Source organism: Halorussus salinisoli, from assembly GCA_005239435.1.
In the GTDB taxonomy this organism is placed as follows: Archaea; Halobacteriota; Halobacteria; order Halobacteriales; family Haladaptataceae; genus Halorussus; species Halorussus salinisoli.
Map to the genome: position 1 here is coordinate 403699 of SZNP01000004.1, position 230686 is coordinate 634384.

The 230686-nt window shown below is 59.3% G+C and carries 196 protein-coding genes and 16 pseudogenes (1 of these 212 cut by a window edge); 98 read left to right on the top strand and 114 right to left on the bottom strand.

Annotated elements, in window-relative coordinates:
- Both E2484_RS13225 and E2484_RS13230 read left to right on the top strand, forming a co-directional pair.
- On the top strand, positions 1-772 hold the 3' portion of the coding sequence (locus E2484_RS13225) for a xanthine dehydrogenase family protein molybdopterin-binding subunit (protein WP_137285672.1). The gene continues 1682 nt to the left of window position 1, outside the view; only the last 772 of its 2454 coding nucleotides appear in the window; its start codon lies beyond the left edge, outside the window; the stop codon is at positions 770-772.
- Between the two features lie 230 nt (positions 773-1002).
- Positions 1003-2694: an adenine deaminase gene (locus E2484_RS13230; RefSeq protein WP_137285673.1), complete on the top strand. Its 1692-nt coding sequence runs from the start codon at positions 1003-1005 to the stop codon at positions 2692-2694.
- A 76-nt stretch (positions 2695-2770) separates the two neighbouring features.
- Here the strand turns inward: E2484_RS13230 and E2484_RS13235 are convergent, their stop codons facing one another.
- The 4 genes from E2484_RS13235 to E2484_RS25015 form a co-directional block, all read right to left on the bottom strand.
- Positions 2771-4138 (bottom strand): uracil-xanthine permease family protein, encoded by a 1368-nt coding sequence (locus E2484_RS13235; protein ID WP_137285674.1) that lies wholly within the window; start codon positions 4136-4138, stop codon positions 2771-2773.
- A 181-nt stretch (positions 4139-4319) separates the two neighbouring features.
- On the bottom strand, positions 4320-5783 hold the full coding sequence (locus tag E2484_RS13240) for an NCS2 family permease (RefSeq protein ID WP_137285675.1): 1464 nt from the start codon (positions 5781-5783) through the stop codon (positions 4320-4322).
- Between the two features lie 200 nt (positions 5784-5983).
- On the bottom strand, positions 5984-6631 hold the full coding sequence (gene cofC, locus E2484_RS13245) for a 2-phospho-L-lactate guanylyltransferase (RefSeq protein ID WP_137285676.1): 648 nt from the start codon (positions 6629-6631) through the stop codon (positions 5984-5986).
- Positions 6632-6825: 194 nt separating this feature from the next.
- Positions 6826-7002: a hypothetical protein gene (locus E2484_RS25015; protein WP_170977343.1), complete on the bottom strand. Its 177-nt coding sequence runs from the start codon at positions 7000-7002 to the stop codon at positions 6826-6828.
- Between the two features lie 335 nt (positions 7003-7337).
- Between E2484_RS25015 and E2484_RS13250 the strand changes: the two genes are divergently transcribed.
- The 6 genes from E2484_RS13250 (at position 7338) to yqeB (ending at position 13059) form a co-directional block, all read left to right on the top strand.
- Positions 7338-7898 (top strand): (2Fe-2S)-binding protein, encoded by a 561-nt coding sequence (locus tag E2484_RS13250; RefSeq protein ID WP_137285677.1) that lies wholly within the window; start codon positions 7338-7340, stop codon positions 7896-7898.
- Positions 7895-10348, top strand: a complete 2454-nt coding sequence (locus tag E2484_RS13255) for a xanthine dehydrogenase family protein molybdopterin-binding subunit (RefSeq protein ID WP_137285678.1) — start codon at positions 7895-7897, stop codon at positions 10346-10348. The genes E2484_RS13250 and E2484_RS13255 overlap by 4 nt, the downstream gene beginning before the upstream one ends.
- Positions 10349-10512: 164 nt before the next feature.
- Positions 10513-10884, top strand: a complete 372-nt coding sequence (locus E2484_RS13260) for a DsrE/DsrF/TusD sulfur relay family protein (RefSeq protein ID WP_137285679.1) — start codon at positions 10513-10515, stop codon at positions 10882-10884.
- On the top strand, positions 10881-11234 hold the full coding sequence (locus E2484_RS13265) for a DsrE family protein (protein WP_137285680.1): 354 nt from the start codon (positions 10881-10883) through the stop codon (positions 11232-11234). Before E2484_RS13260 ends, E2484_RS13265 begins: the two co-directional genes overlap by 4 nt.
- A gap of 2 nt (positions 11235-11236) precedes the next feature.
- Positions 11237-11482: a hypothetical protein gene (locus tag E2484_RS13270; protein WP_137285681.1), complete on the top strand. Its 246-nt coding sequence runs from the start codon at positions 11237-11239 to the stop codon at positions 11480-11482.
- Positions 11479-13059 carry a selenium-dependent molybdenum cofactor biosynthesis protein YqeB gene (yqeB, locus tag E2484_RS13275; protein ID WP_137285682.1) on the top strand — a complete coding sequence of 527 codons (1581 nt, stop codon included), beginning with the start codon at positions 11479-11481 and terminating at the stop codon, positions 13057-13059. The genes E2484_RS13270 and yqeB overlap by 4 nt, the downstream gene beginning before the upstream one ends.
- On the opposite strand, the gene selD is transcribed toward yqeB, so the two are convergent.
- Together selD and E2484_RS13285 are read right to left on the bottom strand one after the other, a co-directional pair.
- Positions 13056-14090 carry a selenide, water dikinase SelD gene (selD, locus tag E2484_RS13280; protein ID WP_137285683.1) on the bottom strand — a complete coding sequence of 345 codons (1035 nt, stop codon included), beginning with the start codon at positions 14088-14090 and terminating at the stop codon, positions 13056-13058. The genes yqeB and selD overlap by 4 nt on opposite strands.
- Positions 14087-14344 (bottom strand): sulfurtransferase TusA family protein, encoded by a 258-nt coding sequence (locus E2484_RS13285; protein ID WP_137285684.1) that lies wholly within the window; start codon positions 14342-14344, stop codon positions 14087-14089. The genes selD and E2484_RS13285 overlap by 4 nt, the downstream gene beginning before the upstream one ends.
- Positions 14345-14437: 93 nt before the next feature.
- On the opposite strand from E2484_RS13285, the gene yqeC reads away from it, so the two are divergent.
- Complete coding sequence (yqeC, locus tag E2484_RS13290) at positions 14438-15193, top strand: selenium cofactor biosynthesis protein YqeC (protein ID WP_137285685.1); 756 nt, start codon at positions 14438-14440, stop codon at positions 15191-15193.
- A 26-nt stretch (positions 15194-15219) separates the two neighbouring features.
- On the opposite strand, the gene E2484_RS13295 is transcribed toward yqeC, so the two are convergent.
- The 3 genes from E2484_RS13295 to E2484_RS13305 are packed head-to-tail and all read right to left on the bottom strand — an operon-like array spanning position 15220 to position 18993.
- Positions 15220-16212 carry an ABC transporter permease gene (locus E2484_RS13295; protein ID WP_137285686.1) on the bottom strand — a complete coding sequence of 331 codons (993 nt, stop codon included), beginning with the start codon at positions 16210-16212 and terminating at the stop codon, positions 15220-15222.
- A gap of 1 nt (position 16213) precedes the next feature.
- Positions 16214-17314, bottom strand: coding sequence for an ABC transporter permease (locus tag E2484_RS13300; protein WP_137285687.1), 1101 nt, complete (start codon positions 17312-17314; stop codon positions 16214-16216).
- Positions 17311-18993 (bottom strand): ABC transporter ATP-binding protein, encoded by a 1683-nt coding sequence (locus E2484_RS13305; protein WP_321112615.1) that lies wholly within the window; start codon positions 18991-18993, stop codon positions 17311-17313. The genes E2484_RS13300 and E2484_RS13305 overlap by 4 nt, the downstream gene beginning before the upstream one ends.
- 265 nt (positions 18994-19258) lie before the next feature.
- Between E2484_RS13305 and E2484_RS13310 the strand changes: the two genes are divergently transcribed.
- The 3 genes from E2484_RS13310 (at position 19259) to E2484_RS13320 (ending at position 22801) form a co-directional block, all read left to right on the top strand.
- The gene (locus tag E2484_RS13310; protein ID WP_137285688.1) at positions 19259-20332 is read left to right on the top strand and encodes a BMP family ABC transporter substrate-binding protein; all 1074 of its coding nucleotides are present in this window, start codon (positions 19259-19261) and stop codon (positions 20330-20332) included.
- A gap of 144 nt (positions 20333-20476) precedes the next feature.
- A complete protein-coding gene (locus tag E2484_RS13315; protein WP_137285689.1) occupies positions 20477-21523 on the top strand; it encodes a PLP-dependent cysteine synthase family protein in 1047 nt (348 codons plus the stop codon).
- Positions 21524-21562: 39 nt separating this feature from the next.
- Positions 21563-22801, top strand: coding sequence for a molybdopterin molybdotransferase MoeA (locus E2484_RS13320; RefSeq protein WP_137285690.1), 1239 nt, complete (start codon positions 21563-21565; stop codon positions 22799-22801).
- Positions 22802-23629: 828 nt separating this feature from the next.
- Here E2484_RS13320 and E2484_RS13325 read toward each other — a convergent pair.
- Both E2484_RS13325 and E2484_RS13330 read right to left on the bottom strand, forming a co-directional pair.
- Positions 23630-24175 carry a hypothetical protein gene (locus E2484_RS13325; RefSeq protein WP_137285691.1) on the bottom strand — a complete coding sequence of 182 codons (546 nt, stop codon included), beginning with the start codon at positions 24173-24175 and terminating at the stop codon, positions 23630-23632.
- A 60-nt stretch (positions 24176-24235) separates the two neighbouring features.
- Positions 24236-25402: an outer membrane protein assembly factor BamB family protein gene (locus E2484_RS13330; RefSeq protein ID WP_137285692.1), complete on the bottom strand. Its 1167-nt coding sequence runs from the start codon at positions 25400-25402 to the stop codon at positions 24236-24238.
- A gap of 478 nt (positions 25403-25880) precedes the next feature.
- Between E2484_RS13330 and E2484_RS13335 the strand changes: the two genes are divergently transcribed.
- On the top strand, positions 25881-26684 hold the full coding sequence (locus E2484_RS13335; RefSeq protein ID WP_137285693.1) for a cupredoxin domain-containing protein: 804 nt from the start codon (positions 25881-25883) through the stop codon (positions 26682-26684).
- A 104-nt stretch (positions 26685-26788) separates the two neighbouring features.
- Here E2484_RS13335 and E2484_RS13340 read toward each other — a convergent pair whose 3' ends face one another.
- Entirely contained in the window at positions 26789-28132 is a 1344-nt protein-coding gene (locus E2484_RS13340; protein ID WP_137285694.1) for an RNase J family beta-CASP ribonuclease, read from the bottom strand.
- 1041 nt (positions 28133-29173) lie between these two features.
- On the opposite strand from E2484_RS13340, the gene E2484_RS13345 reads away from it, so the two are divergent.
- Positions 29174-29662, top strand: coding sequence for a histidine kinase (locus E2484_RS13345; RefSeq protein ID WP_137285695.1), 489 nt, complete (start codon positions 29174-29176; stop codon positions 29660-29662).
- A 489-nt stretch (positions 29663-30151) separates the two neighbouring features.
- Positions 30152-30250 (top strand): C2H2-type zinc finger protein, encoded by a 99-nt coding sequence (locus tag E2484_RS25020; protein WP_170977344.1) that lies wholly within the window; start codon positions 30152-30154, stop codon positions 30248-30250.
- A gap of 85 nt (positions 30251-30335) precedes the next feature.
- Here E2484_RS25020 and E2484_RS26080 read toward each other — a convergent pair.
- A pseudogene (locus tag E2484_RS26080) lies at positions 30336-30431 on the bottom strand (winged helix-turn-helix transcriptional regulator); the annotation flags it as partial.
- Positions 30432-30736: 305 nt separating this feature from the next.
- Between E2484_RS26080 and E2484_RS13350 the strand changes: the two are divergent.
- From E2484_RS13350 to E2484_RS13370, 5 genes are all read left to right on the top strand, one after another.
- Complete coding sequence (locus tag E2484_RS13350; RefSeq protein ID WP_137285696.1) at positions 30737-31900, top strand: YeeE/YedE family protein; 1164 nt, start codon at positions 30737-30739, stop codon at positions 31898-31900.
- Positions 31901-31942: 42 nt separating this feature from the next.
- On the top strand, positions 31943-32242 hold the full coding sequence (locus E2484_RS13355; RefSeq protein ID WP_137285697.1) for a sulfurtransferase TusA family protein: 300 nt from the start codon (positions 31943-31945) through the stop codon (positions 32240-32242).
- Positions 32239-32571: a rhodanese-like domain-containing protein gene (locus tag E2484_RS13360; RefSeq protein WP_137285698.1), complete on the top strand. Its 333-nt coding sequence runs from the start codon at positions 32239-32241 to the stop codon at positions 32569-32571. Before E2484_RS13355 ends, E2484_RS13360 begins: the two co-directional genes overlap by 4 nt.
- Positions 32572-32764: 193 nt before the next feature.
- Positions 32765-33607: an alpha/beta fold hydrolase gene (locus E2484_RS13365; protein WP_137285945.1), complete on the top strand. Its 843-nt coding sequence runs from the start codon at positions 32765-32767 to the stop codon at positions 33605-33607.
- Positions 33608-33802: 195 nt separating this feature from the next.
- Entirely contained in the window at positions 33803-35236 is a 1434-nt protein-coding gene (locus tag E2484_RS13370; RefSeq protein ID WP_137285699.1) for a dihydrolipoyl dehydrogenase, read from the top strand.
- A gap of 197 nt (positions 35237-35433) precedes the next feature.
- On the opposite strand, the gene E2484_RS13375 is transcribed toward E2484_RS13370, so the two are convergent.
- Positions 35434-35826, bottom strand: coding sequence for a cupin domain-containing protein (locus E2484_RS13375; protein ID WP_137285700.1), 393 nt, complete (start codon positions 35824-35826; stop codon positions 35434-35436).
- Between the two features lie 206 nt (positions 35827-36032).
- On the opposite strand from E2484_RS13375, the gene E2484_RS13380 reads away from it, so the two are divergent.
- A complete protein-coding gene (locus E2484_RS13380; protein WP_137285701.1) occupies positions 36033-37808 on the top strand; it encodes a hydantoinase B/oxoprolinase family protein in 1776 nt (591 codons plus the stop codon).
- Entirely contained in the window at positions 37805-39829 is a 2025-nt protein-coding gene (locus tag E2484_RS13385) for a hydantoinase/oxoprolinase family protein (RefSeq protein ID WP_137285702.1), read from the top strand. The genes E2484_RS13380 and E2484_RS13385 overlap by 4 nt, the downstream gene beginning before the upstream one ends.
- A gap of 385 nt (positions 39830-40214) precedes the next feature.
- Here E2484_RS13385 and E2484_RS13390 read toward each other — a convergent pair whose 3' ends face one another.
- Positions 40215-41438 (bottom strand): MFS transporter, encoded by a 1224-nt coding sequence (locus tag E2484_RS13390; protein WP_137285703.1) that lies wholly within the window; start codon positions 41436-41438, stop codon positions 40215-40217.
- 315 nt (positions 41439-41753) lie between these two features.
- Between E2484_RS13390 and E2484_RS13395 the strand changes: the two genes are divergently transcribed.
- The 4 genes from E2484_RS13395 (at position 41754) to E2484_RS13410 (ending at position 46231) form a co-directional block, all read left to right on the top strand.
- The gene (locus E2484_RS13395) at positions 41754-43067 is read left to right on the top strand and encodes an extracellular solute-binding protein (protein ID WP_170977345.1); all 1314 of its coding nucleotides are present in this window, start codon (positions 41754-41756) and stop codon (positions 43065-43067) included.
- A 35-nt stretch (positions 43068-43102) separates the two neighbouring features.
- Entirely contained in the window at positions 43103-44068 is a 966-nt protein-coding gene (locus E2484_RS13400) for a carbohydrate ABC transporter permease (RefSeq protein ID WP_137285705.1), read from the top strand.
- The gene (locus E2484_RS13405; protein ID WP_137285706.1) at positions 44065-44964 is read left to right on the top strand and encodes a carbohydrate ABC transporter permease; all 900 of its coding nucleotides are present in this window, start codon (positions 44065-44067) and stop codon (positions 44962-44964) included. The genes E2484_RS13400 and E2484_RS13405 overlap by 4 nt, the downstream gene beginning before the upstream one ends.
- Before the next feature lie 70 nt (positions 44965-45034).
- Positions 45035-46231, top strand: a complete 1197-nt coding sequence (locus tag E2484_RS13410) for an ABC transporter ATP-binding protein (protein WP_170977346.1) — start codon at positions 45035-45037, stop codon at positions 46229-46231.
- 24 nt (positions 46232-46255) lie between these two features.
- Here E2484_RS13410 and E2484_RS13415 read toward each other — a convergent pair whose 3' ends face one another.
- The 10 genes from E2484_RS13415 to E2484_RS13460 all read right to left on the bottom strand — a co-directional run bounded on the left by E2484_RS13415 (position 46256) and on the right by E2484_RS13460 (position 55715).
- On the bottom strand, positions 46256-46513 hold the full coding sequence (locus tag E2484_RS13415) for an OB-fold domain-containing protein (protein WP_137285708.1): 258 nt from the start codon (positions 46511-46513) through the stop codon (positions 46256-46258).
- Between the two features lie 107 nt (positions 46514-46620).
- Positions 46621-47763, bottom strand: coding sequence for a thiolase C-terminal domain-containing protein (locus E2484_RS13420; protein ID WP_137285709.1), 1143 nt, complete (start codon positions 47761-47763; stop codon positions 46621-46623).
- A gap of 30 nt (positions 47764-47793) precedes the next feature.
- Positions 47794-48783, bottom strand: a complete 990-nt coding sequence (locus tag E2484_RS13425; RefSeq protein ID WP_137285710.1) for an NADPH:quinone reductase — start codon at positions 48781-48783, stop codon at positions 47794-47796.
- Entirely contained in the window at positions 48783-49226 is a 444-nt protein-coding gene (locus E2484_RS13430) for a cupin domain-containing protein (RefSeq protein WP_137285711.1), read from the bottom strand. The genes E2484_RS13425 and E2484_RS13430 overlap by 1 nt, the downstream gene beginning before the upstream one ends.
- A 427-nt stretch (positions 49227-49653) precedes the next feature.
- The gene (locus tag E2484_RS13435) at positions 49654-50814 is read right to left on the bottom strand and encodes an MFS transporter (RefSeq protein ID WP_137285712.1); all 1161 of its coding nucleotides are present in this window, start codon (positions 50812-50814) and stop codon (positions 49654-49656) included.
- A 9-nt stretch (positions 50815-50823) separates the two neighbouring features.
- Complete coding sequence (locus E2484_RS13440) at positions 50824-51543, bottom strand: ABC transporter ATP-binding protein (protein ID WP_137285713.1); 720 nt, start codon at positions 51541-51543, stop codon at positions 50824-50826.
- A gap of 6 nt (positions 51544-51549) precedes the next feature.
- Positions 51550-52320: an ABC transporter ATP-binding protein gene (locus tag E2484_RS13445; RefSeq protein WP_137285714.1), complete on the bottom strand. Its 771-nt coding sequence runs from the start codon at positions 52318-52320 to the stop codon at positions 51550-51552.
- Positions 52317-53324 (bottom strand): branched-chain amino acid ABC transporter permease, encoded by a 1008-nt coding sequence (locus tag E2484_RS13450; protein WP_137285715.1) that lies wholly within the window; start codon positions 53322-53324, stop codon positions 52317-52319. The genes E2484_RS13445 and E2484_RS13450 overlap by 4 nt, the downstream gene beginning before the upstream one ends.
- Positions 53321-54223, bottom strand: a complete 903-nt coding sequence (locus E2484_RS13455; RefSeq protein ID WP_137285716.1) for a branched-chain amino acid ABC transporter permease — start codon at positions 54221-54223, stop codon at positions 53321-53323. Before E2484_RS13455 ends, E2484_RS13450 begins: the two co-directional genes overlap by 4 nt.
- A 181-nt stretch (positions 54224-54404) precedes the next feature.
- Positions 54405-55715 (bottom strand): ABC transporter substrate-binding protein, encoded by a 1311-nt coding sequence (locus E2484_RS13460; protein WP_170977347.1) that lies wholly within the window; start codon positions 55713-55715, stop codon positions 54405-54407.
- A gap of 129 nt (positions 55716-55844) precedes the next feature.
- Between E2484_RS13460 and E2484_RS13465 the strand changes: the two genes are divergently transcribed.
- The gene (locus E2484_RS13465) at positions 55845-56357 is read left to right on the top strand and encodes a thiamine pyrophosphate-binding protein (protein ID WP_170977348.1); all 513 of its coding nucleotides are present in this window, start codon (positions 55845-55847) and stop codon (positions 56355-56357) included.
- 2 nt (positions 56358-56359) lie between these two features.
- The gene (locus E2484_RS13470) at positions 56360-56947 is read left to right on the top strand and encodes a thiamine pyrophosphate-dependent enzyme (protein WP_137285719.1); all 588 of its coding nucleotides are present in this window, start codon (positions 56360-56362) and stop codon (positions 56945-56947) included.
- Between the two features lie 95 nt (positions 56948-57042).
- On the opposite strand, the gene E2484_RS13475 is transcribed toward E2484_RS13470, so the two are convergent.
- Entirely contained in the window at positions 57043-57609 is a 567-nt protein-coding gene (locus tag E2484_RS13475) for a MaoC family dehydratase (protein ID WP_137285720.1), read from the bottom strand.
- 54 nt (positions 57610-57663) lie between these two features.
- Positions 57664-58869 carry an acyl-CoA dehydrogenase family protein gene (locus tag E2484_RS13480; protein WP_137285721.1) on the bottom strand — a complete coding sequence of 402 codons (1206 nt, stop codon included), beginning with the start codon at positions 58867-58869 and terminating at the stop codon, positions 57664-57666.
- 314 nt (positions 58870-59183) lie between these two features.
- On the opposite strand from E2484_RS13480, the pseudogene E2484_RS13485 reads away from it, so the two are divergent.
- A pseudogene (locus tag E2484_RS13485) lies at positions 59184-60267 on the top strand (RNA-guided endonuclease InsQ/TnpB family protein); the annotation flags it as partial.
- A 238-nt stretch (positions 60268-60505) separates the two neighbouring features.
- On the opposite strand, the gene E2484_RS13490 reads toward E2484_RS13485, so the two are convergent.
- The 5 genes and pseudogenes from E2484_RS13490 to E2484_RS13510 all read right to left on the bottom strand — a co-directional run bounded on the left by E2484_RS13490 (position 60506) and on the right by E2484_RS13510 (position 64825).
- Positions 60506-61273, bottom strand: a complete 768-nt coding sequence (locus tag E2484_RS13490) for an SIMPL domain-containing protein (RefSeq protein WP_170977349.1) — start codon at positions 61271-61273, stop codon at positions 60506-60508.
- Between the two features lie 108 nt (positions 61274-61381).
- Positions 61382-62221 carry an alpha/beta fold hydrolase gene (locus E2484_RS13495; protein WP_137285723.1) on the bottom strand — a complete coding sequence of 280 codons (840 nt, stop codon included), beginning with the start codon at positions 62219-62221 and terminating at the stop codon, positions 61382-61384.
- Between the two features lie 489 nt (positions 62222-62710).
- A pseudogene (locus E2484_RS26085) lies at positions 62711-62928 on the bottom strand (alpha/beta fold hydrolase); the annotation flags it as partial.
- Between the two features lie 47 nt (positions 62929-62975).
- On the bottom strand, positions 62976-63872 hold the full coding sequence (locus E2484_RS13505) for an ABC transporter permease (RefSeq protein ID WP_137285725.1): 897 nt from the start codon (positions 63870-63872) through the stop codon (positions 62976-62978).
- Positions 63869-64825 (bottom strand): ABC transporter ATP-binding protein, encoded by a 957-nt coding sequence (locus E2484_RS13510; protein WP_137285726.1) that lies wholly within the window; start codon positions 64823-64825, stop codon positions 63869-63871. Before E2484_RS13510 ends, E2484_RS13505 begins: the two co-directional genes overlap by 4 nt.
- A 157-nt stretch (positions 64826-64982) precedes the next feature.
- On the opposite strand from E2484_RS13510, the gene E2484_RS13515 reads away from it, so the two are divergent.
- Complete coding sequence (locus E2484_RS13515) at positions 64983-65615, top strand: helix-turn-helix domain-containing protein (RefSeq protein WP_137285727.1); 633 nt, start codon at positions 64983-64985, stop codon at positions 65613-65615.
- An 8-nt stretch (positions 65616-65623) separates the two neighbouring features.
- Here E2484_RS13515 and merB read toward each other — a convergent pair whose 3' ends face one another.
- The 4 genes and pseudogenes from merB to E2484_RS25030 all read right to left on the bottom strand — a co-directional run bounded on the left by merB (position 65624) and on the right by E2484_RS25030 (position 67620).
- Positions 65624-66262, bottom strand: coding sequence for an organomercurial lyase (gene merB / locus E2484_RS13520; RefSeq protein WP_137285728.1), 639 nt, complete (start codon positions 66260-66262; stop codon positions 65624-65626).
- Positions 66263-66333: 71 nt separating this feature from the next.
- Positions 66334-66664 (bottom strand): annotated as a pseudogene (locus tag E2484_RS25025) (ABC transporter permease); the annotation flags it as partial.
- Positions 66664-67233, bottom strand: a pseudogene (locus E2484_RS13525) (aldo/keto reductase); the annotation flags it as partial. The pseudogenes E2484_RS25025 and E2484_RS13525, both read right to left, overlap by 1 nt.
- Before the next feature lie 210 nt (positions 67234-67443).
- A complete protein-coding gene (locus tag E2484_RS25030; protein WP_170977350.1) occupies positions 67444-67620 on the bottom strand; it encodes a hypothetical protein in 177 nt (58 codons plus the stop codon).
- 215 nt (positions 67621-67835) lie between these two features.
- Between E2484_RS25030 and E2484_RS26090 the strand changes: the two are divergent.
- Positions 67836-67940, top strand: a pseudogene (locus E2484_RS26090) (ArsR family transcriptional regulator); the annotation flags it as partial.
- A gap of 37 nt (positions 67941-67977) precedes the next feature.
- Here the strand turns inward: E2484_RS26090 and E2484_RS13535 are convergent.
- The 5 genes from E2484_RS13535 to E2484_RS13555 all read right to left on the bottom strand — a co-directional run bounded on the left by E2484_RS13535 (position 67978) and on the right by E2484_RS13555 (position 74905).
- Positions 67978-69336, bottom strand: a complete 1359-nt coding sequence (locus E2484_RS13535) for an ABC transporter ATP-binding protein (RefSeq protein WP_137285729.1) — start codon at positions 69334-69336, stop codon at positions 67978-67980.
- The gene (locus tag E2484_RS13540) at positions 69333-70349 is read right to left on the bottom strand and encodes an ABC transporter ATP-binding protein (RefSeq protein ID WP_137285730.1); all 1017 of its coding nucleotides are present in this window, start codon (positions 70347-70349) and stop codon (positions 69333-69335) included. The genes E2484_RS13535 and E2484_RS13540 overlap by 4 nt, the downstream gene beginning before the upstream one ends.
- A complete protein-coding gene (locus E2484_RS13545; protein WP_137285946.1) occupies positions 70346-71791 on the bottom strand; it encodes an ABC transporter permease in 1446 nt (481 codons plus the stop codon). The genes E2484_RS13540 and E2484_RS13545 overlap by 4 nt, the downstream gene beginning before the upstream one ends.
- A 28-nt stretch (positions 71792-71819) precedes the next feature.
- Positions 71820-72863 carry an ABC transporter permease gene (locus tag E2484_RS13550; protein WP_137285731.1) on the bottom strand — a complete coding sequence of 348 codons (1044 nt, stop codon included), beginning with the start codon at positions 72861-72863 and terminating at the stop codon, positions 71820-71822.
- Positions 72864-72991: 128 nt separating this feature from the next.
- Complete coding sequence (locus tag E2484_RS13555; protein WP_137285732.1) at positions 72992-74905, bottom strand: ABC transporter substrate-binding protein; 1914 nt, start codon at positions 74903-74905, stop codon at positions 72992-72994.
- Positions 74906-75058: 153 nt separating this feature from the next.
- On the opposite strand from E2484_RS13555, the gene E2484_RS13560 reads away from it, so the two are divergent.
- From E2484_RS13560 to E2484_RS13570, 3 genes are all read left to right on the top strand, one after another.
- Positions 75059-76042, top strand: coding sequence for a metallophosphoesterase family protein (locus E2484_RS13560; RefSeq protein WP_137285733.1), 984 nt, complete (start codon positions 75059-75061; stop codon positions 76040-76042).
- Between the two features lie 523 nt (positions 76043-76565).
- Complete coding sequence (locus E2484_RS13565) at positions 76566-77744, top strand: hypothetical protein (protein ID WP_137285734.1); 1179 nt, start codon at positions 76566-76568, stop codon at positions 77742-77744.
- A gap of 296 nt (positions 77745-78040) precedes the next feature.
- On the top strand, positions 78041-78442 hold the full coding sequence (locus tag E2484_RS13570; protein ID WP_137285735.1) for a PAS domain-containing protein: 402 nt from the start codon (positions 78041-78043) through the stop codon (positions 78440-78442).
- Between the two features lie 62 nt (positions 78443-78504).
- On the opposite strand, the gene E2484_RS13575 is transcribed toward E2484_RS13570, so the two are convergent.
- The 3 genes from E2484_RS13575 to E2484_RS13585 are packed head-to-tail and all read right to left on the bottom strand — an operon-like array spanning position 78505 to position 80447.
- The gene (locus tag E2484_RS13575) at positions 78505-79191 is read right to left on the bottom strand and encodes a hypothetical protein (RefSeq protein WP_137285736.1); all 687 of its coding nucleotides are present in this window, start codon (positions 79189-79191) and stop codon (positions 78505-78507) included.
- Positions 79184-79468, bottom strand: coding sequence for a sulfurtransferase TusA family protein (locus tag E2484_RS13580; RefSeq protein WP_137285737.1), 285 nt, complete (start codon positions 79466-79468; stop codon positions 79184-79186). Before E2484_RS13580 ends, E2484_RS13575 begins: the two co-directional genes overlap by 8 nt.
- A complete protein-coding gene (locus tag E2484_RS13585; protein WP_137285738.1) occupies positions 79461-80447 on the bottom strand; it encodes a hypothetical protein in 987 nt (328 codons plus the stop codon). The genes E2484_RS13580 and E2484_RS13585 overlap by 8 nt, the downstream gene beginning before the upstream one ends.
- Positions 80448-80548: 101 nt before the next feature.
- On the opposite strand from E2484_RS13585, the gene E2484_RS13590 reads away from it, so the two are divergent.
- The 3 genes from E2484_RS13590 (at position 80549) to E2484_RS13600 (ending at position 82051) form a co-directional block, all read left to right on the top strand.
- On the top strand, positions 80549-81004 hold the full coding sequence (locus E2484_RS13590; protein ID WP_137285739.1) for an SRPBCC family protein: 456 nt from the start codon (positions 80549-80551) through the stop codon (positions 81002-81004).
- A 1-nt stretch (position 81005) separates the two neighbouring features.
- On the top strand, positions 81006-81311 hold the full coding sequence (locus tag E2484_RS13595) for a CGCGG family putative rSAM-modified RiPP protein (protein ID WP_137285740.1): 306 nt from the start codon (positions 81006-81008) through the stop codon (positions 81309-81311).
- 104 nt (positions 81312-81415) lie between these two features.
- A complete protein-coding gene (locus E2484_RS13600; RefSeq protein ID WP_137285947.1) occupies positions 81416-82051 on the top strand; it encodes a hypothetical protein in 636 nt (211 codons plus the stop codon).
- Here the strand turns inward: E2484_RS13600 and E2484_RS13605 are convergent.
- Entirely contained in the window at positions 82048-83421 is a 1374-nt protein-coding gene (locus E2484_RS13605) for a hypothetical protein (protein ID WP_137285741.1), read from the bottom strand. The genes E2484_RS13600 and E2484_RS13605 overlap by 4 nt on opposite strands.
- Before the next feature lie 297 nt (positions 83422-83718).
- On the opposite strand from E2484_RS13605, the gene E2484_RS13610 reads away from it, so the two are divergent.
- Complete coding sequence (locus tag E2484_RS13610) at positions 83719-84612, top strand: hypothetical protein (RefSeq protein WP_137285742.1); 894 nt, start codon at positions 83719-83721, stop codon at positions 84610-84612.
- A 55-nt stretch (positions 84613-84667) separates the two neighbouring features.
- Here E2484_RS13610 and E2484_RS13615 read toward each other — a convergent pair whose 3' ends face one another.
- Together E2484_RS13615 and E2484_RS13620 are read right to left on the bottom strand one after the other, a co-directional pair.
- On the bottom strand, positions 84668-85438 hold the full coding sequence (locus tag E2484_RS13615; protein WP_137285743.1) for an MOSC domain-containing protein: 771 nt from the start codon (positions 85436-85438) through the stop codon (positions 84668-84670).
- 242 nt (positions 85439-85680) lie between these two features.
- Positions 85681-89004: an MMPL family transporter gene (locus E2484_RS13620; RefSeq protein WP_321112619.1), complete on the bottom strand. Its 3324-nt coding sequence runs from the start codon at positions 89002-89004 to the stop codon at positions 85681-85683.
- Positions 89005-89278: 274 nt separating this feature from the next.
- Between E2484_RS13620 and E2484_RS13625 the strand changes: the two genes are divergently transcribed.
- The gene (locus E2484_RS13625) at positions 89279-89932 is read left to right on the top strand and encodes a helix-turn-helix domain-containing protein (protein ID WP_137285744.1); all 654 of its coding nucleotides are present in this window, start codon (positions 89279-89281) and stop codon (positions 89930-89932) included.
- Positions 89933-89981: 49 nt separating this feature from the next.
- Here the strand turns inward: E2484_RS13625 and E2484_RS26095 are convergent.
- Positions 89982-90450: pseudogene (locus E2484_RS26095) on the bottom strand (aconitate hydratase); the annotation flags it as partial.
- 99 nt (positions 90451-90549) lie between these two features.
- Here E2484_RS26095 and E2484_RS26100 point away from each other — a divergent pair.
- The 4 genes from E2484_RS26100 to E2484_RS13650 all read left to right on the top strand — a co-directional run bounded on the left by E2484_RS26100 (position 90550) and on the right by E2484_RS13650 (position 92607).
- A complete protein-coding gene (locus E2484_RS26100; RefSeq protein WP_137285745.1) occupies positions 90550-90855 on the top strand; it encodes a hypothetical protein in 306 nt (101 codons plus the stop codon).
- 69 nt (positions 90856-90924) lie between these two features.
- Complete coding sequence (locus E2484_RS13640; RefSeq protein WP_137285746.1) at positions 90925-91791, top strand: FAD:protein FMN transferase; 867 nt, start codon at positions 90925-90927, stop codon at positions 91789-91791.
- A complete protein-coding gene (locus E2484_RS13645; RefSeq protein WP_137285747.1) occupies positions 91775-92062 on the top strand; it encodes a thrombospondin type 3 repeat-containing protein in 288 nt (95 codons plus the stop codon). Before E2484_RS13640 ends, E2484_RS13645 begins: the two co-directional genes overlap by 17 nt.
- Positions 92062-92607 carry a hypothetical protein gene (locus tag E2484_RS13650; RefSeq protein WP_137285748.1) on the top strand — a complete coding sequence of 182 codons (546 nt, stop codon included), beginning with the start codon at positions 92062-92064 and terminating at the stop codon, positions 92605-92607. The genes E2484_RS13645 and E2484_RS13650 overlap by 1 nt, the downstream gene beginning before the upstream one ends.
- Before the next feature lie 150 nt (positions 92608-92757).
- Here the strand turns inward: E2484_RS13650 and E2484_RS13655 are convergent, their stop codons facing one another.
- From E2484_RS13655 to E2484_RS13665, 3 genes are all read right to left on the bottom strand, one after another.
- Positions 92758-93273: a winged helix-turn-helix transcriptional regulator gene (locus E2484_RS13655; protein WP_137285749.1), complete on the bottom strand. Its 516-nt coding sequence runs from the start codon at positions 93271-93273 to the stop codon at positions 92758-92760.
- Positions 93274-93277: 4 nt separating this feature from the next.
- Entirely contained in the window at positions 93278-93574 is a 297-nt protein-coding gene (locus E2484_RS13660; RefSeq protein WP_137285750.1) for a hypothetical protein, read from the bottom strand.
- A gap of 197 nt (positions 93575-93771) precedes the next feature.
- Positions 93772-94314, bottom strand: coding sequence for a winged helix-turn-helix domain-containing protein (locus E2484_RS13665; protein ID WP_137285751.1), 543 nt, complete (start codon positions 94312-94314; stop codon positions 93772-93774).
- Positions 94315-94504: 190 nt separating this feature from the next.
- Between E2484_RS13665 and E2484_RS13670 the strand changes: the two genes are divergently transcribed.
- The 8 genes and pseudogenes from E2484_RS13670 to E2484_RS13705 all read left to right on the top strand — a co-directional run bounded on the left by E2484_RS13670 (position 94505) and on the right by E2484_RS13705 (position 100413).
- On the top strand, positions 94505-94720 hold the full coding sequence (locus tag E2484_RS13670) for a heavy-metal-associated domain-containing protein (RefSeq protein ID WP_137285752.1): 216 nt from the start codon (positions 94505-94507) through the stop codon (positions 94718-94720).
- Positions 94721-94815: 95 nt separating this feature from the next.
- The gene (locus tag E2484_RS13675) at positions 94816-96771 is read left to right on the top strand and encodes a heavy metal translocating P-type ATPase (protein WP_137285753.1); all 1956 of its coding nucleotides are present in this window, start codon (positions 94816-94818) and stop codon (positions 96769-96771) included.
- A 54-nt stretch (positions 96772-96825) separates the two neighbouring features.
- On the top strand, positions 96826-97482 hold the full coding sequence (locus E2484_RS13680; RefSeq protein WP_137285754.1) for an FmdE family protein: 657 nt from the start codon (positions 96826-96828) through the stop codon (positions 97480-97482).
- 163 nt (positions 97483-97645) lie between these two features.
- Positions 97646-98305, top strand: coding sequence for a helix-turn-helix domain-containing protein (locus tag E2484_RS13685; protein WP_137285755.1), 660 nt, complete (start codon positions 97646-97648; stop codon positions 98303-98305).
- Between the two features lie 78 nt (positions 98306-98383).
- On the top strand, positions 98384-98857 hold the full coding sequence (locus E2484_RS13690) for a redoxin domain-containing protein (RefSeq protein WP_137285756.1): 474 nt from the start codon (positions 98384-98386) through the stop codon (positions 98855-98857).
- Positions 98858-98943: 86 nt separating this feature from the next.
- Positions 98944-99219 (top strand): annotated as a pseudogene (locus E2484_RS13695) (NifU family protein); the annotation flags it as partial.
- A 70-nt stretch (positions 99220-99289) separates the two neighbouring features.
- A complete protein-coding gene (locus E2484_RS13700; RefSeq protein WP_137285758.1) occupies positions 99290-99790 on the top strand; it encodes a molybdopterin-dependent oxidoreductase in 501 nt (166 codons plus the stop codon).
- Between the two features lie 8 nt (positions 99791-99798).
- A complete protein-coding gene (locus E2484_RS13705; protein WP_137285759.1) occupies positions 99799-100413 on the top strand; it encodes a class I SAM-dependent methyltransferase in 615 nt (204 codons plus the stop codon).
- 32 nt (positions 100414-100445) lie between these two features.
- On the opposite strand, the gene E2484_RS13710 is transcribed toward E2484_RS13705, so the two are convergent.
- On the bottom strand, positions 100446-100751 hold the full coding sequence (locus E2484_RS13710) for an antibiotic biosynthesis monooxygenase family protein (protein WP_137285760.1): 306 nt from the start codon (positions 100749-100751) through the stop codon (positions 100446-100448).
- Complete coding sequence (locus tag E2484_RS13715) at positions 100748-101035, bottom strand: hypothetical protein (RefSeq protein ID WP_137285761.1); 288 nt, start codon at positions 101033-101035, stop codon at positions 100748-100750. The genes E2484_RS13710 and E2484_RS13715 overlap by 4 nt, the downstream gene beginning before the upstream one ends.
- A gap of 146 nt (positions 101036-101181) precedes the next feature.
- Here E2484_RS13715 and E2484_RS13720 point away from each other — a divergent pair, with 146 nt between their 5' ends.
- Positions 101182-101418, top strand: coding sequence for a DUF2249 domain-containing protein (locus tag E2484_RS13720; protein ID WP_137285762.1), 237 nt, complete (start codon positions 101182-101184; stop codon positions 101416-101418).
- A gap of 361 nt (positions 101419-101779) precedes the next feature.
- On the opposite strand, the gene E2484_RS25645 is transcribed toward E2484_RS13720, so the two are convergent.
- Together E2484_RS25645 and E2484_RS25650 are read right to left on the bottom strand one after the other, a co-directional pair.
- On the bottom strand, positions 101780-102232 hold the full coding sequence (locus tag E2484_RS25645) for a DUF2249 domain-containing protein (RefSeq protein WP_321112622.1): 453 nt from the start codon (positions 102230-102232) through the stop codon (positions 101780-101782).
- Entirely contained in the window at positions 102168-102818 is a 651-nt protein-coding gene (locus E2484_RS25650; RefSeq protein ID WP_321112623.1) for a DUF2249 domain-containing protein, read from the bottom strand. The genes E2484_RS25645 and E2484_RS25650 overlap by 65 nt, the downstream gene beginning before the upstream one ends.
- 223 nt (positions 102819-103041) lie before the next feature.
- Between E2484_RS25650 and E2484_RS13730 the strand changes: the two are divergent.
- Positions 103042-103377 (top strand): annotated as a pseudogene (locus E2484_RS13730) (SDR family oxidoreductase); the annotation flags it as partial.
- A gap of 237 nt (positions 103378-103614) precedes the next feature.
- On the opposite strand, the gene E2484_RS13740 reads toward E2484_RS13730, so the two are convergent.
- Entirely contained in the window at positions 103615-104388 is a 774-nt protein-coding gene (locus tag E2484_RS13740; protein ID WP_137285949.1) for a fumarylacetoacetate hydrolase family protein, read from the bottom strand.
- Between the two features lie 160 nt (positions 104389-104548).
- On the opposite strand from E2484_RS13740, the gene E2484_RS13745 reads away from it, so the two are divergent.
- The 9 genes from E2484_RS13745 (at position 104549) to E2484_RS13785 (ending at position 114989) form a co-directional block, all read left to right on the top strand.
- On the top strand, positions 104549-105337 hold the full coding sequence (locus E2484_RS13745) for an HpcH/HpaI aldolase family protein (RefSeq protein WP_137285763.1): 789 nt from the start codon (positions 104549-104551) through the stop codon (positions 105335-105337).
- Positions 105338-105491: 154 nt separating this feature from the next.
- Complete coding sequence (locus E2484_RS13750; RefSeq protein WP_137285764.1) at positions 105492-106157, top strand: thioredoxin family protein; 666 nt, start codon at positions 105492-105494, stop codon at positions 106155-106157.
- A 196-nt stretch (positions 106158-106353) separates the two neighbouring features.
- A complete protein-coding gene (locus E2484_RS13755; protein WP_137285765.1) occupies positions 106354-107259 on the top strand; it encodes an ABC transporter permease in 906 nt (301 codons plus the stop codon).
- 3 nt (positions 107260-107262) lie between these two features.
- Complete coding sequence (locus E2484_RS13760; RefSeq protein WP_137285766.1) at positions 107263-108306, top strand: ABC transporter ATP-binding protein; 1044 nt, start codon at positions 107263-107265, stop codon at positions 108304-108306.
- Positions 108303-109364, top strand: a complete 1062-nt coding sequence (locus E2484_RS13765) for an ABC transporter ATP-binding protein (protein ID WP_137285767.1) — start codon at positions 108303-108305, stop codon at positions 109362-109364. The genes E2484_RS13760 and E2484_RS13765 overlap by 4 nt, the downstream gene beginning before the upstream one ends.
- 133 nt (positions 109365-109497) lie before the next feature.
- On the top strand, positions 109498-110496 hold the full coding sequence (locus E2484_RS13770) for an ABC transporter permease (protein WP_137285768.1): 999 nt from the start codon (positions 109498-109500) through the stop codon (positions 110494-110496).
- A 148-nt stretch (positions 110497-110644) separates the two neighbouring features.
- Positions 110645-112465, top strand: coding sequence for an ABC transporter substrate-binding protein (locus E2484_RS13775; RefSeq protein ID WP_137285769.1), 1821 nt, complete (start codon positions 110645-110647; stop codon positions 112463-112465).
- An 82-nt stretch (positions 112466-112547) separates the two neighbouring features.
- Positions 112548-113372 (top strand): aldo/keto reductase, encoded by an 825-nt coding sequence (locus E2484_RS13780; RefSeq protein ID WP_137285770.1) that lies wholly within the window; start codon positions 112548-112550, stop codon positions 113370-113372.
- Positions 113373-113744: 372 nt separating this feature from the next.
- A complete protein-coding gene (locus tag E2484_RS13785; RefSeq protein WP_137285771.1) occupies positions 113745-114989 on the top strand; it encodes a cation:proton antiporter in 1245 nt (414 codons plus the stop codon).
- Between the two features lie 35 nt (positions 114990-115024).
- Here E2484_RS13785 and E2484_RS13790 read toward each other — a convergent pair.
- The 15 genes and pseudogenes from E2484_RS13790 to E2484_RS13855 all read right to left on the bottom strand — a co-directional run.
- Positions 115025-115549 (bottom strand): annotated as a pseudogene (locus E2484_RS13790) (IS5/IS1182 family transposase); the annotation flags it as partial.
- 224 nt (positions 115550-115773) lie between these two features.
- Positions 115774-116094 (bottom strand): DUF3303 domain-containing protein, encoded by a 321-nt coding sequence (locus E2484_RS13795; RefSeq protein WP_137285772.1) that lies wholly within the window; start codon positions 116092-116094, stop codon positions 115774-115776.
- Between the two features lie 195 nt (positions 116095-116289).
- Positions 116290-116796, bottom strand: coding sequence for a hypothetical protein (locus tag E2484_RS13800; protein WP_137285773.1), 507 nt, complete (start codon positions 116794-116796; stop codon positions 116290-116292).
- A gap of 173 nt (positions 116797-116969) precedes the next feature.
- Positions 116970-118310: a S8 family peptidase gene (locus E2484_RS13805; protein WP_137285774.1), complete on the bottom strand. Its 1341-nt coding sequence runs from the start codon at positions 118308-118310 to the stop codon at positions 116970-116972.
- On the bottom strand, positions 118307-119626 hold the full coding sequence (locus tag E2484_RS13810; protein WP_137285775.1) for a M14 family zinc carboxypeptidase: 1320 nt from the start codon (positions 119624-119626) through the stop codon (positions 118307-118309). Before E2484_RS13810 ends, E2484_RS13805 begins: the two co-directional genes overlap by 4 nt.
- 325 nt (positions 119627-119951) lie before the next feature.
- The gene (locus E2484_RS13815; protein ID WP_137285776.1) at positions 119952-121142 is read right to left on the bottom strand and encodes an AGE family epimerase/isomerase; all 1191 of its coding nucleotides are present in this window, start codon (positions 121140-121142) and stop codon (positions 119952-119954) included.
- A 57-nt stretch (positions 121143-121199) separates the two neighbouring features.
- Positions 121200-122315 carry an ABC transporter ATP-binding protein gene (locus E2484_RS13820; RefSeq protein WP_137285777.1) on the bottom strand — a complete coding sequence of 372 codons (1116 nt, stop codon included), beginning with the start codon at positions 122313-122315 and terminating at the stop codon, positions 121200-121202.
- 9 nt (positions 122316-122324) lie between these two features.
- Positions 122325-123485, bottom strand: coding sequence for an ABC transporter ATP-binding protein (locus E2484_RS13825; RefSeq protein ID WP_137285778.1), 1161 nt, complete (start codon positions 123483-123485; stop codon positions 122325-122327).
- A gap of 1 nt (position 123486) precedes the next feature.
- Positions 123487-124380, bottom strand: a complete 894-nt coding sequence (locus E2484_RS13830) for a carbohydrate ABC transporter permease (protein WP_321112624.1) — start codon at positions 124378-124380, stop codon at positions 123487-123489.
- Complete coding sequence (locus E2484_RS13835; protein WP_137285779.1) at positions 124377-125294, bottom strand: carbohydrate ABC transporter permease; 918 nt, start codon at positions 125292-125294, stop codon at positions 124377-124379. Before E2484_RS13835 ends, E2484_RS13830 begins: the two co-directional genes overlap by 4 nt.
- Before the next feature lie 4 nt (positions 125295-125298).
- The gene (locus E2484_RS13840) at positions 125299-126603 is read right to left on the bottom strand and encodes an ABC transporter substrate-binding protein (RefSeq protein ID WP_170977351.1); all 1305 of its coding nucleotides are present in this window, start codon (positions 126601-126603) and stop codon (positions 125299-125301) included.
- 149 nt (positions 126604-126752) lie between these two features.
- On the bottom strand, positions 126753-128282 hold the full coding sequence (locus E2484_RS13845) for a sulfatase-like hydrolase/transferase (protein WP_137285781.1): 1530 nt from the start codon (positions 128280-128282) through the stop codon (positions 126753-126755).
- 3 nt (positions 128283-128285) lie between these two features.
- Entirely contained in the window at positions 128286-128522 is a 237-nt protein-coding gene (locus tag E2484_RS25035) for a DUF1450 domain-containing protein (RefSeq protein ID WP_170977352.1), read from the bottom strand.
- Positions 128519-129442, bottom strand: a complete 924-nt coding sequence (locus tag E2484_RS25040; RefSeq protein WP_170977353.1) for a glycoside hydrolase family protein — start codon at positions 129440-129442, stop codon at positions 128519-128521. Before E2484_RS25040 ends, E2484_RS25035 begins: the two co-directional genes overlap by 4 nt.
- A 132-nt stretch (positions 129443-129574) precedes the next feature.
- Positions 129575-130636 (bottom strand): TrmB family transcriptional regulator, encoded by a 1062-nt coding sequence (locus tag E2484_RS13855; RefSeq protein ID WP_170977354.1) that lies wholly within the window; start codon positions 130634-130636, stop codon positions 129575-129577.
- 331 nt (positions 130637-130967) lie between these two features.
- Here E2484_RS13855 and E2484_RS13860 point away from each other — a divergent pair, with 331 nt between their 5' ends.
- A complete protein-coding gene (locus E2484_RS13860; RefSeq protein WP_137285784.1) occupies positions 130968-132944 on the top strand; it encodes an amylo-alpha-1,6-glucosidase in 1977 nt (658 codons plus the stop codon).
- 301 nt (positions 132945-133245) lie between these two features.
- Here E2484_RS13860 and E2484_RS26305 read toward each other — a convergent pair.
- Positions 133246-133449 (bottom strand): annotated as a pseudogene (locus E2484_RS26305) (DUF7351 domain-containing protein); the annotation flags it as partial.
- Positions 133450-133809: 360 nt separating this feature from the next.
- Between E2484_RS26305 and E2484_RS13865 the strand changes: the two are divergent.
- Complete coding sequence (locus E2484_RS13865; protein WP_137285785.1) at positions 133810-135042, top strand: hypothetical protein; 1233 nt, start codon at positions 133810-133812, stop codon at positions 135040-135042.
- A gap of 82 nt (positions 135043-135124) precedes the next feature.
- Here the strand turns inward: E2484_RS13865 and E2484_RS13870 are convergent, their stop codons facing one another.
- Positions 135125-135952, bottom strand: coding sequence for a helix-turn-helix transcriptional regulator (locus tag E2484_RS13870; RefSeq protein WP_137285786.1), 828 nt, complete (start codon positions 135950-135952; stop codon positions 135125-135127).
- Positions 135953-136116: 164 nt separating this feature from the next.
- On the opposite strand from E2484_RS13870, the gene E2484_RS13875 reads away from it, so the two are divergent.
- Both E2484_RS13875 and E2484_RS13880 read left to right on the top strand, forming a co-directional pair.
- A complete protein-coding gene (locus E2484_RS13875; RefSeq protein WP_137285787.1) occupies positions 136117-137001 on the top strand; it encodes a hypothetical protein in 885 nt (294 codons plus the stop codon).
- Between the two features lie 347 nt (positions 137002-137348).
- Entirely contained in the window at positions 137349-137846 is a 498-nt protein-coding gene (locus tag E2484_RS13880; RefSeq protein WP_137285788.1) for a DUF1616 domain-containing protein, read from the top strand.
- A 165-nt stretch (positions 137847-138011) separates the two neighbouring features.
- Here the strand turns inward: E2484_RS13880 and E2484_RS13885 are convergent, their stop codons facing one another.
- Positions 138012-138293, bottom strand: coding sequence for a hypothetical protein (locus E2484_RS13885; protein WP_137285789.1), 282 nt, complete (start codon positions 138291-138293; stop codon positions 138012-138014).
- A 336-nt stretch (positions 138294-138629) separates the two neighbouring features.
- Complete coding sequence (locus tag E2484_RS13890) at positions 138630-139442, bottom strand: CPBP family intramembrane glutamic endopeptidase (protein ID WP_137285790.1); 813 nt, start codon at positions 139440-139442, stop codon at positions 138630-138632.
- A 545-nt stretch (positions 139443-139987) separates the two neighbouring features.
- Between E2484_RS13890 and E2484_RS13895 the strand changes: the two genes are divergently transcribed.
- The 6 genes from E2484_RS13895 to E2484_RS13920 all read left to right on the top strand — a co-directional run bounded on the left by E2484_RS13895 (position 139988) and on the right by E2484_RS13920 (position 146395).
- On the top strand, positions 139988-141223 hold the full coding sequence (locus E2484_RS13895; RefSeq protein WP_137285791.1) for a glycosyltransferase family 2 protein: 1236 nt from the start codon (positions 139988-139990) through the stop codon (positions 141221-141223).
- On the top strand, positions 141223-141456 hold the full coding sequence (locus E2484_RS13900) for a hypothetical protein (RefSeq protein WP_137285792.1): 234 nt from the start codon (positions 141223-141225) through the stop codon (positions 141454-141456). The genes E2484_RS13895 and E2484_RS13900 overlap by 1 nt, the downstream gene beginning before the upstream one ends.
- 296 nt (positions 141457-141752) lie before the next feature.
- Complete coding sequence (locus tag E2484_RS13905) at positions 141753-142928, top strand: glycosyltransferase family 4 protein (protein WP_170977355.1); 1176 nt, start codon at positions 141753-141755, stop codon at positions 142926-142928.
- Positions 142918-143853 carry an NAD-dependent epimerase/dehydratase family protein gene (locus E2484_RS13910; RefSeq protein ID WP_137285794.1) on the top strand — a complete coding sequence of 312 codons (936 nt, stop codon included), beginning with the start codon at positions 142918-142920 and terminating at the stop codon, positions 143851-143853. The genes E2484_RS13905 and E2484_RS13910 overlap by 11 nt, the downstream gene beginning before the upstream one ends.
- Positions 143850-145235, top strand: coding sequence for a sulfatase-like hydrolase/transferase (locus E2484_RS13915; protein WP_321112654.1), 1386 nt, complete (start codon positions 143850-143852; stop codon positions 145233-145235). Before E2484_RS13910 ends, E2484_RS13915 begins: the two co-directional genes overlap by 4 nt.
- A 92-nt stretch (positions 145236-145327) precedes the next feature.
- Entirely contained in the window at positions 145328-146395 is a 1068-nt protein-coding gene (locus E2484_RS13920) for a glycosyltransferase (RefSeq protein WP_137285796.1), read from the top strand.
- A gap of 251 nt (positions 146396-146646) precedes the next feature.
- On the opposite strand, the gene E2484_RS13925 is transcribed toward E2484_RS13920, so the two are convergent.
- Positions 146647-147609 carry a glycosyltransferase family 2 protein gene (locus E2484_RS13925; RefSeq protein ID WP_137285797.1) on the bottom strand — a complete coding sequence of 321 codons (963 nt, stop codon included), beginning with the start codon at positions 147607-147609 and terminating at the stop codon, positions 146647-146649.
- Between the two features lie 152 nt (positions 147610-147761).
- Entirely contained in the window at positions 147762-148907 is a 1146-nt protein-coding gene (locus E2484_RS13930; RefSeq protein WP_137285798.1) for a glycosyltransferase family 4 protein, read from the bottom strand.
- Positions 148908-149314: 407 nt separating this feature from the next.
- Between E2484_RS13930 and E2484_RS13935 the strand changes: the two genes are divergently transcribed.
- Genes E2484_RS13935 through E2484_RS13945 form a run of 3 tightly spaced genes read left to right on the top strand, consistent with a single transcriptional unit; the run spans position 149315 to position 154124 of the window.
- Positions 149315-150961 (top strand): alkaline phosphatase family protein, encoded by a 1647-nt coding sequence (locus E2484_RS13935; protein ID WP_137285799.1) that lies wholly within the window; start codon positions 149315-149317, stop codon positions 150959-150961.
- Positions 150962-151001: 40 nt separating this feature from the next.
- Positions 151002-152534, top strand: coding sequence for an alkaline phosphatase family protein (locus E2484_RS13940; RefSeq protein WP_137285800.1), 1533 nt, complete (start codon positions 151002-151004; stop codon positions 152532-152534).
- A gap of 21 nt (positions 152535-152555) precedes the next feature.
- On the top strand, positions 152556-154124 hold the full coding sequence (locus tag E2484_RS13945; protein ID WP_137285801.1) for an oligosaccharide flippase family protein: 1569 nt from the start codon (positions 152556-152558) through the stop codon (positions 154122-154124).
- A gap of 202 nt (positions 154125-154326) precedes the next feature.
- Here the strand turns inward: E2484_RS13945 and E2484_RS13950 are convergent, their stop codons facing one another.
- On the bottom strand, positions 154327-155589 hold the full coding sequence (locus E2484_RS13950) for a glycosyltransferase family 61 protein (protein ID WP_137285802.1): 1263 nt from the start codon (positions 155587-155589) through the stop codon (positions 154327-154329).
- A 348-nt stretch (positions 155590-155937) separates the two neighbouring features.
- Between E2484_RS13950 and E2484_RS13955 the strand changes: the two genes are divergently transcribed.
- Complete coding sequence (locus E2484_RS13955) at positions 155938-157059, top strand: glycosyltransferase family 4 protein (RefSeq protein ID WP_137285803.1); 1122 nt, start codon at positions 155938-155940, stop codon at positions 157057-157059.
- Here E2484_RS13955 and E2484_RS13960 read toward each other — a convergent pair.
- A complete protein-coding gene (locus tag E2484_RS13960; protein WP_170977356.1) occupies positions 157049-158029 on the bottom strand; it encodes a glycosyltransferase family 2 protein in 981 nt (326 codons plus the stop codon). The genes E2484_RS13955 and E2484_RS13960 overlap by 11 nt on opposite strands.
- Before the next feature lie 111 nt (positions 158030-158140).
- On the opposite strand from E2484_RS13960, the gene E2484_RS13965 reads away from it, so the two are divergent.
- Together E2484_RS13965 and E2484_RS13970 are read left to right on the top strand one after the other, a co-directional pair.
- On the top strand, positions 158141-159202 hold the full coding sequence (locus E2484_RS13965; RefSeq protein WP_137285805.1) for a glycosyltransferase: 1062 nt from the start codon (positions 158141-158143) through the stop codon (positions 159200-159202).
- A 203-nt stretch (positions 159203-159405) separates the two neighbouring features.
- The gene (locus tag E2484_RS13970; RefSeq protein ID WP_137285806.1) at positions 159406-161655 is read left to right on the top strand and encodes a DUF2206 domain-containing protein; all 2250 of its coding nucleotides are present in this window, start codon (positions 159406-159408) and stop codon (positions 161653-161655) included.
- Positions 161656-161691: 36 nt separating this feature from the next.
- Here E2484_RS13970 and E2484_RS13975 read toward each other — a convergent pair whose 3' ends face one another.
- From E2484_RS13975 to E2484_RS13985, 3 genes are all read right to left on the bottom strand, one after another.
- A complete protein-coding gene (locus tag E2484_RS13975; RefSeq protein ID WP_137285807.1) occupies positions 161692-162624 on the bottom strand; it encodes a UDP-glucuronic acid decarboxylase family protein in 933 nt (310 codons plus the stop codon).
- A 119-nt stretch (positions 162625-162743) separates the two neighbouring features.
- The gene (locus E2484_RS13980; RefSeq protein ID WP_137285808.1) at positions 162744-163757 is read right to left on the bottom strand and encodes a sugar phosphate nucleotidyltransferase; all 1014 of its coding nucleotides are present in this window, start codon (positions 163755-163757) and stop codon (positions 162744-162746) included.
- 369 nt (positions 163758-164126) lie between these two features.
- The gene (locus E2484_RS13985) at positions 164127-165080 is read right to left on the bottom strand and encodes a DUF4350 domain-containing protein (protein WP_321112625.1); all 954 of its coding nucleotides are present in this window, start codon (positions 165078-165080) and stop codon (positions 164127-164129) included.
- 713 nt (positions 165081-165793) lie between these two features.
- On the opposite strand from E2484_RS13985, the pseudogene E2484_RS13990 reads away from it, so the two are divergent.
- Positions 165794-166177 (top strand): annotated as a pseudogene (locus E2484_RS13990) (archaea-specific SMC-related protein); the annotation flags it as partial.
- 1161 nt (positions 166178-167338) lie between these two features.
- On the opposite strand, the pseudogene E2484_RS26105 reads toward E2484_RS13990, so the two are convergent.
- From E2484_RS26105 to E2484_RS14005, 4 genes and pseudogenes are all read right to left on the bottom strand, one after another.
- Positions 167339-167571, bottom strand: a pseudogene (locus E2484_RS26105) (heavy metal translocating P-type ATPase); the annotation flags it as partial.
- Between the two features lie 206 nt (positions 167572-167777).
- Entirely contained in the window at positions 167778-169082 is a 1305-nt protein-coding gene (locus tag E2484_RS13995) for a tyrosine-type recombinase/integrase (RefSeq protein ID WP_137285810.1), read from the bottom strand.
- Positions 169083-169487: 405 nt separating this feature from the next.
- Positions 169488-171809 carry a nitric-oxide reductase large subunit gene (locus tag E2484_RS14000; RefSeq protein ID WP_137285951.1) on the bottom strand — a complete coding sequence of 774 codons (2322 nt, stop codon included), beginning with the start codon at positions 171807-171809 and terminating at the stop codon, positions 169488-169490.
- A gap of 366 nt (positions 171810-172175) precedes the next feature.
- Positions 172176-173093: a glycosyltransferase family 2 protein gene (locus tag E2484_RS14005; protein ID WP_137285811.1), complete on the bottom strand. Its 918-nt coding sequence runs from the start codon at positions 173091-173093 to the stop codon at positions 172176-172178.
- A gap of 860 nt (positions 173094-173953) precedes the next feature.
- Between E2484_RS14005 and E2484_RS14010 the strand changes: the two genes are divergently transcribed.
- The 3 genes from E2484_RS14010 to E2484_RS14020 all read left to right on the top strand — a co-directional run bounded on the left by E2484_RS14010 (position 173954) and on the right by E2484_RS14020 (position 176697).
- Positions 173954-174928: a ParA family protein gene (locus E2484_RS14010; RefSeq protein ID WP_321112626.1), complete on the top strand. Its 975-nt coding sequence runs from the start codon at positions 173954-173956 to the stop codon at positions 174926-174928.
- A complete protein-coding gene (locus E2484_RS14015; RefSeq protein WP_137285812.1) occupies positions 174925-175311 on the top strand; it encodes a hypothetical protein in 387 nt (128 codons plus the stop codon). Before E2484_RS14010 ends, E2484_RS14015 begins: the two co-directional genes overlap by 4 nt.
- Positions 175312-175989: 678 nt before the next feature.
- Positions 175990-176697: a universal stress protein gene (locus E2484_RS14020; RefSeq protein WP_137285813.1), complete on the top strand. Its 708-nt coding sequence runs from the start codon at positions 175990-175992 to the stop codon at positions 176695-176697.
- 313 nt (positions 176698-177010) lie between these two features.
- Here E2484_RS14020 and E2484_RS14025 read toward each other — a convergent pair whose 3' ends face one another.
- From E2484_RS14025 to E2484_RS14035, 4 genes are all read right to left on the bottom strand, one after another.
- Positions 177011-177946, bottom strand: a complete 936-nt coding sequence (locus E2484_RS14025; protein WP_137285814.1) for a hypothetical protein — start codon at positions 177944-177946, stop codon at positions 177011-177013.
- Between the two features lie 172 nt (positions 177947-178118).
- A complete protein-coding gene (locus E2484_RS14030) occupies positions 178119-179540 on the bottom strand; it encodes an FAD-binding oxidoreductase (protein ID WP_137285815.1) in 1422 nt (473 codons plus the stop codon).
- Between the two features lie 406 nt (positions 179541-179946).
- On the bottom strand, positions 179947-180297 hold the full coding sequence (locus E2484_RS26110; RefSeq protein WP_170977357.1) for a HalOD1 output domain-containing protein: 351 nt from the start codon (positions 180295-180297) through the stop codon (positions 179947-179949).
- A gap of 355 nt (positions 180298-180652) precedes the next feature.
- Positions 180653-181819 (bottom strand): M24 family metallopeptidase, encoded by a 1167-nt coding sequence (locus E2484_RS14035; RefSeq protein WP_137285816.1) that lies wholly within the window; start codon positions 181817-181819, stop codon positions 180653-180655.
- A 102-nt stretch (positions 181820-181921) separates the two neighbouring features.
- On the opposite strand from E2484_RS14035, the gene E2484_RS14040 reads away from it, so the two are divergent.
- Positions 181922-183331, top strand: a complete 1410-nt coding sequence (locus E2484_RS14040) for a sodium:solute symporter family protein (RefSeq protein WP_137285817.1) — start codon at positions 181922-181924, stop codon at positions 183329-183331.
- A 119-nt stretch (positions 183332-183450) separates the two neighbouring features.
- Here the strand turns inward: E2484_RS14040 and E2484_RS14045 are convergent, their stop codons facing one another.
- Positions 183451-184167 (bottom strand): helix-turn-helix domain-containing protein, encoded by a 717-nt coding sequence (locus E2484_RS14045; RefSeq protein ID WP_137285818.1) that lies wholly within the window; start codon positions 184165-184167, stop codon positions 183451-183453.
- A gap of 497 nt (positions 184168-184664) precedes the next feature.
- On the opposite strand from E2484_RS14045, the gene E2484_RS26115 reads away from it, so the two are divergent.
- The gene (locus tag E2484_RS26115) at positions 184665-184802 is read left to right on the top strand and encodes a hydantoinase/oxoprolinase N-terminal domain-containing protein (RefSeq protein WP_394347918.1); all 138 of its coding nucleotides are present in this window, start codon (positions 184665-184667) and stop codon (positions 184800-184802) included.
- A 354-nt stretch (positions 184803-185156) separates the two neighbouring features.
- Here E2484_RS26115 and E2484_RS25660 read toward each other — a convergent pair whose 3' ends face one another.
- A complete protein-coding gene (locus E2484_RS25660; protein WP_137285819.1) occupies positions 185157-185357 on the bottom strand; it encodes a DUF7835 family putative zinc beta-ribbon protein in 201 nt (66 codons plus the stop codon).
- Positions 185358-186296: 939 nt separating this feature from the next.
- On the opposite strand from E2484_RS25660, the gene E2484_RS25665 reads away from it, so the two are divergent.
- Positions 186297-186428 carry a hypothetical protein gene (locus E2484_RS25665; protein WP_321112627.1) on the top strand — a complete coding sequence of 44 codons (132 nt, stop codon included), beginning with the start codon at positions 186297-186299 and terminating at the stop codon, positions 186426-186428.
- A 594-nt stretch (positions 186429-187022) separates the two neighbouring features.
- Here the strand turns inward: E2484_RS25665 and E2484_RS14060 are convergent.
- On the bottom strand, positions 187023-188798 hold the full coding sequence (locus tag E2484_RS14060; RefSeq protein ID WP_137285820.1) for a hydantoinase B/oxoprolinase family protein: 1776 nt from the start codon (positions 188796-188798) through the stop codon (positions 187023-187025).
- 220 nt (positions 188799-189018) lie between these two features.
- On the opposite strand from E2484_RS14060, the gene E2484_RS14065 reads away from it, so the two are divergent.
- Entirely contained in the window at positions 189019-189558 is a 540-nt protein-coding gene (locus E2484_RS14065) for an Lrp/AsnC family transcriptional regulator (RefSeq protein WP_137285821.1), read from the top strand.
- On the opposite strand, the gene E2484_RS14070 is transcribed toward E2484_RS14065, so the two are convergent.
- Complete coding sequence (locus E2484_RS14070; RefSeq protein WP_137285822.1) at positions 189559-189906, bottom strand: cupin domain-containing protein; 348 nt, start codon at positions 189904-189906, stop codon at positions 189559-189561.
- Between the two features lie 327 nt (positions 189907-190233).
- Here E2484_RS14070 and E2484_RS14075 point away from each other — a divergent pair, with 327 nt between their 5' ends.
- Both E2484_RS14075 and E2484_RS14080 read left to right on the top strand, forming a co-directional pair.
- Positions 190234-192006 (top strand): hydantoinase B/oxoprolinase family protein, encoded by a 1773-nt coding sequence (locus tag E2484_RS14075; protein WP_321112628.1) that lies wholly within the window; start codon positions 190234-190236, stop codon positions 192004-192006.
- 61 nt (positions 192007-192067) lie between these two features.
- Entirely contained in the window at positions 192068-193090 is a 1023-nt protein-coding gene (locus E2484_RS14080) for a dipeptidase (RefSeq protein WP_170977358.1), read from the top strand.
- A gap of 39 nt (positions 193091-193129) precedes the next feature.
- On the opposite strand, the gene E2484_RS14085 is transcribed toward E2484_RS14080, so the two are convergent.
- From E2484_RS14085 to E2484_RS14110, 6 genes are all read right to left on the bottom strand, one after another.
- Positions 193130-194278: an NAD(P)/FAD-dependent oxidoreductase gene (locus E2484_RS14085; RefSeq protein WP_137285825.1), complete on the bottom strand. Its 1149-nt coding sequence runs from the start codon at positions 194276-194278 to the stop codon at positions 193130-193132.
- Positions 194279-194287: 9 nt separating this feature from the next.
- Entirely contained in the window at positions 194288-195451 is a 1164-nt protein-coding gene (locus tag E2484_RS14090; protein WP_137285954.1) for an ABC transporter ATP-binding protein, read from the bottom strand.
- Positions 195435-196559 carry an ABC transporter ATP-binding protein gene (locus E2484_RS14095; protein WP_137285826.1) on the bottom strand — a complete coding sequence of 375 codons (1125 nt, stop codon included), beginning with the start codon at positions 196557-196559 and terminating at the stop codon, positions 195435-195437. The genes E2484_RS14090 and E2484_RS14095 overlap by 17 nt, the downstream gene beginning before the upstream one ends.
- 1 nt (position 196560) lies before the next feature.
- Complete coding sequence (locus E2484_RS14100; protein ID WP_394347919.1) at positions 196561-197400, bottom strand: ABC transporter permease; 840 nt, start codon at positions 197398-197400, stop codon at positions 196561-196563.
- A 77-nt stretch (positions 197401-197477) separates the two neighbouring features.
- Entirely contained in the window at positions 197478-198500 is a 1023-nt protein-coding gene (locus tag E2484_RS14105) for an ABC transporter permease (RefSeq protein ID WP_137285828.1), read from the bottom strand.
- A 25-nt stretch (positions 198501-198525) separates the two neighbouring features.
- Complete coding sequence (locus E2484_RS14110; RefSeq protein WP_321112630.1) at positions 198526-200097, bottom strand: ABC transporter substrate-binding protein; 1572 nt, start codon at positions 200095-200097, stop codon at positions 198526-198528.
- A gap of 276 nt (positions 200098-200373) precedes the next feature.
- Here E2484_RS14110 and E2484_RS14115 point away from each other — a divergent pair, with 276 nt between their 5' ends.
- From E2484_RS14115 to E2484_RS25670, 4 genes and pseudogenes are all read left to right on the top strand, one after another.
- Positions 200374-202416 carry a hydantoinase/oxoprolinase family protein gene (locus tag E2484_RS14115; protein ID WP_137285830.1) on the top strand — a complete coding sequence of 681 codons (2043 nt, stop codon included), beginning with the start codon at positions 200374-200376 and terminating at the stop codon, positions 202414-202416.
- Complete coding sequence (locus E2484_RS14120) at positions 202413-204146, top strand: hydantoinase B/oxoprolinase family protein (RefSeq protein ID WP_137285831.1); 1734 nt, start codon at positions 202413-202415, stop codon at positions 204144-204146. The genes E2484_RS14115 and E2484_RS14120 overlap by 4 nt, the downstream gene beginning before the upstream one ends.
- A 127-nt stretch (positions 204147-204273) precedes the next feature.
- Positions 204274-204615: pseudogene (locus E2484_RS14125) on the top strand (M24 family metallopeptidase); the annotation flags it as partial.
- Between the two features lie 128 nt (positions 204616-204743).
- Positions 204744-205455: pseudogene (locus E2484_RS25670) on the top strand (FAD-binding oxidoreductase).
- Positions 205456-205931: 476 nt separating this feature from the next.
- On the opposite strand, the gene E2484_RS14145 reads toward E2484_RS25670, so the two are convergent.
- The 8 genes and pseudogenes from E2484_RS14145 to xacF all read right to left on the bottom strand — a co-directional run bounded on the left by E2484_RS14145 (position 205932) and on the right by xacF (position 215422).
- Positions 205932-206339 (bottom strand): PPC domain-containing DNA-binding protein, encoded by a 408-nt coding sequence (locus E2484_RS14145; RefSeq protein WP_137285835.1) that lies wholly within the window; start codon positions 206337-206339, stop codon positions 205932-205934.
- Positions 206340-207006: 667 nt separating this feature from the next.
- Entirely contained in the window at positions 207007-208245 is a 1239-nt protein-coding gene (locus tag E2484_RS14150; RefSeq protein WP_137285836.1) for a mandelate racemase/muconate lactonizing enzyme family protein, read from the bottom strand.
- 544 nt (positions 208246-208789) lie between these two features.
- A complete protein-coding gene (locus tag E2484_RS14155; RefSeq protein ID WP_137285837.1) occupies positions 208790-209998 on the bottom strand; it encodes an ABC transporter ATP-binding protein in 1209 nt (402 codons plus the stop codon).
- Positions 209999-210057: 59 nt separating this feature from the next.
- Complete coding sequence (locus E2484_RS14160) at positions 210058-210897, bottom strand: carbohydrate ABC transporter permease (protein ID WP_170977361.1); 840 nt, start codon at positions 210895-210897, stop codon at positions 210058-210060.
- Positions 210898-210963: 66 nt separating this feature from the next.
- Positions 210964-211932 carry a carbohydrate ABC transporter permease gene (locus E2484_RS14165; protein ID WP_137285839.1) on the bottom strand — a complete coding sequence of 323 codons (969 nt, stop codon included), beginning with the start codon at positions 211930-211932 and terminating at the stop codon, positions 210964-210966.
- 314 nt (positions 211933-212246) lie between these two features.
- On the bottom strand, positions 212247-213464 hold the full coding sequence (locus tag E2484_RS14170; protein ID WP_321112631.1) for an extracellular solute-binding protein: 1218 nt from the start codon (positions 213462-213464) through the stop codon (positions 212247-212249).
- Between the two features lie 120 nt (positions 213465-213584).
- Positions 213585-213662, bottom strand: a pseudogene (locus E2484_RS26120) (twin-arginine translocation signal domain-containing protein); the annotation flags it as partial.
- 308 nt (positions 213663-213970) lie between these two features.
- Entirely contained in the window at positions 213971-215422 is a 1452-nt protein-coding gene (gene xacF / locus E2484_RS14175) for a 2,5-dioxovalerate dehydrogenase (protein WP_137285841.1), read from the bottom strand.
- Between the two features lie 249 nt (positions 215423-215671).
- On the opposite strand from xacF, the gene E2484_RS14180 reads away from it, so the two are divergent.
- Positions 215672-216631: a D-2-hydroxyacid dehydrogenase gene (locus tag E2484_RS14180; RefSeq protein WP_137285842.1), complete on the top strand. Its 960-nt coding sequence runs from the start codon at positions 215672-215674 to the stop codon at positions 216629-216631.
- Positions 216632-216643: 12 nt separating this feature from the next.
- Here the strand turns inward: E2484_RS14180 and E2484_RS14185 are convergent, their stop codons facing one another.
- On the bottom strand, positions 216644-217603 hold the full coding sequence (locus tag E2484_RS14185; RefSeq protein ID WP_170977363.1) for a C-terminal binding protein: 960 nt from the start codon (positions 217601-217603) through the stop codon (positions 216644-216646).
- Between the two features lie 150 nt (positions 217604-217753).
- Here E2484_RS14185 and E2484_RS14190 point away from each other — a divergent pair, with 150 nt between their 5' ends.
- Complete coding sequence (locus E2484_RS14190; RefSeq protein ID WP_137285844.1) at positions 217754-219451, top strand: thiamine pyrophosphate-binding protein; 1698 nt, start codon at positions 217754-217756, stop codon at positions 219449-219451.
- 27 nt (positions 219452-219478) lie between these two features.
- Here the strand turns inward: E2484_RS14190 and E2484_RS14195 are convergent, their stop codons facing one another.
- Both E2484_RS14195 and E2484_RS14200 read right to left on the bottom strand, forming a co-directional pair.
- Positions 219479-220537 (bottom strand): Ldh family oxidoreductase, encoded by a 1059-nt coding sequence (locus E2484_RS14195; RefSeq protein ID WP_137285845.1) that lies wholly within the window; start codon positions 220535-220537, stop codon positions 219479-219481.
- Positions 220538-220551: 14 nt separating this feature from the next.
- Positions 220552-221496: a dihydrodipicolinate synthase family protein gene (locus E2484_RS14200; RefSeq protein WP_137285846.1), complete on the bottom strand. Its 945-nt coding sequence runs from the start codon at positions 221494-221496 to the stop codon at positions 220552-220554.
- A gap of 179 nt (positions 221497-221675) precedes the next feature.
- Here E2484_RS14200 and E2484_RS14205 point away from each other — a divergent pair, with 179 nt between their 5' ends.
- On the top strand, positions 221676-222944 hold the full coding sequence (locus E2484_RS14205) for an enolase C-terminal domain-like protein (RefSeq protein ID WP_137285847.1): 1269 nt from the start codon (positions 221676-221678) through the stop codon (positions 222942-222944).
- Between the two features lie 70 nt (positions 222945-223014).
- Positions 223015-223785 (top strand): IclR family transcriptional regulator, encoded by a 771-nt coding sequence (locus tag E2484_RS14210; protein WP_137285848.1) that lies wholly within the window; start codon positions 223015-223017, stop codon positions 223783-223785.
- 333 nt (positions 223786-224118) lie between these two features.
- Here E2484_RS14210 and E2484_RS14215 read toward each other — a convergent pair whose 3' ends face one another.
- The 3 genes from E2484_RS14215 to lhgO all read right to left on the bottom strand — a co-directional run bounded on the left by E2484_RS14215 (position 224119) and on the right by lhgO (position 229057).
- Positions 224119-226080 (bottom strand): archaea-specific SMC-related protein, encoded by a 1962-nt coding sequence (locus E2484_RS14215; protein WP_137285849.1) that lies wholly within the window; start codon positions 226078-226080, stop codon positions 224119-224121.
- A 57-nt stretch (positions 226081-226137) separates the two neighbouring features.
- On the bottom strand, positions 226138-226740 hold the full coding sequence (gene rdfA, locus E2484_RS14220) for a rod-determining factor RdfA (protein ID WP_137285850.1): 603 nt from the start codon (positions 226738-226740) through the stop codon (positions 226138-226140).
- Between the two features lie 1099 nt (positions 226741-227839).
- Positions 227840-229057 carry an L-2-hydroxyglutarate oxidase gene (lhgO, locus tag E2484_RS14225; protein WP_137285851.1) on the bottom strand — a complete coding sequence of 406 codons (1218 nt, stop codon included), beginning with the start codon at positions 229055-229057 and terminating at the stop codon, positions 227840-227842.
- 106 nt (positions 229058-229163) lie between these two features.
- On the opposite strand from lhgO, the gene E2484_RS14230 reads away from it, so the two are divergent.
- Both E2484_RS14230 and E2484_RS14235 read left to right on the top strand, forming a co-directional pair.
- Complete coding sequence (locus tag E2484_RS14230) at positions 229164-229928, top strand: IS5 family transposase (RefSeq protein ID WP_137285852.1); 765 nt, start codon at positions 229164-229166, stop codon at positions 229926-229928.
- Between the two features lie 275 nt (positions 229929-230203).
- A complete protein-coding gene (locus E2484_RS14235) occupies positions 230204-230524 on the top strand; it encodes an antibiotic biosynthesis monooxygenase family protein (protein WP_137285853.1) in 321 nt (106 codons plus the stop codon).
- The last annotated feature ends 162 nt before the right edge of the window (positions 230525-230686 follow it).

Here is a 230686-nt window from a genome sequence, read left to right on the forward strand (position 1 = left end):
CGTCGACGAAGAAAACATCGTGGTCAGGTCTTCGGATACCGACACCACGCCGTTCGACTACGGCGCGTACGCGTCATCGACGACCTACATCAGCGGGATGGCGGTGAAGAAGGCCGCCGAAGACGCGAAAGAACGAATCCTCCACTGGGGGTCGAAGCTCCTCGACGAACCCGCGGAGAACCTCGAGACTCGCGGGGGCGAGGTCTACAGCGAGGAGACCGGCGAAAGCGTCTCACTCGAAGAGGTAGGGTTCGAGGCCGCCTACGGTGACGAAGAGCGCGAGCACATCCTCGGAAAAGGCACCCACTGTACCGAGGAAAGCCCGCCGCCGTTCGCCGCGCAGTTCGTCGACGTGACGGTCGATGCGGAGACCGGCGAGTTCGACGTCAATAACATGGCGGTGGCTGTCGACTGCGGCGTCGCTATCAATCCCGGTATGGCCGAGGGCCAGATCGAGGGGGCGAACCACATGAGTTACGAGATGGCGGTCAACGAAGGCATCACGTTCGACGACGAGGGGCGCGCCGAGGTCACGGACTTCGACGACTACGAGTTCCCGACTGCGGCCGAGTCGCCGCCGATAGAGTCCATCCTGGTCGAGACCCACGAGCCGACCGGGCCGTTCGGTGCGAAATCCGTCGCCGAAGTGCCGACGAACACCGTCCCGCCGGCGCTCAGTAACGCGATTCGCGAGGCCGTCGGCGTCCGCATCGACGAGATGCCGATCACGGCCGAGAAGATACGGCGGGCAATGGACGCGCGAGACGAGTAACGGCACGTAGTCGTTTCCCGTACTTCCGCTGGCGATCTTTCTCGAACGGCGACAGGATAGCGAACTCGCGTTTGCTGGACCCGAACTGCGCACGGCATGTGGAACGACAACACGAGGCAAGATATTTGTACACAGTGGTGTCATTATTGGGATATGCTCGCTGGGGGCACGGATACACGAATTAGAGGGACCGACAGGGCCCGTCGAAACCCGACTGGGAGGCCGTCACGATGAGTGACCGCGTCGACTTGCTGATACGGGGGACGTTGGTAAACGTCAACACCGGCAATCTACAGGACCGACCGGTGGCCGTCGATGATGGTGAGATAGTGGCTCTCGAAGAACGGCCGGCGGAGCGCGAACTCGAAACCGGGTACGTCACGCCGGGACTCATCGACGCACACATGCACGTCGAATCGTCGATGGTGACGCTCCCGCGATACGGTGCCGCCGTGGTTCCCCGGGGCGTGACCAGCGTCATTCACGACCCACACGAAATCGCGAACGTACTCGGCACGCGAGGCGTTCGTGACGTCATCGAGGACGCCATACACACACCATTGAAAGCCCGATTCACCGTCCCGTCGTCGGTGCCGGCGTCTCACCTTCAGGACGGTGGTGCGACCATGGACGCCGACGACGTGGCGGAACTACTCGACGCGGACAGGGTCGTCGCCCTCGGTGAAGTTATGAACATCCCGGGCCTGCTCGCTGGCGACGAGGAAGTGCACAGCAAGATTACGGCCGCCTGTGAACGCGGATTGACGGTCGACGGACACGCGCCTCGCGTTACCGGGGCTGACCTTCAGGAAGTCGCCCGTTATCTCGATAACGATCACGAGAGCATCGCTCTCGACGAGGCACACGAGAAGGTGGCAGCGGGCCTCCGCGTCTACCTCCGTGAAGGTTCGGCGAGCAAGAACCTCGAAGATCTCGTGGGTCTAGTCGACGATGTCGACACGCGCCGCCTGTCTCTGTGTACCGATGACCGGGACGTCGAGGACCTAGTCGAGTGCGGCGGTGTCGACTTCGCCGTCGAGAAGGCCATTCGGTTGGGCGTCGATCCAGTCGAGGCGGTCCAGATGGCCACCATCAACACTGCCGAGAGTTACGATCTGCCGTTCGGCCGAATCGAACCCGGAGCACCGGCCGATCTGGTGTTGCTCGAGAATCTCGAGTCGTGGGACGTAGAGCACGTCCTCGTCGACGGCTATCTCGACCCGACCGAAGGCGCGGGCGAACCACCGGCTTCGGAGGTTGCGACTGACACCGTCGAATTCGAACCGGTAACCGGTGCAGACCTGGCGATCGAACATCCCGGCCCTGGACCGGTCGAGGTCCGGGTTGTAGACGCCGAAGGCGGCCTCCAGACTGCCCGCATGACGGCCGAGGTGCCGGTCGACGTTACGGGTTCGCCCGCGGAGCTTGACGGCGCTCTCGTCGCGGATACGGACGCAGACGTTCTTCCGCTGGCGGTCATCGAGCGTCACGGTGGCGATGGCGGCATCGGCCGCGGTTTCGTCTATCGACTGGGTCTCGAACGCGGTGCCGTGGGTTCGACGGTGGCGCACGACGCGCACAACTGCATCGTGGCCGGAACGGACCACGCCGCGATGGCGCGTGTCGCCAATCATCTCCGCGAGATAGACGGCGGAGTTGCGGCGTACGACCCGACGTCGGACGAACTGACGTCGCTTTCACTCCCGGTCGCGGGATTGATGTCCGACGAACCGCTCGCCGACGTCAAAAGGAAGTTCGAAACGGTCGAGGAGGCCGCTCGCGATATCGGGCTTTCTCACGACGGGGGCATGATGGAACTGTCCTTCCTGGCGCTGGAGGTCATTCCGAAATACCGTCTCACTAATAACGGACTCGTCGACGTGGACGCTTTCGACTACGTTGACGTTCTGGCTAGCGATTGAGCCGTCGGGCTCTGCGGATTGTGACGATTCACTATCACGTCCGGTCCTCAGGGAGAAACGAAAACGAAGCGGTGACTTAATCGTCGTTGTCCACAGTCGCCTTCGGACCGAGCTCCGTGGTGGTGCTCTCGTCGACTTCGTCGGGAGACTTCGGAATCACGTTGTCGAGGATTAGCGACACGAGAGCGGTCACCACGACGGCCTCGCCGAAGAAGGTCTGTGCCTGTTCGGGTAGCTGCTGGAGTATCTCCGGTCGCGTGGCGACGCCGAGGCCGAGACCGATGGACGCCGCGATAATCACCATGTTGCGCTGGTTGAGGTTGACGTTGTCGTTGAGGATCTTGAACCCGTTGGAGAGGACCATGCCGAACATGACGAGGGTGGCACCTCCGAGGACCGGATTCGGCATCGTCGAGAACACCGCACTCACCTTCGGGACGAATCCGAGCAGGACCAGGATACCGCCTCCGACGGCGACGACGATTCGACTCATGATGCCGGTGAACGTAACGACGCCGACGTTCTGGGCGAACGAGGTGTTCGGGAACGCACCGAACAGACCGGCGACGCCGCTCATCACGCCATCGGCCAGCAGTCCGCCCTTGAGTTCGCTCTCCTCCGGTTTGCGGTCCTCGACGGCCGTGATGGCCGAGATGTGACCGATAGTTTCCATCGACGTCGTGACGTAGATGACGCCGAGTATCAGGATGGGAACGGGCTCGAACGCGATACCGAACTTCAGCGGCGTCGGATAGGCGAACCAAGCCGCTTCGGCGATCGGGGAGAAGTCGACGATCCCCAGGGCCGCAGCGGCGACGTATCCGGCGACGATACCGATGAGCAGACTGAGAACCCGAAGGTAGCCGTCGAACAACTGGTTCAAACCGATCGCGATGACGAACACGAGACCGCCGACGGCGAGGTTCACCGGTGCTCCGTAGTTCGACGCGTCGACACCACCGGCCAGATAATCCATTCCGACCGGAATGAGGTACAGGCCGATTATCACGACTATCAAGCCGTTTACGAGCGGTGTGAAATACTCCTCGAACCATTCGAACTTCCACCCGATGAAGATTTCGACGACGGCAGCGACGACACACGCACCGAATGCCGCGGATAGGCTGTACTGCGTCGCCACCCCGATTATCGCCCCGACGAACGCGAAACTCGTTCCCATGACGATCGGCAGTCGGGCACCAACCGGTCCGATCGGCATCGCCTGTACTATCGTCGCAATCCCGGCGAACAGCAGCGCCATCTGAACGAGGAACGTCGTCTGACCCGTCGCGAGCCCAACTGCACCCGCGATTATCAACGGCGGTGCGATGTTGGGGAGAATCATTGCCAGAATGTGCTGAAGGCCGAGCGGAATCGATTCGCGCATCGGTGGCTCGTCGTCGATACCGTAGACGATGTCTACGCTGGAGTCACTATCCGCCATGCCATGTCATTTCATGCCAACACACTATATACCTTTCCATTAATCGACATATAACAAGATTGCGTACGTTTCTATTCCATTTGATGGATTCGACTAACCAATGTTCAGCAGTGCCTGGCGTGGACCACCCGCGTCCAACGATCGCTGCCCGGACCAACGAGGGAAGCGGGAGAGCCCCGATTCAGACGACCGTCTGCATAACGCCACTCGTTCTGACGATAAAGTAAACGACGAACGCAGCGGCGAGCGCCCACTGGCCGACACGGACGTCACTCCACTCGCCCTGTGCAGTCTTCACGATCGGATAGCTGATGATTCCTGCAGCGATACCGTAGGCGATGGAGAACGTCAGCGGCATGATGAGGATGGTCATCCCCGCCGGGACGGCGTGCGAGAGGTCGTCCCATTGGATGTCAGTCACGTTTTGCAGCATCAACAGCGCAACGACGACGAGCGCGATGTGAGAGGCGTACAGCGGAATCGCGGCGGCGAGAGGCACGACTACCAGCGCTGCGAGGAACAACAGTCCTACGACGAGCGCGGTCATGCCCGTCCGACCGCCCTCCTCGACACCGGTCGCGGACTCGATGTACGTGGTGACCGTCGACGTGCCTATCATACCGCCGACGGTCGTCCCGATGGCGTCGGCCATCAGTGGTTTCTCGATGTCGGGGAGGTTACCGTCCTCGTCGAGGAAGCCAGCGACCTGCGAGACGCCGGTGAGCGTCCCGGCGGTGTCGAAGAAGTCCACGAAGAAGAACGTGAACACGACGAGTGCGAACGCGAAGGCGTCGAGGTTCTGGAAGCCCTGAACGAACGCGCCGACCAGCGGTGCGATGTTGTACTGTGCGTTCGGGATTTCCACCGTCAACGTTCCAGCCTGGACCAGGCCAGCGGCTTCGATAGCGTAGCCCGCGACCGTCGTCGCGATAATGCCGAGGACGATGGACCCCTTGATACCGCGCGCGTACAGCATCAGCGTCAGAAACAGGCCCAACACTGACACGATAGCGATGGGGTCGGACGCGACGCCGCCGAGCGTTACGAGTGTTGCCGGGTCGTCGACGACCACCTGCATCTCCTCCAAGCCGATGATGGCGAGGAACAGTCCGATTCCCGTGCCGACCGCGAACTTCACGGGCTCGGGGAACAGATGGATAACGTACTTCCGTGCGCCGGCGGCCGTGAGAGCGATGAACAGGACGCCTTCGGTCACGACCGCGGCGAGCGCCGTCTGCCACGGAATACCGAGTGCGCCGATCACCGTGAACGCGAAGAATGCGTTCAGACCGAGGCCGGGGGCCTGTGCGAACGGCCGGTTGGCGTAGAACGCCATCACGAAGATGGCAACTGCGGCCGCCAGAACGGTGACGACGGCCAACATCTGCCGGACTTCGCCCGGCGTGTATCCATCCATGATGATTCCCGGTTTCGACCCGGGTATACCTGCCATGATAGCAGGGTTCACTACGACGATGTACGACATCGTCAGGAACGTCGTTATTCCCGCAATTATCTCCGTTCGTGCGTCGGTACCGTGCTCTTCGAAGCCGAAGTACTCGGCGAACCACGACTCCTGCGCCACCTCTCCGGTTTCCGGCTCATCACTGGCTATTACGTCGTCCGGGCTTGTCTCCCCTGACATAGAGTGACGTGAGTAACGTTATCACCATACATTATATAGTTTGTTTTTTATAACCCAAAATACATGAAATAAAACCCGTTTGCAGACAAATAGCGGCATTTGGGTAGTTTGTGGGGCTTCCCATCGTCGGCCCAAAACAGAACGCACCCATCACTTCCGAAACAGTCGCGGGCCTCTCCCGACACGCTGTACCGAGAAAGTTACGTGCTGATCGTCTCGACGTCGTTGGACTCTCGTACACGTTCGACGGCCACGCGCCCGTCGCCGGTATCGAGTCGGAACCCCGCGTTCCGAAGCCAGTCGTACGTCTCTCCGTGTCCGTGGAGAAGAACCTCGGAGACGTCCCCGGGTTCGTCGATGTCTACGCTGAACCGGTAGGAGTCGAGTTCAGTCACCGACGCCCCGTAACGCTCGGCGACTTCGAGGTGGTCGAGATACGACGCACCGTGGTAATCGACCCGGAAATCGGAGTGGCGAGTTACGAGCGCGTTCGTCCCACCGCCCATTCCCCGCGCGAGGACCACCTCTCCCGCGGCCTCGAACAATCTGGAACACGACGACGGAGTAAGTAGCGGGACGTCTGCCATTACCACTGCAGTCGGTTCCGAAGTCACGTCCAGTACCGCATTGACCGCTTGGCTCAGCGGACGCTCGTCGACGAGTGTCGCCGCGCCAGGCACGTCGATGGGCGTCGTGGTTAGCACTTCCGGGGTAATGTCGGTACCGCCAATCGCCTCGACGACGTCGGTCAACATCGCTCGCGCGAACTCCCGTCGTTCGCCCTCGTCGAGAATCGCGTCGAGTCGCGTCTTCGGGTCGCGCGGATCGAACGGCACGACAACTCTCATGTCCGAGGATTACCGCGTCGTCCCTTAATTGTGCATGTCGGTGGCTGGATTGGCGTGGTTTTGTCGTGTGGCCGTCGTTCAGCGACACGTGCTACCCGGCGTCCGACGAGTTGTGGCAACCCCTCGTTCCCACAAACTGTGTGTGGCCGAATGTGTGACTTTGACAAACGAACTGGCTAATAATTTGCGTCGGTTCAGACCCCGCGCCTCGCCCCGACGATCACCGGGCTATCTTCCGCGTCGGCCATCCGCGTCGAACCGACGCCGCCGCGCTTGCGGATATCGACGGTGACGGCGCTCGAAGCTATCCACCCCGTTCGCGTCTGCGTCCTCGGCGACGCGGGCCTGCTCGCGTCCACCACGTCCATCATGACGCCGCTTTTCGCCTCCTGGCGAAGATGCGACCGACGAGTGAATCACCCAGTACGTCGCTCCGACATCTATCTCTTCCCCGTCGCGTCTCGTCGTACGTCGTTCAACGGAGCCGTCGCGGCGAATATCTGCGTACCGTTTCCGGTTGCCGTACCCGTCTAAGCCATTTCGTGGCCCATCGTTCTCCGAGTTAGTGTGAGTAGAGCGACAAAACTGCCGTAATACTCCGGGTTCCAGTTTTATTTCACACTAATCTGGGTAGAAACCTCAACAGTTTATTTATGCTCGACAGCCTGAGTGTCACAGTACAACATACCTCAGGACGGTGATTCACTTGCAGGTGGAACTACATATCAACGGGCAGGAGAAACGGTTAGAGGTATCGAAATCGGACAGCCTCCTCGACGTTCTACGGGAGAAGGGGTACACGGGCGCGAAGCGGGGATGCGATACCGGCGCGTGCGGATTCTGTACGGTCATAGTCGACGGGGAGCCCGAAAAATCGTGCGTAACGCCGATCGCCAAGGCCGACAGTACCGAGGTTCGCACTATCGAGAGCCTCGGCAGCCAGGACGACCTTCATCCGATTCAGGCGGCCTTCGTCGACAACTTCGCACTCCAGTGCGGATTCTGTATTCCCGGGATGATAATGCGCTCGAAGGCTCTCTTAGACGAAAACCCGGACCCGACGGAACGGCAAGTGCGCGAGGCGCTGTCGGACAACCTCTGTCGATGCACCGGCTACAAGAAGATCGTCGAGGCCGTCCTGGATGCGAGTGACCGTATGAGCGACGACGAGACAGTGGCCGCCGACGGTGGACTCCCTGCGGACGTCGCGTTCGAGAGTGGCTGTAGCTGCTCGTGTAGCGACTCGTCCGGGGGTGGTGACGAATGAGCGAGCACGAGGAGAGACGGCTCGAAGCCGACAAAACCGAACCGGACGGAGGAGCGGTCGAGGGACTGAACGAGTCCCCGACGGGGGCCGTAGAGTCCGAGGACGAGTCGTCGGAACAGGGTGACCGAGAGAACATCAGCGAAGACACCGAGAAGTACGACGCGCGGAAGATCGTCACCGGGGAAGCGCGGTACACCGCAGATTACCACGAACGGTTTCCTGAACTCGCGGAGGCGAAAGTGATCCGCAGCGACATCGCCCACGGCTACGTCGAAGATATCGACACGAGTGCGGCCGAAGCGATGGACGGCGTCTACGCTATCGTCACGCCGTGGGACGACGTCGTTCCGGAGAAAGCCTATTCCAGTTCCGGCCAATCGTATCCCGAACCGAGTCCCTGGGACCTGCGCGTGCTCCGGAAACACGTGCGGTACGTCGGCGACCCAATCGCCGCCGTCGCCGCGAAAGACAAAGAAACCGCCGACCGGGCCGCACGGAAAATCGACGTCGAGTACGAGGAACTCGACGCGGTGTTCGACCCAGAAGAGGCGATGTCCACGGACGCACCGCAACTGTTCGAACCGGACTACGTCGAGAACAAACAGACCGGTGCCGACTACGAGCGCAACCTCGAGTCGCATTTCGAGGGCGAGAACGGCGACGTCGAGACCGCGTTCGAGGAAGCCGACGACGAACGCGTGCTCGAAACCGAGTGGGAGACTCCCTATCAGTCACACTGCGTCCCCGAGCCTCATACCACGATAGCGTACACCGACGAGGACGACCGGTACACGTTCATCACGGCGACGCAGGTACCCTTCCACACGCGACGACAGCTGTCGCTCGTGTTCGATATCCCGATTCGGGACATCCGGGTCAAGAAGCCGCGAATCGGTGCCGGGTTCGGCTCGAAGCAGGAGATGGTCATCGAACCGATCGCCCTCGCCCTCCACTTGAAGGCGGAGATACCCGTCAAGGTGGAGATGACTCGCCGCGAGGAGTTCTACGCGCTCCGGTTTCGCCACCCGATGCGGATGCGGATGCGGACGGCCGTTTCGGACGACGGCGACCTCCAGGCGATGGATTTCTACACCCTGTCGAACTCCGGCGCGTACGGTACGCACGGAATGACGGTTGCGTTCAACGTCGGGACGAAACCGCTCCCGCTGTATCCGCGCGTTCCCAACGTTCGCTTCGAGGGTGACGTCGCCCACACGAACCTACCGATGGGTGCGGCCATGCGCGGCTACGGTGCGCCCCAGGGCCACTTCGCCGTCGAATCGCACATGGACGAGGTCGCCCGCCGACTCGACCTCGACCCCGTCGAGTTCCGGAAACGAAACGCGGTCCGCGAAGGGGATATCGACCGGAACGTGGCGATTCTCAAGGACGGCGACCGGTTCGTCCGCCGGATTCGGTCGTGCGGTATCCGCGAATGCATCGAGCGCGGCAAGGAGGCCATCGGGTACGACGACCTCGAGCAGCCGGATGCCGAGCACCTCCACCGGGGCGTCGGCATGGCGATCATCGCACAGGGGAGCGGCGTCGCCGGCAAGGAACTGGGCGCGGCACAGCTCAAGATGAACGAGGACGGCTCGTTCAATCTGCAGGTTGGCGGGGTCGACACCGGAACGGGGACGGACACGATGTTCAGCCAGATTACTGCGGAGGTCACGGGGTGTGACCCCGAGGACGTCGTCGTCACGTCCTCCGATACGGACCTGACCCCGTTCGATTACGGTGCGTACGCGTCGTCGACGACCTACATCAGCGGTCAGGCCGTGAAGAAGGCCGCCGAGGACGCGAAAGAGCGCCTCCTCAGGTGGGGAGCGAGGTTGCTGGACGAATCCGAAGGGAACCTCGAGACCGGCGCTGGCGAGGTTTACAGTCGGGTGACCGGTGACAGCGTCTCGCTCGAGGAGATCGGCTACGAGGCCACGTACGGAGACGACGAGCGCGAACAGATCATGGGGAAAGGCCACCACTCGACGGACGAGAGCCCGCCGCCGTACGGTGCGCAGTTCGTGGACGCGACCGTAAACGAGGACACGGGCGAATTCGAGATCAACAACATGGTCTTCGCTGCGGACTGTGGCGTCGCCATCAACCCGCCTCAGGTCGAGGGCCAGATCGAAGGCGGTGAGCACATGAGCCTCGAGTTCGCTACCAGCGGCGGCCTCGAATTCGACGACGACGGTCGACCCCAGACGCTCGGCTTCCGGCAGTACGGCATGCCCACGACCGCCGACCATCCGCCGATGGAGACGATTCTGGTAGAGACCCACGAGCCGACCGGGCCGTTCGGCGCGAAGTCGATCGCCGAACTGCCGACGAACGGCGTGCCGCCGGCGCTCAGTAATGCGATTCGCGACGCAGTCGGCGTCCGGATGAACACGCTCCCCATCACGGCCGAGAAGGTCGAGCAGGCGCTGGCGGAACGCGACGACTGACCGACCGCCACCGGTCACACCTTACTCGTCTCGGTACGATTCCACGGTTCCATTAGATTCGTCCCGGCGCGATTCTAGAGAACGGGGAAATTTCGCGAGAAGTGACGGTGGCGCCGTGGAATCGGGGCAAACCATAATAACGAGTACTACACTACGTTTTAGATATGGCTCATCTCGGATTTCTCGTCACTGGAGGGCCGTTCGACAGCGAGCGGTGGCGGACTGCCTACGAACTCGGGCGTGCGGCACTCGACGACGGCCACGAGGTGACCTACTTCCAGTACCTCGACGGCGCACTCGTCCCGGTCGCCGACCAAGAGTTCCCGGACTGCTCGGACGCGGGGCTGTACGACGAGATGCCTACGGAGAAGTTTCAGGAGCTCGTCGCGGACGGAGCCGAGGTCATCTGTTGTGGACTCTGCGTGAACGCACGCGGCATCGACGCCGAGACCGACTACCCGGACGGCGTCGAAATCGGTCTGTTACCCGATCTCGCGGACATGCTCGGCGAAGCCGACCGGGTGATATCGCTATGAAGCAGGACGTCGTCGTGTTGCTTGCGCGCGCGCCGTACGGCCGCGTCCACGTTCCCGAGGGGTTGCGGGCCGCCCGAGGGGTCGCGGCGGGGTTCGACCGCCACGACGTGACGGTCATCTTCACCGGTGACGGCGTCTACGCCGCTCGCGCCGCCGTCGACAGAGACGCGCTGAACATGCCCGGTCACATCGCGGATCTCCGTGCCGAAGACGGTCGGATGGTCGTGGACGCCGCCGCGATGGCCGAGCGAGGTATCGAGTCCGAAGAGATAGCCGACGACGTCGCGGTCCACACCGGCGAAGCCGTCGCCGAACTGATTCGCGACGCCGACCGCACGCTCGATTTCTAACCATGCTCTACCTCGTAGACAAACCCATGGCAGACGTCGCGTTCAGAACCGCCGCGGGAGACGACGATGCGCGCGTCGTCCTCGTCCAAGACGGCGTCCTCTTGGACCCCGACCTCGACGTTCCCACGTACGCCGTCGCGAAGGACGTCGAGGTCAGGGGCGTCGACCTCCCACCGAACGTCGAGCGAATCTCGTACGACACAGTGATACAGTTCGTGCTCGAACAGGAGGTGAAGAACTTCCTATGAGCCCCTTCGAGAAGCTCACCGAACTCGTCGAACGGGGAGAACCGGCGGCGATGCTGACGGTGGTCGGGAAGAACGGTAGCGCCCCGCGTAGCGTCGGAACTCGGATGCTCGTTACGGAGAACGACGAGTACGGGACTATCGGCGGCGGCTCGGTCGAAGGACTCGCTATCGAAGCCGCCCGGGAGGTGTTGCAGGGCGACGAGGAACCGGGCGTCCGGTCGTACGAACTCGAACGCGGCGGGAACACCGGGATGGTGTGCGGCGGTGAGATGGACGTCTTCATCGACCGCATCCGCGGCCGGCCCCGGCTCTACGTCGCCGGCGGCGGTCACATCGGCGTCGAGCTAGCGGCGCTCGCCGAGCGACTGGGCCACGACGTCACCGTCGTCGACGACCGCGAAGAGTACGCCGACCCGGAGCAGTTCTCCGAGAGTACGGACGTGATCCACGGCGGGTACGGCGACGTCCTCAGAGACAATCCGATGACGTCCGAGACGGCCGTCGCCGTCGCGACGCGCAGCGGGTCGTTCGACCAACAGGCGGTCGCGGCCGCGCTCGACGGGAACGCGGGGTACGTCGGACTCGTCGCTAGCGAAACCAAAGCCGAACACGTGTTCGAGTCGCTCGTCGAAGAAGGGTACAGTCGCCGCGACCTCGCGAGAGTACGCGCACCCGTCGGCCTTGACCTCGGCGGCGGCAGTCCGGAAGACATCGCGCTGTCCATTCTCGCGGAGATGAACGTGGACCGCTACGACGCGTCGGGACGGCGAGCGTCGCGATTGAACCTCGACGACCTCGTCGTCGTCCGAGGAGGTGGCGATCTCGGAAGCGGCGTCGTGTACAGGCTCCATCAGGCGGGCTACCCCGTCATCGTTACCGACGTGGCGAGGCCGACGGTCGTCAGACGTGCCGTCGCCTTCGCCACGGCGATGTACGAGGATGAGATCTCAGTCGAGGGCGTCGTCGGTCGGCGTGCTTCCGACGTCGACGAGGCGTTGGAAATCCTCGCAGACGACGAGGTGCCGGTGCTCGACGACCCGGACGCGGCGGTCGCCGCCGAACTCGACGCCGCCGTCCTCGTCGATGCGATCATGGCCAAAGGCCGTCGCGACACGGGGACGACTCGCGACGACGCCGACGTCGTCGTCGGTCTCGGCCCGGGATTCGAGGCTGGCGAGGACGTCGACGCCCTGGTCGAGACCGACCGCGGCCACAAACTCGGGCGCGTCTTCTACGAGGGGACGACCAGCCCATACGACGGCGAACCCGGCGAGCGTCAGGGGTACACCTACGAACGCGTGCTCCGCGCGCCGAGCGACGGACGCTGGGAGACGACGGCCGCTATCGGCGACCTCGTTTCCGCGGGCGATGTCGTCGGATACGTGGACGACGACCCCGTGGAAACAGCGATCGACGGACTCGTTCGGGGATTAGTTCACGATGGAATCGACGTCTCGGAAGAGGCGAAACTCGGTGATATCGATCCGCGCGGTGAGTCGGTCGACCACACCAACGTATCGGACAAGGCACTCTGTCTCGGTGGCGGGGTCCTCGAAGCGATTCTGCACTTCCGTTAGCGGGAAACCGCCTCGATTTCGGGGGTGGCGAGGCGGACGCCGGAACCGTTAGTCACGCGGCCGACTTGACGATAGAAAACCCCGGCGTCCGATAGCGCGGCCTCCAGGTCCTCACTCCGAGCGGCGGGCACCGACAGCAGGAGCCCGCCGCTCGTCTCGGCGCTCTCGCCGTCTTCGAGACCGTATCCGAACAGGCGCGACAGTTCGACGGTTCCCTCGATGACCGGCAGGGAGGTTATCTCGACGCCGACGTCCGCGTTCTTCGCCAGTACTCGCGCCTGCCCGTGGAGGCCGAAGCCGGTGATATCGGTCGCCGCCGTCGCGTGTTCGCGGGTCGCCGCGGCGGCCTCGCGGTTGGGTGTGGTCATCCACGAGAGCGCTTCTTCGCCGATTCGGTCCACCGACCGCGCGGCGGTGTCTTCGATCGTGTCGGCGAACTCGCCGTCCTTGACCCGCAGGGCACCCATCGCGGGTTGTGTTCCTAGCGGTTTCGTCAGGTAGAGTCGGTCGCCCGGCGCGGCGCTGCGCGTATCGAGTAGGTGGTCGGGGTCCACAGTCGCCGTGACCGCACCGCCCGCGAACGGCCAGGGGTTCAGGATGGTGTGGCCGCCGGCGACCGTCCCGTCCATCGTCGCCAGTGCGTCGACGATACCTGCGAGAATCGCGGACGTGCGGTCTCTCAGTTCTCGGGGAACGCCCAGGACCACGAGACAGCTCACGTTGTCGATAGCTCCGGTCGCGAACGCGTCGCTCGCAGCGTTGCAGGCCGCGACCCGACCGAAGTCGTACGGGTCGTCGATTATCGGCGTGAAGAAATCGACCGTCGAGACCAGTGCGAGGTCGTCGCGCAAGCGCTGGGCGGCGGCGTCTTCGCCGACGCCGAGAAGGAGGTCGTCTTGCGGGTCGGTGAGGCCGACTTCCGACAACAGCGAGTCGAGGTCGTCCTGTCCGACTTTGCAGGAACACCCGTGGAGTTCGACGTACTCGGTGAGCGCGGGCGAGTCGTCGACGGAGGCTTCGGCGTCGCTCATCTCCGTTCGGCCTCCGAATCCGATGCGGTCTCCGGAAGCGTGATGCGGAGTTCGAACGTCTCGCTCGCGTCTTCGTCGTCGACCGCGGTAACCTCGTATCCGTGCTTGGTACACGTCCGTTGCAGGTTTCGTTCGGCTGGCGGGTAGTCTCCCTGGACGAGTAACTCCTCGCCCGGTTCCATCCCCGAGAGTTCCCGTCGAACGATGAGTGCCGGTCGCGGGCAGATCTCGCCCGTGACGTCGACGCGTTTCATGTCCACCCATTCCCCATGAGAATTCATAACAGTGTCGTCTCTCCCGACGAGACGGAGGACAACGCTATTGTCCGTGGCCCCGGACCGTGAACTATGAACCTCGCGGAAGCGCTCCGGTTGGGTGACGAGGAACTCGTGTCGTTCGTCGGCGCTGGCGGTAAAAAGACCGCGATGCAGCGCCTCGTCGGCGAGGCCTCGCACCGAGACGTTACCGTAGGATACACGACGACGACGCACACACCGCCCCCGGACGGGTTCCCGCACGTGGTAGTCAGCCCGAACGAGTTACCCGGCGCTCTCGTCGACCGTGAAACCCCGATAGCGTTCGCCGCCAAGCAGGTCGAAAACCCGGAGCGTGCGGACGAGAAGATACGGGGATACGATCCGTCGGTTGCGGACTCGGTGTTCGAATCCGGCCTGTTCGACTGGCTTCTCGTCAAGGCAGACGGCGCACGGGGTCGCGAGTTCAAGGCCCCCGGTCAGAACGAACCGGTCGTCCCGAAAACCAGCACCGTCGTGAGCGTGGTCGCCTCGGTTCGGGCGGTCGGTTCTCCTCTCGATTCGCCGACCGTACACAGGCCGGACCGGGTGGCGGCCATCGCCGGACGCGATATCGGAACGACTCTCACTCCCGACGTGATGGGGACCGTTCTCGCGAGCCACGACGGCGGTCTCAAGAACGTGCCCGACGGGGCGACGGTCGTGCTGTTGGTCAACAAAGCCGACACGCCCACCCTGAGGGAAAGGGCGCGCGATATCGTTTCGGCGACCTTCGAACGGACCGACCGGTTCTCCCACGGACTCGTCACCTCCTTCGAGACGGAGACGCTCGAAACCGTCGAAAGCTGAGCAACGTACCTCGCCGACGACCACGGCTAGTCGCTCTCGCGGCTGTAGGGTTTCAGTAACGCCGACGGAACGCCGAGCTGTTTGTTCTCTAGTCGGACCACGGTGAACACCAGGACCAGGATCGTCGCGAGGTAGGGGTACGTCGCCATGATCGTCGGGTGCATGAGGAACTCCAGAACCGGGTTGACGAACGCGGCCAGCGGCGTTCCGGGGTCGAGCTGGAGCGAGATCGCCTGCGAGCGCAACTGTAACGCGTCCAGAAGCCCGAACAGGTACGCACCGACGAGCGCCCGCTCCGGCCGCCACTGTGCGAATATCACGAGCGCGACGGCGATCCATCCCCGACCTGCGACCATTCCGGGCACCCAGAGCTGGGAGTACGCGAGCGAGAGGTGCGCTCCGGCCGCGCCGGCGAAGGCTCCGCCGAGGAGGACGCAGAGATACCGCATCTTGAACACGTCGACGCCCATGGTGTCGGCCGTCTCCGGGTCTTCGCCGACGGAGATTATCTCCAGTCCGAGGTTCGTCCGGAAGAGGAAGAACCAGATGAAGGGGACCATCGCGAGCGCGATGAAGTCCGGTAACGTGCTACGGAACAGCGCCTCGCCGACGACGGGTATCTCCACGAGGTACTTCCCCACGACCGGGAGCGTCACCTGGGGGAAGCCGGATATCGATTCACTAACCCATTGTTGGCCGAAGAACGTCGTCAGTCCCGTTCCGAGCAGCGTCAGCATTATCCCGCTGATGACCTGGTTCGACTTGAGCGAGATGGTCAGGAACGCGTGTATCGATGCCATAGCGGCCCCTAGCAGGATGCCGGCGAGGAAACCCAGCCAGTAGCTGCCCGTGACGACCGTGACGACGAATCCGCCGAGCGCCCCGACGAGCATCATTCCCTCGACGCCGAGGTTGAGCACGCCGCCGCGCTCGCTGATGATTTCGCCGAGACTCGCGAAGATCAGCACGGTGGCTGCCCGCACGGTCGCATCGAGCAGGCCCGCGAGGAATCCCACCATTTCAGACCTCCTCCACGCGGCCGGTCGGCTGTTTCGACCGCTCGCGTTCCATCCGTACGTTGACCTTATACGACTTGATGAACTCGGCGGTGATGAGGAACAGGATGATGAGGGCCTGGATGACGTCGACCAACGCGGCCGGAACGCCGAAGTTCACCTCCATGCTCGACCCGCCGACGAACAGCAGCGCGAAGAACAATGCCGCAAGCAGGACGCGGAACGCGCCGTTCCGGCCGAGCAAGGCGATGGGGATGGCCGTGAATCCGTAGCCGGGCGAGAAGTCCGGCCTGAGCCGGGCCTGTACGCCTGCGATTTCGGAGATGCCGGCGAATCCGGCGAACGCTCCGGCGAGGAGGAACACGAAGAGATACACCTTGTAGATGCTCATTCCGGCCTGCTTGGCGGCTTCGGGGTTCGAGCCGACGAACGTCACTTCGAACCCGAACTGGGTCTTGTTGACGAGGACGTACGTCGCTATCACGACTAGGACGGCGAGTACCAGTCCTACGTGAACGCTGGTGCCGAGAAGCGTCGGTAACTGCGCTGCTGAGGGTAGCATCGCGCTAACGGGGAAGTTCCCCGCCCCGCCCTGCATCGGGCCGCGAACGGCGTAGTTCGTGAGTTGGATGGCGACGAACGTCAGCAGGAGGGTCGTGATGATTTCGTTGACGTCCCACTTCGCCTTGAGCCAGCCCGGGATGCCGGCCCAGATACCGCCCGCCACTGCGGCACCGAGGAATGCTAACGGCACCAGTGCGACCGCTGGCAGACCGACGTTTAGCCCGATCCACGTGCCGGCGATACCGCCGGCGTAGAGTTGGCCCTCTGCACCGATGTTCCAGAGTCCCGCCCGGAGCGGGACGTAGACCGCCAGTCCGGTGAGGATGAGCGGTACCGCTTTGACCAACGTCTCCGTGAGGCCGAACGTACTCGTTGCGGTTTCGAAGAACATCAGCGAGTAGGCCGCCACCGGATTTACGTTGAGAGCGACCAGGGCGACGGCGCTGACTGCGAGGGCAGCGACGATGGTGAACACGGGCGTCCCGTACGCCAACCAGAGCGGGATGTCCTCTCTGGCCGAGAGTTCTATATCGACGTTCATCGCTCCTCCCCCCCGTCGGTCATCGCGGAGTCGGTCGAGTCCGTACTGGACTCAACCGCCGCGTCCACGGAGGCGGTCCCCGTGCCGCCGGTCATTTCGAGACCGACGCGTTCGCGGTCGGCTTCCTCCGGAGAGGTTTCGTAGACGATCTCCCCCTCGTAAATGACGAGGATGCGGTCGCTGAGGTCGAAAATCTCGTCGAGGTCCTCGGAAACGAGAACGATGCCGGTTCCGCGTGCACGTTGGTCGAGGATCGCCGACCGCAGGAACTCGATAGCGCCGACGTCGACCCCGCGCGTGGGCTGGTTCGCTACGAGCAGGCGTGGGTCCCGATTGATTTCGCGTGCGAGGATGAGCTTCTGGAGATTACCGCCCGAGAGATCACCCGCGGGCATTTCGGCGACGTCGTGGACGCCGCGGATGTCGAACTCCTCGACGAGCGTTTCGGCGTACTCGCGCAACGCGTCGTAGTCGAGGAACCCGCCGTCGCTGAACCGGCCGTCGCGGAACTCTTTCATCGTCGCGTTGTACATGACCGACAGATCCTCCGCGCAACCGTACTTTAGCCGGTCCTCCGGGACGAACGAGACGCCGTTATCGATGAACTTGCGGGGGTTTTCGCCGGTGAGGTTCATCTCTCCGAGCGTTATCGTCCCTGCCGTGAGGTCACGGAGTCCGACGAGCGATTCGGCCAGTTCCTTCTGTCCGTTACCGCTCACGCCCGCGATGCCGACGATTTCACCCTCGTGAACGGTCAGGTCGATTCCGGACAGCGCCTCGATGCCGCGGTCGTCGTTGGCGTGGAGGCTTTCGGCGCGAAGCGCCATCTCACCGACCGTCACGTCTTCCTTGTCGAGTTGGAAGAGGACTTCGCGGCCGACCATCATCTCGGCGAGGTCCGCTCGACTCACCGACGACGTCTCGACGGTACCGACGTTCTCTCCTTCGCGGAGGACGGTCACGCGGTCCGTGATGGTCTTGACCTCTTTGAGCTTGTGCGTGATGAAGACGATAGAGAGTCCCTGTTCCGCTAACCGTTCGAGGGTATCGAAGAGTCGTTCGGCCTCGTTCGGTGTCAACACCGCGGTCGGTTCGTCGAGGATGAGTAGTTCGACGTCACGATAGAGCGCTTTCAGTATCTCGACGCGCTGTTGCTGGCCCACGTCTAGTTCCCAGATACGTGACGAGACGTCGATGTCGAAGCCGTACTCGTCGGCTAGGCCGGCGATTTCGCGTTCGGGAACATTTAGTCCGAGGGAAAATCGTCGGGCCAGTCCCCTCATCCAGGGGTTCGTTCGGAGGTTCGCCGGGAGCCACCCGTCGTACTCGCTGTCTTCTCTGAACGCTGACGCCGGTTCGCGTTCTCCGAGTACGATGTTTTCTGCCACGGTCAACCGGGGAATCAGCTTGAAGTGCTGGTGAACCATGCCGATGCCCGCGTCGATGGCGTCCTGCGGGGAATCGAAATCGAGGGATCGGCCGTCGAGCCAGACGCTGCCCTCGTCTGCGGAGTACAGACCGTACAGGATTTTCATCAGTGTACTCTTCCCGGCCCCGTTCTCGCCGAGTAACCCGTGAATCTCCCCACGCTCGACGGAGAAGTCCACGTGATCGTTGGCGATCACCCCGGGAAACTCCTTGACGATGCCTTCCATCGACAGGAATGGAGACTCATCCATGGTTGTCAGTCACATGCATGTCTGCACCTGCCAGAGGTATAATGTTTGTTCTTAGCGGGCTATCACGGAGTGTGAAAGTCGGAGACAAGCATTATCGTCAGTTCGGAAAATAATAATACAACGACGGTATTGAACATATCGCGTATATAATCATTAATAATGGATACTCTTATCATTTGAGTTGTGTTACGTTAACACGGATCGTGCATAGAGGCCAGTCGGTGAATCGTGACGAGTCGGAACCAAGCACGAAAGCCAAACAACCATGGACATGAACTCAACACGCCGAGACGCGATAAAGGCGATCGGTACGGTAGGCGCAGTTGGACTCGCCGGCTGTACAGGTGGAAACGACGCAACCCAAGACCAACGTGAATCGGTCAGGGCTGCGTGGATCTACATCTCCGAGGTCGGCGACCTCGGCTGGTCGTGGGCGCACGACCAAGGTCGGAAGAAAGTAACCGAGGAGTACGATTGGCTAGAGTCGTCGTACTCGGAGGCCGTCAACCCGGCAAACTCCCAGCGAGTCATCAAGCAGTACACCCAGGAGGGGTACGACATCATCTTCGGGACCACCTTCGAGTACATGGACCCGATGTTGCAGATCGCCCAACAGAACCCAGACACACTCTACGAACACTGCTCGGGGTATAAGACGAGCGAGAACATGGGCCGGTACTTCGGCCGCATGTATCAGGCGCGGTACCTCGCGGGAGTCGCCGCCGGCCTCGTGACCGAATCGAATCAACTCGGCTACGTCGCCGCGTTCCCCATCCCCGAGGTCGTACGCGGTATCAACGCGTTCACTCTCGGCGCCCGGTCGGTGAACGACCAAGTAACCACGAAAGTTCGCTGGACGAACACGTGGTTCGATCCGCCGAAGGAGAAAGAGGCCGCACAGACACTCATCGATGCGGGCGTAGACGTCATGGCCCAGCACCAGGACTCACCGGCAGCCGTGAAAGCAGCGAACAGTGCGGACATCTGGGCGACCGGCTACGACGCACCGATGGGCGAGTTCGGAGGCGACAACTACCTCACCTCGCCCATCTGGCACTGGGAGGTGTTTTACCAACCGACGCTCGAAGCTGTGCGCAATCGCTCCTGGGAGTCGGACTTCTACTGGGAGGGTCTCCAAAGCGGTATCGTCGACCTCTCCGAGTGGGGCCCATCCGTCCCGGAGGACGTGAAAAACACCGTCTCGGAGAAGCGCTCGGCAATCGAGGAGGGTAATCTCGACGTGTGGGCGGATAGCAAGTTCGCGGACAGAGACGGGACGTTTCTCTTCCAAGAGATGGGTAGCTACGTCGAAGGTGTCGAGGGCGAAGTGCCCAATTAACAATCTATACCTTCTCGAACAACCGTTCTACGAGGATTTCGATGACGTACCGGCAGGAGGAGGCAGTAACTTCAAAACGCCGTGAGACATTGATTCTCGCCGGGTCCGTCGGTTATTTCTTCTTGGATGCGTTCGTTATAACGTATGAGTTCGTCAGACCCTAGCACGGATGCTGCGACGACCGACATCCTCTCGAATATCGGCGAGACGCCACTGGTGGAACTCCCGACCGCGAGCAGCGACGCCGACGCAACGATATATGCCAAACTCGAGTTCGTCAACCCGTCGGGTAGCATCAAAGACCGCATCTACCACGAGATGATCACCGCCGCCGAGGACCGGGGCGACCTCGAGTCGGGCATGGAAATCGTCGAGTGCTCGACCGGTAACGCGGGTATCGCCTGTACGCTCGTCGGCTCCCAGCTCGGCTACGACGTAACCATAGTCATGCCGGAGGGCATGAGCGAAGAACGCAAGAAGGTCATCCGGGCCTATGGAGGGCGACTCGTCGAAACACCCGGCGGCGAGAGCGACGTCGACCTGTCCGTACAGCGCGTCGAAGAGATGCTCGAGGAGTCCCCCGACGAGTACTGGTTCCCGAACCAGTTCAGCAACCCCGACAACCCGACCGCTCACGAACTGACCACCGGTCCGGAGATAGTCGAGCAACTCGGCGGGACGCCGGACGCGTTCGTCGCAGGGCAGGGAACGGGCGGCACCGTCACCGGCGTGGGACGGCGACTGCGGGACTCTGACCCGGACGTCGACGTATACGCCCTCGAACCGAAGGAAGCGCCCCTGCTGTCCTGTCGCCAGTGGGGTACCCACGAGATCGAAGGCATCGGGGACGGGTTCGTTCCCGAGAATCTCGACCCGGAACTCCTAGACGGCGTGGTGGCCGTGAAGAGCGATGCCGCAATCGAGCGTGCACGCTCACTCGCCGAGGAAGAAGGCGTCTTCTGCGGCATTTCCAGCGGAGCGAACGTCGAAGGTGCGATAAAGATTGCCCGTGAGCGTCCCAACGTCGACGAAGTCGTGACCATCGTCACGGACACCGGCCATCGGTACTTCACGACGAAACTCTTCGAACCTGACCACGAAATCGACGTTCCGGACCGAGATCACCCCCTCGACGAACACTCGCGCGAGGTCCTCGAACGGTATCAGTCCGGCTGGGATATCATCGACTAACGACGTAACAAGTATAGTCCCGTCTCGATACATTTCGGTATGTCTCACGAGCACGGCGACCCGAGTCACGACCATCGGGACGCGATTGGGCGATTAGAGGCTGTCGAGACCGTGTTCTCGCTCCGTTCTCGCGCTCTCGCCGCGCAGTCCACCGAGCGCATCTCGATTTCCGGCGCGTTCGAGGGGCGCGTGCTCTCAGAGTCCCTGCTCGCCGAATCCGACATGCCGGCACACAGTCACTCTACGATGGACGGGTTCGCGTTCGACGCGAACGAGTCGTACCCGTTCGACGTCCGTGACGGCGAGGTGTTTCCCGAGGACGACCCGCAATCACTTGCTCCGAACGAGTCGGTCCGGGTCGCAACTGGTGCACCGATTCCCGAAGACGCCAACGCCGTCCTGAAGATCGAGGAGGCCACCGTCCGAGACGGTGAACTCCACGGCCCTCCCATCGACTCGGGTACGTACGTGTACGAACGCGGCAGTAACGTCACCGCCGGGGAAACGCTCTTCGAGTCCGGCGACCGCCTCTCCGCGAAGGACGCCATCGTACTCCGAGACCTCGGCTACGATTCCGTCCCCGTCGTCGAGCGACTCGACGTCGGTCTGCTGGCGACCGGTACCGAAATCCACGAGGGACGGAGTTCGGACTTAGACTCGGCGATGCTGGCGTCGCTGGTACGGACGTGGGGTCACGAAGCGGCGTACGAGGGGACGGTCCCCGACGAGTACGACCGCGTCGAAGACGCTATCGCGTCAATCGCGGCCGAGCGCGACGTCGTCGTCACCACCGGCGGGACGAGCGTCGGAAAGAAAGACCACGTCATTCGCGCACTCCGGTCGCTGGGCGACGTGCGGTTTCACCGGGTCCGAGTCCGGCCGGGGAAACCCATCGCCGCCGCCGTGCTGCCGGACCACGACGCCGTGGCGTTCGCCGTTCCCGGCAAACCGGTCGGCGCACATACCATCGCGACGCTCGTGATGCGCCCCTTCTTCACCGGCGAGTCTGCGCTCGCTGAAGTGTCCGCCACCGCCACCGTCGACGTCGACGTGCCCACCGAAGGGTTCGAGTACGCCATTCCGGTCACCATCAGTGACAGCAGTGCGGAACCGCTCGGACACGAAAGTTCGCCGCTCGCAGTCTACGGCGACACGTTCGACCCGAGCGTCCTTTCTTCGAGCACTCGTGCGACTCTCGCCGACGGGTTCGTCCTGACGGAGTCCGGATTCGAGGCAGAAGAAACAGTGTCCGTCGTTCCGTACGCTACGACCGAATGACGAACGACAGAACGTTGTCCGACCGAGATGCGACTTCTCACGCGCTCTTTCGGTTGTAGGTATCTTCCTACTTTGGCTCTCCGCCTCGTAGAATAGTTCATTCGTGCATTTTGTTAAGGGTGAACAAGCTCTCTCATTCCATAAATACTGGGCTTTCAACCGCGCTATTCCGTGTTCAGCGAACCAATAGCCACATAGCTTTTACAAGTATTTTCATTTGGGGGCAAGAATTAGATGTGCGAAATAATTGAAACTTTTCAAGAAATTCGTACGTCCCCGAGGCGTACTGATTCACGCCCTCTCTGTCTCGGAGAAACGACCTATCCGCCCTCGTGCTAAAGCAGGACACTTCACGTAGTAGCTATTTCTGGACTAATCGTCGCTACAACGTCTGTCAGTGGCGTTACCCCCGGACTCGGGGCCACCGTCGCGAAGAGCATCGATGCTCGTCGAATGATCAGCGAACCGGGCGTGTACGAACTCGGAACCGACCTTTCCGACCCGCAGTTTTAGTACGGAGAAGTGTGGTGGTGAGAGGACGGTATGAGGGAATCCGACGCTGACGACGGTGTCAGAGAAGCTGAACTCGTTAGAGACGAGGATTCAACAACGACGACGAGTATTGCTACGGCAAAACTGACTCCCGAGGAACTACTACCATCTAGTTGTCGGGACTTGATGCGTCATCTACTTAACTGGATATCGAGGCCTTATTGAAACCTTCCTCTGCTGATAGGATTGAAACGACAGCGATCATTGTAGAATGTGAATTGGTCACCTTTCTCATTACCATGCGGAAATCTGTTGGAAGAGCAGGGAAAATCTACGTTATAAACTTCGGCCATACAGATACAGAGGGAGTCCTGCAAGAGCGCCGAAGAGAAGCAACAGACCGTAGTAGAGGACACTAAATGTGTGACCGAAACCAAAGTCGACGAGGAGTCCTCTGTATGTTGCGACGAGAAACGGAGCGACGATAATAAATGCCGTGAGGAACTGCTCCCTTCGGTTCTTCGCAATTCCAAGTGGAGCCATAAACGCGATGACGAACGGAACGAGGACGTGAAGTTGCCACAGGATGAACGAGACTTCCGGGAGAGCTAATTCTGGGCGGGCGGCACGAACAGCCCATGCGCGCATGCTTACGGGGAAGAGCGTCGAGATTACTGCTACGAGACTCGCGTATCGGAATAGAGTATTGTCCGTCTCCTGCACGAACCGAGGGTATCCGAGGAGGATACCTGTGAGCAAATAGACTCCGGCAATTCCAAGCCACGTTTCTGAACCGTGTGGCAGGTTTGGGGAGAGAAGAGCGACGATGGCGATGACACTCCCGACAGCGAGTATAATCGCGGTCGATTGTCGATGACTCATACTAAATCCCATCTGTAGCGCTGTTGAATGCTTTCTGGTGAACGGTAATCGCGTCGCTAGTCACTCGATTACGAAGATATCCGAGACGTTCCACCCTCGGTAGAACACCTGGCCGTTGGCGACGACTGGCTGCGAACCTACATTCTCGGCGGCCCAGTAGCGAACACGGTCACCCGTCGCGGCGTCCAGCACGTGAATCCCGGTGTTCGCGCCCGTGGCGAGTACCCGGTCGCCGACGATGATCGGTGCACCCCTACTGACGCCGGTTTCGAACGACCAGAGACGGTCGCCGGTCTCCGCGTCGAAGGCTAACGTCCGGGTTCCATTACCTGCCTCGACGACGACGCGCCCGTCGGCTACCGCTGGCGGTTCGTGGATGCCGGATTCGACACTCGCCTGCCAGCGGACACTCCCGTCGGCAGCAGCGAGGGCGGTTAGTGTCCCTGTCTTTGAAACGGCATAGACGGTGTCGTCGGCGACTGCCGGAGCAGCATAAATCTGTCCGGGCTTAGTCGTGCGCCACCAATCGTCGCCGTCGTGCGTGAAAGCAGCAACCTCGCCGCTACCGTTGCTCCCTGCGCCGACGTAGATGCGGTCGGCGACGGCTATCCCGTGTTCGCTGTGTTCCGTCTGCGCGTGCCAGCGTTCCATGCCGGTCTCGGCATCGAGGGCAACGACTCCGCTCCCGGCAATGTAGAGCGTGTCGTCCACCGCGACCGGCGAGGTGGATGGACTAGCGTGTGACCCCATGTGTGTACGCCACAGCTCGGACCCGTCTTCCCGGTCAAGTGCGAGCGTGTCGTTGAGCGTACTTACGTAGACAGTTCCACAAGCGAGGACTGGACTCGTATTGACATCGTCATCGGGGTCGATCGCCCACAGACGCTCTCCCGTGTCGATATCGCGGGCCTCGACCCGCACGCCCCCGGCGACGTACACGACCCCACTATCGACGACTGGCGGGGCTTCGACGCTTCCGCCACCACCCGTCCGCGTCCCGGTTTGTGAGAACCGACTTATGGTGGCATCGGATGGTGGCAGGTTCCGGGCCGGGACGTGGCTCGTATGTGCAGGGTCGTATCCGTACATCGGCCACGCGTATTCCGACGTGGTACACTCGATAGGCGGTGGGGAGGAGGTAGTTGCTCGGATGTTCGAACATCCGGCGAACATGGCGGTCCCGCAGGCGGCGAGGACCGTCCGCCGAGGTGGAGTGGAGGGCGGCATACCAATCGCATCTGTACCATAGCTAATACGTTTTCTGGTTATACAGTATCGAAAACGAAACGATAACCCTCGACTTCCCGCTTCTCGCTGACCTCATCCCTGCCGGATTTGATAAAATCCCACTCTGCTAGTCGGATTGAAACAGCTATGCACATTACAGAGTACATACTATCAGAGACTCCGGGAGGCACCACCCTCGTATCGATTCACGAGTTCCCGATAGGCGTGTCGGGGACTTACTCCATTTGGTCGGTTTGGCCTCGATTAACGACATTTTCGATGGTCCGAGTACTCTCAACAGTTATAAACAACTTGTGAGTAACTCTCACTTCCTCCCTGCCTCGTTTCGCTCACGAAAACAAGAAGTCGCCCTGTCTGTGCCTTTTCCACGCTTGACACAGCAGTTAGATTAGAATTGAGGTGAAATCAACCGGTCAATAAACAATATGGTTATAGATAATGAGGGATTGGTGGGCCCATGCCACAAAACATGGATTCCACCACGGAAGAACCGACGACAGAATCGATACCTACGACGCCAGCGTTGGAGCGGCGACCGCTTCTGAAAGCACTCGGCATCGGAGCCGCCGTCTCGCTCGGTAGTGGGCTCGCTGCCGGGGAGCGAGACAACGACGAAATCCATCCGAACTACGGCTACCCAGTCCAGAACCCCAGTGACATCCCGGAGAGCCTCCAGCCGAACCACGAGGTTCAACTGGCAGGCGCCGAGTCCGCCCCGGAACCCGGGATGCCGGTGAGCCTCTTCTTCTTCGACCCGATCGGGCTCCACGTGAACAGCGGTGACATCGTGCAGTTCACGTTCAACACGCCCGACCACACGGTGACGGCCTACCACGAGGCCATCGGCTTCCAACAACGGGTGCCCGCCGAAGCGCCACCGTTTTCCTCGCCAATCGTCACACAGGGCGGGGCGTGGCTCTACCGGTTCGACCACGAAGGTGTGTACGACCTGTACTGCGGGCCCCACCACATCCTCGGGATGGTGATGCGGGTCGTGGTCGGCGACGTCGCCGAAGACGAGTACCCGGACTATCTGGAGACGCCCGAAGAGATTCCACCCTTCGGCGAGGAGTTCGAAAACCTCCTCGTCCAGTTCAGCGATGAGACCGAGAACGTCGAGTGGGTGTTTCCGACGCCGAGGGAGATATTCACCACGAGCGCGCTCGACCCCGCCCGAATTCAGGACGAGGGGCCGGTACCGTACAGTGCGGTTCGTGACGAACTTGCAGACCCCCGTGCCGAGACCACCACGACCCAATAGGGCGTCGCGTGCGCCGAGATACCCTCTTTTTCTATCCGTCGGCGACCGTTCCAATCGAAGCCGTCAAATTCCTTGCTGTCCTGTTCGTCGAGTTCGGCGACGGCTTACACCAACGGGATCGTATTTCCGTTCGAGGTCACGTGCAGATCACGGCCAAGCTTGTAGCCTTGACTCTCTGCGAGGTCGACGTAGCCGGAAAACCCACTCATATTCTGGTGTGCGGGAATCACGTGTTGGGGCTGGAGCGTGTCGAGCATCTCGTAATGACCTTCTTGCGAGATGTGACCGGAGACGTGGATGTCGTCGTAGATGCGGGCGCCCTGCATCTTCAGGAGACGTTCGGATTGGTACCGCTGGCCCTCGTTCGTCGGCTCGGGAATGATTCCTGCCGAGAAGATGACCTTGTCACCGTCGGCGAGATTGTACGGTGTCTCTCCGCGGCCCATTCGAGTGAGCATCGCCCGCGGTTCGCCCTGATGGCCCGTGACGACCGGCAGGAAGTTCTCCTTGCCCTCCTTCATGATTCGCTTGAACGCACGATCAACGGACTTGCGGTGGCCGTACATCCCGAGATCGTCGGGGAAGGTGGTGGCGCCGAGGCGTTCAGCGGTCCCGGAGTACTTCTCCATCGACCGGCCGAGCAGTATCGGTTCACGCCCGATATCTTTCGCGAACTCGACGAGACTCGTGACCCGAGCGATGTGACTGGAGAACGTCGTCGCGACGATGCCGCCGTCGAAGTCCTCGAGACTCATCAGTACGTCCCGCAGCTGACTTCTGGCAACGGCTTCGCTCGGAGTACGTCCTTTCTTGTTTGCGTTCGTACAGTCCTCGATGTAACACAGCACTCCGTTCCCCTCACGACCGAGTTCCCGAAACCGCTTCATGTCGATGGGGTCACCCAGCACTGGTGTATGATCCATACGCTTGTCCAAGCCGTAGACGATTGCACCCTCAGGCGTGTGGAGGACCGGATTGATGGCGTCGATGATGGAGTGGGTGACGTTGACGAACTCGAGTTCGCAGCGCTCACCGATACCCATCGTCTCGCCCGGTTCCATCACAATCAGGTCGTTTTCGACGTTGAACTTCCCCTCGTCCTGGATTTCCTCTTTGACGAGTTCGAGGGTGAACGGCGACGCCACGATCGGTGCATCGTAGCGATGGGCCAGTTTGCTAATTGCGCCGATGTGATCGAGGTGACCGTGGGTGGGGACGATAGCCTGTACGTCGCCTTCGAGGTCGCTCATGATGCGGTCGTCCGGAATCGCGTCCATGTCGATGAGGTCGAGCGAGTGGAGTTTCTCGGTCTGGACGTTGTCGTGAATCAGTACGTTCGAGAGGTTGAGCCCCATGTCGAAGACGACGATGTCGTCTCCAGCACGGACTGCCGTCATCTGGCGGCCGACTTCCTCGTAGCCACCGATAGTTGCGATTTCGATTTCCATAGTTACTGCCGATCATAGCAATCCACGAGCACAGTACCGGGTCCGAACGTCGTCAGGACGGTATTGTGTAGAGTACCGTCCGATGAAGCGGGAATCGAAGAATCGTAATTCTCCTCACTACCTCTCGAACGGCACTCCCCGTGACCGTGCACGGGACAGCGCGTCTTTCGGTTACGTGATTATATGTGAGCCACCCGTAAATACTCCCGGAAGTAGTTTTCTCTGGCCCTGATGAACCCTCGAGTCCAAGAGGTAGTCGAGAGTGAGACAACACTCAGAACTGCAGGAGTGAGAAAACGAAAGTGGGAAACTACTCGTTTTCGATCGCTTCGTCGATCGCTAGCGTCAGTTCGAACGTTTGGGGCGCATCACTGTATGGCGATCGAATCGTTGTCGAATCATCTGTCTCAACCGCGTCGATAAGTGCGTCGAGTTCTTTCCGATACATCTGTTCACGGCCCTCTTCACGAACGTCGTTGCCGTCGACGACACCCGTAAGGACGTGGTCGGGGAGGTCGAGTTCGAGACGGAGGTCTCGCCGACCAGTTCGATTCCGAATTCCGGTTCCGGTGAAACCGAACTGGCTGCTACCTGACTCACGACGCCGTTCTCGTGCAGCATCAGTCCGATTGAAGAGTCTACAAACGCTGGGCGCGCCGATAGAGTACGGCGAGCAAACCAAACTCACTAACTACCCCGGACGTGGCGAGTCTACGGACTACGAACTCGAGCGACGATCGGACTCCGATACGTCGAACGGTGATGTCGTCACGATATGCAGGGGCTTCGAAATCGAGACCGGTTACTCGACGGACGGTTCGATACCAAGCCACGTTCCAGGACGACCGGACCAACAGCGCCGACTGTCAACGTCACGGATAATCCGAGAGCAACGGGTGGCTTGCCGTATCGCGTTCTCTCCCTGGATACGCTGGCGAGAAAAGTAAGACGAACTCGCTCATGCACGTGCTATGCAGAGCAGCGACGGTGTTTTTCCGAACAGTGCCGATCGTAGAGGTGATAGAACGGAGTACAACAGTAATGTCGACCCGAGGCAACTACGAAGAGTCCAAGACTGTCTCGCCGTTCGAAACCAAATGGGCGTGGAAGGGCGGAGCCATCGCGGGATTCGTCGCAACGGTCGCGATGGGACTGGCAATCAGTGCCGTCCAACTCTCGACGCTTCGATTGGCGATTGCCGGACTGTACGGACTCGAAGGAAGCCTCGTTGTGGGATGGATAGCCCACCTCGCTCACGGTACGTTGTTCGGAATTATCTTCGCCGGGCTGATGGCAGACCCCGGACTCTTCCGGGTTAACGACTCGATACCGAAGACTATCATCGCGGCCGTCGGATACGGACTCGTCCTCGCTATCGCCGGGGCCGGAATCGTAATGCCGATTTGGCTCGGCGTTATCAGGTTTCCGACACCCCCGTCGATACCGAACGTCACGCCTCCGCTACTCGTTTGGCACGCAATCTACGGAGTCGTTCTCGGCAGTCTGTTCCCGTTCGTCGATGGCCTATGACGATGACGTTCTCCGTTTCCATCCTGCAAGGCCACTACCTATATGTTAGATAATATTTATGGGTAACTATGAGTGATTTAGTAATCGAACGTAATCAGTAGGATTACTACCGAATCAGACGATGCGTCCGAAGTCCACGTTCCGCACCTCGGCGTCGATACCGAACTCGCCGGAGCGCCGTATCTGTTCGACGTTGTCGGCTCGATGGAGTAGCGTCTTCGACGGACCGCAGCCGCGAGTCAGACATGCCCCACCAACGGGTCTTTCTCGACGAGGCTCACGTCCAGTCCGCGACGCGACGCGGCCGCGGCGAGGTTGTTCCCCGCCCCCCACCGATAACTACTAAGTCGTGGTCAGTCATAAACTCCCCAACGCGGTACAGGAGACTCCCATAAAAAACGTAACGCGGTCGTTCGAAACGTTTGCATTCACGCCGTATAGACCGTCTGCCACCACTTTTAATAAATAATGTGTGGTATGTGAACACGTATGGCAGACGAGTACGAGTGCGACATGTGCGGTGCAACGTTCGTCGATCAAGAGGAACTCGAAGAACACGCGCGCGAGGAACACGGCAAGGAGATGTGAGGCGGACAAATACTGCGATGGAGATTGCGTCCCGTGCATGGATAGAATCGAGAGACGACCAACGGTTCTTTCGGTAGAAAATAGTCCCGGAGTGCGCATCCTTGAGTTCGCTGAACCGACACGGACTGTTGAGTAGCAGTCGATGAATGATAACGGGATGCCATTTACGCCCGATCAGCATCGCCGTACGGCTTTAGCCGTGGGAGGATGTCAGCAACAGTCGGGTGCTAGGTATAATTCTGTTCGCCAACAGACGGAAGAAGACGAAAGAAGTGTTTTCGACAGAGCGTAGCACGACCGCCCCTCTATTGGCAAATATTGTTGTTACCTGTGTCGCTACTGGATGAATGCTTAACCTGTAGTGCCCGAAAATCCGGAATAACACGCTGTTGTCCGGAACCTCGATACCATACGAACGTCATAGCCGTCGGTAGAAACAGGATTTAGAGTGAGTGACTAAAGGACGAAGTGCTTCTATCGAAGCGAATGGTGTCCCAATTATTAATCGCAGCCGTCGTCGGCATCGGCCTCGGGATATTTCTCCAGAAAGGCCGGTTCTGCTTCGTTCACGCGTTCCGCGACCTGTTCGCGTTCAAGGATTCGCGCGTGACGAAAGGCGTCCTCGCCGCGACGACGCTCACGATGCTGTTCTGGAGCATCGCGTACGAACTAGGTTATTACCAGGGTTTCTGGACCCCCGGCTGGGGTCTGACCGGCCTCGTCGGCGGCTTCGTCTTCGGCATCGGGATGACGTACGCCGGCGGATGCGCCAGCGGTACGCTCTATCGGGCCGGACAGGGGTATCTACACTTCTGGCTCACTCTGTTCGCCATGGGCGTCGGATACGTCGTCTTCACGCTACTGTTCCCGACGCTTCAGACCGTGTACTTCGAGCCGCTGACGTTCGGTGAGGGTGTATCGCTGTTCACCGTCTCACCGGTTCCGGCGCCGGTGCTCGCGCTACTCGTCACCGTCGGCGTCGTCTTCGTGTATGCGACGGTCGTCGGCCGCGAGCGACAGCGCGGCGCGGCCGACCAAGCCGTCGCCGCCGACGGCGGGCAACGGGCGTCCGCGCCGGTCGCGGGCTTCCAGTCGCTCGTCAGCGGGACCAAGCAGTACCTCCGCGGCTTCACGGAGATCGACGATTGGGTCGCCGCGTCAAAGCGACCCTGGAACCCGATTACCGCCGCCCTCGGCATCACCGTCATCGCCGTCCTGTGGTTCACCCAGGTCTCCATCGTCGGTGTCACAGGCCCCGAAGCCCGGTGGACGGGGTACCTGCTCCAAAAGGCCGGCATGGACAGCGGTTCGTACACCTACTGGGGGTCGGTGCTGTTCAAGGGCGAGGGCGTACGGCTCACCGTCGACATGGTGATGATCACGGCAGTCATCGTCGGCGCGTTCGTCGCCGCCTTCTGGAGCGGCGACTTCTCGATTCGCGTCCCCAAGCGCAAGCGAATCCCCAACGCCGTCGGCGGTGGGTTCCTGATGGGTGCCGGTTCACGCCTCGCCCCGGGTTGTAACATCGGAAACATCTACTCGGGACTCGCCGAACTGTCGGTCCACTCGTTCATCGCGACCGTCGGCATCGTCGCCGGCGTGTACGTCATGACCCACTGGATCTACCGAGACGTCGGCTGTGCCGTGTAACGTATCGCAAGATAACTAACAAACCGAGAATTCACAACAATCATGAGCGGACCATCACTAGACGACGTGACTGACAGCCCGGACGAACTGGACGACGAAACGGCGACGCAACTGGTCGAAGACGCTGCAGAGGTACAGGACATGACCGGCGAGGTCTGTCCGTATCCCCAGGTCGAGGCGAAGAAGGCGGTTCAACAGTTGGACGAGGGCGAGTTGCTCGTGCAGGAGACCGACCACGTCCCGTCGACCGAGAACGTTCCGCGAGCGGTCGGCGACGCGGCCGAGGCGAAGGTGTGGCGCAGCGGAAACGGTCTCTATCGAATCTACCTCTGGAAGCAATGACCGTCGCAGAGACCGACCCCGACGACGTCGACCCCGAGACTGCCGACGTTATCGACATCAGGGACGCGGACGACTTCGAGGAAGGACACATACCCGGTGCGGAGAACATCCCGTTAGACGACCTCGAAGACGTCGTCGACGAGCGGGACTGGAGCGACGAGGTCGTCGTCGCCTGTTACGTCGGACAGACGTCCCAACAGGCGGCGCGTCTCATCGACGCCTACGCCGACGACGCGACGGTCACGAGTATGGAGGGCGGCTACGAAAGCTGGGACGGCCCGCTCTATCGGCCGGACGGTCGTTCGCAGTCGCTCGCGGACGACGATTGAGCCGTCGAGGAACCCTTAACTCCCGTTCTGTATCCGAGGCTCCACTTCTTCGGAATTCGAGACGGTACCAGGTTAGTCGCGAGAGGGTTCTTACCGGAGAAATATTCGATTAAAACGGAGTCAGTGAGAGGCGACGGCCGTAGCCAGTAGGTGTTTGCCGGTGCGACCACGAGACACAATGGGGGACACAAGAGTGAACTACGACGAGTGGTCCGCGGCACAAGAGGCTGAAACGGTATCGGTCGATGGACACGATCTTGACGTCGCCTACTACGACGAAGGATCGGGAGACCCCGTACTGTTTCTGCACGGCATTCCGACGAACTCGTTCTTGTGGCGAGACGTGAGTCAACCGATCACCGAAGAGCGTCGGGCGATCGTACCGGATATGATCGGCTACGGGAACTCGTCGATGTACGACGGCTTCGATCGGTCGATCCGCGCGCAGGAAGTAATGATCGACGAGCTGATTCACGCACTCGATTTAGACACGGTGTCGCTTGTCGGCCACGACCTCGGTGGCGGTGTCTTGCTTCGATACGCCGTACATAACCCGGATGCCGTCGATCGACTCGTGCTGTCGAACTCCGTCGCCTACGACTCGTGGCCCATTCCGCTTATCACGGACCTCGGTCTTCCGGATACGGTGGAAGAGACGAGCGTCGAGGAGTTGCAGCAGATGCTCGACGATACGTTCACGGAAACACTGTCTCGCGACGAGCCCCGAGAGGGGTTCTTGGAAGGGATGACGACGCCGTGGCGGTCCGAGGAGGGCCTCGTTTCGCTCGTCCGGAACGCTATCGCGACGAACACGAACCACACCACGGAAATCGAACCCGAGGCGGTAACCGCTGAGACGCTCCTGCTGTGGGGTGTCGACGACGAGTTCCAGTCGATCGAGTACGCCGAACGCCTCCGAGACGATATTGGGGACGCGGAACTAACCGGACTGGACGACGCCACACACTGGGTGATGGAGGACCGTCCGGAGGCGTACCGGGAAGAACTGAGTTCGTTCCTCCTCGATACCGAGTGAGACGCCACGGGATAGATTACTGTACTACCAAGATAGAACAACACCGGACGTTTGCTGTCTCGACGATTGCCTGTACTCGCGCGGCAGGGCATCTTTGGACCGGATGCATTCTTTTGGACGCTGTTTTTCAGTACGTACCGGCGAGGACGGGCGCGGCGATAGCTTTCATCACTCACGCGCGCCTGATTGGAGAACATGGAGGAGTTCGACTTTCTCGTCATCGGGTCGGGGTCCGGCCTGGACGTGGCGAACGTGGCGGCGAATCGGGGCCAGTCCGTGGCCGTCGTGGAAAAGGGACGACTCGGCGGGACGTGTCTGAACCGCGGTTGCATCCCGTCGAAGATGCTGTTATACCACGCAGACATCGTCGAAACGGTCGAGCGCGCCGAGGAGTTCGATATCTCGGCGGAAGTGACTGACGTCGCGTTCGCCGACATCGTCCGGAAGGTCAACGAGGACGTTCACGGTGACGCGGCGTCCATCCGCAACGGGTTGGAGTCGTCGCCCCAACACGAACTGTTCGACGGCGAGGCGCGCTTCGTGGACGAGCGGACGGTCGAGGTCGCGGGCGGTGAGGACGACGGTGCTCGCCTCCGAGCGGACACGGTTCTCATCGCCGCCGGGTCCCGGCCGTGGACCGCGCCCATCGAGGGTATCGAGGACGTCGACTACCTCACCAGCAAGCAGGCGCTCCAACTGGAGGAGCCGCCGGACCACCTGGTCATCGTCGGCGGGGGATACATCGCGGCGGAACTGGGCCACTTCTTCGGGACGTTCGGAAGTGACGTGACCATCATCGGCCGACGGCCCCACTTGCTCCCGTCCGCCGACGAGGAGGTCGCGGAGGCGTTCACCGAGCGCTACGCCGAGCGGTTCGACGTGTACACCGGCTACGAAGCGGTCACCGCGTCCGAGTCTGGCGGAGGATTCACCGTGGACGCGCGAACGTATCCGCCGGACGAACAGGGCGGGGACCCCGGCGACTCCGTGAGCGTCACCGGAGACGAACTGCTGGTCGCGACGGGACGGACGCCGAACTCAGACACGCTGAACTTGGAGGCCGCAGGGGTGGAAACCGACGCCGACGGGTTCGTCGAGACCGACGAGTTCCTTCGGACGACCGCCGACGGCGTGTGGGCGCTCGGGGACATCGTCGGCGAGTACCTCCTGAAACACAACGCCAACCACGAGGCCCAGACCGTCGCGCGGAACGTCTTCGGTGACGAAGTCCGACCGATAGACTACACCGCGATTCCGTTCGCGGTGTTCGGGTCGCCCGAGGTCGCGGGGGTCGGCGCGCACGAGGAAGCGTTGCGGACGGCCGACCGCGAGTACGCGACGAACACCTACCGCTACGAGGACACCGCCCGCGGCGACGCGATGCACGCCGAGGGGTTCGTGAAGGTGCTCATCGATTTGGAGGGCGAGATTCTGGGGTGTCACATCGTCGGTCCGGACGCCTCGACGCTGATTCAGGAGGTCGTAGTGGCGATGAAAGCCGGGTCGGGGACCGTGCAGGACATCCGGGAATCGGTCCACGTCCACCCCGCGCTCCCGGAAGTCGTCCAGCGGGCGTTCACCGGACAGTTCTCGCGCGGGGGAAGTAGTCAGCATCACCATCACCATTAGCGACCCGCCGGGATAGACCACCCGTCTCGACGATTCTACATCTAGGTCGGCGACTGCCGGTTCGGAGACACGGACGGTCAGAAGCAAGAACTAACGTCTCTGTCGAAACCCTTCGGTACTGACGGTAGTCGAGACGAGAATGCGTGGTGCGAATTACGAGGGTGTTCCCAAGCCGAAGGGAAAACTATCGGTTTCACCTACGCCATCTCATCCAGTTTAGTCCGAATGTGGTCGAGGACTTCTCCGTGTTCGTGTTGGGGGCTGAAGAGGACGAAATCCGAATCTTCGTCTGCCCGGACGGTGTGTCCCGGCGGCCAATAGAACACATCTCCAGTCTTGTCTGCTTCTGTCGTGCCGTCCGCAAACGTGACCGTCAGTGCCCCTTCCATCAGGTAGCCCCAATGGGGAGATTGACACAGGTCGTCCTCTAACCCTTCTAACAAGGCCGTGATGTCCGTGCCCGCTGTGAGCGTGAAGCGTTCTGCACCAAGTGTGCCGTAGTCGGTTGCGTCGCCGAAGTCCGTCTGCTGGCGAGCCACCGCGTCCGGAGTGTCGATTCTGACCGGCAGTTCGTCTGTTGATTGTCGCATTTGGGTCTCCTACCGCAATCTGTAACGTCGACTCCCAAGACGATAACTATTATTAATAATTAATGGGTTCTCTCGTGCCATACTGAAGAGTGCCCAAAAGAATCGAGTCGAATCGCTAAACCTACGCTCTGCATTGCACACGGTCGGTCGTTCACGTCTAAAAGAGCGGGCCGTATCTTTATGACGTCGGATATGCTGGAGTGTGTATGGTTTCACCCGGGGACCTGGAGATATTCCGCCACTCCCTGAAGAGCGTCGTCGAGGAGATGGGGGTCACGCTCCAGCGGACGGCCTACTCGACGAACATCAAGATCCGGCGGGACCACACCTGTGCCATCTTCGATACCGACCTTCGGCACGTCGCCCAACACGACGTCGCTCCCCAGCACGTCGGGTCGATGGTCTCGGTCGTCCCGCGAAACGTCCGCGAGCGTGCAGGCGACCTCGAACCGGGGGACGGCATCCTCGTCAACGACCCCTACCAGGGGGCCGTACACCTCCCCGACGTGATGCTCATTTCACCGCTGAGCCGCGACGGTGAAATCGTCGGCTACGCGGCGAACTCCGCCCACCACGTGGATATCGGCGGGTCGACGCCGGGCGGCATCCCCAACGACAGCACCGAACTGTTCGCTGAGGGACTCATCATGCCCGGCGTCAAGGCCGTCCGCGACTGGGAATACGACGAGGAAATGCTGAGTCTGGTGACGCGCAACGTCCGTGGAGCGGACATGCGCGTGGGCGACTACCGCGCCCAACTCGCCGCTAACCACATCGGCGAGCGCCGCTACGCCGACCTGTTCGGCGAGTACGGCCAAGACACCGTCGTGACCTACCTCGACGAACTGCTGGACTACACAGAACGGCGGGTGCGCTCGGCCATCGAGGACCTCCCGGACGGCACCTACGAAGCCGAGGACCACATGGACGGCGACGGCGTCGTCGACGAGCCAGTCCTACTCCACCTGACTCTAACGGTCGACGGCGACGAGATGACCATCGACTTCACCGGGACGGCATCCCAGAACCGCGGCCCCCTGAACTGTACCCCGGCGATGGCGTTCGCGGGCGCGATGGCGGTCATCATGGCCCTGCTCGGCGAGGACCTGCCCAAGAACGACGGGTTCTACCGCCCGTTCGAGACCATCACCCCCGAGGGGACGATGGTCAATCCGACCGACAATCGTCCGGTCGCGGCCGGGTGGGAGATCGCGATGCGGACGGGCGATCTCGTCACCAAGGCGATGGCCGACGCCCTGCCCGACGAGACCATCGCGGCCACGAAGGGAATCGTCTGCAATCTGGCGTACGGCGGCCACGACCCACGGGACGACGAGCGGTACGTCTACTACGAGACGGTCGCGGGCGGCTACGGCGCTCGAAAGGAGAAAGACGGCATGGAGGCCGTCCAGACGCACTTCCAGAACACGGCCAACAGTCCCATCGAGGAGCTGGAGACGGAGGTCCCGCTGTACGTCCGCCGGTACGAACTCATCCAGGATTCAGCGGGTGCCGGTCGGACTCGCGGCGGCCTCGGCGTGCGCCGTGACATGGAGTTCTACGGCGAAGACGCGACGTTCTCGGCGCTGACCGATCGGGCGAAATCTGCACCCTGGGGGCTGTTCGGCGGCCACAGCGCACGACCCGCAAACTACGTCATCAACCCGGAGAGCGACGACCCCGTGCCAGTTAGTTCCAAGTCCACGACGACCCTCGGGCCGGGCGACGTCGCCAGCGTGCAGACTCCCGGCGGTGGCGGATACGGCGACCCGACCGAGCGCGACCCCCAGAAGGTCCTCGAAGACGTCGTGAACGGGAAGGTGGCCGTCGAAGCTGCCCGCGAGGAATACGGTGTCGTCGTCGACTTGGAGGCTCGCGAAGTCGACGAAGAGGCCACCCGCGAACGACGAGCAGAACTGGCCGGGAGCGACGCGACGGAGATGACCGAAGGCGACGCGACCGACGGGGGTGAGCGGCGATGAGTGTGCGCCTCGGCGTCGACACCGGCGGTACGTTCACCGACGTCGTCCTCTACGATACCGACACTGGAGCGGTCACCATCACGAAGACGCCCTCGACGCCGCCGGAGTTCGACCGTGGCGTGCTGACGGGTATCGACAAGATACTCGACCGGACGGAGACCGAAGGCGGGGCCGTCGAGTTCCTGAGCCACGGCACCACCGTCGGCACCAACGCGGTGCTGGAAGGCGAAATCCCCGACATCGGTCTCGTGACCAACGAAGGACTGCGTGACGTGCTCGAGATCGGTGACCAGACCAGGCCGGAACTGTACAACCTTCAGACCGAGAAACCGCCTGCGCTCGTCCCGCGGTACCTTCGACGCGAGGTCCCCGGCCGCATCGACTCCTCGGGTGAGGTCGTCGACTCGCTCGACGAAGAACGCGCACGGGAGGTCGCCGCTGACCTGTCCGACGAGGGCGTCGAGTCAGTCGTCGTCTCGATGCTGTTCTCCTACCTCGACGGCGAACACGAGGAGCGCGTCGGCGACATCCTCGCGGAGGCGGGACTCGACTACGCGCTCTCTTCGGCGGTCCATCCCGAGATTCGCGAGTACGACCGGACTATCACGACGGTCCTCAACGAGGCTATCAAGACGACCGTCGAGGAATATTTCAGCAAATTGGACGAGGGCATCGCGGAGCGAGACATCGACGCACCGCTGAACGTGATGCACTCGGGCGGCGGCGTCTTCTCGACGGAGCAGGCGACCGAGAACGCCATTCGGACGGTGCTATCGGGCCCGGCGGCAGGCGCTGTCGCCGCACGCGAGGTCGGTGCTGACGAGGGCTTCGAGAACGCCGTGGGGATGGACATGGGCGGTACCAGCGCAGACGTCAGTATCGTCCGCGACGGCGAACTCGTGCGCTCGACCGAGGGCGAGATCGACGACCTGCCGGTGAAAACGCCGATGATCGACGTCAACACGGTCGGCGCCGGTGGGGGAAGCATCGCCTGGATCGACGAAGGCGGCGGCCTGCGGGTCGGCCCCCGGAGCGCGGGCGCCGACCCCGGACCCGTATGCTACGACCGCGGCGGAACCGACCCGACGCTGACCGACGCCAATCTCCTGCTCGGCCGCATCAATCCCGACTACTTCCTTGACGGCGAGATGGACCTCGCCGTCGAACGAACCCGCGACCGGTTCGCCGAGGCCGTCGCCGAGCCGTTGGACCTCTCGGTCGAGGAGGCCGCACTCAGCGTCGCCGAGGTCGCCAACGCCAGCCTCGCGCGGGAGATTCGCCGCGTGACCGTCGAGCGGGGCAACGACCCTGGCGAGTTCGCCCTCGTCGCGTTCGGCGGAGCTGGCCCGCTCCAGGCGCCACGCGTCGCAAGGGAGATGGACATGAACTCCGTCGTCGTCCCGCGGAACCCCGGCGTGCTGTCCGCGCGCGGTCTCCTCGTGGCCGACGTCCGCATCGACGAGGCCCAGGCGTATGCCCGAGAGGCCCCAGACGCCGATGTCCTCGCGGACCACCTCGCTGATCTGGAGGCGGCCCTGCTGGAACGCGTCCGGGGGCAGGGACACGACGCGGACGACGCCGACGTCGAGCGAGCTGTCGACGCCCGCTACGCGGGGCAATCCTACGAACTCACCGTCGCCGTCCCGGACGGCGAGATCGACGCGTCGGCGCTGGAATCGATCGTCGAGTCGTTTCACGAGACCCATGCCAGCCGCTACGGACACGCGATGCGCGACGAACCCGTCGAGTTCGTCACCTTGCGCGCCAACGCGACGGTCCCGACTCCGGACCTCCGAGACGAAATCGCCGCCGACGAGGGCGACGCTCATCGGGGCGACCGGGAGGTGTACTTCCCGGACGCGGGGTACGTCGAGACCGACATCTACGACCGGACCGCGCTGTCGACAGGCGACGTCGTCGAGGGGCCGGCCGTCCTCGAGGAGAGCGGGTCTACCGCCGTTGTCCCGCCGGAGACAAGGGCCACTGTTACCGAGGCTGGTAGCCTCATCGTCGAACTGTAACTGCTATTGCAACTATTCATACATCATCGTGCTTGCATGGGAAGGAAAGGCCGGCTTTGTCGGAATCCTTCGTGGCTGACCGTCGTTGGGTGTTCAGTTCGTGATGTGAATCGACGTGTGGTGCGAATGTATCATGCGGTTCCGAACAGAAACAGGGTAACTTGTCGGTCGTCACGCTGGATACAATTCATCAGGCGGTTCTGGAAACTGGCGCTTCCGAAGATTGCGAAATGGAGGCCGCCGTCCGCAGTCGGAATACGTTCTCGGAGTCACTGTCCGGCGGTCGTCAATCTGTATATGAATAAAATGTTGACTGGCCCCTTGATACCGGAATAGAAAGAATCCTCCTTTGAGTTATCTCGACGAGTTCGAGACATCTTTTGTCTCACGGTACGAACTCTTTCGTTCTGAGAAGTACACTTAGAAGCGCCGCTACCGCCGCGAGGGTCGCCAGTCCGAGGAACAGTGTGTCGGTGCTGGCGTAGGTGAGGATTGTGCCGGCGGCGGCGGCCCCCATTGCACCGATACCAAACATTCCGAGGTACGTGAAACCGTAGGAAAGACCGTGTGTGTCGGACGCTACAGACTCGGCAATCTTCGTCTGATAGACCGGTGCGGCCACGTAAACGAAGAAGCCGAGCAGGGCGCACACCGTCAAAAGCGGGAGCGCGCCAGCCTCCGACGCGGGGACGAAGACACCCGCGGCAACGAGTAGTGCTCCAAACGTGACGATGAGAGCGTGTTCGGTCTCGACGCGGTCACTGATTTTCCCGCCGGTGTACTGGCCAAACACGCCTACGACCAGCAGGCCAGAGTAGATGTATCGACTCGGCGTGACCGTCCTACCGAAGAGGGTGAACGATTCGAAAATCACGAGATCGCCGAGAATCTCCGGGAGAAAGGTAAGCACGCCACGATAGTACAATCCGTATAGCAAAACGATAGCGAAGACTATGGCGAAACTACGGGTAAACAGAGACCTCGAATCGGTGAGAAACTCGCCGAGAGAACTGATACCACTGTCGTCCTCCGGGGACTGATTCGCATCGCTCTCGGTGACCTCCTCGAAGTCGAGGCCGAAGGCTACGAGCGTCCCAACTACTGCCGGAGCGACGAAGAGAACTGCGACGACCCGCCACTCAAAGAAAGCGAGTAGGAGCGCCGCCGTGAGTGGTCCCAGAACGGTACCGACGTTACCCGCGGCTCCGTGATAGGCCAACGCCGTTCCGCGATTCTCGGCTCCCCTGCTGAGTAGCGAAAGCCCGGCGGGGTGATATAGGCTCGCTCCGGCACCCCAGACCATCAACGCGAGCGTGAGGACTACGACGTTCGGTGCCAGACTTACGAGTACGAATCCTCCGCCCATCCCTGCCATCGAGACGAGAACGAGACTCTTCGACCCGTACGTGTCCGCGAGGACTCCACTCGGTAGCGCTCCGACTCCGATGAGTGCGTATCCGATGCCGACGACAACGCCCAGCGTTGCCTCCGAGGTGGGAAAGACGTCCAACCAGACCGTAACGAAGACTGGTATCGATAGTTCGTATACGTGGAACATCGCGTGGGCGAGCATGGTGAATCCCACGATGGGTCGGTCATCAGCGTTCATATTTGAGACGTCCGACGTGGCTTCGGCTCAGAGTTAAACGATACTTCGTTGAACAAAAGTATTCGGTGCCGTCACTCTGTTAGGTCTTCGACATCGAACTTCGGGTACGGCTTCGTCTGGATTTCAATATTCACGTGCTCAACTCCAATTTTGTCTCGACGCTACGTAGTCAATGGTAAAAAATTATAATAGGGCCTCGCATTTCCCCTAGTGTGTGTTACCATGGGGCAAACAAGACGACGCTTTTTGCGGCACACGGGTGCCGCAACGATGGGGGCCGGACTAGTCGGTAACGCGGGAGCGAAACTGCGTCGAGTGACGCACCGAACCACGGAAACCGGAGAGATATACGACATCGAAGGGCAGCAAGAGCAGGTCCACTTCCTCTCCGCGGAGAACAGTACGCCGTTCAAGGACTACTACAACAAGTGGGCTCAACGGTTCACGGACGAAACGGGCCACGGAGTCCGGCTTGAGTTCGTCGGCGTTGGATCGAGTCAATCCTCGCGGATTTCTCAACTGCTACAGGCCGGTAATCCGCCGGAGCTCACGACGACGGCACCCGAGAAGGGCGGCGGTCTCGCGCTTCAGGGGGTGTTGGCGGACCTGAGTGCCGAAGCGGATTGGATGCAGAACGAGTACGGCTACGAGTTCAACAACGACTTCCTCTTCCAACTGCAGGGCAACCAGTACGTCGTCCCGATCTGGGTCAACATGACGATGGACTGGTATCGAGTCTCCACGTGGGACGAACACGCGGGGATGACGCCCAGTGAGATAACGTGGGACGACTTCATGACGGCGCTCGAGCAGACCGATCAGAAGGAAGACCGTCGGGCACACGTCATTCCGGCTGGCGAGTCGCTGATGAGTACCGAGTTTTACATCGACTACATGTTCCAAAACGCCGGGCAGATCTTCCGGCGGAACGACCAGGGGAACATCGAAGTCGCGTTGGATCAGGGGGAGAATAGGCAAAAGACTCAGGAGGTGCTAGAGTACCTCGAAGAGGCGAACCAGTACTCCGTCGACGGACGGGGGTACGCCTACGACGAACAGATCGAGTCCTACTGGAGCGAGCAGGTGAGCGAGACCAAGTACTTCGGCGCGCGCCCGCTCCAGCAGGCGGTCGCGAACAACGAGACCGTGGCGGAGGACACCGGGCTGATGCACCCGCCGCACAACGAGGAAAAGACCCATCAGGCGTTCTCGGAGGGCTGGGTCATGTTCGAACCGTCCCAGAACAAGGAGGCCGCCCGGGAGTTCGTCCGGTTCATGTCGCGGCCGGAACCGCTGTTCGAGTTGCTCCACATCGCGCCGCTGCACAACCTGCCGCCGTTCCCGGAGGCTGTCCAGGACGAGCAGTTCCTCGACAACGAGTTCATCAACACGTGGGTGCGGCCGAACGACAACATCCGCATCGAAGACGTCGTCGAGATGGTCAACACGGCGAAGACGCTCGTCGGGGAGACGGATCCGAACAACGCTCTCGCGTCGCCGGTCTTCTCGGAGGGCGTGTTCGGCAATATGATCTTCAACTATCTGTACGGCGACATGGGTATCGACGAGGCAATCGACACTGCGGGACAGCAGACCCGTAACATCATCCAGAACTTCCAACAGGGATAGTTGGAAGTTCGTTTTCTTTCAGAGGAGGAAAAAACGTGAGCGTCACATCCAGAATTGTCGAAAATCTCGGCGTAGAGGATCAGTACAACACCGTTCGAGAACGAGCCCACGACCTGCTCGAAAACCAGACCGTGCTGGGATACGGGAGTCTCTTTCCGGTCATGGTGCTGTTCGTCTTCATCGCGGTTTTCCCCATCGCGTGGGCTCTGGCGGGGAGCCTCTTCTCGATTAACGCGTTCAATCCGGTCTGGGAGTGGACCGGTCTCTCGAACTACGTCCACATTTTCACCGCGGACGGGTTCTACTGGACTGCAGTCGTCAAGAGCGTTATCTTCGGATTCGGGTCGGTAGCGCTACAGATAGTCGTCGGCATTGCATTCGCGCTCATCCTCCGGCGGTCGTTCCGGTTCAACGCGTTCGTCCGCGCCGTTGTGTTGCTCCCGTACCTAGTGCCGGTCATCGTCGTCGGGTTGGTGTTCTCGTGGATGATGAACCCCAACTACGGCGTGCTGAACCTGTTGCCCCAGCAGCTCGGGATTTTCGACGAGCCGATCAACTACCTCGGAAACGCGGACATCGCGATGTACTCGCTCATCGTCGCCGCGAGCTGGAAGTGGTCTATCTTCGTCGTGATGATGACGCTCGCTCGGTTGGAAGCCATCCCGCAGGGCTACTACGACGCCGCGAGAGTCAACGGAGCGAACGCGTGGCAGCGATTCCGCGACATCACACTGCCGAACCTGAAAGGGATGATCATCCTCGTGGTCTTGCTACGGGGAATCTGGATGTTCAACAAGTTCGACATCATCTGGATCATGACCCGTGGTGGGCCGAGTTCTACGACCACGACGTTGCCGGTGTACGCGTACAAGGTCGCGTTCAATCAGTGGCAGCTCGGAGAGGCACTCGCAATCGCATCCACGCTCTTCTTCACCCTCGTGATCGGTGCTCTCGTCTACTTCGTCAAGTTCAACCCCGAACAGGAGGTGCGCGTCGAATGACCGACTACACCCAAAACAAGTCGCTACTCGAACGGGTGATCGACTACTACGTCCGGACGGTTCCACACGAGACCCAGCGCAAACTCTCGAAATGGGTCTTCCGGTTGCTCGTCGTCACGACGGTCGTCGTCGTTGGGTTCCCGACCTACGTCATGCTGAAGGCGTCGATTCAACCGGAACTGGAACTGTTCGCGAACACGTATCGGTTCATCCCACGTAATCCGACGTTCGAGAACTTCCTGCAGTTGTTCAACGAGACGATGTTCGTCCGGTTTTACTGGAACAGCATCGTCGCCGCCCTCGGGACGATGGTACTCAGCGTCGTCTCTAGCACGCTCGCTGGATACGCGTTGACCCGATTCTCCTTCCCGGGAAAAAAGCGGATGGCCCAGTCAGTGCTGTTCTCGTACATGTTCCCGCCGCTACTCATCGGTCTGCCGATGTTCATGATCTGGCGGGACCTGCAGCTGCTCAACAGCTATCCGGGTATCATCCTGGCCCACACGGCACACGCCCTGCCGTTCGACATCTGGCTCATGTGGAAGTTCTTCCAGACGGTGCCGATCAGCTACGAGGAAAGCGCGTGGATATATGGCGCGAGCAGGCTCCGTGCGCTGCGCGACGTCGCCATTCCGATGGCGTTGCCGGGCATTATCGCGGTGGCGATCTTCTCCTTTGCGATTTCGTGGAGCGACTTCACCTTTGCAAACCTCATCCTGACCGCGGAGCCGATGAAGACGCTCCCCATCGGGATGCTCGGATTCATCGAACAGCAGGCGGTCCACTGGGGATTGATAATGGGAGCGGCAGTGATGATGGCGTTGCCCGCCTTCCTGCTCGTCTACTTCCTGCAGAGTTACCTGCTCCGGGGATTCAGCGTTGGAGGGCTGGGATGACGCGTCATCGCCACACCGCTCGGTCCCCTGCGACCGTGCTGCAACGACTACGTCAACGAGGTGCATGTCAATGTCAGAGATAACGGTAGAGGACTTGCGGAAGGTGTACGACGTACCAGGCGGAAAAGAAGTCGCGGTCGACGATATCAACCTCACCGTGCCGGACACCGACTTCCTCACGCTATTGGGGCCGTCCGGGTGTGGGAAGACTACGACGCTTCGGTGTATTGCGGGCCTCGAGTCGCCCACGTCGGGGGAGGTGTACTACGACGACGACCGGATGACGGACATACTGGCCCAGGAACGCGATATCAGTATGGTGTTCCAGGAAATCGCGCTGTACCCGCACATGCGGTGCATCGACAACATCGCCTATCCGTTGAAAGTTCGGGGCGTTCCGAAGGGCGAGAGGTACGAGCGAGCCCGCGAGGTTGCGGCGATTCTCGAAGTCGAGGAACTTATCGAGAAGTACCCCGCCGAACTGTCGGGCGGCCAGCGCCAGCGCATCGCCATCGCCAGAGCAGTCGTCCGACAACCGCGCGCGTTCTTGATGGACGAACCCATGACGGGGCTCGACGAGAAGCTGAAGGTCCGGATGCGCAAGGAACTGAAGCGGGTCGTCGAGGAGACCGACCAAACCGTCGTGTACGTCACCCACAGTCAGGAGGAGGCGATGATGCTCTCGGACTGGATTGCCGTCATGAACGTCGGCGAGATTGAACAGCTTGGAACACCGAACGAGGTGTACGAACACCCCAACAACAAGTTCGTAGCGACGTTCGTCGGCATGCCGGAGATGAACGTCTGGCCAGCTGAGGTCGACCGCGACGTGGACGAGGAAGTGTGTCGAATCGAAATCGGCGACGACGTGATACGGCTTCCAATCCGAGACGAGGCGTCCCACTCCGAGCGAAAGGAGCGAACGAGTTGGGACCAGCGCTCCGACGAGGGAATCGAAGTGGGGTTCCGTCCGCAGGCGTTGGCACTCACCTCTCCAAAGGAGGGCGATTTCACGGCAATTCTAGACCTTGTCGAGCCAATGGGAGAAAATGACCTTTGCTATCTAGACACTGCTCTCGGCGAACTACGTGTGGTCGAAGACGATACCTCCCGGTTAGAGGAGAACACGAGGGTCGGCGTCCAGCTAAATCGAACTGCGGGATACGTCTTCGACCGACACGACGGTTCGACGGTCGCGCGAACGGGCGAATCACAGGTGTCCGCAGTCGGTGACGAGTCGACGGACAGAGCTAGGACCGACGATTAGCGCCGAGAGCGAACCACCACCCGCCTACTGCTCTCGGTCCTCGGTTGCGACGAGACGCGGTCCGCGGATGGATTCTCCCCCCTCACAGCGGAGAACGTGTTCGCCCGCGAACACCACGTGGTCGCCGACCGAGAGGTCGGAGTCGCCTAACTGTGCGATGGCCTGCACACCGGAGTCGAACCGCACGAAGCCGAGTTCGTTCGGTTCTCGAACGTCGTCCGGCGTCACGTGGACGATGGTCGTCGCAAGCAATACACCGGTACCTAACGAGTACGTCGTCACTGCCTCACTCCCACAGTTAGGACAGAACGGACACGTGTAATACCATTTTCTGTCACACGACTCACAGCGGAACGCTTCGCCGGGGTTCGCAGTCGCGCTCGTTCGGTTCATGTTTCGAGTACGGTACAGACGCTGTTGTTTCCGAACCCCGCAACGTTGACCGCCAGACCTCGACGGGCCCCATCGACGCGTCGTGATGGCGATACGTCGCCGCGGAGTTGCCAGACGAGTTCGACGAGCTGGGCGACGCCTGTCGCGCCGAGCGGATGGCCGCGAGCCTTGAGTCCACCACCGGGATTGACCGGGAGGGCTCCATCTACGGCCGTCTCGCCGTCGACCGTCGCTCGCCAGGCGGTCCCGTTGTCGTAGAAACCGAGTTCCTCGAGCTCCAACCATTCGAGGATGGTGAAGGCATCGTGGACGCAGGCGACGTCTATCGATTTCGGTCGGCATCCGGCGGCATCGAACGCGCGCTTGCCTGCTACCCGAACGCTCTCGACTTCGAGGGGGTCACGGCGTTCGGCCACCGCGTGAGTTCCAGTCGCGCTCGCCACCGCGGTGACGGCCACGTCACCGCAGTCCGAATCGAGCACCAGTGCCGCGGCACCGTTCGACATCGGACAGCAGTCGTACAGTCGGAGGGGAGAGGCGACGAGAGGTGAATCGAGCACGTCTTCGACGGCGACCGTTTCGCGGTACTGGGCGATCGAGTTCTCGACAGCGTTGCGGTGGTTCTTCACCGCGACGCGGGCGAGTGATTCCCTGTCCGCACCGTGTCGATTCAAATAAGCGTCTGCGGCCAGTCCGGCGAACGCCGGCAGCGTCAATCCCTGTTCGTACTCGCGCTCGTGGACCAGTCGGCTGATGGCGTCGGTCACTTCGGCGACACCCCTCGAAGTCATCTGCTCGACGCCGACGACCAGCGCCGTCTCGGACCGACCGCTCGATATCGATTCTACCCCGTGATGGACCGCGCTCGCCCCGCTCGCACTCGTGTTTTCGATACGAGTAGCCCGAATTGCCTCCAGTCCCAGTGCTGACGCGAGCGCGTTCGCGAGGCCCGCTCGACGGTTCGTCGACTCGGCGAGCATGTTTCCGACGTGTAGTGAATTCACTTCGTCACCGTCGATATCCGCGTCCGACAGCGCGTCAGTTGCTGCGGCGGCGGCGAGGTCGACGAGTGTCGAATCGGTTCCACCGGTAAATGGCGTGTTTCCGACGCCCGCAATCGTAACATCTCCCGTATTCATACGTAATTACTCACCGCTCGTTCGCCACGCTCACTCGAACGTAACCACCACGCAACCCCGAACCCCGGACTCCGAAAGCCGTCGATACGCCCCCACCGCCTCGTCCAGAGGGAACTGGCTGTCGATGCTGGGAATGAAGGTCCCCTCGGCCAGCAGCGGTGCGACCGAGGTTAACAACGACGCGTGGTCGTCGCGTGAAGCGGCTATCGACATGAATCGAACGTCGAGATCGGACTTTTTAGCAGACATCGACAGGCCGGGATCGATTTCGATAGGTCCCTCCTCGCCGAGGACGACGATTCGTCCGCCACGAGCGGCCGCTTCCACTTCGGGAATCAAGTTCGCGTCGGCATGGGTCTCCAACGCCACGTCGAGCCCGTCGCCTACCGCCGCACTGATTTCGTCGGCCAGTTCGTCACTCCGATAATCGACGACCGAATCTACACCCTGCTCGCGGACGAATTCGTCGGTACCCTCCTTCCGTGCCAGGCCGATGACCGTAGCTCCCGCCTCTGTGGCGACCTGTACGCCCGCGTGACCGACCCCGCCTGCAGCTCCCGCTATCAGACACGACTCGCCGAGCCGCAGTTCGCCTCGGGTTATCAATCCCCGCCATGCAGTTGCAAACGCCATTGCGGCCGCAGCGCCGTCGGTAAAAGACACCGATTCGGGAAGGGGTGCGAGTATGTCGACCGGTACTGGGACGTACTCGGCGAGGGATCCCTGATCGTGTATCCCGAGCGCAGTCGCATAGACCCAATCGCCGAGTTCGTACTTCGTCACGTCCTCCCCGACGTCGACCACGATACCCGCGAGGTCCGACCCGGCGATTGCCGGGAGTCCGTCCGCTGGCGTGCTGTCCCCCGCCATCACGTAGGTGTCGATAGGGTTGATTCCTGCGGCACGGGTCTCGACGAGTACCTCTTCCCGGTCCGGAGTCGGCTTTGGGACCTCTTCGACCGCCAGAACGTCTGGTTCGCCGTGCTCGTGATAGCGTGCGGCCCGCATGCGGTCTGGCATTAGTCCACCTCCGTACTCGGTTCTGTAGTTTCCCCGTTCGGATAGCGTTCCGCGAGGAGGTCTTCGTAGGACTCGACTTGGTGAACCGGGTACCGTCCTTCCGGTGGGCTTCCGACGCCGATCAGTTTGCAGGACTTCTCGAAGGGGTTGTGTAGGAGGTGCGGAACGCCGGGTTGGAAGTAGACCAGTTCGTCGGCGGTGAGGTCGAACGAATCGCCGTCGGTTTCGACTCGACATCGCTGTTCTACGACGTGGAACAGTTCGGCTTGCTCTTCGTGATAGTGATAGGCGTTCGCGGAGAGTCGCTCGCTTGGTTCCAGGACAGCGATGTTGTAGTTGTACGCATCGATATCGAGCTTCGGAGAAACTTCCCAACGCGTTCCCGGTTTCTCTCTATTCGAATCTGTGTCGTCGAGCGAGATTCTCCCCCACTCTTGTTCCATGTTACCTATGAGCACGACCCTGTCAATCAATGTTTCTAATCAAATGGTTTTCAGGACTGGGGGTGACGTTGCCGCCAGCGTAAAATCTGGTGAGTGCTCTATCGCCGGGAGTGAGTTGTCGAAATCCCTCCGGCTTCGGATGGTCGCCGAGCCGTAGGAGAATCCGTGAGTGAATCGCCTCGGAGTCAAGCCCCGAGGCACTCGGCCTGCTCCGTCAGTAGAGGTACAGTTTCGGCGTCTGCGTGGCCCAAAACACGATTCGAAAGTACACGTCCCCATCCCTTCTTGAAGGTCGGCCCTGTCTACCGCCTCTCGTCTATCGGTTACAGCCGTCAACACGCGAGGAACCGGGCGAGGCTAGCGCCGCCGCAACGGTAGCACTCTCCGACTTCCAACGTAAACAGTCGGCCCCACTCGACTCTCTTGACTAGACCCGTCGGAGCGCGAGTGCAGCGCCGACGGCGGCGCCGTTGGCTGCCGCCAGCAGGAGAAACGCGGCCCCGTAGCCGCCGGTCACTTCCCTGACCGCGCCCGTGACGGCCGGGAAGACGAGGGCGGCGAGGTTGCCGACCGCGAGGACGACGCCGAGGGCACCTCCCTCACCGGCATCCGCGTCGGCCGCCACGTTGTAGACCGCGCCGAAAGGGGCGGAGACGGCCACCATCGTCGCCATCGGAAGGGTGGCGACGAGCACCGGATGTCCGGCCACGGTCAGACCGAGGAAGCCGACGGCCCCTCCAGTAGCGGCCACGGCGATAGCGCGGGCGTCGTCCACCTCCCACCGCTCGGCGCCGATGCCGCCGCCCGCCCGTGCGACGCCCGCCAGCGCTAGGACGGTCGCGTTCAGCGATGCGAGAATTCCAATATCCTCGAAGTAAGCCGTGACGAACGTCGAGAGAGTTATGTAGGAGCTGAGTATCGTCACGTAGCAGATCGCCGCGAGTGCGACGGAGGGCTCCCGGAACAGGGTGCGGAGAGGCACCGCGCTATCGCCGTTCGTGACCGGTCTCGGAGCGAGCCGACCACTGGACGGTCCGCGCACGGACGAGGTGAGGGCGACGACCGCAGGTACCGCGAGAACCGTGCCGAGGGCGTGTACACCGAACCAGCCTGTCCGAGCGGTCACGGCCGGAACCGCGACGAACGCCGCTGCTCCCCCGAGGGTGAGTGCGCCGCCGTAGAGGCCCTGCATCCGCGTCGCCGTGCCACCCGAGTAGAGCCGAGCGACGTGGGTCGCTCCGGCGACGACCAGGAACCCGCCGACCAGTCCCCAGACGAACCGCAGCGCGAGCACCGCCTCGAACGTGGGTACGAGGTCCAACGCCACGGCGAAGAGTGCGTGGACGACGGTGCCGGCCAGCAGCGGCCGGGTCGTTCCGGATCCGTCGAGGAAGCGGCCAGCCGGAATCTGGACGACCCCGTACGCGAAGAGGATGGCGCTCATCAGCAGGCCTACGGAGACGAGGTCGGCGTCGAACCGCGCGACGATCAGCGACGGGACCGCGGCGTAGCCGAACGTGACCCATCCCACGCTGGCGGCGACGAGGTACGGAGCGTACCGGAGTCCCGCGGGAGTCGAGTCGCTCATGCGCGACCCTCAGTCGATTTCTTCTTTGAGGTAGGCCTCGCGAATCTCCGGCCGGTCGAGGATGGTGTCGGCCGGACCGTCGAACTTCGTCTGGCCGTTCTCGAGGACGTAGGCGTGGTCGGCGTACTGCAGTCCCGTCTTGATGTTCTGCTCGATCATCAGGACCGTCACGCCCAGGTCGTTGATCTGTCGGACCTTGGCGAACACGTCGTCGATGATCTTCGGCGCGAGTCCGGCGGTCGGTTCGTCGAGCAACAAGAGGTCCGGGTCGAGCATCAGTCCGCGGGCGAACTCGACCATCTGTTGCTGACCCCCGCTGAGGGTACTGGCCTTGTGGTCGCGCTTCTCTTCGAGGACCGGGAAGATGTCGTACATCTCGTCGAACTTCGCGTCCACGTCGAAATCGTCGTTTGCGGTGAACGCACCCATCTCTAAGTTCTCCTCGACGGTCATGTCCGGAAAGACGGCGTTGCGTTGGAGAATGTAGGCGATGCCGCGGTCGAGCAACTCCCGCTGGCTCAAGCCGACGATACTCTCACCGCGGAACTCGATCGATCCCTGAGAAGGCCGAAGCAGGCCGAACAGGGTCTTGAACAGCGTGCTTTTGCCCGCGCCGTTCGGTCCGATGATGCAGACGATCTGTCCCTCCGTTACCTCGAGGTCGACGCCTTGCAAGACCAGAAACTGGTCGTATCCCGCGTGTACGTCCCGAACTTCGAGTATCGGCATGGCGTATCACTCTCCGAAGTACGATTCGAGGACGGCATCGGTGCTCAGCACGGCCTCCGGAGGCCCGGACGTGAGATTCGATCCGTTCGCCAGCGCGTACACGTAGTCGCTCACCTTCCGGATGACGTCCATGTCGTGTTCGATGACGACGAACGTCCGTCCCTCTTCGTTGAGTTCGAGGATACTGTCGGTGATGTCGTCGACCAGGGCCGGATTTACCCCCGCAGTCGGTTCGTCTAACAGGACTACGTCGGGGTCCCGAACGAGGGTGCTTGCGATGTTCAGTAGCTTCTTCTGTCCGGTCGAGAGGTCGCCCGCCGGTTCGTCGATGAGGTGGTCGAGGTCGACGAAGTCGACGAGTTCCTCCACCCGTCGAACCGTCTCCTCGTCGCTTCCGGAGAGTACCGTCCCGACGAGGCTCTCGTCGTCGTGAGCCTGATTGACGAGTACGTTCTCGCGGACGGTCAGTTCCGGGAACACTCTGGCCATCTGGAACGTCCGCGAGACGCCCGAGCGGACGATCTGGGACGTGTACTCCCCGGTGATGTCGTCGCCGCGGATCCAGATGCGTCCCTCGTCGGTGCGATAGACGCCCATGATGCAGTTGAACAGGGTACTCTTGCCCGCGCCGTTCGGGCCGATGAGACCGACGATTTCTCCCTCCCTGACGTCGATATCCACGCCGTCGAGCGCGACGAGACCGCCGAAGGACTTGTGAACGTCTTCGACCTCCAGTACCGTCGGGGCCTCGGGGCGAACTCGTTGCGTCTCGCTCACTCGCCCCACCTCCCCGTGTACTCGTTGAGTAGTCCGCCCGGCCTGTAGATGGAGATGAGGAGCAACACGACGCCGAATATCACCCAGCCGAGGCCGGTGGCGTTCCCGCTGAGAGCCGTCCGGGTGTACTCGCGGACGGGGATGAAGACGAAGGCTCCGATGACCGGACCGAGGACCGTGCCGACGCCGCCGATGATCGCTACCATGATGATGTCGATGTTCCGGAGTACGCGCAGGGTGGCCAGCGGGTCGATGTAGAGGACGTACTGCACGTACAGCCCGCCGGCTAACCCCGTGATGAACGAACTCAGCCCCATCGCGTACATCTTGTACCAGAACGCTCGCAGACCGGCGTTCTCGGCGAGCTCCTGATCCATGTTGATGGCTTTCAGATAGATGCCGAGCCGCGAGTGGTCGAGGCGGTACATGAACAACGTCACGAGCAGCGCGAAACCGCCGGTGACGTAGTAGTAGGGCGCCTTGTCGCGGAACGTGAACGAGTAGACGGTGAACAGTTCGCCGAACGGGTACTCGATGCCGGTGGCACCGCCGATGAAATCCCATCGGAACGCCACGACCCGGGCGATGAGCGCCGCGGCGAGCGTGGCCATCGCGAAGTAGTGGTACCGTAGCGGGAAGGTGATCGCACCGATGAGTAGCCCGATTACTACTGCGACCAGCCCCCCGATGGGGATGCCTACGAACGGCGTAACGCCGTAGTCGACGAACAGGATAGCTGTCGTGTAGGCACCGGTGGCGAACATTACCGCGTGGCCGAGCGAAATCTGTCCCGCGTAGCCACCGAGGACGTTCCAGCCGTGGCCGAGGGCGATGAACAGGAAGACGAACACCATCGCGTTCAGGAAGAAGAAGTTCTCTGTCAACTGCGGGACGGCCGCGAGCAGGACGACGATTCCCGCCGCGGCGGCCCACCGCTGGCGGGACGAGAGCCCGGACCAATACTGGCGGAGCCGATCGCCGATACCGGGTAGTTCGATGCTCATCGGCGGGCCCTCCAGTTGAAGCCGCCTTCGGCGCGCCAGACGAGCGCCCCGATGAACACGAGGAACACGTACAGTTCCTTGAACGACGGGTTCAGGAGCGTGGCGCCGAGGTGCTCTACCAGCGAGATACCGAGGCCACCGACGACAGCGCCCATGACGCTCCCGAAGCCGCCCAACGCGACGGACGCGAACGCGATGAGCGTCCAGGTCGTCGGCGTCAGTTCCGGTTGCGTCGGGAAGAACGTCGCGACCATCGTCCCGGCGACGCCCACCGCCGCGATACCGATGCCCCACGTGATGGCGTTCACCCTGTCCGGGTCGATGCCGACGACGCGGGCCGCCTCCCAGTCCTGGGACGTCGCCCGGATGGCCTTGCCGGTCTTCGTGCGCTTCATGAACAAGAACAGCAAGGTCAACGTCACCACGCTCACCACCGCGGTCGCCGTCTCGGGGTGCGAGAGGACGATACCGCCGACTGTCGAGTGACCACTGAACACGAACTCCTCGACGGAGACGGTGTAGGGCCCGGCGAGGTACAGTGCTCCGAAGCGAATGATGAGGAGGATTCCGAACGTTGCGAAGATCTGTGCCAGCATCGGGGCGTCCATGACCCGCGCGATGACGAGGCGGTACGTGACGTACCCGGCGGCGAACAACAGTACGGCGTTGAGTGGTACGAGGAGGAGCGGATCTATGCCGAAGTCGTTCGCCCCGACGAGCGTCACGTACATCGCGACGAGCATGTACTCGCCGTGGGCGAAGTTGACGATGTCGACCACGCCCCAGATGAGCGCGAGTCCCGCGGCGACCAGCGCGTAAGCCATACCCATGAGCAGGCCGGTGATTACTGCCTGCGGGACTAACCCGAGTGCGTCCTGTATCAGGGGGTTTAGCACCATGTCACTGTATTACCTCCGTTCAGCGGTGCCATGTGTCTCAATTCACTCCTACCATGTTATTCTTTACCACCCTTTGGAAAACGACGTGCGTAATCGGCTCTATGGATGGAGACCGAATCTTCGGTCTCGTAGCGAGTCGGTCGGTCGGCCTGCTCTCCGATAGTGCGAGGTGGGAGGGTTCCTACCGCTCGGACCAGGTCGGGGCGGGGAAGGTGAACGCGTCGTCGCTGGCCAAATCGAACGGCCAGACGAGGCGGGACGCACCGTCGTGGAACTGCACGAGGACGCCCGACGCCTCGCCGTTCTGCCCGTTGTCCTGGAACTCCACACCGAACGGTAGCCCAGTTTCGAGGCGGTCCATCGTCAGCGAGTTCAGTCCCTCCCTGATGGCATCGGGTTCGGTGCTTCCGGCGTTGTCCACGCCTTTCATCGCGGTGATGAACCCGCCCCACGAACGGATGAAGACGCCGTTGAACGAGATGCCCGTCTGCTCGGTCACGAAGTCGTTGTATCTCCCGATTTCGGGAACCGACTCGGTCATGTCGTCCGCGAACGTCGACCGCGAGCAGAAGTTGTTCGAGAGTTCGGTCTCCTCGACGAAGCCGGGGTCGTTGTGTCCGGCGTTCTGCCCCATGACGATGTCGGGCATGAAATCCTGCTCCCGCATCGCTTCGGCCATCAACACTGCGTCTCGCACGTAGGACGTCGGGAGGAGGATATCAGGGTCGGCCTCTCGGATACGGCCGATCTCACTGGAGAAGGAGGTGATGGACTCCGCGGTGTACGAGATCGGTCCTGCGACGATCTCGTATCCGTGTTCGTTGCAGAGTTCCTCCTGCACGTTTGCGCTGACCGAACCGAACTCGGTGTCCTCGTGGATGATGGCGACGGTCTCCAGGCCCGCATCTTGGTTCTCGTTGAGCCCGTCGAAGAACTCGAACATGTTCTCGGTGAATATCTGGTCGTGTGGACCCACGCGCCAGAACCACTCGAGACCGCGCTCCGTTAGGTCGGGACTCGACGACTCGCCCGTGACGTGCGGGACTTGCTCGCGCTCTGCGACCTGGCTGATGGTCTTCGAGACCGAACTGTGATAGGCCCCGTAAAGCAGATCGACGTTCTCTTCCTGGACCATCCGCTCGGCCTCGGCCCGGCCCTGACCCGGGTCGCCGCGATGGTCCGCCCACACGACTTCGACTTCCGCTCCACCGAGGCCGGGCAGCCCTGCCTCCGACGCTAGCGCGAGCGGTTCGAGGTTCGGCTGTTCCGAGTTGATGATGTCCTCTGCCGCGGAGTTCACGACTTGCTGGATGCGCGTCCCTGTCTCGCCGACGGCGCCGGAGAGCGGGTAGATGGCGCCGACCTTCACCGTGTCTTGGCCGCCATCCTGTCTGCCCGTATACCCCGTCAGCCCGACCGTAGCGCCGGCTCCGGCAAGTTTGACGAACTGCCGTCTGTTCACCGCACTGGTACGTCGTTGTTTCTCCCCCATAGCTAGAACCTCCATCTTTCACTATTTATAATTCATGTCGGATGGTTGTCGGTCGGGGCTTTTCGCCAAAATATCGTACTAAAATATTACTAGTTGGACTGAATGCGAGTGGCCACGTTACATATTCTCATGGAATGGGCAGACGAGGCGCTCGACGCGCTCGAACAGGCGGACATCGAACTCGTCGCGTATTTACCGGACACCAAACTGATGCCGTTGATCGATGCTGCGGAGGACCGCGACCGATTCGAGACGGTCCTCGTCACCCGTGAAGAGGAGGGAGTCGGTGTCGTGGCCGGCGCGTGGCTCGGTGGCAAGCGAGGTGCACTCCTCTGTCAATCGAGCGGGCTCGCGAACACGTTTAACGCGATAGCGTCGCTCGCCATCCCGGCCCGCATTCCGTTCCTCACGATCACGACACGGCGCGGAGACCTCGGCGAGTTCAACCTCGCACAGGTCCCCGCCGGATACGGAATGCCGGGACTGCTCGACGAACTCGGCGTCCGCAATCACTGTATCGACGACCTAGAGCACGTCGACGACCGCGTTCGGATGGCGGCGGAAACGGCGTTCGCAACCGAGACGCCGTACGCTGTGCTCCTCGAATCGACCGTCACCGGCTACAAGGAGGAGAATCAGTAACCATGACCGACCGATCGAATACAAAGCAACTGGCCGATCAGGTTATCGCCACGGAAACGATTCTCGACGTGACGCCCGACGCCGTGCTCGTGTCGAATCTCGGCGTTGCATCGTACGTCCTCGCCGGTGTCGAGGACCGCGACCGGAATTTCTACATGTGGGGGAGCATGGGCGTGACGACACCAGTGGGGTTCGGACTCGCCTTGAGTACCGACGACCAAGTCACCGTCCTCGAAGGGGACGGATCGCTACTGATGTCGCTGGGAGCGCTTTCGACGGTGGGAGCGCACGGCCCAGATAACCTCGTCATCGTCGTCTGGAACAACAGAAAGTACGTGACGACCGGTGGACAGCCAACCCACGCCGAGACGACCGACTTCGTCGGTGCCGCAGAGAGTTGTGGTGTGCGAGCGACACAGGTAAGTTCAGACGGAGACTTCGAGAACGCCTATCGCGAAGCCGTAGCCCACGACGGGCCGATGCTCGTCGTCTGTGACGTCGAGGAAATCGATCCCGATACACGCCCACCGTACGACTTTGCTCATATCAAACGACGCGTCCGCGAATCACTCACTGAGTCGTCTACTTGAGCACCGACAGCGGACGTACCGCATCGTCGTTCGACCGTCGGCCGCCGACGTGACCGGCGGGTCGCCTTCGATGCGTGCGTCCTACGGGCGGGCCATCACTCGACGTCCTCCGGCTGTGTGCCGACGCCTTCCGGCCATCCCGGCGGTCGTTCCGGCGAGGGGTTCGCGTGTTCGCGTTTCAGGACCATCGGGGTACGTTCGAGCGAGAGTACAAGTTCGTCGTCTTGGTTGTACGCCCGGAGTTCGGTGGTCACGATGCCGACGTGGTCGCGGGACTCACTCTCGCGCTTGTCGATGACTTCGCTCTCGGCAAAGATGGTGTCGCCGTGAAAGACGGGTGCGTGGTGGCGCACTTCGTCGTAGCCGAGGTTCGCGGTGGCGTTCATCGACACGTCGATGACGCTCATCCCGACCGCCAGCGCGATGACGAACAGTCCGTCCACGAGGCGCTCGCCGAACTCGGTCTCGGCGGCGTACGCCTCGTTGAAGTGCATCGGATTGACGTTCATGGTGACGTTCGTGAACCAGACGTTGTCGGTCTCGGTTACCGTCCGGCCGTATGGGTGTTTGTACACGTCGCCGACCTCGAAGTCCTCGTAGTAGCGGCCCTGCCAGCCAACAGCGAGCCGTCGGTCGTGTTCGGGTGTCGTGTCTTCGGTCATGGTCTCTGGGATGTCTTGCAGTGTGTCGGTAGTAGTGCGTCGTTCTCGATAGCTTCAGTACGATCGCGGAAGGTCGAGGACGCTCTCGCCGATGAAGTTCAGGGCGAGCTGTTGGGTGATTGGTACGAGTCGTGTCAGTCTTGCTTCGCGGAAGAACCGCTCGACGTCGTATTCCCGAGCCACACCGAACCCGCCGTGGGTCTGCACCGCGGCGTCGGCGGCGTCGAACGCAGCGTCTGCAGCGAGGAACTTCGACACGTTCGCTCGGGCACCGATCGCCTTCGCGTCCTCGTCGCCGCTTTCGACGGCACTGGCAGCACTGTATACCATCTGCTTCGCTGCCTGAACCCGAGCGTACGCTTCCGCGAGGGGATGTTGGATAGCCTGATTCTTCCCGATTTTCCGTCCGAACACCTCCCGCTGGTCAGCGTACTCGACGCCAGCCTCGATGGCCGCTTCGCCGAGGCCGACACACTCGGCGGCGATGACGAGGCGTTCCTCGTTGAGACCATCGAGCATCTGGTGGAACCCGTCGCCCTCTTCGCCGATGATTGCCTCCTCGGGCACGCGGAGATCCTCGAACCACATCTCGTAGGAGTGGACGAAGTTGCTCACGGTCTTGTCGATCTGCTCTATCTGGAGGGTGCCCTGCTCGTAGGCTTCGTCCAGATCGACGAGGAACATCGTCATCCCACGAGTTCGCTCGTCGACCTCCTCGCGCGCGGTCGTCCGCGTCATCAGGACGATGTAGTCGCTAGCGTCGACCCGTGAGATCCAGATTTTCTGCCCGTCGATTACGTACTCGTCGTCGTCTTTCTCTGCACGGGTCTCTATCGACGTCGAGTCAGATCCCGCGTTCGGTTCCGTCAGACCGAATGCCTGGATCGACGTTTCACCACGTGCAACCTCGGGAAGGAGGTCTTCTTTCATATCCTCGTTGCCGTACTTCACCAGCGGGACCGAGTTGTATACTGCACCGTGAACCGCCTGTGCGGCGCTGAAACCGCCGCCGTTTGCGGCGATCTCCTCCATCATGACGACCACCTCCTCGGTCGACATCCCGGCCCCGTCGTACTTCTCGGGAATGAGCACCCCGAACCAGCCGTGGTCGGCGAGACTGTCGACGAACTCGGTCGGATACTCCCCCTGCTCGTCCTTCGCTCGCCAGTACTTCGCGTCGAAGTCCGAACAGATATCCCGTATCGAATCACGAACCAGACGCTGTCGTTGGGTGAGTTCCACGGTGTCTCTGGTTACCATGTTGTGGCTCAACGACCATTCACCCTCGTCAAAAATAAGGATAGAGGGGCCTTCTACATCGACCACGTCCGCCGACCCCACCGACGCGAACGAGACCGTGTTCACCGACGTGCTCCTGCAGAACGCCAATCGATAACGAGATCAGTTCATCGAAACGTTCGGTTAGCTGAATTTGCAGGCGCTAGTCCCCCTTCCTCAAGGAGCAACGCAGGGAGCGGAGCGACCGAGTAGCGCAGTAGGCAGGGGATACAGCGCCATCATCGTCTCTTTTGCACGATTTAGACGAGGGAACGGTCAAACAGCGTGTGCGGAAAATCCGTGACGAACTTCCCGACCTCAAAGAGTGGTGGGGCGAGTTGACCGACGTGTACTCGAAAGTGCTTCAGCCCACGGTCATGCGGCTGGCCCACAACATCAAAGCTCTCGGGAAACTCAAAGAACAGGGCTACAACGTCGGTGAACTCCGGTGGAAGTCACCTCGGGAGTTCCGCAGATTCACGTACAACCAGTCTGGCTTCGAACTCGACAAGAAGGGTGGTCAGACCGTGTTGTCACTCTCGAAACTCGCGGACATTCCCATCCAACTTCACCGACCGGTGCCCGACGACGCTACTCTCAAAGAAGTCACACTCAAGAAAGAGCCGACGGGCGAGTGGTTCGCCATCTTCGGCATAGAGCGCAACTGCGAGCCACCAGCCAAACCTGAGAATCCGGAGCAGTGTGTGGGAATCGACGTTGGGATTCTGAAATATGCCCACGCTACTGACGGCTTTGCTGTCGGGTCGCTCACCCTCTCGGATGAGCGAGAGCGACTGGAACGCGAACAGCGGAAACTCTCGCGAAAAGAACACGGCTCTGCCAACTGGGAGACACAACGCCAGCGCATAGCCGAATGCCATCAGCGAATCAAGCGGAAACGCCGCGATTTTCTCCATCGACTCTCGGCATACTACGCTCGGGAATACGACCTCGTGGCTGTTGAAGACCTCGACGTGACGGGGATGCTCGAATCCCCGAAGAACAGTCGGAACACGGCGTCGATGGCATGGCACACGTTCAAACAGATGCTCGAATACAAGTGCGAGCGTGAAGGCACGCACTTCGTGGCAGTCGAACCCGAAGGAACGACCAAAGAGTGTGCATCCTGTGGCGTCGAAACCAACAAACCACGGTGGGTACGCGAACACTCCTGTCCCGCCTGCGGTTTTTGAGGCGGACAGGGATGCAAATGCGGCATGGAACATCCTTTTTCGCGGTCTCTCTGAACTAGGAGTGGTTCACTCCGAAGAAACGTCTGTAGAGACTGCGCTCCCTACGGGAACCGATTCGGTTCCTGCAAAGCGCGTCGTGGAAGCAGGAAGCCCCGCCCTCAAGGAGCGAGCGCAAGCGAGCGAGTAGGGCGGGGTAGTTCACCTGGCCGTACCTGACAGTAGTGATCCGAACTCGATTTTCTCGGCGGTGTCGCGTCGGAGTCGACACTACCCCACGAAGGTAGACCAGTACGATGTGTTTCGAACCTAAGAAACGAGTGGAGACTGGACGTGTCAATCGTGACTGAGTCGTATTATGACTAGAGTCTTTGCAGAGCGAGCTCAGATAGGATTCGGCTCGAATTGATTTCTTTGTCGAGCCCCAATCATTTGTCGGTGGCGTTGTAGACGACTAACGCGTCTGTAGTGACAGTCACTGTGCCGCTCTCGAAGGAAGTGGATGCACTGTTAGCGCCAGCGCTAGCCGCCGCGTATTCGATTCTCGTTCGACTGTCGGATTGCGTGGAGAAGTCTGCCGTCTGGACGGTGTGGATGCCAGTGAGTGTGAGTCCCGTGCCGTTCGCGGCCACGACCGCCTTACCACGAGCGTTCTCGATAGCTGTCGCGAGCGCTTTCTCCCGAAGGTCGCGGCGAGTGTCCTGTGTGATCGTGAATTGGATGTCCTCGATACGGGTTGCACCGTTTTCGACGGCCGTGACGACGATATCTCCTGCTCGGTCTGTTTTGTTGACCGTTATGACGAACGAGTGCCGGCCCTGGAATTTTGGTTCCGACGGGTTCTCGTCGTGGCGATGATTCTGACCAATATCGTACCGGGTCGACGTCACTTGATCCGAGTCGAGTTCGGACCTTTCGAGGGCGTTCCTTAGTTGGGAGGCGTTCTCGGCCAATTGCTCTCGGACGGTCTCAACGGAGTCCGCACGCGCGGTGACAGCGACTCGTATGACCGCACGGTCGGGCGCAGTCTGGACTTGCCCGCTAGCCGCCACCTTCACCGTCTGACCACTCCCAGTGTTCTGTGTCGGCGTGTTGTCTATTGCCGCTGCTGTGTTTGCGTTCGGCTGTCCGAATCCCATACAGCCAGCTGTCACGGTCAGCAACGCAAGTGCGAGTATCGCGAATTTTCGTTTCATACACACGACCATTCATCGGTATATGTTAAACAAGTAATGTAAAGTCAAACGATTCCTTTAGTCATCCCGCAAGTTCGAGCCGTCAGTCCGAGTCTGCGCAGGTACCTCTCAGTAGACGACTTCGAGGAACTCGTGGATGGCCTCGTTGACTGGTTCGGGGTTCTCCAGGTTCGAAGAGTGGCCGGCGTTAGGGATCGTCACATGTCGCGCGTTCAGGCGCGCCGCCAGCGAGTCCGAGCGAGCGGGGTCAAGGGCCAGATCCTCCTCTCCGTGAATTACCAACGCTGGAACGTCGATATCGTCGAGTTCGGCCGTGAAGTCGGGTCGCTCGAGCCAAGAGTTGACCTCGTGATACACCGCTTCAGCGGGGTACGTGAACCAGCGGTCCATCCACATTTCCGCTAACTCCGGATTCTCCCGAAGAGTCGTGTTCCCGAAGAGCAGTTGCTTGACTGTGTCGACGTACTGTTCCTGGACCTCCCCCGCCTCGCGCGTCGCCTCGATCATGCTCCGGTACTGCTCTATCTCGTCGTCCGGATGCGGCCCGGCCGTCGAGTCGATGAAGATCAGTCCATCGAGGCGCTCTGGATAGCGTTCGGCGAACCGCAGCGCCATGAATCCGCCCATCGACATACCGCCAAGAGCGCAGGAGTTGATTCCTTTGGTGTCAATGAGCGCGGCGCAGTCGTCAGCGAGATCGTAGAGATCGTAGGAAGTGGCGAACTGGTCGGTTCGTGCACGGGTATCGTAAGCGACGACGCGGTAATCGTCCGAGAGAGCCTCGATCTGTGGATCGAACATCGTCCGATCCATGAACGTGCCGTGACAGAGGACCACGAGCGATCCTTCACCGCGGTCGGTGGCGACGGTCTCCGGTCGGACGTGGTACCGCTGGACAGCCCGATCATCCGTTGATCTGCCATCGGATGGTTCACCCTCCCTAACTATGCTATGGATTCACATAGCTACATCCCGTGAGCGATGTTCACGGTCTGTACGGAGACCAGCGGCTACACGCGCGCGACCCGGCATCGAAGACTATACCGGCGGAGGAGACGACCCCAGCTTGAATCGCCGAGTCTGATACAGACAAGGGGGATTCACGACCGGCACGGAAAATATTGATATCTGAGGACCAAAATACTATTAAATAATAGTTAGAAATAATATCTCATTGGAGTTCGGACAGTAATAAACCATCATCGCACGTGAGATGCTGTCCTGACCGGGATCCGGGTGGACGTGAAAGGAACGCTCGCCGTGAGCTTGTTGGAGGGCACGGGGAACGATTATGTCCTCGATACCTCAGAGTGAACGTCTTCTCGTAGAATCGCTCGGGAGGGTCCCAGCATCTTCGCAGTACTCTCGCCGGAAGTAGACGACGGGGTTCTTACCGACACTCGGTCGGTGTCTACAAAGCGTGCCGCCGAAACAGGAAATCCACTCGGGGTGGAGGACCTGCTCGATACAACGATTCACCGTCTTACGGCGTTCACCCTCCTCGATAAGTGCCTCTGTGCGGTCGGCAAGAGCGGTCTCCTCTCGGCAGTCGTCGGGGAGGGCCGCCGGTTCGTACGCGACGACCGTCTCGACTTCCGCATCCGTCGCGGCCTCGATTGCAGTGAGTGCACCGAAGAGTGGCCGAACAGGGCCGGGTTCCAGTACTCTCATGGGCCTCCTCCGTGGAGGAGAATCTCCGCACTCACCCGAGGTCCGCCTTCTCGAACCACCAGTACCCCACGAAGACGGGGACGAGTCCCCACGCGAGCAGGACGACGACCGAAAACCAGTCCGTGAGGTAGAAGGGGACGTCACCCGCGAGTCGGTTCGCGAGTTCCAATCTCTCCGCCGACACCCCCGCTGGGACGTCTTCGATGGGAAATTCGGGAACCTCGCTGACCGGCCGGTCGAGGGCAGCGCCCGCAATCACGCGGTACGCCTCCAGCGGATTGAGTCGTTGCAGGAAGACGTACCACCGTTCGACCCGAATCCCGGGGAGTGAGCCGGTGACGGCGTAGTAGAGGCCGACGACCGCCGGTTTCCAGAAGAATACCATTCCCACGAACGATCCGATCGTGAGCGTCATTGCGCGCCCGCGAGTCGCCGCGGCGGCCGAACCTCCGACGGCGAGCCCCGTGAACGTCAGGCCGACCAGTACGCCTGCTGCGACGAACCCGGTGAACGCTTCGAGGTCCGGGATACCGTACAGGGGCACGACGAGGACGGTGGCGACGGTGAATCCCACGGTCAGTGCCACGCAAGTCACCAGTGCCCGCCCGACGAGCTTTCCGGCCACGACGTCGAACCTGGAGAACGGATAGCTCAGGAGTACGCGCAGGCTTCCTGACCGGCGCTCGCCGACCACCGAAAGGTAGCCGGCGACCAACGCGACGCCCGGAACGAACAGTTGCGCGAGCATCGCCACGCCCGCCAGCGCCATCGAAGCATCGACGGTTATGGAATCCGGGAACAGCTGTTCGGCCGACAGCAGCGACATCACCAGAAAGGCGACGAACACGGAACTGATCCCCCACAGCATCTTCGAGCGCACGGCGTCCTCGAAATCCTTCCGGGCGACGTCCGCCCAGGTCACCGTCATGCTCGCACCTCCTCGACCGCGAGGGATTCGTCGCGCTCCGCGTCGGGACGACCGTCCTCCGTCGTGTACGCCGTGAACACGTCCTCCAGTGAGGCCTCCTCGGAGTCCACGTCGATGATCTCGATACCGGCGTTCGTGAGCTTCGTGACGACTCGCGCTTTCGCACGCGAGTCCGAACAGGTGACTCGGAGAACACCGTCCGCAAATCGGGCCGAATCGACGCCCTCGATGTCGGCTACGTCGATGTCGATGTCACCAGTTACGCGCAGGCGGAGTTCGGAGCCAGCCCCGACGGCTTTCCGGAGTCCTTCGACGGTATCGACGGCCACCAGTTCGCCCTCGTGCAGGATGGCGACGCGGTCGCAGACGGCCTCGACCTGACCGAGGATGTGGCTGGAGAAGAAGACGGTCGTCCCGTCCTCGGCTTCTTCGCGGACGAGTTCGCGCATCTGCCGAATCCCGTGCGGGTCGAGGCCAGACGAGGGCTCGTCGAGGACGAGGAGATCGGGATTACCGACCAGCGCCATTCCCAGCGCGAGCCGTTGTTGCATTCCTTTCGAGTAGTTGCCGACAGGCCGAGCGGCGTCGCTTTCGGCCAGACCCACCCGGTCGAGAATCGCGTCGGAGTCGGTGGTGGCGTCGGTCCAATCGGCGGCAAGTTCGAGGTGACGCCGTCCCGTCAGTCGTTCGTAGAGGCCGAGTCCCTCGGGGAGGACGCCGAGGCGTTCTCGAAGCGCCTCCGACTCTTCGTGAACGTCCAGTCCCAGTACTGTCGCGGTCCCCTCGGTGGGGCGCACGTAGTCCAGTAGCATGTCGATGGTAGTGGACTTGCCTGCGCCGTTCGGCCCCAGGAAGCCGAACACCTCTCCCTCTTCGACGCGCAAGTCGAGGTCGTCGACGGCCACAACGTCGCCGAAGCGCTTGGTGAGGCCTCGTGTTTGGATAGCTGTCATCGTCGTAGCGATACCGGGAACAGGGCCAAAGATTATCCTCCGAAGATGCTGGGACGCTTTATACTCCGGTGTTTGGAACCACTTCGGACCGGCGATCACTGCCCAGCATGTTGGGCACAACGTTTTATTGGACGTCCAATCGATATCGAGTCGAGCCATGCGCGAAGCCCGCGTATCGATCAGCGATTCAGAGTTCGAGACCATGGGCATCGAAGGGCTCGTGTCGCTCTGTCAGGAAGCGGGAATCCGCGACTTCGAGGAACTCGTCTGTCGTGGGGTCGGTGCCGTCGTGCGAGTGGAAGTCGAGACGCGACTGGACGAGGAACGGCTGTCGTCGCTCGAGTGCGTCGATCAGTGGGAACACGTCGCTGAGATAGACGGCACACAGTTGTACGTCATCGCGTTCACTGCGCCGGAGCTTCCCGAGGACCTCGCCGACGAGATGGACGACCTCGTCGGGACCTGTGACCCGGTCGTGAACGAGCGCGGGGCTACGCTGTCGTTCGTCGGCTCACAGGAGGCGATCGCAGGGACCGTCAGCGAGTACGAAACCGCCGGGGTGTCGCCGGATCTCCAGAAGCTCGACGTGTACGAGGGACGCGAGCGACCGATAGACGACCTGACGGACCGCCAGCGCGAGGTAATCCAGACGGCCTACGACGAAGGGTACTACGAGGTGCCTCGCGAGGTGACGACCGGCGACATTGCCGCCGAGTTGGGCGTCGATCCGTCCACGGTCGCCGAACATCTGCAGCGTGCCGAGCGAAACCTGTTGAGCCACCATCTCTGACTCCACGGCTACTCGACGAGAGCGGCTGCTATGTCCGTGGCACCTTCGAGGGGTAGTGCGACGGTCGCCGCCGGAACCGTCTCTGCCCAGCGCTCGTAGGCGTCCCTACCGGGGAACGCCCTGACGTAGGGACAGACCGCCGCGTAGATGTCCGCGTGCGATGGCTCGCCATCTGCAGGCGGCTCGACGGACTCCGCGACGCCGAACGAGAACACCGCCGATTCGGGCGTCACCGTCAGGTCAGCCGGCCTGTCCGCCCGCGCCTCTATCACGATCCCGTCCGGGCTCTCGATCCGGATACTGACCGGCGTCTCTGCGAGGGCCGACAGTATAACTGCGTCGTAAAAGCATCGGAAGTGGTACGTCTCACCGTCCAACTCGCCCCGGTGGCCGGTCTCTTCGCCTGTGTGACACAGGTCCTCGATTCCGACGGCTCCCCCGCCGGTTCGACGACGGACCTCGGCGACCCAACCGCTCAGGGTCTCTATCTCGTCCTCGCAGACGAGTCGCCCCAACGCTGTCCGAACGTCGGCGGGGAGTTCCGCGTCGAGAACGGAGTCGTCTGCGAGCCACCGTTCGGCCGTCGCGTTGGCGTTCACTACCTGTCGGTCGCTTCCACTACCGCACGCGCACTCGTGGTCCGACATACACCTCACTACGGCTAGGCGCACTATCGGTGTGATTCCCAACTTGCCAGGGCAATTTAAATGGAGGAGAATTAGGCGGTGACACCTACCCGTGCATCGTCGTCTTGGCCGAGGTAGCGTTCGATGCTGGCGAAGCGCAGATCGGCACTGATTGCCAGCAGCGCGCCCGGGTTGGCACCAGCGAGCATCTGCGGGGTGTTGAACAGTTGGATTCCCGTGATGACCCAGACGCCGAGACCGCCGCCGCCGATGAAGAACGCGAGGTAGACCGTCCCGACGTTGATGACGGAACTCGTCCAAATCCCGGCGAAGACGACCGGAAGTGCCAGCGGAATCTGGATTTTCCGCAGGATCTCTCAGTTGGTCACAGTTGGTCACCCCCATACCTCGGGCAGCATTGACGGGGTTGTAGTGGTTCTGCATAATCTCGAAGCGTTCGAGGTTCTCTCGTTCTCTCGTTCGCTCGTGTGAAGCGCTTCAGCGAACTGGTGGGTCCACATCGAACTCGCACCGAGATACCGGGCCTTCCCCCGACGGATCGCGTCGTCGAACGCTTGCAAACTGACGTCGATAGAAGTGTCGTAGTCCCAGAGATGAGCCATGAAGATGTCCACCGTGTCCATACCCAATCGTTCGAGCGACGCGTCGAGTTCCTGTTCGATAGCCTTCCGAGAGAGCCCCTGTGAGTTAGGATCGCTGTCGTCCATTTGGTAGTAGCATTTCGTCGCGACCAGACGGTCGTCGCGACGACCCTCGAGTGCGTCGCCGAGGATGCGTTCCGATTCGCCGAGCGAGTAGAGGTTGGCGTTATCGAAGAAATGGATGCCGAGATCGATTGCACGGTCGATTATCTCGTGGCCCTCTTCTTCGTCGAGAACCCACTCGCGCCAGTCGCTCGTTCCGAAACTCATACAGCCCAGTGCGAGGCGGCTAACTTCCATGCCCGTGTTACCGAGTGTCGTATACTCTATTGACGACTATACCACAGAGAGAATTGGGATTAAGCGTGTGGTAGACTATAGTACAGCCTTTTTCAGGGCGCTGCTCACTCCTGACTGAGTATCGGCGAAGTCACGCTCGACTTGACCTCCTCCACGGCGTGAACGCCGTGAATCAGTGACGTCCTCACCACGTAACGCGCAGGGCTTTTTCGTCGCACTTCCGTGATCGCCTGGCGAGAGTTACGTATCGCTGTTTGCCAACCGCATCTCTTCGTTCACGACGTAGATGTACCCCCGGTTCAGCAGTTCCTCGAGTGCTACTTCGATCGTCGAGTCCTCGAAGCCCTCTGCCTCTAAATACGCCTCGGCCGACTCTCGTCGGAGTCCGTCCGTCGTCGACTCGATCTCGAGTCGCAAGCTTTCGAGCACCTCCTCTGCATACGTTGGCAACGGTCGAGACGTTGACGACCTCTCCATTACCTACTCCTTAGGGAGCGTACCCTCATGAAGACCAGCATTACTGTCATATACGCGAGGGAAATCGGGTACTTAGCTAGGTGTTCACCAAAATACTCCCACCGACGGTATCCCCCTGCAACACGCCGTCTCACTTTCCCGGCTCGACTATCTACTATTACCGAGCGACCGGGTTCGGCGAGGTCGCGCTCACCGAAGGCGTCGATGAGTTCATCCGTGGCGAACAGGAGTTCGAGGACACGGACGACAGCTCGACCGAAATACGATATCAAACGGAGCTCTGCTCAAAAAGACCGTTCAGTCGCCCCGGTGGCGTTCGGCGAGGACGGTGTCGATGTCCCGGTACTCCTCGCGGTGTCGCACGCACCGACTGACACGGTCGGCCTCTATTTCGTGCGCCTCGGGGTACTCTTCGTCGCACACCGATCCGAAGGCGTCTCCGAGGTGGTCGGCCGCCTCCCCGTCCGCTCCCGTTCGCGCCCGGTCTGCAGCCTCGTCGATGACTGTGCGGACCTCCTCGGGGAGTGAGCGGTCGCCGAACAGTTCGGCCACGATCTCGTCGACTTCCTCGCCCGCTACGTCCACGCCCAGCGAACCTTGGAGGCGCGTGAGTAGGTTCGTATCCGCCCGGTCGCGGGCTCGGAGGACGTCGCGGAACTCCTCGATGGCGACCCACGTCTCGTGGTCGAGGTCCGAGAACTCGTCGGGGTGGACCTTCGCCGGACATCGATTGGTGAACGGACACCCGTCCGGCGGATACCTCGGACTCGGCGGCGTTCCGCGGAGCGTGACGCGCTCGCGATTCGACGCAGCCCCGGCGGTCCGGTCGCCGGGGATGGCCGACAGGAGCGCGTCGGTGTACGGGTGTTGGGGGTCCGTGAAGATGGCCTCGGTCGGCCCGCGCTCCACGATGTTGCCGAGGTACATCACGCCGACTCGGTCGCAGATGTGCCGGACGACCGAGAGGTCGTGTGCGATGAACAGGTAGGTCAGGCCGAGTTCGTCCTGAAGTTCTTCGAGGAGGTTGATGATTCGCGCCTGGACCGACACGTCCAGCGCCGACACGGGTTCGTCGAGCACGACGAACTCGGGTTCGAGTACCAGCGCCCGGGCGATGCCGATGCGTTGCCGTTGGCCGCCCGAGAACTGGTGGGGATATCGATAGTAGTGCTCGGGTTGCAGTCCGACCCGGTCGAGGAAATAGGCGACCCGCTCACGGCGCTCGTCGGGAGTCCCCCAGTCGTGTGCGTCGAGCGGTTCGCGGACGATCTCGCCGATGGTCATCCGATCGTTGAGACTCTCCTCGGGGTCCTGGAACACCATCTGGGCGTCCCGCTGCCACTCGCGTTTCTCGCCCCCGGAGAGTCCGGTGATGTCGCGTCCGTTGACGACGATTTCCCCCGAATCGGCGGTTTCGAGACCGATGAGCGAACGGCCGAGCGTGGTCTTGCCGCATCCGGACTCGCCGACGATGCCGAACGTCTCACCTTCGCGGATGTCGAAGGACACGTCGTCGACCGCGCGTACCGGCGGATCGCCGAGCAGTCTACTGTCGTGGTAGTACGTTTTCAGGCCGTCGACGGTAACGAGCGGTTCGGCGTGACTGTCCACGTCGGACTTCTGGACGGCGTCGTCGTCTCCGTGAACGCGACTCACGCGTTCTCACCTCCATCGTCGAAGACGGTGCTCGGGTCGGGCGCGTGGTCGTAGCCGTCGGCGTAGAGCAGGCACGCGGCCGTGTGTTCGTCGGCCTCCTCGGCGACGTCGACGTGTTCGGGGTGCTCGCGCGTGCAGGCGTCGAACGCCGCCGGACAACGCGGGGCGAACCGACAGTCGGTGGCCCGTTCGGTCGGTGTCGGCACCTCGCCCTCGACGACCGGAAGGCGCCCCTCTCGGCTGGCGAGTGCGGGGATACTCCGCATGAGCCCGCGGGTGTAGGGGTGCCTGGGATGGTCGAACAGTTCGTCCAGAGGTGCCCGTTCGACGATTTCTCCCGCGTACATAACGTTCACGCGGTCGGCGACCTCCTCGATGACGCCCATATCGTGGGTGATGAAGAGGATTCCGAGGTCCTCCTCGCGCTGCAGTTCCTTCAGGAGATCCAGCACCTGAGCCTGGATGGTTACGTCGAGCGCGGTCGTCGGTTCGTCGCAGACGAGTAGGTCCGGGTCACAGGCCAGTGCCGTCGCGATGACCGCGCGCTGGCGCATCCCGCCCGAGAACTCGTGGGGGTACTCGTCGACTCGGCGCGGGGCGTCGGGGATGCCGACGCGTTCGAGGAGATCGACGGCGGTTCGTCGGGCCTCGCGCCCGCGGAGTCCGCGGTGGATTCGGAGCGTCTCGCGAATCTGGTTCCCGACGGTGTAAACCGGGTTGAGCGACCCCTGCGGGTCCTGGAACACCATGGCGATGTCGCCGCGATACTCGTCCCAGTGACCCTCGGTGAGGTCGACGCCGTCGAAGCGAATCGACCCCGTCTCGATGACGCCCGGGTTGTCGATCAGTCCGAGAAGCGACCGCGCAGTGACGCTCTTGCCGGACCCCGACTCACCGACGAGACCGACCGTTTCGCCCGCTTCGATGTCGAACGAGATGCCGTCGACCGCGTAGATGGTCTCCTTCTCGGTGTGGAACACCGTCCGCAGGTCCTCGACTTCGAGGAGGCTCACGCGCCACCACCCCGACTTCCGGCCTCGCCCGCCGCGCTGTCCGATTCGGGGTCGATGGCGTCGCGGATGCCGTCACCGAGGGCGTTGAACCCCGTCACCACGAGCGTGATGAGGACGCCGGGAATCAACGAGATGTGCCACGAGGAGGTGCCGACGTACTCCTGTCCCGCGTTGACCGCACGACCCCACTCGGGGGTCGGCGGATTCACACCGAGGCCGAGGAACGAAAGCCCCGCGATGGCGATGATGGCACCGCCCAGAGTCATCGACCCGTAGATGAGCAGGTAGCCGACGACGTACGGGAACATGTGTTTCCGCATCACGGTCCGCGGCGTCTGCCCGAACGAGCGGGCGGCGTCTACCCACGACCGCTCGGAAACCTGAAGCGCCGGGCCGCGAAGCGACCGCCACATGTACGGCCACCCCGTCCCCGCGAAGATGAGCGCGAGGACGAACGCTCCGTCGTAGAGGTTCCCGATCCACGTGTCTGCGAGGACGACCGTGAGCATGATGAGTAGCAGGAGCTGTGGAAGAGCCATCACGGCGTCGGAGACGAGGACGACACCGAGATCGACCCGTCCCTTGTAGTACGCCGAAACGAGCGCCAGGACGGCGGCGATACCGGCCGAGAGGCCGACCGATATCAGTCCGATGACCAGTGAGACGCGTGCGCCGACCGCGATGAACGTGAAGAGGTCCTTTCCGCCCGGCATCGTTCCGAAGGGGTGGAACCGTCCGAAGTCGTCGTAGGTCATCGGCCCGACGTTCGTGCTCCCCGTCGAGGTCGACATCGTGTTCGCGGACCCGACAGTCGTCTCCGCAACCGAGGAGCCGTCCCAGTAGGTGAGCGTGTGACCGTAGGGGTTCTGGATGTTCGCCTGGACTGTGGTCGGGCCGAGAGCAGGTGCGAAGATGGCCATCACGATGAACGCGAACACGACCAGCAGGCCGAACTCGCCCCAGTAGTGGCCGCGGAACCGATCCACGGCGTCGTCCAGCGGCGTCCACTTGACCCGCCGGTAGTGTTCCCGGTACCGCCGGTAGCCAGCCCAGAGCCACGCCGCAACCGCCAGCGCGTAGCCGTACACGAGCGCGACGCGGAGCGCCCACGCCTGCACCGGCGAGAGACCGAGAAACGTCCCGACGTAGCGACTGCCGTTCCAGTGACCGGCGTTCGGAATCGTCTCCCGCGACAGTAGCGTCGGGATTTCGCCGGCGGCCGACTTGACGTCGACGAGCAGTCCCGGCGCGCTCAGACCGGGCGTGGCGTTGACCAGGTCGACGAGCAGCGATGCGAGGAAGTGGACGAGCGCGCCTCCTTCGAGCGCGAGGAGGACCGCGCCGACCGCGGCCCACGTGTACGCAGGCATCGGATTTTCGAGAACTCGCTCCCGGAGCGAACCGGAACGGGTCGAGAACGAGAACGCCGACTCGCGGGCCATCCCGTCGGTTGTGGTGTCCCGGCTCATCTCACGCCTCCTCGTATCCGACGCGCGGGTCGATTATCGTGTACAGTACGTCCTGTAGCAGGTTGATGCCGACGATCATGATGATGAAGATGAACATGAGCGTCCCCACGAGCGGGAGGTCGCCCTGGATTGCCGACTTGAAGAACAGGAAGCCGATACCCTGGATTCCGAACACGGTCTCGACCAGCACCGATCCGCCAATGAGCAAGAACGCCTCGCTCGTGATGATGGGAACCAGCGGGACGAGCGCGTTCCGGAAGATGTGCTTCCACACGAGACGCCGTCCGGAGACCCCGCGGGACTTCGCCGCTTCGATGTAGGACTCGTTGCGCGTCTCGAGCACGGCGGTCCGTCCGATGCGCATCTCGTTGCCCATCGACGCCGACCCGAGGACGATGGCGGCCGGTGCGATCTTCTTTATGGCGGTGAGCGTCTGCCCCGGTTGGGTGAACAGCGCGAGGGGGTCGTCCGCCATGTAACCCAGGTTCGGGTTGCCTGTGACGGCGTCCATCGGAAGGAGGAACGTGTCCCAGTCGAACCCGAATATCTGTTCGGAACTCACGAGTACCGAGAGGATCATTACGGCGAGCCAGAAGTTCGGCATGGCGCGCCAGACGATTCCCGACAGCGACGTGAGGTAATCGGCGAGCGTGTTCGACCGAAGTCCGGCGTAGAACCCCAATGGGATGCCGACGAAGACGGCGATGGTCACCGACCAGAACCCCAGCCACAGGGTCCTCGGCATGTAGTCGAGGATGAGGCTCCCGACGTCCGAGCCAGGATACAACAGCCAGGTCTGCCCGAGATCCAGTGTCGCCATGTCCCACATCCAGTTGACGTAGTGTTCGTGCGGCGGCGTATTCAGTCCGAGCCGTTCCTGGGCGGCTTCGTATCGCTCCGACGCCTGCGGGTCGGCGTTGTTCAGGACGTTCGCGGCCGGGTCCACCGGTCCCATGAAGATGATGAACCACGTCATGCTCATCCCGAGCCACACGACCGGGATGGCGAGCAGGAACCGCTTTCCGAGGTAGCGCCACCGACTCATGGTTGTTTACGTGCGATGCTGGCGGTCTCAGAAACGTGGTCACACGGTTCGAGAGTAGAGCGTGTCATAGTCCGATTTCTCAGTTCCGAGAGGGTGAACGCCGACGAGGTGTCGGCGGTCGCGCGGAGTCAGTTTCCGAGCGTAGCCGTGTTGAACGACTGGTTCTCCATCGTGCCGAACATCCGAACGTCGACCGAGGGGTCCCAGAACCGCTGGGAGGTCGCGTGGACGGTCGGGAGTTGCTGAATCGCCGCCCAGTTGGTCTCCTCGAGGATGTAGTAGGCCTCGTTCCGTTTGCGCTGGGCCTGCTGACCCGGTCCCTTGTTCGGGACGTAGAGGTCGTTCCACGCCTCGTCGGCGATCTCCATGAACTCCGTGTACTTCGATTTGTCCTCGAACGTCCACCGGGTGAACATGCTACCGACGCTGTCCGGCGGATACGGGTGGAGGAATCGGAGGAAGTTGTCCGACTCGGGCCACTCCATCCCGTCGGTCAGCGAGAACATGTCCATGTCGCCGTTGATGGCCTTCGAGATGATGGTCCCGAAGTCGGCCTTCTGGATGTTGACGTTGATTCCGGCGGCCTGGGCCTTGTCGCGGAGGCGTTTCGATATTTGGTCCCACTCGCTGTCGCCCGAGAACACGGTGAATTCGACCTCGTACGGCGTGTCGAGGTCGGACTCCTCCATGACCTGCTTGGCCTCGTCGATGCGAGCCTCGCCCATGCCGTACGGCCAGCCGTTGGCACCGTACTCGATCTGCGAGCGGAAGCCGTTCTGCGCGTGCTTGTCGTAGTTCTCGGTGGGTTCCTCACCGTCGCGGTGCATGAACACCGGCGGCGGCGTCATGTGGTAGGCGGGCCGCGCGAGTTCCTTGTAGATGTCGCGGGCGATTGCCTCCTGGTTGATGAGGTAGGCGAACGCGCGCCGGACCGGCCGTGGCGTCCGTTGACAGTTGAACAGGACGTAACTCGAGTCGAGGACTGTCGCCTCGCCGTAGTTGACCGTCCTGCCGTTCTCGAGTTCGTAGGTCCCGACGCGGTAATCACCCTCGTCGCTCTCGATGCTTCGGCGATTGGGGTCGAACTTCGAGGTCGGAATGCCGTTGACGATGTCGAGGTTTTCGTTCAGGAACCGCTTGTAGCGGGTGTCCGCGGAGTTGAGGACGGTGAACGTGATTCCGTCGATGTTCGGCCCCTCGCCGTAGTAGTCTTCGTACGCGGAGAGCGCCAGTTCGTTCCCCTTGCTCCACGCGTCGACCTCGAACGGGCCCGTTGCGGCGAACGTGGGTCCATCGCCCGAGGTGCTGAAGAACTCGTTGTACTCGTACTCGCCGTCGTACCCCTCGATGTCGCCCACGGAGTTCTCGGGGATGATGGCGAACGCTCCGCCAGCGATCTGGGAGAGTGCGCCGTGGAACGCCTGTTCGAGCGTGAAGCGGAACGTGTAGTCGTCCACGGCCTCGACCGCGAGTGAGTCGGGGACGATTCGTTCTTTCTCCTCGCCGTCCTCCGTGTACGTCTCGGTCTCGTGTGCGATGGTGAAGGTGCTACCGACGATGTCGTCGGCGTTCCGGGAGTTCGACGACTCCGCGAGTCGCCGCCAGGAGTAGACGACGTCCTGGGCCGTGAACTCCTGCCCGTCGTGGAACGTCACGTCCTCCCGGAGGTCGAAGGTGTACGTCTTTCCATCGTTGGAGATGGAGTGTCCTTTGGCGAGTTTCGGCTTCGGCGGCAGGTCGCCGTTCGGGAAGTGGAACAGCGACTCCGCGTACTGATTGTACCCGGCACCGGACCCCTTCGCGTTCGTCGGGTCGAGGGTCTGAATCGGCCCTGCGGATGCCAACCGAAGCGTCCCACCTGTCGGTGAGGTTTCGGTATCGTCCCCGGTGGACGTCTCTGTACTGTCTTCCGCCGGTTCGGTCGTCGTCGACTCGGTTGTCGTCGGTTCGTCTGGTGCGTTGCCAGCACAGCCAGCGAGTGCAGCGCCCGTTCCAACGCCGGTGAGTTGCAAGAACCGTCGACGCGTGGTACGTCGAGCCATTCGACCAAGATATTTCCATCTGCTGACTTATAGCTTACTGATATAGTTATATAATTCACAATAGTTATTACTTTGTTAGTTATAGTAACTAAATCATTCTCCGTCGGAGTGGTCATAACAATTAATTATACGCGGATGCGAATCTACCGATGGATGACAGAACGACCGTTCCACCGATCCGGGCAGTTGATGGCCCGCCTCGCGCGGCCGACAGCCGAGGAAGAGACGACCGTCGCCGTCGTCGCCGACCCGCACGTATCGGTCCGCGAGGAAGGGACGATGAAGATGTTCGAACGCACAGAATCGGCGTTCCGAACTGCGCTGACGGACGCGACCGACCGCGGCGTCGACGCCGTCCTTTCGGTTGGCGACCTCACGAAGGACGGTGAGCCCTGGAACTACGACACCGTCGACGACGCCGTCGCCGACCTCGACGTCCCGTTCTACGCGGTCCCGGGGAATCACGACGTGCCAAAAGAGGACGACGAGCACGACACGCCGCCTATCTCCGCGTTCGAGAAGCGATACACGCCCGGCGAACTTCCGTTCCACGCGGAGATCGGCGGAATCGACGTTCTCGGCATCAACAGCTCTGGGACCGAAGAGCGACTGACCGACACCCACGACGGCGTCGTCCCATCCGACCAACTCGAGTGGCTGGAGACAGCGGTCGCGCGTGCGGACGCGCCAATCGTTCTCGTCCACCACAACCTTCCGGCGATGGCCGACCAGTTACGCGACTACCGCGATGCCTACGAGTCTGAGATGGCGATTCCCCCGGTGATGCGCGAGACGGACGCGTTCGAGGAGACGCTTGAACGGTCGGGTACGCCGCTACTCCTGACGGGCCACCTCCACTTTCCGTCCGTCGCTAAGGCGGGCGACACGTGGGAGGTCATGACCCCGACGACGTGTTCGTTCCCCCAGGCGTACTTGCTCGTTACCGTCGGTCCCCTCGGAACCGAGATTCGGTCCGTGCCGGTTGCCGATCGGGAAGGCCTCAGTGACGGCCACCACGAACGGTGGTCACACTCGACCACCACACGTGGATTGACTGCGCTCGGGTCGATACGGTTAGCGGAGTTCCCTCTCGTCGAGGAGTGGCAGCCGTCCGAGAAGTGCCGAAACGGTGAGTAACGGAGATAGTTGCGATTCGAACTCCGCCCATCGAGCGGTCGTCGTCGAGGCCGAACTCGTCGTTGCCGGAGTGGAAAGATACATTATTGTGTGAGATACACTCCCAAAAGACAGGCCTTTGCCATGACCGGAGCACCTCCGTAGTGCCTGTCACTCGTGTCAATATTCGCGATTGTACGAACTCTCGAGTATCGACTTCGCGACACGCCTACCGACTTTCAGTAGTCCGGTGGTGACCGATTTGCTCGACGTTGTGACGCCCATCACGTCGGTTCGAGCGTCGCCACAGATTACAGCGTGGTTCGAGACAGTGCAGATTGCCTCGCAGAGTGACTCCTTAATCGCGTTCGTCTCCGTGTCTGGCCTCGACCAGACCGCACGCCCGACAACAACCTCGAACCTCCGAATGGTGCCGTCGAGATGCTGGTAGCAGTCGGAACTGCCATCGTCGTGGACGACGACGAGTGACAGCGCCCGGCATCCTTTGAGAACGCAGAAATAGTTGGCCGAACGAGTCCGACGCATGGCTACGGCCGGTGGAACGAGTCGCTGGACGCGATACTTTACGATGGCGAGTGCTCTCTCGATGGTCGCTCTCCAGGGTAGTTCGTTCTTCGACGTTTCTCTACGAACAACGGCTATCGTCGGTATCTTCGGGGCTGTACTCCCGATGGTCTTCGGGATGGCGTACCTCCTGCTCCCCTCCTACGTCGGCCGTACGCTCTCGACCCGACGGCTGCCGGGAGTCCACTTCGCCGCCGCGTACGCCGGAACGGGAGTTCTCGTCACTGATGGTCTCGTTGGGCTTAGTCCGTCTCTCGTTGCACTCGGAGAGTCCCTCTGGAGCCTCGGCGTCGCTATCTTCGTCGGGACGCTTCTGTGGACGGTCGCCCCCGCGGTCGTAACCGATTCCGAAATCGTATTCCGGTCCGCGGACCGACCCCAGCGTTCGACGCGACTAGCCACGATGCTACTTCCGGTCGCGGTCGGGTATCTCGTCGTCGGCACGGTCGCGCTCCTTTCGATGGTCACCTCGCTTCCGGAGTTAGTAGGCAGATCGTTTCCCACCGTAGTCCATTACTATGCCGCCGGGTTCGCGGCGCTGCTGATCTTCGCACTCGGAGCGAGGCTACTAACCGGGTTCTTCCACGAGTCACCGCCCCGGTATCTCTCTTGGGTCGTCCTCCTGTGCGGAGCCGTCGCACCCGGTACACTGGCGCTGAACTTCTGGCGTCCACCCTGGTTTCTCGTCGGCGCGGGACTCGAATTCGTCGCGATGAGTGGGTACGTCGGACTCGTCGCCGTCGTCATGTACCGGACGGACCGACGGCGAACGGGACTGTACGGTATCGCCCTCGGGGCGCTGAGCGGTGCCGTCGCAGTTGGAGCGGTTACCCTCGTCGCGTTCGGAGTCGGTACTGCTACTCTCGTCGGCGTTCACGTCGATGTCGTCCTCGGCGGATTCTTCCTACTGACTATCATCGGCTACGCTTACCAGTTCTTCCCCGTGACGAACGGCCAGTTCCCCGGGGCAACCGAACGGACGGCACTGACGACGATACTACTCCTCGCGTTCGGGGTCGGTCTCCAAGCTATCAGCGCGTTCACGGCGTACTCGTGGTTCCACGAGGCGGGGAGTTCCCTCGCCGTGTTCGGGACGACCGGTTACACGTATCTGATGGCTCGGAGGCTACTGGGATGATGCCGCCGCGACGAGCCGGAAGAGCCCATCTACTTCAGACAAATACCATCAGCCCGAGTAGAGTGTCGATAGTAGGCCACGGTTTTACACTCTCGACAGATATTTCGAACGAATCGTTCGTAATCCGAGTCTTCGGCCACACCGAGTCTCGCTCTCCGCTGTACTGGTCAGAATCGGAAGTTGCACGTCTCGACCGAACGACGGTCTCGCTCGTCAGAAGGCGGGGTCCGACGCAGCGACGCGTAGCTGTTCGGGAATAGGAATATAACTCGCAGGTAGAAACTTCCGGCAGCTACATGACTGATGGACTTTCAGCCGACCGACAGTGGCTCTGCGAGCGAATCGTCGAACAGGCAGGCGAAGCGGTCATGTTCGCGGACGCGGACGGCGTTATCCGCCTCTGGAACGAAGCTGCCGAGGAGATATTCGGCTACTCGCGTACGGAAGCCGTCGGCGAGACGCTGGACGTCATCGTCCCCGAGAAGTTTCGTGACGCCCATTGGCGCGGCTACGACGAGGCGCTCGACGCCGGGGAAACGTCCAGTCCGCCGGTGGCGCGCGCACAGGTCCCCGCGCTCCACAAAAACGGTGAGCGCATCGAGATAGAGACCAGCGGGGCCCGCGTCGTCACCGACGAAAACGGTGAGCCCGTCGGCGTTTTCAACCTCGTTCGGGACGTGACCGACGCAGATCGCTGATTCCCGCCTCGCTCTCTACGGACCATCGCTTCGAGAAACGTAACTTCGACTACGGGCCGTGGTCACTCGGAAACGGAGACGGTGAACGGCCCGCCTTCGACCGGCGCAGTCAAGATTCGCTGGACTCGCCCGTGCCACGACTCGTAGAAATCCTCGGCCTCCGCATCGGTCGCCTCGCCGGCGACGAGTTTGCCGACGGTCTGCATCGGTGTGCCGCCTCCGTCGTCCGGATCGACGCCGGTCGCCGACGGGTCGAACGTCACGAGGACGGAGTCGTCAGTGTCCTCGCGAGAGAACCGGAAGGCCCGTCCAGGTGCGTCGATATCGTCGTACGAGAGGAGGTTTTCGCGGCCACCGTAGCCACCGAATCCTCCGAATCCGGTCTGGTCGGCAGCGCCCGTGATGTGCCGAATCACGTTCGCCATCGGTCCGAGTCCCGGTTCGTCGGGACTACCGCCGACGACGACGCTAATCCGTGACCGGACCGGGAGTCCGTCGGGGTAGAGCTGCTCCAGGGCAATCTGCGTGCTCCGATACGCGCCCGCCACGGCCGGACACGCGTGTCCGGCCGCTTTCGCAACCTCGTCGAAGGTGACGACCAGCGGTTCGCCCTCGGGAACCATGCCGAGTACTTCGGCTAGTGGGTCGCGGATCCGAATGGGGTCGGCGTCGGCCAGCCGTTCCCACTGCGTTCGGTCGGTGTTCTGTGCGTCTTCGCTACGTTCCGCGGCTGTCTGTCGGTCACTCATGGTGTATTTCGAGATACGTCGCGTACTCCTTTCGGAGGAGACCGCTCCGGTTCGTTTCGATCGCGAGCAGTTCGTGATCGGTCTGTGCCGCCAGTTGTGGGTACTCCCGTTTCGCCCGCCGGTCGGTGCTCTGAATCCGCAGTACTGCACCGTCGTTTAGGTCCTCGAGCGCACGTTGGACGCGAGCGATTCCGCTCGCACAGCCGCGCCCCCGATTGTCGACCGTCGTGTCCGGGTCGACGTCCGGTGCCGTCTCGGGGACTTCGACCTCAGTCATCGGCCTCCGCCTCCGCTGGAGTGCTCGACGGTCGGTCGCCCCCGAGGTCTTCGAGTTCACAGACGCCGTCGATGGGCGAGCAGGCCCGCCACATCGGGCAGGTTTTGAAGATGACGAACAGCAGTCCGATGAACCCGACCTTGGCGAGGACGGCGATGCCCACGAGACTGCCTAGGTAGTTTCCGGCGCTGACGCCGAGTGCGTCGACGGCCTGGTACAGCCCCGTCAGGAACAGCGTCGGGATGATGAACCGAACCGCCCACCGAAAGCGTTCGAGTTGCTCGCCCGCGGCCCGAACGACGGCCGTCGTCGGACGCCGCTGTCCCGTCGGGACGGCGACGAAGATGTTCCAGACCGCACCGCCGATCCACGCGGCGAACGCGAGGAGGTGCAGTATCCGGACGACCGCCGCCATCGGATCGAAGCCTCGAAGACTCACCTCCGCGAGCGCCGTCACGACGACGACCGTCAGAGCGAGGGACATCGTGAGGAGTCCGCCGAAACTCCGAAACTGTTCGTCGACCGGTGCCGAGCGACCCGTCGTTACGGTCGTCGTTCCGACCCACGTGGCGAACACCACGCCGAGACTGGCTACGAGTGGGCTGATTCCGAGAGACGAGACGTACTCGGCGAGGACGACCGGTCCGCTCAACACGAGCACGACGACGGTGCCGGTAGCCACGTTGTCGAACCGCGAGTACATCTCCGCACAGTACTCGCTCGCGTCCGTCCCGAGGTCCCGCGGTCGAACGAAGAGGTGCTTCCAGACGAGTCCGCCGGTGAGAACGCCGAGAGCCACGAAGTACGACCACTTGACGAGCATGACGGCGACCGTCCCCGAACTGCCGAGACGACCGGTCACCCAGGTACCGACCAGCGAGGCGGCCAGGATGACCGCGAGCGCAACTTTCGGAAGTACGTACTTGTCGAAGAGGTCGTTCGAGACGGTCGCGCCAGCCTCCATCGGTGGATCGGTCATTCCGGAGTCACCCTATCTTTGAATTAGGCTCACCGAAACTAAGTCTCGTCACGGATATGTTCGCGTCAATCTACTCCCCCGTACAGTTGTAATCAGAACACATGAAAACGGTCTCGGTGACGCGCGAGTTCGACACGCCGGCTGGCGTCGTACGGGAAGCGATACGGGACGCGGAGACGTTCCTTCGTGCCGTCGGGTTCGAGGTAGATCGGGACGGCGAGACACTGACGCTCACGAAGTCGGTGGCAGTAAAACAGATCGAACTCAGGGTCAGACTCGTTGACGACGATGCAACACTTAGCTACGAACAAGTCGAGGGAGTTTTCGGGGAGATGCGAACGCGGTACACCGTCACCGAAACCGACGGGGGATGTAGCGTCACGACCGATACGCGGTTCGAGCCACCGACGAGTGGATTCGGGACGTTCGTCACCGAGTCGGCAGTCCAGATGCAGCGGCGGAACGAACTCGCCGACCTGGAGACGTTCCTCGAAGAGCGGAGTTCGACGACCAAGCCGGCGGCGGGAGTAGCCGACCCCAACGGAGAAGGTGATTAGCATGTCGGACTCGCAGGGTGCCGAGGACCGCGAGCCGGTAACGCGCCGCGTCCACGACCGGCCGTGGGTGGCTGATCTGGAAACGGACGCTCACGCGGAGAACCGTCGACTGGTAGTCGCCGAAGCCCTCGACGCCGTCGAACAAACCGCCTCGGGAACCCGCCTCGACGTCGTCACTCACGAACGACACGGGCATCCGTCCGACTACCTGTACGCGGAACTCCGGTCGAGTGGGACGTCCGTCGACATCACCGACGACGGCCGCTGTGATTGCGGCGGATACGTGACTCGCGTGCGGGTCCGCTGAGGTCACAAGGCATTCGGTTACGCGTTCTCGAAGCGGACGGCTATATACTGAGGCGTGAACATATTGGGGAGTATCGTCGTATGAGTACGGAACGAAGTTCCGATATGGCCGGATTCCCATCACCGTTCGGCGACGACGACGATAGCAGCGGCGGACTCTTCGGCGACTACGACGAGTTCGACGCAGAGCATAACCCGACTCCGGGTCAGTTCCTCAGGGGACACGACGTACTGACCGGTGAGGACCACGTCGAGTTTCACCAGGTGACGAAGGAGATCTTCGAGGAACGGAGCGTGTACGACATGACCTTCGGGTACAACCTGGCGCGACTCAACCTGGACACGCGCCACCCCAAAGCCGGGTATCGATACGCCGAAGAGTCCGACGACCCGTCCATCTTGCGGGCGGAGTTCACGCCGACGACGCCGTTCTGCCCCCAGAGCGACACGCTCACCAAGGGCTCGTTCCGAGCGTGGAACGGATTGAGCGAACGCCACGACTACGACCTCGTCCGGGTTCGCGTCGACCAGATGCACCACCGCTACGACGAAATCAACGAGGCGCTCGAGGAACTGGAAGCGGAGTATCTGGAGACCGGAACGCTGACTCACGTCCCCGAGGGTGGACGTGACGGTCCCGAGGGGAGGGCCGGTGGTTCCGGAAGACGGGGCGGCAAGAGCGGTTGTTCCGACGGGACCGGGGGCACGAGTCGGGGGTACGGTCCCGACGCACCGTTTTAGGGTCGCCGGTCCGGGGTCATCGTCTCGTCGCTCTCTGCTCTTTCTCGCCGAGGACTCATCGACCCGAGAACCACCCGGTCGAGCGAGTGCGGACTGTGTTCGCGGATCACCAGCAACACGTTCGTCGTGAAGACGACGACGCCGAGACCCACCGAGATACCCCCGACGGTGGTGAGGGCCGAGCCGAATCCTCCCACATCCGAGACGACGATCACCGCGGTTCCGACGAGCAAGAGCACGAAGTCCGTCGCCGCGAGTCTGTCGTCGTAGAGGTCGTCGATCATCGGCACGTCCTCGAACCCGAGGAGGTCGCTGTACCGATGCACCCAGATGATGAAGGGAACGATGTGGTAGAGCGTGCCCACGACGACGAACCCGACGACGCCGAGCACCAGCAAGTGGATCGACCCCGACGCGCCGAACAGGTGTTCTCGCGCGGTCGGGCGGTCGAGCCACGCCGGAATCGACAGCAGCGCCCACGTCACTAACGCCGGAGTGACGACCGTGTACCGGCTGTGCATCGGGGTCCACTCGACCTGCATCTCGTAGAGTTTCCGTGCGAGGACGAGTCCGAACGAGAGCGCGGCGACGAGTATCAGCAGTCCCCCGATTCGAGCGACGGCGACACCGTCGACGAGTCGCCCGGTGGCGAGGAGGACGACGCCCACCGGATGCCCGACCTCCTCGATGGGCCGGAGATAGTTGTCGATTCCGTGTAGTTCGGTCTGCGTAAACATCGTTCCGAGTTGGTACAGCGCGCCGTAGACGGTCGTCAGAACCGCCCCGAAGACGGCCAACGTCGCGTGTGCTCCGAGAAGATTTTCGTGGCTCACCGACAGCGACGGAAGAATCGGACGAGCGAGATCCACGGCGAGGAGAACACCGAACGTGGTGAGGACGAGGAAGAACAGTAACGAGAAGACGAAGTGGCGCTCGGTCACGTCGAGGCCGTCGACCGTCGCTAACGTCCGGCCGACGTTGTAGACGAACGTCCAGAAGCCGACCAATATCAGTATACCGAACGGACCTAACCAGCGGAACTCCCCGAGTAGCAGTCCGAGAACGAACCCGAGCAACCCGGTCGTGACGAGCGTCAACTGGACGCTCGCGAGTCGCTGGGAGTGGATGGACGTCCCGGACCAGACGGGGACGAACTGCGTCATCGCGCCCATGATGGTGATGCAGACCCATCCGGCCAATAGCAGGTGGACGTGCGCCAGCGTCCCCAGTCCGGGGACCGTGCCGGTGACCAGTCCGGTACCGACGACCACTCCGACCAGCAGGAATCCGAGTCCGATCACGAAGTGACGGAGCGGAACCGTCATCGGCGGTTGTCGTTCGGTATCGAGACCGCCGGGGATAGCGCTCATGGATAGCTCTACTTGCCGAACGACCCTTTCAGTATCTCCGAATATATTCCCGAGTCGAACGCCGCCCCACGGTACACCCATTTTTTGGAAATTTTTTCATCTGTTAAAGCATTGTATTCCTATATTTAGTTGTGTAGATGTTCCAGATAACGAGACGGTGGGGTGCCGCCGTCTCGCTGACATCCGGGTCGGCCGTCGGCCTCTGCCCAGGCTATCAGTTTATCCGAATACTGACCGCACTCCGCCCGAACATATATGCAGACAGCGTTTCGTACCTGGGCCCCGAGTTTCGACCTGATGAACGATACCGCGTCGGCGGACGGTGAGACCACGGAAATCCGGTGGACGAAATCACCCCACACCGACTGGCCGAATCCGATGGTCGGAACGTTCCCCTACGTCGAACTCAAACTCGAACACCCGGACCTCGCCCCGACAAGATACGGCGAGTCGTTCTTTCCGGATGCGGTTCCCTACGAGTTCGACGGTGACCATCGGGTCTTCTACTGGCGTCCGACGCTCGACGCATCGACGAGCGACCGGACTGGTTGGGAGGGTATCTGTGCGACGACGGACGCGCTCTCGGTCGTCACGGAGAGTGGTCCGCACGCTCCCGACCTCGTTTCTCGTCGGGGTGATGAGTCAGAGGTCGTCGTGGGCGGAACCGTCGCCGGCGATTCGACGACGACGCTCGTCGGGTCGTACTCCGTTCCCGACGTTCGGATACGCGAACTCTCCGCATCACGGCTCGAACTACTGGCCGACGGGACCGAGTACGTCGTTCCGGCAGGAACGCGCCGCCGCGTTTCGCTCGCGGAGCAAACGGTCGAACGTGCGGACGGCGACGGCGGGACAGCGTCCGTTACCCCCGAACTCGTCGTTCGATTCCCCGGCGAACGAGAACTGCACCATCCGGCCCCCGGCGCGGAGTACCGACTGTTCCCGTCGTTCGGTCTCGAACTCGATACCGTTTCGAGACCCGTTCCCGTCCCGACGACGAAGGGGGAGCTCGATTACGCCGCCCTCGCGACCTCTCTCGGCGTCGACCTGTCGAACCGGCCCTATCCCGAGCGCGTACTCTGGCAGGCGTTCGCCTACACTGCGTTCGACCCGCACACCAGTCCCGTTCCTCGTCTCACGCAGTTCCCGACGGGTCGTCTCGCCCTCCGGACCGGTCCGATAGACGGGTGAATGCAGTCAATTAATCTTGCCGAAAGCGTCGCAGGAATCCGGTGAAACCGCGAACTCAGTCGACCACGTCGACGGGGTCGTCGACGCGTAGCGTTCGGGCGCGGTCCGACTCGTGAACCCGAGCGATGAGCATCAGCGTGTAATCGTGGTCGAACGCGCTCTGGTCGGCCCACTCGGGGAACGTCTCCCGCCGTTTCCGAACGAACCGCTCGCGGAACTCGGGGAGCGGGTCGCCCGTGTCCGGGTCGCGCTGGGGGACGACGCACCGACCGCACGGCGTGACGCCTTCGAATCGAACCCCGCCGATTTCGAAGGTCGGAGCCCCGTCGCCGACGAATCGGTCCTCCCAGAACGGAGGGACGCCAGCGACCTCGACGTTGGCCCGGAGTCGCCGCCGCGCACTCTCGACGGTCATCCCGTCGAACCACGACGCGACGGTCCGGAGCGTAGCCGTACTGATGACCGACGGTCCCATCTCCCGGCGGTCGACGAACCCCAACGACGTATCTCGCCGGAGCGTCAGGTCCGCATCGAAGAAGTCGCTGAACCACCGCTCGGCGGACGTGCGGTCGCCGTAGAGGTCGAATCGCCGCGTCTCGTCGTCGGGCGTCTCGACCGAGAACTCGCCCGACGCGGGGTCGAAGTCTGTCGATAGTTCGTGGACCCGGTCGGTCCGCTTGCCGTTGATAACGTCGCCGTTCTCATCGAAGAGCGCGAACTCCCTGTCACGGGCCAGCGTTCCACCGTCGAGAACCTCGGCGGTTTCGACGTCGATTCCGTCGAGTCCCTTCACGGGATAGACTCGGAGTCGTTCGAGACGTGCCATTCGTGGTACGCTCCCAGATGGCGGCCACGTACTCCAGTCTTTCCTCCGAGCGAACGCTTCGACCGTTCAGAACGGCGCTTTGGTACTCCCGGAGGTTACGGACCCAGAATCGAACCCGTCGGTTCTCTGCCGAACGAATCCGGGTTATTGCGGTGTTTTCGGGTCGAATCGTACGGAACGGACGAGAGACTGTTCGACACATCGACCGACTCGGTCCGAATACTGACGGTCGATGGACCTACTCAATCTGTTCGGAGCCACGCTCGGCGAAGTCGGTCGAACTCCTCGGACGTGATGTCCTCGCGCTCGATGGCGATTTCGACGTCCGAATTGGTGACCTCACCACGTTCGATGATGCGCTGGAAGACATCGTCGACGACGGTTACCGTATCGTCACCGCCGATCGTGTGCTGGCCATCGCCGTCTTCGACGACACCCTCGAAGGTGAACTCGTTGCCGTCGCTGCTTTCCTCGGGGAGTTCAGTCGCGTACGAGACGGTTGCCTCCATCGACGGTTCCTGGACGTCCCAGAACACGGACACTGCTCCGTCGTGTAGATCGACGGCGACCGGTTCAGGTACGACGTCGAGCACGTCAATCTCACCGGGAACCGCCTCTTGGAGCGCTACCCGACCGCTAACGTCCCGTAACGAGACTGTCACCGGGACGGACTGATTCGGTAGCACGTATCGCCGATCTATCGTTCGTTTGACGTCGTATTTAGCCGGGAGGGACTCGTCGGACGTGTGCGAGTCAATGCCTGTTCCGTGACCGACGCGTCGAGCCCAGACCACCAGCAAACTCGGCAGGGTGAACACGCTAGCGAGCAAGGCGAAGACGATCGTAAGTGCGGTGATGAGGCCGAACGACTGGAGGAAGGGGAGTATCGCGACGAGCAACACCGCGAATCCGATGGCTGTCGTCGCGGCACTTGCGAGCAGTGCCCCGCCGGTACCGATCACGGTCTCACGCAATGCCGTCTCGATCGTGTCTGCACTCTTGAGTCCCTGGTTGAACCGTTCGCTGATGTGGAGGCTGTAGTCCACGCCGAGTCCTATCGTGAGACCAGTGATCATCCCGGTGACGATGTTAAACGGGATGTCGAGCAGCGCCATCGTCCCGAGCACCCACGTCAGGGTGAACGCGACGGGGACGATGGTAACGACTCCAAGCGAGGCGCTCCCCTCGGTAATCCGGTAGGCGACCGCGAGGACGACGAGTACCGCCAATAGCGCGACAACCAGACTCATGAATGCAGTCTCCGCCAGTTGGGCTGCCGTGATCTGGTTGACGATGACGTCTCCCGTCGCTATCGCGGAGACGCCGTCGCCGTCGACGTCCTCCGCCACCCAGTTCATCTGATCGTGGACGGTCTCGTCCTCGACGTCACCGTCGACGGTCACAACCATCTGGAGCGCCCGGTACTCCCCGTCGTCGCGGTGGACAACCCCGCCCGCGTCCTCGGGCGCAACCCGGTAGAGTTCGTCGAAGACGCCCGTGACGTTTCGGTCCGGAACCCTGTCACCGTCCGTGTCGGCGGCCGCGAGCGTCGCGTTAAACGACTCGTTCTCCGCCGCGACCCGTTCCATCACCGTGAGCGGGTCGGTAATCACTGGCTCTCCGTTGGCGTAGGTCTCCGTAGCATCCATCTCGCTGGCGTTCTCCTGCGCCGAATCGAGTCGGTCGAGCGTCGCGGGGTCGGAGACGTCTCCTCTGACGAGAATCGTCGCCTTCGTGTCGCGTCTGACGAAATCCGAATCCAACGTATCGATGGCCGACTCGGCCGTGTACGTCCCCGGCGCGATCGGTTCGGGCAGGTCCTTCAGCCAGTCGGCAGGGTCCTCCGCGAGGAAGTCCGACTGCTGGAAACTGGCTTCTATCTCCGTCGCTCCGTAGGCGCCTGCACTGCTAACGAGGAGCGCGACGACGATGACGAGGTACGGGGCTTTCGTAGCCAACGTCGCGCCGGTTTCGAGGACGCGGTTGACCGGCCCGCGACCGGTCCCGACTGCGGGTTTGATTCGGTTAATTCCGTGAGACTCTAAGAGTTCGTCGAGTTCGACTTTCAGCGCCGGAATGAAGACGCCGAAGACGAACAGCGTAGCGACGATTCCAATCGCGCTGACGATTCCGAGCTCGCGGAAGATGGACAGTGGGCTCGTGAGGTTAGAGAGGAAGCCGATGGCAGTCGTCATGGTGACGTAGACGAGCGCCACACCAACGCTTCCGAGTGCGACGGACATGGCGCGATTGGGAGACGTGTCGCTGGACTTTCGGACCTCACGGAAGCGCATTACGACGTGAAGACCGTAGTCGATCGAGAGTCCGATGAGCAGAACGAGCACGACGATGAACGGCTGGCTAAACGCGATGTCGAACCAGCCCATCGTGCCGAACGTCCACACGAGGACCAGTGCGATCCCGATAAGACCGAGCAGAATGTCGAGCAGATCTCTGTAGACGATTACGAGGACGAAAAGGACGAACGCGATGGCAAGCGGGCCGACAAGTAGGACGCTGTCCACCATCGAGTCGGTGATTTCCGTGGAGACGATGCCGTCCCCGTAAATCATGACGGACATCGATTCGTCGTCCGAGACGAGTTCCGTCATGGCCGCTTGGGCGTCCTCGATTTCGTCGGGTGCATCACCCGGAGCGAACGACCCACCGGGTGTCTCCTGAGTGACTACCATCAGCGTAGCGTTGACCTCGGTCGACCCCGGTTCGTAGTAGTCGGGCATGAACGCCAGCGCTTGCGACGACTGACTCGCGTTTCCGGCGAGCGTATCCGCGGCGAGGGCGTCGACCTGAGAGTTGTTCATCGACCGAAGCTGGTCTATCTGTGCAGCGAGAGAGGGATCGAGGTTCTCAGCCGCTCGTTTATCGTTAGACAATTCCGCATACTCGTCGGCGAGAATTCGTTGGGTGATGCTCTGATTCGCCTCCCCCGTTTCGTGTCGTTGGCCACCGGTCGTATTCTGGTCGCCGGTCGCGCGTCGCTGGTGGACACTATCCTCGAAGAGCACGTAATCCTCCTCGCTGAGATTAACGGACGTATTGGCGTCGACGTTCTCGAACTCCGCTCGGATACTAGCGTTCGGGTTTTGTGTGAGTCGTTCGAGGGACTCGTTAAGCGCCGATTTCGTTTCGTAGAGTTCCCTCTGGCGGTTTCGAAGTACGTCGAGTTGGTTCTGACGAATCGACGTGGTCGCGAGTAGGTTCGCGACACTCCGCGTCGAGTCGTTCGCGACGAGGGTCTTGTTGACCGTCTCGTTACTCCGTAGGGACCGCTCGTATTCGAGCATGGAGACGAGCGTTTCCCGATCGAGAACGTCGTCATCCTGGACGATAACCTGTGCAGTGGTCGTATCCGCGGTTCCCGAGGAAAAATTCGCATCAGCGTAATCGAGCGCGTCGGCCTCGTCCGCGTCCGTTTGGAACTGGTCGAGCGAGGTCGAACGTTCGACCATCGGGACACCAGCAGCGACGACTGCCGACGCGACGAGCATGACTACGATGACGATGCGGGCATTGTCCGTGATCCACTCGCTGAAATCGGGCATCATCGCTGACCAGTCCAGGAGGTCGTGAACTCTGTAGGCTTACGAGACGCACGGGACATCGATTCGCCCAAGATAGGGCGTGCGCCGGTTCCGTGAAACGGTGGAGGCTGAAGGAGCGCTTCGGTTGTGTCCGAGCCTGCACGTATAGTATTTCCCAACATCGAGTCGAGATATTGGCTTCGGTCGGTTAGTCACTCGTGCGAAGCATCGGGCCGATTGCTAACATATTCGTAGTTGGAGTTATTCCCCGTGAACGATTACGAGGAACTGACGCTCGATGCCCCACGTTAAACTCACAATCGACATCCCGGAAACTACATGGATCGGGGAAATCTCGGCTCAAAACCCGGAGTTAATTTTCAAGGTCATTGCGAGCATGCCCGGTGAAGACACGGGCATCGGCCTCGTTCGCCTTATCGCTACGGATCCGCTACCCGTTATCACCGATATTCAGGCCCGTGAAGACGTTGAGGATCTCGCGCTACTCTGGAAACACGAGGACGAAGCTCTTCTCCAGATTCGAACGTCGAATCCTATTCTCCTCCTCCCCGTTTGGCGGGCCGGAGTCCCGCTCACGACGCCGTTCGATATCGAAAATGGTCAGGCCATGTGGGAGTCGACGACGTCACCGAATAGCCTCTCCCGTCTTCGCACTCAACTCGAGGACCTTGGCATTGGATTCTCAATCGAACACGTCCGCGCAATCGATGCGAATCCGGCAGACCAGTTGATGACTGAACGCCAGCAGGAGGTGTTGCTAACAGCGGTTCGAGAAGGGTACTATCGTACTCCGCGAGATGCGACACTCGGCGATGTGGCCGACGTTCTCGAGATAGCAAACGCCACGTGTAGCGATACTCTCCATCGTGCGGAAGGCCACATCGTTCACTGGTTCGTCGAGGAGCAGATGGACGTACAGCCCTCGGAGTAATAGTTCGATACGTAGCCAGCTATTTGCTCAGAACGACGAGGAACGAAGATGCAATGGTAGATCGGAAGAAGCCGGTGCCGAACTCCTCGCCGGCGAGCACCACCAGCGACACGCCCTCCTCGCGTAGCGCTCGGACGCCTCGAAGACAGTGGTCTCCTCGCCGGATGGTCGGTGGACGGTATACCCGCCCTCCTTCCCCTCCAGCATCTCGTTCTCGATTCGGACGTTAGCGAACGTACCGCGCATCATGACCTCGTGGTTCCCCGTCGGGAGCCGTAGGTGTCGAACTCGTGGGGTTCGACCTTGCGCTCGGCGAGCCACTGACCGGCGGGCAGGTCCTCGCCAAACGGCCCGGCAGGGCTGATTTGGTCCGTGGTCACGGTGTCGCCCAGCAACATGAGCGAACGCGCACCGTCGACGTCAGCGACGCCGGGGGCTTCCAGCGAGAAGTCCTCGAAGAACGGCCGCTCGCGGATATAGGTCGGCTCGTCGTCCCGCTCGTAGACGTCACCGGTCGGCCAACGGTTCGAAAGACGATGATTCGACGATTGGACGAGGATTCGACGGATGGACGCGAAGCCCTATTCAGTAGGGGTCGCTCGTTCGAGACGAGTACGATGCGAATACCTGTCCCAACGAACAGACTCGTCGCATTGACCCTCGTCGGGGCGCTGCTCACCGGACTCGTGTCGTTCGGTCTAATGTCGCCGACACTACTGCCCGGTTCGGACGGCCCCGATGACAGCGGAAGCACGAACGCCCAGTTCGCACAGAACACACCGACGCCGAACCCCGACTTCACCCCCGCGGTCCAGACTCGATCGGGGTCCGGCGAGTACGAGGAGCACGAAGAGTACGAAGAACACGAAGAAGACGAGGAGCACGAGGAAGATGAGGACGACGAACGTGGTGATGATGACTAGAGGTGGTCGGACCCGCCGACCATCGGTGCGAGGCGACTCGGAATCGCACGAAGCCGTGAAACAGGAATCATGAGTCTCACGTCAAAAATCGTCTCGCAGCGCGAACGCCGGACTCGGCGCTTCAAATGCTGCGATACGACCTTCGAACTTCACGTTCAGGGGTGGAAGAGCGACCGCGCGATGAATCGCGCAGAGGAAACCGCACGTACCCTCGAACGACAGTTGAACGCGTTCAACGAGGACAGTGCGGTCGCAAAATTGAATCGGACCGGCGAGGTGACGAATCACCACGTCGCCAGACTCGTTCATCGCGGCTTAGAGTACTGCGATAGGACCGACGGGACGTTCGACATCGTCAACGGTCGATTCGAACACGACCTGAAGGCGTATCTCCAGCGGGACCGGGATACACCTCCGGACTCGTTCGAACCCGGTGAGGTTCGAGTGTCTGGTTCGCGGGTGACGGCCGACGTCCCGCTCGACCTCAACGGTCTCGCCAAGGGATACATCGTCGATCGGGTCTACGACACTCTCACCGGACTCGGTCGCGATGGGTTCGTCGACGGCGGCGGCGACATCGCTCACCCGACGGGTGCCGTCGGCATCGAGAGTCCGTACGGCGATTCGAAGCCGCTGAAGACCCTCGACACTCGGTGGAACGTCGCCACGTCCGCCGGCTACAACCGCCATCGCGACGGCACCGACCACATCTACAATCCCGGGACCGAGCGAATCGGGAGTCGTCACGACCTCGTGACGGTCGTCGCAGAGCGCGACTGCATGGAGGCCGACGCGCTCGCGACGACACTGGCAGTATTACCGACCGACGACGCGCTGGCACAGATTGCCGAGTGGGACGGAGTAGAAGCACTCGTCGTTCACGACGGGGTCTTCAACCCGACAGAGGGGTTCACTGAGCATGTCTCGGAGTACTAATCGGACGATCGCGCTGCTCGCAATCGTCCTGCTCGTGCTGTCAACCGTGATCGTGTGGGACATTGCTGGCGAGCGGAATCGCATGGCGACCGAGGCCCAGAAAGCGGATGCCGTCTCGGACCAGGTCACGACCAGACAGGCGGCCGGGGATTACGATGGTGACGGAATCGGCGACTCGCAGGATGCCTGTCCGACTCGACCGGAGACGAAGAACGGGTTCCAGGATGGGGACGGCTGTCCGGACATCGTCACGACCACGGGGGCGTCGTAATGGACCTCGTCTGGTATCTCGACCGCGCCGCCGGCCTGGTCGGCTACGCAGCGCTTTATCTCGCCGTATTAACGGGTATCCTGTACAACGCAGAGGGGTTCGGATCGATCACGGACACTGCCCGCCGGATTCACATCGAAGTCTCCGTCTTCGCGTTACTCGTGTTACTTGCCCACGGCATACTCGGTGTCGTGGACACTTGGTTCATCGTCGTCGGTGAGGTACCGACACCCGCGTATGGAGCCTCGTACCTGCTCGGCGGCGTCGCTGTCGGTGCAGGTGCATTTCTGCTACTGATCGTCGGCGTTCTCGGGTTCTTGGACGCCCGTCGGTTCGAGTGGCCGTGGACGCCGAGGGTCGTCCACGCGTTCACGTACGGGGCGTTTGTATTCGGGACGATCCACGCCGCAGCAGTCGGTACCGACCTCGTCGGACTTCTCCGACCGGGTCTGATCGCGGGAGTAGTCTTCCTCGTGTACGTCCTGCTGTTGAGAACACTGGCCCGTCTTGGGATAGTTTCGACCGCCGACGGCGTAAGTTCCTGACTCGGGCGAGTGACCTAGACTGCTGCCCCAACAAGCTGACCTGTACTCGAAGTTCTCACCGTAATCGAGTGGCCCGGACATCGAGTTCTCCCCTCGGCCGCTCGCGGTTCAGTTGGAGTCCCCCGACCTGCGTTTCTGCACCGACGTCGGTCAGTAGGACTCCCAGAGACCGAGGAGTCGGTCGACGAGTCTGTCCGTGAAGCTCTGGCGGTGTATCGTGTAGAGGTATCTCGCTCGTTCTGAATCCGTGAGCGTGTAATAGACTGCGACCCCATCGCGTTCTTTCGTGACGAGATCCGCGTCGGTGAGTTTCGACAGGTGCCACGATATGGTCGAGTTGGACTTCTCGAGACGGTCGCTTAGGTCGGAGGTGGTGAGCGGACCGTCCGCAAGGAGGTGAGCGATGATGTGCCGGGAGTACTTCCGACGGAGCGCGTTCATCACGATCTGGTCGCTCTCGCTGAACTCACCGGCCGGATAGTACCGGGTGTACTTTCCATCGTCGGAGGACTCGACGAGTCCGTCGTCGATCAATTGCCGCAGATTGTATTGGAGAGTCCCCTGTGCGTAGTCGAGTTGCTCGAGGAGGTGTCGAAAGTGGGTTCCCGGGTTCTCCTCGACGAGTCCGTATATCTCGCGGCGCGATTCGAGGTCTGGCTCCTCCATCGTACTACTCCCGACTGATAGCGGTGAAGAACGCGAGCAGGCCGAACAGGACGAGAAACGCCGAAGCGTGTTCGATCAGTTCGACCTGCGCGAACGGGAGCAGTCCGTACTCGAGGACGAAATACTCCGCGAACACGACGAATCCGTGTATCGCGAACAGACCGTAGGCGACGCTCACGATAAGCATTCGGCGGTCCCGCTCCCGTCGCCACGCGAGGAGGCTTAACGACAAGAGTGCGACTGCGACGACGAGGATTCCGAGACCAGCGAGTTGTTCGAGCTGTTGAGCGAGCGTAGCCATCACTCACCACCCCCAAAGGAGACTCGTGATGTGGGTTTTAGCATATACGCTACTCGGTAGTCGTCGAAAAAGTGTCTTCGCGTCCAGTTATCGAATTCGACGGTCGTTTCGATTGAGAACCCCAGTACCATCCCAGGTACCATAAGTAAAGTTCCGAGAAGGTGTGGTACGGTCACGACGGTGGTGAGTGACTTCCGCTACTCGTCGCCGCCGAGCACGTCCCGTGCATGCGCCCTGACGAACGCCCGCCTCAGGACAGTCAGCAGGAGGAACGTCTCGTACTTCTGGGTCCGACAGTGCTCGCACGGACTCATCTCCCCCGAAATCGCCCGCAACGTCTCGCCGAACTCGTCTTCGAGCACGGCGACAAGTTCCGCCACGTCGGGCTGGATTCGGTCGACCATCTCGTCGACGGCCGCCTCGTGCTCCTCGGGGACGGAGTACGACAACAGGATGGTGTTGGCGCGATAGTACTTCGTAGTTCCTCCGCGACGCTCCTCCAGTTGTGTGACTTCGACGAGCCCCACGTCGCGGAGTTCGTTGACGTGGTGGCGGACGGTGTTCTCCGTGCGGTCGTACCCGCGGTCGGCCAACTCGCTGTGGACCTGCCGGATCGTCATGTCGCGTTCGGCGAGCATGTCGAGGATCATCGCTCGAACCGGCTCGTCGACGGCCGACGAGATACGCGGGTCGCGTACCGCGACGTCCTCGAGCGAGACGTCGGTCGAGAATTCGGCCATGGTTCTACTGCTACTTGGGTCAGGACGTACAAAGGTGTTCAGAAGTCGTCGGGAGGCCCTAAACGACCGATTGGAACGGTCGAATCCCTGGTCGAAACGCGTATACCGGAGCTGGACCCGCCCAAACTTATCATTTGAGCAATACCTTTAGTAGCGTGGTTCGTAGGTGAGAGTGGAGACGACACAGACGATGACAGAAACGACTCAATTCCGCGTGATGGATTTCGACTGCCCGACGTGTGCGAACAACGTCGAACGAGCACTGAAGCAGACGACCGGCGTCGAGTCCGTCGAGGTTCACTACACGACCGGCCGGGTAGAAGTCGAGTACGACGACGCGACCGCCGACCCGACCGAATTCGAACGGGCAATCGAGAACCAGGGTTACACGCCCCAGCCCGCGTAACCTCCTATCTACTGCTTACCCACCCCTACCCACCGCTTACCCACCCTACCTACGTCCCAACTCACGTTCTGTACCTATACCCGAGGTGAACACGAGTGAACTGGAAACGATACTTCCGCAAACACAGAAAGGGAATCGTCGCCGGCACCAGCGGCCTGCTGTACGCAGGCGGCTGGGCCATCGGCGAGTTCTCCGCCTACGACACCGTCAGCACGGTCGTCCTCGTGCTCGCGGCCGTGGTGGGCGGCTACGACATCGCGAAGAAGGCGTATCACACGCTCGAGAACGGGTCGGTCGGCATCAACACGCTAGTCACGCTGGCCGCACTCGGTGCGATAGCCATCGGCGAGTACTGGGAGGCCGCCGCCGTGGTCTTCCTGTTCGCGCTCGGCGGCTACCTCGAAGGCCGGACGATGCGTAAGACCCGCAACGCGCTCCAGGAACTGCTGGAGATGACGCCGGACACGGCGGTCGTCCGCCGCGACGGCGAGCAGGTCGAGGTGCCGGCCCACGAGGTCGACGAGGGCGAGACGGTCATCGTCAAGCCCGGGGACAAGGTCCCCGTCGACGGCGAGGTGATCGACGGCGAGAGCGCCATCGACCAGGCACCGGTGACCGGCGAGAGCGCGCCCGTCCACAAGGCCGATGGCGACGAGGTGTACGCCGGGACCATCAACCAGGAGGGTGCTCTCGAGGTCACCGCGACCAGCACTGGGACCGACACCACCCTCCAGCGCATAATCCAGCGCGTCGAGGAGGCCCAGGAGGCCAAAGCACCGACGGAGACGCTCATCGAGCGATTCTCCACGTACTACACGCCTGCCATCATCCTGCTCGCCGTCGTCGCGTACGCGGTCACTCGGAACGAGATGATGGCACTCACGCTGCTGGTCATCGGCTGTCCCGGCGCGCTGGTCATCGGCCCGCCGGTCAGCATCGTGAGCGCCATCGGCAACGCCGCGCGCAAGGGCGTCTTGATGAAGGGCGGCGAACACCTCGAGACGGCGGGCAAAATCGACGTAGTCGCCTTCGACAAGACCGGCACCCTCACGAAGGGCGAGACAGCCGTCTCGGCGGTCGAGGGCTTCGACTACGACGCCGCGGAGGCGCTCCGACTGGCCGCCGTCGCCGAGAAGAAGAGCGAACACCACCTCGCGCAGGCCGTCCTCGACGCGGTCGACGACTTCGACGTCCGGGAGCCGGGCGGCGACGTCGCCGCAGATGGCGGTGAGCCGACCGACGGACGGCGACCCTCGTCGGACCTGCGGTCAGACGGCGGTGCGGTGGCGCAGGCGGTAACCGTTCCGGACCCCGACGACTTCGACGTCGTCGCCGGGAAGGGCGTCATCGCGCACCACGACGGGCGCGAGATCACCGTCGGGAATCGCGCATTATTCGACGAGCGCGACATCCCGATTCCGGACGACGTAGCGACGTACGTCCGGCAGCGCGAGCAGCGCGGCGAGACCGCGGTACACGTCGCTCTCGACGGTGACGTCATCGGCGTCATCGCCATGCGCGACGAACTCCGCGAAGCGGCGCCCGGCGTCGTCTCGCAACTCGAGGACGCGGGCGTCCAGACGGTGATGCTGACCGGCGACAACGAGCGGACCGCGGCCGCCGTCGCCGAGGAGGTGGGAATCGACGACTACCGTGCCGAGCTCCTGCCCGAGGACAAGCAGACCGCCATCCGGTCGTTCATGGACGGGGGCGACGTGGTCGCGATGGTCGGCGACGGCATCAACGACGCGCCCTCGCTGGCGACCGCCGACGTGGGCATCGCGATGGGTGCGGCCGGGACCGACACGGCCATCGAGACTGCCGACATGGCGCTGATGGCCGACGACCTCGAACGCATCCCCTACGCAGTGAAACTGAGCAAGGCGACCCGCTGGAACATCTACGAGAACGTCGGCCTCGCCGTCGTCACCGTGGCGCTCCTGCTCGCGGGCGTGCTGACGAGTTACGTCCACCTCGCGGGGGGGATGCTCGTCCACGAGGGCAGCGTCCTGCTGGTCATCTTGAACGGGATGCGCCTGCTACGCTACTGATCGAATCGTTACGCTACCGACCGAAACCAATCCCAACGACTTAGCACCCGAACCATGAGTGAATCCATAGCAACCGACGCAGCCGAACGGACGAATTGGACTGTCGACTACGCAGACACGGACCCGATCGAGATACGGGACCCGGTCGCGGAGGCGCTCGCCGTCCTCGACCCAGGCGTTCCGTTCGTCGTCACGTACGCCGACGCGGTCAAGGCCGTCGGCCACTCCTGTCCGACCGCCGCGGGCGCGTTCCGTATCGCACAGGTGGGTCTCGACGCACTCTACCCGGACGAGTACCCCGTCCGGGGCGACATCGAGGTCCTCGCGGGCGGTCCAAAGGAGGACGCGACGTACGGCGTCATGTCGAGGCTAATTTCCTACGTCACGGGGGCGTCGGAAGCGGACGGGTTCGGCGGTCTCGCCGGCGGTCACGGCGACCGCAAGCAGAGGCTGTCGTTCGGCGATTTCGGTGCCGACGAGCCAACGTTCGCGTTCCGCCGGCGGGACACCGGTGGTATCGTGGAGGTGACCTACCACGTCGGCAACATCCCCGAGGCGGGCGCGGCGACGCAGTACCTCCCGAAACTCATCGACGGCGAAGCGTCAGACGACGAGCGCGAGGCGTTCCGGGAGGCGTGGCACGACCGCGTCCGGTCGGTGCTCACCGACGACGATCTCTTCACGGTCTGGGAGACCGACAAGGAGTTCTGACGGTCGTTGTAGTCGCAGTGACTGTCGATATCTCTGGCCGTGACGGATTGCCACTCCACAGCACGTCGTCCATCTTCGCCGATGTGCATCGACGTGACACCAGATGTGGAGGAACACGTTCGGGAATACGTTTTATACTCTCTCTGATTTAGGTTAGCCTAAAATGGTTCGAGCATCACTCACTCTCACGATTCCCGAGCGCACCTGGATCGGAAACGTCTCGCGACAGTTCCCGGAGGCGAAATTCCAGGTACGGTCGGCCCAATCGTGCAACGGAATCGGGGTCGGGTTCGTCGAACTCGTCGCGTCGGATCCGACCGAAGTCGCCGAGGAGATCGAACGATACGACGCCGTTCACACGGTAGAAGTGTTCCAGCAGAGAGACGGACGAGCGCTCGTCCAGATCGAGGCGGAAGAACCGATACTGCTAACGCTACTCGACAAAACGGGTGTCCCGGTCGAGATGCCCTTCGAAATCGCTGACGGCCAAGTCCGCTGGGAACTGACGACGACCCGAACGCGCCTGTCGACGCTCGCGACGGAGTTGGAACAGTCCGACCTCGGATACATGGTCGAACACATCTGGGACAGTGCGCAGTTCGGTCAGATACTGACCGACCGCCAGCAGGACGTCATCGGAACCGCGCTCGAACGGGGCTACTACGATTCCCCGCGGGAGTGTACGCAGGAAGACCTCGCTACCGAACTCGATATGGCCAAGTCGACGTGCAGTGAAATACTGCATCGGGCGGAAGAGCAGATCATCAAGCAATTCGAAGACGGGAACCAACCTGTGTTCACGCAACCGAAGCAGTACGCGTAGCGGACCTGTTCGTACCGAACGAGCCGTCGACTATATTCGCGGAATTCTTTATTTGTCTGACAGTCGTATCCGAACTCGATGCTGTCCACTGGAGATACTGCACCGACCTTCTCGGCGACTATCGGGACCAGCGACCACGAATCGTTCGACCTCGAAGACCACCTCGGAAGCGGTCCGGTCGTCCTCGCGTTCTTTCCGGGCGCGTTCACGCCGCCGTGTACGAACGAGATGATCGCACTTCGGGATAGACACGACGAGTTCCGAGATGCTGGTGCGACCGTTCTCGGGGTGAGTGCAGACTCGCCGTTCTCGCTCGGTGCGTTCCGCGAGCAACACGGGATCGAATTCGACCTCGTGAGCGACATGGACCGGGAAGCGATTCGGGAGTACGATATCGAGATCGACATCCCGGAACTCGGGCTCTACGGTATCGCCAACCGCGCCGTCTTCGTCCTCGACGGGGACGGCACAGTGACGTACGACTGGATTGCCGACGATCCCACCAACGAACCGCCATACGTCGAACTCCTGAACGAGGTCGAAGCGGCGTAGCGAGCGATACACGGTCGAGTGCGAGTACTGCTCGATTGAACGTATTCGGGTAAAGTAGTACGACACTCGCCACCGATACTGTCTGTATGAGCGCAGACGACCGGAACGAACCGGAACCGCCCGAAAACGACGGCGAGATGCTCGCGAACGACGTCGCCGCGTTTCTCCGGCGGAACTTCCCCCAGATTGCGATGCACGGCGGGAGCGCCGCGATACAGGACGTCGATACCGAGACCGGTGCAGTGTGGATTCGACTCTCGGGGACGTGTGGCGATTGCGGGATTTCTCCGATGACGACGCGAGCGATTCAGAACCGCCTACCGATGGAAATCGACGGAATAAGGAAAGTACACGTCGAAACGACGTGATAGCCGACGGTACGACTCGTATCGAGTCACTCGATGCACACCATCCGAATCCAACTCGCAGACGATGAACCACCTCAAACGCCACGAAATCCCACACGGTGTCGATACGACCGACTGGAACCTCCGCGTCACCGGCACGGTCGAACGACCGCTCCGACTCACCGAGAGCGACCTCTCGTCACTTCCCCTCGAAACGTTCACCGACGACTTCGAATGCGTGGAAGGGTGGGTCGCGGAGGACCTCTCGTGGCGCGGCGTCCGCGCCGAGACCGTACTGGACAGCGCGAACCCGACGGCCGGGAGCGAGTACGCGCTCGTTCGCGCGATGGACGGCGACTACGCGTGCTCGTTTCGGCTAGACCGACTCTCCGAGTCGATTCTCGCGGTCGAACTCGACGGCGACCCCCTACCGGCCGAACACGGCGGGCCGGCGCGCCTGATTCCAGGTGACGGCGAGTCCGATTGCTGGGAGAGCGTCAAGTGGGTGTCAGAGATCGAACTCACGGAGACCCAACCGGCGGAAGGGGACACCGCCAAAGAGACTGCACTATCCCGAATCGGGTGAGCCAAACGATGCCAACGTGGGACGAACGCTTTCGAGACGGGGACTATCCACGGGACCCCGACCCGTCGCCGGTTCTCCGCAGGTACGTCGACGCCTTCCCCGACGGCCGGGCGCTCGACATTGCGACGGGGACCGGCCGTAACGCCGTCTTCCTCGCCGAAGAGGGTTATCAGGTCGACGCCATCGACCAGTCCAGCGAGGGATTACGGATCGCACGGCAGAATGCAATCGATCGCGGCGTCGACGAGCGGACCAACTGGATTCGAGCGGACGTTCCGACGTACGCGTTCCCCGAATCGACCTACGACGTCGTCACTATCAGCTTTTACCGCGCGGTGGATCGCTTTCCGGACATCAAAGAGGCGCTAACGACCGGTGGCGTGCTCTTCGTCCAGCATCACCTCCGGTCGTCGGACTCCCTCCAGTCGGGCCCGAGTGGCGACCGATATCGGTTCGCCGCCAACGAACTCCTCCACGCCTGTCTCGACCTGACGGTCCTCTACTACGACGAGCGCACGGAGACCCGGGACGACGGACGCTCCGGTGCCGTGGTCCGAATCGTCGCGCGGAACTCGTCGGGTCACCACCAGTCGTATCCACGGATCGATTCCGAAGAGAACTGAAATCACCCCGCGTACGCGAAAAGATAAGATCCCTATTTCGTCGGATCACGTTCGACCGCGACGTCGTGAACTTCGATTTCGTTCGGCGCTTCGAAGACGTCCTCGGCGGACCGGTCCTCGTGGGCCCGCTCGAACGTTTCGCCCTCTCGCCACGCCTCGTAGTCGTCGAGTGACTCCCAGAAGGTCATCGTAACGTGGTGTTCGGCCTCGATCGGGGTGAGCACTTTCAGACCGAGGAACCCGTCTCGATCTTCGATACCGTAGCTGTTCCGCAGCCGCTCGACGAACGTATCGGTGCGTTCGTCCGGGATTCGAACGCGATTCGAAACGGCGATCATCGGTCCTCACACTCGTACGTTTGCATGTAGGCGTCGGCGAGTTCCGTCGCTTCGTCGAGCATTTCGACGAGTCCCAGTTCGCCTGCGTCAGAGCCGACCGTCCAGACCACATAACCCCAACCACCGAGCGAATTGGACCCCTGAACGGTTGCGATTCGGACTACCGTCCCGTCGCTTGCGGTGTACGTGATCCGCGTGAACTCCCTCTCCATGATGCTGTCGTAGGTAGCGTCTCTAGCGAGTTGCCACCCTTCCGGAACTGTCGCGGGTCGAGTCGAGGCCATACGTAGTTCGTTGGTCGCTGAATGGATAGCCGTTGAGACGAATATATTCCTGCGACGATAGAGTTGCCAAGTCCCAACGTGACGGGAACGTTCGTGCGAACGTCATCGGGAGAACGTATAGTTACTACGTCCGCGTACTCGTCTGCATGAGCCTCGAAGAGCCGGAAAAGGCGGACAAGAGTCTCGACGTCCGAGAGATCGACGGTGAACCGTTCGAGGATATTATGGCCGCCCTCGAAGATCTCTCGACCGACGAGTCGCTGCTACTCGTGAACAGTTTCGAGCCCGAACCGCTGTACGACGTGCTCACCCAGCGCGGATTCGAATACGAGACGACCAATCCGAAGCCCGACGAGTGGCACGTCGAAATCGAACGCGCCTGAGGCGAGCCACCGTATCCGTCGCTGGGCCGGAGTGAGCCGCCTCGGGGTCAAACCCCGAGGCACTCGGCCTGCTCCGCCTGTAGAGGACCGATCGAGCCAGTTTCCGACGAATATCGAAACGACGAGTTCGTACGTGTGGAACATCGCGCGTCCGAGCATCACGAACGCGGTGAGCGCACAGTCGTTCCGATCTCTGGTCGAGTTATCGACCGGTTCCCAAAGAATCTACTTCTCTTCGCGTCTGTCGGACGACGGCCGCCTTCTGGAGCAGGACCTACAGGCGTCCCCGTACCAACCGAGGACTTCGCGGTGGGAGGTGACCGCGACGTCAGATTCGGAAACGGGTCTGGGTGTCCGTGGGTTAGAACGGGGTTTCAGTACTGCCAGTCGACGTGGACTCGGACTCGGTAACCGCGGTCTTTCCGATCCGTACTCGAAACTCTCCAGGGTCCTTCAGGCGGTAGTTCCAGCGGAATTCGGGGCCTGTTTCGGCCTCGAACTGGTGGTAGAGTGGCTCTGGATCGTGATCGTTTACCAGTACGAACGCCTCACCGCTCTCTAACTGTTCGTAGGCTTCGAATATCTGCTCGTGGCGTTGGGCGGGCGGGAGGTCACGTACGTCCAGTTCGGTCGTGACTTCCAGCGTATCGTCGCTGCCGTCGTCCGTCTGGTCTGCCGGCCCTGATTCTTTGGTAATTCGGACTCGGCACCGGCCGGCCGCCCGTTCGCGGACGTCCCACGAAAACGAATCACCGTATTGTTGGCGGAACTCCTGATGCAGCGGTCGGGGCTCGTGGGGTGCGATCAGTTCCATCGTCTCGCCCCCGTCCGAGATTCCCGTATCGATGGTGAATCGTCGGGTGACGGTCCTTCTTCGGAATCTCGCGAACGTCGAACGTCGCTTCGACGTCGCTTTCCACGTCAGTTGTGCTCGTATCCGTCTTGACGATCTCGACGCGCCACTCGCTCGGGTCCCGGCTCGCGTACTCCCAGTCGATTACGTCCCCGTGTGTCGACCGGAGTTCGTGGTACAGCGGTTTCGGGTCGTGGTCGTTGACGAGTACGAACCCCTCGTCGGGGTCGAGTTGCTCGAACGTGTCGGTGAGTACCGTGTGTCGCCGCTGAGGCGGCATTTCTCGAACGTCGAACTCCGGTAGCCCCGGGCCGGGGGAGGCTTCCGTTTTCGTCACGCGAGTTCCCCAACTGTCGGGTCCCGTCTGTTCGGTTTGCCAGTCGAGTTCGGTGTCGCGTTTGATGCGGTACTGGCAGAGTGAAGGGTAGACGTCTCTGTCAGCAGTGAAGACTACAGTTTCGTCGGGGTCAGCCTCGTCGAGATGGTCGAACACGTGTTCTCGCCGTTGGGCGTAAGACTGGTCGGAGACATCGATGTTGGACTCCATCACTACGAAACTGGCGTATCTCCCCCCATAGGTACTCGGGCGAACTAATTCGGGCAGGGCCGGTTGGTGAGTGTATTTTTGCCCTATTACTCCGTCCTTCGTTACTTGTAGCGGAGCGGGCTTCACCCGGCTTCGGTAGTTGTCCAGCACTGTCCTGTCGCTCCGCCACGGCCTCTATTTACGCAGGCAAACAATATCGGTAATCCTAGATGTCTATAGTGACATGATCACAACTGTCCGGACGCTCGTCACCGGTGGGACGGGGACGCTTGGCCAGACGCTGTTGTCTAGATTGCGGGACGAGAATCACGAGGTCCTCGCCACGAGTCGCTCGCCACCGACGGGCGACGAGGTGGAGTGGAGACGGATGGATTTAGCAGACGGGACTGGTGTCCAAGAGGCCCTCACGGACGTCGACGTCGTCATTCATACTGCCAGTTCGCCACTCGGTGATACCGAGGCAGTCGACGTGGACGGAACAAACCGACCGCTCGACGCAGCGGCCGACGCCAGCGTCTCGAACTTCGTCTACATTTCCATCGTCGGTATCGAGGACATTCCGTACTCGTACTACGAACACGAACTGACCGCGGAGCGGGCAGTGGAGGAGAGCGACGTTCCGTCGACGAATACAACCTCCTCGAGGCGGAGGAGACGCATCAACGGATCTACGAGACTATCTCTGACAACCCCAAGAAGATGGTCGAGTACGAGAACGCACCGCGTCCCGGCAATACGTAACCCTCACGGGGAGTCGGTCGGCGAAACTCGTACACGTACCAGTGCGGAGTTCGAGCTACTGGTCGGGCATGAAGTTCTGCTCTACCTCTCCACTGAACTCTTTTGCGACGAACTCGTTGCGGAGCGTGCCGATTCCTTCAATTTCGACCTCGATGACGTCGCCGTCGCTTATTGGACCGACGCCCGACGTGGTTCCCGTCGCGATGACGTCACCACGTTCGAGCGTGACGAGTTTCGTGATTTCTGCGACGAGTTCTGGGACGGAGAAGATGAGGTTGTCGATAGTCGAATGCTGTTTGCGTTCGCCGTTTTGACGCAGTTCGATCGAGGCGTCATCCGGAACCCGGTCGGGCGACGCAACGACGGGGCCTATCGGTGCGGCGTTGTCGAACGACTTCCCGCGGACCCAGTTTTGCTCCTGGCGCTGGTCGTCCCGATTCGACAGGTCGTTGACGCACGTGTATCCCGCGATGACCTCGTCGGCTCGGTCGGCCGGAACGTTCCGGCACTGCTCGCCGATGACGACGCCCAGTTCGGCTTCGTGATCGATTCGTTCTTTGTCCTGTGGAAGCGTAATCGTATCGCCGTGACCGGCGAGTGTGTTGGGCGCTTTGAGGAACAGCAGCGGACGGTCGGGGATTTCGGAATCGGTCTCTTCGGCGTGGTCGGCATAGTTCAGCCCGATGCAGACGATTTTGCTCGGTTCCACTGGGGGCAGTATCGTCACGTCGTCGACGCCGTATCGTCGGTTCGAGAACACGACCTCCCCGTCCCTCCACTCTCCGAGACGGACCGAACCGGCAGGGTCCCGGAATCGAACTCGTTGCATGGCGAGGTGATACTCTGACTGATTCGGCTAAAAAGATTAGTAACCCGGTAAATTCCGCAGTCTTGGCTCCTTAGACGTATTTGTTAGGTAATAACACACATATTCGGCCTGCGGACCGACTGTCCCCAATATTGAATACTCTATCCGGATTGATGGGGCTATGGGTGAACGCCGACATCTCGGCGACCTCCTCGACGAGGAGCGAGCCGTGCTAGGTGCCAGAGTCTCGACGACGGATCCCGCGATCGTCGAAGTGTACGGGGGCCTGGGACTGGATTTCGCGTGGATAGACCTCGAGCATACGGGCCGGAGTCCGTACGACAGCCGATATCTCGAAGAGCTAACGCGGGCGGCCGACGCGTCGGGAATCGACCTCCTCGTTCGACTTCCGTCCGGCGAACCGCCTGTCGTTCGCAAAGTGCTCGACGCTGGCGTCAAGACGATCCTGATTCCTCGCATCGAATCGCCGTCAGACGTCCGTCGAGCGGTTCGGGCATCACGGTTCGTCTACGAGGACGAACCGGGGACGTACGGCGGCGGCGCGGGAAGAGACAGCTCGTGGGGCGACGTCTCGACCGTCGACCCTTCGGACCACGACGAAACGGTGTCCGTCGGGTGCATGATAGAGACGAAGTCCGCGGTCGACAACGTCGACGAGGTAGTGGCGGTACCCGGACTCGACTTCGCTTTCGTCGGTCCCGCGGACCTCTCGATCTCGCTCGGCCACTCCCTAGAGAAGGATCACCCGGACGTTCGACGGGCGATGGAGAAGGCCCGAGACGCGTGTCTCGACGCGGGCGTCACCGCGGGATGGGTTACCGACGACACCTCCGACGCCGAATCTGCGATCGAAGCGGGGTACCGACTGCTGCGTATCGGTGACGAGATTGCGTCTGTGCGGACAGTCCTTGGGTCGCGGTACGAGAAGCTACGCGCGAACTCGGACTGAGTCCACGTGATCGCTTCCCGGCAGTCAGAACACGGTCCGAGTCTACCTGACGAACCTCGGTGATGGTATTCTAGGCGTTAGTGGGTGTTTCGCGAACGCTCCGAGAGCTACTCCATCGATAATCCTTTTGTCGGCATCCGTGGTGTTGAGTGGCATGGGAAGCGACCAGGGGGCCGAACTGCTTTTCTCCAGTGGGATACTCGTAGAAGCGGGCGACACCGTGTCGCTGTCTCCATCGTTCGAGTCGTCGGTGGACGACTATCGGGGGGAGATAGCGGACTCGTCTCGGGAGGAACTCGCTCGTCTCGTTAGTGAGTACGTCGACGAGGAGCGAGTCGTCGAGCCGCTCGTTCGACTCGGAGAGAAAGATCCACGGACAGTTGCAGAACTGCGTGCTCTCCGCGACCACCTGAACACACGATCGAAAGCGGACGAGCTAACGCTGCTCCCCGTACTACGACTCTTTCGAGCGAACGACGTCGACACCGACGGGAGTCCGGAGTCGTTCGTGCCGGTACCCGGCGACCAACTGCCAGAGCTCGCAGTGATCTATTCACCGGTTCTCGTGTACGTCTGGCTCGACGACTGTCCACCGTGCGACACGCTGAAGCGCCGACTCGAGTCGATATTCGACCACACGAAAGGGGTACTGCCGCTCTCCGTTTACGGTCCGGACCACCAAGCGTTTCTGGCTCGGGAGTACGACGTGACTGCCGGACCAGCGATGCTCTTTATGGTCGACGGGAGGGTCGAGACGAGGCTCTACGGCGCACACGATACGGACGTCATTACGACCGAGCTCGGTCGAATTCGTGAGTGAGCTTCGGAACTGATTATCGAACTTCTGACGATCCGGCGGTCTAGTCGTAAATCTCAGAGAACGAGGTCGTCTGCACCGAAAATCTTAATAATATGCGTGAATTGTTATCACCTCACACATAAGGGGGTCGGTGGTGAAATTCCAGACGCGTTCCGTGAACGGGGAAACGGATAACGAGTGCGAACAAAAGTTATAGATGAGTGTAACAAGCAGAATAGCTAGCGTTACAGAAAGCGATTTTGGAACTATCGTCACGAACACTCTCAAGCGGTTACTGCGGGAGCGAATCACCAAGTTCGCCTTCGTCGTGTTACTCTTTATACTTCTCCTGGGAATCGTCGGTCCGGAACTGGCCCCGTATCAGTACAACGTCCAGCAACGCACTGCAGATGGCGAGCTAAAACGCTACGCGCAACCATCTCTGGAACACCCGTTGGGAACCAACAATCGCGGTGAAGACGTACTCTCTCGGCTGATGACCGGCGCGCGATACACCGTCGTCACCGGCCTCCTCGCAGGTTCGATCATGCTCTCTATCGGCGTCTTCGTCGGAGTGACTGCCGGATACGTAGGGGGGAAGACCGAGAGTTTACTCATGCGGTTCGTCGACTTCATGTACGGAATCCCGTTCATCCCCTTCGCCATCGTCCTCATCACGTTCTTCGGTACGGGGTTCTACACTACGATAGCCGTGCTCGGACTGGTGTTGTGGCGATTTATCGCACGCGTGCTCCGCTCGCAGGTGTTACAGATAAAACAGCGACCCTACATCATGGCGGCCAAGGCATCGGGCGCAAGCACGAGGTGGATCATCACGAAACACATCCTCCCGAACATCGCGAACATGGCGGCCCTGTTCTTTGCCATGGGTGTGGGCTTAGCGATCATCGAACAGGCCGGACTCTCGTTCATCGGCGTGACGGATCCGTTCATTCCGTCGTGGGGGATCATGCTCAGGAACGTTCACAACTCCGGACGCATAGCCGACGCCTGGTGGTGGTCGTTGCCGCCGGGAATCATGATTTCACTGACCGTTCTGTCACTGTATCTTCTCGGACGAGGCTACGAACAGACGAGCGGTGACGACGACGTGGTGGTGTAACCAATGACCGAACCTATCCTCGAATTCGAGGACGTGAGCATAAAGTACCGGACGCGGGGAGACGAAGACGTCCACGCGGTCAACGACGCGACGTTCTCCATCGAAGAACACGATTACTTCGGACTCGTCGGGGAGAGCGGATGCGGGAAGAGCACGATCGCTGACGCCATCGTGGGCGGGTTAGACGACAACGGAGAAGTCGTTTCCGGCACGATAACGTTCGAAGGACAGGAAATACAGAACTTCTCCGAGTCCCAGTTCAACGAGGAACTCCGGTGGAAAGAGGTCTCGGTCATTCCCCAGTCGTCGATGAACAGCTTGGACCCCGTTATGAAACTGAGCGATCAGGCCATCGAAATGGCGAAGTACCACACGGATCTGGGGAAAACGGAAGCCGTGGACCGACTCCGTGAACTGTTCGACGTTGTCGGGATTCCGGAGTCGCGGATTCACGACTATCCCCATCAGTTCTCCGGCGGAATGCAACAGCGGACCATCATCGCGTTCGCCCTCTTTCTGCGTCCGAGTTTGATAATCGCCGACGAGCCGACGACCGCGCTCGACGTAATCATGCAAGACCAGATTCTGGATCACATCAATCGACTGAAAGACGACTGGGACATCAGTATGCTCCTCATCACGCACGACATCTCGGTCGTGTTCGAGAACTGTGATTCGATGGCCGTGATGCACGGTGGCCAGATCGCGGAAGCGGGCAGCGTCACCGACGTCTTCGACCGACCGAGACACCCGTACGCGATTCTGTTGCAGAACGCCTTTCCAGATATCCGGTATCCGGATCGTGAACTTGCTATCATCGAGGGTCATCCTCCACAGCTCACGGAGAAGCCGGACTACTGTACCTTCGCCGATCGTTGTCCGTGGGCCATCTCGGATTGCTACGCGGGTGCACCACCGGCGAAGACGATCGACGGAAACGAGGCCCATCGTGCGTGGTGCATTCGAGCCGACGAGATGGACGAGCTCGCGTCTGACCACCTCGAATCGACCGCCGACGTATCGAACGTACTGGAGGATGGTCTATGAGCAACCCTGAAGGACGGTCGATAAGTGACACCGAGGAAGAGACCACGAGTAGACAGACGCCTGTGCTGGAACTCCGGTCGCTGGAGAAACACTTCGACACGTCGACGGGAATCTACGACACGCTCAAACGTACGTTACTGGGCGAGGGACCGTCCTTGGTCCGGGCTGTCGACGACGTGAATCTCGAACTCGAAGAGAATCAGGTCCAAGGAGTTATCGGTGAAAGTGGATGCGGAAAGACGACGCTCCTTCGCACCATAATCGGTCTCTACAGACCGACCGATGGAGGAATTTTCTTCCGCGGTCAGCCGATTTCGGAGTTCACCGACGAAGACTGGAAGGACTTTCGGCGACACGTCCAGATCGTCTTCCAGGACCCGTTCAATTCGCTCGATCCGAAGTTTAGCGTCCGTCGAGCGGTGTCCGAACCGCTCGAGATTCACGACATTGCGTACGACGACGAGCGAATCGAGGAGATGCTAGACACCGTCGGGTTGACTCCGCCCGAGAAGTACCTCGACCGATTCCCGGACCAACTCTCCGGGGGTGAAAAACAGCGAGTATCGATAGCGAGAGCACTCGTTACCGAACCGGACGTCATACTCGCGGACGAACCCGCATCGATGCTGGACGTCTCGACGCAGGCGGAGATACTGCGGCTCCTGAACGAACTCACGGACGACTTCGGCGTGTCGATCATCTACATCTCCCACGACCTCTCGACGGTGTCCTACGTCTGTGACAAAGTCAACGTGATGTATCTCGGTCGTATCATCGAACAGGCACCGACGAAGGAGCTCATCAGGAACCCGAAACACCCGTACACGCAGGCGTTGATACAGTCGATTCCGATACCGGACCCGCACTACGAGCGGGAACGAACTCGACTGAAGGGAGAGCCGGGAGACCCGATCAACATGCCCGAGGGCTGTCGATTCAAGACTCGGTGTCCGGAGCGAATGGACGTCTGCGACGAACGGCCGTACGACATCGACCTGGAAGATCGAGGAGACCACACGGTCGCCTGTCATCTGTACTACGATCATCCGACGGAGTAAGCACAATGAGAACAATTACCACGAAAACGATGGCCGGCGGGGTGAACCGCCGAGGAGACGCCGATTCGGATTCGAAACGAGCACGCTGTACGCACTCGCCACTCGCGGTACGAGTCACGGACGGTGACGCCCCATGAGTCGACTCCGGTACTTCGCCAAGCGGACGGTCGTCACCGTCGTGTTGATATTCCTCGTCGCGTCGGGCCTGTTCCTCTTCTTTCGAGCCATGCCTGGTGACTACACGTCGCTACTCGTACAACAGGGGATGGACCAAGAACAGATAGCGGTGCTACACGAGAAGTGGGGGTTGAACGCACCGCTGTACGAACAGTACTTCAGATACATCCAGAACCTCCTGACGGCGGACGTGGGCGAGTCGTTCAGGTTCGGTCAGGACGTCTGGGAACTCGTTCGGCCCCGTATCATCCACTCGTTCATACTCGTCGCGCCAGCGATCACCGCGACGTACATCATCGGAACCGTGTTAGGAGCGGTAATCGGGAAGCGCCGCGGCGGCCCGCTGGAGAAATCGAGCATCATCGGGGTGTCGATATTCCACTCGGTTCCCGAGTTCTTTCTTGGAATCTTGTTGATCGCGGGGTTCTCCCAGACCCTGCACATCTTCCCCACGTCGGGGATGCTGTCTACCCAAACGTCGATTCTCATGCAGGACGAGCCGACTTGGAAGATGTTCTTTTTGAAGGAGTTCTGGATGCACTACGCGCTCCCCTTCACGACGATAACGCTGTACTTCATGCAGTATCCGACTCTCATCATGCGCAACAGCGTCGTGGAAGTCAGCGGTCAGGATTTCCTCCACTATCATCGACTGAAAGGACTGCCGAAATTGGCGCTACTGCGGAAGCTGATTCGGCATGCGTGTCTCCCCGTTGTCACGCTCTACCCCATATCACTGGCCACTGCGGTTAGCGGACTCGTACTGGTCGAGATCGTGTTCAACTGGCCCGGTATCGGGCGGCTCCTCGTGGACTCCGTCCTCGCGCGCGACTTCCCGGTTATCCAGTTCGTCTTCCTGGTCGCGGCGATTTGGATCATCCTCGGGAACTTCCTCGTGGACCTCCTCTACGGAGTTATCGATCCGCGAGTCTCAGTCGAGGGCGAAAAGGAGTAGCCGAGACGAAACTCGAAACAGAGTTTAGGAATATTCCACCGATAGCGTTTTATATTCCATTCTTATTGCGTTGAAGGATTAGTTTTTCACCGAATGTCATCCGACCGGAACAGCTTTGCTGACCTGAGTGGTCAAATAACCTTGGTATATGGCAACAAATGACAAACAACGGTCGTCGAGCGTCAACAGACGTCGGGTGTTACAGACCATCGGGGTCGCGACGACCGCGGGGCTAGCGGGGTACAGCAAAGGGGGGATGGCCGAGGACACCGGCGCAGTCGAGCGGGAGGCGCAAGAACTCGGTGAACGGGTTCCGACGCTCACGTTCCAGTACTGGTCGGATCAGGGCCCACCGACGGTGTTGTTCGAGGAGACGATCGCGAACATCCAGGCCAACAGCGGCGAACTCGGGTTCCAGATGGAGACCGAGCCGATGACGACCGGTGAAGGAATCGACGAGGTCTCGAACGACACGCGCGCGTTCCACATCGCAGTCAACAGCCACGGGCCCTCGCCCGGTCGGCTGGATCCAGACGAACTCCTGCAAAGCTACAGCATCGAGAACGCCGGGGCCAACGGTCGGTATAATATGTCTAACTACGCCAACTGCGAGTTCTCCGAACTCGCTGACGAACAGGCGACGATCGGCGATCGGGAAGAACGCCAAGCCGTGGTCGACGAGGCGATGTCGGTGTTCTCCGAGGACGCACCGTTCGTCCCCACCATCGAACGGCCGACGACGGCCGCCATCAACACCGATCAGCTCGAACCGATCGAGACCGGAGCGGCAGGGTTGAGTGACACTCACTGGCCCGCACTTGTCGAAGCAGGAGTGAACACGACGAGCGGGACGGACGCGGTCGTCGCGAACTTACCGTCCGAGCATCTGACCAGTAGCTTCTACCCGACCGTTTCGGACACGGACTCGTTCAACCTGTACACGAGTCTGACCCACTCTCCGCTGCTCATGTACAACTCCGACTGGGAGTTGATACCGGTACTGGCAGAAGACTGGGAAACGTCGGACGACGGGACGACCACGACGTTCAATCTGCGCGAGGCGACCTTCCACAACGGCGACCCGGTCACGCCGGAGGATGTGAAGTGGACGTACGAGTTCCTGCGCGAGCAGTTCCACGCGGGGAACTACCAGTTGACGTCGCTTCCGGAGAGCCTGACCGTCGAGATCGTCGACGATAGCACCGTCGCCTTCAACACCGACGACCCGGCCCCGACGCTGCTGACGGCGAGCCTCTCGATTTACGGTGTCCTGCCGAGAGCCCCGTACGTCGAAGCCGGGATCGAAGAGAACCCGACGGACTTCGACGACCCGATGATCGGGGCCGGGCCGTACCGAATCACGTCGTACACCAACCAGGAGAACATGGCGCTGGAGCCCCACGACGGCCATCCCGTCTTCAGCCCCAACGCGCAGATTCTCTTCCAGTTGTTCGAGAGCACCGACACCGTCGTTCGGGCGTTCGAGGAGGGAGAACTCAACCTCGCGGTGGCGCTTCATCCCGAAGCGGGCCAGCAACTGGAGGAGAGCATGGGGGACAGCGTCCAGATTATCACCGGGAAGGCACACCTCCCGTTCGGTGTCATGCCGCAGGCGTCCTACGGACCGGGACAGTTCCACGAGTTCCGGCTGGCACTGTCTCACCTCATCGATCGGCAGGCGCTGAACGAGACGTACGCCTTCGGGGAGTCAGAGATCGTTACGCAAGCGACCTTCAACTCGAACGACCATCCGTGGCACAACCCGGACGTGCTAACGCAAGTCGGAGAAGAGTCAGCAAACGTCGAACGCGCGAGACAACTTCTGGAGGAAGCGGGTTGGGGTTGGGACGACAACGGCAACCTTCACTATCCACCGGACGCCGCGTTGGAAGCGTGGCCGCAGGGAGAGACGCCGAGCCCGGAGGACTTTCCCTGCCTCCAAGAGGAGACGACTACGAACGAATCGTAACGGTATCTGATCGGTAGATACCGTCACGTCACTTCCGCACCCGCAATCTTTTTTCGATGTGTTACTGATTGACTAGGCAGGTATGGTGGGGGGAGAACCTATCGACGTCCCAGATCTCGGCCTCGGCACGTACCGGAACGACGACTGGGATCAGTGTACCGAGAGCGTACAGACGGCCCTGGAGGTGGGGTATCGACACGTAGACACCGCGGAAGCGTACGGGAACGAGGAGGCAGTCGGTGAGAGCATAGCCGCCAGTAGCATCCCGCGCGAGGACGTCTTCCTCGCGACGAAAGTCCTGCATCCGAAGTTCACCGACGACTACGCGACCGAGAGCATCGTCCAGAACGGACGCGCCTGCTTGGAACGCCTCGGCGTCGACTCGGTGGATCTCTTTTACGGCGTCCACTGGCCAGGCGGAGAGTACGACCCTGCGGAGACCTTCGAGGCCTGTGAGCGCCTCGACGAAGAAGGAGCGTTCGACCACCTCGGCGTTTGCAACATGACCCCGGAGTTGATCGACGAGGCCCGTGACGTGTCTGACGTGCCGATTTCGGCCGTCCAGGTCGAGATGCACCCACTACTTCAGCAGGAGGAACTGCGAGAATACTGCGAGCGACACGGGATGGATCTAGTCGCCTACGCTCCGCTCGGTAACGGTCGGATGTTCGAAGTCCCCGAGTTACAGGAGATCGCCGACAAACACGGCGTGAGCGCGGCCCGAGTGAGTCTCGCCTGGTTACGGGAAAAAGGGGTGTCTTCGATTCCGAAAGCCGCGAGCGAAGACCACATCCGCGACAACTGGCAGTCGCTCGAACTGGCTCTAGACGACGAAGACGTGCGTAAAATCGACTCGATAGACCGCGAAGAACGCCAGTACGACAACCCGTATGCGCCGGATTGGTAAGCCCTCGGGTCGTCGGGTCAGACCGACGACGAGCGAGGAGTCGTGGCGGCAGTCGACCACGTTGCACTTCTCCCGAGATTGTTACTTTCCTCAGTTGTCGCTTCAACCTGCCACTGACTCTGAAACCCATCACGGGTCGAGGGTTTCGACGGAGTCATCGTTGGTGGGTGGCACGGCCTACGTTGCGAGTGGGGACGGTACCCAGTATATGGTCTCGTAATTTGTCTTACTCGGCTCTGTTGAAACCCTCTTCTTGAGACAGCTATTCCAGTAGAACAGCCGGCCACTACAGAGGCGTCCCTACCATTCCTTCTTGGCCATACCATTCAAGCGAATCGAGATTCCAGTGGTACAGTAGAGTTCAAATACTTCATGGTCGAGACAACCGCTGTCGTCTTGGGGGTGCTTGTCTCCTTCGCCATTGCTATCGGCGTTCGGGTTCTGGCAAACCGAACCTTGCTCCCATACACCGTTTTACTTGTCACAGTCGGATTCATGTTGTCGGTTTTTCCTCTTCAGACGTACCTCGGGTTCAACCTCGACCCCCTCTTTACGCATGACGCGATTCTGTTCATATTTCTGCCCGCGATCGTGTTCCTTGGCGCTGCGGAGATTGACCACGAGAGATTTCGACAAAATTTTCTGATCACTGTCATAACCGTTCTTGTCGGGCTCCCCGTCGCCATCACAGCGATCGGCTGGCTCGGGACGAAGCTCTTCGAAATGCCGCTGTTAATCATGCTCCTGTTCGGAGCGATGGCCTATCCGATCGATCCCGTTGCTGTCCTCTCACTGTTTGAGGAAGCGGGAGTTCCACCACGACTGGCGGTTCTTGTCGAGGGAGAGAGCCTTCTCGATGATGGTCTTGCGATCGTTGTGTTCTCGGCGTTGTTAGCACTCGTACGAGATGCTAGCCCCACGGAACTTACCGGAACGGGACTCTTCTCGTTAGACCAGGTGGGGGCGTTCGTGATCGATTTCCTCATTGTGAGTCTCGGCGGAACTCTCGTCGGAATCGGTATTGGATACGCCACGTACCGAATGCAACGGGCAACGAATGACCAAGCGAATCTTTTCATGATATCGTTCATGGCGGTCTACGGGGGTTTTTACGTCGCGGAACACGTGCTTCACGTAAGTGGCATTCTCGCCACGGTAGTTACAGGCCTCATCTTGGGGACGTTGTCCAGAAAGTACGCACTGACCGAGGAGAATCTTGAGTTTCTGGTGGGGATTTGGGAGAGCATCGTCTTCCTGCTCGAAACGATGTTGTTCGTCGCCATCGGCATCGAGGTATCGTCGAGACAAGTGCTCAGTACTCTTCCAATCGTGCTAACTACGTTAGTCCTCCTGATCGGTGTCCGTGCTGGCGTAATCTACGGAATCATGAATCTCCTGAACCAAGTGATCGAGGACCCCGTTCCCGTAAGCTACCAGCACGTTATAATCTGGGGTGGAATGCACGGCGTGATACCGATCGCCCTCGCGCTCAGTCTCGGACCGGCCATCCCCTTCGGAGGTCAGCTCAGAACGGCGGTGTTTGGTGTTGTCGTCGCAAGCATGATCCTCCAGGGACTGTCGATAACAAGCGTGCTCGAAGCGACCGGTGTAACCTAATCCGGCTCTGTTTATATCCTCTTATTCAGACATGCGTTGCGGTTGATGAGCGATGGTGCGAACTGCGTATCGTGTTTTCGGGTCGTTGTAATGTGGAGATCGAAGATCGCGTTTGCTTTCGTATCGACTAAGAGCGCGACTTACAGTTGCTGAATCGTCAGTTTCGCCCGTTTCGTGTAGTGCTTCGAGGCGTGACTTCGGTCGAAGCCCGAGGCGTCGATCCCCGCAACACCGTAGGTCGGGAGCAACGAAACGGAGAGATTGAGCAACACTCGCCAGACGGCCATATCGAGTCTATCGAACGCTTTGCACAGCGTTGACGGGGCAGGAAGTTCGGTCAGGTTGATCGCATTCCGAACGCGGGGCATCTCGATGAGTTCGTCGAGGAGTGTTCGATAAGTCGTGTCCTTCCGAACTTTGAGACACATGAGAACGATGTGCTGATGGAGCGTGTAGCGTTGTTTCGAGAACTTCGAGGAGTAGCGAGCCAAAGCACGTTGTGCTAACTGAAATGCTTCCTCGACAAATCCGAGTAACCGTGACTTCGGGAGAGTCCGCATTCGGTTACACTACTGTCCAAACGTGTAACTACTCAAGGGTTTCAACAGAGCCTCTTACTCACACATTTTCCCTCAGCGTCGGCCTCGACGCGCAGGCAGTATTCAGATTAGCGGGAGAGTACTATCACCCACCTATATCCACTTTATAGGAATATTTTTAATTGTTAAAACACGATTCTTATAGCTATTCGAGTTATAGATATTATTACAAAAACGTCAGATGTTTACTCCGCCGGTGAGTCTTCGAGCATCGCTGCCTGCTGGGCGATGATGTCTTCCGTGGGGGCAGCTGGCGCCGTCTTCGTCTCCTCGAAGAACGCGGAGGTCCCGGCCGCGGTACGCCACATATTTAGTGCGTTGTTTACGGCCGCAAAATCGTCGGCCTCCATGAGCGCGATGCCCCACCCATCAGGTGTCCCGTCCCACCGAACGAGTTCGACACCGTCCGGCGGGAACTGCTGCTCTCGAGTGAGTTCCATGGCAATCTCGTTGCGGTCTTCGACCGGCATACTCTCGTTGACCTTCCAATACGTGAGGAACAACATCGGTAATGAACACCCACGCTACCGAACGACGGCCTCCGCCTTCGCGTTACCCCGCGAAGATCGTTCACGGTGTGAAGAGGAACGCGACGTGGCGCGACCGGTCAGCCAGTGAGTGATATGCGTGTTCTGCATTCAGCACGCTGTTTCCGTACTCGGAGGCACAATCTCGGGGACAGTCTAACTATCTATTAGTTATCACATTTCACAGTCGGGATGATTGTGGAACGGCTTCTGCGGATTACCATCTACGAACACGCCGTCCGGATTGGGGTAGTGAACCCAGGCGTGTAAGGCCCAGACCTCGCCAAACGGCAACTCTACGGGATGCCACTGTTCGGCGCCATCGTCGTACTCGAAGAAGTTCGGTGGTGACGTGGCGAACTCCCCTTCTCTCGGCACGACGTAATCGAGGGCCCCGAGGACGAGGGTTCCGTCGTGAACCCCGTACGCGAGTACCGGCGACGTGGTCGGGTCGGCGGTGCCGACTAACTCGAGGTTGAACAGGTGGAAGCCCTGGCCACAGACGAACTCCGCAGTTGCAACGACGTCATCGAGCGCGATCTCGGTCGGTGGGTCAGTCGAGTTGTCGAGCGCGGCCCAATCGTCCTCGTACGCAATCTCGGGGTTGGTATACTTCGCGGTCGCCGCCCGAATTTCCTCCAGTTCCTCTTCTAAACTCCCGCTGTGTGCGGCAACTGGCATCGCCACCCCGCCTGTAAGCATTGCTGCACCAGCACCGATGGTTTTGAGGGCGGTACGCCGAGTTCCGGTTGGTTGGTGGTCGGTCATGTGTGACCGATTAGCATTCGCCGTTTTCCCTCATAACGTCACTTCTCGAACAGCGTTCACAGGGCGACCGGAGTCGTGGGGTGAACTCAGTTCGTTACAGCTCTGTACGTGTCCAGATACCCCGAGCCGTAGTACTTTCTCTCGTACTCGTCGGGCACCTCGGCAACGCGTTCGAGGGCGTTCTTGGCCTGATTCGCGTCGAGCCGAGGCTTCGCACTCTTCACCAGTGCGACGGCACCCGCGACTTGCGGCGCAGCCATCGAAGTGCCGGCGTACCAGTCGTAGCCGTAGGTAGCGCCCAAGTACTCACCCGTCTCGTCGTCGAACTCCGGAACGGCGACCGTGTTCAGCACGTAGTCGTAGTACCACGGTTCGTCCGTTCCGATGGCGTCGAGATCAGCGTTTCCACCCGGTGCCCCGAGGTCGACGGCGTTCGTGCCGTAGTTCGTGTAGAACGCCGGTGCGTACGGCGGCTGCTCGAGTCCCTCGTCACCCCACTCGAACCCGATCGGTCCCGTCGCACTCACCGTCAGACCGCCGGCAGTCTCGGACGAGTCTCGCTGGTCTTCGTCGAACTGGAGCGTACCACCCCAGTTCCCACACGCGTGAGTGAGCACGGTTCCGTTCCGGTTCGCGTAGGTCGTCGTCCGCTGCATCGCCTTCCCCCAGAACTGGCCCCACCCATCGTCCCGGAAGCGGAACGTCCAGCCGAGGCTGAGATTCGCCGCGTCTGCACCGAGCTCGGCACTGTACACGATGGCCGCCAAGACGTCACCCATCCACGCCGAGAACCCCGAGGAACTCACCTCGGAGAACACGCGCAGGTCGACGAGTTCCGTCCCCGGTGCGGAACCGATGACGCCCGAATCGGTCCGATCGCTCGCCGCGACACTTCCAGCGACGTGGGTTCCGTGTGCGCCGCCGTAGGGACCCGGTGCGCCCAGGGAGTCCTCGGTGAAGTTCCGCGAAAGCTCGGCGTTCACGGCGTGTCGCAGGTCCGGGTGTTCGGCTCCGATTCCGGAGTCGATAATCGCGACGCGAGTTCCCTCTCCCCGGGTCGTCTCGTGGGTCTCCGGAATCCGCTGATCCTGCTTGTCCCACTGGTACTCGAACAGGGTTTCGCCCTCTGGGGGATACTCGACGCGTGATCGGCTCGAAACCGTGTCGGGTAGTCTGGGCGAGTAACGTCCGTCAGGCGCGTACGCGACGCCCGCGTCGTCCAGTGCGTCCTCGCTCGCTTTCACCACGAGGAGGTCTACCGGACTCAGGTCGTGGACGACCTCCATCCCCCGTTCGGTCTGGAGGCCCCGTTTGTCGACGACGAACCGCTGTGTCGAATCAGCACCAGTGGTCGACGGGCCCAACGCGAGAGCACCGAGTGACACACCTGCCGTCTTCAGGAAGTGTCGGCGGTTGTTCGCCGTCATCGAAGTTGCACCTCCTCGCCGTAGAGCGGCGTATCGAAGTAGGTCTCAGTGCTGTACTCCCGGAGTTCGGGGTCGTCGGCGAGCGCGTCGAACGACTCGAGGAATCCGACCTTCGTGAGTTCCATCTGCCGACCGATGCCCTTCTGACCCAGGTCGTCCGTCTGATAGGCCACCTCGTAGAGCATGCCTGCGGCACTGTCGCCGTCGTTGGCGAGGTTGGGGCACAGGCTGTCCAGGTACGAACCCCACAGGGGGTAGTAGCCGTAGCGGGTGATGCTGTCGAAGATGCTGTTTCCGCGCTCGGCCAGTGCGTCGATCACGAGCGAGTTCAGCTTTATCGAGCGCGTGCTGGTGTCGGAGTCGAGGAAGGGGTTGACGGCCTCCGAAACGGGCGTGTGGCCGTCGGGGAAGAACGGTGAACGGTCGAGGTAGTCCTCGCCGTACGACGCCATCACGCTCATGAGCGTCTGCTTTTTCGGCTCGTTCCCGTCGCCGGTTCCCGGATAGAGGTTTCCACCTTTGTGGTGGTGGGTGATCGCGTAGTCCGGGTCGGCATCGTTGAACGACTCGGTCACGGCTCGGACCTCCGGGGCCAGTCGGAGCCCGCTCGCGAACAGCGTGTGTCCCTCGTAGGGCATGTCCATGTACTGGCCGTCTGCCCACCAGCTCGCTTCGTCCTCGGTCCGGGGATCGAACTCCGATGGTGGACGAACGTTGAAGTCCCGGTTCATGTCGTAGCCCGGGTCCCCGGCAGGGTAGGTCGAGTGATAGTACGGTCGATACCGCGACTCGCCGGTCCAGGCTTGCGTGTTCTGACGGCGGCCTACCCACTCGTCCTCGTCGTCTCCGTCGAAGTCGTAGTGGTACATGGCACCGTCGGGGTTGACCCGCGGGACGATGGTGAACGAGAGGTTCTCGAGGATGTGGTCGACCTGCCGGGAGTTGCTCGTTCCGAGGGTCTTGATCACCTTGAGTGCGACTTCGGTCCCGATCGCCTCGTCGCCGTGAATCTGGGTGACTAGATGAATCTCTGTGTCACCGTCACCAACCTTCACTTCCCAAATCGGGTCGTTACGTCCCGCGGAGCGGCCGATCTCCTCGAGCGAGACACGGCCACTCTGTCGTTCGATCTTCTCGAGTTCCGTCGTAAGTTCTTCGTTCGTGTGGAACGCGTCGAGACTGATCGATTTCTGGCTGCCGAGCTTCGGGCCGCCAGGACGGTACTTGTCTCGGTCCGGGGTGGCGCTTGCAGTTCCGATCGTCACCGATCCGAACGCTGCGAGGCCGGTTGCTTTGACGAAATTTCTGCGGTTCATGGTTCTGGCTGGGTGACGGGCAATCGTTCACTCCTTGTCGAGTGTTATCACTTTCCCATCCCCGTTAGAAATAGGAGATTGTACTACTTAGTATTGTTCCACGTTTAGATTATTAAATGTTAGAATATGGCGAACTCTGTCGTGGGTCGGATGTTTCTGATCACACAAAGACCGGTGTCCCAAAATACAGCCTGGGAAGGGCTACTGCTCCCACCTGTGGGTCGTGTTTCTTGCCGGAATCCGTCCACCGACTTGCTTGCCTGCGAGCGAATCCCCCGAGCGTCTCGTGTATTCGCCACTACTGCAAGGAGTGGAATGTCCGCCCTCACTCCAGTGACCGAACGCCTTCGAGACAGGCACCGATAGGATGGTAGCCGGGTTCGACCGCAACGCCGGACTGCGTCGGTACGGGTTCGTTCTCCTCGGTGACCTTGGTGTACCAGTTTCCGTACTTCAGATTCACGAGGTGTGACTTCGCGTACGTCCAGAATCGGTCGTACCAATCGAGGTACTCGGGGTTCCCCGTCCGGTCGTAGAGTGCGGCGGCCGCGCCGATGGCCTCCGCGACCTCCCAGGAGTACTTGTCGGTCACGACGGGGTCGCGGTCGAGGTCGAACGAGTAGTAAAAGCCGCCGTCGTCGGCGTCCCATCCGTACTCGATCGCGGCCGTGAACAACTCCTCGGCGCGCGGGACGAGCCAGTCTTCGTCGCTGTGACGCGACAGTACCGCCAGCAACTTCGCCCACTCTATCTGGTGGCCGGGCTGGTAGCCCCAGGGTCTGAACGTGTGGGTTGGGTCGTCCCGATTGTACTCGAAGTCGGGCTTCCAGTCTGGAGTGTAGTGTTCCCAGATAAGCCCGTCGGTCGACTCGGGGAGTTCGACTGCGAGCGCTTCGGCGATGGCCAGGGCGCGGTCCCGGAACCGGACGTCGTCGGTCGCCTCGTACGCGGCAATCAGGGCCTCGCACATGTGCATGTTCGCGTTCTGTCCCCTGTACGCCTCCACCTCCGACCACTCCGCGTCGTACGTACTCTTGCAAAGTCCCCGCTCGGACTCCCAGAATCGCTCGTCTATCAGGTCGTAGAGGTCGTAGAGGGAGGCCTCTGCGCGAGCGATATCGGCTTCGAACGCGCGCGCGAACGCGAGCAGTGCGAAGGCGTGGCCGTAACAGACTCGCGTGCTGTCGACCGGAGTGGTCCCCTCGACCAGCCAGTGGTATCCCCCGCGCTCGCGGTCGCGTTGCGATTCGAGGAGGAATTCGAGTCCGTGTTCGGCCGCTGACGCGCTCCAGTCCGGCCCGTCGAGCGCTGCTACGACGCTGTAGTTGACGACGAATCGGCATTGCGCGACGAGGTGTTTCGACTCTCGGTCGTAGACGTTTCCCGTTTCCTCGTCGAACTGCGCGACGTACCCGCCGTTCTCTTCGTCGATACACTCCGGGTGGTAGAAATTCAGGATGCGCGTGGCGTACTCGGAGAGCGAGTCGAGGTCGTGTGGATCATCGGGGCCGGTCATGTTCGTCTACGTGGACTAGACGTTCTCGACGGTTTCTAGTTTGGTGTTCGTCGCTGCTCAGAGGGCGCGACGTTCGTCCTTTGCTCTGTCCCTCGGCGACCGAATCGCTTCGCCGGTCTCCGCGTCGAACAGATGGACGTGTTCCGGCGGAACAGTCACGCCGACCCGGTCGCCGGGATTCGACTGTACCGATGCTGGCACGACGACGGTGAACTGTCGGTCGCCGATCGAAAGCGTGAGGAAGCTGTCGCTTCCCTGAAACTCGTTCACCACGACGGTGGCTGCGACGCTTCCCCGCTCCGGGTCGGCGTGGAACACGACGTCTTCGGGACGGACGCCGAGAACCGCCTCGCCGGACGCGTCGACCTGTTCGGACGGCAGTCGAGCGAAGTCTCGACCGTCGTATCGGCAAACGGTCCCGTCTCTGTCGACGGCGACGCGGACCTCGAACGTGTTCATCGACGGACTCCCGAGGAAGTTCGCCACGAACAGGTTCGCCGGGCGACGGTACACCTGATTTGGCGGACCGACCTGCTGGAGGCGACCGTCGTCGAGAATCGCGACGCGGTCGCCCATCGTCATCGCTTCCTTCTGGTCGTGGGTGACGTAGATCGTAGTGACGCCGAGTTCGTCTTGGATCTGCTGTAACTCGGTGCGCATCCTGGAGCGGAGTTTGGCGTCGAGACTTGCCAGCGGTTCGTCGAGGAGGAACACCTCCGGGTCGCGTACCAGCGCCCGCCCGAGCGCGACGCGCTGTTTCTGTCCCCCGGAGAGCTCGTCCACTCCCCGGTCGAGTAACTCGGTGATATCGAACAGGTCTGCGATCTCCTGCACTTTCCGCTGGCGCTCGGTTGCCGACAGGTCGGTCGAGTGCTTGAGGCCGTAGGCCATGTTCTCCTCGACGGTCATCGTCCGATAGAGCGCGTAGTCCTGGAACACCATCGCGATGGAGCGGTCGCTGGGTGAGCGGTCGGTTATCGTCTGCCCGCCGAGCCGGATCGTCCCCTCGGTCACGGATTCGAGGCCCGCGATACACCGGAGCGTGGTGGACTTTCCGCAGCCGGACGGGCCCAACAGAACCAGTAGCTCACCGTCGACGCGCAACGATAGGTCCTCGACGGCCGTTTCGTCTCCGAATCGCTTCGTGACGTTTTTGAGCGCGAGTTCAACCATGGGTGTCGGTCAGTCGATTGCTTCACCGCGTTCGTCGAACCAGTGTAGCCGGTCCCGGTCGAACGCCACGCGTACCGGTTCGCCTTCACGGACGTCCGGAGGTAACTCCCGAACTCGGACCGTGAGCGATTCCTCCGCGCGGGTGACGGTGAGTTCGGTCACGCGTCCGACCGGTTCGACGACCTCCACCTCGAAGGTGTGTGACGCACTCAGCGAGGGTTCGTGAGCGCCCGGACCCTTCTGCACGGCGGTCCGGGGGTTTCCCTTGTCGGTGATCACGTAGACGTCCTCGGGTCGGACGCCGACGCGAACCGCGTCCCTCGGTATGGAGAGGTCGGGGCACGCGAGGTCGCCGCTCAGGGTGGACCCCGGTTCGGATGCCACCACGTCGAGGAAGTTCATCGGGGGGTCTCCGAGGAATCCGGCGACGAACTCGTTACGCGGGGACTCGTACACGTCCCGTGGCGGTCCTACTTGGACGAGGCGTCCGTCGTTCATGATCGCGATGCGGTCGGCGATACTCATCGCTTCCTCCTGGTCGTGGGTGACGTACAGCGTCGTGATACCGAGCTCCTGTTGGAGGCGTCGGATTTCGCCCCTGGTCCGTACCTGGAGCTTCGCGTCGAGGTTCGACAGCGGCTCGTCCATGCTCAGCAGCTGCGGTTCCCGGACGAGCGCCCGGCCCACCGCGACGCGCTGGCGTTGTCCGCCGCTCAGGCTCGCGGGTTTCTTGTCCAGCAGGTCCCCGATGTCCAGCATCTCCGCGATTCGCTCGATTCGGGTGTCCCAGTCGTTCTCGTCTACGTCTGTCTTCCGAAGCGGGAACGCCATGTTCCCTCGAACCGTCTTGTGGGGATACAGCCCGTAGTTCTGGAACACCATCGCGATGTCCCGGTCTTGCGGTGGCCGGAACGTGACGTCTACCCCGTCGAGTCGGATCTCGCCGGAACTCGGCGATTCGAGTCCGGCGATGGTGCGCAGCGTCGTCGTCTTTCCGCATCCGGACGGCCCGAGCAACACGAGTAGCTCGCCGGCTTCGACGTCGAGGTCGAACTCCTCGACGGCGACGACGTCGCCGAACCGCTTCTCCAGTCCCCGAACCGAGACGGTCGCTGCCTCCGAGGACGTCACGTCGGTCGATTCGATGTCGTCCGTGTTGAGCGAACTCATGTTACCCCTCCACCGCTCCGGCGGTGAGTCCTTCGACCATGTACTTTTCGAGGTAGAGGAACATCACAATGATGGGCAGCGTCGTGATGATCGACGCCGCCATCACCTCGCCCCACGCGTTCTGGAACGTACTGTTCAGCGACTCGATACCAATGGGAAGCGTGTACTTCGACTGGGTTTCGAGGAAGATGCTGGCGAAGAGGTACTCGTTCCACGCGATCTTGAACGCGAACAGGAACGCGGCGATGAGGACGGGGAGGCTGACCGGAACGACCACGCGGAGGATGGTTTCGAGCCGGGAGTAGCCGTCCATCAGCGCGGCCTCTTCGATTTCGACGGGGACGCTCTGGAAGTAGTTCCAGAGCATGTACAGCGTCAACGGGAGCGTCTTGACCGTGTACGTGATGAGCAGGCTGAGTCTGGTGTTCACGAGGTTGAACCGCACGAGCATCTGGAACAGTGGCACGACGAGCGTGATCGCCGCGAGCATGTAGACGACGATGACGCCGCGGCGGATGAGGTCGCGCCCCGGATACTCCAGGCGGGTGAAACTGTACGACCCGAGGACGCCGATGACGAGCGACACGAACGCCGTCGCGAGGGCGACGACCAGACTGTTCGTGAAGTACGTCTGCAACGGGAAAGTCCCCGGCCCGAAGACCGTCTCGTAGTGGGCCAGCGTGATGGACGACGGGAGGACCGTCGGCGGCTGGGAGTACAGCTCCGCGTTCGACGTCAGACTCGTCAGCAGCATGACGTAGAACGGGTAGAGCGCGAACAGCAGCGTCAGCCCCGTCGCGACGTAGAACCCCACCGTGTGGAGCAGGCTGTCGGACTCCCGCTCGGCCCGGAACACGAGTTCGAACCCGCTGAGGAGGGTGCGAACGACGCTCATAGTTTCTCCTCCCCGATGAAATGGATGTACAGTCCGACCAAGATCATCTGGAACGCGAACAGCAACAGCGCTATCGCGGCCCCCAGCCCCATCTCGAAGTTAGCGAACGCCGACTGGTAGGCGAAGATCGGTAGGGTCAGGAGGTTTCGCGTGAGGAGCCACACCGGCTCGAAGGCGTTGAACTCCCAGACGAATCGCAGGAGCATCGCGATGGCGATGACGCCTCGGAGTTCCGGCAGGGTGATGTCCTTGAAGCGAGCCAGCGGGCCGGCACCGTCGAGACGGGCCGCCTCGTACATCGACGCTGGAATCGCCTGTAGGCGGGCGATTATCAGCAGGAACGCGAACGGGAAGTTGCGCCACGTATCGAACAGGACGGCCATCGGCAGCGCGAACTCCCGCGTCTCCAGAAGCCCCACGTTGCCCTGATACACCCCGAGGCTCTCGAGGATGTAGGGGACCGAACCCCAGAGGGGACTCAACATGAACTGCCAGGCGAACGCGACGGCGATGATCGGCGTCACGTGGGGTAGCAGCACTAGTCCACGAGCCAGCCGACGGCCCCTGAACGCGTGATTGAACAGGAGCGCGGTGCCGAGTCCAGCGACCGTCGAGAGGACGCTACTTCCCACCGTGAAGACGACGGTGTTGACGGTGGCGCGCCAGAACTGCCGGCTCGTGAGCAGTTGCTCGTAGTTGCTGAATCCGACCCACTCCGGCGACAGGTCCGGATTCAACGGTACCTCCGTGAAGCTCAGGTACACGTTGTAGAACAGCGGGTAGATGATGACGGCCCCGATGAGTACGATGGCCGGTAACACGAGACCGTAACCGAGTAGCCACTGGCGTCGGTCGACCGCCTCTCGTCCGTCGTCGGGGGCTACGAACGACCGAATGTAGCCCCGTACCGACATCTGTCTACAACACCTCGCGCATGCGCTGGGCTTGCTCGTTCGCGACCGTCTGGGGGTCGTCGCCCTGGATGACGACGCGATTGACCGCCTCCGAGACGAGGTTCTGGCTGATGATGTTGCCGAACTCCGGAATCAGTGTCCCTTCGACGAGGTCGAACCGCTCCATGTTGTCCATCGCGTCGGTGAACTGGCTGATGGTGTCGCTCCACGCCGAGAGGATCTCGTTGTCCCTGTATGCCTCCGTCTCCGTGACGGAGGTGCGGGCGGGTATCATTCCGCCGGGTGCGGAGTGCGCCCAGGCGATGTAGGCGTCGCCCGAGGTCATGTGGTTGACCATCCGCTGGGCCGCCTGCCGCTTGGCCTGGTTCTTGTCGAATATCGTGTGTCCGAGCACCTGCCCGTACGTGGTTCTCCGGGTGTTCTCCGTGTACGAGCCGAACCCCGTGTCCTGAGCCATCTCCTCGCTGGCGTTGTTCAGGATGTGCCGGAGGATGTTGGTCGACCACATCGTCATGTGGATCTGCTCGTTCTCGTACAGTTGCCGGGTGTCGTCGAAGGAGACGGCACCGGGCGTGTACTGGCCGAGGTCTTGGACGTACTGGAGCGACTCGACCATCTCGGGTTGGTCGAACACGACCTCCTTGTCGGCGTTGAGTACGAGCGCCCCGTTCGCCCGCGCGAACTGCGTGAAACACTGACGGGCGTACGCCGTCTTCCTGTTGCCGAAGCCGATACCGTACTGGTCGTTGTCCGGGTCGTGGAACGTCTCCGCGGCCTCGAGGATGGCGTCCCACGTGAGCGGTTCGTCGAGACCTTGCTCTTCGAAGGCGCTCTTCCGGTACCAGATTCCCTGGACCCACGACGTCGACGGAACCCCGTAGTAGCCGCCTTCGGGATTACTCATGAACTGGAGCGTGGCGTCGCGGAAGTCGTCCTCGCCGAGGTTCTGGACCACCTGCGTCGCACTTTCGGTCGAGAGCGCACCGTCGTTGCCGAGTCGCTGGACCGTCTGGACCGCGAGCAGTGCGACGTCCGGCAGACGGTTCGACGCGATGGCGCTCGATATCTGCTGTTCGATGTCGTCGTTGTCGATGAACTGGGCGTTCACCTGGATGCCTTCGCTGTCCTGAAAGCTCTGAATCGTCGGTTCTATCGCCGACCGACGTTCGCTGGAGTTGTGTATGTTCCAGTATCGAATGCTGTTCGCCTGTGCCGCTGTGTGTCCTGATAGCCCCGCCAGCGTTGCCGCCGCCGCCCCACTCTTGATGACGTCTCGCCGGGTCAGTGACGATTTGGTACTTCCCCACATACCCACGAGCGATACTTCACTATCGACCATAATATATTCTTGGGCCACAACAACTACGCGGGATAGTTGTTCATCGACCACGTAACCAGGGGAACCCTGTCGCCGCCGACTCTCGTTGGCCGAGATTCACGTCGCCGAACCCCTGGCGCTCACGACGTATCGAGCCCCACGCGCTCGTATTCGCGTTCGGGAGCGTCCAGCGCGTCCAACGCTTCGACGAGTAACTCCTGCATCTCTCGTTCGAGGTCCGGTTCCAAGCCGACCAGATCGTCGCGCTGTCGCTCGTCGGCCGAGACGTCGAACAGTAGTGACCCGTCCTGTCGGCTGTTGGACATCCCCTCATGTCGCCAGACGGGAGTGTCCGTGTACGGGAGGTAGGTTCCGGCCTCCGCGTCCGTCGCGGGTTCCGGCGGCTGGAACACCCCGTACGGATCGAGCATTGTCGTCGAGTGCTGGTAGGTCGGGACGTCCTCGTCGCACCGACGATGGTACGTGTGCTCCCCGTCGGTGACGTTGACGTCCGACCCCCAGATACCGTAGAGCGCCCACTTCCGGATCTCTTCCGCGTCCTCGCGCAACAACGGGAGTAGGTTTCGACCGTGCGGTCCGTGGTCTTCGACGTCCCCGACGGCAGTAGCGAGCGTCGGGTGCAGGTCGACCGCGCTCGTCAGCGCTTCGACGCGCTCGACGTCGTCCGAGTGGTCCGGATGCCAAACGAGCAGCGGCGTCCGCGCGAGGGTGTCGTACAACGGACCGTCGATCTTACCGAGCCACCCGTGGTCACCGAGCGAGAACCCGTGGTCCGACGTGACGACGACGAGCGTGTCGTCCCACAGTTCGCGCCGATCCAGACGGTCGAGCAACCGGCCGAACCAGCGGTCGACCATCGTTACCTTGCCCGCGAACTGGGCCTTGACGAACGCCAGTTGGTCGGCGGAAAGTTCGCTCTGGCCCTCGTCGATACGTCCCCACCGGGGCCACACCGGCATCTCGGGGTCGGTCGGGTCCTCGTCGGTGTACATCGAGGCGTACGGTTCCGGACAGTGGAACGGTTCGTGGACGTCGAAGCTATCGACGTAGCAGAACCACTCGTCCCAGACCTCGTTCGCTCTAAGCCATTCTATGGCGCGCGCAAAAACCCGCGGTGCGAAGAACTCCGACTCGCGCTCGGGGGTGAGCGAGGCCACGTTGCGGGCGTACTGGGCCCGGTTCGTGAACCGCTGGGACTCGGGGTCCGACGCGCCAAGTTGGGCGGCGAACTCCGGGTCGATCTCCCGCGGTGCGGTCCGCCACGCGTCGTACTCGTGGCCGCGGACGAACTCGAAGCCGCTGAAGTCTTCGTAGTAGCCGTGACTCCCGTGCTGGAAGTAGTGGTAGTGGTCGGTGACGAGCGCCGCGGGAGTCCCCGCGCTCCGTGCGAGTCGCGGAAGGGTCTCGTCGAACGGCTCCACGGGACCCCACGTCCGCCAAAGGAACTCCCGGACGCCGGTCAACCACTCCCGACGGGCGGGCATGCAGAAGAGGCTTCCAGCGTAGTGACGGTCGAACGTGGTCGCTCGCTCGGCGAACCGGTCGAAGTTCGGCGTCTCCACCTCGTAGTCGTATCCGAGAGGCCGTTCGCGATAGGCCGAGAGGAAGTCCCAGCGCAGACTGTCGACGGAGACCAGCAGTACGTTCATCGGTCACTCCCCGGCGAGTCGGCGGACGCGTTCATCGTCGACCACGACGGTGCCGTCCAGAACGAGGAATTGACTCCGATGACACGTCCCACACCGGTCGAGACACCCGACCGACCGCGTCCGCACGTCGGCGTCGTCGAGTCGTGCTCGTTGCGATGGAGTCACGTTGGCCAGACAGTACTCGACGAGTCGCGGTCGGGCGTCGCGTTCGTCCTCCTCCGAAGGTGCGTCGTCGGTCACGGCCACGTCACCCGCCCGTATTGCAGCGCGAAGGACCCGTCCTCGCGCGCCATCTCGAAGAAGACCTCCGCCTCGTCGTCGTGTACCAACACGTCCATGTATCGGCAGGCGGCGAACTCCGTCGGTCCGACGGGATAGTCGGCGGTCGGTGCCGCGTACAGGGGACCGTCCCGAGAGACGTCGGTGACCGACTCTAGATCCGGCGAAACCCCGACGCCGGTCCGGAGGTTCCACGTACTCCCGTAGTCGCTCGTCCCCGACCCGTCGTAGAACACGAGCCAGACAGGGGCGTCCGGCGCGGGGAGGACACAGGAGATACGCGTCCGCTCGTCGTGCCAGTACTGGCTGTCGAGGACTGGTTCCGACCGTTGCGTCCAGGTCTCGCCGTCGAGGCTGGTCGCGAGGTGGGCGCGCGCCGTCCCTCCGACCGAACCGGCGTAGAACATGTAGTACCGACCTCCGACGGTCACCACGTAGGGATCCTTGACCGTCCCGCTGTCCGTCGTTCCGGCGCGGGGCCCCAGCACAGTTCGTGCCGTGGTCGGGTCGAACTCCTCTGGCCGATCGACGTCGTCGAGCTTCACGATTCGCCAGCTGTTCCGAGCCCTGTCGATCGGAAGATACAGCTTCAGGCGCTCGGTCACCGGATCGGTGACGAGGCTCACTCGTTCGATGCTGACCGCGTCCACGTCGCCCGCGTCTATCTCCGTTACTGGTTCGAACTCGTCGTCGCGGCGTCGATAGATCCGAACGCGGCCCCGCCGTTCGGGGTCGCGTTCACGGACGGCCAGGTACGTCTCGCCGTCGTGAACGTGGACACAGGGTGCTCCCGCCCAGTGTCCCTCTCCCGTGGCTGGCGGCTCCATGAGCGTCGACAGCTCCCCCGTGTCGATGACGGGAGGGACCGCGTACTGTGACATGAGGTACCATTCGACGAAGTTGTGTTTATAGCTAATGGAGCAACCACCAAGAGTAGTTGTCGGATGTTTCTGCGGTCCGGTTGGCCATCGTCGCCGCCACTCCCTTCGAAAACGGCCCCTTCCGTACGGCGATTACGCAGTTCGTTCGAGACGGATGGCCGACGCTGCGACGTCTTCGACGGCAGCCTTCCACCCGCCGACTGCGAGTATCTCGTCACCGGTATCGATGCGAAGCGTCGCCCGGACGGGAAGCGCACTGGTGAAGTCGGCCTCGACGGGACCGGCCAGTTCCGAGCCAATCACCTCACCCGTCCACTCACCGTCACGACTCTCGGCTGACCGATACCCGACGACGTGGGCCGTGAACGCCGTCTCCTCGAGTTCACTGCCGAGGTCCGTTATCACTCGCCACGGGTCGAGATACCACCGGGGGAACGCGTCGCCCGTTTGAACGACCTCCGAGGTCGACCAGAACTGCTGGAAGTAGTTCTGGAACAGGAAGACGAGGTTCGCCTCCTGAGTTACGATGTAGGGCGAGGAGTCGGCGTGTGGCAACTCGCTGCTGAAGACCCCGTAACTACGGTCGGCGACGGCCAGCGTGTCCGCGATGGACCGGCGGCGAACGTGGACGTCGGCCGGAAACGAGTCGTCCAGTTCCTCGGCCGGGGCGGTGTCGTCGTGAACTACGAGTCGGACGGTGACGCCTCGGTCGATGGCGGCTTCCACTTCGTCTGCGACCGAGTCGTAGGTCGCTCGCGGGAGCGAGAGGGCCAACCACCAGTCGGCGTCGTCGATGGCGCGGCGGATGTGGCGCCGGGCGGACTTCTCCAAACTCACCATCGAGACGAACCCATCGGTGTTCGTCTCGCGCTGGTACATCCGCGAGAGGTCAGCGGCCGCCGACTGGACCGTCGCGTTGAACTCGTCGACGTGCCGGTTTTTGAACTCCTCGAGGACCACCCCAGGTTCCGGCGCAGAGACGACCTTCGTGCCGTCCCGAATCTGTTCCTCGACGAACCCCCGCTCGGTCAGGTCCTCGATTACGTCGTAGATGCGGGCCTGGGGTACTCCGGACTCGTCGGCGAGTTCGCCCGGCGTCGCGGTTCCGAGGCTGACGGCTGCGACGTACGCCCGCGACTGATACTCGGTCAGTCCGATGTTCTGCAACTGGTCGACGAGTTCGATTTCGCTCATTTCACTGTGTCCGGTGTGGCGTTTTCCCGGCGAGAACGAGAAGTTGTCGGCTGGCAGTTCGGCCGCGGGCGTCGCTGGCATCGCTGACGTTGGTGACGTGCTGTAAACCGGCAGTTCCCCCGATGCTGACCATACGTAGATATCGGTCACCTCGAACTAATGTTCTTCGCTAGCAACTACTCTCCGTAGTGGTGATGCCCAAAAGGCTTTGTGAGTAACCATGGTAGACAATCTATGACACTGCCCCGTACCCGTCGTCGGAGCGGTCGACAGGTTCGGTCTATGCAGATGCCAAACAGACGGCAGAACCGGTCTCGGATACGACGAAGGCATGACTGAGTCGAGAGAGGTACTCATCGACGGCTACACCTTCCTCGTGAGCACCGATACGGGGGCTATCGACGAATCGGGTGGGCTCTACCACCGCGACACCCGCCATCTGTCGGCGTTCGACGTGACGGTCGACAACGTCTCGCTGTCGAACGTCGGAGCAGAACTCCGAACTCCCTCGGAGCGGACGCTCTACTTCGCGGACGTGTCGTCGTCGGTGAATCGACTCTCCGAGTCCGCGGCCCAGAAGCACACGGACGTCGTACTCGCTCGCGAACAGTCCCTCTCCGAAGGCGAAGGGCTCACCGAACGTGTACAGATGTACAATCACGCCGCGGCCGACCGTGAACTCACGCTCCGCGTCGCGTTCTACGCCGACTTCGCCGATCTCTTCGAGGTCCGGGGCTTCAAATCGGGAATCGACCGGACCGCCGAGTCGACTGTCGCTGCAGACCACGTGCGATACGGCTACGAGTACGACACTCCAACCGGACGACGAACCGCGGAAACGACGGTGACGTTCGACACGGAACCCGACGCACTGACCGACGGGGAGGCTAGGTTCACCGTCGACCTCGGTTCGCAGACCGACTGGTCCGTCGAAGTGACGGTCGACCCGTCCTCGGCCGGCGGGGGTTCGGATTCGGACGCACTCCCGGAGATTCCCGTCCCGGCGACCGGCCGTGACAGCTACGACCGGACCTTCGAACAGGCCGCCGCCGATATCCGGGCCCTGACGACTCTGACGGACCACGGTCCGGTCCCGCTGGCGGGCGTCCCGTGGTTCGCGACGGTCTTCGGCCGCGACTCGCTCGTCGCAGCCTATCAACTACTGCCGTTCGTCCCCGAAGTGGCCGAGGGGACGCTTCGATACCTCGCCGCCCAGCAGGGGACCGAGTACGACGACCGGCGCGAAGAGGCCCCTGGAAAGATTCCGCACGAACACCGACACGGCGAACTCGCGGCGAAGGGACTCGTCCCACACACACCGTACTACGGGACCATCGACGCGACGTTGCTCTGGCTCGTACTGCTCGAAGAGACGGTCCGCTGGACCGGCGACGAGGAGATACTGGCGGACCTCTGGCCGAACGCCGAAGCGGCAGTGGACTGGGTCGACACGGCCGTCGACCGAATCGGTGACGACCCGTTCCTCTACTACACGGCGAGTCCGGAACACGGTCTCCATCACAAGGGCTGGCGGGACACGGAGGCGAGCATCCAGTTCGCGGACGGCGAGTACGCAGAAGCCCCGCTCGCGACCGCCGAAGTCCAGGGGTACGTCTACGACGCGTACCGACGCGTCGCCCGTCTCCTCGGGGACTGCGGGTCACCGGACCGCGCCCGAACCTACCGGGAGCGCGCCGAGACGCTCGCCGAGCGCTTCGACGAACGGTTCTGGTTGTCGGACCGGCGGTACTACGCCACGGCCGTGGACGACGACGGTAGACTCGTCGACTCGCTTACGTCGAACGTCGGTCACTGTCTCTGGTCGGACGTGATACCCGAACACCGGGCGCCGGACGTCGCCGACCGGCTTCTGGGGCCGGCGTTGAACGCGGGCTGGGGCATCCGAACGATGAGTTCCGACGACGGCGGGTACAGTCCGGTCTCCTACCACGCCGGGAGTATCTGGCCCCACGACGTCTCGCTGATTGCTCTCGGACTAACGCAGTACGGGTTCCACGACGCCGCCGAGTCGGTGGCACTGGACGTCCTTGACGCGAGCACCCGTTTCGAGCAGAACCGGTTGCCGGAACTATTCTGCGGGTTCACCGACGCGGTCCGCCCGCAGGAGTACCCGGCAGCCTGCAATCCCCAGGCGTGGGGAGCTGGTGCCGCGTACCTGCTCCTGCGGGCGCTGTTCGATATCTCGGTCGGGGACGACGATACCATCCAGGTCGGCCACCGACCGAACTCGTTGTCCGAGGACGGTATCGTCCAGTCGCTGGCGTCCAACGAATCGAGTAACCGATGAGTTCTCTGCCGTCTTAGCGTCCTCCCCGTGTCCGCGTCTATTACGTCGTCCTCGCCTATCACTTTTTCCCCGGTTCGACTAGATAGCGGTACGTGCGTGTTCGTCTCGACTGACACGGAAGGCATCACCAGATCGCGGCCGCGAAGGACGTAGCCGAAATTGACTATTCCGTGTCGAACGACCGTATCGGGCCATCCTGGTTTACGGTCGCGGAAAGAGAGCCGTCATCGAGGTCGACCCGGAATCGAAGTGGGTCTTCGGAGACGATAGTTTCGGCTCCAAATTGGCGGAATTCGAACTTCTAGGGCGGTGTTCGTCGAAGGTCTCTCCCACGGCCAGCGAAGAACTGGACAACTCGTGGATGAGTGGCGATACAGCCACCAACAGCTGTCATAAACGGATTCCCACAGTTTTTACACGGGGCCTTGTACAGATAGCCGCCGAGTTTCTCGGAGTAATGTATCGTACCGTCGATTCGACCGTGGCAGGTCGGACAGACGCCGGCGACTCCGAGTAGGACTACGCCAGTGTGGCTTTCGACTGACGCTCGTTCAGGACGGAAAGAACATCACCGTAGATCGGATCGATAGACGAATTGCCCGTAACCTCTTTTCGGACAGTCGCCTCGCCGCATTCGGTGTTCCTAATCTCGATTAATCGTATGCATAGTGGGTATTGCGCAACAGAACGCCAGTATTTCCTAACGAATGAATCGAGTAGCTTTCTCTGGACATCTGTAATGGCAATTACGATGGAATAACGCTACGTTGGCGATTGTAGATATCGACGGATTAGTGTTTTCTGGCCGAATACAGTCCTAACAATCTGCTATCTTTTTACGGATTAGGTTCCTATCCTGTTCAGTATGAGGGGGGTCAGCAACGTCTTTCAGGGTCTTGCGGATGTCCTTGAAACGGTCGAAACTTATGGAACAAACGAAACGGGGTTCGAGATTACGTCCTTAACACCCATAAATCAGGACTTAACATCCTCAAATACTTTGGCTGTAAAACTCGAAGGGCAAATTCCACTACTGGAAAATTGTGGGAAATCTGAACAGCAGAATATTACTGTAGAGGACGTTCAGTTGACCGACTGCGGCTCACTACAAGTAAAGTTCCATATATGTTCTTTAAACTCCGAATCGGACACGGAACTGGCCGATTCTCGATCGGAAAATAGAGACCGGTCACGATCAGATGGAGTCCCGTCGACTGCGCAATCTGACAATCAGCCGAAAACCGAACCAGACACGTCCGGTTCGGAATCAACAACTGACAGACAAACGGAGGTGCCGGCCTATCGAGATCGTGACCAACTGCGGGAGGTCTACGAAGCCCACGATACATTTAGCGAAATGACCGACGCGCTCGACGTCGACGTCACGCCACAGACGGTGCGTCGGTACATGATCAAACACGATATTCACGAACCTGCATCAAATACCGGGTCACAGACAGCGGAGACGTTGCGCGAGACAAATCCCGAAACCGTATCTGAATCTCGTGATGAAAAATCCCCGAAGACACTCGAATCGACCGGCGCATCTACGTCTCTACCATCGACTCCACAGACGGTCAACGACGTCCCGGTATCAACGGACGGTCACAGTGGGACTAGCGACGAAGACGCTGAATTAGAATCCCAGGGTGAGCGTCCGACGGACATTCCAAACTCCACTGCTGGAGCTACGGCGGTAGAATCAGCGACGGGTACCGAGGATGCGTCAACAACGACGGGGGAAACCGAAAACGCATCGACCCGGGAAACGCAAACATCGACAGATGAGGACAGAGATGCGGAGCTATCGCAAGACAAAAACGACGCTATTGATACCGACATAGTCGATGAAATCGACCTCTCGGACCATCTCACGCTTGACGACATTCGGACGACGGCCCAGAACGCTCAAACACTCTACGAGGCTCAGCAACAACTCAACCTCGACCGGGAGGATGCCCGGAAGTTACTACAGGAATTGAACCTGCTGGACCTCGTTCACGGACGTGTCGCAACGCGTGATTTGACTGGTCGGACCATCGAAGACATCAATCGCCGCCTCCACGCGGCCACGACATCCGAGTACGAACACATCTAGGAGTTCCCTTGCTGCATGGTCTCGACACGTCCTCGGATACTATTTGCGGTCCGACGAGATAGGCGGCCCGTGTCGTCTGGTACTACTGTGTTCTGGCTTCAGGCCCATCCGTAATCTGTTGTGCCTGAGTTCGATAGCGCTCGAAAAGGCGGGTCCCCCATGCGACTGCCTCAGCGGTGTCGTTCACGATGATTCCCCTGACATTTTTATTATTATCGTAGACTACGAGACAGACGTGCTCGCTCCCGTCGATAGTCGGTAGAAAGAGTCCGAACGGGACGTCGGGAGTCACGTATGCCGTATAGCAGTCGGCGTCCATCAGTGATTCGAGGATGTCTGGAGCGGTTGCTCGAAAATTCTGGTACATTCTCTCTCTGAACACTATTTCGGTGGGCATCCCCTCAGAGACGATTTGCTGTTGGAAGAGTTCCAGCGCATCCGGCGACGTATGGGCATACGCGAGACCTCGCACCTCCGAGGCTGCGTCGATGAGGTCGGCAATCCGCGACGTGGGAGCATGGAGTGCCGGCTCTTCTGCAACGAGAATCTCGGCATCGATTAGAAGGCTGACACTGAAATCGATGTCACGTGGGAGTTCAGGAAGGAGGACCTCTGCGCGCTGGACCTGCCCAACGTAATCTAAAACCAAGTTGTAAATGGCAAGGAGTGTCCCGCCATACAGCGTCGTGCGATAGCCGTCCGGGGTACGGTGGGCGAGTGCTGCGGATTCAAGATCACGGAGTGCCCGATCGACAGTCGACCGCGAGACATCGAGCTTCTCCTCCAACGAACGTTTGTCGTACGTGTCGGTGTCGAGGACCGCCAAAAAGTCGTACCGCCGCTGAACCAACGCAATGAGCTGCGTCGGTGGTTGCTTTCGATCCACCACAAGTATCGATATCCACTCCATCAATGGGTGGCACTGCTTATAATCTTATTCGATTAGCACGTCCGGGGATGGGACGGAAGAGGAAATAACATCGCTGTGAACAGCAGATTTTTATATGAAAACACACGGACTGACGATTTCCGTAGGAGGTGACCCTATTCGAGTGGCGAGTGAGGCGGTCATCTATGGAGGCACAGGAACCAGACCTAAGTCATGTCTTCCGCGAACTCGCAGATATTCTTGAACTCTTCGAAGAAACCGGGTCAGATTTCACTATTACGCACGCAACACCGAACGACCAAAACCTCCTCGATACCAATACCTTTTCCGTCGAGGTTGGAGCCCGCATTCCGTTCCTTTCACACGAACTCCCACCGTCTCGTGACGATATGGAAATCAAACTCACACCGACCGAGGCGTCTCTCAGGAGTGATGGGTCTCTCCATATCGAGATGAAAATCACCGCAGGATACGAGGACGAATTGGCACCCGAGGACGTCAGTGCTTCGGCAACAGACATAGACATCGACTCGGAATCGGTGTCACTAGATGGGGCCTCCGATGCAGATTCCTCGAGTAGCGACGGTGATGCCAACCCAAAACCAACAGCGACGACGGAGACGGACAACACAGATGAGAAGCGAACCCATACCCGAAGCACGGGGGCTCTCCGCGATGCGTCGACCGAACCCGAGAACGGGACACAGCAAGACGAGACCACTCCGGACCAACGGGAGAGAACTGACGAAGACCCTGGCTCCGACGCCGAAAACCCGCCGTACCGCGACCCGGAGCGGTTGCAGGAAGTGTACGAGGAGTACGACACGTTTGACGAAATGACCGACGCGCTCGACGTCGACGTCACATCCCAGACGGTCCGTCGGTACATGATCAAACACGATATCCATACGCCAGCGTCTGAAACCGGCTCCCACGCCGCAGAAACTCTCCTCAACATGGACCCAGATGTCATCACGCCCCAAAAGACCGATTCCGAGACGCACTCCGACGAGGACCATGGGCGAACACACCCGAACAGTCGGAAAACCCCCCTTTTCAAAAGATTGTGAACGCCGTCTCCCTTGGATTCCTCTTCGTCGCGACCACGGTTGGCCTGAATATTACGGTTACTGGTCCCGAGTATGATTTCCTGGCCGCTGGTGGACGTGTTACGGCCACGATTTTTAGTGGTTTTGTGACGATTTTATCCCGAACAGAACGGACGGTCAGTAGGACGCTAAATAATCGCTCACGGGGAAACCGTGACTCGACACAGACGAACTGACGTGCATCAAGATGGAGCAATCCACGACGAGACCTGGCGAGCGCGGTTGCTCGCCAGTGGGACGGCGGCGTTGGTACGGGGTGTATCGACGAGTCCGCTCGTGGGGGTTCGGGAACTGAAGTTGCAATAATCATGACTAAATTCGAGTTGTCCAAACTGAAACAGTCCTTCACGCGAGCCATAACTTGGATCTTGGCCGGTGTACTAGTCTTTTCGATACTCGGCGTCGGCTATATGGCAGTCAATCCACCGGAGTTGGCAAAGCCGCTCACGGAGTTCTACATCTTGGGGCCGGATGGCAACGCAAGTAATTATCCAACGGATCTAACAGTCAACGAGTCTGCGGATTTCATCGTCGGAATCGCGAATCACGAACACAGGAATTGGACGTACACTGTCGTCGTTCAGTTGGCGTCCACGAAGGACACGAAGACCGTAGTCGTTGCAGATGGTGCAACGTGGGAGCAATCGATGACAGTGACACCGCGGACGACGGGCCGGCAAAAAGTTACTATCCACCTCTATAAAGGGTCCACTGGGACCCAGTCGAGGGATCCCTATCGACGACTACGGCTGTGGATCAACGTTTCACGACCGCAGTCGGCCGGGGCGAACATCACAGCCATTTGATTACTTCAGCAAGTCTTTTGTCTATCACGGTTAAACGAACACATAAGAGGGGGATTCACACATGGGGCTTACCGCAATCGTTTCGAGTACAGTTACTGGTGTTTCGAACGGTGTTCCGGCCGGATCGTCGGGAGTCATCTCGTCCCAAGCCTCTCCGGGTGTCACCTACCTGTTCTCGCGCTTCTCGTCGAATGCAGTCGTCTCGTCGAGTGTCTCGGCCGGGGCCTCGTCAAGTACCTCCGCGGGGGCGTCAGCGAGTGCCTCAGCGAGTGCCATTTCCCTCCTCTCACCGATTGGACTCGGGGTTGGGGGTATCTTCGTCGCTGCAACCCTCATCTTCCTCCTCGCGTACTTCGATCTCTTCGACACGGCCGACATCACCAATCCCCAACTCCGTACGACACTCCTCGTGACGATCGTCCCGCTGTTGCTCACCTTCGCCGGCATCGTCCTGTTCCAATCACTCCAGATGGTGTAGGGTCCTCCTGTCGAAGTACCTTGTTCCACCGTTCTTGCCCGAGAGACGTCGGTGCTGGCTTCTCCCACGACGATGTCGTGGGGTTCTACTAGTCACGGACCAGCGCCCGGTCGAGCCGTGAGCGTTCTCCCTGCTTCCACTGTAATCACTGTCGCTATCCACTGCCAGGGGGATTCGGTTGTCAACTCTCAACGCCTCGGCGTCCTTCCTTCTCCCGACTAACGCGTGGGGAAATGCGGAGACGAGAAGATGATCGAATCACGAAACGATCGACTGGCGTTCGAGCACGCCACGAGAAGATCTGGTCAAAGTTTGGCTCCTAAGGAGCCGTGGAGGGGAAGGACAGCAAAGAGAAACACGTTGAGTAGTCCATGGATGAGCGTGATGAATCCGAGACTCTCCGTCTTGTCATAGATGAGCCCCAGCAGTAGACCGATTGCGAATGCAAAGAGGACTTCCAGCGGATGCCCGTAGCCCGAGTGCATCAATCCGAAGAGTCCGCTCGCGAGGAGAAGGCCTTGAACGCGACCGAAGCGCGTTTGGAACGTCGGTTGGAGGACACCTCGAAAGAGGAGTTCCTCTACGAAGCCGACGAAACCGACCATAACACCGCTAATGAGAGCGAGATTCAGAAGATTCCATTCGGGGATCAGTGCTACTGGCTGAATAATCCAATACTCAATTTCGGCGAACACGAGAGCGATCCCAACGATGACAGGCAGCAGCAGAACGGTGGACTTCCAATTAATGGTAGGGTCCGCAGGATGGTGTGACCGCTTCAGTAAGTAGAGCCCCGGAATTAGGGGGCCATAAATCAGGGGAAACCAGTAGAGAGTGAGTTGAAAAAACACCGGCATTCCGAGGTTGACGAGTCTGAAAAGGGGTACCAAGAGGAGGGCCTGGAACGTGGTGGTCTCGTCTTCGATGCGTAGTGGGAGAAGGCTCGTCAACACGAGTGTCACGAAGTGTCCCCAGAGAGCGTACCCTGTGAACCCGACGAACAGCAACCCCTCACTTCCGACGATTCCGAGAATCGGTATCCAGATGGCGATTTCTGACCAGAGGTCCTGCCGCTTCCGTAACTGGTGCAGTGGGAGCCGAAACTGATCCAATTTCATCGGTTAACTCCGAACTGTCCTCTATGACCAGTGACACCTCTATAAAGTCTCCGTTCAAAGAATTAGCTTCACTGGCTCGAGACCACGCTCGCTGGAAGCGAACCAATGACCTACTTCCTATCAGAAGCAAACGTATTTGCGTGACGTGTTGCGCCGTACTCGTCCCTGAAGAGACGAGGTTGTGCCCTAGATGACGGCTCGGAAACCAGGTATGTGTGGATGGCGAGCGTCGTTGTAAACGAACATTTAACTGCTGAATTCCGAGAGTGAAGAGACCTGCAACGAGTGACGTGAAGACGTTGTTCCTTGTCTTGGGGATGATGAGCCGCTGACGACCGGTAGCAAGGCCAAGAACGGCCGCTTTCGGCTTGAGAGGAGATATGGTGGATTTCCAATAGGAACGGCTCAGCAACACGGAGGAGAAACGAACTGACGATGCTTCCGATTCAGAAAGTAAGCACGCCACAGAACTGCACACAGTGCTGCAGGGTGGGGAATTGTGCAGCGAGCAACGAACCGGCCGTTCGGACGAGGGGAGAGTACGCATGGGAGTCGAGAAATCTGAGCCAAACCGGGTGACAGACACGTCGTGGGGAGAGGGCACTACTACAGAGGAACCCGCGACGGAAGACGGGCAGCAAGTAGATACCAATCATCGGCCGATGTTAAGCGTCGTGTTACCTACACGCAACGAAGAGGACGGGATTGCGGAGTGCATCCGGCAAATCAAGCAGGCGATCGAAACACTCGACGTAACCGCCGAGATTATCGTGAGCGATAGTTCCAGCGATCGCACCCCGGCCATCGCCCAGGACTTGGGTGCGACGGTAGTGACACCCTCGGAAACGGGTTATGGGAACGCCTACAAGGAGGCGTTCGAGCACGCTCGAGGAGAGTACATTGCAATCGGTGATGCCGACACGACGTACGATTTTACCGAACTACCAAAGTTGTTGAGGCCAGCGGTGCTCGACGAGGCAGACCTCGTCCTCGGGAGTCGATTTGCTGGCGAAATCAAACCGGGCGCGATGCCCCGCCTTCATCAGTACGTTGGCAACCCACTGTTGACCGCCTTTCTGAATCGCTTCTACAAGGCGGGCGTCACCGATGCCCATAGCGGGTTTCGCGTCATTCGCCGTGATGCCCTCAAGCAACTTAACTTGCAGAGTGAGGGAATGGAGTTCGCCAGCGAGATGGTCATGGATGCTGCTGAAAAGGACCTCGAGATTACGGAAGTGCCAATTACGTACTATGAACGGGTGGGAGAAGCAACGCTCGACAGCTTATACGATGGCTGGCGACACGTGAAGTTCATGTTGATAAATGCACCGACTTACGTCTTTACCCTCCCTGCGCTCGTCTGTACTCTCGTCAGTATCACGATAATCGTCCCGTCGTTGCTCTCCGTCCACACCGCGGGAGTATCATTCGGCATGCATACGATGCTCGTTGGCAGTCTTCTCCTGATTGTCGGCTACCAGATCGGAAGTCTGGGGGTGTATAGCGCGGTTGCTGCAGACCCGATAAAATCACCAGACGGCCAGATTATCGAGTGGCTGATGGATGAATTCCGGCTCGAACACGGGGCAATAGCCGGGCTCGTCGTGTGTGGCCTTGGCGTCGTCACCGCGAGTTACATGACCTTCGAATGGCTGGTTGGTCACATTCGGACGCCGTTCATCGTCCCGAGTCTCCTCGCGTACACCGCGATTATTCTGGGTATTCAGACGATTTTCAACTCGATTTGCTTGAGCATTCTCGTCAATGGAGGGAACAGCTGATGACCGTCCAGGAGGACACGAAACAACTCGAAGTACCAGCACGGATCGTGTCGCAAATAGAGACTCGACTGTCACGAACGGAGTTCGATTCGCCTGAGGAGTACATCACGTACGTCCTCGAGGAAGTGCTGTACCACCTCAACCAACAAACGGAAAACGACGAGTTCGAAGCCGTCGACGAAGCGGAAGTAAAGGACAGACTACAAACACTTGGTTATTTGGACACCGACTGACCGATGTACGGACTTTATCGTTGGACACGACGTCTGATTCGATGCATTCAGCGAGACGCTAGTGGATTTCCCGACGCACCTGTCGTTACCACCCACGGTCGCGTACGTCCTACGGCAGGATTTCGTCAACCCACCTGTACGTCTCGTACTCGCCTTCTTCGGAGTCGTTCCCGGCCCCGATGGGCTTCTCGGGTAGCCAAGGTTCCCGAGCGGGTACGGAATTGCGGGGACGTCAGTACTCCTGTTCGTCTATCCTGGACACCCCGAGCAATCGTACGCGACACGGGGGTGGCTGCATGAAGATCGCGTACGTGTACGATGCAGTATACCCGTGGGAGAAAGGGGGTGCACAGAAGCGGGTGTGGGAGATTGCTCGACGATTGGCCGAGACGCACGACGTCCATCTGTATGGGATGCACTATTGGAACGGTCCCGACACGATCGAACGTGACGGTGTGACGTTCCATGGGGTCTGTGACCCGAAGGACTTGTACGTGAACGGCCGACGGTCGATTCGGCAGGCACTCCACTTCGCCGTCCACGTGGCCCCACGCTTACGCGACGCCCAATTCGATATCGTAGATTGTCAGGCCTGGCCATTGTTTCCCCTCTTCCCATTGAAACTGCACGAAATCGCCCGTGAGTTGAGGCTCTGTGCTACCTGGTTTGAAGTCTGGGACCAGTACTGGTACGACTACCTGGGCTACAAGGGCGTCTTCGGACGAGCTATCGAACGCGCTAGCGTTCGATTGCCTACGGAAATCATCACCCTGTCAGACCACCTGAAGGCGGATTTAGCGACAATTGGGCGAGAGACTAACGTCTCCGTGGTTCACAACGGGGTCGATTACGAGGGACTCCAAAACGTTCCCGTCGCCGAGCACGACTGGGACGTAATCTACGTCGGTCGGTTGGCGGAGCACAAACACGTTGACGTACTCTTGGATGCTGTTGCTCAGGTGACCGACCAACTCGACCGCGACGTGAGTTGCGGCATCATTGGCGACGGACCGGAGCGGACCGCCTTGGAAGCGTATGCACGAGACCGAGGGGTCACCGAGGCCGTCGAGTTCCTCGGGTTCGTCGAGGAGGACGAGACGGTCGTTGCAAATCTTAAAGCAGCAGACGTCTTCGTCTTGCCCTCGACGCGTGAAGGCTTTCCGAATACGATTCTCGAAGCGAACGCATGTGGGACCCCGTCGATCGTCGTTGACCATCCAGATAATGGGGGAACGGCCGTTGTGAACGATGGCGAAACGGGGTACATTACGCCGCTCTCGTCGGAGGTCATGGCTGATCGGATTACAACCGTTCTGACGGATCGAGCGACGCGAAGACGACTCCAAACCAATGCACGTACATTCGGCAAACAGCACGATTGGGATCGGATCGTGGACGAACTCGAACAGGTGTACACAGACCTGGTTACGAATACACGCGAGGTGGAGGTGAGTCATCCCCATGCAACTTGATGGGAAACGCGTCCTCGTGACAGGGGGAGCGGGTTTTATCGGGACACATGTGACCCAGGAGTTAGTGGAGGCTGGCGCTGATGTCCACGTTATCGATAACATGTTCGCAGGTGGCGAAGCGCAACTTCCCGCGGATGCTTCCTTCACGGTACGCGATATCCGCTCGAAGGAGTTGCAGGAGGACGTCACGGAGTTTAAGCCGGATGCAATAATTCACTTGGCGGCGTTGCATTACATTCCGTACTGTAACGAGCATCCGGAAGACGCGTTCACCGTGAACGTGATGGGGACGCGCAATCTGCTGCGTGCGACCAGCGCAGTGCCGAACCTCGAATCCATCCTGTATACATCGTCGGCGGCGGTCTATCCACCGCGCGAAGGTGCCATGAGTGAGACGTCGGACGTCGGTCCGATCGACATCTACGGGCGCACGAAACTCATCGGTGAAGATCTCCTCCGGTTGTTTGCGGCCCAGGCGGACACTGCTGCGGTCACGGCGCGGCTATTCAACGTCTACGGACCGAACGACACGAACCCGCATTTGATTCCGGCGATTCTAGAGCAAGTCAGGGATGGAGCCGAAACGATCGAACTCGGAAATCTCGCTCCTAAACGTGATTTCGTGTATGTCCGTGATGTCGCGCGAGCGTTAGTTACGCTTGTATCGAATCCACAAGCGTCATATCGGGCCTTCAACGTCGGCACGGGGTCGACGTACTCTGTGCGAGAAGTCGTCGAGTGTGTCGGTACTGCCCTCGGTAAAGACCTCGATGTCGTCCAGGTTGCAGAACGGACACGCGAGACGGAGCGTCCCCACTTGGAGGCAGATATCGACCGTATCCGGTCGGAAACCGGATGGACACCGCAAACCGAACTCGTCGAGGGCATTCGGCGGCAACTGAACCAGGAGCAGATATCATCATGAGAAATATTGTACTCGTAACGTTCGATAGTCTGCGTGCCGATCACTGTAGTTTCATGGGCTACGAACGTGAGACGACGCCAACCCTCGATACGATGGCCGACAATGGGATCGTCTTCGAAAATGCGATTGCTCCAGCTTCACGGACGAATCCCGCAATGGCAGGTGCGTTTACCGGGGAACCGTTGGTCGCTCACGACCGTGTTGCGAATCCCGAGCATTCACGCCGTCATCTGCGGCGTCACGGTACGCTCGCAGAAACACTGACTCGACAAGGGTATGAGGCAATTGCGTTCTGCCCGAACGCGTATGCGTCTCGCTACTACGGTTTCGACCGCGGATTTGACCGCTTCGAGGACTTTCTGTTTGACAGTAGCTGGTATCAGAAACTATTCGATAGACAACTCGCTGGTTCCAGCATCTATACGGCGTTCCGGAACCTTCGCAACTACGTGCGGCGGCAAGAAGCGTTCAAAACGTGGGACACCTACATCGATGAAATCGAGCAGACGATTGCTGGCCGCGACACGGAAAATCCGTTTTTCCTCTGGGTGTTTTCGCTCGATACTCATTTCCCGTATCTGACGCCACGCCGGTACCGACGATGGAGTACGTGGTTCGACAACTATTATTATAATTGGCGCTGCAACCAATTAATCGACCAGTTTAACGTCGAACTCTCGGCCTACGAACGGCAGCAGATACTTAATATCTACGACGATTCACTCGCATTCGGTGATCACCTCTTACGAGAATTACAGGACCGCTTAGCCGAGTACGATCCCGTATTCGTCGTCCATGGCGATCACGGTGAAGCGTTCGATGAACGCGGTATTTATGGCCATTTCTACCCGGAGTTGTATGAGGAGAATATTCGCGTTCCCCTCGTCGTCAGTGGGAAGGAAACCCCCTCGACGCGGGTGAACAGGCCGGTATCGCTCCTCCAACTCCCCGATCTCATTCAGGCTATGAGTACGCTCTCCGAGGAGCAAGCACTCCAACCGGAGCAGCGGCGGGCGCTCTCCGGGAACGACTGGGTGGTTGCATCCGATTTCGATGGTCGGCGCAATCGACAGTTGACGGCTGTCCGCACGAAAAATCTCAAATACATTCTGCGGTCAGCCAACGACGAACCTCCGCAACGGGAACTCTACGATCTGGCAGACGACCCTAACGAACAATCCAACGTGGCCGAGACCCACGCGGCAGCGGACGCGCTCCACCAACTCGCTGCGCGGCGACGCACCCACGAACGAGAGCTTCTGACCCTCCGGCAAGCGAGTAATCAGCTCACACTCACAGCAGGCGACGGAGACCCAGTCCCGGATGGCACCCGTATCGATAGCCAGGCTCGCCAGACTAAATCCGGCATCGACAGTATTTGAAACGACATGTGCGAAGACTGGGAAAAGATACGTAGTTACGAGCCGACTCTTCGGACGCTCGTCCAAACTATTCGCACGACAGCGTGAATCAAATGACGAAACCTAGCGAGGGGCCGAAGTGGCCGAAAAGGGAAACGGACATCGATAGAAGTGCGGCGAGTACCGACGGGTGTGTGCTCTTTGTCTCACCGGGACCGAGTCTAGCTCAGCCTGCCAGTGGTGAAGGGACGCGACTGAAACACCTCTCACGAGAACTCGCGGCCGACTGGACGATTCTTACGTTGGTTCCAACGGCGGTCGCCGACGAGCAACCCTGTCCGGACTGGGTCAACCGCCGCTTCACCTACGACCAGTGGTCGATCCCACACTTGACAGACTTCAATCCCGACTTTATCCGTGCGTTACGTCAAATCTTTTCGGAAATCACTGTCGACATCGTTCACCTTTCGACTGGCGTCTGCGCCGCTCGGGTCGTCGCGTCTATTACTCACGAACAGCCGACAGTGGTGTACGCGGCCCAGAATGTCGAAGCCGACCATGCGCGTGAGTTCGTTGCTTCCCAACTACCAGCGTACAAACGAGTACTCGGCCCGCGACTTATCCCTCGGCTCGAACGCATGACCGTCGCTTGTGCCGACGCAATCACTACAGTGAGTGAGGCGGATAGAACACGCTTTCTCGACCGGTATTCGCTTCCCGAGGAGTTCGTTCGAGCGGTTCCGACCGGAAGTCCACAAATTTCCGAGTCCGATTTGCTGCCACCGGCAGTCGTCCGCGACCGCTACGGCTTAGATCAGCGGTCGATCGGTGTGTTTCACGGGAACTACGATCATCCACCGAACCGAGAGGCCGCGGACCTACTGTTGACCAAGATAGCGCCGGTACTTCGCCAGCGAGGGGTAGACGTCCAACTCGTGCTGATGGGCAAGGGAGCGCCTGCAAGTTCGGAGCCGAACGTCCGGTCGCTTGGTTTCGTCGATGATCTCTATTCGGTGTTGAACGTAGCGGACTTCGCGGTAGTCCCGATTCTCCATGGCGGTGGCACGAAGACGAAGATCTACGATTACGTGAGTCTCGGAGTTCCCCTCGTCGCAACCGAAAAGCCGTCACAGGGATCGAGCTTGTGGATCAAGTTCACGGGATTTTTACGGACCGAGTAAACGCCGAATTCCTTACTGCCATCGAACGCACGGAGACGCATCCTGATCTGCGACGTAAGTTCCGACAGAATCTCCGCGCGCTCGCTCGTGATAACACGTGGCACCGATCGGCAAAGATCCTAAACGCGTTCTATCGGGAGTGTAGAGCTGAGTGAATCCGCAGTTGACAACCGACCGCTTCAGGGGTTTTCCACCACGATATTTACGAAACAACCGACACGTGCGGCGATGAGTATACGGGCATTGCTTTGCTACCACCGTATGGCCTGCCCGATCGCACGACGGACTTGGCGTGGTAATCGGGAATACACCGTCGATAAGGGCCGGTCGAACAGCGCAAGCATCAACCCGATATGATAGCGAGGAACGAACGGATAGTATCGGATGGCACGGAGCGTGTACCGTCGGGCGATACCGGGCTGATCCGTCATAACCGCTATCCACCCGATCCGAAAATGGAGTTCCGCTCGCCATCGTCGCTCGAAGCGCCATCCGTACGTCGCCGCCAGACTCCCGAACTTCTCGAGTAACAGGGGTAGCGCGGTACGCTTCCGGTCAAGGCTACCGCTGACCTGTTCGTAATCCGCGTTAGCACCCCCACCGCGCTCGACAAGCGGTTCGGGGATAGAGGCAAACTCCCACGACCGCGAGAGACGGAGGAACCACTCCCAGTCGTCATCCATGGGAAACCGCGGATCTGGGAGACCGACATCCTCGATCGCTTTACGGTGGACCATCACGCTCGAATAACCACCGACAAAATTGTGAAGGAGCAGTTCTCTCGTCACGTCTCCCTCGACAGTGGGTGACCGTTCGCGCGTTTCGTTTCGATTCCTGCTACCGCAGTATGTGAGACCGACGTCTGATGACTCGGCCCGGAACAGGTTGACCTGTCGAGCTACCTTCCTTCGGAGGTAGCGGTCATCGTCGTCCAAGAATGCGACGAGATCGCCTGTCGATGCGGAGATACCGGTCGCCCTCGCCGCGTTCTGACCCTTGTTCTCCTCGTGTTCGAGGAGTCGGAAATCGAGCAAATCAGCGGTGTCAATACCGTCAAGTGACGCCTCAACACTAGTTTTCGATCCGTCATCGACCACGATCAATTCGATCGGATCGTACGTCTGATCGAGAACGCTCTCGACGGCCGTTTTGAGAAAATCGGGGCGCTCGTACGTAGGAATTATAACACTCACCAGAGGCGTTTCCTGAACCATCCTTCCCTAAGGAGTAACCCGTTCACCACCGTTTTATAGATAAAGGAGCAAAAAGTAATATATGTGATCAATGTGTGCCGTTTAAGGTAATTGTTGGTCGAAGTAGCAGTCGGGGATTGCTACTGGATGACCGAAAGGAGAACAGGAACGTCTCAGGTTCCGTTGCGGACTGAGTCGTACACGTGTTCGACCCTTCGAGCAACGCTGATCCAATCTCGCTGTTTTGCTTCTCGATATGCACCGTGAGACAGATAGTGTAACTGACGCGGCTGTTTGATAAGACGAGTCACGGTTTCGGCGATGGCAGTAGCTCGTCGTGGAACGATATATCCAGATTCGCCGTCTCGAACGACGTCCGGAATGCCACCGACTGGCGGCCCCACGACTGGTGTGCCGGAGGCCATCGCCTCTAAAAATACCAGTCCGAACCCTTCGTAGTTGGATGTAAAGAGGAGAACGTCCGCTGATGCGTAGAGGAGGGGTAGATCCGCATCAGGGACAAAGCCGAGAAACCGAACGCGGTCGGAGACACCTAATTCAGCTGCTAACTGACGTAATCGAGGCTCGCGCCGGCCAGCGCCAGCGATTAGAAGCTCGACATTATCGTACTCCATTTCACCGACGCTCCGAAGTGCTAAATCTGCCCCCTTTCGAGTGATAAGACGGCCGACAAACAGAAGCGTGAGATTCTCCTCGGACACGGCAGGGTGTGATTCAGTCCGTGGACAAAACCGGTCCGTATCCACACCGTGATGAATCAGAGTGACTTGCTCGGGGGACAGTCGGTACCGTTCGATCAACTGATCCTGCATCTCCGTACTGATTGCGATGACGTGGTCGGCCATGCGAGCCGCCACGGTGTCCATGACCGCGTTCATGGGGTGGAAAACGTATTTCAGCAAGAAGTCAGCAGGCTGTTCGGCTGAGTGAGCCATCACTTCACTGGGCGCGAAGCTATGACTGGTCACGACGACCGGGACGTCAGTGCGCGAAAACGCCACTGTCGATGCTGGCATCAACGTGCCATGGAGTACGTCGTACTCCGAGGTATCCACTTCTCGACGCGCGACGAGATTGTAATACAAGGTCTCCAATGTGACCAATTCGCGGTGTTCTGAAACGATATCGAACACCGTGACGTTGTCGTGTACGTCCCGCGGCACGTCGGTCGTTGATGACTGCGTGTACACGTCGACTTGATGCCCGCGCTGGCCGAGAGCGTTCGCCAGTTCGAAGACGTAGATTGCTGATCCGCCGCCTCTGGGAGGAAACATCTTCGAGAGAAACGCAATCTTCATTGTGGCTATCTCACACACCCGGCTTTATATCCATGACGGACACACACTCGAGTGAAGCACCGACGCCTTGAGCGATTCTGTGGAGTGTCGCCACCGAAACCGCCACTGCGTCGGCAACAAGTTCGCCCGGCGTGACTAAACCGGTCAAACAGTCTACGGGGACTTCTATTTTCAGACGGTTAAAGTAACGGTTCGAAAAATCAGTAGAGGTTTCGCTCGCTCGAAACCAACACGGTTACTCTTTTATCGACCTACGGAAGGGCCACGGTACGGAGACCCTGTGTTACGAGTGGAGATTTATAGGCGGTGCAGTGGCTACAAAACATGTATTCGATGAATCAAATGACCTCCGTCATTGCCAGACAGTCGGACGCTGTCACGATCGCACTACCGACGAGGTCACACGTATGAACGCGAGAAAAACGGTAATTTTTGGACTAGACGGAGCGTGTTTTCACTACCTTCAGCCGTGGCTCGATGAGGGAACGCTCCCCACAATTCAGGACCTAATCGGACGCGGGGGGTGTGCGGCCCTCGAGAGTTGTGTCCCAGCCACGACTCCACCAGCGTGGACGTCGCTCACGACAGGCGTCAATCCCGGAAAACACGGTATCTTTGGGTTCTACACCCGCCAGAAGAACACGTATCAGACTCGACCGGTATCGAACGCCGACGTCTACGCCCGTCGGCTGTGGGAGTACGCCTCGGAGGCTGGACTGACGTCGCTGGTCCTGAACGTCCCCGTCACGCATCCGCCGCGTGAAATCAGTGGAACGGTGATTCCAGGGTATATAGCCCAAGATTCACCAGAAACGTATCCTGCAGATATTCTCGACCAACTCGGACTGACGGGGTATTCTGTTTACGCCCCCTCGGAAGCGAGAGACGTTCCAAGCGACCAGCTGTTGACAGAGTGGCTCGAACTGACGGATTCGCGCCGGGAGCTCGCCTTGTCGTCGATGACTGCCTTCGATTGGGATCTGCTCTTTCTCCAGTTCCAAAAGACGGACGGAGCAGTCCACAAGTTCACCGACCGGGAAAAGATACGACGAGTGTTCGAACGCGTCGACGCGAGCATGAAGACCATCCTCGAAGCGGTGGACGGAGATCCAAACGTGTTCGTCGTGTCTGACCACGGAATTGGTCAAGAGAAGGAGTGGACCATCGCCCTGAACACCGTGCTTGCGCAAGCCGGCTACGTCGAGACCACGAAAAAACAATCGCGCGAAGAAACGTGGCTCGAACAGAATATCTTCACTTCCGACCAAACGGACGGGGCGTCAAATGGTCTCGAACGTGTACTGCGTACGCTTGGATCGGTCGGAGTCACGAAGCAGCAGATTGAGCGCCTACTGTCGACAGTCGGGATGTACAATCTCGTGGCTAGCTACGCGCCCGCCGGATTAGGTGACTCGTTAGAAGAGGAGACTGTCGACCACGAACGAAGTACAGCGTTCTACGAAGGAATGGGCTTCAGCGGTGTTGATATCGGCGTCATCGTCAACGATGATCGGTTCTACTCCTCGGAGGTAGTCTCTGCAGAGGAATACGGCGAGGTTCGTGACGAGGTTATGCACCTACTCGAGACGCTAGAGGGACCCGCGGGAAAGCCGTTCGTAAACGTCACGCCGCGAGAAGACGTGTATCACGGGTCCCGCGTCGAGTATGCGCCCGACATTATTTTAGAGCAAGCCCCACCGTACGTCATCGGCAGCGACCAACCCCGAGGAAAGGCGTTCATTCCAACTGACGACGGTCGTATCGATCACACGCGACACGGCTTGATCGTCGCTGCTGGCCCGGACATCAGGGATGGGTGGTCACTCGAACAGACGCCGTCTATCACGGACGTGACTCCAACCGTTCTGCAACTCCTAGAGGTGCCGTTGAACAGTCGATTTGACGGGACAGTACTCGAGCCAGTATTACGAACTGATGCAGAACCATCGGTCGAGAGGTACGACGAGTACGAACCCAATAGGCGTAGTCAGCGTACTCGGAGCGAGCAAACGAAACTGCGCGAACGCCTCCAGGGAATGGGGTATTTAGAATGACAGTCAGACGACCACGCTCGATCGAAAACAGCATAAAAATATGACTCGCACATTCGTCCTCGGAATTGACGGCGGAAGTTGGCGGATTCTAGACGACCTCGAGTTGTCGGCATTTGAACAGCTACGCGATAAGGGTACGACGGGAACGTTGCAGTCCACGTTACCTCCAATTACGTACCCCGCTTGGAAATGTTATTCGACCGGTAAGAATCCGGGAAAACTCGGGGTATTTGGCTTTCTTAACTTTGACCGCGAGAAACGAGCAAATCGCCAGAACGACGCGACGCACTTCGATAGTGCCGAACTCTGGGATTACTTGTCGAACGAAGGCAAGCGAGCCGGAGTCGTAAACATGCCGACGACCTCTCCCCCACACGAGATTAATGGCCTTATGATCGCGGGACCGAACAGTGACAGGTCAGGGTTCGTTACCCCAGCAAACAGGGAGCCGGAGATCACCGAATTAGGTTATGTTCCTCTTACGAACGGATCGCGGCTCGCGATAAAGTCCGGGGACGAAAAGACGATTACAACCGTCGAGGAACTCATCGAATCACGATTCCGCGTGGCCCGGAAGCTAATAGCTGGCGAATCATTCGACTTTTTCCAACTTACCATCTATTGTACTGATCCCGTCCAACACCATTTCTGGGACGGTCAAGAACTCCTCGAAACGTATCAGTGTCTCAATCAGGAGTTGGAGACGTTGCTGGAGCGACTCGAGGCCGACGACGAAGAATGGAATGTAGTGGTTGTCTCTGATCACGGTTTCCAACCGATCCGAGGAACGGTGTATCTCGATACGTGGCTCGAACGAGAGGGCTTTCTTCACAGAAAAGAAGATGGTAATTCGGGGACGTCGTTGCTTCAAACTGCCGGCTTGACGAGCAACAACGCCGTTCGAATGATTCGGACACTTGGCCTCGAACGTCTCGTCGGTCGACTTCCAGATTCGATGACTAGTTCGATTGCACACCGGCTGCCATCTCGAAGTCGCCTTTCAGTCGTCGACTCCGTCGATTGGGAGCGTTCGGACGCCGTATTCTTGATGGGGGGAATCTACATCTTGGACAAAGCCCGTCGGCAAGAGATAATCGAGGAGTTAGTAGAGTCACTTACATCATTCACTAAAAACGGGAATCGCGTTATTGACAAAGTTCACAAAACAGACGCGGTCTACAACGGCACGTATCTCGAATCTGCTCCCGACTTGATTACAGTTTCTGATGACTACAATCTGCTCGGGTTCTCCCGTGATGGCTCGCTATTTACGTCTGAACACCCCTGGATCGCTGCCCACGAGATGGAGGGTCTATTTATCGGGACTGGCCCGGAGTTCCAGGAGAAGTCGGATGTCGGTCTGGACATCTACGACGTGGCACCAACAGTCCTCCACGCGATGGACTGTGCTGTTCCGACTGACATAGACGGATCGGTTCGGAACGATATTCTCGCAGGAGACGACGATGTTCAGAAACGCGACCCACTTACGCAACAACGCGACACTGGCTTACCCGGGGCGAATCAGGACCAGATGATGGAGAATCTCAAACAACTCGGGTATCTTGAGTGAGAGACTCCGCGCCAGCGTTCCATGAGTTCTGATTCACCGATCGACCATTCCGAGATTCAATCCGCATTGGAATCGATCAGTTTGAGTGCTATCTTGATTCTGGGAGCGACGCTTCTCAGTCAAGGACTCGGGTTCGTCACGCGAATCACGATGGCTCGGTACCTCCCCGTCGATGGATACGGAAACGTCGTTCTCGGCATCGCGATGCTGAATCTTTTAGGAATCATCGTGCTTGCCGGGATGCCGCCTGCTCTGTCGAGATACATACCCCGGTTCGAGAGCACGGGCGAGCGCCAAGAGATCGTGGTGTCTTCGTTCCACATCGTCGTGGTTTTGTCGCTGATCGTATCCGTCGTTGTCTATCTCCTAACCGTGGTGCTACCGCGTTCGTGGTTCGGTGACGTGAATTTGATTCGGATTTTCCGCATTTTTGCGCTAGTCATCCCGTTCTACGCCGTTATCAAACTCAGCATCGGTAGCTTTCGTGGATACGAAACGACGTTCCCTCAGATCATCACCGATAAGGTGTTGCTACCCGGCTCGCGGCTCGTCTTCATCGTACTGTTCGTTCTTGCTGGTTACGACACGGTCGGCATCGCACTCGCCCATGCAGTCGCCTTCCTGGTGATCGCAATCGGTTGTTTCGTCTTGGTTCATCGGGTCGGGTCGTTTTCCCTAACTGATTTCTTCCATCGAGGATCGATGAATCGTTACCGCGAACTCCTCGTTTTTTCTGCCCCACTCGCCGCCTCTGGCGGCGTCAACATCATCGCGAAACATAGTGACGTAGTCCTGCTTGGGATTTTTAAGTCCAGCACGGAAGCCGGGACCTACGAGTTAGCATTTCGAATGTCGCTATTTCTCATTTTCTTCTTCTCACCGGCGATAGATTATCTGTTTCAGCCGATCGTGTCGCGGTTTCACTCCGAGGAACGGTTCGATGATATGGACTCTCTCTACACGTTGACTACTCGGTGGATCGTGGTGGCAACCTTCCCCGTGTTCGTTCTCTTTTTCTTGTTCTCCGACCAGACGATGACATTTTTCTTCAGTGATAGGTATCGTGCAGGAGGGATCGCCCTCTCGATTCTCGCATTCGGCGCTATGGTTTCCCGTCTTCCGGGGCTGACCGGAAGTATTCTTATTTCCACAGGACGAACAAAAACGATCATGTACATCTCGTTCGGAACCGCCTTTTGTAACGTCTTTCTCAATATCGTTCTCATTCCCTTCTACGGTATTACGGGGGCCGCTATGGCGACGGCAGCGACGACGGTACTGAACAACATCCTAGAAATGTACATCGTATATAATATGTACGAGATACACCCGTTCGAGAGGGAGTTCGTACTTCCGACCATGCTGATAGCTACGATATTCGGGATTATCTCCGTTTCTCCGGTTCGATTTTCGGACTTTAGCTTCCTCTACAGTGTCGTAATTGCTGGCGGATTCGGTGCAGTATACCTCTCGTTATTCCTCCTTACGCGGTCCATTTATCAAGTCGAGTTACATCTCGTAGACCAGTTGTTTCAGCGCCTTGGTTTCTCGGTTCGGGTTTCGAAAACGTTCCAGCTATTTACGCGATAGACCGCCCTAAACACGAGGGACATTCGGTAAATCTCTACTCACGTAGTATCGGTTCGTAGTATTTGTCTCAGTGAGCGAACGCTGGCTACTGTTGTGGTGGTTTTTCAAGACAGAGGTACGGTCTGGTACGAGGAGTAGTAACCCACCGACGTTCTCCCCCTGCTACGCCAGATACGTATAGCTCTCTCCCGATTCGTGACTCTCATAACGCTTCGATTACCGCCCGTACTCGGGCAGGGTCAGCAATCATGTCACTGTGACGCGGAGGGATACCATCATCGCCGACCAAGTCACAGAGGACGAACTCGTACGAGTGACCCAGTTCGTTCGCTAGCACCAAGAAGTGTTCACTGGCACCCTCGTCCGTAAGTAGTTCGACGACGTCTACGTCGGTGGAGTAAATGATGTTCGTCAGGCCAGCACCGTGAGGGCCGACGACGATATCCGCATTGGCGAACAACCGCACCTGATCTCTAAACGACAACTCGCTCAGCGCGAATTTGACGAACCCCATCTTCGCGAGCGTGTTAAGCAACTCTTTTTCGTTTCGAACACGGCGATAGTCTGCGTCACTTCGGGAAATATAGATGCGATTGGGGAGGGAACGATTGCTCTCGGTCACGTTCGATAGAATCCGATTTCGGACCCATCGAAGATTGGCCGGGGAACCGGTGAATCTCGACCCACGGTTCCGGTAGGGATGCGGCGGTACGGCAAGGGTGTTCACCTCCGTTACGGAACAGTCGAGCTCGATCCACGATTCGTCGGGATATCCCATCAACGCGAGGGAATCACGTTGCCAATCAGTGATTCCTGACGGTATCATGAGCGGAGGGGCCTGTCCAATGAGCGTACAGTATCGCTCGTACCAGCGTAGCTTAGGGAGCGTCTCGTAGAACCAGTGTGCGAACGCCAGACCCCGTTTTCCAGTCAAAAGGAACGCCCTGTCAAGCCGGCATTCGGCATCGTCGTGACCGACGTAGTTCTGCAGGACAGTGCGAATAGAGACGTTGTCCGCCAAGCGATGGGAGTACCTCCTCTCTGATCCGACCTCCACCGGAACTATGTACCCGTAATCGATCCCCACTATCATCCCGGGGCCCAAGACGCGTGCGTTCTGGTATTCCCCGATTACGCGTTCCGGCGTTTCGATCTCGCCTTCGATATTAGCCAGGTGCCGCGGAAGCGAGTCTCGGAAAGAACCCTCATAGCTAACGGTCTTCTTCTCCGAGGACTGGACCGGTATCTGACTTTGACATTTATCGTATATTTCGTCTCCAGTGATGTGCCATGGCCTGAGTAGCTGTTGGTGCACGAACTTTCGAGACATCCGCAGTAGTGGAACTAATCCCTGGTTCCGGTATACGTGTACGGCATCACGCGCGATTTCAACGGGAGAATTCATCTCTTTTGAAAATCGCGGAATAAGTTTGGTGAGACGGAAATCCTCGACTTTGGGTCTCATTTTCCCTTCTCCGGAAGACAGTGACTTGACTACCGATTTGGAGCAGTCGCAAATGTACGCTCGTTTCGGGGGTTGAACATTGGTTGCTCTGACGAATCGGGAACATCTGCGACTACGTTTGAGCTCGCCGGTTGTTGAGCGGTGGTTCGCTCACGTCGACTTGAAAGCCGTTCATCCGATAGGAGACGGTCATTCAATGTCCGGTAGCGAATATCGCGCGTGATATCTTTATGAACTTCGGTTTAATACGTTCGAGCGTGTGTTAACCGTACTGCTGTGAAACTGTTCGCCCGTCGATTATATTAGATAAACAATCTTATGCGGAATGCTCGCCTGTCACTGGCTTAAATGCAGTTAGCATTCGTCAATAGAACGGCGGGTTTCACTAGAGGAGGTGCGGAGATTTGGGATTTGAAGTTAGCAGAGAGTTTGAGGGATATGGGCGTCGAAGTGACGTTCTACGTGGGGAGACCTGTTTTTTCGGAACTTCCGAATCCACCAACGGAGTTCGACTATGTCGAAGTTCCTACTCCGCAACTTCGAGATGTGGCCTTCGCTGCACCTCCTGGTATCGGTGGCCTACTCACGGACATCGATTCGTGGGTTTTCGCTCAGCGGGTACTCGATCAGATACGAGACCGGGAATACGATATCATCCAGGTGTGTAGCAGGCCGCACTTCTCCTACTTCACTTCGAAAGTCGATCCACCAGTCACACTCGTGATGCATGGGACACCTTGGTCCCTGTGGTACGACGTTCTCAACCCCTTCTCTTCCTCGACTCAGCTTCTGAACTCCTTCGATCACGTAATTACGACAGGGACGACGAAAGAGAAAATCGAGGATCAAGTCTCGGTTGGAGTGGCGACAGTTAATCCGGGTATCGATACCGAGAAATTCACTCCACGACCCAGCGGAGAAGACGGAAAATCTATCCTCTTCGTCGGACGGTTCGTTCCAGCGAAAAATCTCTTTCTCCTGCTCGAATCCTTCGAATCGGTGCTAGAAACACATCCGGAATCCGAATTGACCCTTATCGGTGACGGACCGCTTAGGAAAAGGGTAGAGCGGAAGATTGGAGAGTTAGGAATAAACGAGCGTGTCCGCTTATTGGGGCCGATAGAAAACGAGCGACTGCCAAACTACTACAACGAAGCGGACGTGTTCGTTCTTTCATCGGCGCACGAGAGTTTCGGAATCGTCATCCTAGAGGCGATGAGTTGCGGTACGCCGGTCGTGGCACCAACGGTCGGTTGGGCTCCACGTCTGATAGAACACGGCGAAAACGGACTTCTATTCGATACCGGTTCGAAATCCCAACTCGTCGAGGCGCTCGATCGGGTTCTCGACGATGCAGAGTTACGAAATAGGATGAGCGAACGATCTCGGCAGAAAGCGGTCTCAGGATTCGACTGGGACTACCGGGCCCGGGAGCTCAAATCAATTTACGAGGAAATCCTCAGTTCTTGAGGGGATTTTGCGTATCCACGATAGTTCGTACATAGATACGCTTCAGCTTCCGTATCGGTTCGACGGTGAACCTGCCTCCGAGAAAGAGAAAGTAATAAAAATAAAATACTGGTTCCGTCGGCACTCGACCAATCGCTCGCAGGATAGCTTTTCTGCCATCGGCATATCGCTCATTGCTGAGTGCAGATTTGGCGAGGTAAAAATCGACGTGTGCGTTAAATTCGTTTTCGAGCCCCATTTCGGCCGCCAGAGGGGAAAATTTCTCCCGAAATAGCTCACTCGTTACATCTCTTCGTTCGTCGAAATTATCGGTCGACTGTTCGTGACTACCACCCTCGCGACGAACTAACGCCTTGGGAACGGACCGAAATTCCCAATCTTTCGAAAGCCGTAGATAGTATTCCCAATCTTGCCAGCTAGGGAACCGCTCGTCGAGTAGACCGACTTCGTCGACCACTTCCGAGCGGATCATGACCGCAGAGAAGGTCCCGACGAAGTTTCGAAGAAGTATGGCTCGCGTAACGTCACCCTCGGTCGTAGGCGTCTTAATAGCCTTGACGTTACCCCGTTCGTCTACTTGTTTTACTCCGGTGTAGACGACACCGGGTACTTCGTCCGAGCGAAACTCCGTTACCTGTCGAGATATCTTCGTGGGTTCCCACACGTCATCATCGTCGAGAAATGCGATGAACTCTCCATCTGCCGCAGTGATACCCGTATTCCGAGCGGCCGCCCCGCCTCGATTCGTGTCATGACGGATGATTTGACTTTTCGGCAGTCGTTCTGTCTGGACGGGTTTAAGTACTTCTTCGGCGGGGACCACTGAACAATCGTCTACGACGATGAGTTCGAGATTTGGGTAGGTTTGGTCTAAAATGCTCTTGATCGCTCGTCTGAGTCGAGTAGTTCGGTTGTGGGTCGGAACTACGGCACTCACAAGTGGCTGTCCTGCATCGTCTCTAGGTTCCATTAGTCGGTCAACCAGAAGCGATTCAAAATATTTCACGAAGCAACATGATGGGCGGTGATCATTTATAACGAAGTAATTACTATCTCTGCGAACAAAATACGACGGACTTGGATGAACTGCCTCGTGATCACTCCCCATCGGCTCGGTATCCACGAGATGGCCAAACGGGTTGGGGCCGAATGGAGTACGATGGGCCACACTGTCGACTATATCTTTGCAGAAGGGAGTGCGGCACAGGTAGGTCCGTTCACGGTCGGTGCACCCGGAATCGCCATCTGGTGGTATCGGACTCTCAAGAACGTTGCCCAAGATCACGATCAGTACGATCTCATCTGGACACACCAACCGATCACTCCAATACTACCAACTACCGAGAGAACGTTCTGGGAGAAGGTTATCGTAACCATCCACACGACGTTACGACGTGATTACGAGCTTGCACAAGATGGGGTCTATCCGAGCAAACTGCTCCCGTACTACTGGCTGGTCAAAGTCATCGAAGGTCATTTTCACCGGACTTGTACGGATCAAAACGGCGTAGAACCGCACTACACGGTCGTGTCTCCACACCTTCGTAAAGAAACTCGTGCGTTCGGAGTCGATAATCCAATTTATATCCCCAACGGGGTCTTTACTCCCGATGCAGAGGATCTGTCGTCAATTCGTTCTGAATACGACATTCCAGATTCTGCGACACTTATATTCAATATCGGGAGTCTCACGTCACAGAAACGACCCGTAACGTTCGCTCGGCTTATGCACGAGGTCACCGAGTCTACGGATAATGTGTATTGCGTGATGGCTGGCGACGGTCCACTTCGCGATACCGTAGAGAGCTACGAGTCCGAGTTTCTTCGCGTCCTCGGATACATCACCGACGAGGAGAAGTGGCGCTGGTTCGCCGATGCGAATGTGTTCGCGAGTCTTTCCGCTTACGAAGGGATGCCAGTCGCAACAGTAGAGGCGTTATCATTCGACCTTCCAGTGGTTCTTTCGCGTATCCCGGCGCACCGTCATCTCCTGAACGAATACAACGCAAGTGGAGAACTCGTCGCCGACGATGCCACCGAAATACGCACCGCGGTTCAGAAATTACAAGCCGCTCGTTCAGAGGTGATGCTCCCCGAATGGCGAACGGTTGCAACTCAGTATCTGCAACTAGTTAACGGGTAAAATTACATCGTCGCTTTCAGTACAGTTTTCTGAACCTTCGTTCGATAACAAACCGAGTCAATATAGTAGTGATTTCTTGACAGATTTGACTGTGGCAATTACTATCTGGCGAAAAGGCCGGTTACAGTCGGCTACGTGTAAGTACCGGTCCAAAATATGTTAGCGTGTGACGTTTATACGATAAGGAGCAGTAACGCGGGTGTATGCATCGAGCGAAGGACTCTCAGCACTCAGTTCTCGGTCCGAATCCACCGCACGTAATCTCGGTAGAGGTATCTCCTCAGCGAGTCGCCCAACTAACTCTCGTTCTCCAGACTACGATTCTCGCGACAGTCTTTATCGAACGCACGGGCAGAGATCTACCGATCGTCCGTGAACTGGTAACTTTCCTCTATCTCACGTTCGTTCCCGGTTATCTCCTCCTCCACGTAGTTGGTGTCTCTGCAGCCAACTATACTGAATCGCTCGTCTACACCGTTGGGCTCAGTTTAATGTCGTTGATGGCTATTGGAGCCCTCGCTAACTTCGGCCTCCGGTTCGTCGGCGTCGCTCACCCTTTCAGAGAGATACCGATGATTCTCGCCGTTATCGGGGCCATCACATTGTTACTGGTACTGTACTATCGGTCAGCAGACGGAACCCACGTAGTCCATTTCGACTTAGGCCCGCTCCGATCGCCACTCGGACTCGGCCTCGCACTGCTCCCGTTTCTCGCGATTTACGGTGGACTTCTCCTCACTCGTTTCGACGTCAATCTCCTTTTGCTCGTCCTCTACGGTTCTATCGCCTCTATCCCCGTGTTGATTATCTACGAGAAAGTTCCCTATAGGTTGTTTCCGGTCGTCGTTTGGGTTATCGCCGTTAGCCTTCTGCTGCAGAATACACTCACAGGACAGTACTTGGCGTGGGGAGACCAACCGAAAGAAGCGACTATCGCCCTTTACGTGTTGCAGACCGGCGTCTGGGATCCCGCACTGGCGCCGGCGTGGGGGAGTAAGTTCGCGATGCTACGTATCGTGATTCTACACCCGCTTTACGCCTTGTTCACGGGGTTGAAAATGGTGTGGGTGTTCAAATTTATCCACCCTCTCCTGTTCTCTGTTATGCCTGTCGCCCTTTATCACGCGTATCGCCGGTTCATAACCGAGAAGTCAGCGTTTCTGTCAGCGTACCTCTTCATCTCGCTTTTTTCGTTTTTCATCGTCCTCTCCCGAAACACGCGGACTGCCACGGCTCTCTTCTTTCTCGCCTTGGTCGCACTTCTGGTGGCCGACGATGATTTGTCCGGTATTCGGCGGAAGTTCCTGATGATACTATTCGGAACCGGAATCGTCGTCTCCCACTACGGCGTATCGTACATGATACTGTTCGGACTCGTTACGACCATTGGATTACTAAGCGTTATCAAAGCGATTACAGGTCGTGGCAGGCAAAAAACAACTACAGCTTCGTACGTTCTTCTCTATACAGTCATCACATTTACGTGGTATATGTATGCGTCACCTCGATCGAAGGCGTTCAGTCTCATCATCGGATTTGGTGAACACTTTTTCACCCGGCTTTCCGAGTTTCTCATTTCGTCAGAGGCCAGCGCAACGACGCGATACGTCACGACGGATTTCCACTCTGTTACCCTCGATTTGCTGAAGATATTCAATCTCGTTATCGGCGTGATTATTGTCATCGGACTTACCAGTCGTTATTGGATGCTATACAGAGACGACGAGTTATCATTCAGCACCGAATACTTGGCGTACGCGTCCGTTTTCCTCGGGATTTTCGCCGTCACGTTTCTTCCGGTCGAACGATTCAACACTGCGCGAACCTTCCCTACGACGCTCCTCTTTTTCGCCCCTTTCTTCGTTATCGGCGTCCGTAATCTCTGGAATTTCTTCTCCCGTACCGGAGTTAGACGGACGAGAGCCGTTCAATACGTATCCGCGTTGCTCATCGTCTTCTACTTCTTGCTTAACGTCGGTTTTATATCCGCCACTGTAACTCACGAGTATTCGCCCAACGCATTTGTAGAGAAAGAACGGATAATGGAACACGGGCATCCCGTAGAGAAAGTGTACTTTTATAAGCAGTATCCGACGGAGTACGCAGTTCGAAGCACTGACTGGTTCGAATCGAACTTCCAGTCCGATAGTACGGTCCACATGAGCTCATGGCCAGGGACGTTTCGGGGCGCAATAGGGTACGAACCGTTTACAGGATCGTTGGAACGACATATCGATGTAAACCACGAGCCGATTACCCGACGAGGGCTTGCTTCAGGCAGTCTCGGCGAGGGATACGTCTATCTGAACGGGTTCAATGTAATCGGCAACGTCATTCGTTTCCCTTCAGGCCACTTTGGGTTCGACTACGTGTATACTAGCGACGTAAACTCGGCTTGGAGCGAGAAAAATCGGATATACACAAATGGAGGCAGCACGGTTTGCTACGGGTGAATTGAAAGACGAGGATTACTGGAGACGCGATTAGGTTCACACGACCGATTCGAAGTGTTCGATGGTTCGCTCTAGCCCGTCCCGGAGCGAGACCGTCGGCTCCCATCCTAACTCGGATCTGGCTTTCTCGAGGTCCGGCCGCCGAACCGACGGGTCCTGTGGCGGCCGCGCTTCGTGCGTAATCCCGTTTTCACTTCCAGTTACCTCGATAATCGTCTCTGCGAGGTCCAGAATCGTTCTCTCATCGGTATTCCCGAGGTTCACGGGCGTCTGTACCTCGGACTGCTTCAATGCCAGCAGCCCGTCGATCAAATCGGACACATAACAGAAGCTCCGGGTCTGTTCCCCGTCGCCGTGTACCGTCAATGGCTCTCCCGAGAGCGCCTGACGAACGAACGTCGGAATCACACGCCCGTCGTCAGTTCGCATCCGCGGGCCGTACGTGTTGAAGATACGGGCAACCCGAACGTCGAGATCGTGTTCGTCCCGATACGCACGCACTAGTGATTCACCATACCGCTTCGACTCGTCGTAACAGGCCCTTGGCCCGTATGAATTCACGTTTCCCCAGTAGTCCTCCGGCTGGGGATTGACTTCGGGATCCCCGTACACCTCACTTGTCGACGTGAAGAGATAGCTGGCGCCCTTCTCCTTCGCGAGCCCGAGCGTCTTGTGGGTTCCCAAGGCCCCGACCTTCAATGTCTTGATAGGATTAGCACGATAGAAAGTTGGCGAGGCTAAACTCGCGAGATGAACGACCCAGTCTAACTCGCCCGAGATATGAATGAACTTGGTAACATCGTGCTCGTAGTACGTGAAAGCGTCGTGGTAGAAAATTTGGTCTAGATTCTCCGTCCGGCCGCTGACCTGGTTGTCCATGGCGACGACTTCGTGACCTCTCTCCAACAGGCGTTCACAAAGATGCGATCCGAGAAAGCCGGCACCACCGGTCACCAGTACTCTACTCATTGCTATAACCGTGATTCAATCGTTCGACCACCGGTACCGTCGTTGTCTTCGTAGAGCACCGTCTGGATATTTGCTCGGAACCGGCATCCACGTTACCAGTACCGTCCGTGCGCCAGTCATCATAATTGGACGTCGCTCGAATCACCGACATTGAGTTCATTGGGGGTCCCAGTGACCCTCGCTTGGTCACCAACGATGCTATTCTGTAGATTCGCCCGCTTCACAGTAGCGTTTCGGCTGATGATGGAGTCAGACACGTGACTTTGGATGACATCTACCCCGTCGTCGATGCTGACGTACGGCCCTACCACACTCCGCTTCAGTGTGACGTTCTCACCGATGTCCGCTGGTTGGATAATCATACTCGAGTCGCCGTTAATCGCTATCCCGCCATTCGTAGTGGCAATCCGTTCGAGGAGAACCCGATTGGCGGTCAACAACGTGTCCGGCTGGCCGCAGTCGTACCACTTGCCGACGTCGAACGTTCCAAATGTCGCACCCTGATCGAGCATCCGCTGGAGCGCATCGGTGAGCTGGTACTCGTCGCCGGCTCCCCGAAGATCGTTCTCGATAAGGTACTCGATCGCTTCGAACAACGACTCGGAGTCTTCGATGAAGTAAACACCACTGATGGCCAAATCAGAGTCGGGCGCGTCCGGTTTCTCCTCTAGGTTCGTGATTTCGTCACCGTCAAGCGTTACAATGCCGTAACTCGAGGGTGTATCGACTTGTTTGACGCCTAAACTCCCATCTACGCTGCCTAGAGCTCGGTGTGCCTCGATGAAGTCAGCGTAGTCCGAGTCGAAAAGCATGTCGCCCAAGGCGATACACATTGGGTCATCACCCACGACTGAACGTGCTTGGTAAACGCTGTGTCCAAGCCCCTCCGTTTGGGATTGTTCGACAAAGGTGAGATCGAGAACGTGCCCGTAGCGTTCGGAAACGTACTCCGCCACCAGTTCTTGCATAACCCCAACCACGACAATTACGTCGTTGACTGGACTCCGAACGAAATTGTCGAGAATGTGGCCGAGAATCGGTTTCCCTGCCAAACGCACCATCGGCTTTGGCTTGGTGTGGGTTTGCGGATACAACCGCGTCCCCTGCCCAGCAGCCGGAATAACTCCCTTCATCACGATTTCTCTGTGATACCGCAACTCAAGTCCAAAAATATCTTTGGCAATAACACTGCTCGATTGGCAGGGTATCACGACTAAAGGATAATATCCGTCGAGACGACAATTTTATAAAATTCATTGACTACACGACGTGGCTGTTCTCCCCGTTGGAAACTACCACGTTGTCAGGGACTGAAACATCCACTAACACCGGATCGTTGCCGATGGAGCGGACAGCAGCACCGTTTGCTACTTACAATCGGTCGGTATCTTCGGCAGGACCGTAACTGGTGAGAAGAGTACTGTATTCCCGCAATCCCCTAACGACAACGCGGTCATTCTTCAGTAGCCCTGATCGCCACTTGGATACCGGTCCCATAGGGGTTACGCTACTCCCGCTCCCCACAGCACCAACCGTTGTGCGTACTCTCGATTGTCTGCCTGAGAGATATTCGTGCCTGCTCCGGCGTTCCAGAAGGTATTCCGGTCGAACGTACCGACTACGCGTCCATCCCCGATTGTCGCTACCGCGAGAGCAGCGTCACGGTCGGGGCGGTACGGAGCGTCCTGCTTACACACCGCGAACTTTCCATTGAGACCGCCTGACTGGAATTTTGCAAGTATTTTCGCTGGTGGACGAACCCGAACACAACTCACTCCTTCACCGCGGAAAACGATGCCGCCGTTCCGATTACCGGCATTGAGGAAGTGGTCGTCAGTGTACTGCCTGACGCGGTAGTTACCACCCCCGTTGTCCCGGAGAAACGACATACCGAACTGCACAGTCAGGTCGTTGTTACTTCGGCTTCCGGCGGGGTTGCAGACCCCAACTTGGCGGTAGTCCCCACCGAAGGCACTGTCTGACCAGGCGAGAAGGCCACCACCGTCAGTTACCCACTCGTCGACGGCCTCGCGCTCGGCCTCGTCGAAACGGTGCTGGTTCGACCCCAGGATGAGCATCCCGTACTCTTCGAGAAGCGATCGCGAGAGCGTCGTGTCGGCATCGTAGCGCTCCGTCGGCAGAAATCCGACTTCCTCCAATGCGCGTCTGAACTTCGAAAGTCCGCGCGGCCCAGTATCGCTCAACCGCATCTGGTGAAAGGGGGTCGCCTCGCCTGACGGAACCGTGCCATCCGCCGCAACGTCACCGTATAGGTACAGTACCTTCCGGTTTCGTTCCTCACGAGTCGTCGTCTGTTGGCGGGTGTCCGCGCCGCTCGAAGAAGACCGTGCCTCTACGCGTCGGATAGCTGCTCCACCTCCGAGCGTTTCGAGAAATCGACGACGAGACGTGGATTTCCCGAAAATCGAGTCGGACGGGTTACGACTTGAGATCATCACAGAGACCTGGCGTTCGGGTGGAAAGAAATTTTGGTGACAACACCGGTAGACGTCCTCACCGAGACGCGACGTAGGCGACGCCCATCGAGGGCAGTCTAGTAGCTTCAGGTCGAGACATGGGTTGCAAAGCTACTTCTCGTAATCACCGTCATCCTTCTCACCACGGTTTTCGAGGTGACGGTCCACAGCAAGTCTACCGGTACGTGCGTACGCCACGGGTGACGGCGGTAGCACAGTGTCCCACCCAGCTCACGACGACACCACTTACTGTAGGCGGAATGTTGTCCCCGATGCAAACTGGAGGGCTGACAGTGTGGCGTATCCGCAGCTAGTTCTTCGATAGTAGTGAGGTTCCGCATTCGACGCAGACGAACTTTCCTTCCGTGGTTCGTGTACCCGGTGCGTTACAGGCCACACATTTCACCGTCGCCGCTCGGGCCGACTTCGGAAATCGGTCACTCATAAGTCTCACCTTCCATGTGGTCGCTGGTTTTTCGGTCGTGTGATAGTTTCCGCTGGTTTCGTGATTTCATACGTACTCCGTCGCCGGTCGAGGGTATAGATTCATTCATCGAAAACTTCACCATCGCGGGCAAAGTCGTACAAAAGAACTCTGCTTACAGCGTGAACTACCCCGCCCTACTCGCTCGCTTGCGCTCGCTCCTTGAGGAAGGGGGATTACCGCCTGCAATTAGCTAAGTCTTCTCAAGAACGAGAATCTCGACCGTATCTGGATCGAGTCTGTTGAGCGAAAAGTACGTGGAGGCCGCCGGAAGGTCGAACGAACGCAGTTCGAGTTACATATTATCCGTCAGGGTGACGAAGGAGAGGACTACGAGGACACGGTTGACCACCTCAGCGAGAGCGAGCGCGAAGTAACTGGACTCGTTTTTTCCCTTGCGGGGAACCTCGTTCACGAGGTCTACGAGACGCTACCGTTCATCATCCTTGACTCGTTGGACGCGATCGACTCCGACCGAATCGCATCGCTCGTCGAGTACTTTAGTGACTACGCGGAGTACTCAGTCGTTGCCCTTCTCCCGGAGGACGAGGCTGCCTTCGACGACGAACATCAACGAGTCACGGAAATATGATTCCATGTTGAGTGGATTCGGGATTTGTAGACGCTTCTCCTCCGAATTTTTTCGAGCCTATACCCCCTTGGGTCGTGAAGTCACCGGTGCGGGACATCGACGCGCTGTTTTTCGATACGCGGGCTTTCACTTTGCCGCTCATTTCTGACGCGCGGTTTCCAGCGACGATGTCAAGCCAGTTCCTGCTTGCAGTCACCGTCGAGGTACCTCCAGTTTCGGAACTTTACGAATCGTAAAGTCCGCACGAATCTTCAAGTTCGCGCGAATTGTAGTACCTCGATACGAGCGATTGCCTCGGGAGAAATCGGGAGTGGAAGTTGCCGGGCGATGTAAGTGTTCGGCGTAAGGATGCCTTTCGCTTCCGTTAGTCGGTTGACCTGCTCGTCGGCCAACTCTGTCTTAATTGCAACGAGATCCCCCTCCAGTTAGTCGATGATATGCGCTCTGACAATCGAAGCGGTGACGTTGTCTCGGTGCGTGAGTCACGCGAAAGTAGTCTCTGACGGCGTACCATCTACTTCGTCGGCCACCGGATCGAACTCATCGTGAATATCACGGTTTTCCTCGGTCAGGTACGCGCCTTCGAAAGGACTGGACTCATCAGCGCGTGACTCACTAGTCAGTGGCCTAAGTAGCAATTAACAGAAATTGTTCTGTTGTTTCTCCAAGACGATCTGGCAATACTCTACGTATTCCCTATATAACAAAGACTAGGTGTCTGTTCTTCTTATCGTTCTTTCTCCCCCTCTAGACGCTCTCATCGCCCTGAATAGCCCGTAAGCGTATATGAGATAGGGTTTTTGATTTTATACAAAATGCAAATACAACAATTATTATAAATAAATGTACCAGTTGATGAGAGTAATCCCCGTGCTTAATTCGGCTCTAAACTGAAAAGCTAGACTCGTCGATGAGCAAAAAGCGTCTTGAGGAGACGCACTCCTGTCGTCAATCTCTAACGGCTAATGAAGGAGGGACAATAGAGACAGTATGTCCGAGTCATTGGTGGATCGACGCGAGAGAACGACTTGGTTTCGGTTCTAGACTCACTGTTGACGGCATTCAGGAAGTTCTAGACGAAGCAACTCACGTTGGTCAGTACGTCGAATAGAGAGGAACACTAGGGTCGAAGTCGTCGTGTCTGTCGGCCGGTTGTACCTCTCACGGCGCAGACACGCCCGGCAGACCCAGCAGGTTGAAATTAATGCGGCGGAGGAATTGGGTGTTGATTTGGCGATTATGGCATTGAGTGACACCAACAGTGGCCCAAACGTGGGTGAAAGTAGAATGCCGATAGGTGCGAGAACACATGCCACAAGAGGGATGGCGAACACGTTGTACCCCGCGGCCAAGACGAAGTTCTCCTTCATCTTCCGATAGATTTCCTCACTCACTGAGTGAGGCAAACGACGTCTCCTGTAGTCAATCCCGCCTTACTCGCCGTTTTCGGCGGTTCGTTGAGGGTTGAGCTTCCGGGCTACTGGACAGGAGTTGTATATATCGAAATGTGGTTTAAGGCATAGAATCCCTCATGAGTCGATCCGTCTCTCTTCGGGGGTATCGAAGTCAGCACACGACCCACAGAGACGGACGTCCACTATCACTTCTTGCCGAACGCATCAGTCAGTTGGTCGCGCATGAATTCCCGACGGACGGTCCGTGCGCGCTCGTCGGACAGATAGTTCTGCATCACGACCTGTGGGTCGCTACTGCCCTGTTCGGCCGCGATATCTTCGACGCCCTCCAACACGCCCTCGAGGACCGACGAATAAGCATCGTACCAGAAGCGCCGACACAGTTTCGGCGACACCGACACGCCATCGACCGCGTCGGGCAGGCCCGCTCGGTCAGCCAAGTCGGAAAACCAGTTGTAGATGGTGTTACGCGTGACGTGGTCGTTCGAGGCGTGCGGACTCGGGAACAAGTAGCCCGACCAGTCCTCGTCGTCGCCCAACTCGGCGATCCTGTCGTCGAGGACCCTCTGACCGAACAACAGTGAAACCTCGCCCGGCCCGTTCTTGCGGTCGTCGAACGCGATGTAGGGCACCTCGTCGTCTGTTCCGTCGGTTTCGAATTGTGAGTAATGGAGCGATGCGACCTCGTTCGGCCGGAGACCCCAGCCTGCGAGTGCGACGACGAGCAGCTGCTCGCGCGGGTTGTCGGCGGTCTCGAACAGCGCTCGGACGTGGTCTGCGTCGAGACAGGGCGTGTCCGTCGCGTCGGCAGTGTCGCCGTTGGCCGCGTCGTTCCAGCGGTACTCGTTGGCGAGACCGTCCGCCGGGTTGACCGCCGCCCACTTCCGGCGCTTCAAGTGGTCGTACCAGTTCGATACCGCGAGGTGGATGCGGCGCTTCGTGGTCGGCGAGTCCAGGCGAGCGTGGAGGCGGTCGAACGCCGCCCAGCACTGGTCGGTCGCGTCGCGGGCGGGTACGTCGCTCTCGCGGGCGACTGGCGTCACGAGGTCGTCGGTCTCGTTGACGGCGCAGTACGCGCGGACGTACCGGTCGAGTCGGTACTGGAGCGTGCGAATCGACGACTCGGCGAGTTCCGCGCGGTTCCGTTTCGAGGTGAGGAACGCGTCGAGCGCCTCGACGGTGCGGTCGTCGTCGGTACTCCAGTGGGTGTCGTCGCGGCCGTCGTCGAGGCCCAGGTCGTCCCGCCAGAACTGGCCGAACGCCCGATCGTGATGCTCACGGAGCGTGTAAAGCAACGACCGGAAACCGTTGTTCCGAAGCCACTGGTGGGTCGGCTTGTCCGTCTCGGGGTCGTGGCCGTCGGCGCGCAGCGCCGGCGCGACGACCGACCAGTATGCGTCGGCCAGTTCGTCGACGTCCTCGAGGAGGGTCCACGGGACGTCGTCGGCAGTCTGCCAGTCGCGGCCGTCAGAGGTGGTTTCAGCGGACATCGTGGGGTGCTCGGTGTCGAGTTTCGGGAAGCGCGGTGATTTCGCGAGGGAGGCGGTTCGCTGTGGTGGTTGGTGGTTCTAAGCGCGGCATTTTCGCGTACGAGAGCGTTTATCTCTAATTACGTATAGTTTTGGTGTTTGGTGTGACCGTTACAGTCTGTCTAAACACCAATCAAACCCGTCGAAATAGCCGCGAAACGTATAAACTTTATATCGCTATATAGAATGAGGGGGCGTCGGGTTCGTACTCCGTATCGATCGTATCTATCCAATTTCAGGGGTACTCGTACGCTCGCGACCGTCAGTCGGCCTTCGTTGGCCCGGCGTCAGTGGCCAAGAAGTGGAAACAAACAAGGTCAGATTACCCCATGGTTTGAGCATAGAGAAAACTACTTTGAAGCGCAATCAATCGTCGTCTTCGAGTCCGTAGTCCTCGTCCCCCATCACGCGACGTGCGATCGGTTGCTCGGATCGGGACACCTCGTCGACTGCTGTCCCCCGGTGTCGCATCTTCTGAAGTACATCGTAGGTGAAGACGATCGAGCCAAGGATGATCATGACGTCACCAGGGATACGGAGCCAAAAGGCCGTCTGGATGATGTCGCTGTTGTAGAACGCGAGGCTGCGAGCGGCGGCGTAACTCTCGGTGAAGGCGACTTCGAGTTGCAAGAAGCCGACCGGTAACACCGAGATAACGACCATCACTGCAAGGCCGACGTTCATCAACCAGAACGACCACTGCAGTCGGCACGTACTCCATCGTTCCTCGATCGTCGAGATCCGGAACATGTAGACGACCATGCCCATCGCGAGGAAGCCGAACGCGCCGAACATCGAGGCGTGGGCGTGGGCTACCGTGAGGTAGGTGCCGTGCTCGAAGTAGTTGATTATCGGGAGGTTGATGAAGAATCCCAGAACGCCCCCGCCGATGAAGTTCCAGAACCCACTGGCGATGATGAACAAGAACGCCCACCGATACGGGAACGTCTCACCGGCCTCCGTGAACGTCGTGTACTCATCGAGGGCCTCGAAGAGGATGAGAACCAACGGAATGAGTTCCAGAGTCGAAAACACGGACCCGAACGGAATCCAGATGTCGGGCTGTCCAACCCACCAGTAGTGGTGGGACACGCCGATGACGCCAGTCCCCATAATGAACAGCGCTTCGAACATCACCGCCTTCTCCGCCGAGCGACGGCGGAGCAACCCCATACTGACGAGCGTAACGCCGACGACCGCGACGATGAAGAACTCGAACGCGCCCTCGACCCACATGTGGACGACCCACCACCGCCAGAATTCCGTCATCACGATGTTCGTCTGCGGCGTGTACAGCATTCCCGCGGTGAACAGCAAACCGATCGACCCGCCGGCGTAGATGATCATGTGTGCGAGTCCGTACCGAGGTTCGTCGTCGAGCAGCGGCTCGAAGCCCCGCCAAACCAGGTACGTCCAGAACGCAAAGCCCGCCAGCAGACCGAACTGCCAGACCCGTCCGACCTCGACGTACTCCAGACCCTCGTTGCCGATCAGCCACCAGAACCACTGATCGGTGTTGATGTAGCCATTGATACCGAGCCAGATGCCGACGAACCCGCCGACCGTCACTACGAGAAGCGCCCCTAGGAGTACCCAGACGTACGTGGTTTGGCGAGGTGGTTCATAGCCGGTGAGCAGTGACGCGAGAAAGATGCCGGCAGCTAACCACATGGCCGCAATCCAGAGGATGCCGAGGTCGAGGTGGAACGTCTTCGCAGCAGTGAACGAAATCAGTTGAAGGATATCGATGCCAGCGATTTCCTGAAGCTCGAAGAAGGCGTCCCTCTCGATGTAATAGTGGGCGAGCAGGCCGCCGAGCAACGTTTGAGCGACGAACAGAACTGCTGCCACCGGTACGTACCACAGGGTAGCAATTTGGCTCGGGAACAGATCGATCTCGCCGGGCCCGGGGATAGAGGGCCCGCTCGTAGCATCGGGTTCGGACAGTTCGACGGATTTGTACAGCCAGATGCCGATGCCCGCAGCGCCCACGAGGAGGATCATGCTGATGGCACTCCAGATGACGTTCGCACCCGTCGGGACGTTACCAGCGTCGGGCGCAGGGGGCCACCCATTCGTATAGGAGTGATCAGATCCCGGACGATCCGTGTGGGAAATCCAGGCCGTCCAGAGTGCGAAGTCGGCAAACTGTCGGGCGTCCGCCGCGCTGGATATCATTTCCGCCGGGACGCCGCGTTCGCGGGCCCCCTCGTGGTAGCGTTCGACGTAGGTTTCACGCACCTGCTGGTGGGCGTAGGTTTCGGCTGCCGAGTACTGGACTTGTCCTCGAATCGTCGAGTCGTCGAGGTCGGATTCGACTATCTGGTCAACCGCGGCCTGGTCTGGCGGATCGAGGTTATCGTACTCCGTATCGTACCGCTCGCGGGCGTAATATTGACGCATGAACTGCATCTTGAGATCCAAGGTATCGGCGGTGTAATCGACGCCGAAGTACGCACCGTTACCGAGGATAGACCCGTGATTCATCATACCGTTGGACTGGAAGATCGCTTTCCCCTGCTGGATCTGCTCGGAGTTGACGACCGTGTTTCCGTCCGGCCCCTGAATCGTGTCGGGGATCGGTGGGACGTTCTGAGTCGAGTACCACGCGCCGACGCCCATCACCACGAGGTTGACTACGAAGATACCGACGAGGATTTTCGCTAACGTCCGACGTCGAACCTCGATGTTCTGAAATTCGATTCTCACGATGTTCCTCCTGTTAAACACTCACCATTAAACGGCGCCCAGAAACGAATCACGCTCATATTTTTGACGGTTACTGCCTTAATGCTCGTAGCAGTCGTATGTTGGTTAGAGAGCTTCTGGCCGCTCATCGTTTGGCACCTCGCGGTCGATACGATGGGTTTACGTGCTGCCAGTATGCCACCGACATACATTGCTCTTCTCGTCGGTGTGACCCCGCAGATGGGCATTATGGGACGTCTAGTTCCGTCTCTGGACGACCGCTCGACTCTCGCCTTCGAACGGTCCAACTCCGAGAGCGCGGATATCGCTTCAGAGTCAGCTCGAAACCGCTTCCAAACAGCGCACTCAGTCGACCACAGTGACGTCGAACTTGCTCTCCCAGCGATACCGCCGCCCGCCCCACACGAAGGTTCGGCGTGCGAGTGCGTAGGTCATGAGCGGTACCTGTGCGAGAATCGCCGGATAAGCCAGTAGGGCGGTCCATCGACGCACACCGAAGAACGCGTACACACCTGCGATGAAGATAGTCGTCCCACCAAATGCGTACGCCGGCACGAGCAGACAGAACATGGCCAAGAGCAACGTGACAAACCCCATGGAGACGATTCCAGGTAGGTCGTGTTGGCGGACGATTTGCGTGAAGCGGACGTGCCGTTCGAGCGTCTCGCGAATCGTCCCGCCGATCTCGACGCGACGGACGCGTCGAAGGGGAGTCACTTCCAGATACTCTGACAGCAGGCCGTCGTCGCTCACCGTCTGCCGGAGATCGCTCAGGAACGCGTCGACGTCGAGATCGTCACGCTCGAACATCACCGCTCCAGCCCACGCCTTGTCGCTGGTGTACACACCGAGTGTCCCGCCGAGCGCGTAAATCGGTTCGAGGAGCACGGACAGTGGGTCATGCCCGACGAAGAAGGGGAGTTCTGACACTGGGCCGTGTCGGTCGTAGTCGGCGTGGAGGCTGGTGAGCCAGTCGGATGGGTGGTGGAAGTCGTCGTCAGTCCACACGATGCGGTCGTGTCGAGCAGCCTTCATCCCCGTCGCGATGGCGTTCGCCTTCCCCGAACACCCCGTGGGTTCGCCGGCGACGACGAGGCGGACTTTTTCGGACAGATCGTCTACGTGGGTAGCAATTGAGTCCGTACTGTCGTCACAGATTACGAGGAATTCGTCCGTCGCCCGAAGTTGGTCGGCAACGTCTTCGCACGCGGAAGTCCAGTTGGTGGTCGGCAGGAGAACGCTCGTCGGCGGAGCACCGTCCATAGAAGGACCTTATCGGAACTGGGCTAAATCCTCTTCTACAACCGGTGCGATTTCTAAAGTCCGTACGAACTTTACGAATCTCGGACAGTCGAGCGCTCCAGTCCGCCAGGGTTTCGCGATTCATGCGAGTCGTACGATTCTCAAAGTTCTCAGAGTTCGTAAAGGGTGTGAGGGTCGCGCAATCTTTACGATTCTCGGACGAGTGAGCATCAAGTCCGCCAGTGTCCCGAGATTCTTACGAATCGTACAGTTCTCAAACCTCTAGAAGTTCGTAAAGACCGTAAAGTTCGTATGGTTCTTGCAGACCGCATTCAGTAGTCGAGGTCGTCGACTACGAACCCCACGAGTCCCAAGTTGTGTGCGAATTGTAGGAATTGCACAAATCGTAGAATTCGCAAAAAGTTGAAAGTTCGTACGAATCGTAGAGTTCGTACACGTCTCAGAATTCTCGTCTATGGTGGAATCGATCGATACCGAATTCCACGAGCCTCGAGAACTCCTGAATGTGTACGAATCGCAAAGTTCGTAGAATTCTCGAGTCCCTTAGAAATCGTACAAATCTGAAGATTCGTACACCTTTCACGAGCTTTTTCTCCCGTTGAGGAGCCTATCGGCGGCGAACTCCGCAACTCTCACGACCTCTGCGATGTGTACGAATCGTGAGAATCGTGCAGTTCTGAAACCATTTAAAAATCGTAGGGTTCGGAGAGTCCGTAAGCGTCTTACGAACTTTTATTATCGCTGGTTGAGTCGAGTCCAACGACGGCGAAGCCGACGACTCCCCCCGAACCTCGCGAAGTGTGCGAACTCTACGATTCGTGAAGTTCGTATAGTTCGTACCGTTCGCTACGGTGAAAACCATGACACAGACTAAGACATCCAGCAAACGAGACCCACGAGCAGTCTGCCTCCCGATGCTCAAGGGCGGTTTCGGAAAGAGCGTCTTCGCAAACACCCTCGGTGGCGTCCTCGGTGACCTCCGAGACCACGACGTCCTCGTCGCCGACCTTGACCCGGCCGGACACCTCTCAACCGGTCTCGGGTACTACACGCGCGAAGACGCGGACGCCCTCGATCTCGGCGACGTTCTCCTGGACGACACCGCCCCGGAGGAGATTATCAAGCATCCAGGCTACGGGTTCGACTTCGTTCCGAGCCTGAATCTCGAAACGGTGACCGAGGACCTCGCCCGTGACAGCGTGATGGCGAGCGACATGCGACTCAAGCAAGACCTCGTCGACCCACTCCTCGGTGACAAGTACGAGTACATTCTATTCGACATTCCCGGGAGTCGGAACAAGCTGGTGAACAACGCGGTCGTCGCAGCGCCGAACGCCATCCTTCCGTTGAAGCCCGTCCCCGAAGCCTTGAATGGAATGCGCGAGACCGCGACGAAACTCGTTGGCGAGATTCGCCAGCATATCGACTTCGAGATTTTGGCAGTCGTGCCGAACGACCTTCGGGCACGCATCGACCAGCAGACGAAGGACCGCCGTCTCCTCGAAGCGATGAACACCCAGGAGCAGTTCGCCGCCTATCTCCTCGCTGGCCGCGACGGCGTCGACCCTGACTCGGGTACCATCCCCGACGACGTAGACGTCGAGGCGGTCCTCGATAACCATATCCCACCATTCGCGCGCGTCACCGCGGACGAGTGGGACGCAATCGACGCGGGGGAGATGGCTCCGCCGAAGGTGCCGATTCGTCACTCCGCCGCGTTCGGAGATGCGTACGAGGACCGGAAACCGGTGACCGCGTACGATTCGGAGTGTAGCCAGGTTCGGTACTTCGAGACGCTGGCGAAGATTATCGAGCAGGGAGGAATCCAGCAATGACGGGGTTCGACCTCGGCGAATCAGCCACCGACGACGACCCAGAAACGGAATCAGACGAGACGGGCGCAATCTCGGAGACGAACGATGTGCCGGACCAAGACGAACCGAGTCGTGACGAAAAGGAGACCGACCCGCGAGAAGAGCCCGGATTTCCGTTCACCGACGGTCTCCGCGAGAGCTGGTACGTCCGAGACGAGACGATGACCGAGTTCGAAGACGCCGTCGATTTCGAGGCGAAGCCGCTACTCCGTGAGCACGGCGTCCGAAACGAAACGGGACGCGAGATTCAAGATGCCGCAATTCAAGTCGCAACGAACAATCCGGAGGAACTCGCTCGCGCCATCCTCGACGTCCGAGGCGTCGATATCGACAGCGACGAATAGTAGCAAGCCACTATCGCGTTCTCACCGATATCGTGTTCGAAGTAAACGAGTTAGCGGAGACTCGATGCGAGACGCCGGTTGCTGCGTGCTCCCTCGATTCTACGAACGCGTCCCCATCCAATCATCGACCGACATCCGTCGATATCTCGTTCGGCTTCGACACTACACTAGTCCACTCGGAATTCTGCGAATCGTAAAGCTCGTGCGAACTGTAAAACTTGGACGAGTCTTAAAGCCCGGAAGATTCGTGCAATTCGCTTTCACGTACGCCAGCGTCACCGGCACGGTGGCGGCAATTACCGTCGAAGTTTCCTCTCCATTTTCGGTCGGTAGTTGAACCGCGTACGACCGCTACCATGAGTTGCTGGGTTCGAGTCGCGATGGCGGTTGTCCCAGCAAGCGACCATACTTCTTGTCGGTCGTCGTCATCGCTCTGAGAGAGGGAGTCGAGGTCGTTGATGTTGTCCACAAGCTTGGCGAATCGTGATTCGTATGTAGTCGCCAGTCCACGACTGTGGAATCGAGTTACGTCGACAGGGCGAACCCGGGGCGGTTTGGAGGGTGTGACAATCGAGACTCAAGCGTATGTACCGATTCCACACTGTTAGGGGCGCTGTCGACAGTACCAGTATCTACTTGGCGTTGTGGGGGGCAACCAACCTGTAACGAATGAACCGGATGTCGCTTCTCGTCCCTGTGGTGTTCCCCCGTGAGGAGTCCTTGACGGACGCAAATGTACAGGGGTTGACCGGGTTCGATATCGTGTTGTTCGGCTACTGGAAGACTCCCGAAGGGACGGACCCAGCGGTCGTCCGCGAGGAACACGCGGTCGACGCCGAGGCTGAACTGTACGAGTTGGCGGCCCAGTTCAGTCGTGCCGGTGCGTCAACGGACGTCCAGTTACACTTTGGACCGGACGACGAGTACTTGGAAACCCTCCAGAATCGCATCGTCGCCGACACCGATGCTGACGCGGTCGTGATTCCGAAACGAATCACGATGTGGAACAACGTTTTGGTCCCGTTGCGCGATGACCGGAACGCGGATCGGATCGTGGAGTTCCTCACTGCATTCGACCCGGAGACAATTTTCACGTTGGAGTTGTTCCACGTTGCGACGGATGAGAGTGACGTCGACGCTGCACGGGAGATGCTCGGTGAGGTGGAACGAATGCTACTCGCCCATGGGTTCACCGAGAGTGACCTCGAAGTGACCGTCGCTGTTGCGGAGGACCCGGACGCAGCGATTATTGAGCGGGCGGGCCGCCACAATGTCGTCGTAATCGGGGAGACGGAGGAACAAACGGACGCGAAGCAGTTCCTTGGATGGACCTACGAACGTATCGCGGAGCGGACTGACGTCCCGGTCGTTGTCGTCCGCAAGTAGTGAACCATCAATATGTCTACCTACGGCTACGTCTCCTCGGCCATCATCGTTTCAGTTTGGTTTGTCTGCTCGACGGTGACGAACGCGAAATCGTGGACGGGTCGATTGCTCGTCTGTTGAACGCACGGCCGGTCGGCCGTGCGATTCGACCGCAGGCAATCGGATGACTGGTTGCCGTTCGAATCACGGTACGCGACAGGGACGATCCGTCCACAATCGATGACGACCCCGTGACCGACAGTGCCCGAGTGGTCGTTCAGCAATCGGTTCAAAACGAGACGGCTGCCGAGGCATAGCGTTCCGAAAAAGGCCATCAATTTTTGATTTCAGGTTCGATTTTTGCCAGCCAAATCCCGTCTTTACCACTCCAACCGCCAACAACCAGCGCACCGTCTTCTAACCGAGAAAGTCCAACGGGAGTCCCCAAGTTGACAGATATCGTGACCGTCTCCTGCACTTGACCCCATCGATCGACAACGTGAATCGGTTTCTCGGGATCCCGCCCTGATCGGTTCTGGTTCTGCGGCTCGCCCGTGAGCGCAAACCCATCACCGTAAGGGGTTAGGTCCACAACGGACTGTGGGTCGTACGTCCGCCGCCAGATGAACTCGCCGTCGGAGGTAGTCCGAACCAGCATCCCTCGGCGATGGACGTCCGGTATCGAACCCGTACTGCCACCGTAGAGGACACCGTTAGTTGCGGGAACAGCGACGTTGACGCCCTCAGAGCCAACACCCCCGTAGGTGTGACGCCAGGCAGGTGTACCATCGGAATCGACGGCACATAGCCACGCGTCATCGTCGCTCCCTCCAGCAAGGAGGAACCCCTCTTCCCGTGGAAAGAGGTCACTGACGTAGTCTCCGTCGTATGTTTGCTCCCATCGTGTGTGACCCTTGGCGTCAACTGCACGGACCCAAGCGCGTAGGTCAGCATCGACCCGGCGAAGATCAGCGCGATACCCCCAGATGAGATAGCCGTCGTTTGTGGGGTGGAGAGCACGGATACCATGGGGAGCCTCGGCGCGCCACCGCCATTGCTCTTGGCCGTCTTCGTCAAGGTGGAGAAGCCACAGCCTCGGTGACTCGTCTGTCGTCCCGAGTACGGTATACCCACTGTCGACTGGGACGACGTCGACAACTCTGGTAAATCCAGGCGTATCGACGGTCGTCGTCCACCGGGAAGTACCGTCGGGACCGATTTCCGCGAGCCACGCGGTCGCTGAACGGCTACTGCCTGTCCGCCCGACCACCAGCACGCCACCGTTTGCGTCCCCGATTGCCTGACACTGGAATTCGGAATCACCGTAGGTCCGCTTCCATTTGACGGCGTCCGAAGTCGGTGCGTTCTCGGAGCGATACCTCGCGCCAATCGCAACTCCGGAGATTGCTGGGACAGTTTTCTCGGATAATTGGATTCGGCCGTCAGGCGTCGTCGGGGTCGATATTGACGTTCTGGCTGAATACGTTGTCGGGGTCGTAGGCAGCCTTGGCCTTAGCGAGGCGCTCGTAGCTGTCACCGTAGACTTGCTTCGTCCAGTCTTCCCACTCGCGTTCTTCGACCCCGGTGAAGCCAGCGTAGGCACCTTCGGCGCCTTCACGGCGTAGTTGGCGCTCAGTTTCTACGGCCCAGTCGAGGGTGGACTGATTCTGGAACTCCTCCCAGTTGCCCTCGATGGTGATCATGTACTGCTTGTCGTCCCACGCGTACGCGGCGTCGGGGCCGTGGCCGATGTTCCCGCCGAGCGGCCACACACCGATAGCTGCCATCGGGGTGGGGACGGCTTCCGTCTGCTCGAGGACGGTGTCGTGGATGTCGTCGGTAAGTTCGTCGACGAATACCGAGCGGTGGGTGTACTTGCGGCCCCACGGGTACATCTGCGTCCCGAGGTCGTGGAGCATCTCGTAGGGCATCACATCGCTCATGTCGATGAGCGGGTCAGCAATGTCGCGCAGCGGCGCGATGGCCTCCGCACCCTCTTTGGGGTCGCCAGCGTAGCAACCGAGGATGCCGACAGCGTCGGTGCCCGCGAGTTCGTCGGGCATCGGTGGTAGATTGGGGACGTGGCCGTTGATGAGGATAGTGGTCAGCTCTGCGGGGGCGTCAGTCATGACTTCGCGGAATGTCGCGAGGACGTCCTCGGCGACGTCTGCCGGGTAGAAGATGCCGAGGCTCTGCACCATCGGGCCGACCTCGTACAACTCGAACTCGAAGTTGGTGACCACACCGAAGTTGCCGCCACCGCCGCGGACGGCCCAGAACAGCGCCTCGTTGTGGTCCGGCGAGGCCTTCCGCAGTTCACCATCAGGGGTGACGATTTCGACGCTGCGGAGTGCATCGATGCCGAGCCCATGCTTGCGGCGGATCCAGCCGATACCGCCGCCGAGCGTCGATCCGGGAATGCCGACATCGCCCGCGCTGCCGGTCGGGGTAGCCAGGCCGTGCTTCTGGGTCTCGGCAAGAACGTCCTCGGCGCGGGCGCCGGGCCCGACGCGTGCGACCTTCTGTTCGGGATCGACGTGGACGCTGTCCATGTCTGCGAGGTCGATTACCAGTCCCTGGTTGACGATGGCACTTCCGGCCTGATGGTGGGCGCCACCGCGGATAGAGAGTTCGAGGCCGTTGTCGCGGGCGAACTGAACAGCGTGGCTGACGTCAGTTGCACCCTTAACGCGGGCGATAACGGCAGGATACTTGTTGATGAGGCCATTCCACACGTTGCGAGCATCTTCGTATTCATCGCTGTCCGGAAGGATGAGATCGCCGCGGAGGTTCTCGTCGAAGTCCTTGATGTCCTGTTCGTCGAGTTCGGCGACGGTTCCAAGCGGGTGCTTGCGAGCCGACATAGATGGACAATTGAGTCCACCAATGGACAGATTATAAAAATATCTGTTATTTACATTTCGAGAGTGTCTTATCATATCTGATTAAGAAACGATGGTTTAGCGACCACCCTCGTACGTCCGTTACATATTCATTTGACTAGCATCGTACTCCACGATTATCTATGAAGGCGCTAATCTTCATACCCTGTATCGAAGCTAAGGTAGAGTTGAAATAATCAGTAGCCTCCAGCGTCCTCAAAGCACCGACCACAACGGCTGATCCCATCACCAATCTGCACCTCGCCAGTCCGGATGGACGCGATATACCGTTGCGGGACATGACGCAAGGCCCCACAAGCCGTTGTATCACTAGTCGACCCCGGTTGGGACCGATGAACCGTCCCCGTGTGTTTGTTGAGGAGGCGTGTCATCGGTCTCGAATGGTCTGGGGACCTGTGGTGGCTGGAGTGTCGTCCTCGTCAGGCGTAATCTCGATCTCCCCAGTTGCATACACACGCACAGCACAATCATTGAGACAGAATGACACCCAGCCATCGTCACGACTGGAACCGGAAGTCGGTGGATGAAAGAGATTGTTGAGTGCATCGGGGTCTATCATCTCGAACACGGGGCCAAGGTCGGTCGGTGGCGTGTTAGTGATTGCTGCAACACCCATGATAACGGCAGTAGTGACGGACTCGTCATCTCGCCAATCATGGTGAAGTTGGTACGTGTTAGTTGCTGCGTCGAATGTGATTGCGGTGTCGGTGGTTTGCATCAAGCCTCCCCCTATGACACGTAGTGTACTTACAGATGTCAATGTTATTGCCAGCTTCTATTTGCTTATTTAATGGTACGACAGGAGCCTGATGAACGAGGGCTTTATACCAAAGGGTTACACCTGCAATACGGCGACGTTTTGAATAAACGATGTACTGCAGTCTTGCGAATGTGATCCATTCGGAAAACGAGCGGGCGCTACAGGCTCCGGTTCAACTGTCGAACGAATCTTCCTTGAGACGTGAGGCGGCCGAATTTGGCCGTCTCAGAACAGTGATTAGCTGCAGTACTTGATATTAAGTACGTGGCTCGGCGGAAGACGGGGAATGTGGCTCTTCTCCATACTTCGTTTCTCACTCCGCTCGTAGTACTCCGTCAGGGGACGGGGTAAGGCGCTCGGCCCCGTTCTCGGTGACGACGAGAGTATCTGAGTGTCGGAGTGCGAGTCCCTCATCCTCGAAGTAGAGTCCGGGTTCGATACTGATTACCATCCCAGGTTCGAGGGTACCCTGGGTACGCGCATTCAGAGCTGGGCCCTCGTGGATGGTAATTCCCTCACCGTGACCAGTCCGGTGGACGAGTTTGTCTTCGTACCCCGCGTCTTGCAACTTGTTAGCGGCGAATTCGTCGATCTCGTGCGTTCCGACCCCAGGTTCGACCAGGTCCATCGTCTGGTTGCGAATTTTGACGAGAGTGGACATCGCCTCCTCAACCTGATTGGGGACATCACCGACGAGGATAGTGCGTTCTTCTTCACAGACGTAGCCTTGAATTGACGGCAGCGCAATCCCGACGACACTGTCGCCGTTCTCAATGGTGCGCGCCGTCGAAAGACTGTGAGGTTCGAGTGCGTGTTCGCCAGTCAGGACGCTAGCGAAGCCGTATTGTCCGAGTTCGTTCGCCGTCCCGATATCGTACTCCGGAAACTCCTCTAGATACGTCTCGTAGTACGCCTGCTGGATCTGCTCGAGCACTTCCAACTCGGGAACGCCGCTTTCAACGGTATCGATGTACGCCTCCATGCCGGCGGTTGCCAGTTTTTGAGCGCGGCGGATCATCTCGATCTCCCAGGACGTCTTTACCTTTCGCAGATCGAGGAAGGCATCCGTGAGATCCCGAAGAGCCGCGTTACTGGCCGCATCGAACTGGTCAACCCAGCCTGGTTTTGCAGCCGCTTTGTCGTAGCCGAGTACGTCAGCGTCAGTCTCGGCGACTGCTGCCGCCAGCACCTCGAACGGGTCATCGGTGTCCGTGTACACGAGTGCACGGTCTGTCCACGCCGTCCGTGTTACCTTCGTACGCTCTATCTCGGGCGCGAGAACAAGACTCGTGTCGGGGGTTACGAGTGCGATAACGGGCCGTGAGTACATTCCTGCGTAGCCACCGCTGAGATAGTACGAATTGGCTGGAGAGAAGGCGAGTAGTCCGTCAACGTCCACTGTGGCGAGATAGTCATGGATTCGAGGAAGTCGGTCCGAATCGATGAATCGGCGATCTGGATCGGGGTTTATCTCTCGCATTACAAGTTTAGGTGGGGTGATGAGAGGGAAGTGAGTTTTTATCACCCACACATCTTTCTGGTAGGTAGTGCATTTAATACACCCGATTCGTCATGTCTTATCATGGCAGTTGAAACAGACATCACGCTGTTCTACGTCGTTGCCGCCTATCTCTGCGTCATGCTGGGCGTAGGGATTTGGGCATACAAGAAGACGGACAGTGCAGAGGACTTTATGGTTGCCGGACGGAGTCTCGGAGCAGTCATTATCGCCGGCACACTGATGGCAACTTGGATGGGGTCCGGCACAGTGACTGGCGGGAGTAATTCGATCTCCTACGAACACGGATTATGGCCAGCGATTCTGTTCGGGAGTGCTGCTCTTCTCGGGATTGGCATCCTCAAGATTCTCGCTCCACGCATCAGGAGGTTCAATAAGATCACCATCCCGGAGATGATGGAAGAGGAGCTGGGATGGGAGGGAAGAGTAATTAGCCTGCTCATCATCGCGTTCGCCTATGTGGGAATCGTTTCCTACCAGTTCATCGGATTCGGTTTCGTTTTGAACGTGACGACGGGGGTCTCCGTCACTCACGGAACGCTCATCGCGACAGTAATTATAATCACCCTCGCGGCGATGGGAGGACTCATGTCAGTCGCGTATACGGACGCCATCAGTGCATTCCTCATGCTCTGTGGACTGTTCGTCGCGTTGCCATACGTGTTTGTCGAGGCCGGTGGTTGGCAGAACATCGCCCAGAACGTACCGGAATCACACCTCAACCCGCTCGGAGACCTCTCATTCATCCAGTTCATGGGTTTCTGGGCGCCGTTCTTCCTGCTGATTCTCGCCGACCAGAACATGTATCAGCGAATCATCGCCGGTGAGACAGACGAGGGAACTAACCGGGGGCTCATCGGTTGGTTTATCGGTGTGACAGTAGGGATGACGATCATTCCCGTGATTGCGCTGGCCTCTCGCGCAATGTTCCCGAATCTGGATCCCGGGATGGCGTTGATCGCAACGACGACCGTCGTTCCGACCTGGGTCGGCGGGATTCTGCTCGCGGCCGCTTCGGCGTTCATTATTACAACGGGAAGTTCATACCTGCTATCTGCGAGTACGAATCTGTCGCACGACCTCTACCAGGGCATGATCAACCCCGATGCGTCGGACAACAGCGTGTTCTGGCTGACACGCCTGTTGGTCGTCGGGCTCGGCATCTTCGCCTTCGTTCTCGGCGAATACTTCCCGACGATTCTCGAAATCCAGATGTACTCCTACACTGCGTACGGGGCTGCGATCACCCCGGCACTGTTGGCGATCTTCCTGATGCGGAAGAGACTCACCAAGACGGGCGGTCTCACCGGCATGACCGTCGGTGCCATACTGTCGATCACCTGGGACACGGTTCTCAACAGCCCTCTAGGAGTCGATGCCGTCATTGTTGCGGCACCGACGGCCGCACTGCTGATTGTCACGGTGAGTTATTTCACGGAGGGCAGAACGGCAACCAAGCCAGTCCAAGGATAGCTCCTTTTCGAGACCTCGTGGCTAAATAAACTCCTCTGTGATAGTAACCGTGGAAACAACGCAGGGGTTACGATATTTTGTAGAATCTCAAGTCGGGCCGATTAAGCCGAATAATACAGTCAGGGATCGAGGAGCTTCGATTCAGCCTTTTGCAGGTGTTCGAGCATTGTCGCCTTCGAAATATCGAGTTCGTCGGCAAGTTCGCGAGTTGTCGTCTGACGGGGCCATTCGTAATAGCCGGCTTCGCGGGCCAGTTCGAACACGTCACGCTGGGCCGGAGTGAGCAAATCGAGCCGCTGGTCGCGGGACGAACGGTCGGCGGTTTTGGACGTCGTGATCGAAGTGACCGTTATCTCAGCGCCCGCCTGTTCTCGAACGGTATTTAGTGCGTTCTTCAAATCTGAACGTTCACCCGTAAAGCAGACGTTCCATTCCTCGCTGCCATCCTGAATTCTAATCGGTTCGCTGTGAACGAATCCGTTCTCGAGCAACGTGGGGCATATCATGTCGGTGGGATCGTATTCGAGGAAAAATTCACGAACGACAGTACCCGGCATATCGCGTTTACGTCCAAACCGTTTCTGCAATTCGGATAGTTCTCCCGAATAGTCTGACTCGCGGATAGCGTTGAGCAACGTTTCGAGTTTCGCTCCCGTTTCAGCGAACGCGGTGAACAGTCCCTTGACCGGTTCCGTCAGGTTCTCGTCCATTTTTGGGGAGTTATAGATCGCGTGCGCCAACACACCACCTTTGGTTCTGTCAGTCGCTTCGATAGCCCAGCAAGTAGGATGCCAGAGATCGAGAGTCAATCGGACTCCCTCAAGCTGTTGACTCATGTACTGTTATGCCGATACAAGCCGCTCGTTCTCTTATAAATATTGGGCAAACCATGGTCGTCAGTTTAATACCATCCATATATTAGGATATAGGTTTACGAACTTATTAAATCTGAATTAATAAATTATAATATCACTTCTATTCTGTATAATAGCAGTTCTGAATTGATTCCCTCTGCGGCTGGAGCTGTAGAGGCCCCGAAACTCGGGACAGCAATGTACTCAGGCCGCTTGCTCTCGCCGAGACACACCTCACTCGTCGCTGAGACCGGAGTTGGTGGTAGAACAGCCACATACGAGTGCTGAGACCGCACGTCCATACCTAGATTTTTGCGCAGAATTGTAGGTAGTTGGGATTATTCTCGGAAGGACTCCACATTTCTAAACTCTTAGCTGGTATCGAAACATCTGTTATAAAAGGTGCTGAGTGAGCAGCGTACTAGCGCGGGGTCAGAAAATGCACCGAGAGGTGGCGAATAACCGGCGCTCGCAACGATATCGATGTCGGCAGGACGTTCACCGACGGCGTCGACGTCCACGACGAGGCAGTCTTGGCGAAGGAGAAGCCGCCGACCACCGAGGACGTGACGACGGGAATCGTCGGCGCACTCGACGAACTACTCGCGGCAGTTTGAGGAACTGTGACTGTGTGTCTGTACCGTGACGCTATGAGCTAGAATTCGGATTCTCTGGATGTGTCCTTCTGTATCCCATGACCACGTGTGAGAAACACTATGCGTTAATGGTTTTTTGTGTATCTACTTGTCAATAGGTTAAACAGCATTCACAGGGTTGGAAGCCACGTCGTTCCGCCTCGACACGGGAAATACGTTCCCCACCACGGTCGGCAGCCACGCTGCTCTGCAATTGCTGGGCATAAACTCCCGTTTCGTCTGTGTTGAGGATGTGGTAATAGCCATCGTCGCTGGTCACCACTGCTGAATCTGAAATGGCGCGCAAAACGGGACTGCTTCGTACTTCTCTGTCGGTTAGGCGTTGTTCATCCGCTGGCTCGTCGCCGCCCCACACTTGACGCATTCCGTGACACGATACGGCTCCCGGGAAAACTCTGCGTTCGAACTTTTGTTGCTTTCAGTCCGGATTTCGATCGTGACGTCGTGCGGCGTTGGTTGCCCACACTCCTCGCAGGGCTCTGTGGTCTCTGAAAATGCTGTATTTTGCGTTGCCATGATTGATCTCCCCACCTGTATCCTTGCGGTATAGCCGTATCAAACAAGCAGACGGTTGCGGCCTGTTCGAGAGTATTCGCTCTGTTTCACGGACGACAATTCAATTAACAATAAGCTACTAGCGGCTGTATTTAGGTCACCGACTGTTTCAAATCGTTTAGCCAGTCCCATACAATTAGACTGGAAGATCGTTCGCCCATCAACTACACTCGTTGGGTACCGGTCAGCCAACCAGCAGACGCGTCGAAATCCCCCGTCGCATTTCGAGGCAAACAGGGCGACTGATCAACAACAGTATTGCCGAGTCGGCGATGCGGGCCCTAACAGTACGGGCTTATTACACGATTGCAAGAGTGTTGCTTATAATACGCGCAAGTGTTTCAGTGGTGGAAACAGTCCGAAACTACAAAGCGGCGTGGAATACCCTAGAAGGGGCGAGTAGCTGCTGGCTGCCCACCGATTGGAACTCGGTTCTGCGGCGGAGTGCAGTCGCCCTCCACTCGCCGGTGGGCCGATAGCGGCGAGAACATTTTTGCAGTTTCGCCGGTTTGAATAGTGCATACGGAGTGGACGATGGTGACGAATGATGACGCACATCCCTTTGGCCGGTGGCTTGCCTGCCCGACCTGTGCCAACACTGCTAACTCGCCGCAGGTGACCGGCACCGATGCAGTTGGTACCATTCATTGTAGCGAATGTGGAACTCAGCTAGAGCTGACCGGGGTTCCGGCATTCCTCCAGTGGGTGCAATGCCCAGCCTGCGGCTTTGGCTCGACTGTACAACTCTCCCTTGATGATAACGGTGATTTACTCGTTGACTGTTCCCAGTGTTCACGACTATATCGTGCCGGAGAGAATGATTGAGACTCCCCGGTCTGAGAACCCAATATAGCGTACACTTCGAGACAGACAAACACGGACAGAATACTACGACCGTTTGTGAACACCACCAGCCGCCGAATCGACGACCTCCAGCTGCAGGCGCAGGTCGCGGAGATGAACGGCTGGATGAACGTGAGCGAACTGATCCAGTCCATCAACTACTGGAACACAAACGACCTCACAACCTAGTGGGACACCGGCAACGTCGACAACGTGACCGTCACCCTCACCCGGCCCGAGGCGAGTAGGAAAACGGGACCCGAAAATCCATCGACATGTGCGACATCGACACGCTCGCGGTAGCTATCAACTCGCCTGCACAGGTCGACTGATCGCAATCGGGGGTTCGTCGTGGAGGTTGGACGCGACGACCTGCTTGGCCTGCTCGATGAGTCGTTCCCCTTCGTCGTTCAGCCGGCCCGTGGTTTGTTTCGTCCCGAATAATACGATGTCTGCACCGAGGGTCCTAGAGCGTTGTCCTGACGCAACTGGACGGGACCTGATGGAAATACCAACGAGTCAAGCGGAGTTTCCGGTTTGCAACAGTCGTGACTAGATGGTCATTCTATGCCCATCGGCGCGAGTAGTGCATACGATTTTGAGCATATATGGCAGCAGCTGCACACATTGACGCGCAACTCCAGGGGTGTGTCCCCCATCTACAGGCTGAACAGGGCGAGTCCCTCGGGGCGTGACCCCGGGGCAGTTCATGTCACTGCCCATGCCGGTTATCTCTATCGTGCTCGAATCGACTGAATCGGCCGTGACGACGGCTAAGGGGTCTCACTGGTTCCGAAGTCTCGCGGTCTCCTCGTGGTCGATTCTGTCTGGTTCGGTGAGTACGACGCCGTACTCTTCGCGGGCGGCTTTTCGGGAGATGTACTCGTCGAGGACGTCTTCGCGAACTTTCTCGGGGCCGCGGTCGGACGGGTCGCCGTAACCGCCACCGCCGCCGGACCGGTTCGAGATAACTTCTCCCGGCTGAAATTCACCCCGCATCATCCCAACCCACCTTTCGTCGTCCTCGGCATCGTAGAGGTCGGAGTTGTCAGTAAACACCTCGATTCGGTCGGTCCAGTCATCGTCAAGATGCTGCAATAACACCGCGTTCTTCACGCCCGGGTGACCGCCTGCGAGCCCCCAGCCGTCCGTCCGTGTGTTCTGAATTATCGAGAGGGCACCGACGGGGTTGGTCACGCGGAAGTCGCGACGGATACCGAGGCCACCGCGGCGTTCACCTGCGCCGCCCGAGTCCTGGCGGAGTTTTAACCGGTCGAACTCCACAGGTGCTTTCCGTTCAAGCACTTCGATGGGGATGTTCCGGACCATGGTTTCGCTGATGTGCATCAGGGCGTTCGCCCCGTCGTGATCGGGGGTCGCACCCCAGCCGACGCCCTCGTTGTTCGCCTCAACGAAATGGCGGCCAGTGTCCGGACTCTGGCCGTAGAACATGACGTCACAGAGGTCGCCGCCGGAACTGGCCGGAATCTGGTCGGGCATCCCCTTCGCGAGTGCCTTGTAGATGACGTCGATGCCGACGATGCCCATCCATCCCACGAACGTCGGGGCAGGATACGTGGGTTCGAAGATGCTTCCCTCGCGGGTACGAACTTCAAGGGGTTCGTACAGGCCGTGATTCGAGTCCTCCTCCGGGGTGGTGACCGTCTTGAAGCAGAGTTTTCCCAGCGTTTCGCCGTCCGTGCTGTTGAACGGTCGGTCGAGTTGGTCCTCGGACCTCGATAGGTCGACGGTGAACTCCTCGCCGTCGATTATCACGTCGGCCATAATCTCGATGCGGTCGATATCCGCCCCGGCGGCGTCGGCGTATCCATTGGCGTGCCACTCTCCATCCGGGAGTTCACGGACTGCTTCCCGGGCAGTCCTCTCGCCGTGGTCTAGGATCTCGTCGATGGCCTCGTCGACGACATCGGCCCCGTATTTTTTGTAGAGATCCTTGATGCGGTCCTGTCCGGTCCGTAATGCGGCGATTTGGGCGTTCAAATCGCCGATGACTTTGTCGGGAATGCGAGAATTGTAGCGAATCAGGTCGAAGATTTCCTCGTTGGGGTGACCGCCCTTGTACACTTTGGTTCCGGGGAAGATGAGACCCTCTTGGTGGACGTCGGTCGAATCGAGGACGTAGCCGGAGTCTTTCGCGCCAAGATCCAACCAGTGTGCTCGACAGGTCGTATAACCGATGAGTTCCGTTTCCTGGTCGTCGAAGACGGGCGCGAACATTAGCACATCGAGCGTGTGTGCTTTACTCCTGTAGGGATAGTTGAGGAGGACGACGTCGCCGGGGTCCAGGTTCTCTTCGCCAACGTGCTCGACGCCGTTTTCGAGTCCGGCATCGTTCGCGCCGAGGAACAGCGCCAGTCCGGGCGAGTCAGCGACAAGTCGACGGTCGGCGTCGTATATGGAAATTCCGAAGTCGAAAATCTCGTAGATGATTGTATTGTAGGCGGTCCGGACGAGGGTTCGTTGCATCTCGGTGGCGGCAGAGGTCAGGTAGTTCCGAATAACCTCGACCGTCGCCGGACCTGCACCGTCGGCGTTCATTAGCGACACAGTCACGCGGTAACCGCAAAAGTGTTCACCCGGTTCGACGCCTTTGTAGCCGGTTCGAGGAGCATGGCGTATTCGGCGTGAATCAACGGGACGTAGATCCAGATACTTTCGAATTGGCTGGCCGGTGATAGTTCGGTAGTCTCTTGTACCGAACAAAGCAAAATAGTGCCTACAGAACTTCGGAATCTACCATGAAAGGGCATGGATTAGCATGACCAACTCGACGACGTCTTCCGAATCGGACGACTGGATCGATAGCGAAGAGGTCAAGGCCATCCTCGAAGAGCACCTTGACGAGACAGACTACCAAATTTTCAAAGCACTGAACGAGAACGGCCGCATCTCCGATACGGAACTCGGGGACCAAGTCGGACTCTCTCGAACGGCAGCGCGTCGACGCCGGGAGAACCTGCAGAGCGAAGGTATTATCGACATCCTCGCGGTCATCGTTCTGCAGGAAGCGGACCTTGCCTACGCCGACGTTCGAGTCTCCTTCTCGACGGATACGACCCAGCGGGAAGTGGACGAGTTCATCGATGACCTTCTGGAAGACGAGCTCATCTACGAAGTTAGCGAGTACTTGGGGTCCGACGATTTGCTTCTCCGAACGTGGCACGCATCGCTTCACGAACTCAAGGGGTACATCTCGGAGCGTTTGCGGGGCACCCCAACCGTAGAGCAGTACGAAATTTCCCCAATCGTCAAGACAAAGAAGGCCTGGCAGAAGGTCATGGACAACAACGAAACGTGACTACAGGTCACCGGCCACGGTGTACACCAGTTTGACCGGATCACCCGTGCGGTTCTCGCTGTAGTGCTCGGTGCCTGCTGGAATGGTAATGAACGTCCCGGGGCCGACAACTCGTTCCTGCTCGTCGTCGGGCAGACCGAGTACGACTTCCCCGGAGAGAATGACCGATAGCTCGGGGCCATCGTGGCTCGTGGTACCCGTCTCCGGGACTCGTTCGCCAGGTTCGATGACATAGGTCCCCGCCTGCACTGGCGGCTCGTCATTCTCGAACAGCGTGAGCGGGTCGCCGACGCTTTCAGCCCATCTCTCGTTGAGGTTGAATACTCTTACCCCGGGTTGCTCAGTCACGATAATCCCTCCACTCTGGGTTCACTGTCTCCAGGATGCCAACTAGCAGCCGTGTCGCTCCTTTGTCCCTGGACCTTCGACGGGTGGACGGTAACATACTACATATCGTTTATCGTGGATAGATAAGTGCTATGTGAACAACCGTTCTATCAGGGGTCAGCACACATAGTGGGCGTATTCGCCGCTTAGCACGTTCAATACGTAAATTCAAACAAACGAAACGTCTTGTGTATGCCACGTGCCGTGCAAGCGTTTAACACGGTATCCGACGATATCCTAGGCGGTGTTTTTCACGTGACCACACCCGGGGACCCATCGAGTACAGATTTGACACCCGACGCCGCGACAATCGAGGTGGTCCGCAACTACCTCGTCTCCGCCGCCAACGAGATGCAGCGGACGCTCATTCGGACCGCCTACAACACCATTGTCTACGAAATTCTCGATTTCGGCCTCTCGATGTACGACCGCGAGTTCAACCTACTCGCGGACTCCCCCGGCCTCGCACTCTTCCTCGGTTCGAACGACTACAGCGTCAGGGAAACGGTCGAGTACGTCGGCGAGGAGAATCTGGATCCCGGCGACGTCGTCATGGTAAACTATCCATACCGGAGTTCGTCGCATACGCTCGACGTCAACTTGTTCGCGCCCGTCTTCGACGACCAGGAAACGGAACTCATCGGGTACGTCGCTAGCCGTGCGCACTGGCTGGACCTGGGTGCGAAAGACTCCGGCTACGTCCTCGATTCGACCGACGTCCACCAAGAGGGAATCCTCTTTCCGGGGACGAAGGTCTACAAGCAGGGCGAACCGGACGAGGAGATCCTCGACCTGATTCGCTACAATTCTCGCATTCCCGACAAAGTCATCGGCGATTTGAACGCCCAAATCGCCGCGCTCAACACGGGGCAGAAGCGGCTACAGGAACTCTACAACAGGTACGGCGCGGAGACGGTAGAAGCGTGCTTCCAGCGTGTGTTCGAACACGGCGAGGAAGTAGCCCGGGAGGCGGTGGCCGAACTCCCAGACGGAAGTTGGAAGGCAATCGACTACGCCGACAACGACGGACTCACCGACGATCCCGTTCGAATCGGCATCGAGGTGACCGTCGACGGTGAGGACCTGACCATCGACTTCGGTCCGTCGGGCGATGAGACCGACGGGCCGATGAACATCCCCATCGGCCGAACCCAGGCCGTCGCGAAGTTCTGCACGAAGACGCTGGCGACGCCACAGGAACCCGCAAATGAGGGTCACTTCGGGCCGCTGACCGTCGTCGCGCCCGAGGGGACGCTCTATCACGCCACATATCCCGCTCCGACGTTCACGCAGTGGAGTTCCACGCTGGCCGTCGAGGTGGTGTACAAGGCGCTCTCGAAGGCGATTCCCGATAGGTTGGCAGCCAGTTCGGGCGGGGACCTCTGCAGCATCATGCTCTACGGTGAATCTCCCGAGACCGGTCAGAAGTTCGTCGAGGCGAACAACGAGGGTGTCGGACGAGGTGCGACTGCGACCCACGACGGCGCGAACGGAGTCATGCACATCGCACAAACGAACGTGCGGAACATCCCGGTCGAGGTGTTCGAGAACAAGGCTCCAATCGAGTTCGACCGATTGACGCTCAGACAGGACTCCGCCGGGGCTGGCGAGTACCGTGGCGGCCTCGGGATTCGCCGGGATTACCGGTTCACCCATCCGAGCGGTGCGCTCTCCATCATCAAGAAGACCCGAAACGAGGGATACGGACTCGAAGGCGGCGACCCCGGCGCGCGTAACGTCGTAGTTCTCCAGTCCGACGATGACGAGGACTGGCTGGACCGAGTGACGGTGTACGCCGACAACGACCACCTGTACTCGGACGTACCGGGCGAGAAGCGGGTCGGGATGATGCGCGGCCAGTTCGAACCAGGCGAAGTTATCTCGAACCGGTCCGGCGGCGGTGGCGGTTACGGCAACCCGTTCGACCGCGACCCCGAGAACGTCCTGACAGATGTTCTCGATGGGTACGTCTCCCGAAAAGCTGCCCGCGAAGAGTACGGTGTTGTACTCACGGACGACGGCGAAATCGACGAGGCGGCCACTGAGTCGCTCCGGTCATGAGAGATCATTCGGCACGGAAGAGCCAACTGAGACGAATGAGCAAAATCGTACGGAGGTGTTCGTGACACCGCCGCCACCGGCCGTGTTTGACGCCCATTCGGACCTCCCGTTCCGGGTCATCCGCAAACGGGAGGCAGGGCGTCGGGCAGTCGTGGCCGAGGACTTCCTGCCAGCGATGCGCGCTGGTGGGATTACTGCCCGTGTTGCTGCAGTCTACGTCGACGATGTGTATCTCCCGGAGATGGCCCTGCACCGCGCGCTCGCCGTTCTCTCGGAGGTCTATGCCGACGTTGCGGAGTCCGACGACGTGGAACTGGCGACGACGGCCGACGACGTCAGTGAGGCGCTCGACGCCGGTACCGTGACGCTCCTGCTCGGACTGGAAGGGTCCGAGCCCTTGATGGGCGACCCGCGTCTGCTCGATGCGTTCTATCGTTCGGGCGTCCGCCTGCTGACGCTCACACACAGTCGTCGAAACGCGGTGGGAGAAGGAGCGCCGCTCTCGTCACCGGGGCAAGAAACGGGGAAACGAGGAACCCCGGGTGGGCTGTCGGAAACCGGCATCGAAGTGGTCGAACGCGCGGAGGACCTCGGCATCGTCGTCGACGTCTCGCACCTCAACGATCCCGGGGTCGAAGACGTCCTCTCCGTCGCCACTGAACCGATACTCGCCTCTCACTCGAACTGTCGGGCGCTATGTGACCACCCGCGCAATCTCACCGACGAGGAAATCGCCGCCATCGCCGACACAGGAGGAGTCGTTTGTGTGACTACCGTCGGGAGTTTCCTCGCTAGCGAGTCACCCGACCTGAACGACTTCTGTGATCACGTCGAGCATGCCGTCGACATCGCCGGCGTCAAGCATGTCGGCCTGGGATTCGACTTCTTCGAGTACCTGTTCGAGTACATGTCCGAGCGCGAGCGCCAGCGCATGCGGGACATCTCGGTCGCCGAGGACCTTGCGACCGACGAGTCTGCCGCGAACGTCCCGGCCGCGCTCGAAAACCGCGGGTTCTCCAGCGATGAGGTGGCTGCCATCTGTGGGAAGAACATCCAGCGGACGTTCGAGCGCGTCCTGAAGTAGGTGAAGGGTCATCCGGTTTTGGGGCGATCCCGACGGTAGTCAGCCGTCAAAGCGTGACGGCGCGAGCGACTCCAAGAGTCTGGGGACGTTCCCGGTTGTCAGTCGTTCGGCGAGGAGTTCGCCGACCACAGGCGCGAGCGTAATTCCGTAGCCGCTCATCCCCGTCGCATGGAGGTACCCCTTGACGTCGGTCGCTCCGACGAGTGGACGGCCGTCCGGCGTGACGGTGCGCAGGCCGACCCAGGAGTTCGTCACGTCCAACGCAGCGTACGACGGCATGTGGGTCGAGAGTAGTTCCGCGATTTCGAGGCGGAACTGTTCTCCGGCGGCCTCGGCATGTGATCCGTCGGGGTCGAGCATCGTCGCCTCCTTGTAGGTCGTCGCGAACTTCCCTGCTAACAACTGGCGGTCGCCCTCCTCGCGGACATAGTAGCCACTTTCGAACAGCGTTAGGGGAAGATTCACGTTCGCGTCGGACTGCAGGACCAAAATTGGACCGTACGTGTGCCTGAGCGGTTTCGAGATGCCGACCATCTCGTCGATGCGCGGTGCCCACGGACCGGCGGCGTTGACGACGGTACCAGCCTCGTAGGTCCCTCTGGTCGTTTCGACTCCCGTCACTCGTCCTTGGTCGACAGTGACGCCAGTAACGGCGGTTCTAGTCTCGACGGTGACGCCGGATGTCCGCGCCTCAGTCGCGAAGTACTGGACGATTTCCCCGGGGTCGAGGACGCCGTCATCCGGGAGAAAGAAGCCGCCGCGGACTGTTTCCGGGTCGATTCCGTATCGAGATAGTTCCGCCGGCGTCACCATGGTCGCCGTGATGCCGGCGTATTCGAGGCCAGTCGGTGTCTCCTTGATGGCCGCGAATTCTTTGTCGCTCGATGCCACGTGGAGCGTCCCGATTCGGTCGAATCCGAAGGTCCCATCGTCCACCAGCGACTTGTAGAAGGCCCACGACCGGCGGCGGCGTTCAGCCTCCTCGGTATCCGGGTCGTATTGGTGCTGTGTGAACTGTGCGATCGATGCCGCTGTCGTCCCGGATCCGAGCGTCGACTTCTCTAGGAGCGTCACCTCCATCTCGTCTCGCAGGTGGTAGGCGACGCTCATTCCGACGACTCCGCCGCCGATAATTATCACTGGTTCTCGCGCACGCCCGAACGCCCTCGCGGAAGAGTTGTCCGCCATCGCCTTGATTCACCCCGGCCGGTCCGTGTTGTCCCCGTCCTGTACAGGTTGTTGGCGGTTTAGCTCGTCGCGTTGACGTAACTCCCGACGCTCGGACTCGGTGCTGTACTCGTCGACGGCCGCGCGCTTGTCGCCGGGATACAGCAGGCATCGGACACTGTGGCCGGGATCGACCTCTACGAGTTCCGGATAGACCTTGTCGCACGCGTCAAAGCGCTTGTGACACCGTGGATGGAATGGACAGCCTTCGGGAGGATTCGCGGGATCCGCCGGTTCGCCGCGAGGCTCAACCCGTGCTGGCTTGAGCCGTTCCTCTTCCTGCTCGACCACCGGAATCGCCGAGAGCAACTGTTCGGTGTAGGGGTTGCGCGGGTTCTCGAAGAGTTCGTCGCTCGTGGCGACTTCCATGAACTTCCCGAGGTACATCACGCCGATTCTGGTGGCGATGTTTTTGACGAGACTCAGGTCGTGGCTGATGAACAGGTACGTTAGGTTTAGTTCCTCCTGGAGTTCTTTGAGTAGCGCGATGACCTTCGCCTGCACACTCACGTCCAGCGCGCTAGTCGGTTCGTCGAGGACGATGAATTTCGGGTTGAGTATCAGCGCTCTGGCGATGGAGACGCGCTGCTTCTGGCCGCCGGAGAGCGCGTTCGGGTACCGGGTGCGGAACTCGTAGGGGAGGTCGACGCGGTCCATAACCTCCCGGACCCGCTCGTTGCGGTCCCGGTCAGTCCCGATGTCATGTATCTTGAGTGGATCGGCGATGATGCTCCCCACCCGGCGTCGAGGGTTCAGCGACGAGGAGGGGTCCTGGTGGACAACCTGTACGTCGCGGCGGAGCGACTTGAGTCCGCGTCCGTCAAGGTCGCTGACGTCGCGACCGTCGAATCGAATTTCGCCGCCAGTGGGATCGAGGAGACGCGCGACGGTCTTCCCCAGCGTCGTCTTGCCACACCCGCTTTCGCCGACGATTGCGAGTGTCTCTCCGGCCCGAACGTTGAACGAGACGCCGTCGACGGCACGGACGGCACCGGTCTGGCGTCGGAATATGCCACCGTAGATGGGATAGTGCTTCTCCAAGTCACGGACTTCGAGGAGGGTCTCCTCACGGTCGTCGGTGGGAGCGTTCGTGCCAGCGAGAGGGTCGGTCGGCGACTCACTCCCCACGCCCATCACCTCCGCCGTCGTGTTGCGCTTCCACGAGCCGAGACGGTTCATACCTGACCTCGGACTCGGCAATGTCGAGGGCTTCGCTCGTGGTCATCCCGTCCTCGTAGAGGTAGCAGGCTGTCTCGTGGTCGGTGCCGACGTCGAACCGCTCCGGGTGGCTCTGTTCGCACACGCCCTCCATGTAGGCGGGACAGCGTGGATGGAACCGACAACCAGACGGTGGGTCGGTGTAGTTCGGGATGCTCCCGCTGATCCCCTCGCTCTCAAACCCGGTCAACTTCGGAATACTGGCCAGCAGCCCCCGTGTGTAGGGGTGTAGCGGCGCGTCGAACAGCGTCTCCGTCGGCCCGCTCTCGGCGATGCTACCCGCGTACATGACGTATATTTTGTCGGCGATTTGTCGCGCGACGCCGAGGTTGTGCGTGATGTATAGCATGGACAAATTGCGGTTCTCGGTACGCTCTTTGAGCAGATTGAGAATCTGGTCCTGAACGGTCACGTCGAGAGCAGTCGTGGGTTCGTCGGCAATAAGGAACTCCGGTTCGTTGATGAGCGCCATGGCGATGAGCACTCGCTGGCGCATCCCACCGGAGAGTTCGACCGGATATCGGTCGAGAATCCCTTCGGGGTCCGGAATTTGCAACCGGCGCAGGAGGTCGATGCTCCGGTCTCGAATCTCCTCGTTCTCGGCGCTATCACGTCCTATAATGTCCGAGAACATCTCCCACCAGGAGACGTCCCGCCGGTCGTGATATTTGACGACATCCCGCATCATCGACTCGATGGTGAACACCGGACTCAGGTACGTCATCGGATCCTGGAATATCATACTCATCTGCTCGCGCTTGATGCGGTCGTGAACCGCCTCGTCGGCGAGCACGTCGGTGCCCCGGTACCGGATTTCGCCAGCCACGATTTCGCCCGGCGGGCGGGGGAGCGTTCCCATGATTGTCTTGCCGGTGACGCTCTTGCCACACCCCGTTTCGCCGACGAGCGCGACCGTTTCGCCCTCCTCGACGGTCAGGTCGACACCGTTGAGGACCTCGTGGCGACCCTCGTAGGTGTCGAAGTGAACATGGAGGTCCTGTACCTCCAGCACCGGGTCGCTCATCTCACTCCACCTCTACGTCGAACATGTCCCGTAGTCCGTCGCCGAGGAAGTTGAATCCCAAGACGGCAAGGAAGATGGCGAAGCCGGGGAACGTCGAGTACCACCACTGAGCGGGGAGGTACACGCGCCCTTGGCTCACCATCGTTCCCCACTCGGGCGTCGGCGGCTGCGCGCCGAGACCGAGAAAGCCCAGACTCGCGCCGACGATGATGGCGTAGCCCATGTCGAGGCTGAACTTAACGGAAATCGGTGCCAGGACGTTCGGCAGTATCTCCCGCGTGAGGATGCGCGGCGTGCTCGACCCGAGGCCGCGACTCGCCTCGACGAACTCCTCCTCTTTGACCGATAGCACCTCCCCGTACACCAGTCGGGCGTACCAAGGCCACCAGACCACGGCGATGGCTATCATCGCGTTCCGGAGACTCGGTTCGAGGGCGACGCTCACTGTCAACGCCAGCACCAGCGCGGGAATGGAGAGGAAAACGTCGGTCACGCGCATCAGGACCGTACTGGTCAGTCCCTCCAGGTATCCAGCTACTAAGCCAACTGGGACGCCGATGCCGATGGCGATGGTGAGCACGACAATGCCGATGCCAAGCGAGAGACGCGTTCCGAAGATGACGCGCGAGAGAAGGTCGCGGCCTGCCTGGTCAGTCCCGAATGGGTGTTCGAGCGACGGGGATTCGAATCGCTGGTCGAAGTGGACCTCCGGTTGTCCGCCGTGGCCTGCATCCTGAGGGTAGGGAGCGATCCATGGGGCGAACACTGCTACGACGACGAGCGAAAGGATGAGGCTCAAGCCAAGAATGGACGTCGGATTCTGCCGGAATCGGTACGCGATGCGGTCGAAGTCCTCGCGTAGCCGTCCGAATCGACCGTTCGTTTGTTCCGGGAATTCGGCTTCAGGATTGTCCGAACTCACGGATTATCACCGTACCTGACGCGGGGGTCGAACACGCCATAGAGGATGTCAACTAACAGGTTTGCGAACAGGAACCCGACGCCGATCATCAGCGTCACACCAACGATAGCGTTGATGTCCGTCTGTAGAATGGCCTGTACCCCGTAGGACGCCATTCCTGGCCACGAGAAGACGATTTCGACGAGGAATGCCGACCCGAGCAAGAACCCGTAGTCGAGGCCGATGATGGTCAACGTCGCGGCGAAGGACTTCCTAAGGACGTACTTGTACGCGATGAGTTTTCCGGGGAGGCCGTGCGTGTGCAGGCCCTCGACGTAGTCGTGACTGTACTCCTCGATGAAACTCGACCGGGTCATCCGGGCGATATCCGCGATAGGTGCCAGCGCCAGCGTCACGGCCGGGAGGACGAGGTGTTTCGCGGCGCTCATGAACGCCTCGATGTTCAACGCGAGGAGGCTGTCGACCAGCATCAATCCGGTCACTCGCGGAGGAACGTGCGTGACGTCGCCGAGTCTGCCGGTCGCCGGAAGCAAGTCTAACTGGAACGCGAATACCAACTGGAGGAGAATTCCAGCCCAGAACGCAGGGAGCGACACGGCGAAAAACGAAAACGCCCGGCTCACGTTGTCCTCGGTTTCGTCCTTGTTGAGCCCCGCGATGACTCCCAGTGGGACGCCGACCAGAATCGCGATTATCATCCCGACAGTCGTCAACTCGAGCGTTGCCGGGAAGAAGAACGCGAGGTCCGTGGCCACGTTGTGATTCGTTACTAGCGACTGCCCCATGTCTCCACGCGCCAGTCCACTTATGTAGTCGATATACTGGATCCAGATGGGGTCGTTCAGCCCCATCTGTTCCCTGAGTTGCTGGACGGCCTCGTCGCTCGCCCGAGGTCCGAGCGCCTGTCGCGCAGGCGCTCCGGGAATCACTCGAGCCATGATGAAGATGAGCACTGAGAGCCCGAACAGCATCGGGATTGTTGACAGGGCCCGCCGAATCAAGTAGTCAGAATAGCTCATTAATCACGAACGTGATGTGGAGGGGTTAGGCCTGCTCGGTGAATCGGTGGTAGGTGTGGATGTACCCCGTCACGCCGTTGTCCACGAATCCGTTAACGCGATTATTGAATGCCCAGCGGACTGCCTGGTTCATCACGAAGATGCCAGCGGCTTCGTCGTTGATAATCTTCTGAGCCTCTTTGTACAGTGGCGCGCGCGCTTCGCGCTCTAGTTTCGTGCGAGCCTCGTCGAGCAGTTGGTCGACCCGATCGTTCTGGTACCACGACCCGCTCTGCCAGGAGCCGTGTTGACTGCTGTGCCACGCCGGGTAGAGGAAGACGTCCGGGTCGACGTACGAGAAGCTGAGAGTCGTCGCAATCATCTGCGGCGACTCGGACTTGTTGGTGTGTCGAGAGACGATCCTAGACCACGGCTGCTTCTCGATTTGCATGTTCACGCCGAGTTCGTTGAGGTTTGACTGGAGCATCAGCCCGATGTTCTCTCGGATAGTCAGCCCGGTGACGTACGTGTAGGTGAAGTCGAGTTCGTCGGCGCTGTACTGCGACTGGTCGATGAACTCCTTGGCCTTGTCGAGGTCAGTCTCGTACGTCTCGATGTCGTCGTTGTGCCCCCACATCGCCGACGGCAACGGCCCGTCGAGGTTCTCCGACTCGCCAGCCATGATGCCGTTCAGCACCGTCTCGTAGTCGAAGGCGTGTGACATCGCCTTCCGGACGTTGACGTCGTCGAACGGTTGGCGCTGGTTGTGCATGAAGACGTACATCGGACTGAACGTCGCCTCCGTACTGACGTTGATGTCGGGGTGGTTGGCCAGCCGCTGGTAGGATTCGAGCGGGAGCCACTGCTCGGACATGTCCGCGTTGCCTTCCTCCATCATGCCAACCATGGTCGACGCCTCCTGGATCATATTGAGGTCGACCTGTTCGTAGGTGTTCCCGTCGGCGAACTCTCCCCACCAGTCCTCGTTCTTCGAGAGCCTGATGTTCGTCTTCCGGTTGCGGTTCTCGAGTTCGTAGGGGCCGGACCCTGCGACGTTACTCTCCAGCCACTCAGAGCCGTAATCGCCCTGCTCGCCGTAATCCCCGCTGTCTTTTGTGTTCGCCTGGACCTCCTCCTTGTCGACGATAAACATGTAGGGGAGTGTTGCGATGAACGGTGCGAATACATTGTTGAGCGTGACGTCGACGGTGTAGTCGTCTACTTTCGTCACATTCTGTGGGTCCACGAGCCCGGCCCACATGAACGAAAACCCCTGTTGCATGTTCATCATCCGCCGGAAGGAGTAGACAACGTCGTCAGCGGTCAGGTCGTTCCCGCTGTGGAACTTCACTCCTTCGCGGATGGATAGCGTGTACGTCTTGTTGTCGTCGCTGACGGAGTAGTCCTCGGCAATCCAAGGAATTACCTCGGGAGGCGACTTCTGATTGTAGTACATCAGCGGGTCGTACACGTTGTGAACCATGATGGCCTCGAACTCGTCAGAGGCCTTCATGGGGTCGATGGAACTCGGTGTCTGGGCGGTGACGTAGACGAAGTCGGTGCCGCTCGGGTCGGATTCTTGCTGAGAGCTGGCGCCGCTACGACCAGCCAGAAACATTCCTGTGGTGGCCGCTCCGCTGTATTTTAAGAGAGTTCGCCGGTCAATGCGTTCCGTACCCCGCTCCCCACCCTCTAGTGTCATGGTACACCATAACAAAGACCTGTCCCGATTTAAGCTTTTTCCTGCTGAAACGGAAAATGTGGCGGAACAGATTGTAAATCGGACGGTATATCCGTGAAATAAGACCATATCGTTCCCTAGTTTCGACAAAATGGTTTACCAATCAATACCTTTTTAATCAGAACTCCTGACTTACTTGGTGAGGGATAACATATGCCACAGAGGCTGGCAGTCGACATTGGGGGTACATTCGTCGACGCCATTACGTTCGACCAGGATGAACAGACCATCAACCTGGAGAAAGCGCCGACGACGGAAGAGGACCCGACGGAAGGCGTTCTCGACTCGATAGAAAAACTCGGATTGAATCTGGAGGCAACCGATACGTTCGTCCATGGGACGACGCTCGGTATCAATGCGTTTCTCGAGCGGGAGGGGGCCACCACGGGCATCATCACGAACGAGGGGTTCCGCGACGTCTACGAGATCGGACGCACCAACCTCGAGCGAGACGCAATGTACGACATCACTTACGAGAAACCAGAGACGCTGGCCCGACGACGCAACCGTATCGGCGTCCCCGGTCGACTCAAGGCCGACGGATCCGAGAAGGATCCGCTGGACGAGGACGCCGTCGAGGAGGCCGCATCGACGCTGCTAGAGGACCGCGGCGTCGAATCGCTCGCTATCTGTTTTCTCCACTCCTACGCGAACTCCGGGCACGAACAGCAAGCAGGAGCCATAATACAGGAGCAATTTCCCGACGCCACAGTGTCGCTCTCCAGCGATATCACTAACGAGTATCGCGAGTACGAGCGGACGAGCACCACCGTTCTCGACGGGTACATCAAGCCGATTTTCGAGTCCTACGTCGACCGGTTGGACTCAAAGCTCTCTGACGACGGCTTTGACGGAGAATTCTTCATCACGCGCTCTGGCGGGGGTGCGCTCGACGCCGAGAACGCCAAAACAGCGCCGGTTCACACGATACTCTCCGGGCCAGCAGGAGGTCTCATCGGTGCGTCCGCGGTCGGTGACGCGACGGGACGGCAGAACCTCACCGCCGTCGACATGGGTGGGACGAGTCTCGACGCCTGCGTCGTCGAGGACGGAACGCCGGCTGTCGAGTACGAGTCGAAACTCGGCCACCTCCCCGTGATGATTCCCGTCTACGATATCCGGACCATCGGGGCAGGCGGCGGGAGCATCGCGTGGCTCGATTCGGGCCTTCTCAAGGTCGGTCCGAAGAGCGCAGGTGCCGACCCTGGTCCGATATGCTATGGCCAAGGTGGCACCGAACCGACGCTCACCGACGCCGCACTGCTCCTCGGCTACCTCGACCCCGACGCGTTCCTAGGTGGCGAGATGGAACTCGACACCGAGGCTGCGCGCGACGGCATCGAACAGCAACTCGCTTCACCGCTCGACACGACCCTCCAAGATGTCTCTCGGGGCGTCTTCGACGTCACGCTCGCGAACACAGTGGGAGCGATTCGTGAGATTACCGTCGAGAAGGGGCTCGACCCCCGTGACTTCACGATGGTCGCGTACGGCGGTGCTGGGCCGATGTTCGTACCGTTGCTCGCCCGCGAGATGAACGTCGGCGAAGTGCTCGTTCCGCAGGCTCCATCAGTGTTCTCGGCGTGGGGCATGCTGATGGCCGACGTTGTCTATGACTACTCCCAGACTCACATCGAGGTGCTGGAGGACGTCAGTTTCGAGGAGGACCTTCAGGCAGAGTTCGAGACGCTCGAGGCGGAGGGCAGGGCGACTCTGGAGGACGAAGGGTTCACTCCGGACCGCCAGTCGTTCGAGCGCAGCGTCGAGATGCGGTACTTCGGCCAAGAGCACACGGTGGAGGTACCGGCCGAAGGCGTCGACGGTATCGACAAACTCAGCGAGCGCTTCGATGAGGTGCACCAGTCGCGATACGGCCACACGATGGACGACCCTGCGCAGGTCGTCCACCTCCGGGTTCGCGCTGTCGGCGAAAACGACAAGCCCGTACTCGCCCGAGAAGGCGAAAGTACGAGTGTCGAGGACCCGCATCACGGGACCCGGGAGGCGTACTGCTTTGCGACCGACCAACTGACCGAGTTCGACATCTACAAGCGCGGTGGACTGTCGGAAGGGGATACCATCGACGGACCGTGCATCATCGAGGAACCGACCACGACGATAATCATGCAGTCCGACCAGACGGCGACCATCGACGAGTTCGGCCACATCATCATCACTGGGGGTGACGGCGAATGAGCCAGACGACTGCTGACGTCGACGCTGCCACGGTCGAGGTCATTCGGAACTACCTGACCTCTGCCGCCACCGAGATGCAACGAACCCTCGTCCGCACCGCTTACAACGCCATCGTCTACGAGATTCTGGATTTCGGCATCTCGATGTACGACAAGGATCTCAATCTCATCGCCGACTCGCCCGGGCTGGCGCTGTTCCTCGGCGCGAACGACTACGGTCTAGAGAAAGGCGTCGAGCACGTCGGGGAGGAGAATCTGGATCCCGGCGACGTCGTCCTCCTCAACTATCCTTACTGGAGCGGCACCCACACACTGGACGTGCTGGTGTTCGCGCCCGTCTTCGACGATGATGAGGAACTCATCGGGTACACGACCTGTCGAGCACACTGGCTGGACCTGGGTGCGAAAGACTCCGGCTACGTCCTCGATTCGACCGACGTCCATCAGGAAGGCCTCATCTTCCCGGGGACGAAGGTCTACAAGCAGGGCGAACCGGACGAGGAGATCCTCGACCTGATTCGCTATAATTCCCGTCTCCCCGACAAAGTCATCGGCGATTTGAACGCCCAGTTCGCGGCGATAAACACAGGCAACGCCCGTCTGCGCGAACTCCACGAGAAGTACGGTACGGAGACGGTCGAGACGGCCATCGACGAGATCCTGGACCACGGCGAACGAACCGCCACCGAAGCGGTTCGAGAACTTCCGGACGGTACGTGGTCGGCGGTCGACTATGCCGACGGCACACCCGCTAGCGACCGCGACTCCGACGACCTCATCCGACTCGAAGTCGAGGTGACCATTGACGGCGATGAGTTCACCGTCGACTTCTCGGGATCCGACGACGAGGTCAACGAACCACTCAACATCCCTATCGGGATGACCGAAACTATCACGAAACTCTGTTTCAAGTCGATTACCACCCCGGAGGAGGACTCGAACGAGGGACAGTACGAACCCCTGAACGTCGTCGCACCCGAGGGGAACATCTTCCACGCCACGTATCCGGCCCCGACGTTCACCATCTGGACGGCCATCATCGGCATCGACGTCATCTACAAGGCGCTCGCGAAGGCCATTCCCGACCAGATTCCGGCCAGTTCCGGCGGCGACCTGCTGTCTATCATGGTGTATGGGGAGAACCCAGAGACAGGCCAGCAGTTCGTTGAGGCGAACAACGAGGGCGTCGGCTGGGGGGCGACCCCCGATCACGACGGAGCGAACGCCCTGATGCACATCAGCGAAACCATGGTCCAGAACGTCCCCATCGAGGTGTACGAGAACAAGGCTCCACTCGAAATCGACCGCCTGAAACTCCGCCAGGACTCGGGCGGCGCAGGCAAGTACCGGGGAGGCCTCGGCATCCAGCGTAACTACACGTTCACACATCCCGTCGGCGCGCTCTCAATAATTCAGAAGACGAAAACGGACAACTGGGGACTCGAAGGCGGGAAGTCGGGTGCACGCAATGCCGTCGTCCTCCACCCCGGAACCGAGAAAGAGGAGTGGACTGGGATGATGCGCGAAACATTCGCCGCTGGCGAGGGACTGTCGAATCGCTCCGGCGGCGGCGCGGGACGCGGCGACCCGTTCGAGCGCGACCCCGAGAAGGTTCGCGAAGACGTCCTCGACGAGTACGTCTCCCGAAAAGCCGCCCGCGAAGAGTACGGCGTCGTACTCACGGACGACGGCGAGATCGACGAGGCAGCCACAGAGTCGCTGCGCTCATGAGTAATCAGTCGGCTTTCGAACGTCGAACGCGGACGTGCCAGCGGTCACTGGCCAACTCGGACGCAGACGCCGTCGACCTATTCCCGAGTTCGAACCTGTACTACCTCTCGAGGGATTTGAAGCGCACTACCGGGTCGTACGAGATGCCAATAAGGCGGGCGTCGACGCGATTGAACCCGGTGTCGAAGCCCAAGCGATTGACCGGGCCGCATGCACTGTGATCGAAGACGCGGGTTTCGGCGACGAGTTCATCCACCGGACGGGCCACGGCGTCGGCCTCAATGTACACGAACCAACGTACATCGTCGAGGGTAACGACCGCGAACTCGAACCGGGGATGGTGTTCAGCGTCGAACCGGGGGTCTACCTGAAAGAGGAGTTCGGCGTCCGCATCGAAGACCTCATCGTCGTCGCTGAGGACGTCTGCGAACAACTGAACGACCCCGAACGAACGTGGAAACCACTTTGAGCACTCGGCCAAGCCAAGGAATCCAACACACCAGAACCGCTCGAACGGCTACGGCAGACAGACCCGCCGTCCTCGTCTCACCGCCATCCGCATCCTCAGGCACCACAAAATGCGCTGAAAGGTGGCGGATGACCAGCACTCGCATCGATATCGATGTCGAGCAATCCTCGACCACGGCTCACGTCATCTCCTTCCCCGACCGACGACGCACCATACAGGCCGTCTCAGAATGCATCCAATACGGGTTAAATCCGGGTACCATCGAGTTCGTTGACGCACTCTCGATCGAACTCATCAACGACTATCGATCTGACGTCTCGTTACCGGAGGAACCCACACTCATCCTCAAACTCCACGGTAACAACGATGGCATCGAAGAAGACGTAGCGTTCGCTCGAAGTATTTGTGAAGACTACGGCGCACGGACGTGAGACGACGCGACAGACGACGAACTGGACAGGGTTTGGCAAGCCCGCCGGGATGCACTGCCAGCTGCCCGTGCCTACCGAGAAGACTGGGACGTGGCGGTCATTGGCGATGTTGTGGTCCTGATTTCGAAGTACCCGGATATCATCGAAGCTGTCTCTGAGATTAGTGATGACCTCGATCTGCTGACGCCATGTGTTGGCCATGCGGGCGATGGAGTTGAACGATCAGGTCGTCCGTGCGGCCATCGAAATGGGTGGCACTGCAACGGGCGAACACGGCGTCGGTATTGGCAATCGAAAATTTCTTGACCAGGAATACGGGGCAACAGTTGACGTGGTGGCCGCCATCAAAGAGACGATTGATCCAAACAGTATCATGAATTCCTGGAAAGTCCTGCCCGACGCGGAGTGAATTTGGTTCACGTCTTCGCACGATGTGTTGACGGAAGTTTTTGTAATCTAGGTGGTTAGTATGTAGATAATATACGTAGGGAGAACTAACATCTATTTGTCAGTACTGGACTGCGGTTGCTCTAACGAGATTACTTCCGTGAACCTATGATCTGTACGACTTTCTGCGATTGACAGCGGATTACTAGTTCAGGCTCATTTCGAAGCAGACCTTCGAAATCAGTAGCACCGATGATAATCAACTTGATTATCAGCATGGCAACAGAGTAGTAAAAGTACCTCAATTCAAGACGTAATAGTTATACAACCCGGGTGTTTGGACGGAGTGAGAAATCTTCCTTTTAGATATATTGACTATGAGGGAGAGGTCTGTATTTTGGTTACCGAAACAGGATCAGCTACAATTACTTCTGTGCTAGCTCGTTCCATTTCAAGGCGAAAATGTACGCTGTTTAGGACGTCCAAATAGGTTCGGAACTAGATGTCAAAAACATCGAGGCCCGTCCGTTCATCGAGACTATGCGTAAGTTCTGTTTTACCGAGGAATATGACGATCTCAAAGGTACCTGATACAGTAGCACCAGCACAATGGCCTCCGATCGACTCAAACGACTCAGTTCCCAACTGGATGTGAGTATGGATTTTATCAGGCCCAATGTTCCCGAGGAAGCTCGTCACCTCGAACTGGCCCGTGAACTCTTCGTCGTTGTATTGTTGCTCCTCAACGTTGTAGTGTCCAAGAACAACATTATCGACAGCTCCGATTCCCATCAAAAATCCGTTCTGAATGTCGTATTCGTCGCGAAGCGATTCCAACGATTCCAATACTTCCTCACCCGGGTCAAGCCGAACGACTATCTTGTTCTCTTCATGAACGGAATCCATGATAACACCAAGAACAACTACGGAAACACCGCACTTCAAACTACCCCTCCCACCAAGAAGAAGAACCCGTATTCAAATCTCAACGAATATCACCATTCGAACCCGTGGGCATCTATGAATACTCGCTACTCAAACTATACCCATACCTGCCAATCGCTTGCAATGGAGTTGAAGAAAATCAGTGACCTCACACTAAGAGAAAACCCTCTAGCGTCCTCGAATCCGTGTCAGTCTGCAGGGTGTTTCCGAACCCAGCCGCATTCCAGACAGTGTTGGAGGCCGTGGTCATCCACAACGGTACTATCACATTCTGGACAGGGCGGTACGTCATTTGCCGAAGTCATGATTCGTGTCCTGTTGAAACCATTATCAGGAATTAAATAGTGGACACGGTGGCGGTAGTTTTTGCAGCCTTCTCGAGATGGAAGACTTGTCAATCACCCCTCATTCACGGTCAAGTATCGAGAGTAACCGCCACCCAAGACGGCCAAGACAAAACATCAGCGAAGTCTTCAGCTTCTCATAACTGGACCAGAAGAATCCACAAACCGGAGCTAAAAACGTAGATATTGTCCGCGAACAACGGGGACGGACACAATCTACTAGAAAAGCATCGCCCACAAGGGGAGACTCACCGGACTCAAAAAAGCGGTTCGGAATGAACTACCTACGCTTCGTCGTAGTGGAACTCGGTCCACGCTCCTTCCTCGTAGGGATATTCAGTGAGGACATCAAGATTAACATCTACGCCAAGTCCGGGCTCGTCAGGAACCGTGAGCTCGCCGCCTTCGACGTCGAACGGTGACTCCAGGATGTCTTCCGCAAGGGGGAATGGGTACATCCCCGGATGGCGGCTTGTCTCAAAGACAGGATACTCCAGTAACTCCGACCCCGGTGCTGCAGCAACCAAATGTGCATTCGCAACGAGCCCAAGATGGGTGCCGAAATGGTGCGGAACGAAGGTCACGTCCGCCCCCTCACAGTGCTCAACAACATCCCCGCAACCAGTGAACCCGCGATGGTGGCGAACGTCACCCTGAAGGAAGTCAACCGCACCAGTGTCCGCAAGGCGTTTCAGACCCTGCGGCGACTCCTCGCTTTCACCGCCAGCGAGTGGTGTCCCTGTCGCTTCGCGAAGCTCCTGATACGCAGAATGGGCCTCGGGCTCAACCGGTTCCTCAACCCAGTAAACATCGTAGTCCTGGAATTTGGACGTGAGTTCTCGAACCTGATCTGGACTGTACGACTTATCGCCCATCTTCCACCAGGTGTGGGCGTCAACCATGATCTCCATCTCGTCGCCGACTTCCTCTCGAATCAGCCTGATTGTCCGAAGATCTTCCTCGGGACCCAAGCCAGGACGATATTTGTACCCTTCAAAGCCGTACTCCGCGAGTCCGGCCGCTTCCTCCGCATATCCTTCCGGAGGCATGTACATACCCCCGCTGGCGTAAAGCGGAAGCGTCCGGTCGGGGTCAGCGGTGACGTCGCTCTGCTCCAGTAGGAGTTCGTAGATGGGTGCGTTCTGGCGCTTCCCGATGATGTCGTGGAGCGCGATGTCGATTGCGCTGATGATCTGTGAACGGAGGAAGCCCGGAATGTTGATGTCGTCGATCAGGTCGTGGGCCGCCGTCACGTCGTCGATCACTTCGTCTTCGAGCGTAGGTTCGATGACGTCATCGATGACCTCGACGAAGTTGCGGTGCGTTGCGCCATCGAAGTACTCCCGCATCGCGGAACTGCTCGCTCCGGCTGGTGCGTAACCGATTTCACCGTCTGCAGTTTCGACGGTCACCAATACGAAATCGCGCTTCAAGATTTTCCGAGTTCCTCCCAAGAACTCGTGTTCGCGGGCTGGTCGGATCGGCGACGACAATGCGTGGGCCGTGACATTCGTGATTTTCATGGTTGATGTTAGCTGTTATTGGTTAGTTATTGCTACAGGTGGTGTGCGAGCGGTTCATCCAGACTCCGTTAGTAGCGCCACGTCCATGGATCACAGTCGAGACCGGGCACCGGTCCGGTCTAGCTTGACGTTCTTTCGGTGAACGGTTGGTCCTCGACGTCTTTCGTTCGTGAGCGTAAGGAAGAAGGCCCATGTTCCTGCCGTGATCCTCGCGTTGTTCACCGTTAAACGCTTTCCCAGGGTTCTCGGCCGAGATCATAGCTGGACCATTAGAATATCTCCGGAGCCTCAGTTCCGGTTTTCCGCCAGGAAGCTCGTGACTCTTATCCGAAAGGTGTCTCATTGTATTTCGTGTTACCATGTTATCGATTTTTCTATCTTCTATTATTTAATTGTTTGCTCATATTTTTATGCACAGTTGACATAGCTGCGAGGGGTTGATTTCGCGCCTGTCAAGTCCGCTTGCGGCACGTCTATCGCTCGTTTCTCCTTGAGGGATACGCGTTCAAGGCGTAGGGTATTCGGAAATACCGGGGTCGTTTGTCTAGTGACCCTCAGAACCGTAGACGAGCGATTCCCCGTCCGACTTGTCGAACAGGTGGTACTTGTCCTCGTTGAACGAAACCGTGACAGTATCTCCCTGTGACACGCTCGTTTCGGGTTCGACGATCGCTTGGAACTCTACTCCGTCCTTTTCCATCGTCAGGAAGAAGTCGGATCCCATCTCTTCGACCACGAGGACTTCTGCGGTGATCGCGTTTTCCGTTTCACTGACAGACTCACCTCGAAGGGAAGAGATGGTGATGTCCTCCGGACGGATTCCATAAACCGCATCGAACCCGTCACTCGGACTGGAATCGATCTGGTCGTGCATCCAATCGGGATACGGGAGTGCGAAGCTCTGGGTGTCGATCACCGTCGTCCCGCCATCCTGACGGACTTCGACGTCGAAGAAGTTCATCTGGGGGCTGCCGATGAAGCCCGCGACGAACTGGTTGGCGGGCTTGTCATAGACCTGCTGGGGTGGGGCGATTTGCTGAATTTCGGCGTCGTTCATTACCGCGATGCGATCACCGAGCGTCATCGCCTCGGCCTGATCGTGGGTGACGTAGATCGACGTCTTTCCGATTTTGTCGTGGAGCCGATTCAGCTCGGTGCGCATTTTGATCCGGAGCTTGGCGTCGAGATTGCTCAACGGCTCGTCGAACAGGAACACTCGGGGTTCGCGGACCAACGCACGCCCGAGTGCAACTCGTTGCTGCTGGCCGCCGGAGAGGTCCTTCGGCTGACGGTCAAGTAGCTCCGAAATCTGCAGTAATTCCGCGGTCTCTCGGACTTTCTGCTCCCGCGTCGCCTTGCCGACGCCGCGGACCTTCAGCGGATAGGCCATGTTCTCCTGGACGGTCATGTGCGGATACAGGGCATACGTCTGGAACACCATGGCGATGTCTCGCTGTCTCGGGGCTTTACCGGCCACGTTTTCGCCTTCGATTAGGATCTCGCCGTCCGTGATCTCTTCAAGGCCGGCGATCGAGCGGAGGGTCGTGGTTTTGCCACAGCCACTCGGACCGACGAACACGAGAAACTCCCCGTCTTCGACGGTCACGTTCATGTTATCGACGGCGACGACGCGATCGTCACCGTCGGCGTAGATCTTGGTCAAGTCGCGCAGTTCCACTTGGCCGCCGGACGCTTGACTCCCTATGCTCTGGGTCGCGGGTTCGATCGACGTTTCGGGTTGGCTGTCAGACATGGTTTCGTGGTGGACGTGTTTTCAGTGTGATTCGTTAAGTATGTTACGTTGAACCGTACCTATCCTTTGATTGCCCCCGCGGTCAGTCCGCTGACGATGTGGCGCTGGAAGATGATGACGAAGAGCAGCGCCGGAATCATCGCCAAGAATCCTGCGACCGCCAGGAAGTTCCAGATGACGACGACGTCTTCGACCATCATCATCGCTCCGACGGGGAGCGTCTTCGCGCTGGGGCTCAGGGTTAGTGCTAGCGCGAACAGGAACTCCCGCCACGAGAACAGGAAGACGAGGATCGCCGACGCGGCGATTCCCGGCTTCGCTAGCGGGAGAATGACGTCCTTGAACGTCTGGAACCGAGTGGCCCCGTCGATGTACGCTGCTTCGTCAAGGTCGCTCGGAATCGAGATGAAGAAGTTGCGCATCAGCCAGATCACTAGTGGGAGATTCATGTACGTATACACCGTAATCAGGGCGATTCGGGTGTCCAGTAGTTGGAGTTCGCCGAACAGCCGATAGAACGGAATCAGCATTCCGATCGGTGGTAGCAGTCGGGCTCCCAGGATACCGATGAAGACGTAATCGTCGTACGGGAACCGGAACCGGGAGAACCCGTATCCACCGAGCGTCCCGAATATCATCACGATTACGGTCGTCGAGACGGCGACTGTCAAACTGTTGAGGGTGAACTGGTTAAAGCCACGCTCTGTCCACATCTCGACATAGTTCTTCCAGATTGGATCGGTCAGCTGTTGCGGGATGAGGTTCGGCGGGAAGGTGTGAATGCCCTCCATCGTCTTAATCGAGGAGGCGAACGTCCAGTAGATAGGGAACGTGAAGTAGAGTACTGCCAGAGTGAGTACGCCGAACACGACGTACTTGCTCTGGAGTGCTTTTGCCACTGACTGTACCGCGTTATACCGCCATTCTGAGTCGTTGAACGAATCTTGAATCGACATTTGTATCACTTATGCGGTTTCCAGCGCGTCTTCCTGTATCATTTTCACGTACAGTCCCACGATGACCAGCGTTATCAGGATCATGACGACCGACAGTGCCGCCGAGTAACCGAGCCGGAGCTGTTTAACGCCGGAGCTGTAGATGTACGTCGCGAGCACTTCGGTTGCGTTACCCGGTCCGCCTTGGGTGAGCGAGAAGACGATCGAGAACGTTCGGAAGGCGAACATCGTCATGATCAACAGCGCGACCCCGGCCGATGGCTTGATCTGCGGTAGCGTGATGTCGCGGAACTTCGCAAAGTCGGTTGCTCCGTCGACCGTCGCGGCCTCGTACAGCGTGTCTGGGATGGTTTGAAGACCGGCGAGGAGAATGATTGTCGCGAACGGGGCGCGAGACCAGGCATCCACTACTACGACGGAGATAAAGGCGAGCGTCGGGTCGGTGACGAAGGGAAGATTCTCCGCCGTGATGCCGGACCCGACGAGGATGGCGTTGACGACGCCGTAATCAGCGTGGAGCATGAACCGCCAGATGAGGCCCGTGACCACGAGCGGTACTGCCCAGGCGAGCAGGATCAACACCGTGAACGAACTTCGGACTCGCTGATTGACAATCTTGTTTAGCGCGAGTGCACATGTGAACCCGATGAGGAACGCCAATGTCACGGATCCCAGCGTGTACATGACCGAGTGGCGTAAAGACATGAAGAAAACCGGGTCTTGGAAGATCTCGATGTAATTCTGTAGCCCGATGAAGTCCTGGCCACCGTATCGACTGATACTGTGGACGCTAGTCCAGATGAGATAACCTACGGGGAATGCAACGAGAATCCCCAAGAGGGTAATTGGCGGAAACAGGACTACCTTCATGAAGTTCCCGTTTATGAACTCCCGTATCGGTCCTATTTCACCGGGTTCTTCGTCCGTGAACAGACCTTTGGCTTGTTCGTAAACTGATGATATGGTCCGCGATACCATACTCCATCATCCTCTTTCACACGATATAAAACCTTCCATAATATTTCCATCATATTTCCAAGGACCAACGTTCGAACCGAACGGTGCGAGGTGTAGATGGCAACTGTCTGTGGACAGCTCGTTCAACACCTCCCAAGCGGCGAAGAGCAATACCACTGTCAGAGACAGACAACCGATCTTCCTCTCGTACCTGTGTTCCGAGTAGTACTCGTCATCTGGTCAGAAAGACGTTAGGAGACGGCGAAATACAAGATGGACGCGTCGCCGGGAACGCGTCCGATGACAGCCGAGTTCGCTCAATTCTAGGACGAAGCTTACTGATTGAGGACGCCGTCGATCATCTCTTGGGCGTCGTCGAGTGCCGCCTTGGGCTTCATACTCCCTCCCCAGGCCTTCTGAAGGTTCGGGACGATGGACTGTTCGATCGTCTGAATCTGGCGTGGCCAGAGTCCTTCCCGTGCGTTCTGGATCGACTCCTGGACGATGTCCTTGAAGTGAGTGATCTCCTCCTGTTCTTGTTCGACGATGTCCCAGGCGGCGCTATTAGCCGGCATGTTCCCTTCCTGGATGAACTCCTGTGCTTCGGCCTCGGCACTCCGGGCGCCGTCCAGATAGACCTTCGCTGCGCGCTTTTTCTCCTCGGGAGCGTACCGGTTGATACACAGGCAGTCCGTTCCGATGAACGTGGCGTGCTCGCCGTTGTTGTCGGCCTTCGCCGGCAGGCCGAGGTCGTAGGCCTCGCCGGGAGCACCCAACTCTTCTAGAGCCAGCGGGATCATCTTCGACCCGCCGACGTAACTGACGACCTTGTCCGCGAGGAAGAGGTCCTCCGGACCGCCCTGACCGTACTGGAGTACGTCGGGGACCAGCCCCTCTTCAATGAGATTCACTTGCTCCTCGAGCGCATTGACGCCCGCCTCGCTGTTCACGACTACGGTTCCATCGTCTTTGACGATGTCTTCTCCCTGCGACCAGACCCGGAGCATCCACGGGTAGGAGGGGTACCGTACGCCGCCCCCGTACCAGACGTAGCCATGGTAATCCTTGCTCTGGGATTTCGCTTCCTCGCAGACCTCGCGGATGTCCGACCAGGTCGGGCGCTTCAGGAAGTCCGCCTCGAATCCCAGCTCCTGTAGCAGGTCGGGCCGGTAGTTCTGAAGCGAACCCTCCGCGATAGCGACGCTCATGTAGATGTGTTCGCCGTCCCTCGATGCGTCGATGTCCGTCACGAATTCTTCCTTGAACGCGCGCGGGAAGTACTCGTAGGCACTCTCGTCCCAGAGATCGTCGACGGGTTCTAGCCATCCCGGTTCGACGAAGTCCAGGTACATCTGGCGATCGACCTGCATCACGGCCGGCGACTTCGATTGGGAAGACAATACGGTCGTGACCTTGCCGCTGGCCTGTTTCGAGGGAACGATGATCGGCGAGACGTCGATTCCGGTTCGCTCCGAAAACCGTTCGTAGAACCACTTCGTCGCCGGGTCGTGCTTCATCGACCCGAGGTTGAAGTATTCGAAGCCGTCGCTCACCTTATCCTGATCGAACTCGGGCGGCACGTACTTCTCGCCCGATATCCGGTCGCCAATTGATTCCGGCTTCGACCAGTTTGCCCAACTAGACTGACTTTGACCGTCGTTCGAGTTACCTCCTACGCAACCCGCAATGCCCGCGATTCCGGCCGTACTTGCAGCTTTCACGAATCTGCGCCTATTGATACCCTGTGGCATACACGTACCTACAATTCCGCCGGGGAATATAAAAGTATCTGATTTTACAGTCAAAACAACAGTAAATCTATTCACCTAACGCTGGAGAGGTCGCAGTTCAATTTATCGAGCTCCGTCGACGCGAAAGGTATCGTTTTCAGTCACTCAGAAGGTAACCGACAAACGACCGACCGGCAGACCGTGATACCGGGGTGACCCAAATCAAACATACCGCAACTGTATCGTGGAGTAACATCACCTAACTACTTCGCAAAAAGCGCGTGGTAACTGACGATTAGAACGAGAAGTGACGTGGAGTCGTGCGCCAATCAGTAGGACATATAGACGGTCTTTGGAAGCGTGTAGAAGTCAATAGCAGCGTCGCCCTGCTCACGAAACGTCTCACTCGACGAACCCTTGACACCGCCGAACGGCACGTGGAGCTCAAGCCCCGTTGTCTTCTCATTCACCTTGGCAACACCGACCTCCGCCTCCTCAACGAACCGGTTAGCCTCCCGAAGATCGTCCGTCACGATGCTCGCCGAAAGCCCAAAGTCAACATCGTTGGCTACTTCGATAGCATCATCAAGGCTACTAATCGGAATAACCGAAAGCACCGGACCGAAGATTTCCTCCCGAGCAATCCGCATCTCGGGCTCAACATCGGCGAACACCGCCGGTTCGACGTAGTGTCCATCATCAAGGCCATCACCGCTGAAGCGTTCACCACCAGTCAACAGTGTCGCGCCTTCGTCGCTACCGAGAGAGACGTACTCAAGAGTGCTCTCAAGTTCATCGCGGCTTGCGTGTGGCCCCATGTCCGGATTCTCCATCCCTGGACCAATCTCGATTTCTTCCGCTCGATCGACGATTCGGTCCACGAACTCGTCGTACACGCTCTCATGTACGAGCGCACGTGACGTAGCCGTACAGGCTTGCCCAGTCACACCAAACGCACCTGCTGCAACGATGTCGACAGCCTCGTCGAGGTCGGCGCTCGGCATTACGACGGCCGGGTTCTTGCTCCCCATCTCCAGTTGAACACGCTTCTGATCCCCAGTCGCGCTCTGATAAACGTGGTCGCCGACTTTCGCGCTCCCCGTGAACGAGACTGCATCCACGTCCTCGTGAGTAGTGAAGACACCGCCGACCTCACTTCCGGAACCGGTGACGTAGTTCAGCACACCGTCTGGAAGTCCTGCCTCGTTAAGGCATTCGACGAGATTTCGAGCGATTTCCGGAGTCAGGGATGCTGGCTTGAACACCACGGTGTTTCCAGTCGCAAGCGCAGGGGCGATTTTCCACGCCGGAATAGCAATCGGATAGTTCCACGGCGTGATCAACGCTGCAACCCCGAGCGGTTCCTTGACTGTATAGAGGTTTTGGTCCGGTGAACTCGGTGACTTCACAGTTCCGCCGAGATCGCGTGCCTTCGCCGCGTAGTATTGGAAGATATCGACTGCCCGCTGGACCTCTCCCGAGGCCTCGTCCAGCGTCTTTCCTTCTTCCCGAGACAACGTCTCGGTCAGTTCATCCTTCCGGTCGGCGAGTAGGCGGGAAGTACGTTCGAGAATGCGCCCCCGCTCGGGTGCAGGCATGTCAGCCCATTCATCGGCGGCAGCGGCCGCCGCCTCGACTGCTGCGACCGCGTCTTCCTCTGAAGAGCGTTGATAGCGTCCGATCAGCTCGTCGGTGTTCGAGGGACTGCGGTTTTCGAACGTTTCGCCTGTCGTCGCTTCGCTCCACTCGCCATCAATGTAGTTTCCGTATGTCTGTGTCATATGTCGGTGATGCCGTTTTGGCCTGTATCGGTTGGTTTGCCTTGTCCGTACCGTACTCGGAAAGGCAACCCTGAGCCCGCGTGGCGAGACGTCACTGTGAAGCAGGCTGTCGTTCGGACTGCGTCCGTACTGGGTTGCCTTGCGGGATGGATGAGGCGCCACCTCTAAAAACTATTGTTATCTGCAATATACATCTGTGATTTAGCGCCCACCCAGAGATTTATCCCCCATGCACTCAGTTACGGACGTATGGCGGAGCAACCAACAACCCTCCTGCTACACGAAGCACCGCACGGTGGCAATTCAGCCGAACTCGCCCGTGAAATTGAACGGCAGGCGACAGACGTCGACCTACAACTCGCCGAAAGTTACGACGACGCCCGCACCCGTATCGAGTCAGCGGACATCGTCATCACTCGCGAACTCACGTCCGAACTGCTCGACCACGCGGACAACCTCGACTGGATACAGGCCCTCAACGCTGGCGTCGATAGCTACGACCTCAACCGAATCGAGGACATGGGCGTCATCCTCACGAACGCCGCGGGTGTACACGCGAATCCAATCGCCGAACAGGTACTCGGATACATGCTCATCTTCGAGCGGAACCTTCACCGCGGTATCGAACAACAGCGACAGAATATCTGGCAGCACTACAGCGGCGGTGAACTCCGCGGCCAGACGCTGGGCGTCCTCGGCGTTGGCGAAATCGGCGGCCGAATCGCAGAACTCGGATCTGCACTTGGAATGACCGTTCTCGGAACAAAACGCGATACCTCAACAGCCCCGGATACTGTCGACGAAATTCACCCACCTGACGAAACCCATCAGGTGCTCGCCGAGAGCGACTACGTCGCCATAGCCTGTCCGCTGACCGACCAGACAGAAGGACTCCTCGGCCTGCAAGAATTCGCGTCCATGAAACGGGATGGCGTGGTAATCAATATCGGCCGCGGTCCGGTAATCAACCAAGACGACTTGGTGACGGCGATTCAGAAAGGGAAGATCCGTGGCGCCGCCCTCGACGTTACTGACCCCGAACCACTACCGCTAGACTCCCCGCTCTGGGACCTGTCAGACGTGATCGTGACGCCCCACATGGCCGGGTCGACACCGCATTACTGGGAGCGCAGCGCGGAAATCTTCGCGACGAACTACGAACGGTACTTGGCTGGCGAAACTGACGCCTTCGTTAATCGCGTTATCTAGCGCGGAATCCAGTCAGCGTAACCCCGAGGGTTCGTTCACCGCATTCTGCGGGTTCTCGCCTTCGAGGACTCTCCGGACGTCCCTCGCTGCCGTCCGACGTTTCTCATCGCTTGCCTCGACCGAATACCAGGCGATGTGAGGCGTGAGAATGACGTTCTCCAACTCGCGGAACTCGCTCTCGAACGTCGGCGATGGCCCGTCGTATCGGTCCGCCGGTTCCTCACGGAACACGTCGAGGGCGGCACCCGCGATATCTCCATTCTGCAATGCCTCCCGGAGATCCGATTCGACGACGAGACCTCCGCGCGCCACATTGACGAAGTACGCATCGGACTTCATGCGTGCAAAAATATCCGCATCAAACGTATCCTGAGTCTCCTCAGTCAACGGAGCGTGGACGGAAACCGTATCGGCTGTTTCGACCACTGCGTCGAACGACCGCTTCTCGACGCCGTGATCCTCCATCTCGTCAGCGTCGACGTACGGGTCAGTTGCGACAACGTCCATGCCGAGCGCCTGTGCCTTTTCAGCGACGAGTCGGGCGATAGTCCCGAATCCAACTAACCCGAGCGTGCGTGTGCCCAGTCGATGAATCGGCATTGACCCGACACCCTTCTCCCATCGACCACGCTTGAGATCTGCGTCGTAGCCGATGAGATTGCGCTCCAGCGCGAGTACGAGGAGGAGTGCGTGCTCTGAAACTTCCTCCTCGCAGTAGCTCGGAACGTTGACTACGTACGTGCCCTGTTCGGCGGCAGCGTCGAGATCGATCTTGTCCACCCCGATTCCACAGCGAGCGATGATGTCGCAGTCGAGGGCGGTGACGACTTCGGCCGTGTAGGGGGCGTTCAATACGCGATCGATGACTGCGTCGACGCCGTCGAGTTTCTCGATAAGCTCGTTGGTCGACCGGACGTCTACCGGCCGGAACGTCACGTCAAGCCCGTCGAATACGTCTCGCTCGATGCTCAAATCGAATGCACTGCCTGCGGTAACACCGATAGTCAATCGGTCGGACAACGATGACATAGGAGTGTCTGTGCGGTATGGCATGATAAAACCTAGGACTGCTGTGATTCGTCACCCCGAAACTATTATACTTTGAGGGACAGTGGCGAAACTATGGCGACTCATAGAGAGAGCCGTACCTCGAAACCCGGTGGTGACCACGTCTACGACGCACTGGTCGATGCTGGCATCGAGCTCCTGGTCGGTCTTCCCGGCACGCAGACACTCCCGCTGGATCGCGTCGTTGCCGAACGCAGCGAGATGGAATACGTGATGGCGCGCCACGAAACCTCGATTCCGCATATCGCGTGGGGATACTACGAAGCGAGTGGAAAGCCCGCGGCGACCCTCACAGTTCCAGGCCCAGGAGACACGAACGCAATGCACGGACTCAAGAACGCCTCCGAGGACTGCGTACCGATAATCCATATTTCGGCGGACATCGATCCAGCGGACCGCGGTAAGGGGCCAATCCACGAGATCGAGGCTGATACGTACGATAACGTCGTGAAAGCGAACGTCAACGTCGAGACCGAGGCCGAACTCTCGGAGAAGGTCGGGCGCGCCATCGAATATGCACTGACGCCGCCGTACGGCCCAGTCCGAATCGGAGTACCGAGTAGTCTCCTCGAAGCCACCTTCGAAGCGTCGACAGTGTCGGTCACCCCCGAAACAATACACCACGACAACGAAACAGCGTATGCCGACGCGGTCGACGCTCTCACGAACGCAGAGCGGCCGATAATATACGTCGGCGGAGGCGCACGCCGGTCGTCAGGTGCGGGGAAGCCCATCGAAAACCTCGCCGAGACGCTCGACGCGCCAGTCCTTTCGTCGTACAAGGGGAAGGGCGTGTTTCCCGAGGATGACCCACGATTCCTCGGGGTCACCGCAAAACATCTTCCGAACAGTGCAAAGCAAGTTCTCGATGCAGCGGATACCGTGCTCGCGCTGGGAACGGACTTCGATGGCATTACCACTGCAAACTGGGAGCTTCCGATGGGCGAGATGCTGATTCACGTGAATCTCGACCCGACGGATATTGACGCAGCCTACGACTCAGACATCGCCATCGTCGACGACGCTACGCATGCGAGCAAACGCTTGCTGAAGGGCATCCGACGTACTACTGATCGAAGTAACGCATGGAACGGTGCCGAACTTGCATCCAAGGCCCGCACGGAGTACGTCGACAACCTCGAGGAGCAGGGACTCCTTGCTGATTCGCCTGTGAACACGCCAGGAGCACTCCGAACGATTCGTGACGCTATTCCCCGAGAATCGATCGTGACGACCGATATCGGCGGCTTCCGACTCTGGTCGAAACAAGTATTCGAGGCGTACAACCAACAGCAGTACATCACTGCTGGCTCATGGGCAGGTATGGGGGTCGGCTTACCAGCCGCACTCGGGGCGAAGCTAGCCCATCCGGACGACCCCGTCGTATCGCTTACTGGTGACGGTGGGCTGATGATGTGCCTAACTGAGCTCCATACCGCAGCTGAGCACGGCCTCAACGTTGTGGTTGTCGTATTCAACAACTGCGACTACGGGGTTATCAGTAAATCCCCGAAGATCGATCAGTACGCAGACGGTCACCGATTCGAGTGGGGCTCGCCGGACTTTGCATCCATCGCGGAAGGGTTTGGTTGCCAAGGAATCGACGTCGATTCCAGGACCAGCCTCCGCAACGCACTCACCGACGCGTTGGACGCAGAGAAGCCGACAGTGATTAACGTCGATATCCCCAGTGACGAGCAATCCGTGGTCGAAGCAAGCCAGTACTCCTCAGCAATCGAACCACGTCAATAAAAACGAGAAGCAGACGGTTTTTCCTCGTTATTCCAGTTGGACGTGGTATTGAGCGCCCAGCGTCTGGAGCGTGTCCCAGACCCCTTCACCGAGTGGGACACCGTCTTCGAGACGTTCCGCTTTGGTTCTTGCTTCCGGTTCGCCCGGCACCAGCACTTCACCGAAGTCCTCCGCAGTCCGGAGTTCCTTGAGGTCATCGACCATCTGCTGCATTCTGTCGGCGAAGCCACCGAGGCTGGTGAACGACTCTACGTCAACGGCGCCAACGAAGTGGCCGAGTTTCTGGGGTGACGAGACGTCGTGGTACATGGTCGGTACGTCGTCACCGAAGACCGTGTCCATCAGGACGCCACAGAACGCATCGATGACGAACGCAAGCCCATATCCTTTCGGCCCGGCCATCGGCCGAAGCGCGTGAAACTCGGCAGGGTCGGTCGTCGGGTTCCCTTCCTCGTCGACCGCCCAATCAGACGGTATATCTTCGCCCTCCTCTTCGGCCAAGATGACGTTCCCCTTTGCGGTGACGCTAGTAGCCATGTCGAGAGTGATCGGGAAGTCGTCTCCGTTCGGAAGACCGAACGAGATGGGGTTTGTCCCAAAGTAGGGGTCAGCACCGCCAAACGGGGTAACGTTCGGGCCGGCATGCGTCATCGCGATGCCGACGTATCCACGCTCCGTCGCATAGTTCGTGTAGTACGATGCCGTTCCGAAGTGGTTGCTATTTCGGACGCCGACAAATGCACTCCCGTTGTCGGAGGCACGGTCGATCGCCTCCTCCATCGCTCGGAGGGTGGCAACTTGCCCCGGGCCGTCATCCCCATTGACGATGGCAGCACCTGCACCGCCGGACTGGGAGACAGACGGTTCTGGACTCGCGTTAATTCCACCTTCTTCGAGCCGCTCGACGTAGGGTTCAAGCCGAACGACACCGTGTGTGTCTATTCCTCGGAGGTTAGCGTCAACCAGCGTGTCTGCCACGATGTCCGCGTGCTCTTCAGACAGGCCTGCTCGTCCGAAGACGTCGGATGCAAATGTACGAAGTCGGTCGGGGTCAATGCGTACAGCGTGTTCTGTCTGGTTTGCCATGGACTATCTCACGTTCAATCGGCGGTCGCTTCCGGTTCAAGGACGGCTTCCTGAATATCCTCGTAGTACTGTTCTGCCCGTTCCTTGTCCTCCTCCGAGAGTTCGACGAGTGGTTCCCGGACAGGACCACCGTACCGGCCAGCGAGTTCCATCCCGTACTTCACGGCCGGGACGTTGTTCGCCGCCGAGAACTCGTTGTTCGGCCCGGTCTCCTCGCGGAGATCCTCATAGGGACGGAGGACTTCACGGACGTGCTTGGCGCGCTCCCAGTCCTCATCGCGGAGGGCGTCCATCAGCGCGAGCGTCGCTTCGGGAACGAAGTTACCGATACCGGTGGTGAATCCTTCAGCGCCTTCAAGCGCGAACGCAGGTGCAAACCGCTCGGCGATGCCGTTCGACCACACGATGTCGCCAGGGACGTTCTCGACGGCGCGCGAGAAGGCCTTGATGTCGTTGACTGCGTACTTGACGGCGACGACGTTGTCCTCGGTCGAAAGCTCCGCGATGATGTCCTCCGTAAGCTCGGGACCGCGTTTGTAGAGGACGACACCGCAATCGACGGCTTCGATGATACGCCGGTAGTATTCGAGGAGTCCGCGTTCGTGCAGGTAGGTGTGGTCGGGATGCATAACCATGATCGCATCGACGCCAGCCTCCTGGTACTGTTCTGCGAGGGAGATCGCAGTTTTGGTACTCCCTCCAACTCCAGCGACGACCGCGTTATCGTCATCGACGGCTTCGATAGTTGCTTGGACGGTCATCACGCGCTCCTCGTCGGTTAGCGCGTAGTATTCGCCGGAGTTTCCACAGGGGATAAAGATTTCACCGCCAGCCTCATCGATGGCGCGGGCATTCTGCTTGAGTTCGTCGTAGAGAACTTCGTCACCGTCCTCGCTGAACGGGGTGATTGTAGTGAACGCTACACCGCGAAGTTTCTCTTTCAGAGCTTCGAAACTCATGGTGCGGTATACATCTCACGGGGGCTATATTTAAAACTTCCCTCCGTCTGGACGAAGCACCGAAATCGAAATGACCTCGTTCGTCCGATATGTGGTCAAGTTTTAAATAGTGCGAAGGGTTCCTTGGGATTGCGTGCCATGAGCATCCAGCGACCAGACCCAAGACCAACGCTAAATCCATGAGTTCGAACACAGAACCCTCGACACCGACACAGGAAAGGCGTATTACCGACGTAGAAGTCATTCCCGTCGCTCACCGCGAACCACCGCTACGAAATTCGTGGGGAGCCCACAGCGAGGTAGCAGCCCGAACCATCGTCCGGCTAACCACAGCCGATGGAGAAGTCGGAATCGGTGAGACGTACGGAGACGAAAAAGTCATCAACGCGCTCAAACGCGCCTCCTCCCTCGTTGAGGGGATGAACCCGTACGAACGCAAGCCCCTGGAGTTGCGCCTCCAAGACCCGATGGCCTACGGCGCTCTCGATACCGCGTTACTTGACCTCATCGGAAAAACGGTCGGTGAACCCGTCTACAACCTCCTCGGAGGGAAAGTCCGAGACGAGGTCGAATACTCGGGGTACCTCTTCTACAAGTACGGCGACAGTGATCCCGACTCGGCCGCCATTGCACCCCAAGCAGTGGAGTCAGCCGAGGATATGGTGGAGGAAGCCGGCGAGTTCGTCGACGAACACGGGTTTTCCACGCTGAAGTTGAAGGGTGGCGTTCTCGAACCGGAAGAGGAACTCCGGACACTGGAACTGCTCGGTGAGGAATTCGGCCGCGATACCCCGCTCCGTATCGACCCGAACGGAACCTGGAGTGTCGAGACTTCATCAAGGATTGCCCGGCGTCTTGAGGAGTCGGACCTCCATATTCAGTTTCTTGAGGATCCGGTGACGACGATGAACGCGCACGCGCGACTCAAACGGAACACGTCACTACCGGTGGCGACGAATATGTACGTCGTGGAATTCGACCAGATAGCACCGGCGGTCGAGATGAACGCTGTGGACATCATCCTCAGCGATCATCATTACTGGAGCGGGTTGACTGGAAACGTTCGGATGAATGACATCGCCGAGGTGTTTGACCTCGGTGTGGGAATGCATTCGAACTCGCACCTCGGCGTGAGTATGGCCGCGATGACGCACGTGGCTGCAGCAATGTCGAACGTCGGGTATGCCTGTGACACCCACTATCCGTGGATGGCGGAGGATGTCATCGCTGATGGTCCGATCGAGTTCGAGGACGGGGCGATTCCGGTTTCGGATGACCCTGGTCTGGGAGTTAGTCTCGACGAGGCAAAACTCGAACGGATGAACGAACGGTATCACGAAGCGGACCCCCTCGCGTACTCGGACGTGAGCTCCATGGCTGCCGAGTATGCGGACGCGGAGACGGAGGTCGGACGTAGCGATTGGCTTCCGAATAAGCCGCGCTGGTAACGCGGTTCTTTGTTCCCCGTTATCGAACATCACAGATAGTTTTTAGTGATCCGTTACCAATCACCAAAATATGGGAGCCCCAAACGACGACGGCGGGAAAACGATTAAAGCAACAGACAAGGCGTTCACTATCATCGAATACCTCTCGAAAAGCGGGGGTGCGGGCGTAACTGAGATCGCGAACAACGTGAACGTCTCAAAGAGCACCGTGCATAACCACCTCAAGACGCTCGAACAGCGTGACTACGTCGTTAACAAAGGTGACCGCTACGTCCTCGGATACCGATTCCTCACTCTCGGCGGGAAAGCGCGTCTACGCTCTAACCTATACGAGGCTGCGAAACCAGAAATCAACTGGTTAGTCGAAGAAACTGGAGAAACAGCATGCGTAGCAACCGAAGAATGTGGAAAGCTGGTTTATCTCTACCAAGCACGTGGTGAGCAAGCAGTCACCACGGACTCTCATGTCGGAACTCGTGTGCTTCCTCACTGCACTGCCCTAGGAAAAGCAATGCTCGCACACTATCCGGAAGACAAAGTTGAGGAACTTCTCGATCATCACGGTCTCCCCGAACACACTCCGAATACCCACACGACCCGCGAGGAACTGTTCAAGGACCTCGAGACCATCCGTGAACGCGGCTATGCGTTCGACGACGAGGAACGCATCGAAGGACTTCGATGCGTCGCTGCGCCAATTGTCGTCGGAGACGACGTACACGGGGCCTTGAGCGTGTCTGGACCGGCAAAGCGCCTCGAAGGCGACTGGTATTCAGAGGAACTCCCCGAGATAGTCCGCCGGGCAATGCGAGTAGTCGAAATCAATCTGAGATACTCCTAGCCTGATGAACACCTCGTTCACTATCATAGAACAGAAGGGGTTTCTCCCCCACTTCCTGGCGGAAGATTTCATCGGTGAGTAGCAGTACCGCCTCTAGAGCCTAAATCTCGAACCTCTACTCCGATTCCGTCACACCTCTTGCTTTTGATCGGCACCTAAAGTCGGTGGTACTTCTCCTATACCTGTACCAAGAAGCGTGTTACAATACTACTTCTGTAACAAGATGGAATTGGTACCTTTGAGAGCGTCCCTTACCGCAAGGACCCTCTAACGAAGACGAAACAAAAGAAAACACGGGGAACGCACAAGCACGTCACAACGACGGCTGAAGCCTTAGATTTGCGTGACCGTCTCGTGGTCGATATCGATCGCGTCGGCGTCTTCCGGCAGAAGAGCAACGACCAAGAAATCGGGATAGTCTGCAAAATACTCAATCAGTCGGGCAATTCGACCTGAATCGATCGCTTCTAAAGAGTCCAATAGCATGACAGGCACCGTTTCGTGGAGATTATGGACGAGATACCCGGCCAGCGCAAACACGAGGCCAACGACCTCACGTTCACTCTCACTGAGAGTATCTATCGTCCCCTCGTAGGTTTGTCCCGATTCAGATTCACGGACGATATGCAATTCGAAGTGGTTTTGCTTGATCTTGCGTCGCCCCTGTCGCGTTTCGCGTTCTTGGCGTTCGATCCAGACACGGGCGATATTCTCGTATTCGAGGATGTTGAGTACGTCTTCCATCCGAGAATTGAATTCCTCGATGGCGTTCCTCTCGAGACGATCAATCCGGTTACGCAATTCCTCAAGCTGTTCGTTGATTTGCTCCCGTCGTTCCTCGTATTCGTCACGGTCTGCGACTAACGATTCAATGTCTGCAATTTCGTCTTCGACAGACGCAAGTGTATCCTCTTTTTGCTCCAGTTCTAGTTCTACTTGGTTTGCCTCCTTGTGCAAGTCGAGCAAATCACTGTAATCCGATGACTGGGTTTGCTCAACTGCCTCCTCAAGATCCTCGATTTCCTCGTGGATATCGTCGCGTTGCTGTTCAAGATCCTCGATCCGGCCTTGTTTCTTTTCGATCTCGGTCTCAATCTCTGCGAGACGCTGATTCAGGCGCTGTAGTTCCCTCTGCGAATCTTCCAATTCCGAAACCTGTTCTTTCGTCTCGTCGATTTCTCGCTGAATCGACTCGCGAGTGCTAAGTTTTTCTTCACGGAACGACTGCAATCGATCAAGGGTATCCGTGATGTCTCCTCGAGAAACCTCAGACCCGCACGTCCAGCACACGACGGACTCTTCGCCTTCTAGCAGTCGATCCGTAATCGCACCATCCCCGCTGTCGTCTTCGCTATCGTCACGGAGAACATCAGCAATTTCGCTATCTGTCCCGCTAAGCATGTCCTCGTTGAATTGAATAATACTCTGTAGCTCGTTGGTTTGGGTATTCACTTGGCGTTTGCGGTCACGCAATTTATCAAGTTCATCGCGAAGCGAACTCACGTCTGTCTCAGAGTCAACAGTAAGGTTCTCCCTCGTATCGCGTTTTTCATCTCGTTCGTCTTTGAGAGACTCAATCGTTTCGTTGGTGGTTTCGATCTTGAACCGGATGTCTTCTAACTGCGACCGAAGTTCTTTGAGTCTGTCGAGTTGGTCTTCGACTTGTTCTTGTTCTTCGCGTTTCTTCTCAAGGTCAGTATCGGCATCCTCGATCTCTGCTTCGAGTTCTGAGAGACGTTCACGGCGCTCTTCGACTTCTGTTTGCAAACGGTTTTTCCGCTGCTCGAGTTCGACGAGTTCCCGTTCACGATCTTCGATATGCTCTATCTTCTCGTCGAGCTGGCGCTTTTCGCTCTGGAGCCTGTCGATTTCGGTGTTAATCTCTTCCGTATCAATTGGCCGAGTAATGACCTCGCGCAGGTTATCGCCGCGGGCAACTGCCTGCCGGGCTTCGTTTTCTTCGAGAAGGAACGCAAAGAGATTTGCGAGTTCCGGATCGTCGAGGTAGCCATCACTGGATGACTCGACGATACCGTTTCGACGGTTGAATTCTCGTTCAACAACGGTATCGTCGAGCGTTAGCTGTACACGTCCATGGTCAGCATCACCTTTGAGGTTGAACGCGTCGCTACCCATCGCGGCCATCACGGACTGGAGGAATGACGTCCGATTCGTGGCGTTCTTCCCTTGGAGAATAGTGGTGCCATTTGACAACTCGACGTGAGTCTCATTGATTCCGCCGATATTCTCTGTAGTGAGTGCGAGGGTATTGTAGGACGTTGCCTTTGAGCTCATACGCATAGTATTGTTGGTACCCGCAAATAGTTCTTTTCGTTCGCAGAGGAGGGATATTCAGGTATTATTACAGCTACAGCCGTCTCGTACTGCAGTTTCAAAACCCATTGAACGTCCACAGTCGCTACAGACGACGTTGAGATCGACCAATACGTCTGTTTCTCCGAGGTCGGCGATACCTGCAGACTGTAAAGTTTCGAGGGTCGATTCGGTCACGGTCTCTAGCCGTTGTTGCAGTGCAAATACAGTATCTTTCGCCTTTTGACGGCGCTCATCGGGTGTTTGGCTATCGTCTTTTGTTGCACCCAAACACTGTTTCAGGTGACGATAGACCGTTTGATGTGAGACGAGATCTGACGAAAGTTGCTCGACGTCAACCCCAGCACGGTCAAGTTCACGTCGAATCTCGATTTCTTCCGCTTCGCTTAATTCGTCGGTAGTTAGCGCCTCATACACGGGCGAACGACTCCATTGATGTTGCGTTACGTTCGCTGCGGAGAGTGCCGCTTCGATAATGTCCTTGTTCAAGTTCTCTGTGAGTTTGCGGACACTCACTCCACTCTGCCACTTTTGTACGAGTTGATCATCTCGATATTGAAGGCCATAGTCTGTTCTTACGGATTCGACTTTGCATCCACAACCGTCCTCTTTGCCCGTCATTCTCCTAGCGGGTTGTTACAGGCCTAAGCATGTAACTCTTCGGACTTGGTTTGCTCTGCTATTTTGATATAGTAATTATTGCTGGTTTAGACCAAAGGTCATTTTGAACGCGACAACAAATCTACTGTACAGTTGAAGTTAGGGAAGAATCTTGTCCCTCTTGATTTGTTGCGAAGCCACTCTCAAAAATGTAATTACTTTTAGGGACGTCCTCGACTGTATTCCCAACATAATAGATTATAATTTATAATAGTCTTGCTAGAATTATAAATCTATCTTATATAGTAGATATATTAAGTATACGATTTAAAAATTATTCTATACTTTCTATATTAAGAAATGATTGAGGAGTTATTAACCCTGGAATTTTTCCTTAGCAGTAAGTATTGGCCAATTCTCGGTAATATTGTCTATTTCTCACACTCTAGTTAACTCCTCTAACCATCTTCTGCCTTTACACCAATTTTAAGCCAAAATTGTCACATGGATATCATTGAGAAAGGTCCAATTACTTCTGTCCGATTGCCGTGCGACGGAAGACAATATAGTTACAAATTTACATTATTGTTACCCTCATAGATGCGATGAGTCGAGAGTTCGACTACGTCAATCACGAGGTCGAACTGTCCACCGGAGGGGCCACTACTGGAGTGCGATCGTCTTCTCGACAAAGTACTTCTCCGCGGATCGCCCCTGCCTTGCGCCAGCCATTCTACCAGTTGTATGGAACCGCCCGCACCTCCAATCGTCTTCCCCGCCTTCCGCCAATCTGGATCATACGGCATATCCATTATCAAAGTTTCCTGTCTTCTGACGGCCGATAGTACTCCACCAAGGACGCTGGTATGGCGGTATCGATACCTATAACGAACGGGATCCACACTTCCAAACTCGGAGACACCTGTATTCCCTCGGGACCGGTCCGGCCACAGATGCTGTTGGCGGTGACTCTGCATTTCACTCCTGCCCGATCCTACCGCTGGACACGAGACAGATACAGGTAATCATACCGCGTCACCACCACGAGGACCCACCCACAGGGGTGATATACACGTCGTCGCAGATTCACTCCGAAGCCGAACACGGCGGTTCGTATGTGTCATGTCTCGGCCTCCCCGAGGTCGTTGAGCACCTCGTCGGCAAGGAAGTCGCCGAACGGAAGCGAAGACGTGAGTCCCGGTGAGACGGCGTTCAGGACGTGAAGCGAATCCGGGCCTCTCTCGAATACGGGATCTTTCACGAGTTGTCCGTCGTCGCGAACCACCTGGGCACGAATGCCGGCGTAGCTACGTCGGAAATCGCTACTACGGGCGTCGGGGACGAGCCGCCGGGCCGCATCGACGAACGCCTCTTTCCGGTACGACTTCCGGAGTTCGTCCCACGCCACCTGCATCATCTTTGGACTGCCGAGTAGCTTCCAGAACCCCTCGTAACCTAACGTCTCGACGAGTTCTCCGACATCAAAGTTCGTGTTCCGGTAGGCCTCCCGTCCGAACGCGAGCACCGCGTTCGGTCCGACGATGACCTTGTCGTCGGTCCGACGCGTGTAATGGACGCCAAGGAACGGGAGACTGGGATCTGGCGTCGGATAGATCATCGACTCGCAGAGGTCACGCCGTTCGGGGGTGAGTTCGTAGTACTCGCCCCGAAACGGGACAACTTGGTACTCCTCGCCGACACCGACATCGTGGGCGAGGGTGTCCGCGTAGAGACCGGCCGCGTTTACCACGTAATCGGCCTCGAGACGACCCTTGTTCGTTTCGATGAGGTAGCCGTCACGTCGCCGACGTAGCTGTTCGACCGCGTATCCCATGTAGAAATCGACGCCCGAGTCCTCCGCATCGGACGCGAGCGTGTAGACGTACTTCTGGGAATCGATTGACGCTGCTTCCGGGCAATGTAGCGCCGCGTGGCCGACGGCGTGGGGTTCATATTGTTTGATTTGCTCTTCCCCGTGTAGTATCTCCGTCTCAACGCCGTTTTCGTCCGCTTGCGCTTTCAACGTTTCAAGCCTCGCCTCCTCTTCGTCCGATTGTGCGACGACGACCACCCCACACTCGTCGAGCGGAATGTCGTTCGCGCGAGCGTACTCTTTCATCCGCCGAGTCCCTTCGGTGCTGAACTGCGCTTTGAGCGATCCCGGCTCGTAGTTGAAGCCGGGATGGAGAACGCCCGAATTCCGTCCACTCTGGTGTTCTGCCAGGTGGTATTCTTTTTCGAGAACCGCGATGTCTAGACTAGATTGCTCTGCCAAGGACTTCGCGACCGAACACCCGACACAACCCCCGCCGACGATAGCGACATCGTGCGTTACCATGTTTGACAGACGCTCGTCTCCCGGATAAAATAACTCGGTCTCAGGAAATTTCGGCCTTGTTGAAACCCTTGATGAGAAACACGACGGGTGAGTAGCGCAAGGGAAGATGGACGCTCTCCCGAAGCCCCGACTCCTCCAATTCGTCGAACGCGCTGTCGTGCTGGCCCGTCGTGCTGTTACACGGTTCTCGACTCGCTATTCGCAGAAGCGATTCACGCTCCGGCAACACGTCGTCCTGCTCTGCCTCAAGGTGAAGAAGACGACTACGTACCGCGATCTCGTTGATGAACTCATCGAGATGCCCCGCATCCGTGATGCTCTTGATCTCGACTGGATTCCGGTACCTTCGACACTCTGTAAGGCGTTCGATCGTTTGGAGATGGCTGTCTGGCGGGTGTTACTGAACGTGTCGCTGGCGGATTTACCGGTCAACGGTGTCACCGGGATCGATGCGTCCGGATTCGAGCGGGCTCATGCATCGTCTCATTACACAAAGCGTACGAATCTCTCGATACAGCAGTTGAAGATGACGTTGTTGGTCGATACGGCGACCAATGCCGTTCTCGATATTCACGTGACGACAACGCGGAAGCACGATACCCAGATTGCGCCGCAGGTAGTGAAACGGAACGCAGCGTCCATCACGGAGCTGACTGGCGACAAAGGATATGACGACCAAAAGCTTCGGCTGCTCGCCCGTGACCACGGTATTCGCCCACTCATCAAGCATCGGGAATTTACCTCACTACACAAGGCGTGGAATGCACGGCTGGATAGCGACCTCTATCATCGACGGAACATGAACGAGACAGTCAATGCGGCGATCAAACAGAAATTCGGGGCGTACGTGCGCTCACGTCGTTGGTGGTAGCAGTTCCGCGAACTCGTCATCAAATGCGTCGTTCACAATCTGGAACGAAGCCTTGCTATTCCACACAGTGAGTGTGATTGTCCGTAATTCTGAGAGGGACGGACTGCTGCATACAGAGGATCATTGCAGCGTAGTGGATGCGTTTAGTTCAGCCCAAGACAGGTGAATCAACTATTCGGTGAACGTGCATATCGGTCAGAGGGAAGTGTCTGCGATGCATCTCGTGTTCACGTAAGAGAATCTTTTTGACCGCGAAAGCGCGAGTACCGGTATTGATGTATCTGGTTACGTTCCGCCTCGATCCAGGGGAGTATGACGCGGAGTTCCACGAAGTAAACGATGCGATACAAGCTGTTGCCGAGGACACAGAGGGATATCTGGGCAAGCGGACATGGCATGCCTCGGAGAGTGAGGAGGTTCTCGTCGTGTATTATTGGGAGTCGTTGGACGGGCTTGCGTCGTTTAGAGCAGATTCTACCCACAAACGAGCGAAACAACGGTGGACAGAGTGGTACGATGCGTACGAAGTCACTGTCACAGAAGTTGTCGAAGCGTACGGGAGTGGGTTCGGTGACGACGCAGACCCACCCGCGTAGCATACCACAGCCTTGTTCGATTGGTTACATTCACATTCCGTGTACTAAAGAAACATTCTGTATCTACCGATTCGATCTGACTGACTCTGGTGGAGATTCTGTGCAAGATACGCGCTCTGTATTCAGCAGTGCCGCTGGAACTTATCACTGCTTGAGGGTTTC

Coding starts and splice junctions, on each gene's coding strand:
- E2484_RS13680 (WP_137285754.1), top strand. CDS start 96,826: ATGAGTGAATCCATAGCAACCGACGCAGCCGAACGGACGAATTGGACT.
- E2484_RS13885 (WP_137285789.1), bottom strand. CDS start 138,293: ATGCCGGCGAAGGTGAGCAACAGCGGGACGATCGTCACGAGGAGTGTC.
- E2484_RS13360 (WP_137285698.1), top strand. CDS start 32,239: ATGACCGTCGCAGAGACCGACCCCGACGACGTCGACCCCGAGACTGCC.
- E2484_RS14235 (WP_137285853.1), top strand. CDS start 230,204: ATGTATCTGGTTACGTTCCGCCTCGATCCAGGGGAGTATGACGCGGAG.
- E2484_RS13870 (WP_137285786.1), bottom strand. CDS start 135,952: ATGGAGTGGATATCGATACTTGTGGTGGATCGAAAGCAACCACCGACG.
- E2484_RS13865 (WP_137285785.1), top strand. CDS start 133,810: ATGAGGGGGGTCAGCAACGTCTTTCAGGGTCTTGCGGATGTCCTTGAA.
- E2484_RS14005 (WP_137285811.1), bottom strand. CDS start 173,093: ATGGACGGTGCTCCGCCGACGAGCGTTCTCCTGCCGACCACCAACTGG.
- E2484_RS13570 (WP_137285735.1), top strand. CDS start 78,041: ATGACTGATGGACTTTCAGCCGACCGACAGTGGCTCTGCGAGCGAATC.
- E2484_RS13465 (WP_170977348.1), top strand. CDS start 55,845: ATGGAATGGGCAGACGAGGCGCTCGACGCGCTCGAACAGGCGGACATC.
- E2484_RS13945 (WP_137285801.1), top strand. CDS start 152,556: ATGAGTTCTGATTCACCGATCGACCATTCCGAGATTCAATCCGCATTG.
- E2484_RS14115 (WP_137285830.1), top strand. CDS start 200,374: ATGCCACAGAGGCTGGCAGTCGACATTGGGGGTACATTCGTCGACGCC.
- E2484_RS13760 (WP_137285766.1), top strand. CDS start 107,263: ATGACCGAACCTATCCTCGAATTCGAGGACGTGAGCATAAAGTACCGG.
- E2484_RS13260 (WP_137285679.1), top strand. CDS start 10,513: ATGGCTCATCTCGGATTTCTCGTCACTGGAGGGCCGTTCGACAGCGAG.
- E2484_RS13800 (WP_137285773.1), bottom strand. CDS start 116,796: ATGCCAGTTGCCGCACACAGCGGGAGTTTAGAAGAGGAACTGGAGGAA.
- E2484_RS13255 (WP_137285678.1), top strand. CDS start 7,895: ATGAGCGAGCACGAGGAGAGACGGCTCGAAGCCGACAAAACCGAACCG.
- E2484_RS13875 (WP_137285787.1), top strand. CDS start 136,117: ATGGAGGCACAGGAACCAGACCTAAGTCATGTCTTCCGCGAACTCGCA.
- E2484_RS13455 (WP_137285716.1), bottom strand. CDS start 54,223: ATGGTGCTAAACCCCCTGATACAGGACGCACTCGGGTTAGTCCCGCAG.
- E2484_RS14150 (WP_137285836.1), bottom strand. CDS start 208,245: ATGAAAATCACGAATGTCACGGCCCACGCATTGTCGTCGCCGATCCGA.
- E2484_RS13710 (WP_137285760.1), bottom strand. CDS start 100,751: ATGATCGCCGTTTCGAATCGCGTTCGAATCCCGGACGAACGCACCGAT.
- E2484_RS14155 (WP_137285837.1), bottom strand. CDS start 209,998: ATGTCTGACAGCCAACCCGAAACGTCGATCGAACCCGCGACCCAGAGC.
- merB (WP_137285728.1), bottom strand. CDS start 66,262: ATGTCGGACCACGAGTGCGCGTGCGGTAGTGGAAGCGACCGACAGGTA.
- E2484_RS14205 (WP_137285847.1), top strand. CDS start 221,676: ATGAGTTCGAACACAGAACCCTCGACACCGACACAGGAAAGGCGTATT.
- E2484_RS13620 (WP_321112619.1), bottom strand. CDS start 89,004: ATGATGCCCGATTTCAGCGAGTGGATCACGGACAATGCCCGCATCGTC.
- E2484_RS13490 (WP_170977349.1), bottom strand. CDS start 61,273: ATGAAACGAAAATTCGCGATACTCGCACTTGCGTTGCTGACCGTGACA.
- lhgO (WP_137285851.1), bottom strand. CDS start 229,057: ATGGTAACGCACGATGTCGCTATCGTCGGCGGGGGTTGTGTCGGGTGT.
- E2484_RS13825 (WP_137285778.1), bottom strand. CDS start 123,485: ATGAGTTCGCTCAACACGGACGACATCGAATCGACCGACGTGACGTCC.
- E2484_RS13995 (WP_137285810.1), bottom strand. CDS start 169,082: ATGTCCGCTGAAACCACCTCTGACGGCCGCGACTGGCAGACTGCCGAC.
- E2484_RS13550 (WP_137285731.1), bottom strand. CDS start 72,863: ATGAGTCGGTGGCGCTACCTCGGAAAGCGGTTCCTGCTCGCCATCCCG.
- E2484_RS13610 (WP_137285742.1), top strand. CDS start 83,719: ATGAACGATACCGCGTCGGCGGACGGTGAGACCACGGAAATCCGGTGG.
- E2484_RS13835 (WP_137285779.1), bottom strand. CDS start 125,294: ATGTCGGTACGGGGCTACATTCGGTCGTTCGTAGCCCCCGACGACGGA.
- E2484_RS14120 (WP_137285831.1), top strand. CDS start 202,413: ATGAGCCAGACGACTGCTGACGTCGACGCTGCCACGGTCGAGGTCATT.
- E2484_RS13510 (WP_137285726.1), bottom strand. CDS start 64,825: ATGACAGCTATCCAAACACGAGGCCTCACCAAGCGCTTCGGCGACGTT.
- E2484_RS13615 (WP_137285743.1), bottom strand. CDS start 85,438: ATGGCACGTCTCGAACGACTCCGAGTCTATCCCGTGAAGGGACTCGAC.
- E2484_RS14020 (WP_137285813.1), top strand. CDS start 175,990: ATGTCGCTTCTCGTCCCTGTGGTGTTCCCCCGTGAGGAGTCCTTGACG.
- E2484_RS13900 (WP_137285792.1), top strand. CDS start 141,223: ATGACCGTCCAGGAGGACACGAAACAACTCGAAGTACCAGCACGGATC.
- E2484_RS13750 (WP_137285764.1), top strand. CDS start 105,492: ATGGGAAGCGACCAGGGGGCCGAACTGCTTTTCTCCAGTGGGATACTC.
- E2484_RS14200 (WP_137285846.1), bottom strand. CDS start 221,496: ATGAGTTTCGAAGCTCTGAAAGAGAAACTTCGCGGTGTAGCGTTCACT.
- E2484_RS13775 (WP_137285769.1), top strand. CDS start 110,645: ATGGCAACAAATGACAAACAACGGTCGTCGAGCGTCAACAGACGTCGG.
- E2484_RS13840 (WP_170977351.1), bottom strand. CDS start 126,603: ATGTGGGGAAGTACCAAATCGTCACTGACCCGGCGAGACGTCATCAAG.
- rdfA (WP_137285850.1), bottom strand. CDS start 226,740: ATGACGGGCAAAGAGGACGGTTGTGGATGCAAAGTCGAATCCGTAAGA.
- E2484_RS13930 (WP_137285798.1), bottom strand. CDS start 148,907: ATGAAGATTGCGTTTCTCTCGAAGATGTTTCCTCCCAGAGGCGGCGGA.
- E2484_RS13785 (WP_137285771.1), top strand. CDS start 113,745: ATGGTCGAGACAACCGCTGTCGTCTTGGGGGTGCTTGTCTCCTTCGCC.
- E2484_RS13640 (WP_137285746.1), top strand. CDS start 90,925: ATGAGTCTCACGTCAAAAATCGTCTCGCAGCGCGAACGCCGGACTCGG.
- E2484_RS14040 (WP_137285817.1), top strand. CDS start 181,922: ATGGCAGTTGAAACAGACATCACGCTGTTCTACGTCGTTGCCGCCTAT.
- E2484_RS14195 (WP_137285845.1), bottom strand. CDS start 220,537: ATGGCAAACCAGACAGAACACGCTGTACGCATTGACCCCGACCGACTT.
- E2484_RS13855 (WP_170977354.1), bottom strand. CDS start 130,636: ATGAGCGAAATCGAACTCGTCGACCAGTTGCAGAACATCGGACTGACC.
- E2484_RS13830 (WP_321112624.1), bottom strand. CDS start 124,380: ATGAGCGTCGTTCGCACCCTCCTCAGCGGGTTCGAACTCGTGTTCCGG.
- E2484_RS25660 (WP_137285819.1), bottom strand. CDS start 185,357: ATGGCAACGCAAAATACAGCATTTTCAGAGACCACAGAGCCCTGCGAG.
- E2484_RS13450 (WP_137285715.1), bottom strand. CDS start 53,324: ATGAGCATCGAACTACCCGGTATCGGCGATCGGCTCCGCCAGTATTGG.
- E2484_RS13880 (WP_137285788.1), top strand. CDS start 137,349: ATGACTAAATTCGAGTTGTCCAAACTGAAACAGTCCTTCACGCGAGCC.
- E2484_RS13330 (WP_137285692.1), bottom strand. CDS start 25,402: ATGCCGCCCTCCACTCCACCTCGGCGGACGGTCCTCGCCGCCTGCGGG.
- E2484_RS26110 (WP_170977357.1), bottom strand. CDS start 180,297: ATGCAAACCACCGACACCGCAATCACATTCGACGCAGCAACTAACACG.
- E2484_RS13515 (WP_137285727.1), top strand. CDS start 64,983: ATGCGCGAAGCCCGCGTATCGATCAGCGATTCAGAGTTCGAGACCATG.
- E2484_RS13405 (WP_137285706.1), top strand. CDS start 44,065: ATGACCGACTACACCCAAAACAAGTCGCTACTCGAACGGGTGATCGAC.
- E2484_RS13905 (WP_170977355.1), top strand. CDS start 141,753: ATGAAGATCGCGTACGTGTACGATGCAGTATACCCGTGGGAGAAAGGG.
- E2484_RS14090 (WP_137285954.1), bottom strand. CDS start 195,451: ATGGGCGTGGGGAGTGAGTCGCCGACCGACCCTCTCGCTGGCACGAAC.
- E2484_RS13585 (WP_137285738.1), bottom strand. CDS start 80,447: ATGACCGATCCACCGATGGAGGCTGGCGCGACCGTCTCGAACGACCTC.
- E2484_RS13955 (WP_137285803.1), top strand. CDS start 155,938: ATGCAGTTAGCATTCGTCAATAGAACGGCGGGTTTCACTAGAGGAGGT.
- E2484_RS13590 (WP_137285739.1), top strand. CDS start 80,549: ATGAAAACGGTCTCGGTGACGCGCGAGTTCGACACGCCGGCTGGCGTC.
- E2484_RS13795 (WP_137285772.1), bottom strand. CDS start 116,094: ATGTTGTTCCTCACGTATTGGAAGGTCAACGAGAGTATGCCGGTCGAA.
- E2484_RS13475 (WP_137285720.1), bottom strand. CDS start 57,609: ATGACCGAAGACACGACACCCGAACACGACCGACGGCTCGCTGTTGGC.
- E2484_RS14215 (WP_137285849.1), bottom strand. CDS start 226,080: ATGAGCTCAAAGGCAACGTCCTACAATACCCTCGCACTCACTACAGAG.
- E2484_RS14010 (WP_321112626.1), top strand. CDS start 173,954: ATGACACAGACTAAGACATCCAGCAAACGAGACCCACGAGCAGTCTGC.
- E2484_RS13310 (WP_137285688.1), top strand. CDS start 19,259: ATGGACATGAACTCAACACGCCGAGACGCGATAAAGGCGATCGGTACG.
- yqeB (WP_137285682.1), top strand. CDS start 11,479: ATGAGCCCCTTCGAGAAGCTCACCGAACTCGTCGAACGGGGAGAACCG.
- E2484_RS13375 (WP_137285700.1), bottom strand. CDS start 35,826: ATGCGACAATCAACAGACGAACTGCCGGTCAGAATCGACACTCCGGAC.
- E2484_RS13925 (WP_137285797.1), bottom strand. CDS start 147,609: ATGGTTCAGGAAACGCCTCTGGTGAGTGTTATAATTCCTACGTACGAG.
- E2484_RS13755 (WP_137285765.1), top strand. CDS start 106,354: ATGAGTGTAACAAGCAGAATAGCTAGCGTTACAGAAAGCGATTTTGGA.
- E2484_RS13555 (WP_137285732.1), bottom strand. CDS start 74,905: ATGGCTCGACGTACCACGCGTCGACGGTTCTTGCAACTCACCGGCGTT.
- E2484_RS14105 (WP_137285828.1), bottom strand. CDS start 198,500: ATGAGCTATTCTGACTACTTGATTCGGCGGGCCCTGTCAACAATCCCG.
- E2484_RS13505 (WP_137285725.1), bottom strand. CDS start 63,872: ATGACGGTGACCTGGGCGGACGTCGCCCGGAAGGATTTCGAGGACGCC.
- E2484_RS13975 (WP_137285807.1), bottom strand. CDS start 162,624: ATGAGTAGAGTACTGGTGACCGGTGGTGCCGGCTTTCTCGGATCGCAT.
- E2484_RS13715 (WP_137285761.1), bottom strand. CDS start 101,035: ATGGCCTCGACTCGACCCGCGACAGTTCCGGAAGGGTGGCAACTCGCT.
- E2484_RS25645 (WP_321112622.1), bottom strand. CDS start 102,232: ATGGAACTGATCGCACCCCACGAGCCCCGACCGCTGCATCAGGAGTTC.
- E2484_RS13920 (WP_137285796.1), top strand. CDS start 145,328: ATGACGAAACCTAGCGAGGGGCCGAAGTGGCCGAAAAGGGAAACGGAC.
- E2484_RS13600 (WP_137285947.1), top strand. CDS start 81,416: ATGGCCGGATTCCCATCACCGTTCGGCGACGACGACGATAGCAGCGGC.
- E2484_RS13645 (WP_137285747.1), top strand. CDS start 91,775: ATGTCTCGGAGTACTAATCGGACGATCGCGCTGCTCGCAATCGTCCTG.
- E2484_RS13700 (WP_137285758.1), top strand. CDS start 99,290: ATGAACCACCTCAAACGCCACGAAATCCCACACGGTGTCGATACGACC.
- yqeC (WP_137285685.1), top strand. CDS start 14,438: ATGAACCTCGCGGAAGCGCTCCGGTTGGGTGACGAGGAACTCGTGTCG.
- E2484_RS13315 (WP_137285689.1), top strand. CDS start 20,477: ATGAGTTCGTCAGACCCTAGCACGGATGCTGCGACGACCGACATCCTC.
- E2484_RS13740 (WP_137285949.1), bottom strand. CDS start 104,388: ATGCAACGAGTTCGATTCCGGGACCCTGCCGGTTCGGTCCGTCTCGGA.
- E2484_RS14085 (WP_137285825.1), bottom strand. CDS start 194,278: ATGGCGGACAACTCTTCCGCGAGGGCGTTCGGGCGTGCGCGAGAACCA.
- E2484_RS14180 (WP_137285842.1), top strand. CDS start 215,672: ATGGCGGAGCAACCAACAACCCTCCTGCTACACGAAGCACCGCACGGT.
- E2484_RS13420 (WP_137285709.1), bottom strand. CDS start 47,763: ATGAATACGGGAGATGTTACGATTGCGGGCGTCGGAAACACGCCATTT.
- E2484_RS13650 (WP_137285748.1), top strand. CDS start 92,062: ATGGACCTCGTCTGGTATCTCGACCGCGCCGCCGGCCTGGTCGGCTAC.
- E2484_RS25040 (WP_170977353.1), bottom strand. CDS start 129,442: ATGTCACAGTACGCGGTCCCTCCCGTCATCGACACGGGGGAGCTGTCG.
- E2484_RS13980 (WP_137285808.1), bottom strand. CDS start 163,757: ATGAAGGGAGTTATTCCGGCTGCTGGGCAGGGGACGCGGTTGTATCCG.
- E2484_RS13720 (WP_137285762.1), top strand. CDS start 101,182: ATGAGCCTCGAAGAGCCGGAAAAGGCGGACAAGAGTCTCGACGTCCGA.
- E2484_RS26100 (WP_137285745.1), top strand. CDS start 90,550: ATGCGAATACCTGTCCCAACGAACAGACTCGTCGCATTGACCCTCGTC.
- E2484_RS14015 (WP_137285812.1), top strand. CDS start 174,925: ATGACGGGGTTCGACCTCGGCGAATCAGCCACCGACGACGACCCAGAA.
- E2484_RS13770 (WP_137285768.1), top strand. CDS start 109,498: ATGAGTCGACTCCGGTACTTCGCCAAGCGGACGGTCGTCACCGTCGTG.
- E2484_RS13970 (WP_137285806.1), top strand. CDS start 159,406: ATGCATCGAGCGAAGGACTCTCAGCACTCAGTTCTCGGTCCGAATCCA.
- E2484_RS13780 (WP_137285770.1), top strand. CDS start 112,548: ATGGTGGGGGGAGAACCTATCGACGTCCCAGATCTCGGCCTCGGCACG.
- cofC (WP_137285676.1), bottom strand. CDS start 6,631: ATGAGAGTTGTCGTGCCGTTCGATCCGCGCGACCCGAAGACGCGACTC.
- E2484_RS13545 (WP_137285946.1), bottom strand. CDS start 71,791: ATGGCCCGCGAGTCGGCGTTCTCGTTCTCGACCCGTTCCGGTTCGCTC.
- E2484_RS13435 (WP_137285712.1), bottom strand. CDS start 50,814: ATGAGCGACTCGACTCCCGCGGGACTCCGGTACGCTCCGTACCTCGTC.
- E2484_RS13765 (WP_137285767.1), top strand. CDS start 108,303: ATGAGCAACCCTGAAGGACGGTCGATAAGTGACACCGAGGAAGAGACC.
- E2484_RS13295 (WP_137285686.1), bottom strand. CDS start 16,212: ATGGTGGGATTCCTCGCGGGCCTGCTCGATGCGACCGTGCGGGCAGCC.
- E2484_RS13410 (WP_170977346.1), top strand. CDS start 45,035: ATGTCAGAGATAACGGTAGAGGACTTGCGGAAGGTGTACGACGTACCA.
- E2484_RS13335 (WP_137285693.1), top strand. CDS start 25,881: ATGCCACAAAACATGGATTCCACCACGGAAGAACCGACGACAGAATCG.
- E2484_RS14045 (WP_137285818.1), bottom strand. CDS start 184,167: ATGAGTCAACAGCTTGAGGGAGTCCGATTGACTCTCGATCTCTGGCAT.
- E2484_RS13895 (WP_137285791.1), top strand. CDS start 139,988: ATGGGAGTCGAGAAATCTGAGCCAAACCGGGTGACAGACACGTCGTGG.
- E2484_RS13340 (WP_137285694.1), bottom strand. CDS start 28,132: ATGGAAATCGAAATCGCAACTATCGGTGGCTACGAGGAAGTCGGCCGC.
- E2484_RS14060 (WP_137285820.1), bottom strand. CDS start 188,798: ATGAACGCCGACGGTGCAGGTCCGGCGACGGTCGAGGTTATTCGGAAC.
- E2484_RS13705 (WP_137285759.1), top strand. CDS start 99,799: ATGCCAACGTGGGACGAACGCTTTCGAGACGGGGACTATCCACGGGAC.
- E2484_RS13430 (WP_137285711.1), bottom strand. CDS start 49,226: ATGGAACAAGAGTGGGGGAGAATCTCGCTCGACGACACAGATTCGAAT.
- E2484_RS13230 (WP_137285673.1), top strand. CDS start 1,003: ATGAGTGACCGCGTCGACTTGCTGATACGGGGGACGTTGGTAAACGTC.
- E2484_RS13560 (WP_137285733.1), top strand. CDS start 75,059: ATGACAGAACGACCGTTCCACCGATCCGGGCAGTTGATGGCCCGCCTC.
- E2484_RS13480 (WP_137285721.1), bottom strand. CDS start 58,869: ATGGTAACCAGAGACACCGTGGAACTCACCCAACGACAGCGTCTGGTT.
- E2484_RS25020 (WP_170977344.1), top strand. CDS start 30,152: ATGGCAGACGAGTACGAGTGCGACATGTGCGGTGCAACGTTCGTCGAT.
- E2484_RS13285 (WP_137285684.1), bottom strand. CDS start 14,344: ATGAAACGCGTCGACGTCACGGGCGAGATCTGCCCGCGACCGGCACTC.
- E2484_RS13595 (WP_137285740.1), top strand. CDS start 81,006: ATGTCGGACTCGCAGGGTGCCGAGGACCGCGAGCCGGTAACGCGCCGC.
- E2484_RS14190 (WP_137285844.1), top strand. CDS start 217,754: ATGGCGACTCATAGAGAGAGCCGTACCTCGAAACCCGGTGGTGACCAC.
- E2484_RS14065 (WP_137285821.1), top strand. CDS start 189,019: ATGACCAACTCGACGACGTCTTCCGAATCGGACGACTGGATCGATAGC.
- E2484_RS13385 (WP_137285702.1), top strand. CDS start 37,805: ATGAGTGTGCGCCTCGGCGTCGACACCGGCGGTACGTTCACCGACGTC.
- E2484_RS13910 (WP_137285794.1), top strand. CDS start 142,918: ATGCAACTTGATGGGAAACGCGTCCTCGTGACAGGGGGAGCGGGTTTT.
- E2484_RS13665 (WP_137285751.1), bottom strand. CDS start 94,314: ATGGCCGAATTCTCGACCGACGTCTCGCTCGAGGACGTCGCGGTACGC.
- E2484_RS13670 (WP_137285752.1), top strand. CDS start 94,505: ATGACAGAAACGACTCAATTCCGCGTGATGGATTTCGACTGCCCGACG.
- E2484_RS13370 (WP_137285699.1), top strand. CDS start 33,803: ATGGAGGAGTTCGACTTTCTCGTCATCGGGTCGGGGTCCGGCCTGGAC.
- E2484_RS14165 (WP_137285839.1), bottom strand. CDS start 211,932: ATGGTATCGCGGACCATATCATCAGTTTACGAACAAGCCAAAGGTCTG.
- E2484_RS13935 (WP_137285799.1), top strand. CDS start 149,315: ATGAACGCGAGAAAAACGGTAATTTTTGGACTAGACGGAGCGTGTTTT.
- E2484_RS13960 (WP_170977356.1), bottom strand. CDS start 158,029: ATGGAACCTAGAGACGATGCAGGACAGCCACTTGTGAGTGCCGTAGTT.
- E2484_RS13965 (WP_137285805.1), top strand. CDS start 158,141: ATGAACTGCCTCGTGATCACTCCCCATCGGCTCGGTATCCACGAGATG.
- E2484_RS13390 (WP_137285703.1), bottom strand. CDS start 41,438: ATGAACGCTGATGACCGACCCATCGTGGGATTCACCATGCTCGCCCAC.
- xacF (WP_137285841.1), bottom strand. CDS start 215,422: ATGACACAGACATACGGAAACTACATTGATGGCGAGTGGAGCGAAGCG.
- E2484_RS13565 (WP_137285734.1), top strand. CDS start 76,566: ATGGCTACGGCCGGTGGAACGAGTCGCTGGACGCGATACTTTACGATG.
- E2484_RS13305 (WP_321112615.1), bottom strand. CDS start 18,993: ATGGATGAGTCTCCATTCCTGTCGATGGAAGGCATCGTCAAGGAGTTT.
- E2484_RS13380 (WP_137285701.1), top strand. CDS start 36,033: ATGGTTTCACCCGGGGACCTGGAGATATTCCGCCACTCCCTGAAGAGC.
- E2484_RS14210 (WP_137285848.1), top strand. CDS start 223,015: ATGGGAGCCCCAAACGACGACGGCGGGAAAACGATTAAAGCAACAGAC.
- E2484_RS13820 (WP_137285777.1), bottom strand. CDS start 122,315: ATGGTTGAACTCGCGCTCAAAAACGTCACGAAGCGATTCGGAGACGAA.
- E2484_RS13345 (WP_137285695.1), top strand. CDS start 29,174: ATGTCGACCCGAGGCAACTACGAAGAGTCCAAGACTGTCTCGCCGTTC.
- E2484_RS13805 (WP_137285774.1), bottom strand. CDS start 118,310: ATGACGGCGAACAACCGCCGACACTTCCTGAAGACGGCAGGTGTGTCA.
- E2484_RS14035 (WP_137285816.1), bottom strand. CDS start 181,819: ATGCGAGAGATAAACCCCGATCCAGATCGCCGATTCATCGATTCGGAC.
- E2484_RS13425 (WP_137285710.1), bottom strand. CDS start 48,783: ATGCCAGACCGCATGCGGGCCGCACGCTATCACGAGCACGGCGAACCA.
- E2484_RS14030 (WP_137285815.1), bottom strand. CDS start 179,540: ATGTCGGCTCGCAAGCACCCGCTTGGAACCGTCGCCGAACTCGACGAA.
- E2484_RS13300 (WP_137285687.1), bottom strand. CDS start 17,314: ATGAACGTCGATATAGAACTCTCGGCCAGAGAGGACATCCCGCTCTGG.
- E2484_RS13745 (WP_137285763.1), top strand. CDS start 104,549: ATGGGTGAACGCCGACATCTCGGCGACCTCCTCGACGAGGAGCGAGCC.
- E2484_RS13940 (WP_137285800.1), top strand. CDS start 151,002: ATGACTCGCACATTCGTCCTCGGAATTGACGGCGGAAGTTGGCGGATT.
- E2484_RS13575 (WP_137285736.1), bottom strand. CDS start 79,191: ATGAGTGACCGACAGACAGCCGCGGAACGTAGCGAAGACGCACAGAAC.
- E2484_RS13890 (WP_137285790.1), bottom strand. CDS start 139,442: ATGAAATTGGATCAGTTTCGGCTCCCACTGCACCAGTTACGGAAGCGG.
- E2484_RS13655 (WP_137285749.1), bottom strand. CDS start 93,273: ATGGAGGAGCCAGACCTCGAATCGCGCCGCGAGATATACGGACTCGTC.
- E2484_RS13240 (WP_137285675.1), bottom strand. CDS start 5,783: ATGTCAGGGGAGACAAGCCCGGACGACGTAATAGCCAGTGATGAGCCG.
- E2484_RS13325 (WP_137285691.1), bottom strand. CDS start 24,175: ATGAGTCATCGACAATCGACCGCGATTATACTCGCTGTCGGGAGTGTC.
- E2484_RS13685 (WP_137285755.1), top strand. CDS start 97,646: ATGGTTCGAGCATCACTCACTCTCACGATTCCCGAGCGCACCTGGATC.
- E2484_RS13605 (WP_137285741.1), bottom strand. CDS start 83,421: ATGAGCGCTATCCCCGGCGGTCTCGATACCGAACGACAACCGCCGATG.
- selD (WP_137285683.1), bottom strand. CDS start 14,090: ATGAGCGACGCCGAAGCCTCCGTCGACGACTCGCCCGCGCTCACCGAG.
- E2484_RS13265 (WP_137285680.1), top strand. CDS start 10,881: ATGAAGCAGGACGTCGTCGTGTTGCTTGCGCGCGCGCCGTACGGCCGC.
- E2484_RS13470 (WP_137285719.1), top strand. CDS start 56,360: ATGACCGACCGATCGAATACAAAGCAACTGGCCGATCAGGTTATCGCC.
- E2484_RS13460 (WP_170977347.1), bottom strand. CDS start 55,715: ATGGGGGAGAAACAACGACGTACCAGTGCGGTGAACAGACGGCAGTTC.
- E2484_RS13270 (WP_137285681.1), top strand. CDS start 11,237: ATGCTCTACCTCGTAGACAAACCCATGGCAGACGTCGCGTTCAGAACC.
- E2484_RS14095 (WP_137285826.1), bottom strand. CDS start 196,559: ATGAGCGACCCGGTGCTGGAGGTACAGGACCTCCATGTTCACTTCGAC.
- E2484_RS13625 (WP_137285744.1), top strand. CDS start 89,279: ATGCCCCACGTTAAACTCACAATCGACATCCCGGAAACTACATGGATC.
- E2484_RS13355 (WP_137285697.1), top strand. CDS start 31,943: ATGAGCGGACCATCACTAGACGACGTGACTGACAGCCCGGACGAACTG.
- E2484_RS13985 (WP_321112625.1), bottom strand. CDS start 165,080: ATGATCTCAAGTCGTAACCCGTCCGACTCGATTTTCGGGAAATCCACG.
- E2484_RS14230 (WP_137285852.1), top strand. CDS start 229,164: ATGGACGCTCTCCCGAAGCCCCGACTCCTCCAATTCGTCGAACGCGCT.
- E2484_RS13845 (WP_137285781.1), bottom strand. CDS start 128,282: ATGAACGTACTGCTGGTCTCCGTCGACAGTCTGCGCTGGGACTTCCTC.
- E2484_RS13320 (WP_137285690.1), top strand. CDS start 21,563: ATGTCTCACGAGCACGGCGACCCGAGTCACGACCATCGGGACGCGATT.
- E2484_RS13440 (WP_137285713.1), bottom strand. CDS start 51,543: ATGCCGATACTCGAAGTTCGGGACGTACACGCGGGATACGACCAGTTT.
- E2484_RS13235 (WP_137285674.1), bottom strand. CDS start 4,138: ATGGCGGATAGTGACTCCAGCGTAGACATCGTCTACGGTATCGACGAC.
- E2484_RS13660 (WP_137285750.1), bottom strand. CDS start 93,574: ATGGCTACGCTCGCTCAACAGCTCGAACAACTCGCTGGTCTCGGAATC.
- E2484_RS13350 (WP_137285696.1), top strand. CDS start 30,737: ATGGTGTCCCAATTATTAATCGCAGCCGTCGTCGGCATCGGCCTCGGG.
- E2484_RS13815 (WP_137285776.1), bottom strand. CDS start 121,142: ATGACCGGCCCCGATGATCCACACGACCTCGACTCGCTCTCCGAGTAC.
- E2484_RS14145 (WP_137285835.1), bottom strand. CDS start 206,339: ATGGATTCCGTTCATGAAGAGAACAAGATAGTCGTTCGGCTTGACCCG.
- E2484_RS25650 (WP_321112623.1), bottom strand. CDS start 102,818: ATGGAGTCCAACATCGATGTCTCCGACCAGTCTTACGCCCAACGGCGA.
- E2484_RS13690 (WP_137285756.1), top strand. CDS start 98,384: ATGCTGTCCACTGGAGATACTGCACCGACCTTCTCGGCGACTATCGGG.
- E2484_RS13580 (WP_137285737.1), bottom strand. CDS start 79,468: ATGACTGAGGTCGAAGTCCCCGAGACGGCACCGGACGTCGACCCGGAC.
- E2484_RS14110 (WP_321112630.1), bottom strand. CDS start 200,097: ATGTTTCTGGCTGGTCGTAGCGGCGCCAGCTCTCAGCAAGAATCCGAC.
- E2484_RS13810 (WP_137285775.1), bottom strand. CDS start 119,626: ATGAACCGCAGAAATTTCGTCAAAGCAACCGGCCTCGCAGCGTTCGGA.
- E2484_RS13950 (WP_137285802.1), bottom strand. CDS start 155,589: ATGAGACCCAAAGTCGAGGATTTCCGTCTCACCAAACTTATTCCGCGA.
- E2484_RS25015 (WP_170977343.1), bottom strand. CDS start 7,002: ATGATGGACGTGGTGGACGCGAGCAGGCCCGCGTCGCCGAGGACGCAG.
- E2484_RS13860 (WP_137285784.1), top strand. CDS start 130,968: ATGACTGAGTCGAGAGAGGTACTCATCGACGGCTACACCTTCCTCGTG.
- E2484_RS13915 (WP_321112654.1), top strand. CDS start 143,850: ATGAGAAATATTGTACTCGTAACGTTCGATAGTCTGCGTGCCGATCAC.